This window comes from Leptothrix discophora (genome assembly GCF_030705305.1).
Taxonomy (GTDB): Bacteria; Pseudomonadota; Gammaproteobacteria; order Burkholderiales; family Burkholderiaceae_C; genus Sphaerotilus; species Sphaerotilus discophorus.
In genome coordinates this window covers 508,283-732,718 of record NZ_JAUZEE010000001.1, presented here as the reverse complement: position 1 = coordinate 732,718, position 224,436 = coordinate 508,283, and the positions used below count along the sequence as shown (strand labels likewise).

Genomic DNA, 224,436 nt, shown 5'->3' with positions numbered 1-224,436 from the left:
CGCGCTGGTTGGCTGGTCCGGGCCGCCCTCGAAGTCCGGGCGGTTGTTGATGACCGAGCGAAAGCCGGCCGCCGCCGCCGCGGCCATCGCCTCGGGCATCAGTTGCGGGGCCACCGAGATGTTCGCGTTCAGCGGCTGGACGGGCAGCAGGGGAGCGTTCATGGCGTGTCGATCCAGAAAGGTTGCGGGAGGGGAAATCGGGATTCAGGGCTGCAGCGCGCGCTTGACCGCAGCGGAGACCAGGCCCATGTCGGCGTTGCCGGCCAGCTTCTGCTTGACCGCGCCCATGACCTTGCCCATGTCGCCGGGGCCCTTGGCGCCCAGCTCGGTGACGATGGCGCGCACGGCGGCGTCGATCTCGTCGGCGCTCAGGCGGGCCGGCAGGTAGGCCTCGAGCACCAGCAGCTCGGCGCTTTCCTTGGCGACCAGGTCGTCACGACCGGCGGCGCCGAACTGGGCGATCGAGTCCTTGCGCTGCTTGATGAGCTTGTCGACGATGGCGATCACCATCGCGTCGTCCAGGACCACGCGCTCGTCGACTTCCTTCTGCTTCAGGGCGGCCAGCAGCAGGCGGATGGTGCCGAGGCGGTCGGCTTCCTTGGCACGCATGGCGGCCTTCATGTCGTCGGTGATGCGGTCCTTGAGGCTCATGGCAGGTCTCGTCTGAAGGAGGAGGGGACGGGAAGGCGTCCCGAAAATGAAAAAGCCCACACGGCGTCCCGCGTGGGCTCATTCGTTCGGCTGACGGGCTTCATGCACCCGCATCAGCCGCGCGGGGCGGTCAGTACAGCTTCTTGGGCAGCTGCATGGAGCGCACGCGCTTGTAGTGGCGCTTGACGGCGGCAGCCTTCTTGCGCTTGCGCTCAGCGGTGGGCTTCTCGTAGAACTCGCGGGCGCGCAGTTCGGTCAGCAGGCCGAGCTTCTCGATGGTGCGCTTGAAGCGGCGCAGGGCCACGTCGAACGGCTCGTTTTCCTTGACACGGATGGTCGTCATGAACTGAAGGATCCTTCGGTTATGCCCTCGGTGGTCGGTGTCGTGGTGGGGTTCCGCGCGGAGCGGTCCTGTCCCGGAAGTTACCGGATCGGGACCGACAACCCTCTGATCACCAACTCGATCAGGCCAATTGCAGCAAAGACCGAAATTATAGACAAAGATTTCGGGAGCTTGACAAACCCTCCTGCACAAAAAGCCCGGAGGGCGGCGCCGGCGTATCCGGCGCGGAGCCTCAAACCTTTTGCCAGGCCAATCCGCCGCCGGCGAATATCTCGCGCAGCCGGCCCTGCTCGGCGAGTTCGTTGAGCGAACCCTGCAGCGCACGCGCCAGATCTCCGGCGCTGCGCTTGACGGCCATGCCCACGGCCCAGCCGTCTCGCGGGGCCCGCGGGATGGGCAGCGGCGTGATGGCATAGCGCGGGTCGTCGCGCAGCACCGATTCCAGCTCCGAGCGCAGCCCGGCGGCGACCGGCACCTCGCCCTTGCGCAGCATCTGGGCCGCCTCGTGGCCGTTGCTCATGTCGGTCGACAGCTGCTCGCGCAGGCGGCCGTTTTCCGCGCCGATCATCAGCCAGCCGGCCAGCGACAGGCCTGGCACCGCGATGCGGCGGTTCCTCAGGTCGTCCAGGCTGTCGAGCCGGGGCACCAGGCTGAGGTCACGGGCGATGACGACGCGCTCGCGCCAGTAGGGTCCGAAGATCTCGACCTGCGGGCTCGCGTCGATCAGCGGCCGGTCCACCGGCACGTGCAGCAGCACGTCGGCCGGGCCCCAGCCGAGGTAGTGGCCGCGCCAGACCATGTTGCGCAGGTCGTCGGACATGTTCTCGCCGGCGGTGAAGGGCAGCAGCGTCGGCTGCACGCCCAGGCCGGTGGCCAGCGCCCGTGCCAGTTCGACCTCGATGCCCTTGCCGTCGACGTGGAAGGGCGGCAGTTCCTGGTAGACGCCGACGATCAGGCGGCCGCGGGCCTTCACCTTGTCGAGCGCGGAGGCGCCGTCGGGGGCCTGGGCCCGCGCGGACGTGGCGGTGGTGGCTGCGGTGGTGGCGCCCAGCGCCAGGGCCAGGGCGCTGCCCTGCTGCAGGAAACGACGACGGTTCATGGCGGGAGGTCTCGCGGGATCGGGCGCCGTGCGGCGGCACCTCGTGGGGTGGACAGAGGCGACAACGGCGCCACGCGGGCGCCGAAGGAAGGGCATGACTCAGGTGCGCATCAGAGCGGCTTCTCGCGCCGGGTTTCCAGGTAGGCCTTGATCGACCAGACCGCTTCCTGCGAGAGGATGCCCTCGAACGGCGGCATGTAGACCGCGCCGTTGCGGACCTTGCCGCGCCGCACGCTGCCGCTGTAGTAGTCGTCGATCTCGCGCACGCAGGCGGTCTTGCGACGCGTGTCCTTGGCGCTGGAACAGTCGTTGTCGAGCTTGCGCAGGTCGGGCGCGATGCCGCCGGAGATGGCCTCCAGGCCGTGACAGCGGGCGCAGTTCTGGTTGTAGGCCGAGCTGCCGATCGCCACCGCCTTGTCGTTGCCGCGATAGGGGTTGTCGGGCAGCCAGTCGGCGCCCAGCTGCGGCAGGCTGCTGGTGTCGACCGCCTGGGGCGTCACGTCACCGTGGGCCACGGCCCACGTGCTGATGCCGGCGAAGGCGAGGGCGGCGAGGGTGCGCGCGACGGGACGAAGGGCGAGGGAGCGGGGCATCGACAGGTCTCCTGGATCGTTGGGGATGGGCACTCGGAGCCGCTCACTGCAATGCCTGTGCCAGACCTCATGCAGGCGACCCGTAGCCGCTGGATTGCGGGGTTGTCCGGGTGATCTGTTGCGCCGTGGCGCGTGGGACGGTCTGGCGACCCCGAGACAATCCGGTGTCACGCTGGCGGTGTTCCATCGTGTGACACACCCGGGACACTCCCGGGTGGCGGGGGGTGTCACGCTCGCCCATCCTTCGGCCTGTCCGATCGGGGTGTGCGCCTGCCGCCCGTCCCGCTGCTGCCGCTTTCGTCACGCGCCTCGCACCAGAACACCAGGAGACCTGCATGTCCACGAGTTACCTGCCGCCGATCGGCAGCGCCCGCGCCCGCCTGCAGGCCGAGGAGCCGCGCCGCCCGATCGCCACCGCGCTGCAGCTGCCCGAGGAGCACGTGGAGCGCATCGACCAGTCGCACGAGCGCTGTCAGGCGCTCGGCCTGTCGCGCATCGAGCGGCCGGACTTCTCGCCACTGGGCCGCACCGACCTGTCGGTCGCCCGCGAGCGCAACCACCGCCTCTACACCCATGCCGCGCCGGTGATGGAGATGCTGCACGACCAGATCGTCGAGTCGCAGAGCATGGTGGTGCTGACCGACGCGACCGGCGTGATCCTGCATTCGATCGGCGTCGACGACTTCCTCAGCCGTGCCAACAAGGTCGCGCTGGCGCCGGGCGCGAACTGGTCCGAGCAGTACAAGGGCACCAACGCGGTCGGCACCGCGCTGATCGAGGAGCGGCCGGTGCTGGTCCATGCCGACGAGCACTACCTGCATGCCAACCATTTCCTGACCTGCTCGGCCGCACCCATCCTGGACCCGCGCGGCAACATCCTGGGCGTGCTCGACGTCTCGGGCGATCACCGCGGCTACCACCAGCACACCATGGGGCTGGTCAAGATGAGCGCGCGGATGATCGAGAACCACTGGCTCACCGACGACTACCGCAACGTCATGCGGCTGCACTTCCACAGCCGGGTCGAGTTCATCGGCACGCTGATGGAGGGCATCGTCGCCGTCAGCCAGGACGGCAAGCTGGTCGGCGCCAACCGGGGCGCGCTGGAGCAGCTGGGCCTGAGCGGCGCGGCCCTGCGCATGCACACGCTGAGCACGCTGTTCGGCACGACGGTGGCGGCGCTGGTCGACCGCTTCCGTTCGCCGCTGGCCACGCCGCTGCCGCTGGAGACCAACAACGGCCGCCAGTTCCACGTCTACGCGCGGTTCAACTGGCCGGTCTGGCAGAGCTTCGACACCATGATGCGCGAGCAGACCGGCGAGGCCGCGACCGGCCCGACGGCGTCGACGGGACCGGCCGGTCCCATCGATCTGGCCGCCGCCGCCGCTGCCGCCGCCGGCCTCCCAGCCGGGTCGGTCGCTGGCGCGTCGTCGTCCGCGGCGGGTGCTGCCGCCGGCTCCGGGCCGCGCGAGGGCCTGCCCCGGCTCGCCACCGGCGACGCCCAGGTTGGCGCGTTGCTCGACAAGATCCGCCGCGTCATCAACCGCGACATCCCCATCCTCGTGCTGGGCGAGACCGGCACCGGCAAGGAGCTGCTGGCGCGCGCCATCCACCAGGATTCGGACCGCGCCAAGCAGCCCTTCGTGGCGGTCAACTGCGCCTCGATCCCGGACACGCTGATCGAGGCGGAGCTGTTCGGCTACGAGGAAGGTGCCTTCACCGGCGCGCGCCGCAAGGGCGCGGTCGGCAAGATCGTCCAGGCCAACGGCGGCACGCTGTTCCTCGACGAGATCGGCGACATGCCGATCGCCCTGCAGGCCCACCTGCTGCGGGTGCTGCAGGAACGCCAGGTGACGCCGCTGGGCAGCGCCAAGTCGGTTGCGGTCGACGTGATGCTGGTCTGCGCGACCCACCGCAACCTGCGCGAGATGATCGAGCAGAAGACCTTCCGCGAGGACCTCTACTACCGCCTCAACGGCCTGGCCGTGCGCCTGCCGCCGCTGCGTGAGCGCAGCGACCTGATGCCCCTGGTCGAGCGCATCCTCGAGCGCGAGTGTGGCCGCAGCGCGCCGACCCTCAGCGCCGAGGTGATGCGCCTGTTCCAGGCCTATGCCTGGCCGGGCAACGTGCGCCAGCTGTTCAACGTGCTGCGCACCGCCTGCGTGATGGCCGCGGGCGAACGGGTCATCACGCGCGACCACCTGTCCGACGACTTCATCGAGGACGCCCGCCTGGCGCTGGAGCGGCGCCAGGCCGCACTCATGGTCCATACCAACCTGGCCCATGCCAACCTGGCCCATGCCGACCCGGCCGATGCGTCGGCCGCGCAGGCCGACGTCGGCCAGGCGGGCGCCTTCGGGCGCGTCCCGGCCACGACGAACGGCCCGTCCATGGGCGAGCTGGCGAGCACCGCGTCGATGCAGCCCGCCGGCCAGCCCAGCCTGCCGCCGGGCGTCGCGCGCGGCATGCCGGTCGAGCCGACGCCGCGTTCGCTGGAGGACATCGAGCTGATGTCGATCCGCACGGCGGTCGAGGCGGCCGGCGGCAACATCTCGGTGGCTGCCAAGCAGCTGGGCATCAGCCGCAACACCATCTACCGCAAGCTGCGCTGGAACAAGTCGGCCTGATGCGGCGGATTCAGGGCTTGGGTACGCCCGGCGGGACGGGCTCGCCAGCCGGCACGGCGTCAAAGGCGCGGGCCTCAAGCTCGCGCCAGGTCCGCTGCCAGTTCAGCGCATGGCGCTCGCCGCGCGTCAGCGTTGCCGCGACGCCGGGCAGGCGTTCGGGTGGCGGATCGGTCTCGGCGACCCCTGCGGCCTGGGCGTGGGTGACGGCCTCGCGCAGTGCCTGCCAGTACGCGCGCTGGGCCTCCGGCCGGGCCGATGCGTCGATGGGGCCTTGTTCGGGCAGCCAGCGGGTGCCGGCCGGCAGCGTGTCCCCGATCGCCTGCATCTGCGCCACGCCGGCCTCGATGCCGTCCAGGTCCGCGTCGCGCAGGTCGGGTGCACCGTCGGTCCAGGACAGGCCATGCGCGCCGATCACGCCGCTGGCCGGATGCCACCACAGCGTGGTCGGCGTGCCGGCGCTGCGGGCGACGCGCCACCAGTGCCACGGCCCGAGCCGGCCGGACTCGCCGCTGAGGCGTTCGGTCGGCAAGGCGATCGACGCCGGCTCGCCGAGGTCGGTGGCGCGACGGCCCAGTCGCTGCGCCAGCCTTTCGGCGCAGTGGGCGCAGCGTTCGGCCATCGCGCCGGCCACGTCGGCATGGGCGTGGCGCCGCACCGAGGCGTCCAGCCCCGCCTGGCCCAGCACCAGCTCCGGCCGCGGCCACGGTGCGATGACGTCGGTGACCTCTCGCCCGAAGCGGCAGCGGATGTCGGCCGCCAGTGCCTGGCCGTGTGCCGCGCTGGGGCCGGCGCCGACCAGCCAGGTGCGCGGGCCGTCGATCAGCAGCAGCAGGTTGGAGATCGCGCCCCGGTTGTCCGCATCGGTGTCGCCTGCGGCACCGGGCAGCCACCACAGGTCCGGCGCCAGCGCCCGCCAGGTCGCGATGACGGGTGCCTCGGCCGGCGGCGTGCAGGCCGTGGCCGCGGCGGTGGCTGGTTCGCTCACCGGCTTGGTCGCTGGGTCGGCCCAGGCGACCGGGGCGATGCAGGACCAGGTCAGGGCGAGGCTGGCGCACCACGGCCGCAAGGCGGCGTGCAGGGCGGAGGCTGCGAAGCAATGCGGGGCGGGCACGGTGATCGTCGCGGAGGGGTCAGGCAAGTTCGGGGCGCTGCGACACAGTGTCACGCGGGTGGTGCGACAGCATAGGCGTGGCGCGGCCTGGCCGCCTGTCCGGGACGGCGCCGGGTCGACGGCGGGGCGTTGTGTCACCGTGGAACGCTGTTCCAGCCCGTCACGGTGCGGGTCGCCCGCGCTGGCCGCTGCGGGCTCGGTGTTTTCCATCACGGCGAACGGTCGTTCGTGTTGGCCGGCCGCCAACTTGGCGGACCGCTCAGGCGGCATGTCTCTTGCTGACTTCATCACCGACACCGCCCCGTGTGTCGGCGCAGGGTCGCCGCTCGCGGGGCGGCCGATGAACCAGGAGAGGACATACAACGATGCGGGGTCTGACGTGAAGCTGGTGGTGCTCAAGGGCGGCGCGGACGCCGTGCCGCTGCCCCAGCGCAGCCAGGTGGCCCACATGCCGCCGAGCCGGACGGCCGGTGCCGCCGCCCTGTCGGGCGACGGGCGGCACTGGCTGCTGGTCAACGTGACACCGGCCGTGGCCGACCAGCTCGCCACCGACGCGCGACTGTTGCGTCACCCCGGCCTGGCCGATGCGGCCGTGCGCACCGTCGTGCTGACGGATGCGCAGATGGACCATGTGACCGGCCTGCTGAGCCTGCGCGACGGCGCGCCCATCCACCTGTTCGCCACGCCGGCGGTGTTCGAGGAACTGAGCCACAACCTGCCGGTGCTGCCGATGCTGGAGCACTACTGTGGCGTCCACTGGCATGTCATCCCGGTGGCTGGCGAATGCCGCAGCGCGGTCTTCCAGGTCGACGGCCAGCCGCAGCTGGAGTTCACCGCCGTCGCCACCGACGGCCCGCTGCCGCGCCACAGCTACAACGCCGGCGGTCCGCAGGTCGGCTCGACCATCGCGCTGGCCGTGCGCGACCTGCTGACCGGCCAGCGATTCTTCTGCGCCTCCAGCGTCGCCGGTGTCGGCGCGATGGCCGGCGAGTGGATGCGCGAGGCCGACTGCGTCCTGCTGGGCGGCAGCCCGGCGGTGCTGGCGCATGAGCCGGTCGCCGCGCCGCACTGGACACCCGACGCCGCCAACGAGCCCTGGAGCGCGCTGGAAGGTGCGCGGGCGCGTCGGCGGCTGCTGCTCGAATCGGCCGACGACGCCCAAGCGCCGGTGCGAGACCAGCTGATCGCCCGCTGGGGCCTGGAGCCCGCGGCGGACCGCATGGAGGTTGAACTCTGATGGCATCCCCACCGTCCGGCGCGCCGATCCTGCGCGTCGACCGCCTGGTCAAGCGCTACGGCGAGCGGGTTGCGCTCGATGGCCTGAGCCTGAGCATCCCGCCTGGCCAGCGCGTCGCCCTGCTGGGTCCGAATGGCGCCGGCAAGTCGACCCTGTTCCAGGTGCTGACCGGCCTGTTCGCCGCCGATGCCGGCGAGGTCGACGTGGCCGGCATCGCGGTGCGCCAGTCGCCCTCGGCGGCGCTGCGCCACATCGGCGTGGTGTTCCAGCAGATGTCGCTGGACCTGGACCTGTCGGTCGAGCGCAACCTGCGTTTCCACGCCGACCTGCACGGCCTGCCGCGCGGCGTCGCCACCGAGCGCATCGCGCTGGGCAGCGCCGCGATGGGCCTGGGCGGCGAACTCGGCCGCACCGTGCGCGAGCTGTCCGGCGGCAACCGCCGCAAGGTCGAGTTGGTGCGCGCGCTGCTGCACCGGCCGGCGCTGGTGCTGATGGACGAGCCCACCGTCGGCCTGGACCCGAAGTCGCGCCGTGACCTGCTGGCCGCCATCCAGGCCGACGTGGCCGCACGCGGCAGCGCTGTGCTGTGGGCCACCCACCTGGTCGAGGAGGCCGAAGCCGCCGACCGCGTGGTGGTGCTGCACAAGGGCAAGCTGCTGGCCGACGGCAGCCCGGCTGAGGTCGCGGCCGCCCTGGGTGGTTCGCGGCTGGAGGAGGCCTTCATCCACGCGACCAGCTGACGGATCGACGTTCCCATCCGGACCGCCCCTCGACGTGCGGCCGGTTCCACAACGAAGGAGACGACCATGGACCTCACCCACCTGAAGCAGCACCGCCTCGCCGGTGCCTGCCTGCTGGCGATGCTCGCCAGCCTGTCCGCCGGCGCGCAGGCGCAGGGCGTGGCCTACGTGTCCAGCGAGAAGGACAACACGCTGACCATCCTCGACCTGAAGACGCAGGCGGTGGTGGGCACCGTGGCGACCTGCAAGCGGCCGCGCCACATGCGCCTGACGCCCGACGGCAAGCAACTGATGGCCGCCTGCGGGGACTCCGGCGTCGCCGACGTGATCGACCTGGCCACCCGCCAATCGGTCCGCAAGGTGTCGTTGGGCGAGGACCCGGAAGCCTTCGACCTGTCGCCGGACGGCAAGACCTTGTACGTCTCCAGCGAGGAAGACGGTGCGCTGACCATCATCGACCTCGCCAGCGGCAAGCAGAAACAGGTCGAGGTCGGCAAGGAACCCGAGGGCGTCAAGGTCAGCCCGGACGGCAAGCAGGTCTACGTGACGTCGGAGGTCGCCAGCCTGGTCCACGTGATCGACACCGCGACGCAGAAGGTCATCAAGAACATCAAGGTCGGCAAGCGGCCGCGCCGCTTCGCGCAGACGCCGGACGGCGCGCAGCTGTGGGTCACGAACGAGCTGGGCGCCAGCGTCAGCATCATCGACACCCGCAAGCTCGAGGTCGTCGGCACGCTGAAGTTCGAGGTCAAGGGCGCCCGCGCCAGCGACATCACGCCGGTCGGCATCGAGATGAGCGCCGATGGCAAGCGCGCCTATGTGGCGCTGGGCCGTGCCAACCACGTCGCCTTCGTCGACGTGGCCGAGCGCAAGGTCACCGACCTGGTGCTGGCCGGCAAGCGGGCCTGGGGCCTGGGCCTGAACAAGGCGCAGGACCGCCTCTACGTGGTCAATGGCATGTCCGACGACCTGACCATCGTCGACGTGCCGGCGGCCAAGGCACTCAAGACCGTCCCGGTCGGCCGCGTGCCCTACGGCGTGCTGGTGGTCGAGTGAGGGCCAGGGCATGAGCGTGTCGCACGATTCACGGCGCGGTGTCGGACTGGCTGGCCTGCTGCTGCTGCTGCTCGCGGGTTCCGTCCAGGCGGCCGCCTTCAAGGCGGTGCTGATCGCGCCCGAGGACGATCCGCGGCTGGACCGCAACCGGGTCGAGCGGGCCTACCTGGGCCACACCGGCGGGCCAGCGGCGGACGGCATCCGGGTGGCGCTGAAGGAAGCCGGCATGGAACTGGACGCGGCCGGCGCGTCGGTGGCCTTCGAGGTCGTCAACGTCGCCGCCACGCCCGAGGCCGCCCGAGCGGCCGCCGAGAAGGCCGAGAAGGGCGGCGCGACCTTCGTGCTGACCGACCTGCCGCCGGCCGCGACGCTGGCGGTGGCCGACGCGGTCAAGGTGCCGGTCATCAACGTTGGCGAGCCCAGCGACGCGCTGCGCGAGAAGGACTGCCGTGCCCGCCTGTTCCACACGCTGCCGAGCGACCGCATGCGCGCCGACGCGCTCGCGCAGACGCTGGTGGCGCAGAAGTGGATGAACGTGCTGGTGCTCACCGGCCCGAGCCCCACCGATGCGCAGCGCAGCGCGGTGGCGCAGGCGGCGATCAAGCGCTACGGCCTCAAGCTGGCCGGCAGCAAGCCCTTCAAGCTCTCCGGCGACCCGCGCGAGCGCGACCTGGCCAACCCGGCGCTGCTGACGCAGGGCAGCTACGACGTGGTCTGGGTGGTCGACAGCGACGGCGAGTTCGCCCGCAGCCTGCCGTACCGCACGGTGCAGCCGCGTCCGGTGGTCGGCGATGCCGGCCTGACAGCGGTGGCCTGGCATGCGCAGTACGATCGTTACGGCGCGCCGCAGGTCTCGCGCCGCTTCACCCGCGACGCCAAGCGGCCGATGGGCGGCCATGAATGGTCGGCCTGGATGGCCGGCAAGGCCGTCGCCGCGGCGGCGATCGAGGCGCCGAAGGGCCCGGCCGCCGCCGTTCACAAGGCCTTTGCCGGACTGGAGCTGGACGGCTCCAAGGGCGTCACGATGGGCTTCCGCCCATGGGACGGCCAGATGCGCCAGACGATGCTGATGACCGACGGCCAGGGCGTCGTCGCCATCGCCCCGCCCGAGGGCATCCTGCATCCGAAGAACAAGCTCGACACGCTCGGCGGCGACGCGCCCGAGAAACTCTGCAAGGCACGCGGATGAGCGCTCCGAACGAACACGCCGCGCGCACCGGCCTGCCGCACGCGCTGCAGGCGATGTGGGCCATCGTCGCGCGCGAACTCGCCAAGTTCCTGCGCCAGACCGGCCGCCTGGTTTCGGCGCTGGTGCGTCCGCTGCTGTGGCTGGCGGTCTTCGCGGCCGGCTTCCGCAACGTCTTCGGCGTGGCGATTGCCGAGCCCTACGACACCTACATCCCCTACGACGTCTACATCGCGCCGGGCCTGATCGGCATGGTGCTGCTGTTCAACGGCATGCAGTCCAGCCTGGCGATGGTCTACGACCGCGAGATGGGCCTGATGCGCCTGCTGCTGACCGCGCCGCTGCCGCGCACCTGGATCCTGCTGTCCAAGCTGGTGGCGACGGCCGTGCTGTCGCTGATCCAGGCCGGTGCCTTCGTCCTCATCGCCTGGCTGCTGGGCACCGAGCTGCCGGTCTGGGGGCCGCAGACGCCGCATGTCATCGTCGCGGCGATCAGCGCCGCGCTGATGCTGGGCGCGCTGGGCCTGCTGCTGAGCGTGCACATCAAGCAGCTGGAGAACTTCGCCGGCACGATGAACTTCGTCATCTTCCCGATGTACTTCATGTCGACCGCGCTCTACCCGCTGTGGAAGCTGGAGGAGTCCGGTGCGACCTGGGTCTACCAGATCGCCCGCTTCAACCCCTTCACGCATGCGGTCGAGTGGCTGCGCTACGCGCTCTACGACAAGGACCCGGGCCTGTCGCCGTGGATCGTGCTGGGCACGCTCGCCCTGTGCTTCGGCATCGCCGCCTGGGGATACGACCCGCAACGCGGATTCGGCGCCCTGACGAAGCGGGGCTGACATGAAGACCCTGCCATTCATGCGCCGCGCGCCAAAGGACGGCGCCCCCGCCATCGAGCCGATCTGGCTGGAATGGCTGACGCTCGGCGGCCTGCTGGTGTTCGCGACCTGGCTGCTGGGCGTGCGCGGGGTCTGGGGCCTGCTGCTGCGCTCGGATCCGACCGGGTTGACGCTGGTGATCCTCGTGGTCTTCGCGACGGCGACGCTGTGGTGCGGGGCCCGCTCGCGCGAGCTGCAACGCCAGCGCCGGTTGATGGACGACGCCCTGCGTCGGCCCGTCGCCGGTCATGCCGCGCACGATGTCGACGGCTGGGCGGCGTCCTACTGGGCGGCGCTGGCGGCCTCGCCGCGCGATGCGGATGCCCCGCTGGACCTGCTGCTCGAACAGGCGCAGGGCCCGCACCACACGGCCTGGTGGGTCAATGCCATCCAGCTCAAGCTGGGCCTGCTGGGCAAGGTGATCGGTTTCTCGATCCTGGCCATCCAGATCGGCCAGCTGCAGAGCTTCGACCCGAACCAGACGCAGGACCTGCTGCGCACGCTGACCTCGGGCCTGGGCATCGCGCTGCTGACGACCATGGTCGGCCTGGTCGGCAACATCCTGCTGGGCCTGCAGCTCACGCGCCTGGACCGCTACGCCGACACGCTGGTGGCCGATTGCCAGCGCCACGGCCTGCGGCTGGCGCGCCGCATCGACGGGGCCTGATCGATGGCCCGTTCCAGACGCGCCCGCAGCGGCCGGGAGGCCGAGGTCGATCCGTTCTACGACATGTTGTTCAACATGCTGATCGCCTTCGTCTTCTGCTTCCTGATCGCGCTGCTGGCGATGAACCCGAAGGCGCTCAAGGCCGGCGACATCCCGGCCAAGGCCGAATACATCATCACCGTGTCCTGGCCAGACATGAACCCCAACGACATCGACACCTGGGTGCAGGACCCGGGCGGGAACCTCGTCTGGTTCCGGGCCCGCGAGGCCGGCCTGATGCACCTGGACCGCGACGACCGGGGCGTGGCCAACGACAGCATCGTCGTCAACGGCCGGCAGGTCGTGAACCCGCTGAACCAGGAGGTGGTGACGCTGCGCGGCATTGCCCCCGGCGAGTACACCGTCAACGCCCACTACTACGACAGCAAGGACGGCCAGCCGGTCGAGGTGACGGTCAGCATCGTCAAGGTCAACCCGCGCGCCGAGGTCGTGTACTACGGCTCGCTGCCACTGGCCCGCAAGGGCGACGAGGGCACGGCCGCCCGCTTCACGCTGCTGACCGATGGCGCGGTCACGAACATCAACACGCTGCCCAAGTCGCTGGTGCAGCGGCTCTGAGTCCGGCCGACCGACGCCGGACCTTCCCGACAAGCAGAACGATCCCGAGACACGCATGACCCTCGCCCTGACCCTCACCTTCATCGTGCTGGCGGCCCTGACCGTCCTGGCCCTGCTGTGGTCGCGCTGGCCGGGCTGGCTCAAGGGCCTGCTGGTGACCGGCGCGGCGATCTTCTACTTCTGGGCCGACGGCGTGGTCCACGACCTGGCCGGCTGGCCCACCACCGACGCGCTGCCCGAGCGCTTCGTGCTGCTGGCCGCCGTCATCGAGGAGCCGACGAACAAGGGCCCCGGTGCGCTCTTCATCTGGGTCCAGGCGCTGCAGGACGGCAAGCCGGTGCGCCAGCCGCGTGGCTACCAGCTGCCCTATGCCAAGGACCTGCATGCGCTGCTCAACGAGGGCATCAAGAAGTCGCGTCAGGGCGTCACGCAGATGGGCCAGGCCGAACCCAAGGCCGGCAAGAAAGGTCTGAACTGGCTGCGGCCGGGCAGCGACGAGCAGGTCGTGAAGATCCGCGACCTTCCCGCGCCCCAGCTGCCGGAGAAGTGAGATGAGCCTGCCGATGCGAAGCGCTGGATCGTCCCGTCGCCGCGGCCTGGCCGCGCCGCTGCGGCGCACGATGCTGGCCGCGCTGCTGGGTGGGGCCATCGTGGCGGTCTTCATGCTGGCCGGCTGCGGACCAAGCGGCGCGACGCTGCCACTGTTCCCGCTCGAGGCCGGCCACCGCTGGGTCTACCAGCAGACCAGCGAGTGGGAGAACAACACCATCGAGCGCGACGAGCTGGTGATCGGCAGCCTCGGCCAGGACGACCTGCCAGGCATCGGCCGGGCCTGGCATCGCCGCAGCGATTCGGGCGTCGACTACTGGCTGCGCAGCGACGACAGCGGCATCTTCCGCGTCGCGAGCAAGAACGACACCCAGCCCGATCCGGTCGCCGATCCGGCCCCGCGTTACGTGCTGCGCCAGCCGCTGGCGGTCGGCACGCAATGGCAGGCCAGCACGACCGCCTACCTGCTGCGCCGGCGGCAGGAATTCCCGCCCGAGATCCGGCACAGCCATGCGCCGGTCCTGATGACCTACACCATCGCGGCGGTCGGGCAGACCGTGGACAGCCCGGCCGGCCGTTTCGGCCAGTGCGTCGAGGTCAGGGGAACCGCGCAGATGCGCCTGTTCGCCGACCCGGTGCAGGGCTGGCGAGACCTGCCGATGACCACCACCGAGTGGTATTGCCCCGGACCGGGCCTGGTGCGCGTGGTGCGCGAGGAGCCGGCCAACTCGACCTTCCTGGTCGGCGGCAAGCAGACCCTGGAGCTGAACGAATGGCATTGATCCACCGCCGCCGCCTGCTGGCCTGGCTGGCCTCCTGCAGCGCCGGCTCGGCCGCCGCCATGCCGATCGCCAGCCTTGCGCAGGGCGGGCGTTTCCCGCAGCGCCCCGTCAGCCTGTGGGTGCCCTGGCCCGCCGGTGGCGCGACCGACCTGACGATGCGCCTGCTGGCCGAACTGGCCGGCCAGAAGCTGGGCCAGCGCGTGATCGTCGAGAACCGCTCCGGCGCCGGCGGCACGCTGGCCATGCCGGTGCTGCAGCAGGCCGCGCCGGACGGCTACACCATCTCCCAGCTGCCCCAGCCGGTGCTGCGCGCGCCGCATGTGCAGAAGGTGCTGTGGGACCCGATCCGCGACACCACGCCCATCCTGCAGCTGACCGGCGTGACCTTCGGCATCGTCGTGCCCGCCGGCAGCGACCTGCGCAGCGTCGACGACCTGTTCGCCTGGGCGCGCAACCGGCCCGGCGAGCTGACGATCGCCACCAACGGTGTCGGCACCACGCCGCATGTGGTGATGGACGACCTGTTCGGCCGCCGCAACCTCAGCTACACGCATGTGCCCTACAAGGGCACGGCCGAGCAGATGCTCGCGGTCTCGTCCGGCCAGGTCATGGTGGGCGTCAACTCGAACGGCTTCGCGCCCTATGTCGACAGCGGCAAGCTGCGCCTGCTGGCGACCTTCGGCCAGCACCGCACCCAGCGCTGGCCGCAGGTGCCCACGCTCAAGGAACTGGGCCACGGCGTGGTCGCGACCTCGCCCTACGGCCTGGTCGGTCCGCGCGGCATGCCCGCCGAGGTCGTGCAGGTCCTGCACGACGCCTTCAAGGCCGCCTTGAACGACCCGGTCCATGTGGCCGAGCTGGCCAAGTACGACCAGTCGGTCGACTACCTCGGGCCGGACGACTACGGCCGCGCGATGCGCGAGGCCTATGCGGCCGAGAAGCGCACGGTCGAACGGCTCGGGCTGGCGCGCGGCGGCAGCGGCGGTTGAACGCGGCTTGAACGGCCCTCAGGACACCGGCGAGGCCAGCACCAAGGTCCAGTAGCGCACACCGCTGCGGTTGACCACGCAGGCCAGGCCGACGTCGACGGCACGGCGCGACATCAGGTTGGCGCAATGGGGTGGGCTGCGTTTCCAGAGCTCCAGCACGCCGTCGACATCCAGCGGCTTGCCGGTCGGGCCGATCCGGCCGCGCGCCAGGTTCTCGGACACGGTCGCATAGGCATAGCCGGCATCGCTGACGCGCGACTGCGGCGTGTCGCCGCCAGGGCCGTCGTGCTCGAAGAAGGCCAGGTTGGCCATGTCCAGGCTGTGGACCCTGGCCGCCTCGTAGAGCTGGGCGTTCCAGCGCATCGGCCGGCTGATCGCGGAGAAGGTGCCCATGTTCGAGCAGCTGAGCGTCTGGGCCCGCACCAGCGACAGCCGCACCGTGATCTCGGACTGCATGTCGGCGAGGCCGCAGTTGGCTTCGCCGACCGGCACGACCGCCTCGCCGGCGATGGTCTGCGTGGTGGGCTGGCTCACCGGGGCCGGCGCGGGGGCGGGCGCTGTCTCGTCGGCACTGCCGCTGCTGCCCCCGCCGCCGCAGGCGACCAGCACGAAGGCCAGGGACAGCGCCAGGAGCGTCCGGGCGCGCACCGAGGGTCGGCCTGCCGCTGGGCTCGGGCCGTGGCCGGTCGCGGGGTTCTCGGTGGCGTCGGTCAGCGTCATGGCGTCGGGCCGGCCTCGGGTCGGGAGCGGACCGGGCGGCGTGTCTTGGGGGTCGTCGAAAGCGCTCGCGGCGATCCCTCGAAGACCGCCGCAAGACCTCGTAACAATAATGTGTAAGCTCCCGCAGGTGTGTGTCCCGCTTCGGGAGTTTTTGCATTTCAGGGCATTCCGTTGCCCCCCTGCCACCCCTCCGTCCCGAACCTCCGTAGAAGTCCTGATCCCGATCCGATGCTCGCCTACCGACACGCCTTCCATGCCGGCAACCATGCCGACGTCCTCAAGCACCTGGTGCTGGTCCAGGTCCTGCGCCACATGGCGCTGAAGGACAAGCCCTACCGGCTGGTCGACACCCACGCCGGCGGTGGCGGCTATGCGCTGGACAGCGTGCAGGCGCAGAAGAAGGGCGAGTACCTGCAGGGCATCGCCCGCATCTGGGATGCCGCCGACACGTCCGTGCCGGAGCCGGTGGCCGACTACCTCGACCTGGTGCGGGCCTTCAACGCTCGGCTCAACACCGACCCGGACACCTCGCCGGCCAGCCTGCCACTGCGCCACTACCCCGGCTCGCCGGCGATCGCGCAGGCGCTGCTTCGGCCGATGGACCAGCTGCGGCTGTTCGAGCTGCACCCGACCGAGCACGCCATCCTGGCCGACCACCTCGGCGGGGCACGCGGCGTGCAGATCGCCCAGGCCGACGGCTTCGAGTCGCTCAAGGGCCAGCTGCCGCCGCCGTCACGCCGGGGCGTGGTGCTGATGGACCCGTCCTACGAACTGGTCAGCGACTACGGCAAGGTCATCGACAGCCTGCGCGACGCGCTCAGGCGTTTTGCCGAAGGCGTCTACGTGGTCTGGTATCCGCAGGTCAGCCGGGTCGAGGCCAGCCAGTTGCCGCGCCGGCTGCAGGCGCTCGCGCCCAAGGGCTGGCTGCATGCCCGCATCAGCGTGCAGCAGCCTGACGCGCAGGGCTTCGGCCTGATCGGCAGCGGCATGTTCATCATCAACCCGCCGTACACGCTGCATGCCGCGCTGGCCGGCTGCCTGCCCTGGCTGGTCGACCGGCTGGCACAGCATCCGCACGCCAGCTACCTGCTCGACCAGCACGTGGTCTGAGCCCCGACCGGGCGGGGGCCGGCGCGCCGCCTCAGCCCAGCTCGGAAGGGCCGCGCGGCTCGAAGCTCATGCGGCGTTGCAGGCCGTGCTTCTCGAGCCGGTAGCGCAGCGCGTCGCGGGTCAGGTTCAGCGCCTGGGCGGTCCGGGAGACGTTCCAGTGGCAGCGCTCCAGCGCGCTGACCAGGACCTCTCGCTCGGCGGCCGCCACCGGGTCGACCGGGGTGGCCGTGCCCGCCGTGCCCGTGGTCGGTCCCAGGCCGCCAAAGCCGGAATTCCCGAAGCCCGAGTTGGCGTAGCCGTTGTGCGGGAAGCCGTTCTGCGGGAAGCCCCCCGCGTGCAGGTTGCCATTGGCCGCCGGCCGGGTCGAGCCGGGCATCGCGCTGGACACGGACGTGGTCGGGTTCATGGTGACCAGCGCAAGCTGGTGTTCCTCGATCTGGCCGGAGCTGTTCATCAGCAGGGCCTGTTCCAGCACGTTGCGCAGCTCGCGCACGTTGCCCGGCCAGCCGTGGGCCAGCATGCGGCGTTGCGCGCCTGGGCTGAGCACCGGCGCCTTGCGGCCGTAGCGGCCGGCCAGTTCGGCCAGGAAGTGTTCGGCCAGCAGCAGCGCGTCCTGTTCGCGCTCGCGCAGCGGCGCGATCACCAGCCGGACGACGCAGAGCCGGAAGTAGAGATCGGCGCGGAAGCGGCCTTCCTGCACCAGCGCCTCCAGCGGCCGGTGGGTCGCGGCGATCACCCGCACGTCGACGTTCAGCTCGCGCAGGCCGCCGACCCGGCGCATGGTGCGCTCCTCCAGCAGCTTGAGCAGCTTGGCCTGCAGGCTCAGGTCCATGTCGCCGATCTCGTCGAGGAAGAGCGTGCCGCCCTCGGCCGTCTCGACCAGGCCGAGCTTGCGCTCGTTGGCGCCGGTGAAGGCGCCGCGCTCGTGGCCGAACAGTTCGGACTCCAGCAGGTCGGCCGGCAGCGCCGCGCAGTTCAGCTCGACGAAGGGCTTGCCGCGGCGCCGGCCGCTGAAGTGCAGGGTGCGCGCGACGACTTCCTTGCCGGTGCCGGTCTCGCCCAGCACCAGCACGGCCGGCGGCGTGGACTGCTGCGACTGGCTCATCTGGTTCTCGGCCTCCAGCAGCTGCTGCAGCGTGGCGCGCAGCTGGCGGATCGCGCCGGATTCGCCGACCAGCCCCTGGCGCGGCAGCGTGTCGTTGTCTCGCGAGGTCAGGTAGTCCAGCGCGCGGTCGCGGCGGGCGTCCTCCAGCGTGCGGTCCAGCACCAGCTTGAGCTTGGCCAGCGAGACCGGCTTGGTGAGGAACTCGACCGCGCCGAGCTTCATCGCCTCGACCGCCATCTCGACGTTGCCGTGCCCGGTGATCATCACCACCGGCAGCGTCGGGGCACGTTCCTGCAGGCGTCGCAGGGCCTCCAGGCCGTCCATGCCCGGCAGGTTGAAGTCCAGCACGACGGCATCGGGCTTGAAGCGGTCCAGCAGCGCGATGCCTTCCTCGGCGGTCTCGGCATGCCGGACCTCGCAGTCATGGTGCTCCAGGTAGAGCCCCATGTTCTTGGCGAGGATGGTCTCGTCCTCGATCAGCAGGATGGCTTTGCGCATGGTGGGTCGTCTCGAGGCTGGAGGGGCAGGTTCGGGTTCGGTGCGGTCGCGCGTCGGGCGTCGTCCGGTCAGGCGTGGGCGGGCATGCAGATGTGGACCGAGGTGCCGCGGCCAGGCGCGCTGTCGATCTCCAGCCGACCGCCGAGCCGCTCGACGATGCGGCGGGCCAGCGCCAGGCCGACGCCCAGGCCGCGCGGCTTGGTGGTGAAGAAGGGCTGCCCGGCGCAGCGCAGCTGGGCCGGGCTCATGCCGGGGCCGTTGTCGGTGACGCTGACGGTGACGCAGCGGCAGGATTCATCGAGCACGGCCTGCACGCGGATGTGGCCCGCGCTCTCGCAGGCTTCCAGCGCGTTGGACAGCAGGCTGCGCAGCACCTGGCCGATCAGCAGCGCGTTGCCGCGCACGGCCGGGAGACTGGCCGGGACGAGGTTCTCGACCTCGATGCCGCGGCGCTGGAACTCGCGCCGGCTGTCGTTCAGGCAGGCCTCGATCAGTGGCAGCAGGACCACCGGCACCTGCTCGGCATGCATGGGCCGGGCGTAGGACAGCAGCTCGCTGACCCAGTGCTCCAGCCGGTCGCACTCGGAGATCACGTCCGCCGCCGACTGCTGCGACAGCTCGGGCGGCCCGTCCTGGATCAGCTCGGCCGAGCTGCGGATCGACGCCAGCGGGTTGCGGATGCCGTGCGCGACGGCCGTGCTCATCTCGCCGATGACGGCCAGCTTCTCGTGGTCCAGCAGCTGTTCGCGCTGGCGCTGCATGGTCTGGTCGGCCCGGCGGATCAGCCCGAACAGCGCCAGGTAGAGGAAGGAGCCGCTGACCAGCGCGCCGATCACGACATAGGCATGCAGCTCCTGCAGCGCCTGGTGCAGTGCCCGCGGGCGCTTGTAGAACTCGATCGCGCCGACCACCTCGCCGGCCTCCGGCATGACGACCGGCACGTAGGTCTCCATGAAGATGCCGTTCTGCAGCCGGGGCGCCTCGCGCTCATCGACGCCGTGCTCGACGAAGTCGTCGTCGCGCTGGACCCGCACCTCGCCGCGCAGCGCGGCTTCGAGGTTGGCATTGAGCCGGTACTGGCGACCGATCAGGCGGGCATCGCTCGACCAGATCACCATGCGCTCGCGGTTGTAGACGTTGGCCCGCAGCACGTCGGGCATGGCCGCGAGGTGGCTCAGCGCCGTCAGCACGTGGGGACTGGCCTTGGGGTCCGAACCGGCCACGAACTGCAGCATCGGCTGTTCGACCCGCATCAGGCTGTCGACGAACTCGGCCGTCAGCACCGCCTGCTGGCGCAGCAGGCGGTCCGAGAAGAACCAGTCCAGCAGCACCGCCAGCGCCACCGCGATCACCGCGATCGATGCCAGTGCCACGACCGCGAACCAGCGCGTCAGGCTGAAAGCCTGGAGGTTGCGCAACTTGGCGGGCAGCAGGATGAACATGGCCTGGGGCGGATGGGGTGGGATCGGTTCGTGGGGCGAGGAACACCGAATTGTGGGATTCGATCCCAGTCGGTGGTGCACGAAACGTGCCCAGTCCGTTCTTGTCCATGACAGATCGAGGGTCGGTGCGGAAACCTCCTGAAACCTCATTGCCTATGAGGAAAAGGCCGGCATGCAGCGTCAACAGGGACAGGAGGTGTCCGCCCTGGCGTGCTGGAGTGGGTGGGCGATATGACTCACATCGGTGCAGGAAACCCAAATGGGTGTCGGCGGGCCGGCATGAAATCGTTCCCGCCCAAGCGAAACGGCGACCCCGTGGGGTCGCCGTTTGCTTGGTCACGGCCAGCCGGCAGGCCGGTCGCATCGACGGGGGGAAGGTCGATCAGCCCTTCAGCCGATCAAGCCCGGGGTCACTTGGTCAGCTTGAAGACCCAGACCGAGCCGCCCTGCTCCAGGTAGTTGACCTTCTTGGCCACGTCGCCACCCCACAGCGGGACGGCGCCACCCCAGCCGGAGGCCACGGCGATGTACTGCTCGCCACCTTCGCTCCAGGTGACCGGCGGGGCGACCACGCCCGAACCGGTCTGGAACTTCCAGACGATCTTGCCGGTCTTGGCGTCCGCGGCCTGCAGGAAGCCTTCCGGGGTGCCCCAGAAGACCAGGTTGCCGCCGGTGGTCAGCACGCCACCCCACAGCGGGGCGTTGTTCGGCGCTTCCCAGACGATCTTGCCGGTCTTCGGGTCGATCGCGCGCATCGCGCCGATGGGGCCATCGCCCAGGGTCTTGATCGTGAAGCCGGCGCCCAGGTAGGCGGCACCCTTCTTGTAGGTGATCGGCTCGTTCCAGATCTCCATGCCCCATTCGTTGGCCGGCACGTAGAACAGCTTCGTGTCGGGCGAGTAGGCCATCGGCATCTGGTTCTTGCCGCCGAGGAAGGACGGCGCCGAGAAGACCGAGTTGCCCTTCTTGCCGTCGGAGCCGGCGGTGGGGTCACCGGGGCGGTTCTCGGGCACGTAGTTCGGACGGCCGGTCTTCAGGTCGATGCCGGTGGCCCAGGTGATCTTCTTGACGAAGGGGAAGGCGTTCTCGAGCTTGCCGTTCTTCGCGTCCATGACGTAGAAGAAGCCGTTGCGGTCGGCCTTGCCGCCGAGCACCTTGCCGCCTTCCTCGTAGGTCACGAACTCGTTGACGCCGTCGAAGTCCCAGCCGTCGTTCGGCGTGGTCTGGTAGTGCCAGACGATCTTGCCGGTCTTCACGTCGATGGCGACGGTGGCGCAGCTGAAGAGGTTGTCACCCTTGCGCAGGTGGCTGTTCCACGGCGCCGGGTTGCCGGTGCCGAAGTAGGCCAGGCCGGTCTTCGGGTTGTAGGTGCCGCCCAGCCAGGTGGCCGCGCCGCCGGTCTTCCACAGGTCGCCCGGCCAGCTCTGGCCGGTCGTGCCGGAGATGCCGTTTTCCTTCTTGTTGCCGTCCTTGTCGTAGGTGTAGCCCATGTGGCCTTCGACGGTCGGGCGGGTCCAGACCAGCGCGCCGGTCTTGGGATCGCGCGCCTCGACGCGGCCGGTGATGCCGAACTCGCCGCCGGACACGCCGGTCAGCAGCAGGCCATTGGCGATCAGCGGGGCGGCCGAGGCCGAGTAGCCGGCGGCGTAGTCGTCGATCTTTTCCTTCCAGACGACGTCGCCGGTGTCCTGGTTCAGCGCGACCAGCTGGGCGTCCAGCGTGGCGAAGATCACCAGGTTGTCGTACAGCGCGGCACCGCGGTTGATCACGTCGCAGCAGGGCATGATGCCGTCGGGCAGACGGTGCTCGTACTTCCACAGCTTGGCGCCGGTCTTGGCGTCCAGCGCGAAGATGCGCGAGTACGACGCGGTCACGAACATCTTGCCGTTGTGGATCACCGGCTGCGACTCCTGGCCGCGCTGCTTCTCGCCACCGAACGAGAACGACCACACCGGCACGAGCTTGTTGATCGTGGACGGGTTGATCTGCTTGAGCGGCGAATAGCGCTGGCCCTGCTGGCCCAGGCCCCAGCTCAGCACGTCACCCGTGCTGGCGGCATCGTTCTCGATCATCTTGTCGGTCACGGCCGCTTGCGCGGTCAGGGACGACAGGGAAGCTGCGACCAGCAGGCTCAGCAATCTCATCTTCATGGAAACGTCTCCTCGGCGAGGTGTGTCAGGACGGCGGGAACAAGGGCCGTCCGGGAACCTCTCAAGGGCAACAAGCGTGCCAATGCACAAAAGCGTTTCCAGCGCAGATCCTGCGGTGCTTGACCCCCGGTGCTTGCGGGTTAGTCCGAGTCAGGTGTGCCAGGCTTGAGCAAGTGACACCGCTGCGCGCCGGTGGCCGCTCGGGTCCATCGTGCCGTTGTCACAGGTCGCACCGATGGGAAACCCCCCTCAGGGAAACCCACCGGTGTGGGCGTGACGGGCTGTTCCGCGTTCAGACCAGCCCGTCGAAGAGCCAGACCTCGACCTGTTCACCGGAGGCCACCGAGGCCTGCTCATGGCCCAGCACGACCAGCGCGTTGGCCTCGCTCATGCTGCGCAGGATGCCGGCACCCTGGGCGCCGGTCAGCCGCACCGACCAGCCGCCGTCGGCAGAGCGGGCGACGATGCCGCGCTGGAACTCGGTCCGGCCCGGGCGCTTGCGGATCGGCGTCTCGCAGCGCACCCGCAGCGTCGGCAGCGGCTGGACCTCGGCGCCGCCGAGCTGCTGCAGCGCCTCGCGCACGAAGGCGTAGAAGGTCACCAGGCTGGCGACCGGGTTGCCCGGCAGCGCGAACAGCCAGCGCGGCGGCTGGCCGTCCCCGCCCGCCAGGGGCCCGAAGGCGAAGGGCCGGCCCGGACGCATCGCCACCTTCCAGAAGTCGACCCGGCCGAGTTGCGCCAGCAGCGCGCGGGTGTGGTCGGCATCGCCGACGCTGACGCCGCCACTGGTCAGCACGGCGTCGGCCTCGGCGACCGCGCGCCGCAGCGTGGCCTCCAGCGCGGCCGGGTCGTCGCGCACCAGGCCCAGGTCGACCACCTCGACGCCCAGGCGCTGCAGCGCGCCGATCAGCGTGTGGCGGTTGCTGTCGTAGATGCAGCCGGGGTCCAGCGGCTCGCCCAGGCTGCGCAACTCGTTGCCGGTCGAGAAGACGGCCACCTTCAAGCGCCGCCGCACCGTCACCTGGCCGATGCCCAGCGAGGCGATCAGGCCCAGTTCGGCCGGACGCAGCCGCCGGCCGGCCGGCACGGCGGGCTTGCCACGCGCGAGGTCCTCGCCGGCCAGCCGGCGGTTCTCGCCAGGCTGGACCACGCCGGCCGCCAGCGTGATCCAGGGCTGTCCGTCGCGTTCCACGGTCTGGCAAAGCTCCTGCGGCACGACGGTGTCCAGCCCGGACGGCATGACCGCGCCGGTCATGATGCGCACGCAGCCACCCGGTGGCACCGGGACGGTCGGCATGTCGCCCGCATGCAGCGTGGCGACCACCCGCAGATCGGCGACCTGGCCGCTGCCGGGCAGGTCGGTCGACGCGAAGGCGTAGCCGTCCATCGCCGAGTTGTCGTGCGCCGGCACGTCGATCGGCGAGATCACCGGCTCGGCCAGCACCCGGCCGAGCGCCTGGTGCAGCGCGACCACCTCGTCGCCGTGGATCGGCTGCAGCGCGTTGGCGATGGTGGCGCGGGCCTGGTCGACGCTCAGGTGGGCGTCGCCGCTGATCAGGGGAGAGGGGCCGAGGGCTGCGGTCATCGTGTGGGTGGCGGGCGGTGGGATGGGGGCGGTGGGAGTGGCGCGGACAGGGAGGACGTCCAAAGATGTTAGCCAGCCCTCGTGCGCCGGCTGGCCTGGCGGTCTTGCTATGCACGTCGACACATATCGCCACGCCAGGACAAGATCCGCAGAATCCCACGCCACATGAACGGTCTTTCCTATCTGTCGGGCCCGCGCCCACAGCCCTGCGCGTCGGGAGCGCCGCGATGACGACGCTGGCGCTGAGCCTGTCCACCGCCTTCGACCTGATCGCCAGTGGCAACCCGGCGGTGCGCCAGATCGTGACGCTGTCGCTGCAGGTCAGCGGCACCGCCTGCGCGATCGGCGCAGCCTTCGGGCTGTTGCTGGGCGCCTGGCTGGCGGTGACGCGGTTTCCCGGCCATGGCCTCGCGGTCTGGCTGCTCAACACGCTGCTGGCGCTGCCCTCGGTCGTGGTCGGCCTGATCGTCTACCTGCTGCTGTCGCGCAGCGGCCCGCTCGGCACGCTGGGCATCCTGTTCACGCCCACGGCGATGGTGGTGGCGCAGAGCATCCTGGTCGTGCCGCTGATCGCGGCGCTGACGCGCCGGCTGGTCATCGACGGCATGGCCGAGGGCGGCGACCAGCTGCGCTCGATGGGTGCCGGCCCGTTGATGGGCGCCTTGCTGGTGCTGCTGCACGAGCGCCTGTCGGTGCTGACGGTGCTGCTGACCGCCTTCGGCCGCGCGGTGGCCGAGGTCGGCGCGGTGATGATCGTCGGCGGCAACATCGACGGCGTGACCCGCGTGATGACCACCGCGATCGCACTGGAGACCAGCAAGGGCGACCTGCCGCTGGCGCTGGCGCTGGGCCTGCTGCTGCTGGGCGTCGTCGGGCTGATCAACGCGCTGGTCGACTGGCTGCAGCCACAGGGCCTGCGCGCGGCGGGCGAGGGAGCGGTCGGATGAGCGCGGTCCTCGGCGGTGTGCCCCGGTCGATCGATGCTGGCCCGCTGGCGCTCGATGCGGCCCCGCTGGCGCTCGATGCCACCCCGCTGGCGCTCGACGCGTCCCGGCCGGCGCTGATCACCTTGCGCGGCGCGGGCGCGGTGTTCGGCACGGTCCAGGCGCTGGCCGAGGTCGACCTGACGCTGCGGCGCGGCGACCGGCTCGCGCTGGTCGGCGCCAACGGCTCGGGCAAGACCACGCTGCTGCGCTGCCTGCATGGCCTGATCGACGGGCCCGGCGAGCGCACGCTGCATGCGCAGGGGCCGGCGGGGCAGGGCCGGGTGCCGGTGATGGCGATGCTGTTCCAGCGGCCCTTCCTGCTGCACCTGACGGCGCGCCGCAACCTGACGCTGGCGCTGTGGCTGGCCGGTGTGCCACGAGCCGAGCGGCGTCAGCGGGCCGATGCGGCGCTGGAGCGGGTCGGCCTGCAGTCGCTGGCCGAGCGTTCGGCGCGGGCCTTGTCGGGCGGCCAGCAGCAGCGCCTGGCGCTGGCGCGGGCCTGGGCGCTGCGGCCCGACATCCTCTTCCTCGACGAGCCGACCGCCAGCCTCGACCCGAGCGCCAAGCGCGAGGTCGAGACGCTGATCGACGACTTCGCCCGTGACGGCGTCACGCTGGTGATGAGCACGCACAACCTCGGCCAGGCCAAGCGCCTGGCCAACCGGGTGATCCACCTGGAAGCCGGCCGACTGGTCGTCGACCTGCCGGTGGACCGCTTCTTCCACGACACCTTGCCGCCCGCTGCGGCGCAATTCCTGAAAGGCGAACTCCCATGGACCACCTGAACACGCGCAACCGATCGACCGTTCCGGCCCGTCGTCAGCTGCTGGTCGCCGCACTCGGCGCGATCGGCCTGCTGTCGCTGGCGCTGCCGGCCGTGGCGCAGGAAAAGTTCATCGTCGTGGCCTCGACCACCTCGACCGAGCAGTCCGGCCTGTTCGGCCACCTGCTGCCGCAGTACAAGGCCGCCACCGGCACCGAGGTCCGCGTGGTCGCGCTGGGCACGGGCCAGGCGCTGGACATGGGTCGTCGTGGCGATGCCGACGTGGTCTTCGTGCATGACCAGGTCGCCGAGGAGAAGTTCGTCGCCGAAGGCTGGGGCGTCAAGCGCCTGCCGGTCATGTACAACGACTTCGTGCTGGTCGGCCCGGCGGCCGATCCGGCCAAGGTCAAGGGCCGCGACATCGTCGCGGCGCTGCAGAAGCTGGCGACGGCGTCGGGCGCAACCTTCGTCTCGCGCGGCGACAAGAGCGGTACCCACGCCGCCGAGCTGCGCTACTGGAAGCAGGCCGGCAGCGACATCGGCGGCGGCGCGGCCAAGCCCGCCGGCTACCGCGAATGCGGCTGCGGCATGGGCCCCGCGCTGAACATGGCCGCCAGCACCGGCGCCTACGTGCTCGCCGATCGCGGTACCTGGCTGTCGTTCAAGAACCGCGCCGACCTGGCCGTGCTGGTCGAGGGCGACACCCGACTCTTTAACCAATACGGCGTGATGCTGGTGAACCCGGCCAGGCACCCGCACGTCAAGCAGGCGCTCGGTCAGCAGTTCGTCGACTGGGTGGTCTCGCCGGCCGGGCAGGGCGCCATCGCGGCCTACAAGATCGGCGGCGAGCAGCTGTTCTTCCCGAACGCGGCACGCTGAGGCGCATCGCCCGGCGCCCCTGCCGTGTCAGCCTGGAGCACGGCATCGGGTTGCCCCGGATAACCGGATGAAACCTAGGGGTAACGCCTAGGTATCCGTCGCCGGTCCCTATGCAGATCATTGCATAGAGCTTCCGAAAGCCTCGTGCTTCGGGATGCGCCCATCCACCCACGGAACGACTGCGGAGAACCCCGTCATGCAGAAGAGCCTCCACATCAACCCGGACAAGTGCACGGGTTGCCTGCAGTGCGAAATGGCCTGCTCGTACGAGAACTACGGCGTGTTCGCGACGGCCAAGTCGCGCATCAAGGTGTTCGACTTCCACGAGACCGGCCGCAAGGTGCCCTACACCTGCACCCAGTGCGACGAGGCCTGGTGCCTGCATGCCTGTCCGGTCGAGGCGATCACGGTCGACAAGGTCACCGGCGCCAAGGTCGTCAACGACTCGACCTGCGTGGGCTGCAAGGTCTGCACGATCTCCTGCCCCTTCGGCACGATCAACTACGTCCAGGAAACCGGCAAGGTCCAGAAGTGCGACCTGTGCGGCGGCGAACCGGCCTGTGCCGAAGCCTGCCCGACCGGCGCGATCACCTACATCGACGCCAACTGGACCGGTCTCAACAAGATGCAGGCCTGGGCGGACAAGCTCGGCAACCAAACCGCCGCGTAAGGAGCAAACGACATGGCATGGGCTGGAAAAATCCTTCGCGTCAACCTGAGCGCCGGCACGGTGACGTCCGAGCCGCTGAAGATGGACTGGGCAAGGCAGTACCTCGGTTCGCGCGGACTGGCGTCCAAGTACCTGGTCGAGGAGATCGATCCCAAGGTCGATCCGCTGTCGCCGGACAACAAGATCATCTGGTCGACCGGACCGCTGACCGGCACGATGGCCTCCACCGGTGGCCGCTACACCGTCGTCACCAAGGGGCCGCTGACCGGCGCGATCGCCTGCTCGAACTCGGGCGGCTACTGGGGTGCCGAGCTGAAGATGGCCGGCTGGGACATGGTCATCTTCGAGGGCCGCTCCGAGAAGCCGGTCTACCTCTACATCGCCGATGACGTCGCCGAGCTGCGCGACGCCTCGGGCCTGTGGGGCAAGAGCGTCTGGGTCACCGAGGAGACCCTCAAGACCCAGCACCAGGACCCGCTGCTGCGCGTCTCCAGCATCGGCCTGGCGGGCGAGAACCAGGTCCTGTTCGCGGCCGTCGTGAACGACCTGCACCGGGCGGCCGGCCGCTCGGGCGTCGGTGCCGTCATGGGCAGCAAGAACCTCAAGGCGGTCGCCGTGCGTGGCACCAAGGGCGTGGGCAACATCGCCAACCCCAAGGAGTTCATGAAGGTCACCTTCGAGAAGAAGAAGATCCTTCACGACAACGCCGTCACCGGCCAGGGCCTGCCGACCTACGGCACCCAGGTGCTGATGAACGTGATCAACGAGATGGGTGCGCTGCCCACGCGCAACCACAAGGACATCCAGTTCGAGGGCGCCAAGGACATCTCCGCCGAGGCGATGGCCACCCCGCGCGCGACCGACGGCAAGAAGCAGCTGGTGACCAACCAGGCCTGCTTCGGCTGCACCATCGCCTGCGGCCGGATCTCCAAGATCGACCAGGGCCACTTCACGGTCGAGAACAAGCCGCAGTACTGGGGCGCCTCGGGCGGTCTGGAGTACGAGGCGGCCTGGGCGCTGGGTGCGGCCAACGGTGTCAACGACCTCGAGGCGCTGCAGTACGCCAACGTGATCTGCAACGAGCAGGGCATGGACCCGATCTCGTTCGGCGCGACCATCGGCGCGGTCATGGAGCTCTACGAGATGGGCGTGCTGACGGCCGAGCAGCTGGGCATTGACGCCAAGTTCGGCTCGGCCCAGGCGCTGGCCCACTTCGTCGACATCACCGCCCGCGGCGAAGGTTTCGGCAAGGAGATCGGCCAGGGCTCGCGTCGCCTGTGCGCCAAGTACGGCCACCCCGAGCTGTCGATGACGGTCAAGAGCCAGGAATTCCCGGCCTACGACTCGCGCGGCATCCAGGGCATGGGCCTGACCTACGCGACCTCCAACCGCGGCGCCTGCCACCTGCGCAGCTACACCGTGGCCTCGGAGGTGCTGGGCATCCCGGTCAAGACCGATCCGCTGACGGCCGACGGCAAGCCCGAGCTGGTCATGGCCTTCCAGGACGCGACGGCCGCCTTCGACGCCGCCGGCATCTGCATCTTCACCAGCTTCGCCTGGACGCTGGCCGACGTGCAGCCGCAGGTCGCGGCCGCCTGCGGCGACGAGTTCACGCTGGAGAACCTGAACCAGATCGGCGAACGCATCTGGAACATGGAGCGCGACTTCAACAACCGCGCCGGCTTCACCAGCAAGGACGACACGCTGCCCCCGCGCCTGCTCAACGAGCCGGCCAAGACCGGTCCGGCCAAGGGCCTGGTCAACAAGCTGCCCGAGATGCTGCCCAAGTACTACGAGATCCGCGGCTGGGACAGCGACGGCCAGCTCAAGCCCGAGACGCGCTCGCGCCTCGGTCTCTGAACGGGTCACGGTGACTGCATGAAACACGTGATCCTGGGAGCGGGTCCGGCCGGCGTGATCGCCGCCGAGACCCTGCGCAAGCACGCGCCGAACGACGAGGTCGTGGTCATCGGCGACGAGCCTGAGGCGCCGTACTCGCGCATGGCGATTCCCTACCTGCTGATCGGCAAGGTCGGCGAGGACGGGACCCAGCTGCGCCATGGCGAGGACCACTACGCTCGCCAGGGCATCACGCTGCTGCGCGGTCGCGCCGCCAAGGTCGACGTGCAGACCCGGGCGGTCGAGCTGCAGGACGGCAGCCGGGTCGCCTATGACCGGCTGCTGATCGCCACCGGTTCGTCGCCGGCGACGCCGCCGATCCCGGGCATCCAGGGCCCCGGCGTCCACCCTTGCTGGACGCTGGAGAACGCCCGCGAGATCATGAAGCTGGCCCAGCCGGGCGCGCGCGTTCTGCAGCTCGGCGCGGGCTTCATCGGCTGCATCATCATGGAAGCGCTGGCCATGCGCGGCGTGCAGCTGACGGTGGTCGAGATGGGTGACCGCATGGTGCCCCGCATGATGGGCCCGACCGCCGGCACGATGATCAAGCAGTGGGTCGAGGGCAAGGGCGTCAAGGTCCACACCGGCGCCCGCGCTGAGGCGATCGAGCGCGATGCCGAGCCCGGCCTGCTGGGCAAGGTTGCGCAGGCCATCGGCCTGGGCTCGCCCGCCTCGTCGGCGCCGATGCGCGTGCGGCTGTCGACCGGCGAGAAGATCGATGCCGATCTGGTCATCAGCGCCACCGGCGTGCGGCCCAACATCGGCTTCCTGGAGCATTCGGGCATCACCTGCCTGGTCGGCGTGCTGACCGACGAGCACATGCAGACCAACGTGCCCGGCGTCTACGCGGCGGGCGACTGCGCCGAGGCCTTCGACAAGGTCAGTGGCACGACCATCGTCAGCGCGATCCAGCCCAACGCGGCCGAGCAGGCCCGGGTGGCCGCGCTGAACATGGCCGGCCAGGTCGGCGAGCCGAGCGCCGACCTCAAGGGCGTCACGCAGATCAACGTGCTGGACACGCTGGGCATGATCTCGGCGAGCTTCGGCAAGTGGGACGGCGTGCCCGGCGGCGAGCATGTCGAGCTGACCGATGCGGCCAACGGCCGGCACCTGAGCCTGCAATTCAGCGGCGATCGGCTGGTCGGCTGCAATGCGATCGGCTGGATCCAGCATGTCGGCGTGATGCGTGGGCTGGTCGAGGGTCAGGTCAGGCTCGGCGAATGGAAGGACAAGCTGCTGGAGGACCCGACGCAGCTGATGGCCGCCTACCTGGCCTGCGCCCAGGGCCAGTCGGCGCGGGCCCATGTCCGTGGCTGAGTCGGCGCTACCGGTGCAGGATCGCACCATGCGCATCACCTTCAAGCTCTACGCGACGCTGGGCGAGTACCTGCCCAGCGAAGGCCGCATCGGCAACGTCGTCCAACTGGACGTGCCCGCGACCACCACCATCGTCGACCTGGTCGAGCAGCACCGCCTGCCGCCCAGGCTGGTCCATCTGGTGCTGGTCAACGGCGTGTTCGTGCCGCCAGCCGAACGCGCGACCCGCGTGTTGCAGCCTGACGACGTGCTGGCCATCTGGCCACCGGTGGCCGGGGGCTGAACCGGCTGCTTTCAGCGACGTTTTCCTCGTCTTTCGCCGCCCACCGACTGCAGCCCCCGCCTGGACGGGGGCTGCGTCGTTTCTGGCGTGCATCGGGCCTCGATAATCGAGCCATGTCGCGCCCCACCGTCCCGTCCCGCAGCCGCCACGCCTTGTGGCTGGTGATGTGGTTCGTGGCCTTCCTGGTCGCCGGCATCGTCAACCCGGTGCTGGCCGCGCGGGCCCAGCCGGGTGGCTTCGACCTGAAGTCCTGGTGTGCGGTGCCCGGCATGGGCGGCGCACCGCTGGTCTCGGTCGACTCCGCTGGCTCGTTCGATGAGCCTGCCGACGCGGCGCCTGCGGTCGCCCACGACCTGCTGAAGTGCCCCGCCTGCTGGACGTCGATGGCGCCGCCGTCGGACCTGCCGGCGGTCGCGCTGCATGCGCCGGCCCGGCTGCTGCGCGTCGCTGCGGCGTGCACGGTCGTCCTGCATGAACTGGCGAGCGGCTTCGAGCCCGCTCGCGGCCCTCCCCAGGCCTGAGCGCGCGGGTGTCCGGGCGGTCCGACGACCGCCGCGCGGCAGCTGCCCCTTTCCGTCCGAACCTGTCCTGACGCCGCCGCCGGCTCTGCCGGCGCGAGCCCGGTGTCGACCCCTGAACCAAGCACGTCGATCGACCTGTGCCGCCGGAAACGTCGCGGCCGTCTCGGCGTGGCCGGAGAACGCTCATGTCTGCCCAAGGTGCCCCTCACCGTTCCGTCCGCCCGGACCTGAAACCCCTCACGCTGGCGGTCGCCACCGCGCTGCCGCTGCTGTTCGTGCCGATGCACGGGCATGCCCAATCCCCGACGCCGACACAGGCCGATGAGGCCACCGGCACCGGCCCGGTCAAGTCGCTCGGCGTGGTCGAGATCCGCGCCAGCCAGCCGACCTCGCTGCCGGTGCAGATCCCCGCCAGCGTCGAGGGCGTCGACGCCGGGACGATCGCGCGCACCATCAACGCCACCGACAGCGAGGACGCCCTCAAGTACCTGCCCAGCCTGCTGGTGCGCAAGCGCTACATCGGCGACTACAACCACGCCATCCTGTCCAGCCGTGCCTCGGGCACCGGCAACAGCGCCCGTTCGGCGGTCTACGGCGACGGCGTGCTGCTGTCGAACTTCCTCGGCAACGGCGTCGGCGGCTTGAGCTTCCCGCCGCGCTGGGGCTTGGTCACGCCCGAGGAGATCGAGCGTGTGGACGTGATGTACGGCCCGTACTCGGCCGCCTACCCCGGCAACTCGGTCGGTGCGGTGGTCGACTACACGACCCGCATGCCGACCCGGTTCGAGGCCCATGCCCAGGTCGGCTGGACCCACCAGCCCTTCAAGCTCTACAACACCAACACGAGCTACGACACCTGGCAGGCCAGCGCCGCGCTGGGCAACCAGGTCGGCGATGCGCAGTGGTACCTCAACGTCAACCGCACCGACAGCGAGGGCCAGCCGCTCACCTTCGCGACCCGCCTGGTCAGCTCGGGCACCGCCGGTTCGGCCGGCACGCCCGTCACCGGTGCGGTGCTCGACCGCGACAACCAGAACCGGCCCTGGCAGATCATCGGCACCGGCACCCAGTACCACACGGTGCAGGATCACCTGAAGTTCAAGCTGGCGTACCGCCTGACCCCGACGCTGCGTGCGGCCTACACCTTCGGCCTGTGGCAGAACACCGCCGAGGGCTACCCGGCTTCCTACCTGCGCGACGCGAGCGGCAACACCGTGAGCAGCGGGGTGGTCAACATCGACGGCCGTTCCTATGGCGCGCTGACCGGTGGCGATTTCGCGCTGACCCGCGAGAAGCTGACCCACACGATGCATGGCCTGTCGCTGAAGAGCCGCACGCTGGGCGAGTTCGACTGGGAAGCCGCCGCCAGCCTCTACGACTACGGCCGTGACCAGAAGCGCCAGAACGCGGCCAGCAACACGCTGGCGACCGCCCACAGCGGCGGTGCCGGCACGATCGCCGACGGTGCGGGCACCGGCTGGGACAACCTGGCGCTCAAGGGCATCTGGCGGCCGCAAGGCGTGGGCGGCGCCCACATCGTCGAGGGCGGGGTGCAGCAGGAGCGCTACCAGCTGTCCTACAAGACCGCCAACGTCACCGGCAACTGGTTGAGCGACGGTGCCGGCGCCCAGACCAGCGACGTCGGCGGCGAGACCCGCTTGCGCAGCCTGTGGGCGCAGGACGTCTGGTCCTTGGCGCCGGACTGGAAGACGGTGCTGGGGCTGCGCGGCGAGCGCTGGCAGGCCGACCAGGGCCGCACCCTGTTCCTGAACGGCAGCAGCACCGACCATGCGGCGCGTCAGGAGACCCACTGGTCGCCCAAGGCCGCGCTGTCCTGGCAGGCCGCGTCCGACACCGTGCTGAAGGCCGCTGTCGGTCGGGCGCTGCGCATGCCCACGGTGGCCGAGCTGTACGGCGCCACGGCCAGCACCAACGCCCAGTTCATCAACGACGCCAACCTGCGCCCCGAGCGTTCGGTGACCGGCGAGCTGAGCCTGGAGCAGCAACTCGACGACGGCAGCCTGCGCCTGACCTGGTTCCATGAGTCGACCCGGGACGCGATCTATTCGCAGACGCTGTTCGACAGCGCGGCGAACCGCAACATCTCGCGGGTCCAGAACGTCGGCCGCGTCGCCACCCAGGGCGTCGAGTCGGTCTGGTACGGCCAGGGCATCGCCCTGCGCGGCCTGGACCTGCAGGCCAGCGTGACCTATGCGGACTCGTTGATCAAGGAGAACGCCGGCTTCGTCAGCACGGCCGGCGACACCCTCGGAAAGCATCAGCCCAACGTGGCCCGCTGGCGTGTCACCGCGCTGGCCAGCTACCGCTGGAACGCGGACTGGACCAGCACGCTCGCCGTTCGCCACAGCGGCCAGCAGTTCCGCACGCTCAACAACGCCGACGTCAACGGCCAGACCTATCAGGGGGTCAGCCCCTTCACCGTGGCCGACCTGCGCGTGCGCTGGCAGATCGACCGCGAGCTGTCGGCCGCCTTCGGCATCGACAACCTGATGAACCAGACCTACTGGAACTTCCACCCCTACCCGCAGCGCAGCACCAGCGTGCAGCTGAAGTACGACCTGCGCTGAACCTGAACCCGAACGAGACCCGAGGAATGACCATGCTCAAGAACCTGACCCTTGCCGCCGCCCTGCTGATCGCCGCCTTCGGCGCGCAGGCCCATGTCACGCTGGAGGAGGGTGATGCCATCGCCGGCACGTACTACAAGGCCGCGCTTCAGGTCGGCCACGGCTGCGACGGCACGCCCGTCCACACGGTGGTCGTTCGCCTGCCGGCTGGCTTCAAGGGCGCCAAGCCCACGCCCAAGGCCGGCTGGAAGATCGACATCACCCGCAGCGCGCTGGCCCAGCCCTACGTCAGCCACGGCAAGACCATCGCCGACGACGTGAGCGAGATCCGCTGGACCGCCCAGTCGCCGGAGGCCAGGCTGCAGGACGCCTGGTACGACAGCTTCGTGCTGCGCGGCCAGCTGCCCGACCAGCCCGGCCCGCTGTGGTTCAAGGTGCTGCAGGTCTGCGACCAGGGCCAGATCGACTGGGCCGAGGTGCCGGCCTCGGGCACGTCCACCAAGGGCCTGAAGGCTCCGGCGGCGCTGTTGAACGTGCATCCGGCGGACCCGCACGCCGCCCACGCCCACTGAGCGTGATGCCTGCGCCCGCGCGGGAGCGGGCGTCCGGTCCGGGTCAGCGCAGGCTGGCCGCGACCGGCGCGCAGGCGGCGGCGATCGCGTAGGAATGCAGACGCGCCACATGGTCGTGCATCGCGCCAGCGACGATCAGCTCGTCCGCTCCCGTGCGCTCGGCCAGCGCCTGCAGGCCGGCTCGCACCGTCGCCGGTCCGCCGACCACGGAGACGGCCAGCATGCGCTCGACCTGGGCCCGCTCGGGGTCGCTCCAGAGGCTGTCCATGTCGGCGACCGGCGGGGGCAGAGGGCCTCGCCGGCCCCGCACCATGCCCAGGAAGCGCTGCTGGATTGAGGTGAACTGGAAACGCGCCGTCGCGTCGTCGTCCGCCGCGACCACGTTGACCGCGACCATCGCGTGCGGGCGTGGGTGGCTGTCGCTGTGCTTGTAGGTGTCGCGGTAGACCTGCAGCGCCTGCATCAGCTGGTCGGGCGCGAAGTGCGAGGCGAACGCGAAGGGCATGCCCAGGTAGGCCGCCAGCTGGGCGCTGTACAGGCTCGATCCCAGCAGCCAGATCGGCACCTGCGTGCCGATGCCTGGGATGGCACGCACCGCCTCGGGCGGTCGGTGCTCGTCGGGCGCGTCCAGGTAGCCCTGCAGTTCCAGCACGTCCTGCGGGAAGCTGTCCTCGTCGCCGCCCTGCAGCGTGCGGCGCAGGGCGCGGGCGGTGGCACGGTCGGTGCCCGGCGCGCGGCCCAGGCCCAGGTCGATGCGATCGGGGTAGAGCGTGGCCAGCGTGCCGAACTGCTCGGCGATCACCAGCGGCGCATGGTTGGGCAGCATCACGCCGCCCGAGCCGACCCGGATCGTGCGGGTCCCGCCGGCGATGTGGCCGACCAGCACGGCGGTGGCCGAGCAGGCCAGGCCGTCCATGTTGTGGTGCTCGGCCAGCCAGTAGCGGCGGTAGCCCAGGGCCTCCGCATGGCGGGCCAGGTCGAGGCTGTGGTGCAGGGCGTCGGCGGCGGTCTCGCCGGCGGCGATCGGGGCCAGGTCGAGGACGGACAGCGGGAGCGTGGGCGGTGAGAGGGTCGCGCGGAGATTCGGGGCGGTGACGGCGTTCATGCGGTCATCATGCCGCGCGCCGGGCCGCTGGGCTGTCAAGTGGGCTTGGAACTGGGCTTGGACCGGGGCTTGGACCGGGGCATCAGAACGCGGTCGTGATCGCGTCGACGATGCGGCCATCGGCGTCGGCCACCGGCATCCAGCGCCATTTGTCGAAGGTCGTGCACGGGTGCGAGATGCCCAGGCCGATGCGGTCGCCGATGCGCGGCGCCAGCGCCGGGTCGGCCTCGTTCAGGCGCAGGTGCGCGTGCTGGTCGTTCAATGCCACGACCTGCCAGCCGGCGGGCGTGGCACCGGCCTGGCGCTCGCCGCGCCGGCAGATCGCCTTGGGCTGCGGCAGGCCCATGTCGAAGGACAGGTCCCGCTTGCCGGCGTTGAGGATCACCAGTCCCGGTTCCGGCGTGGCCTGCACGACCGCCCAGACCGTCAGCGCGCCGCGCAGGCCGGCCGCGTCGCTGCAACCCTGTCGGCGGTTGGCGTGGCGGACCAGGCGCTGGTAGTGGCCGTCGTCGTGCGTCACGTAGCAGCCCGAGCGCAGCAGGCCGCGGACCGGCCGCCGCAGCGCCTGCGCACCGCTCGGGCCGCGCAGCGCTGGGGCGATCAGGTCGAACAGGGCTGAGCCGCCGGCGCTCAGGATGACCTCGTCGGCCTCGAAAAGGTCCTCGTCTTCGCAGGCCCTTGCCAGCGCGTGGGTGTCGGCCACCAGGCCAGCCACCAGCGTGCCGTCCTTCGCGTCGTCGCCGCTGCCCCACAGGCCCTCGTAGGTGCTGATGCCCACCAGCCGCAGCGCGGTGCTGGCGCGGATCGACCGTGCCAGCGCCAGCGCGGCCTCGACCGTGCGGCAGCCGGTCCGTCCACCGGCCAGGCCGACTTCGAGCAGCACCTCCAGCGGCTGCGGCGGTGCGGCCCGCTCGGCGGCGGCGACCTGATCGGGCGAGTCGACCAGGAAGGGCGCCCGCAGGTCCGGATGGCGCGCCAGCAAGGCCGCCAGCTGGCGCAGCTCGGCCGGCTGCACGACCTGGTTGGCCACCAGCACGTGGCGCCCGTCGGCCGCGATCACGGTGTCGACCTGGCGCAACTGCGACACGGTGATGCCCCAGGCGCCGGCCGCCAGCTGGGCCGCGAACAGCTGCGGCGACAGCGTGGTCTTGCCGTGGGGCGCGAGCGCGATGCCCTCGCGCTCGACCAGCGCCTGCAGCCAGCCGACGTTGTGGACCAGCGCGGCCTGGTCCAGCACCGCCAGCGGCAGCGGGAGTTCGTCGCCGAGGACATGCCAGCCCTGTGCGCCGATCTGCGAGCAGCGCAGCGGCGGGGCATCGGGCGGGTAGCCCTTGAAGGACGCGTCGAGGAGCGGGTCGGTGCGGGTCATGGGCGGGCCGGAAGTCGGGAGAACGATGACGGCGCAAGCATAGGCCGCGGCGGCAGGACGAATAATCACGGCCATGACCGCCACCGCCCACCTAGCCGAGATCCCTGCCGCCTTCCGGCGCGAGCAGGGCTGTTCCGTCGCCGAATGGCTGGCCTGGCTGCCCGGTGCCATCGGCGGGCGGACCTGGCGCCGTGTCGGAGAGCACGGCGCCGAGGTCGCGCTGGACCCTGACATGCCCGCTGCCGTCCTGCGGCTGGACTGGGAGACCCTCCCGCCGCGCCAGATCGCGCTGCTGCGCATGCCGCGCCTGGCGGTGACCTTCGCCTTCGAGGGCTGCAGTGCCGATGAGCGTGCCCGCTTCATGCGCTACTTCGATCTCTACACCCGCCGTGGCGGCGGCTGAAGGATCGTGATGAAGACCCTCGGCGTCCACCTCCAGTACAGCTTCGACCCGAGTGCGCAGCAAGGCGCGCAGGTTCGCAACCCGCTGTTCGACCTGCTCTGGGCCGTGCGCGAGAACGGCTCGATCCAGCATGCGGCCAAGGCACTGGGCCTGTCCTACCGGCATGTCTGGGGATCGCTCAAGCAATGGCAGGACGTGCTCGGCGAGCCGCTGGTCAGCTGGACCCAGGGCCAGCCGGCGCGCCTGACGCCCTTCGCCGAACGCCTGGTCTGGGCCGAGACGCGGGCCCGCACCCGCCTGACGCCGCACATCGAGGCGCTGCGGGTCGAGCTCGAACGCGCACTGGCCGAAGCCCGCGACGGCGACCAGCACGTGCTGACCGTCTACGCCAGCCATGACCTGGCGCTGCCGGCGCTGCGCGAGCTGGCCTCGCGCCAGCAGCGCCTGCACGTCGAGCTGCGCTTTGCCGGCAGCGTCGACGCGCTGCGGGCGCTGGCCGAGGGCCGCTGCCTGATCGCCGGCTTCCATGTCCCGCCGCTGCCGGACTCGCCCAAGCTGTTCGCGCAGGCGCTCAAGCCGCTGCTCAAGCCGGGCCAGCACAAGCTGATCGGCTTCAGCCGCCGTGCCCAGGGCCTGATGGTCGCGCCGGGCAACCCGCTGGCCGTGCGCACGCTGGCCGACGTGGTGCGCAGCGGCGCGCGTTTCGTGCAGCGCCAGACGGGTTCCGGCACCCGCCTGCTGACCGATCACCTGCTGCACGAGGCCGGCTTGCCGGCCGATGCCCTGAGCCGCAGCGAGCAGGCCGCAGAGGACAGCCACCTGGCCGTCGCCGCCGCCATCGCCAGCGGCCTGGGCGACGTCGGCATGGGCATCGAGGCGGCCGCGCAAGCCTTCGGGCTGGCCTTCGTGCCCCTGGCCGAGGAGGACTACTTCCTCGTCTGCCTGAAGGACGCCCTCGACCACCCGGCGGTCCTCAAGCTGCGCGCCGTGCTCGGCAGCGCCGACTGGCAGCAGACGCTGCAGGACGTGCCCGGCTACCAGCCGCTGTCGATCGCCCGCTCCGGCGAGGTCCTGTCCCTGACCCGCGCCCTGCCGTGGTGGCATTTCCGCCAGCCGAAGGCATCGGTGGCGCCGCTGGGGTTGTTGCCGGCGGGGTGAGGGGGGTCAGGCGGCTCAGCCTGATCGTGGTCCCCCACTTGCAGCGGTTCCGGGGCCATTCCGGAGATTATTTCGAGCAATACACCTTCGCGTTTCTTGGCGTGTAAATGCCCATCGTGATCACGCCAAGCAGGCCATTCAGGAAGGTTTCTTGTGTCTCGACCTTCAGGACTTTTGCCGGTCCGCCGCAGATTGCCGCAGCATCCAGCATGCGACTTTGTCCTATGCCGCTGACAAAAAAGGCCTGCGAGGTCTGTTCTGTCGGCCCTTCATCCGTATTCCCGGAGATGACGAAACTCTGGGTCGCGCAACCAGCCAGGAGCGATGCGGCGATGATGGTGATCAGGTGATGTTTCATGCAGTGTGACGGTGAATGGAAAAGTGGGGTGAATGCCATTGGCCTGGTTATCCTAGTCCGTCGTGGTCGGCATGAGAATGCCCAAGCGAGAAATGTTTTGCCTTCTGAGCTGCTTCGGTCAACCTGTTGGTCCCGCTCTGCATCGGTTTGGTTTTGTTTTATTCGGTTTGGTTTCGAAGACGATGGCCAACAGGTCCTGGTCGTTGCCCTGTCTGGGATATTGACGGAACGTCGGAATCACCAATTCTCAGGATAACCCCTCGTCAGCTTGCGGAAATTCTGCGAGAACATGACGCGTATACGTCGCAGGCATGCCCGGTGGTGCAGGGGCCTTGGCGGGAATTGCGGTCCGACGAATATCTTGCACAGCTCGCCGCGATGTCGGCGATGGGCGTCGCGTTTCGTCATCCGCGCCGATGGCATTTGGGTCGGCGTCGGCGTCGCCGGCGTCCAGGAACTGGGGTGGATGGCGCGCGGCAAGGTCTTGTGATTATTCGACATGGCTGTCTTGCCCAGACACCAGGGGCGCGGATTCGGCAGGGCCTTGATGACTGTCTTGCTCGACCTGGCCCAGGACAGCGGATACGGCCGTCTGCGTCTGCACCCGCGTGCCGAACGTGCGTCAATGATCGTCTTGTATCGGGAGCAACTCGGTATGCCGTTCGGCGCGGTGTTTCGGGCCATCACGGGTGGAGAAGATGCGGGAATGCCCATGACCTTGAAGAACCTTCTGGAGATCAGCCTTCCTGCCGTGCGCAGGGATTGAGCGCGGAAAACCGCTTCGGTGCAGGCTACAAGGCCGTCATGCAAGCCGAGTTGGTGGGCCTGCATGTGACCGGTTGTCGGACCCTCACCAGCAAGTCGGGTCATCGCCCGACCGCGATCCAGACGCTGGGGCTGAGCGTGAACCTGCCGCAGACCCAGGTCATCTTGCGGGATGCCTTGCGCAAGCTGCGCAACCTGCCCGACCACGCCGGTGACCTGCTCTGACGGCTTCGTGGCATCCGGGACAGGCCGGTGCGCAGGTTCAGCGTGCCGCCCCCAGCACCGCCTGCTCATGCCCTGGAAACAGGTGCACCACGTTGCGCAGGTATTCGGTCTGGACGGCGGCCCAGTCCTTGTACGGGGCGGGGACGGGGAGCTTCAGGACCTCGGCGAGTTCGAGGCCGTTGCGGGCGGATGTGCGCAGGCGATGGTCGAGCCAGCGCAGGTAGTCGCGGGTCTGGAAGAGGGCGGAGGTGTCGGCGCGGACCGGGCCGTGGCTGGGGACGATCACGCGGGCGTCGGCCGCCTTCAGCGTGGCGGCCAGCGTGGTGAGGCTGGCCAGCCAGTCGTCGATGCGGGCATGCGGCGTCGTCGGGATGCGGTCGGCGAAGGCCAGGCCGCCGATGAAGGCGACGCCGCTGCGGCGGTCGATCAGGACCAGGTCCGAATCGGTATGGCCGCGCAGCTCCTGCAGCAGCAGCTCGCGCCCGCCGATGCGCAGCACGCCGGCCGACGCGGCGGCGTCGAGGCTCGTGGCCGGTCCGGCGTCCGGCAGCAGGGCCTGCGTGCCCTTCATCCAGTCGCCGCACAGGCGGTAGAGGTTGGTCTCGTAGGCCGCCGCCTCGCGCGCCATGCCGGCCCGGGTGGCCTCGGTCGCGCGGCGCGGCAGGTCGGCATAGGCCTGGTTGCCGAGGAAGTAGTCCGGATGCAGGTTGAGGTGAACGACCTGCACGACGGGCTGGCCGGTGGTCCGCTCGATCAGCGCGCGCTGCTGCTCGCCGTAGCGCCTGCTCGGGCCGGTGTTGACCACGACCACGCCCGCGTCCGTGACGATGAAACCGGTGTTGATGATGTTGCAGCCGTTGGCCGGGCTGAAGTCGGCGTTGGCGCCCTCGATGACGTACACGCCGTCGGCCAGCGCGCGGGCCCGCAGGCCGAGGTCGAGCCGGGCCATGTCGACACGGGGAGGCTCGGACGGCGCGGTGATCCGCTCGGTCATCGGTGCCGACATCGGCGCCGGCTGTGCCACGACGCCGCCGCTGGCGAGCGCAAACAGGGTGGCCGTGACGGCGGCCAGTCGAAGGGCGGCACGCATCATTCGATCCGGCTGTCGATGCGGTTGCCGTTGTTGTCCACGCCGACCAGCCGCAGCGGGCCGGTCGGGCGGGTCGGGAAGTCGAAGGAGAAGACCGGGTTCTCGCTGACCGGCTCGAAGGGCTGAAGACGCAGCAGCTCGCGGTCCTGGCCGTCGCGCAGCGTCAGGCGGCTCAGGTAGAAGGCCGGCACGCCAGCCACCAGGCCGGTGTCCATCGGGTGCATGACACGCACACGGATGCGCGAGCCGGCATCCAGCGCGACGCTGTCGGCCGCGCTGCCGGGCGCCTCGCTGCGCTCGAACATGCGGGCGCTGACGCTGCCGAGCGTGCGCGACCAGCTGCCGTCCTTGCGCGTCGCGCCGGAGACGGTGCAGCCACCGCCGGACGAATCGACCCAGGCGCCGCCGACATGCCAGCGCCCGTCGCGCGTGCGCACCGCTGCCCGCACGGGGCTGGCCTGCTCGAGCTTGAAGCGGAAGGACACGCGCGGCAGGGCCGCCAGCGGCTGGTACTCCAGCACCTTGCGGATGGGGTTGCGGTCGACCAGGATGACGATGCGCTCGATACCGTCCAGGCCGTCGACGGCGACCGACACCGGCACGTTCATCGGGTCCTCCGCGAAGGCCGGCCCGCTGACCTGCACCCGTTCGTCCCAGACCACCGGCCCGGCGCCGAGGTACTCGCGGCGCATGTCGGGCCAGGGATGGGACTGGAAGGGATCGCCCTCGAACGCGTCGGCCGCATGCACCGGGCCGACCAGGGCCAAGGCCTGGGCCAGGGCGGCACCAGCGGTGGCCAGCCGGATCAGATGGCGACGGGTGAAAGAGGGCGGTGGTCGCATGGGCGGGTCAGAACTTGCGGAGGTAGCGCAGGGAGACGAGGCCGCTGCGGCCGGGGGCCGGCTCGAAATAACGCTGCTGGGCTTCCGACACGATCACGCTGCCGGCGTAGCGCCGGTCAGCCAGGTTGTCGCCGCGCGTCAGAAGTTCCAGCTTGGCGTCATTGCCGATGTCCCAGGTATGCAGGTAACGCAAGTTGGCGATGCCCCAGCCGGCCGCGAAGCCGCCGCCAGCCGTGCCGGGCGAGTCCTGGTTGCTGTCGTTCAGTGCGGTTCGACCCTGACCGCGGACCTCGAAGCCCCATTCGCCACCCGGCCAGGTCTTCCAGGCGATCTCCGCGAACAGGCTGGATGGCTGCGTGCCGGCGATCTTGTTGCCATCGATAGCACCGGTGCGGTAGCTCGCGTTAAGCACGGTCAAGGCCAGCTGGCCGCGAAGGTTGGGGCTGTGACGCCAGCGCTGCGACAGCTCGAAGCCCTGCCGCAAGGTGTCGCCAACATTCTTGAACGTGCTGCGGCCACCCGAGTTCGTGTTCACGCCGATCTCGTTGCTGGTGGCGATGCTGAAGACTGCCGCGTCGATCGCGTAGTCCTGCGTCGGACGCCACTTGGCACCCAGTTCCAGTTGCCGGCTGCTCTGTGCCGAAAGCGCCTTGTTGAAGCCAGTCGTCGGGCTGCCCTGCGCGTCCACGCTGTAGGCCACTTCGCCGAGCGTCGGCGACTCGTATCCGCGCGATACGCTGGCGTGCAGTGTCAAGGTCTGGTCGGGCTGCCAGCGCAGACCGAAAACGGGGTTGGTGTAGCTGAAGTCCAGCGAGCCGCTGTCGTCCGGGTTGAGGACGACGTAGTGATCGTCATTGGACAGGCGGACCTTGCCGGTTCGCACGCCGGCGATCACCTGCCAATGGGGAGCAAGCGGCAACTCGTACTGGGCATACGCCTCGCGCGACATGGCCTTGTTGGTTTCGTCGCGCCGCAACGTGCCGACAACGCCGGTGACGGTCGGATTGCTGGTGAAGTTCTCGTAGCCCTTGCGGTCGTCACGTTGCTGTTCAAGGTTGAAGCCCGTCACCAAATCGCCGTCGCCTAGCTTCCAGTTGAGGCGTCCGTCAATGCCGGCGTAGCGACGATCGAAGTCGATGACGCCGCCGCCGCTTGAGGCTGGCGCCTGCGCACCCACCGTCGTCGACAACATCTGGAAGACCGACCGCTCCCCCATGTAGGTGCTGACCTGGGTCGACTGCAAGGCGCTGTCGCCGCCGATCTGGTGCAGCCAGCTCAGGCCGGCCTGCGTCTGGTCGATGGTCTTGCGGGTCTTGAAGTTCGTGGCCTGGACCGCAGTCTGGTCTGGATTCTGGTTAAAGAGGGTGCGCGTCAGGCCGAGTGGGTCGTTGGCACGCTGATGCTGGTCGCTGATGGCGAGCGTGACGCGGTCGTCCTCGCCCACCCAGCCCAGGCGGATGTTGGCGAGGCGTCGGTCGGCGTCGCTCTGCGGGCGGAAGCCGTCGATCTCGAAGCTGGAGAAGTTGGCCGCGATCGAGAAGCCGCCGTCGAACGGTGACTGGAACGCCACGCGCTGTTGGCGCAGGCCGGAGCTGCCGGCGTCGACGCCGACCTCGAAGCTGCGATCACGCACGGGCTTGGACCACGCCGCGATGACGCCGCCCGAGCTGTTGCCATACAGCGCCGAGAACGGCCCCCGAAGCACCTCCACCCGATCCGCGCCCGCCAGGTCGAAATGCGCCACCTGACCTTGGCCGTCCGGCATCGTCGCCGGGATGCCGTCGGCGTACAGGCGCATGCCGCGCACGCCGAAGCCGGCGCGGGCGCCGAAGCCGCGCGAGCTGATCTGCAGGTCCTGGGCGTAGTTGTTGCGGTTGGCGACCACCAGGCCGGGCACCGATTGCAGGGCCTCGGACAGGTTGACCATCGGGCCGGCTGCGCGCAGCGCCTCGCTGCCGACGGCGCTGATCGCGTAGGGCGCGTCGACCAGCTTCTGTTCGCGGGTCGAGCCGGTGATGACGACGCTTTCCAGGCGTTCGGCCTCCTGGGCCTGGGCAACCGGCAGCGTCGCGGCCGCGGACAGCGCCAGCGTGGCGTGAACGGCCAGGGTCAGCGGCGACAGGCGGGGACGGGAGAGCGGGTGCGTGGGCATCGGATGTGTCATGGCGTGTGGGATCGAAGGTGCGGATGACCTTGAGCGAGCGAGTCGAATGTTCGCGAGGCCAGCCGGCTGCGGCCAGTTCGCATTAACCCGCTCGGACACCGTCACGCGGGCGACAGGTCGACCGCAGCCGCGGCGGACAGCGCGGCCTCTGGAACCGATCGTTCACGCTGGAGCAGTCGACGTGTTCCAACGCGGGACAGCGGTGCGGCCCGGCGCCGGGTCGACCGGCCGCCGGTGCTGGCCATCAGGCCATGCAACCGGCCTCGACACCCGCCGCACCGCCGACCGAGACGGGTTCGGGGATGCGGTAGCCGTAGCGCACGCCGGTCACCTCGGCCAGGATGGCCACCGCGATTTCCGGCGGCGTGCGGGCACCGTTCTTGATGCCGACCGGGCCGTGCAGGCGGCCGAGTTCGGCCTCGGTCAGGCCGAAGTGCTCGCCGAGGCGCTGCTTGCGCTTGGCCTGGTTCAGGCGCGAGCCGATCGCGCCGACGTAGAAGGCCGGCGAGCGCAGCGCCTCCATCAGCGCCAGGTCGTCGAGCTTGGGGTCGTGGGTCAGGGCGATGACGGCGCAGTGCGCGTCCAGCGACAGCGCCACCAGCGCGTCGTCGGGCATCTCGCGCACGAGCTGGCAGCCGGCGACCTCGAAGCCGTCGGCGTACTCGGGGCGCGGGTCGATGATGAAGACCTGGTAGTCGAGCGCCCGGCCCATCTCGGCCAGGAACTGCGTCATCTGGCCGGCACCGATGACGATCAGGCGCCAGCCCGGGCCATGCGTGCTGACCAGCGTCTGGCCGTCGAAGGTCAGCGTGTCGCCCGGCTCGGCCTCGGTCAGCGTGACCGCGCCGGTGAGGAAGTCGAGCGTGCGACGCACCCGGCGGCCGCTGGCCAGGCGTTCGAGCAGGACCTCGATGCCGCTGTGCGGCAGCACCGGCTCCAGCACCAGCTCGATCGTGCCGCCGCAGGGCAGGCCGAAGCGCGCGGCCTCGTCGCCGGAGACGCCGTAGCGCACGGTGCGCGGGGTGTCGGCCAGCAGCGCGCCCTCGCGGACACGCTCGATCAGGTCGTCCTCGATGCAGCCGCCGGAGACCGAGCCGGCGATCTGGCCGTCGTCGCGCACCGCCACGACCGAGCCGATCGGGCGCGGCGCCGAGCCCCAGGTCCGGATGATCGTGCCCAGCACCACGCGGTGTCCTGAGGCGCGCCAGTTCTGCACCTGGCGAAGGATCTGGAGGTCGATGTTGTCCATGGCGTGTCGGGGCTGAGGTCGGGGGTCAGGCGGCGCGGGGCGCGCTGCCGAAGAATCGCGGCAGAGGGTACGGAGGGCGCGGGTTGCACCTTACTGCGGCGTCATGTTGTCGCCGACGTCTCTTCTACCCCTATGAAGGGCCTTGCCGAGCGCGTGCTATGCGCGGCGCTTCATAGGGAATCGCGACAGGCGGATGCGAACGCCCGTGCTGCATAGGATGCGCCTCGAGTTGAAGGCCGGAAAGGGGTGTCGCAGCGCGCCCGCGGAAGGTCGGTCGACCACCAGACCCACGAGGAGACACCCCCATGACGACGATCACCCTTCAGGTCAACGGCCGCGACGTGACGCGCGACGTTGAGCCTCAGACCCTGCTGGTCCAGTTCATCCGCGAGACGCTGCAGCTGACCGGGACCCACGTCGGTTGCGACACCTCGCAGTGCGGTGCCTGCACCGTGCACGTCGACGGCCGCGCGGTGAAGAGCTGCGCCATGCTGGCCGCCCAGGCCGCCGGCAAGCAGGTCACCACCATCGAGGGCCTGGCCGCCGCCGACGGCACGCTGCACCCGATGCAGGCCGCCTTCAACCAGTGCCACGGCCTGCAGTGCGGCTTCTGCACCCCGGGCATGGTGATGAGCGCGGTCGACCTGGTGCAGCACCACGGCTGCCACAGCGATGCGCAGGTCCGCGAGGCCCTGGAAGGCAACCTCTGCCGCTGCACCGGTTACCAGAACATCGTCAAGGCGGTGTTCGTGGGCGCCGAGGCGATGAAGGCCTGACCCGGCCTGATCCGCCACGGAACAACCCAGTCGACATCCACCGGAGCACATTGCATGAACGCACGTCAAGGATTCATCGGTCAGTCGGTCGTCCGTCGTGAAGACGCACGTTTCCTGACCGGTCGCGGCCAGTACACCGACGACATCACCCTGCCTGGCCAGACCTTTGGCTACTTCCTGCGCTCGCCGTATGCGCACGCCCGCCTGCTGAAGGTCGACACCGCCGCGGCAGCCGCCGCACCGGGCGTCGTCGGCGTGTTCACCGGCGAGCACTTCAAGGCCGTCGGCGGCCTGCCCTGCGGCTGGCTGATCAACAACATCGACGGCTCGCCGATGAAGGAGCCCAAGCATCCGGTGCTGGCCGACGGCAAGGTGCGCTACGTCGGCGACCGCGTCGCGCTGGTCGTGGCCGAGACGCTGGACCAGGCCAAGGCCGCGGCCGAGCTGATCGAGGTCGAGTACGAGGAGCTGACCCCCGTCATCACCCCGGCCAAGGCGCTGACCGCGCCGGCCGCCGTGCACGACGAGGCACCGAACAACCAGTGCTACCTCTGGGGCATCGGCGACAAGGACGGCGTGACCGAGGCGTTCAAGACCGCCGCCCACGTCACCACGCTGAAGTTCAAGAACAACCGCCTGGCGCCCAACCCGATGGAGCCGCGTGCGGCCAACGCGTCGTACAGCCGTGCGGACGACCACTACACGCTCTACGTCAGCAACCAGAACCCGCACGTCGAGCGCCTGCTGATGTGCGCCTTCGTGCTGGGCATTCCCGAGCACAAGATGCGCGTGGTGGCCCCGGATGTCGGCGGCGGCTTCGGCGCCAAGATCTACCTGTACGGCGAGGAGACCGCGCTGGTCTGGGCCTCCAAGCAGGTCAACCGCCCGATCAAGTGGACCTGCGAGCGGGGCGAGGCCTTCCTGTCGGACGCGCACGGCCGTGACCACGACTCGCTGGCCGAGCTGGCCCTGGACAAGGACGGCCACTTCCTGGCGCTGCGTGCCACGACCACGGCCAACCTGGGCGCCTACCTGTCGACCTTCTCGACCTGCATCCCGACCATCCTGCACGCCACGCTGCTGGCCGGCCAGTACCGGACGCCCAAGATCTACGCCGAGATCAACGCGGTGTTCACCAACACCTCGCCGGTCGACGCCTACCGCGGCGCCGGCCGTCCGGAGGCGACCTACCTGCTCGAGCGCATCGTCGAGACGGCCGCCAAGGAGATGGGCATCGCACCGGCCGAGCTGCGGCGCCGCAACTTCATCACCGAGTTCCCGTACGCCTCGCCGGTCGGCCTGACCTACGACACCGGCGACTTCTTCGCCACCCTGAAGCGCGCCGAGGAACTGGCGGACGTGGCCGGCTTCGCCGCGCGCCGTGCGGCCTCCGAGGCCAAGGGCCTCAAGCGCGGCCTGGGCCACAGCTGCTACATCGAGGCCTGCGGCATCGCGCCGTCGGCCGTCGCTGGCGCGCTCGGCGCCCGTGCCGGCCTGTTCGAGGCCGGCGAGGTGCGTGTCCACCCGACCGGCAAGGTCACGGTGTTCACCGGCTCGCACAGCCATGGCCAGGGCCACGAGACGACCTTCGCGCAGGTCGTGGCCGAGAAGCTCGGCATCCCGATGGACGACATCGACATCGTCCACGGCGACACCAGCAAGGTGCTGTTCGGCATGGGCACCTACGGTTCGCGCTCGCTGGCCGTGGGCGGCACCGCCATCGTCAAGGCGCTGGACAAGGTGATCGCCAAGGGCAAGAAGATCGCGGCCCACCTGATGGAAGCGGCCGACACCGACGTGGTCTTCGAGAACGGCAACTTCAAGGTCGCCGGCACCGACAAGTCCATCCCCTTCGCGCAGGTGTCGCTGACGGCCTACGTGCCGCACAACTTCCCGCACGACAAGCTGGAGCCGGGCCTGAACGAGAACGCGTTCTACGATCCGAGCAACTTCACCTACCCGGCCGGCGCCTACATCTGCGAGGTCGAGATCGACCCCGCGACCGGCACCACCCGGATCGACCGCTTCACGGCGGTGGACGACTTCGGCAACGTCGTCAACCCGATGATCGTCGAGGGTCAGGTGCATGGCGGCATCGCCCAGGGCGTGGGCCAGGCGCTGCTCGAGCACGCCATCTACGACGAGGAAACCGGCCAGCTGCTGACCGGCAGCTACATGGACTACGCCATGCCGCGCGCCGACGACCTGCCCAGCCTGATGGTCGAGACCGCCAAGGGCACGCCCTGCACCCACAACCCGCTGGGCGTGAAGGGCTGCGGCGAGGCCGGTGCCATCGGCACGCCACCGGCGGTCATCAACGCGGTCTGCGATGCCCTGGGCGTCAAGGACGTGCCGATGCCCGCGACGCCTTACGCCGTCTGGCAAGCCGCCCGCGGCGCGAACTGAGTCCCGAGGACGACAGGAGACAACCCCATGCAAGCATTCGCGTACCACACCCCGTCCTCCGTGGCCGACGCCGCCCGCGCGGCCGCAGCCGATGACGCCAAGATCGTTGCCGGCGGCCAGTCGCTGCTGGCCTCGATGAAGCTCGGCCTGGCCGCGCCCGCGGCGCTGGTCGACCTCGGCGCGCTGGCCGACCTGCGCGGCATCCGCGTCGCCGATGGCAGCGTCACCCTCGGCGCGATGACCACCCACGCCACGGTCGCGGCTTCGGCCGAGGTCCAGAAGGCCATACCCGCGCTGGCCGACCTGGCCAGCCGCATTGGCGATCGCCAGGTCCGCAACCGCGGCACCATCGGCGGCAGCCTGGCCAACAACGACCCGGCAGCCTGCTATCCGGCCGCCGTGCTGGGCCTGGGCGCGACGGTCCACACCGACCGCCGCAGCATCGCCGCCGACGACTTCTTCGTCGGCCTGTACGAGACGGCGCTGCAAGCCGGCGAGGTCATCACCTCGGTGAGCTTCCCGATCCCGGCCAAGGCCGCATGGCAGAAGTTCAAGCAACCGGCCTCGCGCTTCTCGATCGTCGGCGTGTTCGTCAGCCAGGGCCCGCAAGGCACCCGCGTGGCGGTCACCGGTGCCGGTGCGTGCGTGTTCCGCGCCACCGACATCGAGGCCGCGCTGGCGGCCGACTGGTCGGCGGCGGCGGCCTCGGGCGTCAGCGTCCCCGCCGACGGCCTGAACGGCGACCTGCACGGCTCGGCCGAGTACCGCGCCGCGCTGATCCCGGTGCTGGCCTCGCGCGCCGTCGCGGCCGCCTGAGTCCGGAGCCGCGATGAACGACACCGTGGTGAGCGATGCGGGCGGACCGATCGGCCTGAACGGCCCGGGCAACCTGGCCGACCGGCTGGGCCGCAGCCCCGTCGGCATGCTGCCCAGCAGCATCGACGACACGCAGGCCTGCCTGCTCGCGCTGGGCTATGTGCCCGAACGCTCGCTCGCCACGGTGATCTACCTCGCCCTCAAGCTCCAGCGTCCGGTGCTGCTGGAAGGCGAGCCGGGCACCGGCAAGACCGAGATCGCCAAGACCCTGGCGACGATGCTGGGTCGGCCGCTGATCCGGCTGCAGTGCCACGAGGGCCTGGACCTAGCCGGCGCGGCCTACGAATGGAACTACGCCCGCCAGATGATGGAGATCCGCCTGGCCGAAGCCGGCACCCAGGGCGGACAGGGCCGGCCTGCCGACCGCGATGCGCTGGCCGCCGATCTCTTCTCGTCGCGCTTCCTGATCAAGCGCGCGCTGCTGCAGGCCATCGACCCGGCCAACCCGGTCGCGCCGGTGCTGCTGATCGACGAACTCGACCGGGCCGACGAGCCCTTCGAGGCCTTCCTGCTGGAGGTCCTGTCGGACTTCCAGATCACGATTCCCGAACTCGGCACGGTGCAGGCCAAGGAGCCTCCGATCGTCGTGCTGACGTCCAACCGCACCCGCGAGATCCACGACGCGGTCAAGCGCCGCTGCCTCTACCACTGGGTCGATTTCCCGACCGTCAAGCGCGAACTGCAGATCCTCGAGGCCCGCCTGCCCAGGATCGGCCGCGAGCTGGCGCGCGAGATCGTCGCCTTCATCCAGGGCCTGCGCAAGCTCGACCTCTACAAGCTGCCCGGCATCGCCGAGACGCTGGAATGGAGCCGCGCGCTGCTGGAACTCGACGCGATGGTGCTGGACCCCGAACTCGTCCAGCAGACCCTGGGCGTGCTGCTGAAGTACCAGGACGACATCCAGCGCGTGCAGGGCAGCGAAGCCGCCCGCCTGCTGGAGGAAGCCCGCGTGGCCGCCCGCGGCCTGCAGGAAGCGGCGCGGGCCTGAGCGTCGCGCCATGCTGCCTGTCCCGCAAGCCGACGCGCTGGCCGGCCACCTGGCCGAGAACGTCATGCACTTCGCCCGCGTGCTGCGTGCGGCCGGCATCCCGGTGGGCACCGGGCGCATCGAGCTGGCCCTGACCGCCCTGCGCCTGGGCGGAATGGAGAGCCGGCGCGATTTCCATGCGGCGCTCAGCGCCACGCTGATCGACCGGGCCGAACACCGCCTGCTGTTCGACCAGGCCTTCCACATCTTCTGGAAGAACCCCGACCTCGAGGGCCGCATGCGCGCGCTGCTGCTGCCCAAGGTCGACCTGAACGGCTCGTTGCCACCGCCACCCGAGCACCATCGCCTGGCGGCCGCCTTCTTCCCGAACACCCAGCCGCCGTCGCCGCCGCCGAAGGACCGGCCGGCCGAGGACGAGATCCAGATCGATGCCTCGCTGACCTGGAACGAGCAGGAGGTGCTGCGCCACACCGACTTCGAGACCATGACGGCCGAGGAATGGCGCGACGCCAAACGGCTGCTGCACAAGCTGGTGCGGTTCGTCGAGCCGCTGCCGACGCGTCGACAGGCCCGCGCCCACGCGCCCGGTCGGGCCGACTGGCGCGCCACGATGCAGGCGATGGCCCGCCAGGGCGGCTCGGTCTGGGACATGCGCTGGCGACGCCCGCGCGTCGAGCCGGCGCCGCTGGTCGTGTTGGCCGACATCTCCGGCTCGATGAGCCGCTACTCGCGCATGCTGCTGCACTTCACCCATGCGCTGGGCCATGCCGATGCGCGGGTCGAGAGCTTCGTCTTCGGCACCCGACTGACCCACACGACCCGGCTGATGCGCCAGCGCGACCCGGACCTGGCCGTGGGCCAGGTCAGCCACGCGGTGCAGGACTGGGCCGGTGGCACCCGCATCAGCGCCTGCCTGCATGCCTTCAACCGCCGCTGGGCCCGCCGCGTGCTGCGCGGCAATGCGACCGTGCTGCTGGTCACCGACGGCCTGGAGCACGGCGACACGGCGGCGCTGTCCTTCGAGATGGACCGGCTCGCGCGCAGCTGTCGCCGGCTGGTCTGGCTCAACCCGCTGCTGCGCTACGACGCCTTCGAGCCGCGCGCGGCCGGCATCCGGGCCATGCTGCCGCACGTCGACGAATTCATGAGCGCCCACAACTTGGACAGCCTGGCCGACCTGGCCCGGCTGCTGGCCCGGCCGGCGAGCCACCGCATCCCGCCCTCGCGCGGCGAGTTCCTGCAGGCACTGCAGGACGGCGCACGGCTGAGCGGCACCTGACCTTCTTCCTTCACTTCCCCAGAGCACACGCCATGCAACTCGAGAACACCCAGACCTTGCCCGTGTCCCAGGCCATCGCCTGGGAGAGCCTCAACGACATGAGCCTGATCCAGCAGGCCATCCCCGGCTGCGAGGGCATCGAGACGGTCGGCGAGAACCAGTACGAGGTCGTGGTCGTGGCCGCGATCGGCCCGGTCAAGGCCAAGTTCAAGGGCAAGCTGCACATCAGCGACTTCGTCGCGCCGGTGTCCTACCAGCTCGCCTTCGAGGGCCAGGGCGGCGCGGCCGGTCATGGCAAGGGCACGGCCCAGGTGAGGCTGAGCGCGCAGGGCGAGAACGAGACCCTGCTGACCTACAGCGTGCACGCGACGGTCGGCGGCAAGATCGCGCAGATCGGCTCGCGCCTGGTCGACATGGCGGCCGCCAAGATGGCCCGCGACTTCTTCGAGAAGTTCAACGCCGCCCTGACCGAACGCCACGCCCCGCCGGTCGAAGCCGTCGCCGAAGGCGAGGCCGCACCGGCCGAGGACGAGAAGAAGGGCTGGTTCAAGAAGCTGGTGGGCAAGGCCTAAGCCCCTCGCCTTTCCATGACAAAGGCCGGCGTGAGCCGGCCTTTTTCGGTTCAGGCCGGCGCGAGCCGGCCTTTTGCGTTTGAGGCCGGCACATGCCGGCGTCGTCCCATCAGGGCGTTGCGGCCAGCACGGAGCGGAAGAAACCGGCCGTCGATGCGGTGCAGAAAGGCGCAACCGTGGCGTGGTAGTTCTGTGCCACGGCCGTTGCACCGCCGGTGATGCCGGCGATGGCCGTCTGGAAGCCGACCTTGGCCGCTGCGAAGGGATCGGTGCCGCCGGTCGGTGCGGTCTCCAGGTCCAGCGTGGTCACGGTTCCCGTGGGCAGCGGCAACGTGCCGAACCAGGCGGCCTGCAATTGCGTGTTGACGTAGAACACGGTCGGATCGTTGGCGCCGCCGCACATGAAGACCGGGAAGGCCGGCGCCCAGCCACCGCGCAGATCGTTCTGCTTGGCGCGTGCACGCAGCGGGTGGTTCGTGACACAGGCAGCAGGCGATGCAGCGTTGCAGGGATTGGCGGCTGCATCGGCCAGGACGGCGTTGGCGTAGGTGGTCTTGATCAGGCCGCTCCCAGGTGCGCCGAACAAGGGCTGGAAGGACGCCGAAGCCAGCCCGAACGCCGCAGCGTCGGTGTCAAACAGGGCGGCCTGCGGCAGCTTTCCGGTCGTGAACAGCGCCTGCTGGGTCAAGGTCGACGGCACCAGCGTCTCGATTCCGGTCGCATAGGCTGTGTTGTAGACATCGCCCGCCGCCTGGTAGATGTCGCCATACGAACGCTTCCAGCTGGTGGTCAGCAGGGGCGCGAACAGCGTGCCACCGACGATGGGGCTGCCGCCGAAAATCGCGTCCGCGAACTTGGCGAGGGCGTAGGGCCCGCTGCCACCGGCAACGGCCGTCACGGGCTGACCGGCAAGGCGCAGCGCCTTGGCGGTCGCCATCGCGACATGTGCGCCTTGGGAATAGCCGGTGATCAGCAGCTTGCCGCTGTCGCTGGTGCCGTTGGCGATCTTCGCGACCGCCTGCCGTCCAGCCGACAGCGCGTCGATCATGTCCTTGGACTGCTGGTCGGCGTTGAGGTACGGGTGGTAGCTCAGTGCCGAGTTCTCGTAGCCGGCGTAGTTCGGTGCCACGACGATCATGCCCTGGGCCGCATAGAGGGCCGCGATCAGGCCAGCCTCGCCGCCGGCCGCGTTGGTCGTGCTGCCCAGCAGCGCGATGTTGTAGTCCTTCGCGGTGGTCGTGCCGTGGGCATGAAGGACGATCGGCCGAGCGCCGCTGCAGCCGGTGCCGCCGGTGGGGATCAGCAGAGCCCCGGTGGCGTTGGTCTTCTCGCCGGCGCCACCGACGGTGCCGTACTGGATGTAGCGCAGGTCCAGGCCACAAGGCAGCGTGGCAGCGGGATCGGCCAGGTTGACGCCTGCGAGTTGCAGCAGCTGCTGGCCTTGCGCGGAGCCCCGCAACTGGGCCGTGAACTGCGCCGCCGTCAGGCTCGCCAGTTGCGTCGGCGGGTTGCGCTGGATCGACCCGCGGTCGTTCGACAGGTTGATCGTCACATCGCTGCTGTCCCCCCCGCCACCGCAGGCGGCCAGGGTCAGCAGGGCGGCGGCGGCGAGCAGGCCGGGGATGAAACGGGTAGGGCGCATGGATGGGCGTCGGCTGGATGAAATGAATAGCACGACCGTGCTATTTCGATCAGTATCCGGCCCGTTACCCAAACGTCACAAATGGTGGAAACCCTTCAACGTCGGCTCGTGACGACGAAAAGCATGCCGCCCGCGCGGACGCCTGCGCCGGCGTCGTTCAGGCCTGCGGCTGCGCCGGCACGGCGGCGATCCAGCCTTCGAGCGGGTCGACGCCCTCGGGCCAACCGTTTCGCGGGCGGCCAAGCGTCCAGGCTGCCTGCATCAGGCACAGGACCGCGTCGAGCGCGTCGCCCTGGGGCTCGTCGATCAGGCGCTGGCGCGTCGGCGGGTCGACCACCAGGCGCAGGCCCAGCGTGGGCGCACCGGCCTGGAGTCGGTTGACCAGCAGAGCGCGCGCGTCGGTGCGCTCGTGCGTCTGGCGCGCGGGGTCGTCGCTCTTGTAGGACGTCCGCCCGATCAGCGCCCGGGCGAGGTGGCCGGGATAGGCCTCCAGCGCGGCGCGGTCCGGATCGCCCGGGTGCAGGCCCGGCAGCGCGCAGCCCGCCGCCAGCAGGGCCGCCACGCCGGCATGCAGCATGTACGCGACCGGCGGGTTGACCCACTTCATCGACGGCGAGGAGCCGGCCGGCCCGTCGCAGGCACGGTGCGCGAACTTGCCGCCCGGCGGTCGGGCATCGCAGAAGGCCGCAAAGGTGGCGCGGATGGTGGCGCGGTCCAGCGCCAGGTAGTGGCGCATCAGCGCGGGCCAGTCGGTCGGCCAGCCCAGGGTCTCGACCAGCTCGCGGGGCAGGCCGAAGGGCAGGTCGAAGCCGCCGAGCCAGGGACCGGGCTCGCGCAACAGGGCGAGGAAGGTGGATTCGTCCGGGCAGGACCGCAGGCCGGTCAGGCGGACCTCGTCGCCGTGCTGCACACCTTCGGCGACGACGATGGGCTTGCGCCGGGTCGGCCGGCTGCTGAAGTCGACCCCGATCAGGCGCGGCGTCACGGTGCGGGCGGGATCAGTCGCCGGCGCTGCCCGGTGGCACGCCGGCATGGCCTTCGACCAGCTTGTGCAGCATGGCCATGAAGACCGGCCGATCGGCCTCGGGCAGCGGCGCGAGGATCAGTTCCTGGGTCGCCTTGACGCCGGGCAGCACCTCGGCGAGCAGCTGTTCGCCGGCGGGGGTCAGCGTCAGCAGGCGCACGCGGCGGTCATGCGGGGCGAGGTTGCGCTGGATCAGGCCACGCCGCTCCAGGCGGTCGATCACGCCGCCGATCGTCGAGGTGTCGAAGCCGATCGAATCGGCCAGCGTGCGCTGGTCCAGGCCGGGCTGTTCGTGGGTCGCGATCATGGCGGCGAACTGCACCGGGGTCAGCGCCTGTTCGGCGGTCTGCGCCATGAAGAGCGCAACGGCGGCCTGCTGGAGGCGGCGCACGAGGTAGCCGGGCTGGACCTGGAGATAGGGACGTGGCGTCGAGTCGACCATCGGGGACGTCGGAAGAAGCAGGGGCGCCGGATCGTAGCCGCCCCTGAGGCCGCTGGACGCCCGCCGGATCAGCAGGCGCGGCCGACGATGGAGGCGGTCGCGATCAGCTCTTCGAGCATCGCCATCGACACCGGGCCGGGCACGCAGAAGGGGTCCAGCACCGGGCGCTCGCTGTACTTCAGCACGATCGACGGGTTGATGCGCGCGAGGTTGACCTGGCCCATGGTCCAGCCGGAGAAGCGCCGCTCGGCGATCTCGGCGTAGTGCAGCAGCGTCACGTCCTTGTGACGCGGATCACCCGCGATGCGGTTGTAGAGCTGGTTGACCGGCTCGCGGCCGCCTTCGAGCACCTGCATGAAGACGTCGCCGCCGTGGCACAGGATGCCGGTGATGCCCAGGGCCGGGTTGGTCACCCGCGATCGGGCCAGGATGGCATCGATCAGGTCGGAGGTGACCGAATCGGCGCGGCTGGCGTAGAGCAGTCGGACGAGCATGTCGGGCTTTCGGTCGTGTTCGGTGAGGGGAAGGGGAAGGGGAAGGGGACGGGGCAGAACAGCTGGAGGGTTCAGGACTTCTTGCGGTGCAGCAGCGACAGGAACTCGCGCCGCAGGTTGGCGTCCTTCAGGAAGGAGCCGCGCATGACACTGTTGATCATCTTGGAGTCCATGTCCTTGACGCCGCGCCAGCCCATGCAGAAATGGTCGGCTTCCATCACGACGGCCAGGCCGTCGGGCTGCATCTTGGACTGCAGCAGGTCGGCGACCTGGGTGACGGCCTCTTCCTGGATCTGCGGCCGGCTCATGATCCAGTCGGCCAGGCGGGCGTACTTCGACAGGCCGATCAGGTTGGAGTGCTCGTTGGGCATGACGCCGATCCACAGCTGGCCGACGATCGGGCAGAGGTGGTGCGAGCAGGCGCTGCGCACGGTGATCGGGCCGACGATCATCAGCTCGTTGAGGTGCTCGACGTTGGGGAACTCGGTGGTCGCAGGGGCTGCCACGTAACGGCCCTTGAAGACCTCGCGCACGTACATCTTGGCCACCCGTCGGGCGGTGTCCTGGGTGTTGTGATCGCTCTCGGTGTCGATCACCAGGCTGGAGAGCACGCAGGCCATCTTGGCCTGGACCTCGTCGACGAGGGCGTCGAGTTCACCCTCGTGGATGAAGTCGGCGATGTTGTCGTTGGCATGGAAGCGCCGCTGGGCCGCCTTGATGCGCGCGCGGATGCGCTGCGAGACCGGCAGGCCACCGGCGGCGACGTTCGCGTCGGCCTCGGCGTCGGAGCTTCGGTCCAGATCGGGCAGGAAGGAGGTGTTGGACATGTCGTGGGCTTCGGTGCGGTCTGCCCGAGGGTTCGGCAAACGTCTGGCCGGATGCTATCAGTGGCCCTCCGACCGGCGCAGGCGCGGGGCTGAGGCGCCGGGTGGCTCATCGGATGCGCCATCGGTCGTGGGGTGCAGGCGACGCGGGGCGATTTAACGGGCCTGGGGCGGTGATTTTTCCGGCTCACCGCCCCTGCAAGTGCGGGGGGTCGTCAGCATGCAAAGCATCGATCCGGCACAGACTCGGGTCAACGAATCGGGCCCATGCCCGGCACGTCAACCCAGGCATGCAGCAGACATGCCCGCCCGGAGAACGCATGCACCCACCGCCATTCGCCCCGCTGGTCGACCGCACCGGTCGGCCCCCGTCCTCACCCATCCACCGGAAGGGAGCCTGAGTCCATGGCCCTCGACCCCCAGGCCCAACGCCGCCGCGCCGCCGTCGCGGTGCTGTCCCCCGTGCTGGACGAGAACTCGCTGCTCCAGGCGCTCTGGCAGTTGCAGGACAGCATGCGCGGCGATGCGGTGTCCGACATCATCCGCGCGGTCGACGCGCTGGCGCGCCAGCACATGCTGGACGCGGCCACCTGCCGCCGGCTCTACAACGACTTCTACAAGGCCCTGCGCGAGCCCGAGGAGCGCCTGCCGATCGACCCGTGGCCGGCGATGCAGGCGCTTCGTCCTGCGGCACCCGCGCCGGCGCCGGTCTACGCGGCGCCGCCGGTTGCCCAGCCCTACTGGCAAGCGCAGCCTGCGCCGATGTATGCGCAGCCGCCGGTCTATCCGCCCGGCTATCCGCAACCTGGCATGGCGCCACAAGGGCTGGCTCAGCCGATGAGCCCGCCAGGCTATGGCCAGCCGCCGATCCTGGGCTATGCGCCCAACGGTCAGCCGATCTACGCGCAGCCCGAGCAGCTGCCGCCCGGCTGGGTCGCGCCTGCCGCCGCCGCGATGGCCGCCGCCCAGCCTGCCGCACCGGTGGCGCCGCCGGCCGAGGCACCGGTCGCGACCGAACCGCCGGTGGTCTTTGGCGCGGTGATGCGCACGCTGGTCAGCGAGGTCTATGCCTTCCACCGCGATGCGCTGGACGAGGTCCAGCGCGACGCGCTCAAGACCCTGGCCCGCTCGAAGGTCGGCGCCGCCGTGCAGACCCAGTTCAAGGACGCCTGGGGTCGTGCCCGCCAGCACGACTGGCAGCTGCAAGGCCAGCACGCCGACCTGGCCGAGCTGACCAAGGTGATGTACGCGGCGCTCAACGAGGCCTTTGGCCGCGTCGGTGCCGACCAGATCCTGCAGCGTGCGATCGCGGGTGCCGAAAGCCTGCCCGAGGCACGCCAGTTCTCGCCCAAGCGCCTGATGGCCTCGATGTGAACCCCGAGCGCGCCGCGCGCAGCGCCGGTGCCCGATGAACGCCCACCGCTGCCGGCTGTCCCCCGGCAGCAGACCGATCCTGGAGCCTGAACATGGCCGATTTCTCTGAAAGCAAGTTCGACGACGGCCACCAGCCGATGACCACCGAGGAGCGCAAGCTGATCTTCGCGTCCTCGCTGGGCACCGTCTTCGAGTGGTATGACTTCTACCTGTACGGCGCGCTGGCCAGCATCATCGCGCGGCAGTTCTTCTCGGGCCTGGACCCGACCTCCGCCTTCATCTTCGCGTTGCTGGCCTTCGCGGCCGGCTTCATCGTGCGACCCTTCGGCGCGCTGTTCTTTGGCCGCCTGGGCGACATGATCGGCCGCAAGTACACCTTCCTGGTCACCATCCTGATCATGGGCGGCTCGACCTTCCTGGTGGGCATCCTGCCGGCCTACGCCACGATCGGCGTGGCGGCGCCCGCGATCCTGATCGTGCTGCGACTGGCGCAGGGCCTGGCCCTGGGCGGCGAGTACGGCGGCGCGGCAACCTATGTAGCCGAGCATGCGCCGCAGGGCAAGCGCGGCGCCTTCACGGCCTGGATCCAGACCACCGCGACGCTCGGTCTGTTCCTGTCGCTGATCGTGATCCTGGGCACCCGATCGATCCTGGGCGAGGCGAGCTTCTCCGACTGGGGCTGGCGCGTGCCCTTCCTGATCTCGATCGTGATGCTGGGCATCTCGGTCTGGATCCGCCTGTCGATGAGCGAATCGCCGGCCTTCCAGAAGATGCAGGACGAGGGCAAGCTGTCGAAGGCGCCGCTGTCCGAATGCTTCGGCGAGTGGAAGAACCTGCGCATCATCCTGCTGGCCCTGTTCGGCCTGGTCGCCGGCCAGGCAGTGGTCTGGTACACGGGCCAGTTCTATGCGCTGTTCTTCCTGACCAGCGTGCTGAAGGTCGATGCCTCGACCGCCAACATCCTCGTCGCGCTGGCCCTGCTGCTGGGCACGCCGTTCTTCGTGATCTTCGGCACCGTGTCGGACCGCATCGGCCGCAAGCCGATCATCATGGCCGGCCTGCTGCTGGCCGCCGTGACCTACTTCCCGCTGTTCAAGGCACTGACGCAGGCGGCCAATCCTGACCTGGCCCGGGCCCAGGCCGGCGCACAGATCGTGGTCGTCGCCGACCCGGCCACCTGCTCCTTCCAGGGCAGCCCGATCGCCCGCGAGATCGACTTCACCAGCGCGTGCGACATCGCCAAGCGCAGCCTGGCGCAGGCCTCGGCCAGCTACAGCAACCGGGCCGCCGAGGCCGGCACCACGGCCCACGTGCTGATCGCCGAGCAGCGCATCGAGGTGCCGACCGCGACGCTCAACGCCGAGCGCAACCAGTTCAGTGCCGAGTCCGCCGCGCAAATTGCCAGCTTCCGCAAGGCGCTGTCCGAAGGCATGGTGGCCGCCGGCTACCCGACCAAGGCCGACCCGGAGAAGATCGCCAAGTTCGAGATCGTGCTGATCCTGACCGTGCTGGTGATCTACGTGACCATGGTCTACGGCCCGATCGCCGCGACGCTGGTCGAGCTGTTCCCGACCCGCATCCGCTACACCTCGATGAGCCTGCCCTACCACGTCGGCAACGGCTGGTTCGGTGGCCTGATGCCCACCATCGCCTTCGCCATGGTGGCCCAGAACGGCAACATCTATCACGGCCTCTGGTACCCGGTGGTGATCGCGCTGGCGACCTTCGTGATCGGCATGGTGTTCGTGCGCGAGACCAAGGACGTCGACATCTACGCCAAGTTCCTCTACTGGCACCCGAACCGCATGCGTCGCTGATCTCGTCGCTGATCACGTCGCTGATCTCAGCCCTATCTCCCGCCGTCCGGCCTCGGCCGGACCTGCGCGGCGCGTCCCTCACGGGTCGCGCCGCGCGCCGTTTCAGGGCTGCGCCGACCCGGATGCCTGTGCCGCCAGCAGGCCGCACAGGTCGGCGGCCTCGTGTGGCGCATGGTCGGGCAGCAGCCGGACCATGCGCGGTGCACGCAGCGTCACGCCGCTGCGGTGGCGGCTGCTGGCCTCGATGGTGTCGAAGGCCAGCTCGACCAGCAGGTCCGGGCGCACGCTGCGCACCGGGCCGTAACGCATGAAGGTGGCGGCGCGCACGTGCCGATCGACCTGTGTGCGCGTCGCGTCGTCCGGGCCGACCATCGTGCGGGTCAGCGTGACCAGCCGCAAGCCCGCGTCGTCGGCCGCTGGCGGCTCCTGACGGGCGATGGCCTCGATGACCGCGCGAGCCTCGTCGGCGTCGACCGGCGCGCGGTTCCAGACCGCCAGCGTGCAGTCGACGTACCGCCCGGCATGCCGACCGGTGCCGGCCTGGGCATAGAGCAGCAGTGCGCGCGCCGTCAAGGGCTCGGCGGGCAGCAGCCAGGTCTCGTCGAGCGGGTCGTCACGGCCCGACAGCAGCAGCCCTGCCGCACCCGGTTCGCGACAGCCGCGGTGCCAGCGCAGGACCTCGTCCCAGTCGTGCGCTGGCAGGTTTTCCGCGGTCTGCCAGGACAGCGTGGGTGGGCTCGGGAGACCGCTTTTCAACAGCACCTGCAGCCGTTGAAGCCGTTGGCCTCGCGCAAGCCCGCGCAGGTCCTGGCCGTCGATCGACAGCAGGTCGTGCAGGCGCACCCGCACCGGCGTGCGCCGCAGCAGCGCCGGCCCGACCTTGGCGCGGCCCAGGCGGGGCTGCAGGCCAGCAGCCGGATCGCCCGGCAGCAGTTCGGCCTCGATCGCGCAGTCCACAGGCCAGGCGCAAGCCGCCGTGACCAGGTCGGGGAAGGCGGCGTCGAGCAAAGCCAGATCGTCGCCCCAGACGCGGGCCCGACCGCGGTGCCTGACCAACTGCACACGCAGCCCGCCCAGGTGATGGCGCACCCGCCAGCGGTCCACCGGACCGAGCCGGGCGAGCGTGTCGATCGGTGCCGCACCCAGGTCGAGCCGCTGCCACGGCCGCAAGGGCGGCGGCGTGGGGGACGCGTCGGTGGCCATCGGATCGACCAGCGCCTGCCAGGCTTCGGGCCAGGGCCGATCGGCCTGGCGCGTCCAGGTGTCCCAGCGTTGCGCGATCACGCCCGGCGGCAGGCCGGCCAGGTCGGCCACGGCGCCCTGCAACAGCGCCGCCGGCTGGCGCAGCCGGCGGCTGCCTGCGCAAAGGCCGATGGCGACCGGCCGGACGTCCGCGTCGAGCGCCTGCCAGTCCCGGGCCAGGCGCTCGACCTGCGCGTCGCCCTGCAGGGTCGACCAGGCTTGCGGCGCGTGCGCGATCCAGTCGGCCAGGCCAGGCGGCGCGCAGGCGCGGTCGCGCACCGGCCCCTCGTCCAGCACCAGCGCGATGGTCTCGGCCAGATCGCCGACGCGGTCCAGGCTGAGGTCGAACAGCCAGGGCGGCAGGCCGCTCGCCAGCAAGGCCGCCGCACGCAGGACGGGCACCGGCAGGGCCGGGTGCAGCAGCGCCTTGCCACCCAGCAGGCGCACCGTCCAGGCGGCGTCGCGGGGCGGGAGTCCGGCCAGGTGGTCGGCGATCAGCGTGCGCGCAGGGTCGGGTGCCAGGCCGGCATCGAGCGCGGCGATCAGTCGGGCGTAGCGGTGCATGCCGGCAGCTTAGCGGCCGCTGATCTGACCCATTCGAGGGGGATGGATGCCGCCGACGGCCAGACGTGTGGCATCGCAGCCGCGCCATCGGGTGCCGGCACCCGATGTGGGGCAGGACACGCACCCCCGGTTCGGGGGGTGATGCGGCACACCTGTCACCGAATGTTCTAGAGTGCTTCGAGACATTTTTCGCGCTCCGGGTCGCCAGCAGGCTCCGGCAGACGCGACGCCACGAAGCTGCAGAACGACGAGGACAGGACGATGAGAACGATGCGATTGGGTGCGATCGCCGGCGGTTTGCTGATCGGCACGGCGCTGGTGGCGCTGGCGGCCGAGCGCGTGGTGACGCTCTGGCAGGCGCCCGAGGCCGCGCGGCTGGCCGGCGCCAGCGCCGACATCCGGCTGCTGCTGGCCGGCGCGGTGGTGGCGTGGTCGCTCGCCATCGCGGTGGCGCTGCTGCACCTGCTGTCGCGGCAGGACCGCATCGCCGAGCAGGAGGCCCGTCTGGGTCGCATGCTGTCCGAACAGGAGGTGCATCTGGCCGCGCGCTGCCGCGAGCTGAGCGCGCAGTTGATGCACAGCCGCGAGGTGGTCATGAACGACATGGTCTCGCTCGACACCGCCCAGCAGCACCGGCAGGGCCTGCAGGAGATGCGCTTCGCCAGCCTGGAGGCCTCGCTCAAGCGCATCGACGACACGCTGACCGACCGGCTCGAAGGCCTGGCCGTCCTGGTCAGCCACCAACTGCAGGCCAGCAGCAGCCGCCTGGGCGAGGGCGCCGGCGCTGGCGCCGGTCCGGCACTGGAGGCGCAGTTCCAGCGCATCGACCGCCACATCGAGCAGCGCTTCGACGAGCTGGAGTCGCGCATGACGCAGTCGGGTGGGCTGACCGGTCCGCACAGCGGCCTGGTCGACTTCGATCCGTTCTCGCCGGTGGCGACGAAGGCCGATGACCGCGTGCTGCGTGAGCTGGCCGAACGGGTCGGCCAGATCGACGGCCGGCTCGAACAGATCGCCGCGCGGGCTGCCAACGACGTCGCCGAACTGGGCGCGATGCTGGTGCGCATGGACCGTCGGATGGAGCATCCCGCGATGGCGGGCGCGGCGGCCGATGTCGCGCCGCTGCTCGACGCGGCTCTCAAGCGCACCTTCGAGTCGCTGGGCCGCCGTCTGGACGGCATCGAGGTCTGGCTGCGTCAGCATGGCCAGCATGTCGGCATGGCCTTCACCGACCTGTCTCAGCGGCTGGACGAGCGGTCGGTCAACAACTCGGTCTTCGGCGATTTCGCGCCGGGCAGCTCGGCCATGCCGCTGGAGCCCACGCCAGCCGGCGCGGCCAGCGCGGGCGGGGCGGGTTCCCTGCAATCGTTGATGCTGAACCTTGCCCATCTGCAGGTCGACCTGCGGGCCGAACGCAGCCAGCTGCGCAAGCGCCTGCGCGACCTCGGCGGCGACCTGCCGCCGTCTGTGGCGGCTGGCGCCTGATCAGCTGACGATGTAGGCCGCCGCGCCGGTGGCGATCAGCACGCCGGCCTCGTTGCTCAGGCGCATCTGCACCGAGGCCACGCGGCCACCGAGCTTGGTCACCACCGCGCTGGCGATGAAGTGGCTGCCCAGGCCGGGCCGCAGGTAATCGATGCGCAGGTCGATCGTGCCGATGCGGGCGAAGCGGTGCAGGATCTGCTCGGCCGTCTCGTCCGCGTGCTTGTGGGCGATCCCCACCATCACCGCGTTGCCGCCGGCCGCGTCCAGTGCCGAGGCGATCACGCCGCCATGCAGGCGGCCGTAGAGGTAGTGGCCGATCAGGTCGGGCCGCATCTCGAACTGCATGCGGTAGTCCTGCGGGTCCATCGAGACGGTGCGCAGGCCCAGCACCTCGTTGAAGCGGATGCGCTGGTCGAACAGCTCACGCAAGGCGGCGTCGACGCGTTGCTCTTCCTCGGCGGAACGGCGGGGCAGCGGGGTGTGGGTCATGAAGGCTGGGAGTCGCGTGGCAAGGTGCCGCAAGGCCGGCGCGCGATGGTAGGGGCTGCGTCCTTCGCCTGCCTGTCTGCCTGTCTGCCTGTCTGCCTGTCGTCGTCGTCGGCGCTGGCGCAGCGCTCGGCTATCGTCGCGCGATGCGTGCACGACCCGTTCCGATTCCACCTGCCGGCCTTGAGCGGCATGACCGCCTCGACGCGCTGCGCGGCTTGGCGATGGTCTGGATGACCGTCTTCCACGCCAGCTTCGACCTCAACAACTTCCGCCTGATCGCACCGCAGGACTTCTACCGCGACCCGTTCTGGACCGGTCAGCGGCTGGTGATCGTGTCGATCTTCCTGGCCTGCGCCGGGGCCTCCCAGGCCGTCGCGCACCGGCAGGGCGTGAGCTGGCCGCGCTTCTGGCGCCGCTGGGCGCAGATCGCCGGTGGCGCGTTGGCGGTCAGCCTCGGCTCGTGGTGGATGTTCCCGAACAGCTGGATCAGCTTCGGCGTGCTGCACGCCATGGCGGTGATGGCGCTGCTGGTGCGCCTGCTGGCGCCGCTGGGTACGCCGGCGCTGGTCGCGCTGGCGGGGTTGGCGCTGGTCGCGCCGCAGGTCCTGTCCGACCCGTTCTTCGACAGCCGCTGGACCAACTGGGTCGGCCTGGTCACGCACAAGCCGCGCACCGAGGACTACGTGCCGCTGCTGCCCTGGCTGGGCATGGTGCTGGCGGGCTTCGTCGCCTGCCGTGGCCTGCTGTCGCGCCAGCCCGGTCTGCTGACCGGCCCGTTGCCTCGCGCGCTGGTGCCGCTGGCACGTCTCGGGCGCTGGTCGCTCGGCTACTACTTGGTCCATCAGCCGGTGCTGATCGGGCTGTGCATGGCGTGGCGGGCACTGCACTGACACGGGCCGCGCAGACATGAAGAAGGGCGCCCTCGGCGCCCTTCGTCGTTCAGGTCCGTCGGCGAGGCGACGGACTGCGGCTCATCACTGCGAGAACTTGTAGTCCGTCTTCGCCTTGCCGCGCAGGTCGTCGCGGAACTTGCCGATCTTGGCCTGCTGCAGGCGCTGCTGCAGCTGCGCCTTGACCTCGTCCAGCGCCGGGAACTGCGCGTCGCGCACGTCTTCCAGCTGGATCACGTGGAAGCCGAACTGGCTGCGCACCGGTTCCTGGGTGTAGGCGCCCTTGGCCAGGCCGACCATGGCCTTCGAGAACTCGGGCACGTAGTTGGCCGGCGCGGCCCAGTCGAGGTCGCCGCCGTTCTGCGCCGAGCCAGGGTCCTTCGAGGCCTTCTTGGCCAGATCCTCGAACTTGGCGCCGCCCTTCAGTTCGGCGATCAGCGCCTTGGCGTCTTCTTCCTTCTCGACCAGGATGTGGCGGGCGCGGTATTCCTTCTCGCCGGCACCGGCCTTGACCTTGTCGTACTCGGCCTGGACTTCGGCGTCGGTGACCGGGTTCTTCTTCTGGTAGTCGGCGAACAGCTCGCGGATCAGCAGGCTCTGGCGCGCGATCTCCATCTGCGTCTTGTATTCGTCGTTGCGCTGCAGGCCGCGCTTCTCGGCTTCCTGCACGAAGATCTCGCGCAGCACCAGCTCGTCCTTGACCTGGCGCTCCAGCTCCGGCGTGCGCGGCTGGTTGCCCTGCTTGGTGATCTGGGTCATGAACGACTCGAAGCGTGCGGTGGGCACGCCCTTGCCGTTGACGATGGCGACGTTCTGGGCATGCGACACGGCCGGCAGCAGCGCGACAGCGAGGGCGGCGGCGGGCACGGCGCGGAGCAGCGCGCGCAGGGCGTAGGGAAGCTGATGCATGGAAAGAAACACCTCGTTGGGAATGAAACCGGGCGGGTCGAAGGCGGCACGGGGCCGTGGACCTTCCGGCGGTGGACTGGATCTGGGCTGTCGGTCGGGTGGGTGTGCGACTCAGGGCTGCTGAGCGGTGGCCTGGCCCTCATCCGCATCGATGGCCAGCGCGTGAATGCCACTGTCCATCAGATCCTTCAGGGCATCATACACAAGGCGATGTCGGGCCAGACGGGGCTTTCCAGCGAAGGCCGGGGCACGGATCACGACCGTGAAATGACCCCCGCTGGCTGCGCCGGCATGGCCTGCGTGGGCGGCGCTGTCGTCCTGAACGACGAGGCTCTGGAGCGGCACGATGCACGCGCGCAGGCGGGCCTCGATGTCGGTGGCGGTGACGCGCGGACGATGGATCGGCGCCGGGCTCACGGGGCTTGCTCCGGCTTCATGTGGCGGTGCATGTAGACGCCCTGGCCGACCATGAAGACCAGCATCAGGCCCATGCCGCCAAAGGCCTTGAAGGTTGCCCAGGTGCTGGTGCTGAAGGTGTAGGCGACCCAGATGTTGAGCACGCCCATGAAGGCGAAGAAGCCGGCCCAGGCCCAGTTCAGGCGCTGCCAGGCGAACTCGGGCAACTCGATCTGGCCGCCCAGCATGGCCTTGAGGAGATTCTTGCCGGCGATGACCGGGGCGAGCAGGAAGCCCAGCGACATCAGCCCGTAGAGCACGGTCGGCTTCCACTTGATGAAGGTCTCGCTGTGGAACCAGATCGTCGCCCCGCCCATCACCGTCACCAGCCCCAGGCTGATCCAGAGCATGGTGTCGACCTTCTGGCCGCGCAGCTTGAGGAAGACCACCTGCGCCAGCGTGGCCAGGATGACCACCACGGTGGCCAGCAGGATGGGCGCCTCGCCCGCGCCGACGACACCGCCGGAGACCAGCCCGCCGAGGTGCTCGGTGGCAAACGTGGCAGCCTCGTCGGCCCGTCCTTCGGCGACCTTGAAGGTCATGAAGAACAGGATGATGGGCAGGAAATCGAGCAGGAGCTTCATGCGGCGCGTGGGTCGTCTCGACCGTGAAAGGGAAGCGGGATTATCGCGACGCCCCGTGACGCCGGGCGGTCCCGGGGCCACTGTTCCGGGGGGCCGTGCCAGGTTGCTCGAACCGGAGCCGGCACGGTCCCGCCGCAGCGGCGTCAGGCGTCGTCGCGAGGCGCGAAGTCGATCGAGGCCGAGTTGATGCAGTAGCGCTCGCCGGTCGGCGCCGGGCCGTCCTCGAAGACGTGGCCCAGGTGCGCGCCGCACTGCGCGCAGCGCACTTCCACGCGGGTCATGCCGTGGGTGTGGTCCATCAGCCGCTCGACACGGCCCTGCACCGCCTCCTCGCTGAAGCTGGGCCAGCCGCAGCCGGCATCGAACTTGGTGCCGGCGTCGAACAGGACGGCTTCGCAGCAGACGCAGCGGTAGCTGCCGTCGGCCCAGTGGTCCCAGTACTTGCCGGTGAAGGCGCGTTCGGTGGCGCATTCGCGGGCGACGGCGTATTGCACGCGGTCGAGCCGTTCACGCCATTCGGACTCGGTCTTGCGCACCGGGTAGTCGGGTGCGTCGGTGGGCTTGTTGCTCATCGGGATTCCGTCGGGTCGTGGTCAGGAGGAACAGGACACTTCGAGGCCCTGCGCCCAGTCCGGCGGCAGGGCTGTCGCGTGGCGCCAGCGGGCGTCGTCCGGCCGCTCGTCGTACGGTTGTCGCAGCAGCCCGGCCAGGTCGTTCAGCACGGACGTGTCGCCGTCGCGTGCGGCCCGGATCGCTTCCTCGGCCAGGTGGTTGCGCAGCACGAGGGCCGGGTTGACGCGGTCCATGCGCAGGCGCCGCAGCGCGTCCTCGCTGCCTTCGGCGCGCAGCCGGTCAACATAGCGCGACAGCCAGGCGTCGAAGGCGGCCCGGTCGACGAACAGGTCGCGCACCGGGCCGGCGGCCGCCTCGGCCGACAGGCCTGCGGCGCTGCGGACCTGCGACAAGCGCCGCCAGGTCAGCGTGTAGTCGACCCGGGTGCTCGCCATCAGCTGCAGCAGGTCCTCGATCAGCGCACGGTCCTCGGGCCGCTCGATTGCCAGGCCGAGCTTGGCGCGCATCAGCGCATCGAGCGCCACGGGGAAGACCTCGCGATAGGGTTGCAGCGCCTCGCCCAGCAGATCCGCGGCTTGTTCGGCCGGCGCATCGACCAGCGGGATCAGCGCCTGTGCCAGCGCATGCAGGTTCCACCAGCCGATCTGAGGCTGGCGGGCGTAGGCGTAGCGGCCGCGCTCGTCGGAGTGGTTGCAGATGTGGCCGGGGTCGAAGCCGTCGAGGAAGCCGAAGGGGCCGTAGTCGATGGTCAGGCCCAGGATGGACATGTTGTCGGTGTTCATCACGCCGTGGCAGAAGCCGACGGCCTGCCAGTGCGCCATCAGCTCGGCGGTGCGGCGCGAGACCGATTCCAGCAGCGCGACCGCTGGCTGCGCGGCTTCGCGGCAGGCCGGCAGGTGGGCGTCGATGACGTGGTCCAGCAGCTGGCGCAGCGCGGCATGCTGGTCGTGGTGGCAGAAATGCTCGAAGTGGCCGAAGCGGATGAAGCTCGGCGCGGTGCGGGTCACGACGGCGGCGGTCTCGATCTCCTCGCGCCGCACCAGCGTCGGTGAGCCGACGAGGGCCAGCGCCCGGGTGGTCGGGATGCCCAGCGCGGCCATCGCCTCGGAGCAGAGGTACTCGCGGATCGACGAGCGCAGCACCGCGCGGCCATCGGCGCGGCGCGAGTAGGGCGTCATGCCGCTGCCCTTGAGCTGGATCTCGCGCGGGCCGTGCGGCGTGTCGACCTCGCCCAGCAGCAGGGCACGGCCATCGCCGAGCTGGCCGGCCCAGACGCCGAACTGGTGACCGCTGTAGACCGTCGCGAACGGCGCGCTGCCGGGCCACGAGGGCCCGCCGGCGTGCGCGGCCAGGGCCAGCGGATGACGCCACCAGTCGGCCGGCCAGCCGAGTTCGGCGGCGGCCGCATCGCTGGTCGCGAGCCATTGCGGCTCGCTCACGGGCTGACCCTGCATCGCGCGGCCGAAGGTCGGGCCGAGGCTGGCGTGGCGGTTGAGCCAGCGCAGGCCGGCAGGATCGAAGGCCGTCGTACCGGACAGATCCGTCGGCGACGGCTCGGGAGACGTCCCGGGCGGGGTCAGTGGCGTGGTCAGCGGGGCAAGCATCGCGGCAGTTTATCGACCGCCTTCCAGCCCCCGCAGGCCGGGGTCTTGGCCGCTGCGAACCCTCAGGGTTAGTCCTTGCGTGCCCTGCCGGAGGGGCCTTCCTATAGTCCCGCCAACTTCAGCCCGACCCTCAGGAGACCCCATGAGCACGACAACCGCCCTGCCGCTGGCCGGCCGCATGATGCAGATGCCGCTGCTGATCTCCAGCCTGATCACGCATGCCGCACGCCACAGCGGCGCCACCGAGGTGGTGTCACGGCGCTTCGAGGGCGACACCCACCGGACCACCTGGGCCGGCATCGAGCAGCGCGCCCGCCAGCTCGCCCAGGCCATGGCCGCGCTCGGCACGCAGCCCGGCGAGCGCGTCGGCACGCTGGCCTGGAACAGCCACCGGCACCTGGAGATTTACTACGGCGTGTCGGGCTCGCAGCGGGTCTGCCACACCATCAACCCGCGACTCTTCCCGGAGCAGATCGCCTGGATCGCCAACGACGCGGCCGACCAGGTGCTGTGCTTCGACCTGACCTTCCTGCCGCTGGTCGAGAAGCTCGCGCCGCAGCTGAAGACGGTGCGCCACTACGTGCTGATGACCGACCGTGCCCACATGCCGGCGCAGACGACGCTGCCGGGCCTGCTGTGCTACGAGGAGCTGGTCGACGCGCAGGACGGCGACTGGACCTGGCCGACCTTCGACGAGAACAGCGCCTCCAGCATCTGCTACACGTCCGGCACCACCGGCCACCCGAAGGGCGCGGTCTACAGCCACCGTTCGACCGTGCTGCATGCCTTTGGTGCGGCATTGCCCGACGCGATGGGCTGCTCGGCCGGTGACGTGATCCTGCCGGTCGTGCCGATGTTCCACGTCAACGCCTGGGGCCTGCCGTATGCGGCGGCGCTGGTCGGCGCCAAGCTGGTCTTGCCCGGCCCGCACCTCGACGGTGCGTCGGTGCACGCCCTGATGGAAGAGGAGGGCGTGACCTTCAGCGCCGGCGTGCCGACCATCTGGCTGGGCCTGCTCAACCACGTCAAGGCCAAGGGCCTGGGCTTCTCCACCTTCCGTCGCACGGTGATCGGCGGTTCGGCCTGCCCGCCGGCCATGATGCGGACCTTCGAGGAGATGGGCGTGCGCGTCATCCATGCCTGGGGCATGACCGAGATGTCGCCGCTGGGCACGCTGGCCAGCCTGACCGCCGCGCAGAAGACGCTCGATCCGGCCGAGCAGCGCCGCATCCTGGAGAAGCAGGGCCGCGTCATCTACGGCGTGGACATGACCATCGTCGGCGACGACGGCCGCGTCCAGCCCTGGGACGGCCACACCACCGGCGACCTGCTGGTGCGCGGCCACTGGGTGATCGAGCGCTACTTCGGCCGCGACGAGAGCCCGCTGCGCGAGGTCGACGGCCAGCTCTGGTTCCCGACCGGCGACGTGGCGACGATCGATCCGTCCTGCACCATGCAGATCGCCGACCGCAGCAAGGACGTCATCAAGTCCGGCGGCGAATGGATCAGCTCGATCGAGCTGGAGAACATCGCCATGTCGCATCCCGAGGTGGCCGAGGCTGCCGCGATCGCCTGCGCGCACCCGAAGTGGGACGAGCGCCCGCTGCTGGTGGTCGTGCGCAAGGCCGGTGGCAGCGTCAGCCGGGAGGCCCTGCTGGCCCACTACGACGGCCGCATCGCCAAGTGGCAGATCCCCGATGACGTCGTGTTTGTCGATGAACTCCCGCACACCGCCACAGGCAAGCTGCTGAAGACGAAGCTTCGCGAGCAGTTCAAGGGGCATGTGCTGCCGGGCCTCTGATCGGGCAGGCCGCTGATGCAGGTCGTCGGAAGGGGAAAGACCGGGGTCCACAATGGCCCGGCGCGGGACTTGCATGTCCCGCGGACCGCGCCCCGTGCGCTCCATCCTTCCGACATGCCTGCGTTTGAGCTTTCGCCATTCGAGCGCGGTCCAGGTGCCCTTCCATGGTCCGACTCCAGATCTCCCTTGAACTCGCCTACGAGGTCACCGCTCCGGGCAGTGACTTCATCTTCGCCTTCCACGCCGCCCAGACCCGCCATCAGCGCATCGTCGAGGAGCGCCTGAACGTCAGCCAGCCGGTGCACCGCACCCTGACGCTGGACCCCGCCAGCGGCAACCGCGTCATGCGCCTGCAGGCCATGCCCGGCACCCTGCGGCTGGCCTATGACGCGACCATCGACGTGGCCCACCACATCGCGCTGCCCGAGCAGATCGGCGAGGTGCCGGTGGCGCAGCTGCCGGCGCACGTGCTGCCCTTCCTGATGCCCAGCCGCTATTGCGAGTCGGACCGGCTCGGCCGCTTCGCGATCAGCGAGTTCGGCACGCTGTGGCAGGGCTACGGCCGGGTCCAGGCGATCCGCGACTGGGTCCAGCGCCACGTCACCTTCGCCTCCAACACGACCGACGGCAACACCTCGGCGGTCGACACGCTGACCGAGCGGGTCGGCGTCTGCCGCGACTTCGCCCACCTGATGATCGCGCTGTGCCGGGCCCTGAGCATCCCGGCACGCTTCACGACCGGCTTCGACTTCGGCGCCGATCCGGCCCTCGGTCCGCCCGACTTCCATGCCTACGTCGAGGTCTGGCTGGGTGGGCGCTGGTATCTGTTCGACCCGTCGGGCACGGCCATCCCGATGGGACTGGTGCGGCTGGCGACCGGGCGCGATGCGGCCGACGTCGCCTTCGCGACCATCTTCGGCACGGTGCAGTCGCAGGCGCCGGTGATCCGGCTGGGCGCCGAGACCGATCCGGCGCGCCACATGGAATGGCCGCGCCACCGGCCCGAGGCGCTGTCGACCGATGCCGGCGGGCTTGACGAGGTGCTGCGGCCGGCCTGAGCCGTCATGCGCGGCCCTTAAACTCGTTTTCTCAAGCGAACGACCGTTCGTTTCCGGCCACCGCGGTGGCCGGTGACGGCGGTCCGCCCACGACACGAGGAGAGCCCCATGACCGCCACCCTGACGACCCGCGGCCGCATCGCGGTGATCACGCTGGACCACCCGCCCGTCAACGGCCTGAGCCTGGCCACGCGGCGGGCCGTCGCCGCCGCGATCGACGCGGCTGAGGACGATGCCGGCATCGACGCCATCGTGCTGACCGGCCACGCGCAGGTCTTCTGCGCCGGGGCCGACATCACCGAGTTCGGCAGCCCGAAGGCCATTACCGAGCCGCACCTGATCTCGCTGATCACCCGCTTCGAGAACTGCAGCAAGCCGGTTGTCGCTGCGATCGGCGGCACCTGCATGGGCGGCGGCCTCGAACTGGCGCTGGGCTGCCACTACCGCGTCGCCGGGCGCGGCGTGAAGGTCGCGCTGCCGGAGGTCAAGATCGGCCTGGTGCCCGGTGCCGGCGGCACGCAGCGCCTGCCCCGAGCGCTGGGCGTCGAGCCGGCGTTGAACATGATCATCAGCGGTGAGCCCGTCGCGGCCGAGCGCCTGGCCCAGCTGCCAGGCCAGCGCCTGTTAGACGCGATCGTCGACCCGGCCGAGGTGCTGGACACCGCCGTCGCGCTGGCGACCGAGCGGGCGGGCTTGCGCCCCTTGCCCCGCGTGCGCGACCTGAAGGCGACGCACCCAAGCCCGGATGCCTACTTCCGCTTCGTGCGCAACAGCGTCGCCGCGATGAGCCGGAACGTGCCCGCGCCGGTGAAATGCGTCGATTGCGTCGAGCAGGCCGTCAAGTCCCGCATCGACGACGGCCTGACCTTCGAGCGCGAGACCTACCTCGCGCTGATGGTCACGCCCGAGAGCCGGGCGCTGCGCCATGCCTTCCTCGCCGAACGTGCCGCCGGCAAGGTCGCCGACCTGCCCGCCGGCACGCCGCCGCGCCCGGTCGAGCGCGTCGGCGTGGTCGGCGCCGGCACCATGGGCACCGGCATCGCGCTGAACTTCCTGGCCGCCGGCCTGCCGGTCGTGCTGGTCGAGCAGAGCCAGGCCGCGCTGGACAAGGGCGTCGCGGCGCTGCGCGGCGTGCTCGAAGGCCAGCTGAAGAAGGGCAAGCTCAAGCCCGAGGCGCTGGAAGCCCGCCTCGCGCTGCTGCGGCCGACGCTGGACTGGGCCGCGCTGGCCGATGCCGACCTGATCGTGGAGGCGGTGTTCGAGGACCTGGCCGTCAAGCAGCAGGTCTTCGAGCGGCTGGACGGCATCGCCAAGGTCGGCGCCATCCTGGCCAGCAACACGTCGACGCTGGATGTCGACCGCATCGCCGCCTTCACCCGCCGTCCGCAGGACGTGCTGGGCCTGCACTTCTTCAGCCCCGCCCACGTCATGAAGCTGCTGGAGGTGGTGCGCGGCCAGGCGACCGCGCCGGAGGTGCTGCTGGGCGCGCTGGCGGTGGGCAAGCGCATCCGCAAGACCTGCGTGGTCAGCGGCGTCTGCGACGGCTTCATCGGCAACCGCATGGTCGAGCACTACTTCCGACAGGCCGGCTTCCTGCTGGACGAGGGCGCCAGCCCGCAGCAGGTCGACCGCGCGATGGAGAAGTTCGGCTTTGCCATGGGCCCGTTCAAGGTCAGCGACCTGGCCGGCAACGACATCGGCTGGGCGATCCGCCAGCGCCGCGCCGTCGAGCGGCCGGAGCTGCGCTACAGCATGCTGGCCGACACGCTGTGCGAGGCCGGCCGCTTCGGCCAGAAGACCGGCGCGGGCTGGTACGACCATGTTGCGGGCAGCAAGCCCGGCCGCCTGGAGGCGCTGCCCAGCCCGGTGGTGGCGCAGATGATCGAGGCGCACCGGCAGAAGCAGGGCATCACGCCGCGCCGCATCCCCGACGACGAGATCGTCGGCCGGCTGGTCGGTGCTCTGGTCAATGAAGGCGCCCGGCTGCTGGAAGAGGGCATCGCCGCCCGCGCCAGCGACATCGACATCGTCTACCTGACCGGCTACGGCTTCCCGGCCTGGCGCGGCGGGCCGATGTGCTGGGCCGACACGCAGGGCCTTTTCAACGTCGTGCAGGCGATGAAGCGCTATGCCCGCAATCCGCACGACGACGCCACGTTCTGGCAGCCCGCGCCGCTGCTGCGCCGGCTGGCCAACGACGGCCGGACCTTCAACTGATGCGCCCCGCACGAACAACCGGAGACCCGACATGACCCGAGCCGTGATCGTCTCGACCGCCCGGACCCCGCTGGCCAAGAGCTGGAAGGGTTCGTTCAACATGACCCACGGCGCGACGCTGGGCGGCCATGCCGTCGCGGCCGCCGTGGCCCGTGCCGGGCTCGCGCCCGAGCGCATCGAGGACTTGCTGATGGGTTGCGCCAACCCCGAGGGCGCGACCGGCTGGAACATCGCCCGCCAGGTCGCGATCCGGGCCGGCCTGCCGATGACGGTCTCGGGCATGACCATCAACCGCTTCTGTTCCAGCGGACTGCAGACCATCGCCCTGGCCGCCCAGCGCATCGCCACGGGCGAGGGCGAGGCCTACGTGGCCGGCGGCGTCGAGAGCATCTCCTGCGTGCAGAACGAGATGAACCGCCACTTCTTCGAGGACCCCTGGCTGCAGCAGCACAAGCCCGAGATCTACTGGCCCATGCTGCAGACCGCCGAGAACGTCGCGCGCCGCTACCGCATCGGCCGCGACCGCATGGATGCCTACGGCGCACAGAGCCAGCAGCGCGCCTGCGCGGCCCGCGCGGCCGGTGCCTTAGAGGCCGAGATCGCGCCGATCACCGTCACGGCCGGCGTGATGGACAAGGTGATGGGCCTGGTCACGCGCGAAGTCACCGTCTCGGCCGACGAAGGCCTGCGCGAAGGCACCACGCTGGAGGCTGTCGCGAGCATCAAGCCGGCCGTGCCCGACGGTGTCGTCAGCGCCGGCAACGCCAGCCAGTTCAGCGACGGTGCGGGCGCCTGCGTGGTGGTCGACGAGGCCCTGGCCGAGCGCGAGGGCCTGCAGCCGCTGGGCCGCTTCCTCGGCTTTGCCACCGCCGGCTGCGAGCCCGACGAGATGGGCATCGGCCCGGTCTACGCCGTGCCCAAGTTGCTCAAGCGCCTGGGGCTGCGGGTCGACGACATCGGCCTGTGGGAACTGAACGAGGCGTTTGCCGTGCAGGTGCTGCACTGCGCCGACGTGCTGGGCATCCCGATGGACCGGCTCAACGTCAACGGCGGCGCGATCGCGATGGGCCATCCCTACGGCATGAGCGGCCAGCGCCTGACCGGCCATGCGCTGATCGAAGGCAAGCGGCGCGGCGTGCGGCATGTCTGCGTGACCATGTGCGTGGGCGGCGGCATGGGCGCGGCGGGCGTCTTCGAGGTGCTGTGAGCCGGGCGATGCAGGACCTCGACATTGCCGCCGAACTGGCCTTGCCGGCGCTGGACATGCGCATCGGCAACCCTTTCGTGCTCTGGCTCGGCTTCGAGCTGGTGCGCTACGAGGAAGGCCTGGCCGCCATCCGCTTCCAGCCCCGGCCGGACCACCACAACTCCTTCGACGTGGTGCACGGCGGCGTCTGCATGACGCTGCTGGACGTGTGCATGGCCTACGCCGGCCGCAGCAGCAACCTCGCGCTGGGCGATGCGGCGCCGGGGCTGGTCACGGTCGAGATGAAGACCCAGTTCATGCGCCCGGCCGAGGGCCTGCTGCTGGCCCGCGCGACCCTGCTGCACCGCACCGCCACGATGGTCTTCACCGAAGGCCGCGTGCTCGACGCCCACGGCGGCCTGTGCGCCCATGCCACCGGCACCTTCAAGTTCGTGCGCAAGCTGCCGGCGATGGCCGGTGCGCTCAAGGAACCATCCCGCCTGCCGACCCGCAAGCTCGACGGGCCGGGCTCCGACTGATCCACCCTGCCAGACGATGACCGACACGACCCGAACGGCGCCCGCCGCCATGCCCGCCGCGATGCCCAACCTTCACTGGACCTGGACCCGCTGGGAGGGCCTCGACAAGGACGACCTCTACGACGCGCTCGCGCTGCGCTGCGAGGTCTTCATCGTCGAGCAGGAGCCCTACCAGGACGTCGACGGCCTGGACCGCCACTGCTGGCACCTGCTGGGCCGCGACGACGCCGGCACGCTGCAGGCCTATTGCCGGGTGGTCGACCCGGGCCTGAAGTACGCCGAGCCCTCGCTCGGCCGCGTCGTGACCCCGGCCCGGCTGCGCGGCAGCGGCACCGGCGCCGCGCTGGTCGCCGAGGCCCTGCGCCGCTGCGACACCCAGGCCTGGCCCGGCCACGCCAACCGCATCAGCGCCCAGGCCCACCTGCAGCGCTTCTACGCCGCGCACGGCTTTGTCGCGCTGGGCGAGGAGTACCTGGAGGACAACATCCCGCACCGGGAGATGGTGCGGGCCGGGCGCTGAGGCGCGTCCTACCAGGACAGGCCGGCGACATCCCGGCGCGACCAGATCGCCCGCAGGCCGATCCAGCGGGTGCTCGGCAGGCTGGACGATTCCGTGCCGGCTTCGGCGCCGAGGCGCCAGTCGGGTGCCGCTGACCAGGTCAGCGAGGCAGCGGCGCGGCGGACCGGCGTGTTCGGCAGGAGGCCCGCCTCGGTCGCGACCCGGCTGGCGCCGGGGCCGCTGAGGCGGTGGCTGGCCTGGGCGTGTTCGAGTCGAAGACCGGCGAGCCAGGGCTCGCCGAGCCGCCACTGCAGGTCCAGCCAGCCGCCGCGAGTCCGGCTGCGAACCTCGGCCTGACCCAGCGAGCTGGCGAGGTGGCCCTGCTCGCGCTGAAGCAGGCCGCCCAGCGTCACCGCCCAGGGCTGCTCATGCGGGTCCCAGCTCAGGCTGGCACCGAGCAGCTCGCTGCGGCCGTCGAAGCAGACGAGGTTGACCGTGCCCAGGCGGCAATCCGGGGTGTCGTGGCTGTGCACCGCCGTCGCACCGGTGACCGGAACGCCGCGCCCTTGCGGTCGCAGGCGCGCGTAGGACAGGTCGGCGCGCCAGCGGTCCCAGCCACCTTCAAGGTGCAGGGCTGGTGTCCAGCCCGCCGAGGCAGCGCCGGGCCAGGACCGGCTGCGCCAAAGGCCCAGGTCGAGGCCCTGGAGGCCGGCTGTCACGCCGCGCTGCCAGCGCAGGTTCAGACCGTCGGCGATCCAGTCGCCGTCCAGCGTGACCCGCTTGATCGCGGGTACCTGGGCATGGCGGTCGACATGGCCCGCCGACGTCAGGACGGGACCCAGTGGCACGCGGTCACGGCCCAGCTGGAGGGCGAGCCGGTCCAGGCCGAGGTCGGTGCGGGCCTCGATGCGGGCGGCCTCGGCGTGGACCTGGCCCGAGCCGTGCCGGCCGGCCGCGAACACGGCACCCAGCCGTGTCCCGGCGCTCGGCACGATCGCGCCGGCCAGGTCGACGGTGGCATGTTCGAGGCCGAGGCCGCGTCGACCGTCGGGTGCGCGGCCACTGCCGGGCAGTCCGCGCCAGCCGGTGGCAGGCCAGGCGCTGTCGCCGCTGGCCGCGATGCCGGTCACGGCGGCGGCCGCGCCGAGGCGCCAGCCGGCTGCGGCGGGCAAGGGGTCCTGGCTCAGGTCGTGAGCCTGGGCCTGAAAACCCGCGAGGGCGAAGGCGCAGGCCCATGCCAGACGCCGGATCTCAAGGCGCGGACGCGGCGGGGTCGAAGGGGTTTGCATGGTCGGGGTTGCTCAGGAAGGCGTCGTCGGTCAGCGTGCGCAGGAAGGCGACGATGTCGGCCTTGTCCTGCGCGTCGAGCTGGATCACCGGGATCAGGTCGCTCTTGTAGGGATTGAGGCGGCCATCGCCCGCATGGGGCTGGCCTGCCGAAATGAATCGACCACCGGCGGCGTAGTTGTCGAGCACGTCCTCCAGCGTCGCGACGCTGCCGTCGTGTGCGTAGGGCGCGGTCACGGCCACGTTGCGCAGGCTGGGCGCGCGGAACTTGCCCATGTCCGAGGCGACGGCGCTCATCGTGATCAGGCCCAGGCTGTCGGCCGGGTAGGCGCCCAGGCCGTCGACGTTGTAGAGACCGGTGTTGTGAAACGGCGTGCGCGCCTGGGTGGTGCCGGCATGCACGACCTGGTCGTTGAAGTTGAAGCCGACGTGGCAGTGGAAGCACTCGGCCCGTTCGCTGTTGAACAGGTTCAGCCCGCGCAGTTCGACCGCCGTCAGCGTGGCCTCGCCGCGTTGCCAGCGGTCGTAGCGGCTGTCGATGCTGACGAGGCTGCGCTGGAAGCTGGCCATCGCCCGGATGACGTGGCCGATCGTCCAGGGGTCGGCCTCGCCGGGGAAGGCGGCGGCAAACATCGCCGGGTAGCGCGGCTCGTCGCGCAGCCGTTGCAGCACGGTCGGCAGGTTCGCGTTGGTCAGGCCCATCTCGACCGGGTGGGTGCCGAACAAGGGCACCAGCATCTGCTGTTCCAGATCGGTCAGTGCCGGGTTGGCCCAGGTCAGCGTGGCGTTCCAGGCGACGTTGGCCAGTCCCTGCGCATTGCGCGGGTGGCGGTCGCCGGTCGAACCGATCGCGGTGCGCCGGCCGTCGGTGAAGGCCAGCCGCTGCAGGTGGCAGTCGCCGCAGCTCTGCAAGCCGTTGCCGGACAGCCGGCGGTCGTGGAACAGGAAGCGGCCCAGCTCGACCTTGGCCCGGCTCATCGGGTTGCTGGCCGGCACCCTGGGCAGCGGCATCGACAGGGGCAGGTTCCAGGTCCAGTCACCTTGCGACAGCGAGCGGTCATCGACCTGGGTGCCGCCGCCGCCACAGGCGACCAGCAGCAGGGAGGCAACGCCGGCCACCAGGGTGGCCAGCGCGCGCGCGTGCCGGCGCGAAGCCGGAAGACGGGCGGACGCCATCACTTGGCGATCGGACGGAACACGGTGGTGCCGCGGCGCAAGGCGGTCAGGCCCGCATCGTCGGCGCTCAGGCTGGTCGCGGTGATGACGCCGCCCACGAGGCTGAAGGACTTGTCGAGCACCGACCACATCTCCTGGCACTGCGGGTCGGTCGGACCGCTCATGCAGCCGGGCGCACCGCCGGACTCGACGCGCAGGTTCGAGCGGGCGAACAGCGCACCGAGGTCCAGCGCGACCTTCTGGGTGCCGGCGTTGAACGTGGCCAGCGTGATGGTGCTGGTGTTCTCGGACAGGCAGGTGCTGCTCGACAGCGGCACGCCCGCCGTGCAACTGGTGTCGCCCAGGTGGAAGTTGAAGGTGTTGGAGCTGGTGCTGGGCGTGACCGAGGTGTTGGTCATGCCGCCGGTGTAGACGTCCGGCGTGGTGGCGTTCTCGGGGTTCAGCTCGATCTTGGCGTGCTTGTAGCCACCGGTCCAGGACCAGAACATGTCGTTGTTGGTCAGGGGCGCCAGGGTGGTCGCGGCGGTCGCGTCGAGGTGGTTCAGCGCGCTGGGCACGCCCAGCGTGAACCTGACGCCCGTGTAGGTGCCGGCCGGCGCGGTGCCGGTCACCCGGACGTTGGTGGCGGCATCCCCGGCACAGGTGTCGGCATCGTTTTCCAGGTCGATCAGCGTCAGGCCATGGCCGGCCTGGGTCAGCTGCCACTCATTGGCGGTCAGCGTGACGGCGACCTCCTGGCCGGCGGCGTTGACCAGCTTGACGTCGGACACGTAGAAGCGCAGGTCGGCCAGCTTGGCCTTGACGCTGCCGCTGCCCATGCCGGTGAGCACGGTGGCGCAGGAGACGGGGGTGTTGGCCAGGCCGTTGACGGCGGCGAACTCGATCGAGACCGGCTGGGTGGTGGCAGGCGTGTCGCCACCGCCGCCGCAGGCGGCCAGGGCCGCCAGCGCAAGGGTGGACAGGGCCCGACGGACGGCGCGGGGCGAGGTGAGGTTCAGGCAGGTGTTCATGGTGAAAGCAGGCAAGGTGTTCAGGGCGCGCGCGAGCACGCCGCCCGGCATCGGGGCGGTCGTATCAGGGCGGTCGGATCGGGGGGGGCCGGTCAGGAAGACGGGCGGCGAGGACAGGCAATCAGCCGCGCGGCGGGGCCCGGGCCTGGATCGCGTGCGAGGCCGGCGCCTCGGCGGGCAGCGGCGCTTCGGCCGTGCGCGGTGCCGCCGTGGCCGCCTGCTGCGGCAGGGCGGCCGGCGGCTGGGCCGGCAGGGCCAGCGCGGCGGGGGCGCTGGCACAGAAGGGACAGGCCAGGCTGGACGAGACCAGCTCGGCCGACGGGTCCGAGGCGGGATCGTCGGCGCCGACATCGGGGCCCACCTGCAGGACATCAGCCTGCACGACACCCGCCTGCACGACACCCATCGCGCACCACGCCGGCACCACGCCCGGCACCCCCGGCCCGCGCACGGCGTGCGCCAGGGTCGGGGCGAGCACGTTCAGCAGGATCAGCGCGATGCCGATCCAGCCGATGACGCGGCGCCGGGTGGATGTGAGTTGCATGGCTGCGGATTTTCCAGAGCCGGTGGACGCGGACTTTTCGGGCTTCCTGAAGAACCCGCCCATGTCCGCCCGATGCGACAGGACGGTGTGCGCAAGGTCACGGCTGGCGCCCGAAACCCCTGTGGCACACTCCCGCGCTCCCTGTTTTCCCAGGCTCCGCAAGGGGCTCCGAGACGTCTTGGAACAGATCCTTTTGCAGTTGGCCGCCGAACTCCAGGTTCGGCCGGCGCAGGTCCAGGCGGCGGTCACGCTGCTTGACGGTGGTGCCACCGTTCCCTTCATCGCCCGCTACCGCAAGGAGGCCACCGATGGCCTCGACGACACCCAGTTGCGCGACCTGGAAGCCCGCCTGGCCTACCTGCGAGAGCTGGAGGCGCGTCGCGCGGCCATCCTCAAGAGCATCGAGGAGCAGGGCAAGTTGACGCCCGAGCTGCGTGCCGCCGTGCTGGCCGCGCCGACCAAGCAGGAGCTGGAAGACCTCTACCTGCCCTACAAGCAGAAGCGCCGCACCAAGGGAATGATCGCCCGCGAGGCCGGCATCGAGCCGCTGGCCGACCGGCTGTTCGCCGACCCGACGCTGGACCCGCGCACCGAGGCGCAGGCCTTCATCGCGGCCTACGAGGGCGGCCAGGAGGCACTGACCACCGCCGGCTTCGCCGACGCGCTGGCGGTGCTCGACGGCGTGCGCGACATCCTCAGCGAACGCTGGGCCGAGGATGCGGTGCTGGTTCGGCAGCTGCGCGAGTGGCTGTGGGAGGAGGGCCTGTTCAAGTCGAAGCTGGCCGACGGCAAGGACGAGAACAACCCCGACCATGCCAAGTTCCGCGACTACTTCGACTACGACGAGCCCATCCACAAGGTGCCGTCGCACCGCGCGCTGGCGGTCTTCCGCGGCCGCACGCTGGAGATCCTCGACGCCCGCCTGGCGCTGGACGAGGAGGCCGTGCCCGGCACGCCCAGCCTGGCCGAGGGCAAGATCGCCATCCACCTGGGCTGGAGCCACGCCAAGCGGCCGGCCGACGACCTGATCCGCAAGACCATCGCCTGGACCTGGAAGGTCAAGCTCTCGCTGAGCCTGGAGCGCGACCTGTTCACTCGCCTGCGCGAGGACGCCGAGACGGTCGCGATCAAGGTTTTCGGCGAGAACCTGCGCGACCTGCTGCTGGCCGCACCGGCCGGCAAGCGCGTGGTGATGGGGCTGGACCCAGGCATCCGCACCGGCGTGAAGGTCGCGGTGGTCAGCGACACCGGCAAGGTGCTGGACACCGCCACGGTCTACCCGCACGAGCCGCGCCGTGACTGGGACGGCTCGCTGCACGTGCTGGCGCGGTTGTGCGCCACCCACGGCGTCAACCTGATCGCCATCGGCAACGGCACCGCCAGCCGCGAGACCGACAGGCTGGCCGGCGACCTGATCAAGCAGCTCAAGGCGATCGCGCCGGACGCGCTGATCGACAAGGTCGTGGTCAGCGAGGCCGGCGCCTCGGTCTACTCGGCCAGCGAGTTCGCGAGCAAGGAACTGCCCGAGCTGGACGTCAGCCTGCGCGGCGCGGTTTCGATCGCCCGCCGGCTGCAGGATCCGCTGGCCGAGCTGGTCAAGATCGACCCGAAGAGCATCGGCGTGGGCCAGTACCAGCACGACGTCAACCAGGGCGAGCTGGCGCGCACGCTGGTCGCGGTGGTCGAGGACTGCGTGAACTCGGTCGGCGTCGACCTGAACACCGCGTCCGCCCCGCTGCTGTCGCGCGTGTCCGGCCTGAGCGCGGCGGTGGCCGCCAGCGTGGTGCGCTGGCGCGACGCGAACGGCGCCTTCCGCAACCGCCGCCAGCTGCTGGACGTCGCCGGCCTCGGCCCGAAGACCTTCGAGCAGGCGGCCGGCTTCCTGCGCATCCGTGGCGGCGACAACCCGCTGGACCTGTCGGGCGTGCACCCGGAGACCTACCCAGTGGTCGAGAAGATCGTCGCCTCGGTCGGCCGGCCGGTGCAGGACCTGATCGGCAACACCGACGTGATCCGCAAGCTCAAGCCAGAGGCCTTTGCCGACGAGCGCTTCGGCGCCATCACGGTCAAGGACATCCTGGCCGAGCTGGAGAAGCCGGGCCGTGATCCGCGCCCGGACTTCAAGGTGGCGCGCTTCAACGAGGGCGTCGAGGACATCAAGGACCTCACCGAGGGCATGGTGCTCGAAGGCACCGTCAGCAACGTGGCCCAGTTCGGCGCCTTCGTCGACCTGGGCGTGCACCAGGACGGCCTGGTCCACGTCAGCCAGCTGAGCCACAAGTTCGTCAACGATGCCCGCGAGATCGTCAAGACCGGCGACATCGTGAAGGTCCGCGTCATCGAGGTCGACCTGGCCCGCAAGCGCATCGCGCTGACGATGAAGCTCGATGCGCCCGCGCCGTCCAAGGGCGCCCGGCAGGCCGACAACGCCTTCAAGCCGGCCGCCCGAGGCGAGCGGTACGGGCAGCCTTCGCGCGGTGGTGGCGCCGCCCAACCGGCGGCCGGCAACGCGATGGCGGCGGCCTTCGCCAAGCTGCAGGGCAAGCGCTGATCGAGCTGGGCGGTCGCGCTCGCTAGCATCGTCGCCATCCACCGATGGAGGCGATGCACCCGATGAGCGCGATCTTCTACCTGACCCAGATCGAGCTGGGCCATGAGGCCGTGGCCACGTTGCCGGCCCACGCCGCCCGCGTGGGCATGTCTCGCCCGCTGGTCGTGACCGACCGGGGCGTGCGCGCAGCTGGCGTGCTCGACGCCGTGCTGGCCACGCTGCCCGAGGGTGCAGCCACGCCGGTCTACGACGGCACGCCGTCCAACCCGACCGAAGCCGCCGTGCGCGAGGCGGTCGAGGCCTTGCGCGCGCACCGGGCCGATGGCCTGATCGCGGTCGGCGGCGGTTCGGCCATCGACCTGGCCAAGGGCGTGGCGATCGCCGCGACCCACGACGGTCCGCTGCGCCACTACGCGACCATCGAGGGCGGTTCGCCGCGCATCGGCGATCGGGTGCTGCCGCTGATCGCCGTGCCGACGACGGCCGGCACCGGCAGCGAGGTGGCGCGCGGCGCCATCCTGATCGTGGACGACGGCCGCAAGCTCGGCTTCCACAGCTGGCACCTGCTGCCCAAGGCCGCCATCTGCGACCCGTTGCTGACATTGGGCCTGCCGCCGCGCCTGACTGCCGCGACCGGCATGGACGCGATCGCGCACTGCATCGAGACCTTCCTGTCGGCCGCCTTCAACCCGCCGGCCGACGGCATCGCGATCGAGGGCCTGCGACGCGGCTGGGCCGCGATCGAACGCGCCACCCGCGACGGCAGCGACCGCGACGCGCGGCTGGACATGATGTGCGCGTCCATGCACGGCGCGATGGCCTTCCAGAAGGGCCTGGGCTGCGTGCATTCGCTCAGCCACAGCCTGGGCGGGGTCGACCCGCGGCTGCACCACGGCACCTTGAACGCGGTCTTCCTGCCGGCGGTGATCCGCTTCAACGCCGACGCCGACAGCGTGCGGCGCGACGGCCGCATCGCCCGGCTGGCTCAGGCCATGGGCCTGGCCGGCGGCGAGCACCCGGCCGACGCGATCGTGGCGATGAACCGCCGCCTGGGCCTGCCGTCGGGGCTGTCCGATCTGGGGGTCGGGCCGGAGCTGGACGAGCGGGTCATCGCCGGCGCGATGAAGGACCACTGCCATGCCACCAACCCGCGGCTGGCGAGCGAGGCCGACTACCGGGCGATGCTGGCCGCGTCGCGCTGAGACGGCGGACGGCTCGCCGTGTGGGCGAGCCGGTTCATCCGGCGATCAAGGCCGCCGGCCGTCAAGCCACCGCAGCACGGCCGCCCAGATCACGCAGGTGGTCCAGCACAGCCAGGCCGACCACAGCGTGTGGCTCGGGAAGTGGGCGCCGCGCGCCAGCTGGCCGAAGCCGAACAGCGTACCGGCCACCAGCACCGCCAGCAGCAGCCGCCGTGCCAGCGCCGGCTGGTGTTCGCGCCACAGGAAATGCAGGCTCAGGAAGGCGAAGGCCGCCACCGCATGGCCGGACGGGAAGCAGTGCCCGCCGCCGCCATCGGCCAGGCCGAACCGCCAGTGCGAGATGTGCTGGGCCACGCCACCGAAGACGCTCAGGTCCCAGGGGCAGCTGGTCGGGCTGATCCGCTTGATGCCCGGCACGATCACCAGGCAGGCCAGGGTTGCGCCGATCCAGCGCCAGCGTCGTGCGCGGGTCGGGCCGGCGGGCGGGCGGTGCAGCGTCGGCCGGACCGCGTCGACCACCATCAGCAGCAGCACGAGCATGGCCAGGGACCGACCGCCTTCGTGCAGCAGGCCGCGGGTCCACCAGGCGTCGCGCAGGGGGAAGCCGCTGGCATCGCCAAAGAAGCTGGCCACGCGCAGGTCCAGACCGGACAGGTCCCAGGCCAGCAGCAGCAGGGCCGCGACGGCGGTGCTGACCAGGTCGCGGCGCGCGACGTCGCGAGGCAGGGTGGCTGTCGTCATGGCTTGCCCGCCGGCGGCATGCAGGCGGCCAGCAGGTCCCATTCGCGTTCATGCAGCGTCGTCTGCACGTCGAACAGGCCCAGCACGGTGTGGAACAGGTGATCGTGGCGGACCGGCCTGGCGGCCACCGCCTTGGCGCAGGCCAGGTCCAGCCCGGTCGAGCGCTGGAGACCGTCGGAGAGCCACATCACCATCGGCACCTTCTTCTGCAGGTCCGGCGCGATCGAGTAGGGCAGGCCGTGCAGGAAGAGGTTGTTCTCGCCCAGCGATTCGCCGTGGTCGGACACGTAGAGCACCGCCGCATCGATCCGGTCGGCGCGTGCCTGCAGCTTGCCGATCAGCGTGGCGACGACGTGATCGGTGTAGAGCAGGGCGTTGTCGTAGGCGTTGACGATCTCCTGGGGGCTGCACTTCTGCAGGTCGTCGCTCTGGCAGGCCGGCTGGAAGCGGTCGAAGGCCGGCGGGTAGCGGCGGAAGTAGGACGGACCGTGGTTGCCGAGCTGGTGCAACACCAGCAGCTCGCGACCGGCGCCGGCCGCGATGCGGTCGAGGCGGGCATCGAACCCGTCGAGCAGGGCCTCGTCGAAGCAGCGTCCGCCCTCGCACAGGCCGGCCACCGGACGGGCAGCGACCTCCTCGCTGGGCAGTCCTTCGCAGACGCCCTTGCAGCCGGACTGGTTGTCGCGCCACAGCACGCCCACGCCGGCCCGCGACAGCACGTGCAGCAGCGACTGGCTGCCGCGGATGCGGTCCTCGTCGTAGTCGCGCCGACCGACCGGCGCGAACATGCAGGGTAGCGAGACCTCGGTGTTGGTGCCGCAGCTGGTGACGTCCGGGAAGTTGATGACCGGCAGCTTCGCCAGCTCGGGCGTCGTCTGGCGGGCATAGCCGTTGAGGCCCCAGTTGGCCGCGCGGGCGGTCTCGCCGACCACCAGCACCAGCAGGCGCGGACGGGTCTGGCTGGCCCAGCCGGGTCCTGGCTTCGCGTCCTCGCCGATCACCGCGCGCGGCTTGCGGGCGCCGCGCAGGTCCTGCGCCACCACGCTGCCGATCGACCACAGGTAGTTGGCCGGGGTGATCAGGAAGCGCATTTCCTTCTGGTTGCGCATCAGCGAGGAGAAGGGCTGGAAGATGGCGAGGATGGCGCCAACCAGCACGCCCAGCGTCAGCAGCAGCATGCCCAGGCGGACCAGCGTCGAACGCAGCCAGCTCGGGCGCGTGACGATGCGCACCCGCGACAGCACCAGCAGGGGCAGCACGGCATGGATCAGCAGGTGCACCAGCATCGCCAGCGACAGCAGCTCGCGGGCCTCGCCGACGTCGGTGCGCATCACGTTGCGCAGCATCGACGGGTCGAGGTAGACGTGGAAGGTCTGCATGAAATGGCTGGCGAAGGCCGTGCCCACGATCAGCACGGCCAGCAGCGGCTTGACGGTCCAGCGGTTGGCGACCAGGCCGACCAGCAGCGCATGGACGGCGACCAGCGCGACGAGGATCGCCACCGCAAAGCCCCAGGTCGACGCGCTGGACGCCTCACGGCCTTGCAGCGCCGCGCCGAGGAAGAGCCGGTTGGCGCTCAGCGCGAAGAACAGGCTGGCCACCAGCACCAGCTGCTCGACGGTCAGCCGGATCTGCAGGCCACCATCGGGATCGGGCTCGGACAGGCCTCCGAAGGTTCGGCGACGCAAGGTCTGGGGCAGGAGTTTGGCCAGCAGGCTCAGGGGGCGTCGCAGGAGGTCGGTCAGCATCGGGCGCGGTTGCAGGGGGTGCATCTGAAGAGGGTCTGAATTGGACCCGATCTCTGTTAGCGCGGCATGAGGGAGTTGGAGCATCGGGGGTTTACGGGCTTGCCCACGTGTCGGCCGTGCATCGCCCGGATTTGCGTCGCGATCGGCGGTGTTACCGTTCTGCTCCCCTGAAATGCCCTGTGTCGGACCTCGACGAGCGTCCCGTGCCAGCGGCTACCCAAGCGACACGATGATGAGACTGCTGCTGATCGAAGATGACCTGATCCTGGGTGAGGGCTTGCGCGACTTCCTGCGCAGCGAAGGCCATGTGGTCGACTGGTGCACCCGCCTGTCGCAGGCCGAAGGCACCCGCGGCGAGCCCTACGACGGCCTGCTGATCGACTGGCAGCTGCCCGACGGTTCGGGCCTGGCCTGGCTGCGGGCGCTGCGCTCGCATGGCGACCACACGCCCGCCCTGGTCCTGACCGCACGCGACAGCCTCGACGACCGCATCCATGGACTAGACCAGGGCGCCGACGACTACCTGGTCAAGCCCTTCGCCCCGGAGGAACTCGCCGCCCGGCTGCGGGTGGTGGCCAGGCGCAGCGCGGCGGCGCCGCAATCGCGCCTGACCTTCGGCGAGGTCGAACTGGACCTGCATGCACGGGCGGTCTGGCGGGCTGGTGAGCGGGCCGAGCTGACCGCCCGCGAATGGACCGTGCTGGAGGCGCTGGCACTGAGGGCCGGACGCATCGTCGCCAAGTCCGACCTGGACCGCCTCGTGCTGGGCATGGACTCGGACGTCGCCAGCAACGTGGTGGAGGTCCACATCTCCAACCTGCGCCGCAAGCTCGGTCGCCACCTGATCGACACCGTGCGCGGCATGGGCTACCGGATGGAAGCGCCTTGAGGGTGCCAACCAGCGTGGATGCCGGCCGGCCCGATGCCCACGCCGCCGAGGTCCGCCGGGCGGGCATCCCGTCGATCGCCAACCGCATCGCTCGCTTCCTGACGGGCTGGGCGGTGGTCTGGCTGGTGCTGGTCTCGCTGGCGATGCAGCTGGTGGTGCACCGCGAGGTCGACCAGATGCTCGACGAGGCGATGGTGGCCTCGTCCGACGTGATGACGGCGATGCTCGGCAGCCTGCCGGTGCAGTCGCTCGACGCCGACGTGATCGGCTCGAACGTGCTCGACCGGGTTGACCGGCGCTACGCCTGGCAGCTGGTCGATCCGGACGGGCGCGTGCGGCTGCGCTCGCCGGGCGCACCGGCGCAGGCCCTGCATGCCCGCTCCGTCAGCGGCTTTGCCGACCCGCCCGGCTGGCGCGTGCTCGGCGCCGTGCTGCCGGGCTCGGGCTACATGCTCTACGTGGCGCAGTCGCGGATCGAACGCCGCAGCGAGCTGCTCGACGTCGTGCTGGGCGGCGCCCTGGCGACCTTGTGCGTCGGCCTGCTCGCCTGGTTCACCTTCCGGACCCGCCTGCGCCACGAACTGGCACCGCTGCAGCGACTGGGCAGCCGGCTTGCCGAACACGATCCGATCCGGCTCGATGCCGGCCTGGGCCCGGCCGAGCGGGCCGAGCTGCTGCCGGTCCACCAGGCGATCGACGCGATGGGTCACCGGCTGGCCCGTCGCATGGCCCAGGAGCGGGTCTTCTCGGCCCATGCCGCACACGCGCTGCGCACGCCGCTGGCCGGTATGGACGTGCAGCTCGCGCTGGCCCTGCGCGAGGCACCCGAGTCGCTGCGGCCACGCCTGAACCGCGTGCGCGAGGCCGGCAGCCGGCTGCAGCGCGTGGTGGCGGCACTGCTGCTGCTGTTCCGCGCCGATGGCGTCGACGGCGCCGAGCTGCGCTGGCAGACGCAGGACCTGGCCGCCCTGCTGGCGCGCTGGCCGATCGAAGGTCTGGACGTGCGCATCGAGCCCGGCCTGCAGCTGCGTGCGGACGCCGACCTGCTCGCCGCCGCGATGCTGAACCTGCTGGACAACGCCTTGCGCCACGGCGGTGGCCAGGTGCGGGTCCAGGCGATCGCGCCGGACTGCCTGCGCATCGCCGATGACGGCCCCGGCATCGGCCATGAACAGCGCGAGCGGCTGCGGCAGGCGCTGGCGCGCACGGTCGATGCCGGCACCGCCGCGCGTCCGGTCGACGATCGGACGTCCAACCCGTCCCAGGGCCAGGCCGAAGGCACCGGCCTGGGGCTGCAGATGGCGCAGCTGGTGGCGCGGGCCCACCGAGGCGAGCTGCGCCTGCCCGAGGTCAAACACGGCTTCGCGGTTGACCTGTGCTGGGACATGCAGGCGCAGCCGGTCACGCCGGCCGGTGCCTGAAAGCGCGAGCAAACGATGCAGGCCCTCAGCCTCCACGCCGGCCCGCGCGCGCTCGATCACCTGCGTCGTCATGGCCTGCAGCCGGCGCACGTGCGGGCGATCGCTGCGGCAGCGGGCGGTCCCAAGGGACTGATCCTCAATGGACTGGACCGACACCTGTTTGGCCACTGGCTGACCGGACCTGGGCCGACGCTGCACCTGAGCGGTGCCAGCATCGGCGCCTGGCGCATGGCGGCGGCCTGTCTGCCCGATGCGGGTTCGGACGCGGCCATGGCCGAGATGGCCGAACGCTACATCGCCTGCCGCTACGACCCGCCGCCCGGCCAGCGGCTGCGGCCGGGCCATGTCAGCGCCAGCTATGGCGGCCTGCTGCGCGACCAGCTCGGCGGCCATGAGGCTCAGCTGCTGAGCCACCCGCGCCGTCGCCTGCATGTCGTCACCAGCCGGGGGCGCCACGTGCTGCGGCGCGAGCGCCGTTTCTGGACCGGGCTGGGCTATGGCGCGGCCTTCCTGAGCAACCTGGCGCACCGGCGCGGTCTCGGCCTGTGGCTCGAGCGGGTGCTGTTCAGCGACCCGCGCGAGTCTCTGCCGGTGCCGCTGGACGACCTGCCGACCCGCCGCGTCGCGCTCGACGCGCACAACCTGCTCGACAGCGTGCGGGCCTCGGGCGCGATCCCGTTCTGGCTCGACGCGGTGCACGATCTGCCAGGGGCGCCGCGCGGCGCCTACTGGGACGGCGGCATCACCGACTACCACCTGCACTGGCCGTGGGCGCGTTGGCAGGGCGCGCCAGCCGACGTGGATGCGCCGCAGCCCATCGTGCTGGTGCCGCACGTCCAGTCCACGCTCGTGCCCGGCTGGCTGGACAAGGCGCTGCGGGCGCGCCACCGGCCGACGCCCGCGCTCGACAACGTGCTGCTGCTGTGCCCGCGCCGCGACTGGATCGCCACGTTGCCGAACGCCAAGCTGCCCGATCGCAACGACTTCAAGCACTTGCCGGTCGATCAACGCCAGCGCGACTGGCGCGTGGCCGTGCAGCGCAGCCGCCAACTGGCCGACGAGTTCGATGGCTGGCTCGCGCGCGGCGCACCGGTCGATGCGGTGCGCCCGCTCGGCGTGCCGGCCTGAACCCGCCATGACCCGATGCCCATCTCGAGATCCCTGTCCATGTCCATGTCCCACCGCAAGCCCGCCACGCTGACCCCCGCCATGCAGACGCTGCTGCAGCGCATCCGCAAGGCCGGCCGGCCACCGCTGCACCACCTGCCGCCGGACAAGGCCCGCGAGCTGTACCACCTGGGCGCCGAGATGCTGGACCCGCCGCGCGCGCCGCTGGCCCGGGTCGAGACCCTGCAACTCACCCTCGCACCGGGCGTCGTCCGGCCGGCCCGGCTGTACGCGCCGCGCGCGGCCGGCGAGGGCGAGCCGCTGCCGGTGCTGCTCTACCTGCATGGCGGCGGCTTCACCATCGGCGGGCTGGACACGCACGACAGCCTGTGCCGCCAGCTCTCGCTGCGCAGCGGCGCGGCCGTGCTGTCGCTGGACTACCGGCTGGCGCCCGAGCACCGCTTCCCGATCGCCGTCGACGATGCCTGGGCCGGCCTGAGCTGGCTGGCGGCGCAGGCCGGCGCGCTGGGCCTGGACGGCTCCCGAATCGCGGTTGGCGGTGACAGCGCCGGCGGCACGCTGGCTGCGGTGATGGCCCTGATGGCGCGCGACCACGGCCTCCGGCTCGCCTTGCAGGTGCTGATCACGCCCGGCACCGGCGCCCATGCCGACACCGAATCGCATGCGCTGTACGCCCAGGGCTTCCTGCTCGAACGCGCCAGCATCGCCTGGTTCTTCGACCACTACATCGACCATGCCCAGCGCACCGACTGGCGTTTCGCGCCGCTGCTGGCGAGCGACCACGACGCGGTGGCGCCGGCCTGGATCGGCCTGGCCGAATGCGATCCGCTGGTCGACGAGGGCGTGGCCTATGCCGACCGCTTGCGCATGGCCGGCGTGCCGGTGCAGCTCGAACTCTGGCGCGGCGTGACGCACGACTTCATCAAGATGGGCCGCGCGATTCCGGAGGCGCTGGAGGCCCAGGCCTCGATCGCGCAGGCGCTGCGCGAGGCCTTCGGCCTGCCGCTGCCGGCCTGACCTGTCGCCGCCATCGCCCCACCTTCCAACTGGCTCATCGCATGAACCTGCCCGCCACGACCCGCCTCGAACGCCAGGACTTCCGCCAGCTGCACCGCCTGAGGGTGCGCTGGGCCGAGGTCGACCTGCAGCAGATCGTCTTCAACGGCCACTACCTGATGTACTTCGACACGGCGGTGGCCGAGCACTGGCGGGCGCTGGCCTTGCCCTATCACGTGACCCTGGCGCAACTGGGCGGCGACCTGTTCGTGCGCAAGGCCGAGCTCGAATACCACGCCAGCGCCCGCTACGACGACCTGCTCGAGATCGGGGTGCGCTGCCAGCGCATCGGCCGGACCTCGATGGTGCTGGGCTGTGCCGTCTTCCGCGGGCCGCAGCGCCTGGTCGACGGCGAGCTGGTCTATGTGCATGCCGACCCGGCCAGCCACCGGCCGCTGCCGGTGCCCGAGGCGCTGCGCGAGGTCTTCCTGGGCTACGAGGCCGGCGAGCCCATGTTGCAGGTGCAGGTCGGCGACTGGGCCATGCTCGGCGCCGAGGCCCAGGCGATCCGGCGCGAGGTCTTCGTCGAGGAGCAGCGCATCCCCGCCGAGCTGGAACAGGACGAGGCCGACGCCAGCCGTGCCGTCCATGCGCTGGCCCGCAACCGGCTCGGCCTCGCATTGGCCACCGGCCGCTGGGTGCCGCAGGGCGAACAGGTCGCCCGCATCGGCCGCATGGCGGTGCGGGCGTCGATGCGGGGCAGCCAGGTCGGGCGGCAGGTGCTGGACGCGCTGCTCGATTCGGCCCGGGCGGCCGGTCGTCGGCAGGCCCTGCTGCATGCGCAGGACACCGCCATCGGCTTCTACCGCCGCGCCGGCTTCGAGCCCCAGGGCGAGCCCTTCGTCGAGGCCGGCATCCAGCACCTGGAGATGGTCAAGGCGTTGTGACGGGGGCCGCAGCCGTGCCGGTCTCGGCCTGAAGTTCCACGACGTGGCGATCGCCCGGCACCGACCCCGGGCCGGCTGGCGGACGGTCCTTGCCGAGCGGCTCCAGCAAGGGATGGCTGGCCGGCATGGGTGGCCAGTCGGACAGCACGACGCGCCGTCGCACCGGCGGATATCCGGCGCGGCCGATGCTGCGCTCGATCAGCGTGGTCTCGAAGCGCGACCGGTGGCCGTCGTTCACGCGCTCGACCACCAGCACCGTCGAGCTGCGCGTGCCGTAGAGCCGCTCGGGCATGTCGATGAAGACCGAGGACAGGCCGCGCTCGATCTCCAGCGGCACGCCGGTGGCGGGCAGGTGCTCGTCCGGTGCGCGCTCGCGCCGCTGCAGGGCCGCGAGCAGGCGCTCGGCCAGATGCTCGCGCGGGGTCCCCTGCGCAACGCTGGCGGCGATGGCCGCATCGACCGCCTCGCGCAGCGCCACCACCTTCGGCCAGGGCTCGTCGAGGTGGCCGTTGGACAGGCCATAGAGGCCCGCTTCCAGCCGCTGCGGGCTGGTCATGTCGCTGGCCATCCAGTGGCCGCGACCCCGCACCAGATCCAGCGCGACGAGGTTGAAGCCGTTGTGGCCGGCCATCGCGGTGCGGACCCACAGCTCCTCGGGCGCGAGCGGGCTGTCGAGCCACTCGGGCACGATCATGCCCCGCGTGGGCGCGTCCGGCCGCTGCGGGTCCGGCGCGCGGATGTTGGTCAGCCAGGCGAGCCGACCGCGGCTGCCCAGTCCCAGCCAGGTGCCGCCGGCCTGCAGGTCGCGGCCGGCCAGGATCTGTCGGCCATCGGCCTGCGCCGGCCACCAGGCCAGGCCGGCAGTCGGACGCTCGTGGAACTCGTCGCGGTTGGAGGCCAGCACCAGCGGGAAACGCGCGTGCTGCTCGATCGACCAGGCCACCAGGCACATCGGCGTCAGCCTTCGGCGTCAAAGGCCACGAAGCGTTCCTCGTGGCGATCGGCATGGCGGCCGGGCGGCAGGTCGGCCAGTCGCATGCGCAGCGCGTCCAGCAAAGCGGCATCGAGCCCGGCCGGGTGGCGGTAGGTCTCCATCCAGGTCACGGGCTTGCCGCCGCCGTCGCCGCCGCCGCCGCCGCCGGTCCGGGCTGCGCTCTCGTCGCTGCGGCTCAACAGCCGGGTTTCGAGCCCCGGCCAGTCGCGCCGCAAGTCCGCCTGGGCCGCGACGATCGCGCGGCGGGCGTCGGCGATCCGGTGCCGGTCGACGCCGTAGTAGACGTACAGCTCCAGGCCAGGCACGCACATGTCGATCAGGGCCCGATCAGGCCGCCGCGCCGGCATCGTCGCCGGGCTTGGGCACCGCATAGGGCAGCGGCAGCACCGTCAGCACCGGCCCCTGGGCCGAGCCCAGGTGCAGCGTGCCGCTGCCGACCGCGCCGATCTTCAGCTCGGCCAGCGCCAGGGCCGGCGCGGTGCCCGGCGCCGCGTCGGCCGCCACGGCGATCTGGCCGGCGGGCTGCTGGGCGTCCTCGCTCCAGTAGACCTCCTGGCCAGGCCGCGCCACGGTGTCGCCGGCCAGCAGGAAGGCGCGGCGCTTGAGCTTGCCCAGGTACTGGCTGCGCGCGACGATTTCCTGGCCGGGGTAGCAGCCCTTCTTGAAATCGACGCCGCCGACGAGTTCGTAGTTCAGCATCTGCGGCACGAACAGGCCGCTGGTGGCGGCCTGCACCGGCGCGACGCCGGCGGCCACGTCGAGCCGGTCCCAGGTCGTGGGCGACAGCGCGGGCAAGGCGGCTTCGAGCGCCACGGCCGCCTCGGCCGGGCCGATCCAGAGCCAGCGCGGCAGCGTCGCGACCGGGCTGATGCCGGGGCGGGCCGGCGCGTCGGGCAGCCGGATCACGCGGGCATCGCCCAGTTCGTGGCAGCTCCAGGCGGGCGCATCGGGCGCGCGTCCCATGGCGAGGCCAAGGTGGGTGAGGGCGGGTTCACCGGCCAGTCCCAGAACGGTCAGGCCCGCGCTGGCGTCGCTCAGCTTGCACTTGGCGCGCAGCACGAACATCGACAGGCGCTTGAGCGTGGCGGGCAGCAGGTCGGCCGCACAGAGCAGCCAGATCGTGTCGGCGTCACGTCGCGTCACCAGCAGGCTGGCCAGCATGCGGCCCTGTGCGTTGCAGTAGCCGGCCAGGCGGGCCTGGCGGCCGTCGAGCCGGTTGACGTCGTTGCTCAGCTGGCCATGCAGGAAGCTCGCGGCATCGGCACCGCTGGCCTGCATCACGCCCCAGAAGGGCAGCCGGCAGGCGCCGCCGGGTTCGGCTCCGGCATGGGGGTCGGTGCGGGTGTCGGCGCTGATCACGGCATTCTGGACATCGGTCATCGCGGGTGGCCGCGCGGCTGGCGCGGCAGGCTCTCGGGAAGGGCGCTCATTATCATCAGCCACCATGTGGAGACCGTCCCGACACCGCCCTTGTACCCGCGCCGCAGCGGGGCTTGAAGTCCGCCGCCCGCAGGCCGCTGACCTGCGTCAAGGTTGCGATCCCGGCGGTGCGGGACGCGCGGAGCGGTCGGCATGAGCCGGCGGCATCCGCCGCGTCCGGGCGGTTCGTCCGGGCGCACCCAACCGCCTGCACCGCGCCGTTCCCGGCCGGCTGCGCCGCGCGGTCGGCGCTGGCTTGGGCTGCTGCTGTTGACCGTGCTGCTGGTGGCTGCGATGGGCGCGGCGGCGGGCCTGTGGCTGTACCGGCCGCTCGCGCTGGCGCAGGAGCCGGTCGAGCTGACCGTCGAGCCCGGCGACAGCCCGCGCGACATCGCCCGGCGCCTGGTCGATGCGGGCGTGCAGAGCGAGCCACGCTGGCTGTTCGAGTACATCCGCTGGTCGGGCCAGTCGCGCGCGATCAAGGCCGGCAGCTACGAGTTCGGCGCGGGCACCCGGCCGGTCGACATGCTGCGCAAGCTGGTCGACGGCGACGTGACGCTGGCGCGCGTCCGCCTGATCGAGGGCTGGACCTTCCGCCAGTGGCGCGCCGAACTGGCCCGTCACCCGGACCTGAAGCAGGAGGCTGCCGCGCTGGACGATGCCGCGCTGATGGCCAGCATCGGCGCACCGGGCCTGGCACCCGAGGGCCGCTTCTACCCGGACACCTACGCCTACTCCAAGGGCAGCAGCGACCTGGCGGTGCTGCGCCGCGCACTGCACGCGATGCAGCGGCACCTCGACAACGCCTGGCTGGGCCGCGTCGACGGGCTGCCGCTGAAATCGCCCGACGAGGCGCTGACGCTGGCCTCGATCGTCGAGAAGGAGACCGGCCGCGCCTCGGACCGGCCGCAGATCGCCGGCGTCTTCATCAACCGGCTGCGCATCGGCATGCCGCTGCAGACCGACCCGAGCGTGATCTACGGCCTGGGCGAGCGCTTTGACGGCAACCTGCGCCGCCGCGACCTGGAAGCCGACACGCCGTTCAACACCTACACCCGAGGCGGCCTGCCGCCCACGCCGATCGCGATGCCGGGCCGCGATGCCCTCATCGCCGCGACCCGGCCGGCGACCACGAACGCGCTCTACTTCGTCGCCCGGGGCGACGGCAGCAGCGAGTTCAGCAGCAACCTCGCCGACCATAATCGCGCCGTCGACCGCTACCAGCGGCGCGGCGTCAGGCCCTGAGCCCGCCAGCCTTGACGTCGCCATTCCTTCCTGACTTGCCGCCCCCCATCCCTTGACCGACACGCGCCCCGCGCAGCCCGCTCCGGCCGGCCGCTTCATCACCATCGAAGGCATCGACGGGGCCGGCAAGTCCAGCCACGTCGATGCGATCGCGCAGCGCTGGACGGCCCGCGGGCTGGTGGTCGTGCGCACCCGCGAACCCGGCGGCACGGCGCTGGCCGAGACGCTGCGGGGCCTGGTGCTCGAACAGGCGATGGACCCGCTGACCGAGGCGCTGCTGGTCTTCGCGGCCCGCCGCGACCACACCGAGCAGGTCATCCGGCCGGCCCTGGCGCGCGGGGCCGTCGTGCTGTGCGATCGCTACACCGACGCGACCTTCGCCTACCAGGGCGGCGGCCGGGGCTTCGACCTGGCGGTGCTGGCGCAGCTGGAACAGTGGGTCCAGCAGGGCCTGCAGCCGGACCTGACGCTGTGGTTTGACCTGCCGTCCGAACTGGCTGCCCAGCGTCGTGGCGCGGCCCGTGCGCCGGACCGGTTCGAGCGCGAGCAGCTGGCCTTCTTCGACGCCGTGCGCGCCGGCTACGCGCGCCGCGCGGCGGCCGACCCGCAGCGCGTGCGCCGGCTCGATGCCAGTGGCACGCCCGAGCAGGTGGCTCAGGGCTGGCAGGCGGTGCTGGCGTCGCTGGGATGGTGACGCGCGTGGCCTCGAAGCCGGACAAGCCCGGTGGCGATGGCGCCGAAGGCCGCCTCGGCCTGGACGCCGCCAGGCTGCCCTGGCTGGCCGACACGCTGACCCGCACGCTGGCCAGCCAGCGATCCCATGCCCTGCTGGTCAGCGGCCCGAGCGGCGTCGGCCAGATGGCTTTCGCGCTCGCCCTGGCGAAGTCCTGGCTGTGCGAGACGCCACTGGCCGACCGGCCCCAGCGCCTGGCCTGCGGCCACTGCGGCAGTTGCCACCTGGTCGACGAGCGCAGCCACCCGGACCTGCGCCTGATCGTGCCCGAGGCGCTGCGCGGCGAGGTCGGCCTTGATGCCGACGAGCCGGGCGAGGGCGACGGCGAGGGCAAGAGCAAAAAGGCCAAGCCCAGCCAGGAAATCAAGGTCGACCAGATCCGCACGGCGATCGGCTTCTCCGAACTGACCGCTGGCCGTGCGTCGACCAAGGTGATGCTGCTGCACCCGGCCGAGGCGCTCAACACCATCTCGGCGAACGCCTTGCTCAAGACGCTGGAAGAGCCGCCCGGTGCGCTGCGCTTCGTGCTGTCGACGTCGTCGCCGCAAAGCCTGCTGCCGACGATCCGCAGCCGATGCCAGGCCATCGTGCTGCCGCGTCCAGAAGCCGCGCCGGCCATCGCCTGGCTGGCCGGGCAGGGCGTGGATCGGCCCGAGGTGCTGCTGGCCGCGAGCGGCGAACAGCCACTGGTCGCGCTGGCCATGCACCAGGCCGGGCTCGATGCCGCCGCCTGGCTCGCGCTGCCCGAGCGGGTCGCGGCGGGCGATGTCGCCGCCTTCGGTGGCTGGGCGCTGCCGCAGCTGATCGAGACGCTGCAGAAGCTCTGCCACGACCGCCTGCTGGTCAGCGTCGGCGCTGCGCCACGCTACTTCGCCGGGGCCCGGCTGGTGCCCGGCGACGTCGCCCGGTTGACCGCCTGGGCGGCCGACCTGCGCCGGCAGTCCCGCCATGCCGATCACCCCTACAACGCCGGCCTGGCGCTCGAGGCGCTGCTGGCGCAAGCCCGCGACATGGGCGCTGCACCCAGGTCCGACGCGGCTTCTGCACGACCGCTGCGCGCGGGTGGGCCGATACACTCACGGCCATGAACGAACCCGCCCTGCGTCCCGCCCTCGCCACGGCGCATCCGGCCAACCGGCCCAGCGTGATCCAGCTGGTGTTCCGCGAGAAGGGTGCGCTGTATGCGGCCTACATCCCGCTGTTCTCCGAGGGTGGCCTGTTCGTGCCGACCACGCGCGAATACAAGCTCGGCGAGGACGTCTACCTGCTGTTGACGCTGCCAGAAGACCCGCAGCGCTACCCGGTCGCCGGCAAGGTCGCCTGGATCACGCCGGCCAACGCCTCCGGTGGCCGCACGCAAGGTGTCGGCGTGCGCTTCCCGCTCGACGAGAAGACCCGCGCGCTGCGGGTGCGGATCGAGGAAACGCTGGGCACCGCGATCCAGTCGTCCAAGCCGACCCAGACCATCTGACCACCCGCACCACCGGGGCGGCACGCAGGACATCGCCGCAGCCCGGTTCCCCGAATGCCGGCCCGGAGCCGGCCTTTTCATTTCCGGAAGCCGCCACCATGTTCGTCGATTCGCACTGCCACCTGAACTTCCCCGGCCTGCGAGAGCGCCTGCCCGAAATCCTCCAGGCCATGGCCGATGCCCAGGTCGAGCGTGCCCTGTGCATCTGCACCACGATGGAGGAATTCGAGGCCGTGCATGCGCTGGCGATGGCGCACGACAACCTCTGGGCCACCGTTGGCGTCCACCCGGACAACGAGGGCGAGGAGATCGCCGAGCCCGACGTCGCCACGCTGGTCGCCTGGGGCCGCCGGCCGCGCGTGCTGGCGGTCGGCGAGACGGGGCTGGACTACTACCGCATCGGCGAACGCAGCCATGCCGACATGCACTGGCAGCGCGAGCGCCTGCGCGTGCACGTGCGGGCCGCCCGCGAGCTGACCAGGCCGCTGGTGATCCACACCCGCAGCGCCTCGGCCGACACGCTGGCCATCCTGCGCGAGGAGGGCGCCGACCAGGTCGGTGGCGTCTTCCACTGCTTCACCGAGACCCGCGAGGTCGCCGAGGCTGCGCTCGACATGGGCTTCCACATCTCCTTCTCCGGGATCATGACTTTCAAGACCGCGCAGGACCTGCGCGACGTGGCGGCCTTTGTCCCGCTGGACCGCTGCCTGATCGAGACCGACAGCCCCTACCTGGCGCCGGTGCCGTTCCGAGGCAAGACCAACACGCCGGCGCTGGTGCCCTACGTCGCCGCCGAGCTGGCACGGGTCCAGGGCGTGGACGTGCAGGAAGTCGCGCGCCGGACGACTGCGAACTTCGACCGGCTGTTCCATCCAGACGGCGTCGCACCTCAAGTCGCATGAGAAACGACTTTCAGTGATGAGCGCAATGCCTTGTCATTGAAAGAGTTTTTATCGACTTCAACTATCGCTTGAACGTCCTGGCCGACACGCGCCGACAGCGTGTCGGAATTCTTCTGACACGGTTTTTCGCTTTGGGTCCACTGACGCAGGCGGGGCTCGACTCCTAGAGTTCAGTCATCGGCTCCGGCATTCGGGGCCCGCCGCAGAACCCGTCAGGAGTCACCATGAAAGCCCAGAACCTTCGCGTCGATGCCTTCACGATGCTGATGAACCCGCAGGTCGTCCTGCAGGCGATGGAGCGTTCGGAGCGCCTGCAAGGCCTCGCCCGCCACGTCTGCCGTCCGCTGGACAAGCCGCTGATCCCGCACAAGCTCAGCGAGCTGGAGGCCTGGGACCACGACATCGACGAAGATCCGTCGGAGCCCGGCGCCGACTTCGACGACGGCCTGGGCGAGTGAGCCGGCCGAGGCCGGCGTTCCGGGCGCTGCGGCGCCTGACCTTCCGGTCCCGTCCTGTTCATGTCCGTCCGCCAGATCCTGAAGATGGGTGACGCGCGCCTGCTGCGCATCGCCCGCCCCGTCGAGGCCTTCGACACGCCCGAACTCCATGCGCTGGTTGCCGACCTGCGCGACACGATGGCCGCCGCCAACGGCGCGGGCATCGCGGCGCCGCAGATCGGTGTCGATCTGGCCTTGGTGATCTTCGGCTTCGAGCGCAACGCGCGCTATCCCGATGCGCCGCCGGTGCCCCAGACGGTGCTGGTCAATCCGCGCATCGAGGTGCTGGATGCGACCGAGGAGGAGGGCTGGGAAGGCTGCCTCTCGGTGCCCGGCCTGCGCGGCATCGTGCCGCGGGCACGCCGCATCCGCTATGCCGGCTTCGATGAACGCGGCCAGCCCATCGAGCGCGAGGCCGAAGGCTTCCACGCCCGCGTGGTCCAGCATGAGTGCGACCACCTGATCGGCACGCTCTACCCGATGCGGGTGCGCGACTTCACTCGCTTCGGCTACACCGAGATCCTGTTCCCGGAACTCGATCCGGCCTCCGACGACTGACACCGGAACGTCAAGGAAAACCCGCGGGGACGGCCCTACACTCGCGCCTTCGTTTTTGGCCGTCCGGGACCCAGCCCTGGGTCGTGATCCGGCGGTCGGAGCCTCCGTCCCCCTCTCGAAAAGACCGCCCGTGTTCCAGGAGTCCGCCATGCAGCGCTTCCACTTCCCCATCGTCATCATCGACGAGGACTACCGCAGCGAGAACACCTCGGGCCTGGGCATCCGGGCGCTGGCCCAGGCCATCGAGAAGGAAGGCTTCGAGGTGCTGGGCGCCACCAGCTATGGCGACCTGAGCCAGTTCGCGCAGCAGCAAAGCCGCGCCAGCGCCTTCATCCTGTCGATCGACGACGAGGAGTTCACGCCCGGTCCCGAGCTCGACCCGGCGGTGCTGAACCTGCGCAAGTTCATCGAGGAGATCCGTTTCCGCAACGTCGACATCCCGATCTACATCTACGGCGAGACGCGCACCAGCCAGCACATCCCGAACGACATCCTGCGCGAGCTGCACGGCTTCATCCACATGTTCGAGGACACGCCGGAGTTCGTGGCCCGCCACATCATCCGCGAGGCCAAGAGCTACCTCGACGGCCTGGCGCCGCCCTTCTTCAAGCAGCTGATGGACTATGCGCAGGACGGCTCCTACAGCTGGCACTGCCCAGGTCACTCCGGCGGCGTGGCCTTCCTGAAGAGCCCGGTCGGCCAGATGTTCCACCAGTTCTTCGGCGAGAACATGCTGCGGGCGGACGTCTGCAACGCGGTCGAGGAACTCGGCCAGCTGCTCGACCACACCGGCCCGGTGGCGCAGAGCGAGCGCAACGCGGCGCGCATCTTCAACGCCGACCACTGCTTCTTCGTCACCAACGGCACCAGCACGTCCAACAAGATGGTCTGGCACCACACGGTGGCGCCGGGCGACGTGGTGGTGGTGGACCGCAACTGCCACAAGTCGATCCTGCACTCGATCATCATGACCGGCGCCATCCCCGTGTTCATGACGCCCACGCGCAACCACTACGGGATCATCGGCCCGATCCCGCAGAGCGAGTTCACGCGCGAGGTCATCGAACGCAAGATCGCCGCCAACCCGCTGCTGGCCGGCGTGGACACGACGCAGATCAAGCCGCGCATCATGACGCTCACCCAGAGCACCTACGACGGCGTGCTCTACAACACCGAGACCATCAAGGGCATGGTCGACGGCTGGATCGACACGCTGCACTTCGACGAGGCCTGGCTGCCGCACGCGGCCTTCCACAAGTTCTACGGCACCTACCACGCGATGGGCAAGGGCCGGCCGCGTCCGAAGCAGGCCATGGTCTACGCGACCCAATCGACCCACAAGCTGCTGGCCGGCCTGAGCCAGGCCTCGCAGGTGCTGGTGCAGGACGCGCAGGAGCAGAAGCTCGACCGCCACCTCTTCAACGAGGCCTACCTGATGCACACCAGCACCAGCCCGCAGTACGCCATCATCGCCAGCTGCGACGTGGCCGCCGCGATGATGGAGCCGCCCGGCGGCACCGCGCTGGTCGAGGAAAGCATCAAGGAAGCACTGGACTTCCGCCGCGCCATGCGCAAGGTCGAGGACGAGTTCGGCCACGACTGGTGGTTCAAGGTCTGGGGCCCCGAGCGCCTGGCCGAAGACGGCATCGGCCGCGCCGATGGCTGGGTCCTGCAGGCCAACGAGCAGTGGCACGGCTTCGGCGACCTGGCCCCGGGCTTCAACATGCTCGACCCGATCAAGTCGACCATCATCACGCCCGGGCTCAACATGCAGGGCGAGTTCGCCGAGAGCGGCATCCCGGCGTCCATCGTCACCAAGTTCCTGGCCGAGCACGGCGTGGTGGTCGAGAAGACCGGCCTGTACAGCTTCTTCGTGATGTTCACCATCGGCATCACCAAGGGCCGCTGGAACACGCTGCTGACCGCGCTCCAGCAGTTCAAGGACGACTACGACCGCAACCAGCCGATCTGGCGCATCCTGCCGGAGTTCGCGGCCCAGTTCCCGGTCTACGAGCGCATGGGCCTGCGCGACCTTTGCCAGGCCATCCACAAGACCTATGCCGAAGGTGACATCGCCCGCCTGACGACCGAGATGTACCTGTCGGACCTGCAACCGGCGATGAAGCCCAGCGAAGCCTATGCGCACATCGCCCACCGCAAGACCGAGCGGGTCGAGATCGACCAGCTCGAGGGCCGCATCACCACGTCGCTGTTGACGCCTTACCCGCCGGGCATCCCGCTGCTCATCCCGGGCGAGCGCTTCAACAAGAAGATCTGCGACTACCTGCGTTTCGCGCGCCAGTTCAACGACCGCTTCCCCGGTTTCCACACCGATGTGCACGGCCTGGTCGAGGAGGACCTGGGCAACGGCCATCGGCGCTACTACGTGGACTGCGTCAAGACCTGACCAGGCCTGCGGACCCGGTGAACGGACCGGATCCGGGCCCACCACGCTTCGGGGTAAGCCTGGGCTGGGTTCTATGGGGTACAGCAGGGTTACATGGCAAGATGAATGTCATGTTTTCTTCGCTGGTAAACGTTTGCTGTCTTCCGGAGCGGCCAGGCCCTGCTTCCGGCTGTGGGTTCGGGCCGCAGGGGCCCGCACGCTGGTGCGGCCATGCGGCCTGACACGATGCGCTCGCGTCCGGCCCTCACGGCCGCGGTGGCGCTCCTGAGGACCGACCTGCTGCAAGCCGGACAGCCCTGGCCCATGGGCGCCCAGGCCGTCGCCGACGGCAGCGGTCAGGCACTCAACGTGGCGGTGTGGGCACCCGATGCGACCCGGCTGGAGCTCTGCCTGTTCGACGACACCGGTCACCGCGAGCTGGCACGGCTGCCCTTGCCGTCCTGCACCGACGGCGTCTGGCACGGTCGTCTGGGCGCCGCGGCGATCGAGACCCTGCGAAGCAGCGTGTTCCAGGATGGCGATCGGTCGATCGACAGCCTCGTCTACGGTCTGCGCGCGTTCGGCCCCTGGGAGCCGGCGCGCGGTCACCGTTTCAACCCGGCCAAGGTCCTGCTGGACCCGTATGCCCGCGAGATCGTCGGCAGCTACGCCGGCGACCTGTCGCTCTACCTCGGCCATGACGCCAGCGACCCGGCGCATCCCGATCCGCGCGACAACGCCGCGGTCGCGCTGAAGGCGCGCGCGCGCCTTCAGGTTCGCAGCGACCTGACCGTCGACGCCAGCGCCGCCGCCCGCCTGGAGGGCCCGCGTGTGCCGCCCGAACTGACGGTGCTGTGCGAGCTGCACGTCAAGGGCGCCAGCCAGCGCCACGCGGGCGTGCCGACCCACCTGCGCGGCAGCTATGCCGGCCTGGCCCAGCCCGAGCTTCTGGCCCATTACCGCCGCCTGGGCGTGACGACGCTGAGCCTGCTGCCGGTGCATGCGCGGGCCGATGAGGCCCGCCTGCAGCAGCTTGGCCTGAGCAACTACTGGGGCTACAGCAGCATCGCCTTCCTGGCGCCCGAACCGCGCTACGCGGCCCGGCCCGATCTGGCCGCGAGCGAGTTCCGGGCCATGGTCGACGGCCTGCATCGCGAGGGCTTCGAGGTCGTGCTCGACGTGGTCTACAACCACAGCGCGGAGACCGACGAGCTCGGCCCGACGCTGTCGCTGCGCGGCCTGGCCAACGCCCGCTACTACCACCTCGACGACCAGACGCCGCGCCACTACCGCAACTGGAGCGGCTGCGGCAACTGCCTGAACCTGGCCGAGCCGCGCGTGGTGCAGCTGGTGCTCGATTCGCTGCGGCACTGGGTGCTGGAGCACGGCGTGGACGGCTTCCGATTCGACCTCGCGCCCATCCTGGCGCGTGGCCGCGACGGTGGCTACAGCCTCGCCAGCGGCTTCTTCGCGGCGCTGCAGGCCGACCCGGTGCTGTCGCGCGTCAAGCTGATCGCCGAGCCCTGGGACATCGGCCCCGGCGGCTACCAGCTCGGCGGCTTCCCGCCCGGCTGGCTGGAATGGAACGACCAGTTCCGCGACACCATGCGCAGCTGGTGGCTGCGCGGCGCCGGGGACCGGGGCGTGTTCGCGCACCGCTTTGCCGCGTCCAGCACGCAGTTCCACCACGACGGCCGCTCGCCGCTGGCCAGCGTCAACTTCATCACCGCGCACGACGGCTTCACGCTGCGCGACCTGGTCAGCCACAACCACAAGCACAACGAGGCCAACGGCGAGCACAACCGCGACGGCCACCACCACAACTGCAGCTGGAACTGCGGCGTCGAGGGCGAGACCGACCGTGCCGACGTGCTGGCCCTGCGCGGACGCCTGCAGCGGGCGCTGCTGGCGACGCTGCTGCTGGCCCAGGGCACGCCGATGCTGCTGGGCGGCGACGAGATCGGCCACAGCCAGCGCGGCAACAACAACGCCTATTGCCAGGACAACGAGACCACCTGGCTGGACTGGGCCGCCGCCGACACGGCGCTGGCAGCCTACGTGGCGCGGCTGCTGCGGCTGCGGCGCGAGCTGCCGTCGCTGCGCATCGCCCACTGGCTGCGCGGCGTTCCCGACGCACAGGGCCGCACCGACGTGACCTGGTGGCACCCGGAAGGCCGCTTGCTGGCCGGTGGCGACTGGGGCGACCCGAACGATCGCGCCCTGGCCATCCGACTGGACGCCGGTGGCGATGCCGCGCCGGTGCTGTTGCTGGTGAACCCGGGCAGCCGTTCGCAGCGTTTCGTGCTGCCGCCCGGACCTTGGCAGACGGCGCTGTGCAGTTGCACGCCGGACGGCACGCCCGGACCGCAGCACACCCCGCGCGTCGACCCGCTGAACGCGCCCGATGGCGCCTGCGAGGTCGAGTGCCGCTCGATGCGCGTGCTGGTCCGAGTGCCGGCCTGGCCGACGGCCTGAGCGGTCGAGCCGATCCGTCTTCCGGTCCCGCACGTTTCCCGCCCGACTCTTGCCGTTTTCAGTCCGTCCCCCCCACCCACGCAGAACACCATGAAGATCGCCCAGATCCCGACCCAACCGTTTGCCGGCCAGCGCCCCGGCACCTCCGGCCTGCGCAAGAAGGTCACGGTGTTCCAGCAGCCGCACTACCTCGAGAACTTCGTCCAGGCGCTGTTCGAGGTGCTCGAGGACCGCCGTGGCCAGACCCTGGTGCTCGGCGGTGACGGCCGCTTCCACAACCGGGTGGCCGTGCAGACCATCCTGCGCATGGCCGCCGCCCACGGCTTTGCGCGCGTGCTGGTCGGGCAGGGCGGCCTGCTGTCGACGCCGGCGGCCAGCGCCGTGATCCGCAAGCGCGGCGCCTACGGCGGCGTGGTGCTGTCGGCCAGCCACAACCCGGGCGGCCCGGACGGCGACTTCGGCATCAAATACAACATCGGCAACGGCGGCCCGGCGCCCGAGAAGATCACCGAGGCGGTCTACGCCCGCACCCAGCAGCTCACGTCCTACGCCATCGCGACCGAGGTGGACGACATCGACCTGGGCCGGCTCGGCGAACAGCGCATCGGCGACCTGGTGGTCGAGGTCATCGACCCGGTCGCCGACCATGCCGAGCTGATGCAGCAGCTGTTCGACTTCGACGCGATGCGGGCCTGGTTCGCGTCGGGCAAGCGCATGTGCTACGACGCCATGGGCGCAGCCGGCGGTCCCTATGCCAAGGCAGTGCTCGAGGGCCTGCTCGGCGCGCCGGCTGGCACCGTCATCAACGGTGAGCCGCTGGAAGACTTCGGCGGCCACCACCCGGACCCCAATCCGGCGCATGCGCAGGAACTCATCGCGATCATGTCGGGACCGGATGCGCCCGACTTTGGTGCGGCCTCCGACGGCGACGCCGACCGCAACATGATCCTGGGCCGCGACTTCGTGGTCACGCCGTCCGACAGCCTGGCCGTGCTGGCCGCCCATGCGACCCGCGTGCCGGGCTACCGCAAGGGACTGGCGGGTATCGCGCGCTCGATGCCGACCTCGCAGGCCGCCGACCGGGTCGCGCAGATGCTGGGCATCGCCTGCCACGAGACGCCGACGGGCTGGAAGTTCTTTGGCAACCTGCTGGACGCGGGCCAGGCCACGCTCTGCGGCGAGGAAAGCTACGGCACCGGCTCCAACCACGTGCGCGAGAAGGACGGCCTGTGGGCCGTGCTGTTCTGGCTGAACCTGCTGGCCTCGACCGGCCAGTCGGTCGAGCAGCTGGTGCGCGCGCACTGGGCCCGCTTCGGCCGCAACTACTACTCCCGCCACGACTGGGAGGGCGTCGCCACCGACCGCGCCGACGCGCTGATGTCCAGCCTGCGCAGCCGCCTGCCGGCGCTGGCCGGGCAGCATTTCGGCCACCTGCTGATCGAGGCGGCAGACGACTTCGCCTACACCGATCCGGTCGACGGCTCGGTGTCGAAGGCGCAGGGCCTGCGCATCCTGCTGGCCGGCGGCTCGCGCATCGTGCTGCGCCTGTCGGGCACTGGCACCGAGGGCGCCACGCTGCGGGTCTACCTGGAACGCTACGAGGCCGATCCGGCCCGTCTCGACCTGGCGCCGCAGGAGGCCCTGGCCGACCTGATCGCGCTGGCCGACCAGCTGGCCGGCATCCGCTCGCACACTGGCATGGACGCGCCGGCCGTCATCACCTGATCCCGCCGCCGCAGGCTTGGCCTGCGGCTTGCAAAACCCGGCTCCGCGCCGGGCGAGTCGCTTCCCACCCAGAACTCAACCGGAGACAACATGGACCTCACCAAGATGGCACAAACCCGCAGCCTGACCCGTCGCTCGCTGGCCCTGGTGCTGGCCGGTGGCCGTGGCTCGCGCCTCAAGGCGCTGACCGACCGCCGCGCCAAGCCGGCGGTGCACTTCGGCGGCAAGTTCCGCATCATCGACTTCGCGCTGTCGAACTGCATCAACTCGGGCATCCGCCGCATCGGCGTGATCACCCAGTACAAGTCGCACTCGCTGCTGCGCCACCTGCAGCGCGGCTGGTCCTTCATGCGCAACGAGATGAACGAGTTCGTCGACCTGCTGCCCGCCCAGCAGCGCGTCGACGAGGAAAGCTGGTATCGCGGCACCGCCGACGCGATCTACCAGAACCTCGACATCATCCGCAACTCGACCCCGCCGGACTACGTCATCGTGCTGGCCGGCGACCACATCTACAAGATGGACTACTCGCTGATGCTGGCCGATCACGCCGCCAGCGGACGTGGCGTGACGGTTGGCTGCATCGAGGTCCCGCGCGAGGAGGCCAAGGCCTTCGGCGTGATGGCGATCAACGACCAGCGCCACATCATCGACTTCGTCGAGAAGCCGGCCGAGCCGCCGCACATGCCCGGTGACGAGAACACCTCGCTGGCCAGCATGGGCATCTACATCTTCACGGCCGACTACCTCTACCAGCTGCTGGAGGACGACGCCGCCGACCCGGCCTCGGAACATGACTTCGGCAAGAACCTGATCCCGCGCGCGGTGCGCGAGAACCAGGCCATCGCGCACCCGTTCTCGATGTCGGCCATCGCCAACCCGCCGTACTCGAAGGCCTACTGGCGCGACGTCGGCACGGTCGACGCCTACTGGGCAGCCAACCTCGACCTGGCCTCGCCGACGCCCGAGCTGAACATGTACGACAAGGACTGGCCGATCTGGACCTACCAGGAACAGCTGCCGCCGGCCAAGTTCGTGCACGACTACGAGGGCCGTCGCGGCGAGGCGATCAACTCGCTGGTCTCGGGCGGCTGCATCGTCTCGGGCTCGACCATCCGCAACTCGGTGCTGTTCTCGAACGTGCTGGTGCGCTCCTACAGCGCGATCAACGAGGTCGTGATCCTTCCGGACGTGCAGATCGGCCGCAACTGCCGGCTGACGAAGTGCGTGATCGACCGGCGCTGCCACGTGCCCGACGGGCTGGTGGTCGGCGAGGACCCGGAACTCGACGCGCAGCGCTTCTTCCGCACCGAGAACGGCGTCGTGCTGGTCACGCGCGGCATGCTCGCCAAGCTCTGAGCGTCCACCTGCCCTGAAGGGCCGGCGCCGTTTGCGCGCCGGCCTTCGTCGCTTGCGGCGCGGCTTTCGCCTCGTTCACCGCACCTTCCCCTTCAGACCCGCCCCCCATGCGCATCCTGCAGACCTGTGCCGAGATCTTTCCCCTGCTCAAGACCGGAGGGCTGGCCGACGTGGCCGGCGCCCTGCCGGCGGCCCTGGCCGAGCAGGGCGGCGACGTGCGCGTGCTGCTGCCGGGCTTCCCGGCGATCCAGGCCGGGCTGGCCAACGCGGTCGACCTCGGACCGCTGCAGCCGCCCGGCGCGATCGGACTGGGTCAGGCGATCCGGCTGTTGCGCGGCACCCTGCCGGGCTGCGGCGGCGTGATCGCCTACGTGATCGACGCGCCGGGCTACTACCAGCGCGACGGCGGCCCCTACCAGGACGCCCGTGGCACGCCCTGGGGCGACAACCACCTGCGTTTCGCGTTGCTGGGCTGGACGGCAGCCCGGCTGGCCGATGGCGCCGATGCGTCCTGGTCGGCCGAGATCGTGCATGCGCATGACTGGCATGCCGCGCTGGCCGCGCCCTACCTGGCGGCGATGGGCCGCGAACAGGGTCGCCGGCTGGCGGGCACCGTCTACACGGTCCACAACCTGGCCTACCAAGGCTTCTTCGGCGCCCACCATTTCGCCGACCTCGGCCTGCCCTGGGACTTCTACGGCGTCAACGGCCTGGAGTTCCACGGCCAGATCAGCTTCATGAAGGGTGGGCTGTTCTTCTCCGAACGACTGACCACCGTCAGTCCGACCTATGCCCGCGAGATCCAGGGCGCGGAGCAGGGCTGCGGGCTGGACGGGCTGCTGCGCTCGCGCGCCAACACGCTCAGCGGCATCCTCAACGGCGTCGACGACGCGGTCTGGAACCCGGCCAGCGACCCGTTGATCCCGTCGTCCTTCAGCGCCGGCAAGCTGGCCGGCAAGGGCCGCTGCAAGGCTGAACTGCAGACCGAGCTGGGCCTGGCGGTGACGCCGGACGCGCCGCTGCTGTGCGTGGTCAGCCGCCTGACCGAGCAGAAGGGTCTGCACCTGGTGCTTCAGGCCATCGAGCACTGGGTCGGACGCGGTGCGCAGCTGGGCCTGCTGGGCAGCGGCGATGCCGGCATGGAAGCCGCCTTCCGCGACTGGGCCACCCGCGCCCCGCAGTCGGTGGCCGTGCGCATCGGCTACGACGAGACCTTCGCGCACCGGCTGATCGCCGGCTCCGACCTGATCCTCGTGCCCTCGCGCTACGAGCCCTGCGGCCTGACCCAGCTCTACGGCCTGCGCTACGGCACGCTGCCGGTCGTGCGTCGGGTCGGTGGCCTGGCCGACACGGTGAGCGACGCGCGGCTGGAGACGCTGGACGTCGACGCGACCGGCTTCGTCTTCGACGACTTCAGCGTCGCCGGCCTGACCGCCGCGACCGACCGCGCCCAGGCGCTGCACCGCCGCTCGGCCGACTGGCGCCGGGTGCAGCAGCGCGCGATGGCGCAGCGCTTCGGCTGGGCCGAGGCCGCGCAGCGCTACATGGCGCTGTATCGCGGCCTGGGCTACTGAGCCCCGCATCCATCGGGCGACGGGGCGGTCCGCCCCGGCCCGGAATCGATTGAAACCACTGACACCTCACACCCGCTGAGCACAGGAAGACCGGGATGGACCTGCAACAGTTCGAGCACCAGTACGACCACCTCGCCCGCGACGTGGCCGCCTTCAAGCGCGCCATCTCGAACAAGCTGATGTACAGCGTCGGCAAGGACCCCGTCTCGGCCCGTCCGGAGGACTGGCTGCAGGCGGTGTCCTACGCCGTGCGCGACCACCTCGTCGAGCGCTGGATGAACACCACCCGCGCGCAGTACGCGCAGGACGTCAAGCGGGTCTACTACCTCTCGATGGAGTTCCTGATCGGCCGCACCTTCAGCAATGCGCTGCTCGCGCTGGAGGTGATGCCGACGATCCAGCAGGCGCTCAGGGAACTGGATGTCCCGCTGGACGGCCTGTTCGACCTGGAGCCCGATGCCGCCCTGGGCAACGGCGGCCTGGGCCGGCTGGCGGCCTGTTTCCTCGATTCGATGGCGACGCTGGGCGTGCCGGGCTTCGGCTACGGCATCCGCTACGACTACGGCATGTTCCGCCAGATGGTGGTCGACGGCCGCCAGGTCGAGGCACCGGACTACTGGCTCAAGGCCGGCAATCCCTGGGAATTCCCGCGCGCCGAGGTGGTCTACCGGGTCCGCTTCGGCGGCCGCGTCGAGGATGGCGGCGAGGCGCCCGGCAAGGTCCGCTGGGTCGACACCGACGACGTGCTGGCGATGGCCTACGACACCATCATTCCGGGCTACGGCACCCAGGCCACCAACACGCTGCGGCTGTGGTCGGCCAAGGCGACCGAGGAGATGGACCTGCGCGCCTTCAACCAGGGCAACTACTTCGGCGCGGTGGCGAGCAAGAACCTGTCGGAGAACGTCTCGCGGGTGCTCTACCCGGACGACTCGACCCTGTCGGGCCGCGAGCTGCGCCTGCGCCAGGAATACTTCTTCGTCTCGGCCAGCGTGCAGGACCTGGTGCGCCGCTACCTGCGCACCCACACCACCTTCGACGCGCTGCCCGACAAGGTCAGCATCCACCTCAACGACACCCACCCGGTGCTGGCCATCCCCGAGCTGATGCGGGTGCTGGTCGACGAGCATGCGGTGCCGTGGACGCAGGCGTGGTCGCTGTGCCAGCGGGTGTTCTCCTACACCAACCACACGCTGATGCACGAGGCGCTGGAGACCTGGCCGATCGACCTGTTCGGCCGCGTGCTGCCGCGCCACCTGCGCATCATCTTCGACATCAACGCCGACTTCCTGGCCGCGCTGACCGACCGCCACGGCTACCAGCCCGAGCTGATGCGCAAGCTCTCGCTGATCGACGAATCGGGCGAACGCCGCGTGCGCATGGCCTACCTCGCGGTCGTCGCCAGCCACTCGGTCAACGGCGTGTCGGCGCTGCACTCGGAGCTGATGAAGGCATCGATCTTTGCCGACTTCGCCCAGCTCTGGCCCGAGCGCTTCAACAACAAGACCAATGGCGTGACCCCGCGCCGCTGGCTGGCCCAGGCCAACCCGGGTCTGGCCGACCTGATCGACCACCGCATCGGGCGCGGCTGGCGGCGTCACCTGGACGAGCTGGAAGGTCTGCGCCATGCGCTGGACATCCCCGGTTTCCTGGGCGCCTTCCGACGCGTCAAGCGGCAGAACAAGGAACGCCTGGCCCGCCTGGTGCAGAAGCAGCTGGGCGTGACGCTGAGCCCGGATGCGCTGTTCGACGTGCAGGTCAAGCGCATCCACGAGTACAAGCGCCAGCTGCTCAACGTGCTGCACGTGGTGACGCGCTACCAGGCCATCCTGGCCAACCCCGAGGCCGACTGGGTGCCACGCGTGGTGGTCTTCGCCGGCAAGGCGGCCTCGGCCTATCACATGGCCAAGCTGGTCATCAAGCTGGTCAACGACGTGGCCCGCACGGTCAACCAGGACCCGCGGGTGGGCGACCGGCTCAAGGTCGTCTTCATCCCGAACTACAGCGTCAGCCTGGCCGAGGTGATCATCCCGGCGGCCGACCTGTCCGAGCAGATATCCACCGCCGGCACCGAGGCCTCGGGCACGGGCAACATGAAGTTCGCGCTCAACGGCGCGATGACCATCGGCACGCTCGACGGCGCCAACGTCGAGATGCGCGAGCAGGTCGGCGCTGAGAACTTCTTCATCTTCGGCAACACCACCGAGCAGGTCGCGCAGATCCGCGCGCAGGGCTACCAGCCGCGCGCAATCTACGAGTCCGACGCCCGCCTGAAGGCCGCGCTGGACGCGATCCGCGAGGGCGTCTTCAGCCCCGAGGAGCCGGGCCGCTTCCAGCAGATCTACGACGTGCTGGTGAACTGGGGCGATCACTACCTGCTGCTGGCCGACTACGCCAGCTACGTCGCCACGCAGGACGCGGTCGACGCGCTCTACCGCGACCCGGAAGCCTGGGCCCGCAAGGCGGTGCTCAACGTCGCCGGCATGGGCGCCTTCTCGTCGGACCGGACCATTGCCGAGTACGCCGACCAGATCTGGCACACCCGACCGGTCGCGCTGCCGCTGCCTCACACCGTCGCGCTGGCGGTGAACGCGACGCCGCCCAGGGCCTGACGACAACAGCGGCCTGACGACACCAGCGGCTTGAGGCGGCCTGGGCGCACCAGGATCCGACCGGGCGTCAGCCCTTGTGGCGGCCAGCCCGGGCGCTGAGCGCGTTCGGGAAGTACAGCGCGGTCAGGCTGGCGGTGTGGACCGGCACGGCCGCTTCGCGCAGCGGCTGGCCGGACCCGAAGCGGCGCCAGTCGCGCAGCCAGTGGATCGCGTCGCAGGTCTCCAGCAGGCCCATGGTCTCGCGGTCGCCGATCAGGATGCCCTGCACCCGCAGGCCCAGTTCGGCGCGGGCCTGGTCGAGCCGGTCCAGCGTGGCCGGCATGCAGCCGAACTCGCCGTCGCTGACGATCAGCAGGTCGGCGCTGCGCCAGCGCGCCTGGGCGACGAGGTCGATGGCGTGCTCGATCGGCGTCTGCACGTCGGTGCCGCCGTCAAAGCCCATGCCGATGAGCGCGAGCATGGCCTCCAGCCCGGCGCGGCCGTCGTGCAGCTCGCGGGTGACCATCTCGCCCTGGCCGCCGAAGGCGATCAGCACACAGCCGCGCTGCTCGCGCTGAGACGTCCGCAAGGCTTCGAGCACGACGGCCTTGGCGATCTTCTCGGGCGCGCCCTGCATCGAGCCGGACGTGTCCACGCACAGGATCAGCGGACCGCGCTGGCGCGGTGCCTGCACGCGGCGCGCGGGCGAGGGCAGGCGCGCGCTCGGGTCCGCCACCTGCTCGACCAGCACGCCCTGGCTGTCGTAGGTCAGCAGGTTGGCTTCGGCCAGGCGGGCACGCCAGAGCCGGTGCAGGACCGGGTGGCGGATCTGCGCCGCCTCGCTGCCGAGCAGCCGGTCCAGCCGGGCAGAACGGTGGATGCCGGTCAGCTCGCCGGGGGCGCCGGGCAGCAGGGTCTCGCGGGTGCGCATCGCGCGGCGCAGGAGGCTCGCTTGTGCGTCGGTCGCCTCGGCCGGCGGCGCGGCGGGGTCGTGCTCGCTGCGGCCGAGCTGGCGGATCAGCTCGACCAGCGGCTGCAGGTGGGCCAGCAGCGCGCTCAGGCGCTGCGCCTCCTGCCACTCGCGCGAACGCAGCAGGCCCTGGATCTCGTCCCAGCGCAGGTGCGACAGGTCGCCCAGGCCTTGCAGCATGGCCAGCTCGTCTTGCAGGCCCTGGGTCTGCACGGTCCATTCGGCCTCGAAGTCGGCGGTGACGCGGGCGATGGCCGCCTCGCGGTCCAGCGCCGGCTGCAGGTCGACGATGCGGTCGAGCGACCAGAACATCGCCCGCAGCACCTGAAGCGCCAGGGCCGGCACGCCCTGGCACAGGCCGGGCAGGCCCAGCCGGTCGACGACGGCGCGCAACGGCGCGACAGCCTGGGCATCACCGAAGTCGAGCGCCGGCGGCGGCATCAAGCCTCGGTCCAGGGCCTCGATCCAGGGCCCCAGGTGGGCGATGCGCTGGCGCGTGTCGCCGGCCGAGTTGACGATGGCCGGCAACCACAGCTCGCGCGACAGCGCCTCCAGCGGCGCGTAGGGATCGTCCAGGCCGCGCATGGCGACGGCTCCCGCCGGGCGCCGCTCAGGCGCGCCGGGCCTCCGGAGCTGCGCCGAAGGCAATCGGCTGGGGCGCCGGCGTGTCCAGGCCCTCGTCGAGCGGCAGCGCCGCATAGCCGTCGCGCAGCACGAGCAGCTGGTCGCCCAGCGCAGCCAGCGCGTCGATCGTCCGACCGCGTTCGGCCAGCCAGCCTTCGGCCAGGGCCGGCGGCAGCCAGATGCGGTCTTCCAGCCGTGCAAGCAAGGCATCGCGCTCGACCCGCAGGGCCTCGTGATGACCTCGCACGCTGGCCAGCACCTAGTCGACCTGGGCGACCCGTGCGGCGATGTGGACGCGGCTGTAGCGGCGGCGCTGATGCGCCTCCAGCGCCGCGCCGACGATGCGCAACATGCCTTCGTTCGAGGTCTGGCCGCCGATCGCCTTGGCCAGCGCCAGCTTGCCGGCGCCGGCATCGAGCGTGTCCTCCGCCTCGGCGCTGCGTTCCAGGCCGAGCTGCTGGTCGAAGGCCTCGACCGCGCGGCCCAGCCAGGTCGGTGACTGCGGCGCGGCCTGCACCACCTCGTGCAGGAACCAGGCTGCCAGCGGCGCGACCTGGTCCGGCTGGTGGGCCAGCGCGTAGGGCAGCAGCCAGAGGTCCAGCTCGTCGACCGCGTCCCGGCCTTCGGTCAGCGCGGCACTGCGCAGCAGCCCGGCGATCTGGCGCCAGCGGCGGTCTGACACGCCGATGTCCCATTCGCGCAGCCGCGGACGCAACCCGGCCAGCCGGGCCAGCACCGCATCGGGGAGGGCGATGCGGGCACGGGCCTCGATCAGCGCCTTGATCTCCTCGGGCTGCCAGGGCTGAACCACGCGCGGCCGGCCGGCGGCGGCGTCCAGGCGCAGCAGCGCGGCAAAGCTGTCGTCGCTGACCGGCTCGACCGTCACGCGCACCAGGAAACGGTCGTGGAAGGCGAGCAGGGCTTCCTCGTTCGGCACCTCGTTGGTCGCGCCGACGACGCTGACCAGCGGCACCGCCAGGCGCTGCTGGCCGTTGTCGAACTCACGCTCGTTGAGCAGCGTCAGCAGTGCGTTGAGGATGGCGGAGTTGGCCTTGAACACCTCGTCGAGGAAGGCCACGCCGGCGGTCGGGAGGTAGCCCTCGGTGAGGCGCTCATAGCGGTCGTCTTCCAGGGCCTTGAGCGACAACGGGCCGAACAGCTCCTCGGGCGTCGAGAAGCGCGTCAGCAGGCGCTCGAAGTAGCGCCCGACGGCCATCACGCCGTGCAGCCGCCGGGCCAGTTCGCTCTTGGCCGTGCCGGGCGGTCCGATCAGCAGCACATGCTCGCCGGCCAGTGCCGCCAGCAGCATCAGCCGGGTGGCGATGCCGCGCTCTAGCAGTCCGGATTCCAGCGTTGCCAGATGCGCGCACAAGCGCGGTGCGAGGGTCGGATCGGTGCTCATCGGGCGATTCTGCAAGAGCAGGCCGTCGCAGCGCTTGCAGCCCATCGCCTGACCGGCGGGGCCGAAGTCAAGCCGCCCGGCGCAGCTTGACGTAGGCGACGAAGCCGCCTTGCGGCGCGTTCGCCAGCTCGAGCTGGCCGCCCATCCGGGTGACGGTCTTCTCGACGATCGCCAGGCCCAGGCCGGCACCGGTCGTGCTCGTGTGGGTGCGGGCCTTGTCGCCGCGGTAGAAGGGCGTCGTCAGGCGGGCCAGGGTCTCGGGGCTGACGCCGGGACCTTCGTCGCGCACGCTGACCACGACCCACTGGCCGGCCTTGGCGTAGGTGACCGTCACCCGGGCAATGCCGTCGTCGGACTGGGCATAGCGGCGCGCGTTCTCGAACAGGTTGGCGAAGACGCGGTCCAGGTCGGTCTCGTCACCCATCACCCGCACGTCGGTGGTGACGCGCGCGGTGATCTTCAGGTGGTCGTTGGAGACCCGCCGGGCCACGGTGTCGAGCAGCACGGCCAGCACGATCGGCACGAGCTTGACCTCGGTCGGACGGGCGTAGTCCATGAACTTGTCGATGATGGCGTCGAGCTGGTCGATGTCCATCGCCATGTTGCGGCGGGCTTCCTCGTCGACGACGCTCATCTCGGTCTCGAGCCGGATGCGCGCCAGCGGCGTGCGCAGGTCGTGCGAGATGCCGGCGAGCATCACCGCGCGGTCGTCCTCGATCTTGGCCAGCTCGCGGGCCATGCGGTTGAAGCCACGGTTGACCTCGCGGATCTCCATCGTCGCGGTGTCCTCGTCCAGCCGGGAGGTGTATTCGCCCTCGCGGATGCGGCTGGCCGCCGAGCTGAGCTCACGCAGCGGCAGGTTGATCTTGGCGGCGATGTAGGCCGAGACGATCAGCGTCGCCACGAAGGTCAGGCCCATGACCAGGAAGTAGGTCATGCCGGTGATGGCGGTCTGCACCCGGTTCGGGTCGGCCTGCAGCCAGTACTGGTCGGTCTCGATCAGGAAGCCGACCCACAGCCCGCTGCTGCCGTTGACGCTGCTGGCGACCACCGTCTGCGGCCCCAGCCGGCTGCGCAGCTGCGCGCCGATGGTGCGGGTGAAACGGTCGACCTCGAAGGGCTCCCAGCGATCACCCGGCTCGCGCGGTTGCAACTTGACCGCTTCCTGCTCGGCGATGTTCTTGACCAGCGCGACGCGGTTGACCTGGTCGGTGTAGCGCAGCGCGGCGCGCGACAGGTTGACCAGACTGGCGATCTGTTGCGCGGCCTGCACCGCACGCGGCTCCAGCTCGAAGTAGCGCAGCACGTAGGTCCAGCCCAGGATGCCCACGCCCAGCATCAGCGACAGCAGCAGGAAGGTGCGCCAGAACAGGCTCAGGATGAAGGTGCGGCGGAACATCGCCAGCAGGCGATGCAGCGGCTTGCGCGGTGCCGGCGAGGAACTGTGGCGCGTCGGGGCAGGAGAGACCGTTGCGGGACCCTGCGCGGAGTGGGCGGTGGTGGTGGCGACCATGAGCGCTCGCTGATCGGTGCTGCCGGGTCAGCTGGAATACCGGGTGGCGGACGAGGCGAGGGCGGGTCATGTCCCGCCCGGCCTGTCGTCCGGCCGTGAGTCTCAGGCCGCGCCGTCCGGAACGAACACGTAGCCGACGCCCCAGACGGTCTGGATGTAGCGCGGTTGCGACGGATCGGGCTCGATCATCTTGCGCAGGCGCGAGACCTGCACGTCGAGGCTGCGGTCGAAGGGCTCGAACTCGCGGCCGCGGGCCAGCTGCGCGAGCTTGTCGCGCGACAGCGGCTGGCGCGGGTGGCGCACCAGCGCCTTGAGCATCGAGAACTCGCCGGTGGTCAGCGAGATCACCTCGCCCTCGCGGGTCAGCCGGCGCAGCGCCAGGTCGAACTCGAAGGGGCCGAAGGTGACGGTCTGCGCTTCCCGCGAGGGGGCGCCAGGCGCTTCCATGACCGGCCGGCGACGCAGGACGGCGTTGATGCGGGCCAGCAGCTCGCGCGGGTTGAAGGGCTTGGGCAGGTAGTCGTCGGCGCCGACCTCCAGGCCCACGATGCGGTCGACATCATCGACCTTGGCCGTCAGCATGATGATCGGCGTGATGTCGTTGCCGGCACGCAGGCGGCGGCAGATGGACAGGCCGTCCTCGCCGGGCAGCATCAGGTCCAGCACGATCAGGTCAACCGTCTCGCGGGTCAGGATGCGGTTCAGGGCCTTGGAATCTTCGGCGAGCAGGACCTCGAAGCCTTCTTGCGTGAGGTAGCGGCGCAGCAGGTCGCGGATGCGGGCGTCATCATCGACCACGACAATCCGGTCGGTGCGCTGGGGGTTGGGCGTCGTCATCGGCGGCTCCGGAATTTGTAACAGCCGCGATTGTGCGCATGGCCCAAGCGGCTTTTCGGGCGGTTTGACCCCCTGTTACATTTCTTTCGGCTGGTGGTGCGCACGCTTCCCAATGCCTCCGCGTTGAGTGGGCAGACGCCGCGACCGCGAGGTGTCCACCCTCGAAAGGACCCCATGAACGCCCACCGATCTCCCGTCGCAGCCGGCCTCGAACGTCCTGGGGCGGTCCCGCCGGAAGGCGTCGACCGGGCTGCCCTGACGGTCCAGCGAGGTCGGGCGCTGCGGGCGGTTGTCGCCTGGGCCCTGGCGACGGCGGCGGTGGTCGCGACACTGTCCTTGGGCATGCCGCAGGCCCATGCGGCCGAGACGGGCGAGTCCATGAAGGCTCATCAGCTGAGCCTGTCGGCCGAGGCATCGACCGAGGTCGCGCTGGACACGCTGACCGTCGTGATGCGGGCCCAGCGCGAAGGCACGGATGCGGCCATCGTCCAGGCCCAGCTCAAGCAGCTGCTGGACGCCGCGCTGACGACCGCCCGGCGCGAGCGCAGCGACGCGCTGGAGGTCAGCACCGGTGTCTTCAACCTGTCGCCCCGGTATGGCCGCGAGGGCCGCATCAACGGCTGGATCGGCGTGGCCGAGCTGGTGCTCAAGGGGCGCGACACCGGCCGCATTGCCGCGCTGGCCGGCAAGCTCGACGGACTCATGGTCCAGTCGACCCAGTACAGCCTGTCGAGCGCCGCCCGCGACCAGCATCAGGGCGCGCTGACCGCCCAGGCGATCCGCCAGTTCCGCCAGCGTGCCGGCGAGATGTCCGAGCAGTTCGGCTACCGCGGCTACACGCTGGTCGAGGCCCAGGTGACGCGGCTCGAGAGCGAGGAGGGCGGTCGGCCACCCATCATGCTGATGAAGGCCGCCGCCGCGCCGATGGCCGACGCGGTGCCCTTGCCCACTGAAGGCGGCAAGGGCCGCCTGGGCGTGACCGTGCAGGGCACGATCCGGATGACGCCCTGAGGCGCCACCTCGGCGCCCCGGGCCGGCTTACTGCGCGGTCCAGCCGCCGTCCACGCTCCAGGCCACGCCCCGCACGTTGTTGGCAGCGGCGGAGCACAGGAAGACCGCGAGTTCGCCCAGTTCCTCGGGCGTCGTGAACTGCATCGACGGCTGCTTGTCGCCCAGCAGGCGACGGGTCGCCTCGCCGTTGTCGACGCCATCGGCGGCGGCCCGCGCATCGACCTGCTTCTGGACCAGCGGGGTCAGCACCCAGCCCGGGCAGATCGCGTTGCAGGTCACGCCGGTGGTGGCGTTCTCCAGCGCGGTCACCTTGGTCAGGCCGACCACGCCGTGCTTGGCCGCCACATAGGCCGACTTCTGGGCCGACGCCACCTGGCCATGCACCGACGCGATGTTGACGATGCGGCCCCAGTTGCGGGCCTGCATGCCCGGCAGTGCCAGGCGCGTGGTGTGGAAGGCCGAGCTGAGGTTGATCGCGAGGATGGCGTCCCAGCGTTCGACCGGGAAGGACTCGACCGGTGCGACGAACTGGATGCCGGCGTTGTTCACCAGGATGTCGACGCCGCCGAAGGCGTCGGCCGCGTAGCCCATCATGGCCTCGATCTCGGCCGGCTTGCTCATGTCGGCACCGTGGTATCCGACCTGAACACCCAGCGCCGCGACCTGCGCCTTCGGGCCTTCGACGTCTCCGAAGCCGTTCAGCACGATGTTGGCGCCTTGACGTGCGAGGGCCAGCGCCACGCCGAGTCCGATGCCGCTGGTCGATCCCGTGACCAGTGCCGTCTTGCCCTTGAGCATGAGAGTTTCCTTGTGAGGTTGGGTACGATGTGATTATGAAGGGGGCTACTTTTCGCCCCTCTGACAAGCCAGCCCATGCCAGAACCGCGCCTGCATCACGTCGACTGCCTCGATTCCACCGGCCTGCACCGCATGGGCTACTGGGAATGGGGCGAGTCCGACAACCCCGACGTGGTCGTGTGCGTGCATGGCCTGTCGCGCCAGGGCCGCGACTTCGACACGCTGGCCTGCACGCTCGCACCGCGCTGGCGCGTGGTCTGTCCCGACGTGGTGGGCCGTGGCCAGTCCGACTGGCTGGCCGATCCGATGGGATACCAGGTTCCGGCCTATGTCGCCGACATGGTCACGCTGATCGCGCGGCTGGACGTTCCCCAGGTTTCATGGGTCGGCACGTCCATGGGCGGCCTGATCGGCATGGGCCTGGCGAGCCTGCGCAACAGCCCGGTGCGCCGGCTGGTGCTCAACGACGTCGGACCGGTGATCGAGTACGCCTCGCTGCAACGCATCGGCACCTATCTCGGTGCGCCCGTGCGCTTTGCCGACGAGGCCCAGGGCGCTGCCTTCCTGCGAGGCATCTCGGCCAGCTTCGGGCCGCACACGGATGAGCAATGGGCCGCGCTCTCGCGTCCTCAGTTCAAGCACAGTCCCGAGGGCGACCTGATCCCGCACTACGACCCGGCCATCGCCGCAGCCTTCAAGGCCGTGACGCCCGAGATCGCCAAGGCCGGCGAGCGGATGCTGTGGGCTGCCTACGACCGCATCCAGGCACCGACGCTGCTGCTGCGCGGGGCCGAGTCGGACCTGCTGTCGCCAGCCACCGCTCAGGCCATGACCGAGCGCGGTCCGAAGGCCATGCTGGTCGAGTTCGGCGGCGTCGGCCATGCGCCCACGCTGGTCGCGCCGGACCAGGTCGCGTCGGTGGTCGATTTCCTCGAAGCCGGGCGCTGAGGACCTGCCGTGAAGACCACCGGCCTCGAGCGCGGCGCTGAGGCCCGCAACGCCATGTCGCCGATCCTGGCCCTGGCCGACGAGGTTGCGGCCGGCGGTCAGCCGCAGGACGCCGCCGCCGAACAGGACCGGCTGCACCGGGCCCGCGCCTTCGCGCTGCCGCTGTTGACCGGTCGACAGTTCGACACCGGCGAGGACGCCATGACCCATGCCGACGGCGTGGCCCGCATCCTCAGCGACATCGGCGCGGCGCCGTCCATGCAGGCGGCCGTCTACCTGGTCTATGCGGGCGATTTCCTGACCGACCCGGAGACGGTGGTCGAGCAGGCGTTCGGACCTTCGTATGCGCGGCTGGTCACCTACACCCGCAAGCTCGTCAAGCTCCAGCGCAATGCCCGCGATGCACTGGCCGACGAGACCGATGCCGAGGTGCTGGCCGAGCAGCTTGAGCGCGTGCGCAAGATGCTGCTGGCCTTCTCGCACGACCTGCGCGTGGTGCTGCTGCGGCTGGCCTCGCGGCTCCAGACGCTGCGCCACTACGCCGCCAGCCGCCAACCCTGTCCGCGCGCATTGGCCCGCGAGACCCAGCAGATCTTTGCGCCGCTGGCCAACCGGCTCGGCATCTGGCAGATCAAGTGGGAGCTGGAGGACCTGTCCTTCCGCTTCCTTCAGCCCGAGCCCTACAAGCAGATCGCCCGCTGGCTGGACGAGAAGCGCGTCGAGCGCGAGGCCGGCATCGAACGGGTGCGTCAGCAACTGGCCGACGCGCTGGCCGCGCAAGGCCTGCCGGCGCAGGTGCAGGGCCGGCCCAAGCACATCTACAGCATCTGGAAAAAGATGCGCGGCAAGGGGCTGGACTTCTCGCAGGTGCTCGACGTGCGCGCGCTGCGCGTGCTCGTCGCCGACGTCCCGGCCTGCTATGCGGCCCTGAGCCGTGTGCACGAGCTGTGGCTGGCGATGCCCGAGGAGTTCGACGACTACATCGCGCGGCCCAAGCCGAACGGCTACCAGTCGCTGCACACCGTCGTGCTGGACGCCGACCAGCGACCGATCGAGATCCAGATCCGGACCCGCGCGATGCATGACCATGCCGAAAGCGGCGTGGCAGCGCACTGGGCCTACAAGGAGGCGGGCACCAAGGGCTATGCGGGCGTCAGCGCGGCCGGCGATTTCGAGAGCCGCGTGGCACAGGCTCGTCGCGCCGTGCTGCAACAGCTGCTGGCCTGGGAGCGCGAGCTGGCCGGCGCGGACGACGCACCGGCATCCCTGGTAGCGGCCGATGGCAGCGCCGGCAAGGGCCTGTTCGAGGACCGCATCTACGTGCTGACGCCGCAGGCCACCATCATGGAACTGCCGGCCGGCGCGACCGCGATCGACTTCGCCTACCACCTGCACACCGAACTGGGCCATCGCTGCCGAGGCGCCAAGATCGACGGCGCGCTGCAGCCGCTCAACACACCGTTGCGCAACGGCCAGACGGTGGAGATCGTCACGGTGAAGGAGGGCGGTCCGTCGATGGACTGGCTCAACCCGCAGCTGGGTTTCCTGCAGAGCCAGCGTTCGAAGGCCAAGGTCCGCGCCTGGTTCAACGCTCGGGCCCAGCAGGAAACGATTGCGCGTGGCCGCGAGGCGGTCGAGAAGCTGCTGCAGCGCGAGGGTCGCACGGCGTTCCGGCTCGATGACCTGGCCACGCAGCTCGGCTTTCGCACCGCCGATGCGCTGTTCGAGGTCGTCGGCAAGGACGAGTTCTCGCTGCGCAACATCGAGCAGCTGCTGCGACCGCCCGAGCCGGTGGCGGTCGACGAGGCTCCGTTGCTCAAGCGCTCACGCAGCCAGGCCAGTGGTGGGCGCGGCGTGCTGGTGGTCGGCATCGACTCGCTGCTGACCCAGCTGGCGCACTGCTGTCGCCCGGCACCGCCGGATCGCATCGGTGGCTATGTCACGCGCGGCCGCGGCGTGTCCATCCACCGCGCCGACTGCATCAACTACCGCGAGATGGCTCAGCGCAGCCCGGAGCGGGTCATCCCGGTGGCCTGGGGCGAATTCCGCAACGCGAAGGGCGACAGCGCGGTCTACCCGGTCGACATCGCCATCACCGCGCAGGACCGACAAGGGCTGCTGCGCGACATCTCCGAAGTCTTCGCCAAGGAGAAGATGAACGTCACCGGGGTGCACACGCAGACCCTGCGCGGCACAGCGGCCATGACCTTCACGATCGAGGTCTCGGACGCTTCTCGCCTGGCTCACGTCATGAGCCAGCTCGGCCAGGTCAAGGGCGTCCAGCACGCACGCCGTCGCTGAACTTGCAGAAAAAAACCGCGAAGGTATTGACGACCTTGAATCCCATGCTATTATTCAATTCTTCCTAGGCGCGTAGCTCAGTTGGTTAGAGCACCACCTTGACATGGTGGGGGTCGTTGGTTCGAATCCAATCGCGCCTACCAAATTCGGTAGGTTAAGAAGCCGCCGAGTTCTTGCACTGCAAGGGCTCGGCGGCTTTTTTCATGGCTGTCCGAAAGCGGACTGGCGCGCGGCGCCCTCGCTGACAAACCCCAGTTCGAACGGGCGCGCCCCATACCTAGAATCAATCAACCCGGATTTGCCCCAAGGAGTGGACCGACATGCCAGCAACCCGCCGCACCGACGCGACCGAGAACGGTCAGGACGCCGGCTTGCGCGTGCTCAAGAAGTACCCGAACCGTCGGCTCTACGACACCCAGACCAGCAGCTACATCACCCTGGCGGACGTCAAGCAGATGGTGCTCGACGCGGAGCACTTCGAGGTCCGCGACGCCAAGAGCGGCGAAGAGATCACGCGCAGCATCCTGCTCCAGATCATCCTGGAGGAAGAGACCGCCGGCGTGCCGATGTTCTCGACCCAGATGCTGGCCCAGATCATCCGCTTCTACGGTCACACCATGCAGGGCCTGATGGGCGCCTACCTCGAGAAGAACCTGATGGTCTTCATCGACCTGCAGAAGCGCTACGCCGAGCAGACCGGCGGCCTTTACGAAGGCCAGCCCTTCAATGCCGATGCCTGGTCGCAGTTCATGTCGATGCAGGCGCCCGTCATGCAGGGCTTCATGAGCAGCTACCTGGACCAGTCCAAGTCGCTGTTTGCGCAGATGCAGGAACAGATGCAGAAGCAGGCCGGCACCTTCTTCCCCGGCATGCCCGGGCTGGGCAAGACCGGCAAGGAATGACCGGCAGGGCGGTGGCTCAGTGTCTGAGCCAGCCCTCCATCACCGTCCAGATCGTGTCCAGGATCACCGGGTGCGCGGCGGCCACCGGATGGATGCGGTCGGGCTGGAACCACTTCATCGGTTCGGCGTCATCGGCCAGTCCGGCCAGCATGAAGGGCACCAGGGCCACCTTCTCGTCGCGGGCCACGCGGCCGAAGATCGCGCCGAAGTCCCGCGCGTAGGCGGCGCCGTAGTTGGGCGGCATCTGCATGCCCACCACCATCACCGACGCGCCGGAGTTGCGCGACGCCCGCACCATCGCGCGCAGGTTGTCCTCGGTCATCTTCAGCGGCAGGCCGCGCAAGGCGTCATTGCCGCCCAGCTCGATCACGACGTGGGTGGGCCGATGGCGGGCCAGCAGGGCGGCCAGCCGGGACCTTCCGCCCGACGTGGTTTCGCCGCTGATGCTGGCGTTGACGACCGTCGCGCCGATGCGCTTGTCCGCGAGGCGCCGCTCCAGCAGCGCGACCCAGCCTGCGCCACGCGGCAGGCCGTATTCCGCCGACAGGCTGTCGCCGACGATCAGGAGCTTGCGAGACGCCGCCGGAGTCGCTGCGGCAGTCGTGGCTCCGGCCGAGACCGCCGGGAACTGAAGGACGCTCGCCCCGATCAGAGCGAGGCCGAAGGCTCGGCATCCCGATCGACACAGCTGCGCGATACAGTCGCGGCGATGGAGCAATGGGCCCGACAAGGCCGATGGCGACGAAGGTTTCAAGCGAGGACTGGACATCAGCGTGAACGAGCAAGCAGCCATCATCGACGTGCAAGGCGTCAGCAAGCAGGTGCGTGACGCCAACGGGACGCTCACGATACTGCATGACATCCGTTTCCGCCTTGCGGCGCGGGAGTCGGTCGCCATCGTCGGGGCATCCGGCTCGGGCAAGAGCACGCTGCTGTCCATCATGGCCGGCCTGGACGTGCCGACCGCGGGCACAGTCCGGCTCGCCGGCATCGACCTGTTCAGCCTGGACGAGGACGGCCGCGCGGCGCTGCGGGGTGAGCGACTGGGCTTCGTGTTCCAGAGCTTTCAGCTCATGGCCCACCTGACCGCGCTCGAAAACGTGATGTTGCCGCTGGAACTGCGCGGCGACCGAGAGGCGCGCCAGCGCGCCGCCGACATGCTCGGCCGCGTGGGCCTCGGCGCGCGGCTGGGCCACTACCCCCGCCTGCTGTCGGGCGGCGAGCAGCAGCGCGTCGCGCTGGCGCGCGCCTTCGTGATCGAGCCCTCGCTGCTGCTGGCCGACGAGCCCACCGGCAGTCTCGACCACGCGACTGGCGAGAGCGTGATGCAGCTGATGCTGGAGCTCAACCGCGCTGCCGGCACGACGCTGGTGTTGGTCACGCACGACCCTGCGCTGGCCGCACGCTGCGATCGACAACTGCGCATCGAGGCGGGGCGTCTGGTCGACTGAACCGGCGCCTCCCGAGCCGCTCGGCTGGATCCCAGCCGCTACCATCGCTGGATGCCTGCTCCCACCCGCCTGCTGTTCGGTTTTCACGCCGTCACCATCCGCCTGAAGACCGCTCCGGCGACGGTCCAGGAGATCCACGTCGACGTCACCCGGCGCGATGCCCGCATGCACCAGTTCATCGAGCGCGCACGCTCGGCGGGGCTGCGCATCGTCGACAGCGACGACGCGCGCCTGAACCAGCTGGCCGGCAACCCTCGACACCAGGGCGTGGTCGCACGGGTCGAGCCGGTGGTGCTCAACAAGTCGCTCGACGACCTGCTCGACGCAGTCGAAGGACCGCCGCTGCTTCTCGTGCTCGATGGCATCACCGATCCGCACAACCTGGGCGCCTGCCTGCGCGTGGCCGACGGCGCCGGCGCCCATGCGGTGATCGCGCCACGTGACCATGCCGCTGGCATCAACGCGACGGTCGCCAAGGTCGCCAGCGGTGCCGCCGAGACGGTGCCGTACTTCATGGTGACCAACCTGGCACGCACCTTGGGCGAGCTCAAGGAGCGCGACATCCGCATCGTCGGCACCAGCGACGACGCACCGCGATCGCTCTACCAGTCCGAACTCGCCGGGCCGACCGCCTGGGTGCTTGGCGCCGAAGGCAGCGGCATGCGGCAGCTGACCCGCAAGACCTGCGACGAGCTGGTCAGCATCCCGATGCGCGGCATGGTCGAAAGCCTCAACGTCTCGGTGGCCTCGGCCATCTGCCTCTACGAAACCCTGCGTCAACGGAGCTGACCGCCACATGGCCTTCCAACCCGCCCAGAAGTTGTTTTCCCCCCTTCGCACCGGCCTGGTCCTGATGCTGGCGAGCGGCCTGTGCCTGCTCGCGGCCTGCACGCAGGAACGCCAGAACGAGATCCGACGCGGCATCCAGAACTGGACCGGCACCGACGGGGTGCTCGAGATCTACGCCGGCGACAAGCTGGTGCGTCGCTTCATCAAGATCGACAAGCTCAGCACCGCCTACGGCACCGACGACAACGTGGCGCGGCCCTATCGCTACGGCTACGGTGTGATGGACGAGAACCTCGACGGCAAGACCAACGACGGCGAGAAGCGTGTGTACTTCGAGTTCAGTGACTACTCGACCGCCTACGTCTTCTACGAGAACCCGCACTGACGACCGGCCGCGCGTGGCGGCCGTGGCTCAGCGCCGCACGACCGCCATCGCTTCGGGGTTGACGATGTTGCTCGGCTGACCCTGCAGGAAGTTCACGACGTTGGTGAAAGCCGCCCGGAAGTAGCGCTCGTAGCTGTCGAGCTCGACATAGCCGATGTGCGGTGTGCAGACGGCGTTCTCCAGCCGCAGCAAGGGATGGCCTTGCAAAGTTGGCTCGGTCTCGAAGACGTCGACCGCCGCCAGTCCTGGCCGGCCGCGGTTCAGGGCAGTGACCAGCGCGTTTTCCTCGACCAGTTCGGCCCGCGACGTGTTCACGAACAGCGCGGTCGGCTTCATGCGCGCGAAGTCGCTCATGCCGATCAGCCCGCGTGTCGCGTCGGCCAGGCGCAGGTGCAAGGTCAGCACGTCGCTCTGCTCGAACAGGTCCTCGCGGCTGGCGTAGGTCTTGTGGCCATCGGCCAGCGCTTGCGCCAGGTTGTCCGGGCTGGCCCAGATGCGCACGTCCATGCCGAAGGCCTTGCCGTAGCCGGCCACGATCCGACCGATGCGACCGTAGCCCCAGACACCCAGCGTGCGGCCCTTCAAGACTTGGCCGAGACCGAAGTTCGGTGGCATTGAACCGGCCTTCAGGCCAGACTGCTGCCACGCCCCGTGCTTGAGGTTGCCGATGTACTGAGGGATGCGCCGCATCGCCGCCATGATCAGCGCCCAGGTCAGCTCGGCCGGCGCGGTCGGGTCGCCGACACCTTCGGCCACCGCGATCCCCAGCCGCGTGCAGGTCTCGACGTCGATGTGCGAACCGACCCGGCCGGTCTGGGCGATCAGCCTCAGGCGCGGCAGCTTCTCGAGCAGCGTGCGCGGGAAGGGCGTGCGTTCGCGGATCAGCACGAGGATCTCCGCATCGCGCAACCGGACCGCCAGCTGTCCGCTCCCTTTCACCGTGTTGGTGAAGACCTTGGTGCTGTAGGGCTCCAGCATCGACGCGCAAGGCAGCTTGCGCACGGCGTCCTGGTAGTCATCGAGAATGATGATGTTCATGGGCAGGAATCTCGTTCGTGACATTGTGCCCCGAGCCTTCCTCGGTTCGCGGGCTCGTCGCCGTCGGGCATTCCCCCAAGGCGCGGCAGGGTGTCGCGACCCGGTCTCCCCGAGCGCTCGATCGCCCGACCTCTCCCCCTCACGTCCAGGAGGCCTTGTTGAATCGAAGACTGCTGCGACGGCTGGCCCTGTGGACGCTGTCCCTGCTGCTGCTTGGCATGGTGCTGCTGATGGCGGGCTACGCAGCCTATCGCCAGCGGGTCCTGCCGATGGTCGATGGCACGCGGACCGTGCGCAGCGTCTACGGCGACCTTCGCATCGCGCGCGACGGCTGGGGCGTGCCGACCATCGAGGCCGACCGTCGCGAGGGCGCCTGGTTCGGACTCGGCTACGCCCATGCGCAGGACCGGCTCTGGCAACTAGAGCTGCATCGGCGCATCGGCGCCGGCCGGCTGGCCGAAGCCTTCGGCCCGGAGGCGCTCGACAACGACCGCTTCCTGCGTGCGCTGGGGGTGCGGCGAGCGGCCGAGGCGCAATGGGCCCGCCTCGACGGCGAGACACGCACCGCGCTGGAGGCCTACGCCGCCGGCGTCAACAGCTGGATGACCCAGCACCTGTCGGCCCGACCGCCCGAGTTCCTGCTGCTGGGCATCCGGCCCGAGCCGTGGACGCCGGTCGACTCGCTGGCCTGGTCGATCATGATGGCCTGGGACCTGGGCGGCAACTGGAGCACCGAGTTGCTGAGGCTGCGCCTGGCCGCACGCATGGACCTCGCCCGCATCCAGCAGATCCTGCCGCCTTACCCCGGCGAGTCGCCGCTGGCGGTGGCCGACTACACCGAGCTTGCGCGTCAATGGCAGGTCCACGGCGGTGACACGGTCGAGCGCCTGATCGGCATGGCACCGGAGTCCGGCGTCGAGGGCGTGGGCTCGAACAACTGGGCCGTCGACGGCCGCCGCACGACCCGCGGCATGCCGCTGGTCGCCAACGACCCGCACCTTCGCCTGAGCACACCCGCGCTCTGGTACGTGGCCCGCCTGTCGGCGCCCGGACTTCACGTCGGCGGCGGCACCATCCCCGGCCTGCCGGTCGTGGTGGTGGGCCAGAACGATGCGGTCGCCTGGGCCTTCACGAACACGAATCCGGACGTGCAGGATCTCTACCTCGAAGCGGTCGATCCGGCCGATCCGATGCGCTACCGCACGCCCGACGGCTGGGCCCGTTTCGAGGAGCGCGAGGAACTGATCGCCGTGCGCGGACAGGCGCAGCCGGTGCGCCTGCGACTGCGCCACGGTCGCCACGGGCCGGTCATCTCGGATGCGGCCTCGCGCGCGTTTGAGGGCCTGACGGGCAGGGCAGGGCAACCCTATGCGCTGGCCTTGCGTTGGACCGCGCTCGATGCCGACGTGAGCAACCTCGTCGCCGGCATCGGCTTCAACCGCGCCGGCTCGATCGAGGACTTCATCGCTGCCGCGCGCGACTACGGCGTGCCGATGCAGAACATGATCGTGGCCGACCGGCGCGGGCCACATGGCCGCATCGCCATGGTCCTGCCGGGACGCGTGCCGGTGAGGGCGCCTGACAACGATCTGCAAGGCCAGTTCCCGGCGCCGGGCTGGCTGGCCCGCTACGACTGGACCGGCTACCTGCCCGAGCGCGCACTGCCGGTCACGCGCGATCCGCCCGACGGCTGGCTCGCCAGTGCCAACCAGCGCACCACGCCGGCCGGCTATGCGCCGCTGCTGACGCGCGAGTGGACGCGGCCACATCGCCAGCAGCGCATCGAGCAGCTGCTGGCGGCCACGCCGAAGCATGACGTCGACAGCTTCTCGCGCATGCAGCTCGACGTGCGTTCGCAAGGCGCGCTGGTGCTGTTGCCGGCCTTCCGTGCGGCCCGGCTGAACGGCTCGGTCGAGGACGTGGACGCAGCTGCGATCGTCCGCATCCAGGCCAGCTTCGACGGCGAAATGACCGCTTCGGCGATCGGCCCTTCGTTGTTCCATGCCTGGGTGCAGGCCCTGACACGCCGCATCTTGGCCGATGAACTCGGCGCGCTGTGGGGCCGACAGTTCAGCGAGCGCCGTTCATGGCGCGATGCGCTGGAGGACATCCTGGCCCGCCAGGACGCCTGGTGGTGCGACGACAAGTCCACGTCCGACCGGCAGGAAAGCTGCCCGGAGCAGGTCGACGCGGCGCTGCGCGATGCCGTGGACGACCTGCGGCAACGACTCGGCAACGAACCCTCAACATGGCGCTGGGAAAGGCTCCATGTCGTGCGCGCGGAGCATTCGCCTTTCAGCCGCGTCGCGCCGTTGCGCCGCCTGTTCGAGTTACGGGTGCCCGTGGCGGGTGACGCCCAGTCGGTCAACGCCATGCGCGTGAACCTTCGGCCCGATCCAGGCGATCCCCAGGCCTATGCATCGGAACACGGGCCGAGCCTGCGCACGATCTTCGACCTGGCCGATCCGGCCAATTCACGCGTGATGCTGTCGACCGGCCAGTCGGGCATCCCGCTGTCACCGGACTACGCCAGCCTGATCGGCCCCTGGGCCGAAGGCCGCACGATCCCTCTGTGGCCATCAAGGCCCGCTGCCCATGTTCTGTCGCTTCGCGCCATCGCACCCTGAGATGGCCCGTGAGCCGAGGCCTTGAGATCGAGCACCCAAGAGCCGGACGTGCCCCGACACGCTGCATCTGCTGGGTGAGGTCATGCGATACCCATGCGGCAAGTCGGTTGTACTGATGTATGCGTGACGATGTTGATTATGTCAACTAACACGCACGCCACTTTCAGCCGCTGGCATCCCATGCGGGACGGTTCCTGGCCCGGTAAGTCGCTCTACATGCGGGCTGGAATCTGTTCATGCACCGTACAGGCTTCCACGATCCGGGCGATTTCCAGCGGCACGAAGCTGGGCGGGACTCGGCCATGCTGAACTGCCTGCCAACCCCGGTGCAACTTCCGCCGCTCAACCTCATGCTCGATGACATCGGCTCGCCATCCTCTGCTGCGCTGGCCAAGTGCCTCGACGTGACGGTGCGGACCGTGGAGCGATGGCGCTTCATCGACAAGGCACCCAGGCCCGTGGAGCTGGCCGTCTACTGGCTCACCCGATGGGGTCAGGACGCCGCCGCCTGCGAGGCCGGCAACAGGCGCGACTTGCAGCAGGCCGAAATCTCGATCCTGCGCAACCGCGTCGACGCCCTACAGGCCGAGCTGGCCCGCGTGCTGGCCGCCGCCGACTTCGGCTGCGCAAACGACGCGGCCGCGTCGGTGGCACCGGCGCGGCCGCTGGGTCATGTCGCACCGGCTCGGCCGGTGCTTCAGGCGGTCAGGGTGTGACGGTGACGGGGGCGCAGTCCGGCCCGGTGGTGGTCACGTGTGCGATGGAGGCCATGCCGCTCGGTCGGAGCGTGACGCAGACCCTGTGCTGACCTGCGGCCAACGGATCGAGCGTCAGCGCCATGGACCCGAAGAATGTCCCGCTACCCGCCTTGCCCTCGACCAACTTGTACGTGATCTGGCACCCTGTCCCGTCCAGCGTCCTTCCGTCGATGCTCACATCGCAAGGCACCGTGAGCCGGTCCGAAGCTGGCAGAAAGTGCCCGTAGAAGGTGCCCGCCGCTTGCACTTCTATCGGCTGTCCGACTCGTGCGGGGTCAGGCGTCACACCACCCGTCAGAGCTGAGAAGTCCGCGTGCAGCGTTCCGATCAGCTGGAAGACGATGCCGCTGATGCCGCTGGTGCCACTGGTGCCACTGGTGCCACTGGTGCCGCTGGTGCCGCTGGTGCCACCGTCCCCGCCCGTGCTGGCGCTGTTGTCCCCCCCTCCCCCGCAAGCCGCGAGGACCAGGACGAGAAGGACGGCAAGGATGCGATGCATGGTGTCTCCACAAGCTGAAAGCGCGGACCTTGCCCGGCCGCCTTCGCTTGGGTGTACCCCTCTGACGGTGGACCCGAAGCGAGCGATCAGCGGCCCATCCACTGCCGGGCGATCCAGTCGCGCAGCCTCGGGACCGCGCCGATCACGGCCGCCGCGAGGATCGTCCCGGCCAGCGTCACCAGCGCCTGGCGGCCGATGTCAGATGACAGGCGGGACATGCTGCGGCCGCTGGCGGGCGTCCAGGCGGTCCAGGTGCGCTTCGATGCGGGCCATGCTGGCTTCCATCGCCGACACGCGGCCGGCCAGCGTCAGCGCCGAGGCGGACCAGCCGATGACCGCGCCAGCCGAGGCCGTCAGCACGGCCACGACCAGGCGGTGCAGCGCGTCATGCGGCACGCGACACCCCTTCGCGCTTGACGATCGCCAGCGCGCCCGCGCGCACGCCGTCCAACGTGATCGACGAGGTCTCGCGCGCCATCGTTCAGGCGATCCAGCAGCCGGGCGTGAAAGCCCAGCTCGAGCAGCAGGGCGCACAGGTGATCGGCAGCAGCCCGGCGCAGTTGGCCGAGTCGACCGCGCTGGCCACGCAGGCCTGGAAGGCCTTCGTGCAGCGCCATGACTTCGCGCAGGAGTGAGCGGCCCCGGCGGCCTGACGCGCCGCTGCCGGCAAAATGTCCGACTGCCCTGCCCCACGCCAACCCGCCAGCCTGAAAGCCTTGCCGATGACCGCGCCCCGCCTGCCTGCCGACCTCGACTTCATCGTGGCCCACGCCCTCAACGAGGACATCGGCAGTGGCGACGTGACCGCGCAGCTGGTCGATCCGGCCACCGACGGTCGCGCCCGCATCGTCGCCCGTGAAGCCGCCGTGATCTGCGGCCAGGCCTGGGTCAACGCGGTGTTCCGGGCGCTGCAGTCGCCGGTCCGGATCGAATGGACCGTCGCCGAGGGCGCCCAGGTCGCGGCCGACCAGGTCATCTGCCTGCTGTCCGGCCCGGCCCGCACGCTGCTGACCGGCGAACGCACCGCGCTGAACTTCCTGCAGACCCTGTCGGGCACGGCCACGACGGTGCGGCGCTATGTGGACGCGGTGGCCGGCACCGGCACGCGCATCGTCGACACCCGCAAGACCCTGCCCGGCCTGCGCAATGCCCAGAAGTACGCGGTCGTCTGCGGCGGCGGTGTGAACCATCGCATCGGGCTGTACGACGGCATCCTGATCAAGGAGAACCACATCGCGGCGGCGGGCGGCATCCGTCAGGCCATCCAGCAGGCCCGTGCGCTCGGCGCCCAGGTGCCGCTGATGACGGAGGCCGAGAACCTCGAGGAGGCCCGCATCGCGCTGGATGAGGACGTCGACCTGCTGCTGGTCGACGACTTCTCGCTGCCCGACATCCGCACCGCCGTGCAGAAAGTGCGCGAGCACCGCGCCTGCGGCGGCAAGACGCTGATCGAGTATTCCGGCGGCGCGACGCTGGAGACCATCCGCAGCCTGGCCGAGACGGGCGTGGACCGCATCTCGGTCGGCTCGCTGACCAAGCACCTGCGCGCGGTCGACCTGTCGATGCGCTTCTCGGACGACTGATCCGTGCGGTCCCTCTGGCTGGCTAGAATGCGCGCCGTGCGGGTGTAGTTCAATGGCAGAACGGCAGCTTCCCAAGCTTCATACGAGGGTTCGATTCCCTTCACCCGCTCCAGATTTCACGTGATCCACCAGAAGCCGGCCTGTGCCGGCTTCGTCGTTTCCGAGCCATGAGCACTGACCAAGATCCGACCCAGCCGATGCCGTCCGCGTTGCCCGACGACCCGACGCCGGCCCACCCGCAGCGGGCCATCCGCAGCTTCGTGCTGCGGGCCGGGCGCATGGGTACCGGGCAGCAGAAGGCGCTGGCCGACCTGGGGCCGCGCTTCGTGCTGCCCTACCGTGCCGAGCCGCTGGACCTGGCGCAGACCTTCGGTCGTCAGGCGGACACCATCGTCGAGATCGGCTTCGGCATGGGCGGCGCGACGGCCGAGATCGCGGCCTCGCGGCCGGGCGACGACTTCATCGGCATCGAGGTGCACACGCCGGGCGTCGGGGCGCTGCTCAAGCTGATCTGCGAACGCGAACTGGGCAACCTGCGCATCGTCCAGCACGATGCCGTCGAGGTGCTGGAGCACATGATCACGCCCGGCTCGCTGGCCGGGGTGCATGTGTTCTTCCCGGACCCGTGGCACAAGAAAAAGCACAACAAGCGCCGCCTGATCCAGGCCGGCTTCGTCGCGAAGCTGGTGTCGCGCCTGAAGCCCGGTGGCTACCTGCACTGCGCGACCGACTGGCAGCCCTATGCCGAGCAGATGCTCGAGGTGCTGTCGGCCGAGCCCGGCCTCGTCAACACCGCCGAGGCGGCGCCGGGCTATGCGCCTCGGCCCGACTACCGGCCGCTGACGAAGTTCGAGCAGCGCGGCATCCGGCTCGGCCACGGGGTCTGGGACCTGGTGTTCAGGCGCCCCGGTGGCGAGGCCGACTGAGCCGCGTCAGGCGCTCATTCCGACCAGGTGACCCAGCCGTTGGCGGCCGTCACCAGCACGACGATGCCAAAGGCGATGCGGTACCAGGCGAAGGGCACGAAGTTGTGCGTGGCCACGTAGCGCAGCAGCCAGCGCACGCACAGCCAGGCGAACAGGAACGAGAAGACCAGGCCGACGGCGAACATCGGCAGGTCGGCCACCGAGAGCAGCGCCCGTTCCTTGTAGAGGCTGTAGGCGCCTGCGCCGATCAGCGTGGGGATGGCCAGGAAGAAGCTGAAGTCGGTCGCCGCCTGGCGTGACAGGCCCAGCAGCATGCCGCCGATGATGGTCGCACCCGAGCGGCTGGTGCCCGGAATCATCGCCAGGCACTGAACCACGCCGACCTTGAGCGCGTCCAGCGGCTGCATGTCATCGACGCTGGCAATGCGAACGCTGCGCTGGCTGCGCTTCTCGGCCCACAGGATGACCAGGCCACCGATGATGAAGGTGCTGGCCACGACGACCGGCGTGAACAGGTGGGCCTTGATGGCCTTGCCGAACAGCAGGCCCAGCACGACGGCCGGAAAGAAGCCGATCGCGACGTTGAGGACGAAACGCCGTGCCCGGGCATCCGAACCCAGCCCTTGCGCGGTCTCGCGCAGGCGCTGCCAATAGACCAGGATCACGGCGACAATCGCACCCGCCTGGATCGCGATGTCGAAGACCTTGCTCTTGTCGTCGGTGAAGCCCAGCAGGGAGCCGGCCAGGATCAGGTGGCCGGTGCTGGAGATGGGCAGGAACTCGGTCAATCCCTCGACCACACCCATCACCGCAGCCTTGATCAGCAAGACGAGATCCACACGCACTCCCTTGGCGCCGAGCCGGCGCATCCAGTTCCAGACATGAAAAAGCCCCGTCCAGCGGGGCTGCATCGATCACAGCGGGAAGACCTTAGCACAGGGTCTGCACGCCCCCCGAATGACCGCCTCCACGCACCTGCCCACATGGTCACGCTCAAGTTGAAGAAATCGCCCGATGCCGGCTTGCCCTCGTCGAACAACGGCCCGGGCGGACCCCGTCGCAGTCCCGTGCGAGGCAACGCCGCCGCCCGCCAGCGACCCACGTTGGCCCAGGCGCAAGCCGAACGCGCCCAGCGCGAAGAGGCCTTCCGTGAACGCTCGGGGTCCGATCAAGGCCAGGGCCACGGCCAGTTCGGCACACCTCGCCAGGATCCACGCCAGGGTCCACGTCAGGAATGGCGCGATGACCGCCGCGGGCCGATGGGCGGACCGCATCGAGGCCCGCAAGGAGGCCCGCCCGGCGGCCCATCCGGACCCCGCCGCGAAGGCCGCCCCGAGGGACGATTCGACCCCCGCGGCGAGCCCGGACGTGGTCCGCGTGAGCCAAACCGTGGCGGTCCGCACGGCGATCCGCGCCGGGATGAACGACGTGACGATCGACGCGATGGCCCGCCCCGCCATGAACCCCGCCACGAACCCCGCTTCGACCCGCGCCATCAGGATCCCCGTTCCGGCCCGAGGGACGACCGTCGCGGCCCGCCGGCCGGCCCGCGTGGCGACGATCGCCGGCCGTTCGAGCCCCGTGGCGCCGGGGCACCTTCCCAGCAGCCCTGGCGCGACGAGCGTGCCCCGCGCGGACCGCAAGGCGGGCGTGGACCGCAAGGCTCGCCGGCTTACCCCGGTCAGCCCGGCCGACCCGGCCCGCGGGTCGACGACCGCCGCGCCGGCCCGGCACCGGACGAGCGGCGCTGGCCCGATCGCGGCCCGGGTCCCGGCTACGGCCGCGACACGCCGGCGCCGCAAGGCCGCCGTGACGACCGTGGCGATCGGTCCGATGTCGGTCGTCCGACTCGGCCCGGATTCGATCGACCCGGATTTGATCGACCTGGATTCGACCGGCCAGACCGACCCTTCGTGCGGCCGTCCGAACGCCTGAAGGCCCGTGCGGCCGCCCTGGGCCACCCTGCCCCGGCGGCGGACGCCGAGGCGGCGCCCGAGCACCGCGCCGAGGGCGATCGCCTGTCCAAGCGCATGACCGCGCTGGGCCTGGCCTCGCGCCGCGAGGCCGACACCTGGATCGAGGCCGGCTGGGTCCGCGTCGACGGCAAGATGGCCGTGCTCGGCCAGCGCGTCGGCCCGGAAGCCCGCATCGAGATCGACCCGGCCGCGCACCAGCAGCAGGCCCAGCGCGTCACCATCCTGCTGAACAAGCCGATCGGCTACGTCAGCGGCCAGGCCGAGGACGGCCACGAGCCGGCCATCGTGCTGCTCAAGCCCGAGAACCAGTGGGCCGAGGACAAGAGCGGCACGCGCTGGCATCCGGGCCACCTGCGCGGCCTGGCGCCGGCCGGCCGGCTGGACATCGATTCGGTCGGCCTGCTGGTGCTGACTCAGGACGGCCGGGTCGCGCGCCAGCTGATCGGCGAGGACTCGACCATCGAGAAGGAATACCTCGTGCGCGTGGTCAAGGAAGGCGGCGGCCAGCTGTCCGACGAAGGCCTGGCGCTGCTCAACCACGGCCTCGAACTCGACGGCCACAAGCTCAAGCCGGCCAAGGTCAGCTGGGCCAACGAGGACCAGCTGCGCTTCGTGCTGCGCGAGGGCCGCAAGCGCCAGATCCGCCGCATGTGCGAACTTGTCGGGCTGACGGTGGTCGGCCTCAAGCGCGTGCGCATCGGCAGCGTGGTGCTCGGCCACCTGCCGCCGGGCCAGTGGCGCTACCTGCGTCGCGAAGAGTTCTTCGGCTGATCCGGAGCCACCGCGCCCGCATCGAGGTGCAACACCCCGATGCGGTTGTGACCACCCGTGCTCGCGGGTGGTGATGTCACGGCGTGCTCGCTACGATCGTTGAAGGGGGCTCGCTCATGAACACTGTCATCGACGCCAAGCCGGCCAGCATGCCGGCGTTCGGCTCACGCGCCGATTCGATCCACAGCCGGCGCCACCACCCGCGCCGGTTGCTGGATGCGCTCGCGGTCTGCGTCGCGCGGCAGGGCTATGCGCAGACAACGATCGCCGACATCGCGGCGGCGGCGCATGTCTCCAAGCGCACGTTCTACGAGCATTTCGAGGACAAGCAGGCCTGCATGATCGCGCTCTACGAGAGCGCCAGCGAAGCCAGTCGCCGCCAGCTCGGCCTGGACGATGCCGAGGGCCTGAGCTGGTCCGAGCAGGTCGAACGCGCGGTGCGGCGCTACCTCACGCACCTGGCGACGCGGCCGCTGCTGATGCGCGCGCTGTTCATGGAGGTGCTGTCGCTGGGCCCCGAGGGCCTGCGGGCACGGCGGGCCAACCTCGACGCGCTGGCCGAGGCGATCCAGCACAGCGCCGCCACACAGGGCGTGACGCTGCCGGCGCCCGAGGCCGCCGCGCTGATCGGCATGCTGTCCGAGTGGATCCTGCTGGCCATCGAGCAGGACAGGGTTGCCGCCCTGCCCGATGACGCGCCGGCGGTCGCCGCGATGCTGCGCGCGGCCATCCTGGGGCGTCGGCTGACGGCCTGAACGTTGCCTGCAGCAACAGAAAAGGCCGGTCCAAGACCGGCCTTGTTCATGGCGCAAGCGCCTTTGGGCCGACCGTTCAGCCGACCCAGCGACGGGCGTTGCCGAACATGCGCGCCCAGGGACTGCGCGCACTGACGTCGCCCGAGGTCCAGCTCATCTGCACGTTGCGGAAGACCCGTTCCGGATGCGGCATCAGCACGGTGAATCGGCCGTCGGCGGTGGTGACCGAGGTCAGGCCGTCCGGGCTGCCGTTCGGGTTGAGCGGGTAGGTCTCGGTCGGCCGGCCGGCGCCGTCGACGTAGCGCATCGCCCGCAGCACCTGGCCGGCGTCGCCGCGCTGCGAGAAGTCGGCATAGCCTTCGCCGTGCGCGACCGCGATCGGCAGGCGGCTGCCGGCCATGCCCTGGAAGAAGATCGACGGGCTGTCGAGCACCTCGACCAGCGAGACACGGGCCTCGAACTGCTCGCTCTTGTTGCGGGTGAACTTCGGCCAGTGCTGCGCGCCCGGGATGATGGGACTGAGCGCGGCCATCATCTGGCAGCCGTTGCACACGCCCAGCGCGAAGGTGTCGCTGCGGCCGAAGAAGCCCTCGAACTGCTCGGCCAGGCGCGGGTTGAACAGCACCGACCGGGCCCAGCCCTCGCCGGCACCGAGCGTGTCGCCGTAGCTGAAGCCGCCGCAGGCGACGAAGCCCTGGAAGCCGTTGAGCGCGGCACGGCCGGACTGCAGGTCGCTCATGTGCACGTCGTGGGTGTCGAAGCCGGCCTGGGCCATCGCGTAGGCCATCTCGACATGCGAGTTGACGCCCTGCTCGCGCAGGATCGCGACCTTGGGCCGCGCCTTGGCGATGAACGGCGCGGCCACGTCCTCGGCCGGATCGAAGGTCGGCGCGACGTGCAGCCCGCCGTCCTGCAGCGTGCCGGCCAGCGCGTGTTCGCTGTCGGCGCAGGCCGGGTTGTCGCGCAGCGCGGCGATGCGCCAGCTGACCTGGTCCCAGGCCTGCTGCAGGTCCTGCAGCGGCGCGGCGTAGACGGCCTTGGCATCGCGCCAGACCTCGACGACGCGGCGGTCGTTGGTCTTGCCCACGACATGGCTGTGGCGCGACAGGCCGTGCGCACGCAGCGTCTGCAGCACCTCGTCACGCCTGCCGGTCGGCACCTGGATGACGGCGCCGAGCTCTTCGTTGAACAGCGCCTTGAGCGTCAGCTCGTTGCGACGCTCGGCGACCTGGCCGGCCCAGTTCTTCGAGTCGCCGGTGTCGGCGCGGCTGTCGCTGATGCCGTCGCCCTCGGTGACCAGCAGGTCGACGTTGAGGCTGACACCGGCCTGGCCGGCGAAGGCCATCTCGCAGGCCGCCGCCCACAGGCCGCCGTCGCTGCGGTCGTGGTACGCCAGCAGCTTGCCTTCGGTGCGGAGCTGCTGGATCGCGTCGACCAGCGCCTTGAGCTGGGTCGGCTCGTCCAGGTCGGGCACGGTGTCGCCGAACTGGCCCAGCACCTGCGCCAGGATCGAGCCGCCCATGCGGCTGCGGCCCTGGCCCAGGTCGATCAGGATCAGCGTGGTGTCGGTGCCGGCCGGCGTGTCGGTGCGCAGCTGCGGCGTCAGCGTGCCGCGCACGTCGTCCAGCGAAACGAAGGCGGTGACGATCAGCGACACCGGCGCCACGACCTGGCGGGCCTCGCCGCCAGCGTCGGTCCAGCGGGTGCGCATGGACAGCGAATCCTTGCCGACCGGGATGCCGATGCCCAGCGCCGGGCACAGCTCCATGCCGACCGCTCGCACGGTGTCGTAGAGGGCCGCGTCCTCGCCGGCCTCGCCACAGGCGGCCATCCAGTTGGCGCTGAGCTTGACGCGCGACAGCTCGAACGGCGCGGCCAGCAGGTTGGTGATGGCCTCGGCCACCGCCATGCGGCCGGACGCCGGCGCGTCCAGCGCAGCCAGCGGCGTGCGCTCGCCCATGCTCATGGCCTCGCCACGGAAGCCGGCGTAGTCGGCCAGCGTGACGGCGCAGTCGGCCACCGGCACCTGCCAGGGGCCGACCATCTGGTCGCGGTGGCTCAGGCCGCCGACGCTGCGGTCGCCGATCGTGATCAGGAAGCGCTTGGAGGCCACGCTCGGGTGACGCAGCACGCTCAAGGCGACCTCGCCGAGCGCCACGCCGGTCAGGTCCAGTGGCCGACCCTGGCGGGCAACACGGGTGACGTCGCGGGTCATCTTGGGCGGCTTGCCCAGCAGCACATCCATCGGCATGTCGATCGGGCGATCACCGCCGGGGCCGTCCTCCAGCACCAGCGACAGCTCGTCGGTGGCGGTGCCGATGACGGCGAACGGGCAACGCTCACGCTCGGCCAGCGCGGTGAACAGGGGCAGGCTTTCGGGCGCGATCGCCAGCACGTAGCGTTCCTGGCTCTCGTTGCACCAGATCTCCTTGGGTGCGAGGCCGGTCTCCTCCAGCGGCACCTGGCGCATGTCGAAGGTCGCGCCCTTGCCGGCGCCGTCGACCAGTTCGGGGAAGGCGTTGCTGATGCCGCCCGCACCAACGTCGTGGATCGCCAGGATCGGGTTGGCCGCGCCCAGGGTCCAGCAGTGGTTGATGACCTCCTGCGCGCGGCGCTGGATCTCCGGGTTGCCGCGCTGGACCGAGTCGAAGTCCAGCGACGCGGCATTGGTGCCCGCCGCCATCGAGCTGGCCGCGCCGCCGCCCATGCCGATGCGCATGCCCGGGCCACCCAGCTGGATCAGCAGCGTGCCGGCGCCGAAGGGCAGCTTGTGGGTCTGGCCCTCGGCGATGGTGCCCAGGCCGCCGGCGATCATGATGGGCTTGTGGTAGCCGCGGCGCACGCCGGCCACGTCCTGGTCGAAGACCCGGAAATAGCCCGCCAGGTTGGGCCGGCCGAACTCGTTGTTAAAGGCGGCGCAGCCGAGCGGGCCGTCGATCATGATCTGCAGCGCGCTGGCGATGTGCTCGGGCTTGCCGACCGGCGCGCGTTCCCACGGCTCGTCGGTGCCGGGCAGGTGCAGGTTGGAGACCGAGAAGCCGGTCAGGCCGGCCTTGGGCTTGGAGCCTCGGCCGGTCGCGCCCTCGTCGCGGATCTCGCCGCCGGCGCCGGTCGACGCGCCTGGGAAGGGCGAGATCGCGGTCGGGTGGTTGTGGGTCTCGACCTTCATCAGCACATGGCCGACCTCGTCGCGGGCGACGTAGCGCGGCGTACCGCCGCCGGGCTCGCCGTCGACCGGCAGCCAGCGCTGCAGCGGGCCGCCGGTCATCACCGCGGCGTTGTCGCTGTAGGCCACGATCGTCGATTGCGGCGCGAGCTTCTCGGTGTTGCGGATCATCCCGAACATCGACAGCGGCTGTTTCTGGCCGTCGACGATGAATTCGGCGTTGAAGATCTTGTGGCGGCAGTGCTCGGAGTTGGCCTGCGCGAACATCATCAGCTCGACGTCGCTGGGATTGCGCTTCAGGCCGGTGAAGGCGGCCACAAGGTAGTCGATCTCGTCTTCGCTGAGGGCCAGGCCGAAGTCCTTGTTGGCCGCGACCAGTGCCGAGCGGCCCTGCCCCAGCACGTCGACATGGGCCATCGGCTCGGCCTGCTGGGCATCGAACAGGTGGCGCGCGGCCTCGCGCTCGGCCGCCACGCTCTCGGTCATGCGGTCGTGCAGCAGCTGCGCGCAGGCCTGCCAGGCGTCGGCGGACAGGCTGGGCGTCGCGCCGCGCAGGCTGTCGATCACGCCGCGCACGCCGCCGGTCTTCAAGCCGATGCGGAATTCGGTGACTCGCTCGACGCGGTGGATGCCCAGGCCGCAGTTGTGGGCGATGTCGGTGGCCTTGGAGGCCCAGGGCGAGACGGTGCCCAGGCGCGGCATGACGACGATCAGCGCGTCGTCGGCCGAGCCGGCATCGGCCTCGCACGGGTCGCCGTAGGTCAGCAGCGCGGCCAGCTTCTGGCGCTCGTCATCGGCCAGCGGCGCATCGGCCTGGACCCAGTGCACATGGCGGGCCCGGACCGCGACGATGCGCTCGTCGATGGCCTGCAGGCGAGGCAGCAGCGCCTGGGCGCGGAAGGCCGAAAGGGCGTTGCCGCCCTCGAAGTGCATGAACTGGGGGCTGAAGCTGGAGGAGGTCGACACGCGCAAGGGTCCCGCTAGGCTGGGGCGACCGGGCCAGGGCTTTGGCCGGGCTCGCCGGGGCACAAAAAGACAGACAGCCGGGAAAGGCCCGGCTGCGGCGGCGCGGATTTTAGGTGAGGCCGGCGTCCAGCAAGTCGGCGACGTGTTCGGCAATCGCCAGACTGGCCGTCAGGCCGGGCGACTCGATGCCGAACAGCTCGACCAGGCCCGGCATGCCGTGCTGCGCTGGCCCGTCGATGCGGAAGTCGCCCGCCGGCTGGCCCGGTCCGGCCAGCTTGGGCCGCACGCCGGCGTAGTCGGGCCGCAGCGCGTCGTCCGGCAGGCCGGGCCAGTAGCGCCGGATCGACTCGGCCAGACCGGCCACGCGGCCCGGATGGACCTGGTAGTCGATCTCGGCCGGGTCGGCGATGTTGTCCAGCCACTCGACGTCCGGCCCGAAGCGCGCCTGCCCGCCCAGGTCCAGCGTCAGGTGCACGCCCAGGCCGTCGGCCTCGGGCACCGGGTAGATCAGGCGGTCAAAGGGAGAGCGCACCGCCAGGCTGAAGTAGTTGCCCTTGCACAGGTGCAGGCCCGGCAGCGCGGGCGCCGAGGCCGGGCGCGGCCCGATCCGGCGCGACAGCTGCGGCGCCCACAGCCCGGCCGCGTTGACCAGCTCGCGGCAGCGCAGCCAGCTGGGCGACTGGCCGACGTCCTCATCGAGCGAGCCTACCCGCAGCAGCCAGTGCTGCTCGAACCGTTCGGCCTGGCGCAGCGGCGAGCCGAGCGCGAGCACCGCGCCGGCGGCTTCCGCATCGCCCAGCAGCGAGGTCATCAGCGCGTGGCTGTCGATGATCCCGGTGGCGGGTGACCACAGCGCGCCGACGCACGCCAGCGCCGGCTCGACCGCACGGGCCTGCGCGGCGGTCAGGTGTTCGAGCGCCTCGCGGTCGTGCAGGCCATTGGCGCGCGACTGGTCGAGCAGGCGCTGCAGCTCGGGCAGCTGCGCCTCGGAGGTGGCCACGATCAGCTTGCCGCAACGCTGCATCGGCACGCCGTGGTCCGCGCACCAGGCGCTCAGCAGGTGCCGGCCCCGCACGCACAGCCGGGCCTTGAGCGAGCCGGCGGGGTGGTAGATGCCGGCGTGCACCACCTCGCTGCTGCGCGAGCTGGTCGCGCTGCCCCAGGTGGCGGCGGCCTCGATCAGCACGACCTCGCGGCCGCTGCGGGCGAGCGAGCGGGCGATCGCCAGGCCGATCACGCCGGCACCGACCACCACGCAGTCGACCTGGTCGATGTAGGCGATGGACGGGCTGCCCTCGGACGTCGGGCCGGTGGCCTGCGGGTCGTCGTCCAGGTTGATGTCGAGGGGGCTTCCGGTCTGCGTCATGGCCCCATTCTCCCGGCCTTCGCGGGCCTCTGACGCTCATCCGCACCGCGACCGCGGACGAGGGCCGATGCAATAATTCCAGGCTTATGACGATCACCATCAAGACCGCCGCCGACATCGAGGCGATGCGCGTGGCCGGGCGCCTCGCCTCCGAGGTGCTGGACATGCTGACGCCGCACGTGCGTGCCGGCATCACCACCAACGAGTTGGACAAGCTGGCGCACGACCACATCGTGAACGTCCAGAAGGCCATCCCGGCGCCGCTGAACTACACGCCGCCGGGTTACACGCCCTACCCGAAGTCGATCTGCACCTCGATCAACCACCAGGTCTGCCACGGCATCCCGAACGACAAGCCGCTGAAGAACGGCGACATCGTCAACATCGACGTCACCGTCATCAAGGACGGCTGGCACGGCGACACCAGCCGCATGTTCATCATCGGCGAGGGCTCGATCGCCTCGAAGCGGCTGTGCCAGCTGACCTACGAGGCGATGTGGAAGGGCATCCAGAAGGTCCGTCCCGGCGTCACGCTCGGCGACATCGGCCATGCCATCCAGACCTTTGTCGAGAACCAGGGCCTGAGCGTGGTGCGCGAGTTCTGCGGCCACGGCATCGGCCAGAAGTTCCACGAGGAACCGCAGGTGCTGCACTACGGCCGGCCGGGCACGCTCGACAAGCTGGTGCCCGGCATGGTCTTCACGATCGAGCCGATGGTCAACGCCGGCAAGCGCGACATCCGCGAGGCCGGCGACGGCTGGACCATCGTCACGCGCGACCGCTCCTTGTCGGCCCAATGGGAACACACCATCGTCGTGACCGAGACCGGCTACGAGGTGCTGACGGTGTCGGCCGGCAGCCCGCCCATCCCGGCCTTCGTGACCGCCGGCGCGACCGCGACGGCTCCGGCGCCGGCCGCCACCTGACGCACGCCGATCGGACACCGGATGGACGCCGCCGTCGTGAATGAACCGGCCGCGGCCCCCCGCCCGGCCCTGCCCTTGCCCGAACTGCGCCGCCTGGTGCGCGAGGGCCGCCAGTCCCTGATCGACCAGTTCAAGCAGGGTCGACCCAACGTGCCGGGTGCCGCCCGGCTGGTTCGCCTTCTGGCCGAACACATCGACGACGTGCTGGTGCAGCTGTGGGATCAGTCCACGCTGCCCAAGGGCGCGGCCCTGGTGGCCGTCGGTGGCTACGGGCGTGGCGAGCTCTACCCCTATTCCGATGTCGACGTGCTGCTGCTGATGCCGCACGGGCTGTCACCGGCCGATGCGTCCTCGCCGGTCGGCGACGAGCGCGCCAGGGTCGAGGCCTTCGTCACCGCCTGCTGGGACATCGGGCTGGAGATCGGCTCGAGCGTGCGCACCGTCGACGAATGCGTGGCCGAGGCGCTGGCCGACGTCACGACCCAGACGGCGATGCTCGAATGCCGCTTCCTGTGTGGCAGCAAGCGGCTGTTCGAGCAGTTCCGGCGCCGCAGCCGCGAGGTCCTGGACCCGGCCGAATTCCTTGTCGCCAAGACGCTGGAGATGCGCCAGCGCCACACCAAGTACGAGGACACGCCCTACTCGCTCGAACCGAACTGCAAGGAAAGTCCCGGCGGCCTGCGTGACCTGCAGGTGCTGCGCTGGGTGGCCTGCGCGGCCGGCCTGGGCAGCAGCTGGACCGAGATGGCCAACAAGGGCCTGATCACGCGCTTCGAGGCCCGCCAGCTGCAGCGCAACGAAGGCCTGCTGCGCCTGATCCGCGCCCGCCTGCACATGGTCGCGAAGCGACGCGAGGACCGCCTGGTCTTCGACCTGCAGACCGCCGTCGCCGAGAGCTTCGGCTACACCTCGACCGCCGAACGCCGCGCCAGCGAGGCGCTGATGCGGCGCTACTACTGGGCCGCCAAGGCGGTGGTGCAGCTCAACCAGATCCTGATGCTCAACATCGAGGAGCGCGTCAACGGCCTGCAGGATGCCGCGATGCGGCCGATCAACGAGAAGTTCTTCGACCGTGGCGGCATGGTCGAGGTGGCCAGCGACGATCTCTACGAGAAGGACCCGCACGCCATCCTCGAGACCTTCCTGACCTTCCAGCAGACGGTGGGCATCAAGGGCCTGTCGGTGCGCACGCTGCGGGCGCTGTACAACGCCCGCGAGCTGATGGACGCGAAGTTCCGCGCCGACCCCGAGAACCGCCGGTTGTTCATGGAGATCCTTCAGCAGCCGCGCGGCCAGACCCATGCGCTGCGCCTGATGAACAACACCTCGGTGCTGGGCCGCTACCTGTGGGTCTTCCGTCGCATCGTCGGCCAGATGCAGCACGACCTGTTCCACGTCTACACGGTGGACCAGCACATCCTGATGGTGCTGCGCAACGTGCGGCGCTTCTTCATCCCGGAGCACACCCACGAGTACCCCTTCTGCTCGCAGCTGGCGGCGCACTGGGACCGGCCCTGGGTGCTGTTCGTCGCGGCGCTGTTCCACGACGTCGCCAAGGGCCGTGGCGGGGACCACTCCGACCTGGGCGCGGTCGAGGTGCGGCGCTTCTGCCGCGACCACGCCATCGATCGCGACGACGCGAAGCTCATCGAGTTCCTGGTGCAGGAACACCTGACCATGTCGCGCGTGGCGCAGAAGGAGGACCTGTCCGATCCGGAGGTCATCCAGGCCTTCGCCGAGCGCGTGCGCGACCCGCGTCGCCTGACCGGCCTCTACCTGCTGACGGTCTCCGACATCCGTGGCACCAGCCCCAAGGTCTGGAACGCCTGGAAGGGCAAGCTGCTGGAGGACCTCTACCGCTCGACGCTGCGGGCGCTCGGCGGTGCGCAGCCCAACAACGCCGCCGACATCGAGATGCGCAAGCAGGAGGCCCGCCAGATGCTGGCGCTCCACTCGATGCTGCCCGGCTCGCAGGAGGCGCTGTGGCAGACGCTGGACCTGAGCTATTTCGCCCGCCACGACAGCGGCGAGATCGCCTGGCATGCACGCTCGCTCAAGAAGCGCGTCGACACCGACAAGCCGGTCGTCAGCGCCCGCCTGTCACCGGTCGGCGAGGGCCTGCAGGTGATGGTCTACGCACCCGACCGGCCGGACCTGTTCGCGCGCATCTGCGGCTACTTCGACAGCGGCCAGTTCAGCATCCTGGACGCCCGCGTGCACACGACGCGGGCCGGCTATGCACTGGACACCTTCCAGGTCATCACGCCCTACATCGACCAGGCCTACCGCGACCTGATCGTGATGGTCGAGACCCAGCTGGTGCTGGCGCTGTCGAGCGAACAGCCGCTGCCTGAACCTGGCATCAGCAGGCTGTCTCGGCGGGTCAAGTCCTTTCCGGTCGCGCCGCGCGTGCAACTGCGGCCGGACGAAAAGGCGCAGCGCTGGCTGCTGTCGGTGTCGGCCAGCGATCGCTCGGGCCTGCTCTACCGCATCGCCCGGGTGCTGGCGCAGCACCGCATCAACCTGCAGCTGGCCAAGATCAGCACGCTGGGCGAGCGGGTCGAGGACACCTTCCTGGTCGACGGTGCCGCGCTTCAGCACAACCGCAGCCAGATCGAGTTCGAGACCGAGCTGCTGTCCGCGCTGGCCTGATCAGGCCAGGTCGCCCGCTTGCGCGGCGCCATCGCCGACCGATCCGACCACGTCCGGCGAGGCATCGGCAGGCGACGCCGCCTCGGGCGGCAGCGTCCAGCCGTCGATGCGCTCGAACACCGCGATCGACTCGACGTGCGCCGTGTGCGGGAACATGTTCACCGCGCCCGCTGCCAGGCTGCGGTAGCCGGCCTGATGCACCAGCAGGCCGGCGTCGCGGGCCAGCGTCGCCGGGTTGCAGCTGACGTAGACGATGCGTTGCGGCGGCTCGTAGCCGTCGATGGGCTGCTGGCGCGCGGCAGCCAGCGCACGGACCAGCGCGAAGGCGCCTTCGCGCGGCGGGTCGATCAGCCAGCGCTCGGCGCTGCCGTAGGCCGCGAGGTCGGGCGCGGCCATCTCGAACAGGTTGCGGGCCGCGAAGCGCGTGCGCGCGGCCAGGCCGTTGCGCGTGGCGTTCTCGCGCGATCGGGCGACCAGCGTCTCGCTGCCCTCGATGCCCAGCACCTCGCGCGCCTGCGTGGCCAGGGCCAGCGTGAAGTTGCCCAGGCCGCAGAACCAGTCGATCACGCGCTCCTGCGGTTGCACGCCCAGCAGTCCGAGGGCCTTGACCACCAGCACACGGTTGATGTGGTGGTTGACCTGGGTGAAGTCGGTCGGCTTGAAGGGCATCGTCAGGCCGAATTCCGGCAAGCCGTAGGCCAGCTCGGGGCCGTCGTCCGGATCGAGGCGATGGACCGTTTCCGGGCCCTTGGGCTGCAGCCACCACTGCACGCCGTGTTCGGCCCCGAAGGTCTTCAGACGGGCCGCGTCGGCAACGCTCAACGGTTCGAGGTGACGCAGCACCAGCGCGGTCACCAGGCCTGCCGGTGACTCGCCGACCGCCAGCTCGATCTGCGGCAGGCGGTCACGCGCCTCCATCGACGCGATCAGCTCGCGCAGTGGCATCAGCATGGCGCTGACGTGTGGCGGCAGCACGGCGCAACTCTGCATGTCGGCCACGTAGCGCGACTTGCGCTCGTGGAAGCCGACCAGCACGACGCCCTTCTTCACGACGTGGCGCACCGACAGGCGGGCGCGGTAGCGGTAGCCCCAGGTCGGGCCCTCGACCGGCCGCAGCAGGCGTTCGGTGCGGACCTTGCCGAGGTGCCAGAGGTTGTCCTCCAGCACCCGCTGCTTGACGGCCACCTGGGCCGCCGCGTGGAAGTGCTGCATCTTGCAGCCGCCGCAGGCGCCGGCATGCAGTCCGAAATGCGGGCAGCCGGGGCGCACACGCTGCGGGCTCTCGCGGCCGATCTCGACCAGCGTGGCCTGCTCCCAGTTGTTCTTGCGCCGGTTGGTGTGGGCGCGGACCCGTTCACCCGGCAAGGCACCTTCGATGAAGACGACCTTGCCTTCGGCGTTGCGGGCGACGCCCTGCGCTTCAAGGTCGAGCGCGTCGACCAGCAACCATTCGTCCGCAGCAGTCATGACTCAGCCTGGCTAAGCCCGCGCAGTGCACGGCGGGCGCTGCTGCAGGCGGGTGGATATCAGCGATTCGGAAGGTAGCGGGCCGGATCGACCGGCTTGCCGCGGCGCCGGATCTCGAAGTGCAATTGCACCCGGTCGGCATCGGTCGAGCCCATCTCGGCGATCTTCTGGCCGCGCTTGACGGCCTGGTCCTCGCGCACCAGCAGCGCCTGGTTGTGTGCGTAGGCGGTCAGGAAGGTGTCGTTGTGCTTGATGATGACCAGGTTGCCGTAGCCCCGCAGGCCCGAGCCCGCGTAGACCACGCGGCCATCGGCAGCGGCGATCACCGGGTCGCCCGCACGGCCCGCGATCGCGATGCCCTTGTTGCGGCTGTCGTCGAAGGCGGCCACCACCTGACCCTGGGCCGGCCACAGCCAGTTCAGGTCATCGTCGCCCTGGGCCGCCGAGGCACCCGAAGGCGCCGGCGCGGCAGGCACAGGCACCGGAACCGGCACGGGAACGATCGCCGGCAGCGGCGCACTGGTGCCCGCGGCGGGCGGCAGGGACTTGCTGTCGGAGCCAGCCTTGTCGGCCACCCGCGGCGGGGTCACCGGACGCACCGTGGCGGCACTGGCATCCTGTCCCGGCGGCAGCACCCGCAGCACCTGGCCGACCTCGATGCGGTCCGGGTTGTCCAGGCCGTTCCAGCGCTGCAGGTCGCGCCAGTTCTGGCCGGTTTCCAGGCCGACGCGGATCAGCGTGTCGCCAGGTCGGACGGTGTAGTAGCCGGGCTTGCCGGCGTTCTCGGCACCCGGCGGGGGCTTGGGCGCTTCGACCGGGGCCGGCGCCGGGTTGGTGCCGGACTGGCGCACCGCCTGGGTGTAGCGATCCTCGACGGGCGCCTGCGACTTCGGGGCACCGGCACAGGCCACCAGCAGCACGCTGGCACCGAACACGACAAAACGCGCTGCACGGGCAGCGATGGGCTTCAAGGTCATGGGCATCGGGGAGGCAGGAGTTCCGGTCATCGAGGATGAGCGCCTTGCGCATCGCGCGGGGTCATCTCACGCCGGCCTGTGGTCACGGGTGCCGGATTCTAAGGGGACGAAACGGACCGTTTCGTGGCGTTGCTCGACCCAGCGACCGTCTGGCATGCGATCAACCACGATCAGCACCTGCTGGGCCGAACCCGGCGCACTCTGCACCGGCGCGACCAGACGGCCGCCGGGCGCGAGCTGGTCCCGCCAGGCCTGCGGCACATCCAGGCCACCGGCGGCCGAGATGATGCCGTCGTAGGGCGCGTTCGGACCATGGCCCACGCGGCCATCACCGAAGATCAGGCGAAGGTTGGCCGGCCGGATCGGCGCGAGGTTCTCGCGCGCCTTGTCGTGCAGGCCCTTGAGCCGCTCGATCGAGTAGACGTTGCGCGCCAGGCCGCACAGCAACGCCGCCTGGTAACCGCAGCCGGTGCCGATCTCCAGCACCCGGCCGAGAGAAGGACCGCCCGGACGGGCCCGCAGCAGCGCGAGCATCCGCGCCACCACCGATGGCTTGGAGATGGTCTGGCCCAGGCCGATCGGCAGGCTGGTGTCCTCGTAGGCCTGCGACACCAGCGCCGGATCGACGAAGAGGTGGCGCGGCACCTCGCCCATCACGCGCAGCACGTCGGCGTCCTGGCAGCCGTCCAGACGCACACGATCGACCATGCGGGAGCGGAAGCTGGCGGAATCAAGGCCGTGTCCCGCAGCCGGCAGGGCAGCGGGAACCTGAGGCAGAGCCGGGGAAGGCTTCGCTGCCGTCGGCGACGTCGATGCCGGCAGGTTGGCGTGCGATCCGACCAGCCGTCGCGTGACCGGCCGGGTGTCGTCCAGCGACAGCGGGAAACGCTTGCGACGCGGGGTGCCGGCCTCGCTCATGGGGCTTCAGGCCGCCGGACCGCGCCAGCGCCCGGCCCAGCTGCCAAGCCGGGCGTGATCGGTCAGGTCGACCTGCAGGGGCGTGATCGAGATGCGGCCCTGGGCGACCGCATGGAAGTCGGTGCCCTCGCCGGCCTCGCGCGCATCGCCTGCGGCGCCGATCCAGTAGATCGGCTCGCCGCGCGGGCTCAACTGGCGGATCACCGGCTCGCTGGCGTGGCGCTTGCCGAGCCGCGTCACCTCGATCGGCGCGTCCGCCGCATCGGGGCTGCTGGGGATGTTGACGTTGAGCAGCCAGTGCTCGCGGGCCCAGGCGGCGGCCAGCACCTCGCGCAGCACCCGTCGCATCGCGGCCTCGGCCGCGTCCAGGTGGCCCCAGCCCTTCTCAGACAGCGAGAAGGCCAGCGCCGGCACACCGAAGAGGTAGCCCTCCATCGCGGCGGCCACGGTGCCTGAATAGACCGTGTCGTCGCCCATGTTGGCGCCGTTGTTGATGCCGGAGACGACCAGGTCGGGCCGGTGCTCGAGCAGGCCGGTCATCGCCACGTGGACACAGTCCGACGGCGTGCCGTTGACATATCGGAAGCCGTTGGCCGCCGTGTGCACCGACAGCGGCCGCGTCAGCGTCAGGGCATTGGACGTGCCGCTCGCGTTCTGCTCGGGCGCGACCACGTCGATCGTTCCGAATTCGCTGCAAACCCTCGCGAGGGCCTGAAGGCCCGGGGCGAGGTACCCGTCGTCGTTGGCTACCAGGATGCGCATGGTCGGCGATTGTAAGGAGCGCACCGGTTTCAGTTCGGGGTCGCGTTCAACCGTTTGCGCCCGACAGCAGAATCGGCAGAGCGCCGTCCAACACACGAAAAAACGTCCGTGGATGACGGTGTGACCGCACGACGGGGTCAAAACACCCATTCCGCAACCTGCCGTCCCCTGGACCTCGGGGGCGGCCGACAGCGTGATCGTTGCCCGGCCGATAATCTTGAGAACCCGTTCCAGAACCCTGTCACGCCCCATGTCCGGATCCTTGCCCTTGCGGGCACTCGTCGTCGAGGAAAACGCTGCCGCGCGCCAGTTCATGGTGCGGGTGGTGCGCGAGAGCTTCAGCGACGAAATCACGTTCAGCGAGGCGGCCGATCTCGACGCCGCCCGACACCTGCTCGGCCTGGGCGAACACGGGACACAGCGCCGACCGGACGCCGCACGCTTCGACCTGGTGCTGTGCGACCTGGAATCGGCCGACGGCGAAGGCCTGGCGCTGTTGTCGCAGCTGAGCGAGGACCCGGCCATCAAGGTCGCGACGACGCTGCATTCGGACGACGAACACCTGTTCCCGGCCCTGCAATGCGGTGCCAACGGCTATCTCCTGAAGGAAGACCGCTTCGAGGTGCTGGTCGAGGAACTTCAGAAGATCGCGCGCGGCCAGCCTTCACTGTCGCCGGCGATGGCGCGCCGCATGCTGGCGTTCTTCCGCGAGATCGCGGCGGTCGGCGACCCGCTGCGAGAACCGGTCGCCGACCTCTCCACCGTCGTCCTCGCCGACCGTGAACGCGACGTGCTCGCCCTCCTGAGCAAGGGCTATGCGGTCAAGGAGATCGCGCGCCAGCTGGGCATCGCCTGGTTCGAGGTCAATGACCATCTCCGGACGGCATGGCGCAAGCTCGTGCTGGCCAGCTCGCCAGAGGCGGCATTGATGGAAGCTCGACGGGTCCTGAACGGCTGAATCCGGCGGACCTCGACGGCAGCGCCGCTGACGGCCGCTGAACTTCGTCGCATCGACATCATCGGGCTCGGGACAACCGATGGTGGTTTGCAAGAGTTCGGCCCAAAAAAGGGGCGTCGTTGGGATGCCCCATTCTGTCGGCTCGAAGAAGACGCCCGATGACATCGCGCATCTGGGCCTGAAGACCTTATCCCTTGAACTCGCGAGCAGCCGGTTCTGGATACTCGAACGTCGGCAGCGACATAACACTTGCCCTGACTGGGCAACGGCTACGCAGCGGTTCGGCAGAGTGGCGCCGAAAACAAGCGCCAACAGCCGCAAGGATCATTGGATGCACAACGATGCACCAATGCGATGCACCAACGAAAAACGCCCCGTGAGGGGCGTCTGACGTGCACGTTGCGGTGGGGTGGGGTGGCTGATGGGACTCGAACCCACGACCACCGGAATCACAATCCGGGGCTCTACCAACTGAGCTACAGCCACCGCAGAGACATAAAGTATAACGTGAAACTCTGACCTGTCCAGTATGACAGGCAACTTTTCAGCGTCGCCCGCAACGTGGCCTCAGCGCGCCGCGCCCGATGCGGCGGCGGGCGCTGCCGAGACATCGACCTTGAAATGCTTGCGCAGTGACTTGTAGTAGGCGTCGGTCTCGGCCTGGGTCCAGAGCTGTGCATATTGGGCCGCCGCACGCTGCGGCTCCAGCACGGCGGGATCGGCACCGAGGACCTTGTTGATGCGCACGACCGCGTAGCCGCCCTGCCCCAAGTCGACGCCAACCCACGCCGGCAGCGCGTCGGTCGACGCACGCATCACGGCATTCAACAAGGCCGGCGACTGGCTCCGCGCCTCGACGCGAGAGACGGTCATCGCCGCACCCAGCGCCGCACTGGTCGGTTGCTGCTTCCAGTCGTCCAACGCGGCCTTGCCGGCTGCCACGGCGGCCGCAGCCGCCTTCTGGTCGGTGACCAGCTGACGCAGACGAACGCCGACCTCCTCGATCGACTCACGGCGCGACGGCGCATGCTCGGTCACGTGCACGGCGGCCAGCTGGTTGCCGCCGAGTTCGATCGGCGCGGAGTTGCGCTTGGCGTTCAGCGTCTGGGTGTCGAACAGCGTCTCCATCAACTTGGGATTGGCCAGCAGCGGCGCGTTCGCCGGCGGCTCGCCCCGAACCAGCTTGTCGGCACGCCCGATCTGCAGCTTCAGCTTGGTCGCGACAGCCTGCAGGTTGTCCTCTTGCTCGACCAGGTCGGTGAACTGCTCGGCCAGCTCGGCGTAGCGCTTCTGGGCCAGCTGCTGGCGCACTTCCTTCTCGAGCTCGGCTCGCACGCTCTCGAAGCTGCGACGTTCGCCGCCGCGGATGTCGGTGACCTCGATGAGGTGCAGTCCGAACTCACTCTCGACCAAGCCGCTCAGCTCACCCTTGCCCAACGAGAAGACCGCGTCCTCGAAGGGCTTGACCATGGCGCCGCGCGAGATCCAGTCCAGGTCGCCGCCCTGCGTGGCCGAGCCCGGGTCGTCCGACTGCTTGCGAGCCAGGTCGGCGAAGAGCTTGCGATCGGCCTTGAGCTGCTGCAGCAGACCCTCGGCCTTGGCGCGTGCCTTGGCCTTCGCGTCAGAACTGGCCGACGGATCGATCTTCACGAGGATGTGACGGGCACGGCGCTCCTGGGGCGTCTCGAAGCGGGCGACGTTCTCGTCGTAGTGCTTGCGCAGGTCTTCGGTCGACAGCGTCACGCTCTGCGCCGCCGCCGCCATGTCGAGCACGACGTACTCGAACGACACGGTCTCCTTGGACTGGAACTTCGCGGCGTTCTTCTCGTCGTCGAAATAAGCCTTCAGCTCGGCATCGCTGACCTGCACCTTGGCCCGCTGGTCCTGCACCGAGAACGTTGCCACCTGGATCTCGCGCTGCTGGAAGTAGGGATCCAGCGCACGGGTCGTCACGGCGGTCGAGGCCGGCACCGATACGCCCAGGCCCAGGAGGACCTGACGCATCGCGAGATCCTGCTTGAGCTGCTGGGCGAACTGCGCGGAAGTCATGCCGCGCATGGCCAGCAGCTCGGCCTTCACCGTACCGTCCGGGTTGCGCAGGCTCTCGAAATTCGGATCGGCGCGGAACAGGCGCTGCAGTCGCTGATCGGTCGGGTCTAGGCGCAGGTCACGAGCAGCCGCGAACATCACGCGCTCGCGCACCAGCTGGTCGAGCACCTGCTGGCGAACCATCGGGCTGTCGAGCAGCTTGGCATCGACATTGGGCATCTGCGCGCGCATGCGTTCGACCTGCTGGCGGTGTGCCGCATCCCACTCTGCCTGGGTGATCGGCTGACCATCCACATGGGCAACCGACTGGGTCTTCTCGTTGAAGCTCTGGTAGCCCTGGATGCCGAAGGCGACGAAGGACGGGAAGATCACGATCACCAGGCCGAGCTGCAGCAGGCGGTTGTGGCGACGGACGAAATCGAACATGGGAGCTCTCGTTGAAACGGTGCGTGGCGTGTCAGGCTGGGATGCCCTGCGCGTGGCGGTGATGGTGGGTGCTGAGGGGCTCGAACCCCCGACCTACGCCTTGTAAGGGCGCCGCTCTACCAACTGAGCTAAGCACCCGCCGCGTGCAGGACCTTCGTCGTGGACCAGTTGATGGCGTCCCGTAGGGCCTTGCCTGGCCGGAACTTGGCCACCTTGCTGGCCTTGATCTTGATGGCCGCGCCGGTGCGCGGGTTGCGTCCGCTGCGGGGTGCCCGCTTGGTGACCGAGAACGTGCCGAAACCGACCAGCGAGACGCTGTCGCCCTTCCTGAGGGCTTCGCCGACACCACCGATGACGGCGTCCAGGGCGCGCGCGGCGGCGGCCTTGGAGATGTCGGCCTGTTCGGCGATGTGTTCGATCAGTTCGGACTTGTTCACGGAAGCATCCTCGGGGCTTGCGCCCCCTACGCAACAGCTGGGTCAACGCCGGCCGAAGGACATCGGACGCGGGCCCTGACGGGACCGGCCAGCCACGGCCGCGGCGCCGGATTCTAAGGCCCTGCGCGGGCCGGGTCGGACGCCTGGCCGGAGGCGCTCGCCACCCCGTCGATCAGGACTTGAAAACGTGCGGACACAACACTTCCGCGGCCCGCCGCGAGCACGTCAGGACCGGCCGCGGCCGGCCCTCACGACCAGCAGCACGCCCGCGAGGCTGAGCGCCATGCCGGCGACCATGCTGACGTTGATGACCTCGTCGAACAGCAGCCAGGCCAGCACGGCGGTGCAGGGCGGCACGAGGTACATCAGGCTGGTGACGCGGGTGGCCGCACCGCGTGCGATCAGCAGGTAGAGCAGGGAACTGCCGCCCAGCGTCAGGGCCAGGACCGACCAGGCCATGGCGCCGATCAACTCGGGGTGCAGGTCCACGTGCGCCCCGCCCCCGGTCAGTTCCCCGAGTGCGATCGGAGCGGCGACGACCAGCGCGGCCACCATCTGCACGGCGCCCGCCGTGCGCACGTCGCAAGGTTGCACGTGGTGCTTCTGGTAAAGCGTGCCGGCCGTGATGCTCAGCAACGCGAGCAGGGCCAGCACCAAGTTGACCGGCGTCACCTCCCCATGACCGAGCTTGGGCCCCACCACCAGCGCCAGGCCGCACAGGCCCATCAGCAGGCCGATCCAGTGGCGCGGACCCAGCCGTTCGTGGGCCGCGCCGGTGATCGACGAACGATGCCGAGCCTCGACCCACAGCGTGGTCAGCAAGGGCTGCAAGCCGACGATCAGCGCAACCGTGCCGGCGCCGATGCCCCATCGCACCGCAGCCCAGACGCCCCCCAGGTAGCCGCCATGCATGAGCACGCCGGTGATGGCCAGGTGACGCCATTGGCCACGAGATGCCGGCCAGGCGGCTCCGGCCAGTTGTGCCCAGACGCCCAGGAGCAGGGCCGACAGGATGAACCGCACCGCCAGGAAAGCGAAGGGCGGCGCATGCGGCATGCCGTAGCGTGCGACAACGAAGCCGGTGCTCCAGATGACAACGAAGACGGCCGGCATCGCGGCGATCCAGCGTCCGCCATCGGTGGCCGACGGCGCGTTGACGGTGCTCACTCAGCGCACCTTCGCGCGGATCTCGGGGACGGCCTTCTGCAGGTAATAGACCATCGACCAGATGGTCAGCACGGTGGCGACGAGGATCAGCACGGTGCCCCAGAAGCGCGTGTCGATCAGCCCGAACAGGCGACCGTCGAACAGCAGGAAGGGAATCGCGATCATTTGCGCGGCCGTCTTGAGCTTGCCCAGCATGTGGACGGCCACGCTGCGCGAGGCACCGATCTGCGCCATCCATTCGCGCAGGGCCGAGATCGTGATCTCGCGGCCGATGATGACCAGCCCGACCAGCGCGTTGACACGGTCCAGCTGCAGCAGCACCAGCAACGCGGCACAGACCAGCAGCTTGTCGGCGACAGGATCGAGGAAAGCGCCGAAGGCGGAGGTCTGGTTGAGCTTGCGGGCCAGATAGCCATCGAGCCAGTCGGTCAGCGCGACCAGCACGAACAGCAGCGTGGCGGCCTCATTGCGATGTGCGGTGGACCACGGCAGGTAGTAGATCCCCACGATGAGCGGGATGGCCACGATGCGGGCCCAGGTCAACAGCGTCGGTAGCGTCGTGAACATGGTGAGGCATTGTGCACAGGTTCAGCGACAGCTTCGTCATGCGTCAGCGCAAGGCCTGGTGGATCTGCTGCGCGAGGTCGATCGAGATGCCCTCGACGGTGGCCAGGTCGTCGACGCTGGCCTGCGCCACGCCGCGCACGCCGCCAAACCGTTGCAGCAGCCGGGCGCGCTTCTTCGGACCGACGCCGGGAATGTCCTCCAGCCGGCTGCCTCCGGTTCGGACCGAGGCGCGTTTGGCGCGCATGCCGGTGATCGCGAAACGGTGGGCCTCGTCGCGGATCTGCGCCACCAGCATCAGCGCGGCCGAGTCGCGGCCAAGGTAGACCTTGTCGCGACCATCGGCGAACACGAGTTCCTCGAGCCCGACCTTGCGGCCTTCGCCCTTCTCGACGCCCACGATGATGGACAGGTCGATGCCCAGTTCCTCGAAGACCTCCCGCGCCACCCCGACCTGGCCGCGACCGCCGTCGATCAGCACCAGGTCCGGCAGCCGGCCTTCACCTTGACGCGCCGCCTCGACCAGCTTGGCGTAGCGGCGATGCAGCACCTGCCGCATCGCGGCGTAGTCGTCGCCACCCTGGATGCCGGCGATGTTGAAGCGCCGGTACTGGGCCGGCTGCATGCGGTGGTTCTCGAACACGACGCAGGAGGCCTGGGTCGCCTCGCCCTGCGTGTGGCTGATGTCGAAGCACTCGATGCGCAGGCTGTCGAGCGCCGCGTCCTCGCCTTCGGGCGCGAGGTCCAGCGCCTCGACCAGCGCACGGGTGCGCGACTGCTGCGAGCCCTCCTCGGCCAGCAGCCGCGCCAGCGCGATGTCGCAGCCCTTGATCGCCATGTCCAGCCAGATCCGGCGCTGGTCGCGCGGCTGGTGCTGGGCCGTGATGCGGCGCTGCGACGGACCGCCCAGCGCCTGCAGCAGCTCGCGCGAGACCGCCTCGCTGGTGACCAGCATCGGCGGGCAGTCGACGCCCAGGTAATGCTGCGCCATGAAGGCCTCCAGCACGGTCCGTTCAGGGCTGGTGACATGCAGGTCGTGGCCGGGAAGGCCGTGTTCATCGGCATTTCGCACGGTGCCTTGGGCCAGATCCCCGCCGGGCGCCTCGGCCTGGTCATCGTCCGCATCACCCGCGCTGAGGGCCAGCGCGTCCTCGATGTGGGCCGGGAAATAGGCCCGATCGCCCAGGTGCCGCCCGCCCCGCACCATCGCAAGGTTGACGCAGGCCTTGCCGCCCTGGACCTTGACCGCCAGCACGTCGACGTCGCGTTCGTCGCCGGTGTCGATGGCCTGCTGGTGCAGCACCTTGGACAGTGCGCCGATGCGGTCACGAACCTCGGCCGCCTTCTCGTATTCATAGGCCTCGGCGGCCTTCATCATCTCGTCCTGGAGGCCGGCCAGCACCACCTCGGTCTCGCCGTCGAGGAAGCGCACGGCGTCGCGCACGTCGCGGGCGTAGTCCTCGCGGCTGATCTCGCCGACACACGGCCCCGAGCAGCGGTGGATCTGGAACAGCAGGCAGGGCCGCGTGCGGTTGGCGTAGACGGTGTCCTCGCAGGTGCGCAGCATGAACACCTTCTGGATCAGCTGGATGCCTTCCTTGACCGCCCAGGCGCTCGGGTACGGCCCGAAGTAGCGGTGCCGCCGGTCGACCGCACCTCGGAAATAGGCCACCCGCGGGAACTCGTGCGTGACGAGCTTGAGGTAGGGGTAGCTCTTGTCGTCCCGGAACAGGATGTTGAAGCGCGGGTTCTGCGTCTTGATGAGGTTGTTCTCGAGCAGCAGCGCCTCGGCCTCGTTGCGCACCACCGTGGTTTCGAGCCGCTCGATGCGGCCGACCATGTGGCCAATGCGCGTGCCGGCATGATCCTTCTGGAAGTAGCTCGATACGCGCTTGCGCAGGTTGCGGGCCTTGCCGACGTAGAGGAGGCCGCCTTGCGCATCGAAGTAGCGGTAGACGCCCGGCAGCTGCGGCAACGCGGCGACCTCGCCGAGCAGGCGCTGCCAGGTGCGTTCGCGGGGCGTGGGCTCGACCGGCGTTGCCTCGCGCTCCGGCAGCGGCGGCGTGTTCTGGCTCTCGTTCTGGGTGACCATGCGAGGATTTTGCCGTCCCCGACCTTGTCCCCGCCGGTCTCACCGTCCATGTCACCGCCCCTCCGCACAAGCCCGCACCCATGACCCCGACCCGCCCATCCGGCCACCCTGCCGCCCTGCACTGGGACGTCTTCTGCCGCGTCATCGACAACCACGGCGACGTGGGCGTGTGCTGGCGCCTGTCGGCCGACCTGGCCGCCCGAGGCCATGCCGTGCGTCTGTGGATCGACGATGCCTCGGCGCTGACCTGGATGGCACCCGTCGGCGCCGACGGCGTGCAGTTGCAGCCCTGGCGCGACCCGCTGGATCACGAGCAGCCCGGCGACGTCGTCGTCGAGGCCTTTGGCTGCGACCCCCCTTCGGCCTTCGTCGCCCGCATGGCCGCGAGCGCCCGGCCGCCGCTGTGGATCAACCTCGAATACCTCAGCGCCGAGCCCTATGTCGAACGCTCGCACGGATTGCGCTCGCCGCAGCTGTCCGGGCCGGCATGTGGCCTCGACAAGTGGTTCTTCTATCCCGGCTTCACGGCGGCGACCGGTGGCTTGCTGCGCGAGGCGGGCGTGTTGCCGGCGGCGGTGGAGACGGTGAGCGACCGCCCCTTGCACCTCACCCTGTTCAGCTACGACCCGAGCGGCCTGTCCGGGCTGCGCAAGGCCCTGGCCGCCCTGCCCTGCGGCGCACGGGTGGACGTCACGCCGGGCTGGTCGGCCCGCAGCGTGGTCAGTCGGCTGGGCCTGGCGCTGGACGAGGCCGTGCCGGTGCGCGATGGGGTCATCACCTGGCAAGCGCTGCCCCACGTCGACCAGCCTGGCTTCGATCGCCAGCTGCGCGCCAGCGACCTGCTGCTGGTGCGGGGCGAGGACTCGCTGGTGCGCGCGCTGTGGTCCGGCCGGCCCTTCGTCTGGCAGCTCTACCCGCAGGACGATGGCGCCCATGCCGACAAGCTGGAGGCCTTCCTCGGGCTCTACCTGAAGGGTGCGGAACCTGCGCTGGTCAAGCCGCTGGCGGCCGTCTGGCGGTCCTGGAACGGCCTGGACAGCCCCGCATCCGGCAATGCCGGCGACGACACGGCCGCGGCATCCGCCTGGGCCCGGCTGTTGCCGGATCAACCGCTGTGGCCAGTCTGGCAGGCATGGGCCTTGAAGCGGGCGATGGACATGTTGGCGCTGCCCGATCTCGTGTCCCGTCTGCTGGACTTCATCGATCTGCGCCGAGGCGACATCCAAACCGTCTAGAATCACGGGCTTTGCGCAGGGTCCCGGGCCCCTTGTGGTCGAGCCCGATCCCCTGTTTTCCCTGCGCAGACCACGGACACCGAGGCGCTCGAAAGACCCTCTGACGCCTCTGGGCCGGCACCTGAACACCCTGCGGGGGCCGCGACGACCGCCAAGACAACTGGGAAACTGGGATACCGAGATGAAGATTGCACAGGAAATCCGCGCCGGCAACGTGATCATGCAGGGCAAGGACCCGATGGTCGTGCTCCGTACCGAATACAGCCGCGGTGGCCGCAATGCCGCGACCGTGCGCATGAAGCTCAAGAGCCTGCTGAACAACTCCGGCACGGAAGTCGTCTTCAAGGCCGACGACAAGATGGACCAGGTCATCCTGGACAAGAAGGAGTGCACCTACTCCTACTTCGCCGACCCGATGTATGTCTTCATGGACACCGAGTTCAACCAGTTCGAGGTCGAGGCCGAGAACATGGGCGACGCGATCAGCTACCTGGAAGACGGCATGCAGGCCGAGGTCGTGTTCTACGACGGCAAGGCGATCTCGGTCGAACTGCCGACCTCGCTGGTCCGCGAAGTGACCTGGACCGAGCCTGCCGTCAAGGGCGACACCTCGGGCAAGGTCCTGAAGCCCGCGAAGATCTCCACCGGATTCGAGATCCCTGTGCCCATCTTCGTCGCCCAGGGCGACAAGATCGAGATCGACACCCGCACCCACGAGTACCGCAAGCGCGTCTGATCGACCGCTTCAGGTCCGACTGAAAGGCGCCTTCCGAGGCGCCTTTTTCATGTCCGCACCAGGCTGGCCCGACCGCCTCAGCCGGTCTCGCGGAAGCTCACCTCGAGACGCACGTCGCGCTCGTCGGCACCGTCGACGCTGCACTTGAAGCGGCGCACGGCGCGCTGCACCGCGCGGTGGTATTCCTTCGGTCCGGACAGGGCCTGCACGTCAACGATCTGGTTGCCGCGCACCTTGATCAGCACCTCGACGACGCCGGTGATGCCCACGCGGTTCCACTCGTCGGCCAGCGAGGTCTCGAGGATGCGCCGGTAGCCTGGGCAGACCACGGCGACCTCGGACGAGGCCGGCCGGGAGGCGGGTGCCGGTGGCGTTGCGGGCGCTGGCGAGGGCGCCGCAACGGGTGCGGGCGCGGGTGCAGGCGCGGTAACCGGTGGCGGCGCGGGCGGCTGGACCGGTGCCGCCGGAGGCGCAGCCGGCACCGGGACCGGCTCGATCGGGCGGACCTCGGGCAGCGGCGTCGGGACGGGTGCGGGCGGCTGCGCCGGAGGTTGCGACCTCGGTGGCGGCGGTGCGGGCGTGGGGGCCGCCGGCCTCGGTGTCTCGACCAGCCGGGCGGGCGGCGGCGGCGGTGGCGGTGGTGGAGGAGGTGGCGGCGCATCGAGGATCGCCGCCTCGATCGCCTTCAGCCTGGCCGGTGCCTCGCGCAGCGTGGGCTGCAGCAGCCACCAGCCCATCAGGAGATGCGCGCCCACCACGAGCGCCAGGCCGACGCGGCGCGTGCGGCGCTCCTCGCTGGCCGGTGCGTCGCGGAAGGCGCCGAGACCGGCCGGGTGTTGCGCGGCGTCGCCCGTCATGGTCCGACCGGCGTGCTGGACACGCCCAGTTGCTTCAGCCCGGCCTGGTCGGCCGCGACCATCACGCCGGCCAGCGCGCCGTAGCTGGCGCGGCCATCGGCCTCGATGCGCAAGGGCAAGACCGGCACCTGGGCGGCTGCGTCGAGCATGCGGCGCTGCAACTCGGCGCGGTCGGCCAGCGGCTCGCCGTTCCAGCGCATCGTGTCGTCGGCCTCGATGCGCAGCTGGATCGGCACCGGCGGCGTCTGCGTCGCCGGCGTCTTCGACACCGGCAGGCGCAGGTCCACCGCATGCAGCTGGATCGGGATGGTGATGATCAGCATGACCAGCAGCACCAGCATCACGTCGATCAGCGGCGTGGTGTTGATGTCCATGATCGGCGCGTCGTCGTCACCCGATCCACCCAGCGGAGTCATCGCCATGTCCGTGGCCTCAGTTGCGCGGCGGCGGTTCGGTGATGAAGGACACCTTGGCGATGCCGGTCAGGGTGCAGGCCTGCAGCACCGGCGCAACCATCGCGTAGCGCGCGGCGGCATCGCCGCGCAGGTGCACCTCCGGCTGTGGCTGGCGCGTGGCCACCTCGCGCAACCGCGCCAGCAGCGCGTCTCGGTCCTTGAGCGGCTGGTCGAACCAGTGCAGGCCGCCACGCGCATCGACCGACACGACGATCGTGTCGGGCTGGCTCTGGCGCGGCTGGTTGCGCTCCTTGGGCAGCACCACCGGCGAGGACAGGTTCACGACCGGGATGGTGATCAGGAAGATGATGAGCAGCACCAGCATCACGTCGACCAGCGGCGTGGTGTTGATGGCGGCGATCACCTCGGCGTCGTCCTCGGTGCCGTCGAACCCGCTGGCGGGCAGTTGCAGGGCCATGGTGACGGTTCAGGCTGGAGGGTCGATCAACACGGGCATCCGGTCGATGGACACGATGTCAGCGTGCCGAACCGGCCTGCGCCAGCAGCACCGCATGCAGGTCGCCGGCGAAGCCGCGGACCTCGTCCATCGCGGCCTTGTTGCGCCGGACCAGCCAGTTGTAGCCCAGCACCGCCGGAACCGCGACGGCCAGGCCGATGGCGGTCATGATCAGCGCCTCGCCGACCGGGCCGGCGACCTTGTCGATCGAGGCCTGGCCTGCCACGCCGATCGCGGTCAGCGCGTGGTAGATGCCCCAGACGGTGCCGAACAGGCCGACGAACGGCGCTGTCGAGCCGACCGTCGCCAGGAAGGCCAGGCCGCCCTGCATGCGGCTGTTGATGCGTTCGATGGCGCGCTGGATCGACATCGTCACCCAGGTGTTGAGGTCGATCTGGCCGAGCAGGCCGTCATGCTTGCGGGTTGCCTCGGCACCGGACCGGGCCAGCTCGCGGAAGGGGCTGACCGGATCGAGCGCCTCGGTGCCCTGCTGCAGGTCGGCGGCCGACCAGAAGCTGTCCCGGGCCTGGCGGGCATGGCGACCGAGCCGGTTCTGCTCGATGAACTTGGTGACGATCACGTACCAGCTTCCGATCGACATCACGACCAGCATCAGCAGCACGACCTTGGCGACGACGTCGCTGCCCGCCCACAGCGCGGCCAGACCGTAGGGGTTCTCGACGACGGCGGCCGCCACCGGCGCCGCGAGGGTCGTGGCGACCGCGTCGCTGGCGGCCTGCGCCTGCGCGGCCCATGCGGCCAGCTGCGCGGAAACGCCGATCAGCACGAGGCGCGTGCGGTGCGCGATGCTGCGCCGTTGCTCGTCACGCAGGCTCAGTCGCTGAGCTACTTGGGGCTGGTAGGCAGGCATTGCACACGCCGTCTGGGGCAGACCCGTCATGTCGTCCTCTTGTCGCTGGCTGGCACCCGCGACGCCGCCATCGGCGGACCGGATCGCAGGCCCGGTGGTCAGAAGCTGGCCGACACCTGGAGACCGAACATGCGCCCGGCCGGGTCGGCGAAGCGCGGATCATAGCCAGCCTGGAACGAGCGCGACTGGAGGCTCAACGGCGGATCGCGGTCGAACACGTTGCGCACCGTGAAGGTCGTGAGCCAGGTCTCGGACCAGCGCCATTGAACCCCCAGATCGTGGGTGATGTCGGCCCCCACATGGCGGGTCTCGACCTGGTCGCGGTAGCCCGATCGGTAGCGCTGTGACCAGCTGACCGCCCAGGCCTCGTGCGCCCAGTTCAGGCTGGCCAGGTGCTGCCAGCGGAACACTGGGGCGTCATCACCGTAAACACCGACGGCGTCCTGAAACGCGCCGCCGGGTTCACGCTGGTAGCGGTGGCCGAGCACGCGCGTGCCTTCGATGCGAGCACTCCAGCGCCCGGACGGACCCCGCGAGATCAGCCATTGCACGCCCAGGTCCAGCCCCTGGGTGCGCAGGGAACCGAGGTTCTGCGTCGGCAGGTCGACATAGGCGATGGCATCGATGCCACTGCTCAGGCAAGCCGGAAAGTCCTCGCGCCGCAGCCCCGATCCGGCACCGGCGGGCAACTGGCTGCAGCGCACGATGCGCGCGCCGTAGCGGGTCGGGTCGTCGAACACCGCACCGTCGGGCAAGGCGCCGATGACGTTGCGCAGCAGGATGTGCCAGTAATCGAGCGAGACGCTGAGCGTCGGCAGCGGTGCCCAGAGACTGCCGAGCGTGAACTGCCGCGAGCGCTCCGGTGCCAGGCTGTCGAGCGGCTGGCCGTTCGCGGCCGGGCCGACGCTGCGGGTCTGGAACTGCACGCCGCAGGCGTTCTGCGCATCGCCGGGCGACATGCCCGCCGCCGCCGTGCCGCCCGGGCAATAGACCGGGTCATCGTGGCTGTCAGCGGAAAAGCCGAGCGCCGAAGGTCGGTGCAGGTCATAGAGCGTGGCCGGCCGGAAGCCGGTGCCCACGCTGCCGCGCAGGGTCCAGTTCGGCAGCGCCCGCCAGCGCAAGGCAGCCTTGGGGCTGAAGGCGCTGCCGATGTCGCTGTAGCGGTCGACGCGCACGGCGGTGGTCAGGTCCAGCCGTTCAGACAGCGGCCACTGCACTTCCGCATGGACGGCATTGACGCGTCGTGCCCCCTGGGTGTCGGCGCCGGGATCCAGGCCCAGGCTGGGCAATGCCGCCGCGAGATCGGCCACCGCGAAGGACAAGCGTTCGCGCCGGTGCTCGGCACCGAAGGCGGCAGCGATCGGTCCGTGTCGGGTCTGCGCCAGGTCGCCCCGCACGCGCACGTCGACCAGGTCCGTGCTGGCCCGGCCGCGCTGGACCTCGCCGTCGCGCTGCGCCGCATCGATCGCCTGCTGCCCGGCCACGGTCTGCGGACCGAACGGGTTGATCAGGCCGTCCCAGACGCCTTGCTGGATCACGCCGTCGTCGACGTAGCCGCGTCGCACGCGCTCGCTGCTGCGGCTGCTGGCTCGGCCCAGTCCGCTCTCGATCGTCCAGCCGCCGGCCAGCTCGCCGCGCAAGCCCAGCAGGCTGCGGGCACCGTAGGTGGTCGACGACCGGATGCGCGGGCCGGCGGCCAGTTCACGCCAGTAGACAACGCCGCCAGGCAACTCGACGGTCGGGTCCGGCCCGTAGAGGTCCGGCACCGTGCCTTCGAAACCTGCTGGCAGGCTGGACAGGAAGGGCGTGCCGCTGCGCAGGTAGTGGGCAGCCGGCGCGGCACCGCTGTTGGCCAGCACGTGCTGGCGAGACCACAGGTGTTCGGCCGACAGCATCCACTGCGCGTCGAGTCGACGCTCGGCCCGAAACAAGGCGAGTCGCTGCTGGTTGGCCGGGATCGCGTCGACGAAGGCGGCCGTGTCGAACTGGCAAAAGCTCTGTGTGCCGGCGACGGAGGCCGGCGGTGCGCAGTCCGGATAGGCCGGGTCGTAGCCGTTGATGGAGCCTGGAAAGGACGTCGAGCTGGTCAGGCGATCGGTGTCGCCCAGCAGGACGCCGGTGCGCGAGGCGGCACGGCGGTTGGCCGCCAGGCGCTGCTGGTCGCGCAAGTCCAGCGCATGCATCCATTGCCAGGCGGGTTCGGCGCCCGGCGCATCGGCACCACCCTGCCCTCCCCCGGCCAGCGAAAAGCGTCGCACCAGGCCGCCACCACGGGTCGAACCTTGCGCCTCCACGGCGACTTCCTGTCGGCTCAGGTCGCGTCGAAGCACGACGTTGACGACGCCGCCGATGGCATCGGCACCATAGATGGCTGAAGCACCGTCGCGCAGAACCTCGATGCGGTCTACGGCTGCGAGCGGGATGCCGTAGAGATCCACCGCAGCACCGTCAAACGGATGGTTGACGAGCCGGCGGCCGTCAAGCAGGACCAGCGTTCGCGAGGCTCCCGAGCCGATCGCCGCACCCAGACCGCGCAGGTCGATCTCGGCCTTGCCACCGCTGACGTTGCCGACGTTGTCGGACAGGTCCAGGCGCGACTGGCTGGCCGCGACCGTGGCCAAGGCGTGCGCCAGCGTGCTCACGCCCCGTTGGCGCAAGTCGGACGCACGAATCACGGTGATCGGCGCGGCGCTGTCGGGATCGGTCACACGAAGCAGGCTGCCGGTGATCTCGACACGCTCTAGCCGAGACTGCGACGCCACTGCCAGGGGGGACTCGTCAGACGCTGCGTCGGCGGCCCAGGCTGTGCCACCGACACAAGGCAAGGCCAGCGCGATGAGGCATGCGCGCCATGGTGGACAACGGCCATCGTCGCGCAATCCCTGGGGTTGCAGGGCTGTTCGTGTGGCTGTTCGTGTCTTGGGGCGTGCAGCGTCGTGCGACGGGCTCGCTGGTTCCTGCTGGCGTCTGGGCATGCGCGATTGAAGGGTTGACCTGACCTGTAAACGGTCATTGTCGACATCAATCGCATGCGTGCGGACGGTCCCCACTCGCCGGTGCGCCAGAAGCAATGCTTGGCTTATCGCGGTTTGTCGTTTGCCTGCAACGAAATATAAATAAACTTGCAGGCTGCTGATCCAGTCATCGGAATCACCACCGACCTTGCGGGTCGCCTGACAAAGAAAAAAGCCTCCTGGTGAGAACCAGGAGGCTTCCAATGTTGGTGGGCCCTGAGTGACTCGAACACTCGACCAACGGATTAAGAGTCCGCTGCTCTACCAACTGAGCTAAGAGCCCGAAAGAACTAGATCATAACACTGTTTTGGTGGGTTGTGCGTGACTCGAACACGCGACCAACGGATTAAAAGTCCGCTGCTCTACCGACTGAGCTAACAACCCGCCCCTACTTTTCACTCGCCACCCTGGCCAACCCGGTCCGAGGACACGGGTACCAGCCAATGGTCTCGGGGAGTATCGGCAAGACTTCGGTTCATCTTGCCGATACTCTCGTCAGAGTCTTCCCGGAGCCTTCAACTAAACCAGCAACCTTCAAGACCCGATGCCACATTCGTGGACCGACGTCGAAAATTGCAACTCAGTTACCTGGCACCGGCCTTCACACCTTCCGACCTGAATCCCGTCATGCATCCCTGCTCGGATACGGTTCGCGGCTCTGTCGGTTTGTGCTTTGCCCAGTGCATCCAGGAAAGCCAAAGATTATAGGCAATTCTTTTTGGTTCACGCAAGGGGGGTGCTGACACAGGGCCTCGCACGCTCTCCCTGTGCCTCGGTGAGGACGCCGCGACGCGCCCGAAGGTGGGCGAGCGCCGCTTCGGCGGCTGTCATGCCGAAGGTGGCGGTGACGGCGACGGTCGAACCATAGCCGTGGCAGTTCAAGCTGCCGTCGGTGCTGCAGGCGTCGTCTCCGGTCGATGGCAAGGCGACCGCCTCCTCGGAATAGACGCAGATCAGCCCCAGCCGTTCGTTCGCGCCGATCGGCCCGGACGCGCCAATCGACTTGCGCAGTTGCTGCCGCAGTCGCGCCAGCAGGGGGTCGTGCGTGACCTGCGCCAGATCGGCGACGCGCACCCGCTGCGGCTGCGTCTTGCCGCCGGCCGCGCCGACCGTCACCATCGGCACGCCGGCATCGCGTGACCAGCGCGCCAGCAGCAACTTGGCGCGTCCCTGGTCACAGGCGTCGATCACGATGTCGACAGCACCGCGCAGCAGGCCGGGCCAGTTGCCCTCCTCCGCGAACTGCTCGACGGCGTGCACATCGCAGCCAGGGTGGATGTCGCGAACCCGCGCCGCCATCACGTCGACCTTCGCCGCGCCGACGCTGCTTCCGAGCGCCTGGATCTGCCGGTTGATGTTGGACTCGCCGATCTGGTCCAGGTCGACCAGCACCAGCTGCGCCACGCCGCAGCGCGCCAGCGCCTCCGCCGCCCAGGAGCCGACGCCCCCGATGCCGATCACCGCGACGCGCGCACGGCGCACAGCCTCGTAGCCGCCGTCGCCCCAGAGCCGCCGCAGACCACCGAAGCGCCGTTCGAGGTCCGCACCGACAGCCTCGACCGTCATGCCGAGCGCTCCAGCTGCCAGGTCAGGAATCGCAGTCCGCCGACGCAGCCAAGCACGATGGCGGCCAGCGCCACCATGCTCGTCAGTCCCAGCGTCGAGATGCCCGACAAGCCTTGGCCGATGCTGCAACCCATGGCGGTCACCCCGCCGATGCCCATCAGCACCGCACCGAACAGATGCCGCGCCGTGTCTGCGGTGTCGCGGAAGCCTTCCCAGCGGAATTCGCCTCGCAGCAGGTGCACCGCCAGCGAGCCGGAGAACACGCCCAGCACCGCGACCAGCCCCGTGGTCGTGCGGCGTCCGGCGTCGGTGAAGAAGACCAGCCATTCCAGGCCCTGCGCGACCGGCCCGACGAAGTTCAGCGCTTCGCCACGACGGCTGGCCGTGCCCAGGAAGGCTTCTTCCAGCGTCTCCGGATGTTCGGCCAGATGGCCGAACTGCAGCGACACCCACCAGACGCCCAGCAACAGCGCGCCACTGCCCAGGCCACCGGCCAGCACGACGGCCTCGCGGCCTTCGCGCGCCGACAGCACCCAGGCCATCAGCCCGCCGCCGATCAGCAGGCCGAGCACAGCGGCCCACGTCGTGCGCGATCCACCCATCAGCGCGCCGAGCACGCTGGGCAGATCCTGCGACGTCGACAAGGTCAGCGCCAGCGTGTCGACCGTGTTGGCACGCACGACGGCGGTCAGGCCACGCAGCGTCATCCAGGCGGCCAGGCCCATGACGACCAGCACCACCAGTGCCTTCAGGCTGCCCGAGCCCAGGCGCTGCAGGTTGCGGCTGCCGCAGCCCGAGGACAGCACCATGCCGAAGCCGAACATCGCACCACCGACCGCCGCCGAAGCCCACTGCCAGCGGTTGCCGCCGTAGAGCGTCTGGTCGGCGACGAAGTGCCCCTTCGCCACCAGCAGGTTGAAGCCCAGCACCGCCACGCCGATGGCCAGCATCCACATCCGCAGGCGGCGCCAGTCGCCGAAATTCACGGCATCGGCGATCGCGCCCATGGTGCAGAACTGGGTCCGCACGCCGAGCGCGCCGAACGCGAAGGCCAGAATGAAGACGGCCCATAGAACCTGGGCCGTGAGGACGGACACGTCGATCGCTTGCATGGACGCGATTCTAGGTTCGCGCCCTCGACCGGTCGGGTTCCCGGTCCTTCACTTGATCTGCGCGAGGCGCTCGCGGCCGGACTGTGCGGCCTCCGACTGCGGATAGGTCTTGACCAGCTCGTCCAGCGTCTTGCGCGCCGCCTTCGGGTCCTTCAGCTCGACCTGGCAGTTGGCGACCGCCAGCAGGGCCTCGGCCGCACGCGGGTGGTCCGGCGTGCTCGTGACCAGCGCGCGGAAGGTCGCCATGGCTTCCTTGACGTCGCCCTTGCCATATTGCGCGTTGCCCAGCCAGTACTGGACATGCCCGCCGTAGCTGCTGCCGGCGAAGCGTCGCTGGAAAGCCTGCAGGGCTTCGGCCGCGCGGGCGAAGTCACCCTTGCGCAGCACGCCGATGGCGTCGTCGTACGCCTTCTTCTCGGCCACGTCGACGGTGATCTCGCGACCGTCCAGGCTGACCTTCTGCGGCTCGAGCTTGCGCAGGCGCTCGTCCTGTGCAGCCAGCGCCGCGATCAGGTCCTTCTGCTTGCGCTGCAGGTCGGCGAGCTCACGCGCCGCATCGCGGGTCGACTGGGTCGCCTGCTCGTCCTGGCCACGCAGCTTGGCCATCTCGCCACGCAACAGCTCGATCTGGCCGTTCAGGTCCAGCACCCCGCGGCGCAGGACATTGAGCTGCTCGGTCGCATCGGCGTTCTCGGCCTTGCGGGCAGCCTGCTGCTGCTGAAGCTGCTGGCTGAGCTGCGTGTTCGCGGCCTCGGCCTTGTCGAGCCGGCCGCGCAGTTCGAGGATGGCCTTGCGTGCCTCCTCGTCGTCGAACAGGCCGGCCTGTGCGCTCGGGACCAGACCGAACAAGGGCAGGCACAGCAGCAGCGACCGGGCCAGTCGGGTCAGTGGTTGGGACATGTTGTTCATCAGCGATCCTTCAACTCGACGCGACGGTTCTTCGCCCAGGTGGCCTCATCGTTGCCGCTGGCGGCCGGGCGTTCCTTGCCATAGCTCACGGCTTCGGTCTGCGCATCGCCGGCTCCCAGCAGACCCAGCGCACGCACGACCGCGTCAGCGCGTTTCTGGCCCAGGGCGAGGTTGTATTCACGGCCGCCCCGTTCGTCGGTGTGGCCCTCGACCAGCAGCTTGCGCTTGCGGTCCGCACCCAGGTAACGGGCGTTGGCTTCGATCACGTTGCGGAAGTCGTCCTTGACGACATAGCTGTCGAAATCGAAAAAGACGATGCGCGGCAGGCCGGCGTTGCCGCCCGCGCCGTTGCTGGCGCTGCCCAGGTCGATCGACGGGATGCGGTTGTCGCCGGCCGGCAGCGTGGTGCTCCCGGTGCCGCCGCCGTTGACCGAACCGACACCTGCTGCACCGCCGCTGCCGCCGCCGGCGAGCGCGGAGCCACCGGCCCGGTTGCGGTCCTCGACGGGAGCCGGCGGGTCGAGCCGGGTGGACGAGGCGCAGGCGGCCAACAGGACGACGACACCGGCCGCCGCTGCCATTCGCAGCGTGCGGTACCCGTGGAAGGACATGGCTTTCATCAGGAAGGACTCCAGGCCGCTGCGTGGCGGCCGATGTTCGTGGACATGGTTCGTCGGAATCGGCGTGAGGACCACATGGCGCGTGCGCCAGGACCTCAACGCCCGTACGGTCCCCAGGTCGGCTCGCGGACGTCGACCTGCGGCACGCCCAGGCGGGCCTTGATCGCGCCGTCCAGTGTGGTCGTCATCAGCACGTCCCGGCCAGCGGCGCGGGTCGCGTAGATGAGCATGCGGCCATTGGGCGCGAAGCTCGGGCTCTCGTCGTCGTTGGTGTCGGTCAGCGTGCGGATGGTTCCGGTGGCCAGTTCCATCAGCGTGAGCTGGAAGCTGTTGCCGCCGTTGCGCGAGATGTAGGCGAGGTTGCGGCCGTCCGGGCTGACCGCCGGGCTGATGTTGTAGTTGCCGGCGAAGGTGACGCGTTCGACGCTGCCGCCGCTGATCGCGGCGCGGTAGACCTGCGGACCGCCGCCCCGATCGCTGACGAAGTAGAGGCTCTTGCCGTCCGGCGCCCAGGCGGCCTCGGTGTCGATGCTGCTGCCGCTGGTCAGGCGGCGCAGCTCGCCGCCGTTGCGGTTCATCAGGTAGATCTGGGACGGGCCGTCGCGGGTCAGCGTGACGGCGAGCGTGCTGCCATCGGGCGACCAGGCCGGCGCGCTGTTCGAGCCCTTGTAGCTGGCGACGATGCGGCGCTTGCCGGCATAGACGTCCTGCACGTAGACGATGGCCTTGCGTTCCTCGAACGACACGTAGGCCAGCTCGCGTGCATCGGGCGACCAGGACGGCGACATGATCGGCTCGGGGCCGGCCAGCGCGACCTGGGCGGCCTCGCCATCGGCATCCGCCACCCACAGCGTGTAGCGGCCGGCCGCCTTCGACACATAGGCGATGCGGGTCGAGAACACGCCCCGCTCGCCGGTCAGCAGCTGATAGATGTAGTCGGCCATCTCGTGGGCCACGCCGCGCAGTTCTTCCTTCGACTTGGGCGGCGTGGCCTTGCCGCCGACGTCGATGCCCTTGATGACGTCCCAGGCGCGGTAGCGGACGTCGAACTTGCCATCGGCCAGCCGCGTCATCGAGCCGGCGACCAGCGCATCGACCGCCTTGGCACGCCAGTCGGCGTAGACCGGCCGCGCGTTCTCGTCGGCCAGCGCGCCTCCTCCGTCGACCAGCTTGAACAGGCCGCTGCGCTCGAGGTCGGCACGGGCGATCGCCGAGACCGGCACAGGCGCCTTGTCCTCGTCGCGCAGGCGCATCACGCTGATGGGGATCTGGGTGGCACCCACGCCCGAGATCTCGACCCGGAATTGAGCCAGCGCGGCTGGCGACCACGGCAGTGCCAATCCGCCCATGGCGCCGAGGGCGAGGCGGGAAAACTGTCGACGGGAGGTCATCTTGGAATGGTGGAGGTGACGGGGCATGCGTGCAGTCCGAGAGGGACCGGCAACTTCAAGAGCCCCGGCAATATATCCCAAGGTTACAGACGCCCGGTGACAGGCTGTGCCAGCGAAAAGGGGCCGGCGCAAGGGTGCCCAGATCACCGCAGAACGGGCCGTGGCAGCATGTCGGGAGACTCAACCGGAGACACGATGAACGCCACGTCCACACCGCGACCGACCACCACCGAGGCCCATCCCGCCGGCCGCATCAGCCGCTTCCCCGTGCCCTCGCTGGACAGCCTTCCCGACGATCTGCGCCAGCGCATCCTCGCGGTCCAGGAAAAGGCCGGCTTCGTGCCCAACGTCTTCCTCGCGCTGGCCCATCGGCCGGACGAGTGCCGGGCCTTCTTCGACTACCACGACGCGCTGATGCTGCGCCCCTCCGGCCTCAGCAAGGGCGAGAAGGAAATGATCGTCGTGGCCACCTCGGGTGCCAACCGCTGCCTGTACTGCGTCGTCGCGCACGGTGCGATCCTGCGCATCCACGAGAAGTCGCCGCTGCTGGCCGACGCGGTGGCGATCAACCACCACAAGGCCGACCTGACGCTGCGCCAGCATGCCCTGCTCGACTTCGCGCTCAAGGTCTGCAGCGACTCGGCATCGGTCGACGAGCGCGACTTCGCCACGCTGCACGGCCACGGCCTGAGCGACGAGGACATCTGGGACATCGGCGCGATCACCGCCTTCTTCGGCCTGTCCAACCGCATGGCCAACCTGCTGAGCATGATGCCCAACGCCGAGTTCTACCTGATGGGGCGGGTGCCGCGCGGCGCCTGATCGCGGGGCTGCGCCGCAGCCTTCACATCAGCACGATGTCGTACTGCTCCGGGTTCATCGACGCCTCGGCCTGCAACGAGATCGGCTTGCCGATGAAGTCGCTCAGGCCGGCCAGGTGCTGGCTCTCTTCGTCGAGCAGCATCTCGACCACGGCGGCGCAGGCGATGACGCGGAATTCCTTGGGATTGAACTGCCGCGCCTCGCGCAGGATCTCGCGCAGGATGTCGTAGCAGACGCTGCGCGCGGTCTTGGTCTGGCCGCGCCCGCCGCAGGTCGGGCATGGCTCGCAGAGCATGTGGGCCAGCGACTCGCGCGTGCGCTTGCGGGTCATCTCGACCAGGCCGAGTTGCGTGAAGCCGCTGATGGTCGTCTTCGTGCGGTCGCGCGCGAGCTGCTTGCGCAGTTCGGCCAGGACCTGCTCCTGGTGCTCGCTGCGGGCCATGTCGATGAAGTCGATGATGATGATGCCGCCCAGGTTGCGCAGCCGCAGCTGGCGGGCAATGGCCTGTGCCGCCTCGAGGTTGGTCTTGAAGATCGTGTCGTCGAAGTTGCGCGCGCCGACGTAGCCGCCGGTGTTGACGTCGATGGTGGTCAGCGCCTCGGTCTGGTCGATCACGAGGTAGCCGCCGGACTTCAGCTCGACCCGCCGGCCGAGCGCCTTCTCGACCTCCTGGTCGATGCCGAACAGGTCGAAGATCGGCCGCTCGCCGCGGTAATGCTGCAGCCGCCCGACCGCACCGGGCGTGTACTGGGTGCCGAAGGCGCGAAGGGCCTCGAACTGCATGCCCGAGTCGATCCGGATCGACTGGGTGTGTTCGTTGACCAGGTCGCGCAGCACGCGCTGGGCCAGGTTGAGGTCCTCGTGCAGCAGCGCGCCGGCGGGGCTCTTCAGGGCCAGCGCCCGCATCGTCGCCCAGGTCTTGCGCAGGTAGGCGATGTCGTCGGCCAGCTCGCGGTCGTCGGCATCCTCGGCATTGGTGCGCAGGATGAACCCACCGCCGCCGCCCGACTCGCGCGTGCCGACCAGCACGGTCATGCGCTGGCGCAGCTGGTCCCGCAGCTCGGGCGAGCCGATCTTCTGCGAGATGCCGATGTGGTCGTCCTGCGGCAGGTAGACCAGCAGCCGGCCAGCCACGCTGATCTGGGTCGACAGCCGGGCGCCCTTGGTGCCGATCGGATCCTTGATGACCTGCACCACCAGGCTCTGGCCCTCGAAGACCAGCTTCTCGATCGGCGGCAGCGAGGTCGCGTCCACGTGCGGCCCGCGGCCATGCGGCTGGCCAGCCACGTGCACGTCGGCCACATGCAGGAAGGCGGCGCGCTCCAGCCCGATGTCGATGAACGCGCTCTGCATGCCCGGCAGCACGCGGGCAACCTTGCCGAGGTAGACGTTGCCGACCAGGCCGCGTTCGAGCGTGCGTTCAAGGTGCAGCTCCTGCACCGCACCGTTCTCGACCACCGCCACGCGCGTTTCCTGCGGCGACCAGTTGACCAGGATGTCTTGCATGCTCAAGCGTGCTTTCGTGGGCCGGCCAGGAGGCCGGCGCGGCGTGGACGGGAACTGCGGCGGATGGGATCGGCGGCCAGCGGCTTCGGCGTCAGGTCAGAGCAGCAAGCCCAGGCGCCTCAGCAGCACGGCGGTCTCGTGCAGCGGCAGGCCCATGATGCCCGAATGGCTGCCATGCACCGAGCTGGCCCAGGCGCCGGCACGGCTCTGGATGGCGTAGGCGCCGGCCTTGCCCATGGGCTCGCCGGTGTCGACGTAGGCGCGGATCTGGCGCGCGGTCAGCGGCTCGAAGCGCACCCGCGAGACCTGCAGCACCGCCTCGGTCCGGCGCGCCGTGCCCACCGCCACGGCGGTCAGCACACGGTGCTCGCGACCGGCCAGCTCGGCCAGCATCGCGCAGGCATGGTCGGCATCGACCGGCTTGGCCAGGATGCGCCGACCGATCGCCACCGTCGTGTCGGCGCAGAGGATGGGCGCACCCGGCAGGCCGAGCCCCTTCAGGCGACGCCGAGCGGCATCGAGCTTGGCGGCGGTCACACGCTGGACGTAGGCCGACGGCGACTCGCCACGGCGCTCGGCCTCCAGCGCCTCGGCATCCTCGTCAGGCGACGGCAGCAGCGGGCGGTGGACGACGCCGAGCTGGTCGAGCAGCTGCGCGCGGCGTGGGCTCTGGGAGGCGAGGTACAGCCAGTCGGGTCGTGCCATGGCGGTCGGGCCTCGGTTCATTCGCGGTGGTAGGGATGTCCGATCGACAGCGTCCAGGCACGGTACAGCGCCTCGGCCAGCATGACCCGCACGAAGGCGTGCGGCAGGGTCAGGTCGGACAGCCGCAGGCTCTCGTCGGCGCTGGCGCGCAAGGCCGGGTCCAGTCCGTCCGGGCCACCGACCAGCAGGGCGGCATCGCGGCCGTCGAGCTGCCAGGCCTTCAGGCGCTCGGCCAGCTGCACGGTGGTGACGCGGCTGCCGCGCTCGTCGAGCACGACCCGGCGCGCGCCCTTCGGGATCGCGGCCTCGATGCGCAGCGCCTCGGCGGCCATCAGGGCGTCGACCGGCTTGCCACTCTGGCGCGACTCGGTCTTGACCGCCTTCAGCTCCAGCCGGAGCTCGGGCGGAAAACGCTTGGCGTAGTCCGCATAGGCCTCGTCGGCCCAGCCGGGCAGGCGCTGGCCGACGGCGACGAGCAGCAGCTTCACGCGGGGACGGTGTCGGGTGGAGGGGCGCCGCCGGGCGGCGGCCGGTCGATCAGGTGCTGCGCTTGCGGGCCGGGGCGGCCTTCTTCGCGGCGGCGTTCTTGGCGGCGGCCTTGGGTGCAGCAGGTTTCGCGGCCGTCTTTGCCGGTGCCTTGGCCGCCGCCTTGCGGACCGGTGCGGGTGCCGTTGCCGGAGCAGCTGCCGGAGCCGCCTTGCGCGCGGCGGCCTTGCGGGCCGTCGTCTGCGTGGCGGTCTTGACCGCCGTCGCGGGCGCCTTGCGCTTGAGGACCTTGCCCTCGGGCAGCACGACCAGCGACTGCACGTTGGTCGGCGCGCGCCGGCCAGTGGTCTTGCGGGCCACGGCCTTGCGACCGACCGCCGTGCCCGGTGCATCGGCCTTGCCGGCGTTCGGGGCCGTCTTGGAGGCCGGCTTGCGCGCGGCCGTCTTCGAGGTCTTGCGGGCCGGACGGGCCGCGCCACGCAGGCTCAGTTCGTCCTCGTCGTCGTCGACCCGGGTCTGCGAGGCGCGCACCGCGTTGTCGGCCTCGGTCAGGTGGTCCTCGCGAGCGGCTCTGGCGCTGCGGCGCTTGGGCGCCGGCGCAGGCGTCTCGTCTTCTTCCTCGACCGGCTCGCTGGCCTTGACCAGGCCGCTCTTGCCGGTGCCGAGCTTGATGCGCACCTGCTTGCCACCCCAGATTTCCTCGAGGTGGTAGTACTGGCGGATCGCCGGCTGCATCACGTGCACGACGGCGGCGCCGCAGTCCACGATGATCCATTCGCCGTTGTCGCCGCCTTCGGTGCTGAGCACCTGGCCGCCGGCGCTGCGGACCGCGTCGCGCACGCTGGCGGCCAGCGCGTTGGCCTGGCGGTTGCTGGTGCCCGAGGCGATGACCACGCGCTCGAACAGCGGCGAGAGGTGTTCGGTGTTGAAGACGACGATGTCCTGCGCCTTGACGTCTTCGAGACCGTCGACGATGGCACGTTGCAGCTTGCGGATGTCCATGCGGGTGGTGTTTGGTGCGTTCTTGTCAGGGACGCTGTTGGGGGACGCCGTTGGACGCGGAGATCGGTCCGGCGTCGGGCGATGCGGGCCTGTCCACAGGCTGCGCGGGGACGGGATGGTACAGCCCCCGCCGCTCGATGAGGTCGGCCACACCGGGCGCAAGCCAGTCGGGCGCGAGATGCGTTGCGGCTTCTCCGCCCGCCAGCCGCCGTCGGATGGTCGTCGCGCTGGCCGGATGGGCCGGCATGTGCAGCACCTGCCAGCGGTGCGGCACGGCGGCCAGCCCGGCCGGCGGCTGCGGCGCGATGCCGTCACGGGCGGCGACCGCCAGGCCGACCCGACCGAGCAGCGCGGGCCAGTCGCGCCAGCTGCAGAAGTTGGCGTGCTGGTCCTGCCCGATCAGCAGCCACCAGTCGTCGCCCGACCCCGCGGCGGCCTGCAGCGCGGTGACTGTGTCGATGGTGTAGCTCGGGCCAGCCCGATCGACCTCGATGCGCTCGACCCGCTGGCCCGGCGCCCCGGCGATGGCCGCCTCGACCATGGCCAGGCGGTCGGCGGCCGGCGCGAGCAACCGGCCCTGCTTCTGCCAGGGCTGGCCGGCAACGACCCAGCGCAGCTCGTCGAGACCCAGCTGCGCCATGGCCGCGTCGGCCAGGGCCCGGTGGCCCTGGTGGACCGGGTCGAAGCTGCCGCCGAACAGGCCGATGCGGCGCACCGGCCGGACGCTCGCCGGCGCGGTCATCTCACTCGCCCAGGCCCAGCCAGTCGCGCGGGCGCAGGAAGTCGCTGTAGAGCCGCGCCTCGGGCGTGCCGGGCTCGGGCGACCATTGGTAGCGCCAGTTGGCCTGCGGCGGCATCGACATCAGGATGGACTCGGTGCGGCCGCCCGACTGCAGGCCGAACAGCGTGCCGCGGTCCCAGACCAGGTTGAACTCGACGTAGCGGCCGCGCCGATAGCGCTGGAAGTCACGCTCGCGCTCGCCATAGGGCGTGTCGCGGCGGCGCTGGGCGATCGGCAGCCAACCCTTGAGCAGCGCATCGCCCACGTCGCGCAGCATCGCGAAGCTGCCGTCCGGGCCCAGCTCGGCGAAGTCGTCGAAGAAGATGCCGCCGATGCCGCGCGGCTCGTTGCGGTGCTTGAGGAAGAAGTACTCGTCGCACCAGCGCTTGAAGCGCGGGTAGAGCGCGGCGCCATGCGGGGCCAGCGCGTCGCGGCAGACCTGGTGGAAGTGCACCGCGTCTTCCTCGACGCCGTAGTAGGGCGTCAGGTCCATGCCACCACCGAACCAGCGCACCGGCACGCCGGCGTTCGGGCCCTGCGTCGGCGTGGCCGACAGCATGCGCACGTTCATGTGCACGGTCGGCACGTGCGGGTTGCGCGGGTGGAAGACCAGCGACACGCCCATGGCCTCGAACGGCGCGCCGGCCAGCTCGGGCCGGTGCTGCGTGGCCGACGGCGGCAACGCCGTGCCGCGCACCTGCGAGAAGGCGCAGCCGCCGCGTTCCAGCAGCTCGCCACCCTCGACCAGCCGGGTGATGCCCTTGCCTTCGAGCTTGCCGCCGGGCGGGCGCTCCCAGGCATCGGTGATGAAGGCGTGGCCGTCCTGCGCCTGCAGCGTGCTGCAGATGCTGTCCTGCAGGCCCAGCAGGAAGTTGCGGACGGTGTCGTTGCTCAGCGTGGTGTCGTCTGCCATGTCGCCCGCTCCCGGTTCAGCGCTTGATCGCGCGGTGGCCGATGTCGCGGCGGAACTGCATGCCGTCGAAGTGGATGCCCTGCAGGCCCTGGTAGGCGCGCTGCTGGGCGCCCTTGACCGAGTCGCCCAGGGCGGTCACGCACAGCACGCGCCCGCCGCTGGTGAGGACCTGGCCCTGCGCGTCCAGCGTGGTGCCGGCGTGGAAGACCATGCAGTCCTCCGCCTCGGCCGGCAGGCCACGGATCACGTCGCCCTTGCGCGGCGCGTTCGGGTAGCCGCCAGCGGCCAGCACGACGCCCAGCGCGACGCGGCGATCCCAGTCCAGCTGGACCTGGTCGAGCGCGCCGTCGGTCGCGTGCAGCAGCACCTCCAGCAGGTCGCTCTTCAGGCGCATCAGGATGGGCTGGGTCTCGGGGTCGCCCATGCGTGTGTTGAACTCGAGCGTCTTGACCTGGCCCTGCGCGTCGATCATCAGGCCGGCGTACAGGAAGCCGGTGAAGGGCACACCGTCGCGGGCCATGCCGGCGATGGTCGGGCCGATGATCTCGTGCATCACCCGGTTGTGGATGTTGGGCGTCACCACCGGCGCGGGCGAGTAGGCGCCCATGCCGCCGGTGTTCGGGCCGGTGTCGCCATCGCCGATGCGCTTGTGGTCCTGGCTGGTCGCCAGCGGCAGCACGTTGCGGCCGTCGCACAGCACGATGAAGCTGGCTTCCTCGCCCTGCAGGAACTCCTCGATCACCACGCGCGCGCCGCCGCTGTTGTGCTGCACCCCGAGCGTGTTGTCGACCAGCATCCAGTCGACCGCCTCGTGGGCCTCGGCCAGCGTCATCGCCACGACCACGCCCTTGCCGGCGGCCAGGCCGTCGGCCTTGATGACGATCGGGGCGCCCATCTGGTCGACGTAGGCGTGAGCGGCGGCCGCATCGGTGAAGGTGTCGTAGGCCGCCGTCGGGATGGCGTGGCGCTTCATGAAGGCCTTGGCAAAGGCCTTGGAGCTTTCGAGCTGCGCAGCCGCCTTCGTCGGGCCGAAGATGCGCAGGCCGCGTCGACGGAACTCGTCGACCACGCCTTGCGACAGCGGGGCTTCCGGGCCGACCACGGTCAGGCCGATCTTCTCGGCCTGCGCGAAGTCGGCCAGCGCGTTGACGTCGGTCAGCGCGACGCTGTACAGCGACGGGCTGAGCGCCGTGCCGCCGTTGCCAGGCGCGACGAAGACCTTCTGCACGCGCGGCGAGGCCGCGAGCTTCCAGGCCAGGGCGTGCTCGCGGCCGCCGGAACCGATCACCAGGACTTTCATGGGGGAGCGCTTGTGGAGCTTGTGGGAAGTGGGAGGCGTCAGGACAGGTGCGACGCTCAAGCGTCGATCTCGGCGTTGTGGAAGACGTCCTGGACGTCGTCGAGGTCCTCGATGACGTCGAGCAGCTTCTGCATGCGCGCGGCATCGTCGCCGCTCAGCGCGATGGTGTTCTCGGCACGCCAGGTGACCTCGGCGATCTCGGCCTTCAGGCCGGCCGCTTCCAGGGCTTCCTTGACCGCCTCGAACGAGGCCGGCGGGGTCAGGACCTCGATGGCACCGTCGTCATCGCGGATGACGTCGTCGGCACCGGCTTCCAGCGCCACTTCCATGACCTGGTCCTCGGACGTGCCGGGTGCGTACACCAGCTGGCCGCAGTGCTTGAACTGGAACGCCACCGAGCCTTCGGTGCCCAGGTTGCCGCCGTACTTGCTGAAGGCATGCCGGACCTCGGCGACGGTGCGCACGCGGTTGTCGGTCATGGTGTCGACGATGATGGCCGCGCCGCCGATGCCGTAGCCCTCGTAGCGGATCTCCTCGTAGGTCACGCCTTCGAGCGAGCCGGTCGCCTTGTCGATGTTGCGCTTGACCGTGTCGGCGGGCATGTTGGCCGCCTTGGCCTTCTCGACCGCCAGCCGCAGCCGCGGGTTGGCGGTGATGTCGCCACCACCCTGGCGGGCGGCGACCATGATCTCGCGGATCACGCGGGTCCAGACCTTGCCGCGCTTCTCGTCCTGGCGGCCTTTGCGATGCTGGATGTTGGCCCACTTGGAATGACCGGCCATGGATGCTCCTGAATGCGTCGTCGGATGGGCGCCGGCAGCGGAACGCGGCTGGCGGGACCGCTCCCTCGCAGAGCCGGTGCCCCGGGTTTCTTCGATAGACTGCCATTCTACTTTTGGCCCTGAGCCTCACCCTCCGGAGACCCATCGATGGCCGACCCGATCCTGCTCGCCCAGCATGGCGAGATCCGCTGCGAACTGCTGCCCGCGCTGGCCAACCGCCACGGCCTCATCACCGGCGCCACCGGCACCGGCAAGACCATCACGCTGCAGAAGCTGGCCGAGAGCCTCTCGGCGATCGGCGTGCCGGTCTTCATGGCCGACGTGAAGGGCGACCTCACCGGCATCAGCCAGAAGGGCGGCGACAACGCCAAGCTGCTGAAGGTGCTGGCCGAACGCGGCCTGGACACACCGGAATGGTCGGCCTGCCCGACGACGTTGTGGGACGTCTTCGGCAAGCAGGGCCACCCGGTGCGCGCCACCGTCTCGGACATGGGCCCGCTGCTGCTGGCGCGCATGCTCAACCTCAACGAGACCCAGCAGGGCGTGCTGTCGCTGGCCTTCAAGATCGCCGATGACAACGGCCTGCTGCTGCTGGACCTGAAGGACCTGCGCGCGATGCTGCAGCACGTCGGCGAGAACGCGGCGACCTTCACCACCGAGTACGGCAACATCAGCGCGGCCTCGGTCGGCGCGATCCAGCGCGGACTGATGCAGATCGACGAACAGGGCGGCGACCAGTTCTTCGGCGAGCCGATGCTGGCGATCGACGACTTCATGCAGACGGTCGATGGCAAGGGCGTCGTCAACATCCTCGCGGCCGACCAGCTCATGGCCTCGCCCCGGCTGTACGCGACCTTCCTGCTGTGGATGCTGTCCGAGCTGTTCGAGACCCTGCCCGAGGTCGGTGACCTCGACAAGCCCAAGCTGGTCTTCTTCTTCGACGAGGCCCACCTGCTCTTCAAGGATGCCCCGGCCGCACTGGTCGAGCGCATCGAGCTGGTCGTGCGCCTGGTGCGCTCCAAGGGCGTCGGCGTCTACTTCGTGACCCAGAACCCGCTGGACATCCCGGACGCCGTGCTGGGCCAGCTCGGCAACCGGGTCCAGCACGCGCTGCGGGCCTTCACGCCGCGGGACCAGAAGGCGGTGAAGTCGGCCGCCGAGACCATGCGCGCCAACCCCGGCCTGGACATCTCCACCGCGATCACCGAGCTCGGCGTCGGCGAGGCGCTGGTCAGCCTGCTCGACGAGAAGGGTCGACCGGGCGTCACCCAGCGCGTCTTCATGCTGCCGCCAGCCAGCCGCGTCGGGCCGATCGACGCGGCCCAGCGGCAGGCGCTGCTGGACGGCTCGCTGGTGGCGGGCGTCTACGAGAAGACGGTCGACCGGGAGTCGGCCTACGAGATCCTCAAGGGCCGCGCCAACACCAGCGTGGACACGGCGGCTGCACGACAGGCCTCGACCGCCAGCCCGCAAGCCGGAGGTGGCATGCCACAGGCCGGTGGCACCGCGCCGCAGGACGGCAGCGGCGGCGGTGGCGGCGACATCGCATCGGCCGTCATGGGCGGCCTGGGCAGCCTGCTGTTCGGCAGCACCGGCCCGCGTGGCGGCCAGCGCGACGGCATCGCGCAGACGCTGGTCAAGTCCGCCGTGCGACAGGTCGGCTCCAGCGTCGGCCGCGAGATCGTGCGTGGCGTGCTCGGCTCGCTGCTGGGCGGCTCGACCAGCACGCGCCGGCGTCGCTGAAGTCGGCGACGCTGAAGTTGGCATCGCTGAAGCCGTCGCCACGATGGCCCTGCTGCTGCGCCTCGTCCTCGCCATGCTGGCCCTGGCCGGCCTGGTGCTGGTGGCCGCCCGGCTGGGCGCCTTCAGCGGCCGGCCGCCGACCGACCTGGGCGTGCGCGAGGGCAGGCTCAAGCCGCCGTCGAACACGCCCAACAGCGTCAGCAGCCAGGCCGATCTCTACCCCGATCACCCGCAGCGGGCCCATGCCCGCATCGATCCCTATTCGCTGCGCGGCAGTCCGGCGGCGGCGATGGCCGGCTGGGCCGCGCGGATCGCCGCGCAGCCCGGCGCACGCGTGGTCGAGCAGCGTGACGACTACCTGCGCGCCGAGTTCACGACGCCGTGGATGCGCTATGTCGACGACCTCGAACTGTGGGCCGACCCGGCCGCAGGCGTGATCCACGTGCGCTCAGCCTCCCGGCTGGGCCACGGCGACCTCGGCTTGAACCGCCGCCGCGTCGAGGCCCTGCGCACAGGGTCGCAGCCCTAAAATCGACGGATCCGTTCGCGCCACGAAGCGCCCTCGCCCGCCCCTGGCGCGGGGCCTGGCCGCGAACCCCCAACCAGACCCAAAGCCCGCATGAGCGCACCCTTCAGCGACGCCGCCTCGGCCGCCGTCAAGCCCGCCAACTTCCTGCGCACGATCATCGAGCGCGACCTTGAGGCCGGCACCTACGCCCAGCGCCACTTCGCCGGCACGCCCGGTGACGCGGCCCACCATGCCGCCGGCCCGCTGGACGCAGCGCGCGTGCGCACCCGTTTCCCGCCCGAGCCGAACGGCTACCTGCACATTGGCCATGCCAAGAGCATCTGCCTGAACTTCGGCCTGGCGCGCGACTACGGTGGCGTCTGCCACATGCGCTTCGACGACACCAACCCGGAGAAGGAAGAGCAGGAATACGTCGACGGCATCCTCGACGCGGTGCGCTGGCTCGGCTTCGGCTGGGACGCGGCCGATCCGGCCTCGCCGGACCAGACCCGCAGCCACCTCTACTACGCCAGCCGCTACTTCGACTTCATGTACCGCGCGGCCGAGCACCTGATCGAGCGCGGCCTGGCCTACGTCGATGAGCAGACGCCCGAGGAGATGCGGCGCAACCGCGGCGACTTCACCACGCCCGGCACCGACAGCCCCTACCGCAGTCGCAGCCCGGCCGACAACCTGGCCCGCTTCCGCGAGATGCGCGAGGGCCGCCATGCCGACGGCGCGATGGTGCTGCGCGCGAAGATCGACATGGCCTCGCCCAACATCAACCTGCGCGACCCGGCCCTCTACCGCATCAAGCACGCCGAGCACCACGCCACCGGCAACGCCTGGTGCATCTACCCGATGTACACCTTCGCGCATCCGATCGAGGACGCGCTGGAGCAGATCACGCACTCGATCTGCACGCTGGAGTTCGAGGACCAGCGGCCCTTCTACGACTGGCTGCTCGAACGCCTGGCCGAAGGCGGCCTGCTGGCCCAGCCGCTGCCGAAGCAGTACGAGTTCGCGCGGCTGAACATGACCTACATCATCACCAGCAAGCGCAAGCTCAAGCAGCTGGTCGACGAGGGCCATGTGAGCGGCTGGGATGACCCGCGCATGCCCACCATCGTCGGCCTGCGCCGGCGCGGCTACACGCCCGAAAGCCTGCAGCTGCTGGCCGAGCGCACCGGCGCGAGCAAGGCCAACAGCTGGATCGACTACAGCTGGCTGGACATCGCGCTGCGCGACGACCTCGAAGGCAAGGCCGCGCGTGCCATGGCCGTGATCGATCCGGTCAAGCTGGTGCTGACGAACTGGGCCGAGGTCTTCGGCAGCGACGATCACACCGAGGCCTGCAGCGCCCCGGCGCACCCGCAGCGCCCCGAACTCGGCCAGCGCCAGTTCGGCCTGGGCCGCGAGGTCTGGATCGAGCGCGACGACTATGCCGAGCAGCCGCCCAAGGGCTTCTTCCGCCTCTTCCCCGGCAACAAGGTGCGCCTCAAGTACGGCTATGTGATCGAGTGCACCGGCGCCGAGCGCGATGCCGACGGCCAGGTCAGCGCCGTGCTCGCCCGCGTCGTGCCCGACACCAAGAGCGGCACGCCGGGTGCCGACAGCGTCAAGGTGAAGGGCGTCATCACCTGGGTCGGCGTCCACGACGGCGTGGCTGCCGAGCTGCGGCTGTACGACCGCCTGTTCAGCGACCCGCAGCCCGATGCCGGCGGCAAGAACTTCCTGGAAGCCCTGAACCCGGCGAGCTGCCGCGTGACCACCGGCTACCTCGAACCTTCGCTGCGCGACCTGGCGGCGGACCAGCGCTTCCAGTTCGAGCGCCACGGCTACTTCGTCACCGACCGCCTCGACCACCGCGCCGAGAGTCCGGTGATCAACCGCATCACCGGACTCAAGGACGGCTGGACCAAGTGAAGCCAACGACCGCACCGCGCGGGGCCGCGATCCGCACCCGCACCCACGAGCTGGAGCTGCTCGCGCCGGCCCGCGACGCCGACATCGGCATCGAGGCCGTCAACCACGGCGCGGATGCGGTCTACATCGGCGGGCCGGACTTCGGTGCGCGCCACAACGCCGGCAACAGCGTGGCCGACATCGCCCGGCTGGTGGCCCATGCGCACCGCTACCACGCGCGCATCTTCGTCACGCTCAACACCATCCTGCGCGACGACGAGCTGGAACCGGCACGCCGGCTGATCCACCAGTTGCACGATGCCGGCGTGGACGCGCTGATCGTGCAGGACATGGGCCTGCTGGAACTGGACCTGCCGCCGATCCAGCTGCATGCGAGCACGCAGACCGACATCCGCACGGTCGAGAAGGCGCGCTTCCTGCAGCACGTCGGCTTCTCGCAGATGGTGCTGGCGCGCGAGCTGGACCTGGGCCAGATCCGCGCCATCGCCGACCAGGTGCCGCGCGCGACGCTGGAATTCTTCGTGCACGGCGCGCTGTGCGTGGCCTACAGCGGCCAGTGCTACGTGAGCCACGCCCACAACGGCCGCAGTGCCAACCGCGGTGACTGCTCCCAGGCCTGTCGCCTGCCCTACACCGTGACCGACACGCAGGGCCGCATCGTCGCGCATGAGCAGCACGTGCTGTCGATGAAGGACAACAACCAGAGCGCCAACCTGGCAGCACTGGTCGATGCCGGCATCCGCAGCTTCAAGATCGAGGGCCGCTACAAGGACCTCGGCTACGTCAAGAACATCACGGCGCACTACCGCCAGCTGCTCGATGCGCTGCTGGCGCAGCGGCACGAGCTGGCCCGCACCTCGCACGGCCATTGCCGCTACACCTTCACGCCCGACCCGGACCGCAACTTCAACCGCGGCTCGACCGACTACTTCGTCAACGGCCGGCAGATGGACATCGGCGCCTTCGACACGCCCAAGCATGCCGGGCTACCGCTGGGCTGGGTCACCCGGGTCGGCAAGGACCATCTCGAGGTCCAGCTCGACGAGGGCGTCAGCCCGCTCAACAACAACGACGCCCTGACCTACCAGGACCTGCAGGGCGAACTGGTCGGATTGCCGATCAACACGGCCGAATCGACCGATGCGGCGCGGCGCGTGTGGCGCGTCGTTCCCAAGGACCCGCTGCCGTCCTACAAGGACCTGCGCCGCGACGTGGCGCTGCGGCGCAACCGCGACATGGCCTGGGACCGCCTGCTGGACAAGCCTTCGGCCGAGCGTCGCATCGGCCTGTGGATGACGCTTGCCGACCGCGACCACGGACTGGCCCTGACGCTGACCGACGAGGCCGGCCACGAGGCCGTCGCCACGCTGGCGGTCGAACGCCAGCCACCGCGCGACCTGGCACGGGCCGAATCGGTGCTGCGCGAGCAACTGGGCAAGCTCGGCGCGACGATCTATGCCGCGCACCAGATCCGCATCGCCTGCGCGCAACCCTGGTTCGTGCCGGCCAGCGCGCTCAACGCGCTGCGCCGCGCGGCGGTCGAGGCGCTCGACGCCGTCCGCCTGGCCGCCCTGCAGCCGCTGCCGCGCGATGCCGCGGTCGAGCCGCCCGCGCCCTATCCCGACGACACGCTGAGCTACCTGGCCAACGTCTACAACCAGAAGGCGCACGACTTCTACGCCCGCCACGGCGTGCGGGTGATCGATGCGGCCTACGAAAGCCACGAGGAACTCGGCGAGGCCAGCCTGATGATCACCAAGCACTGCGTGCGCTGGTCACTGAGCCTGTGCCCGAAGCAGGCCAAGGGCATCCAGGGCGTGCAGGGCACGGTGCGGGCCGAGCCGATGACGATCCGCCACGGCGACGAGGTGCTGACGCTGCGCTTCGACTGCAAGCCCTGCGAGATGCACGTCGTCGGCCGCATGAAGCCCAACGTGCTGAGCCAGGCCCGCCGCGAGGAGGGCCAGCGCCTGGCCGAAGGCGTGCCGATGACCTTCTACAGGACCCGTCCGGCGGGCTCACCGGCCCGCTGAGCCGACATCCCCTGCAGCACGGACGGCGCACCCCCGGGTGCGCCGTCCTGTTTCCGGGCCGTGGCGTCGCTCAGTGCGCGGCCGCAGGCAGCTCGGTCGACTCCGGCGTGGTCTTCTCGCCGGGCACCGCCTTGCGCGCCAGCAGCGTGTAGACCGTCGGCACGACGAACAGCGTCAGCAGCGTGCCCACCGTCATGCCGCCGACGATGACCCAGCCGATCTGCTGTCGGCTCTCGGCGCCGGCGCCCTTGGCCAGGGCCAACGGCAGCGCACCCAGCACCATCGCGCCGGTGGTCATCAGGATGGGACGCAGGCGCAGCGTGGCCGCTTCCAGCGTGGCCTCGACGACCGCCTTGCCCTGCTGGCGCAGCTGGTTGCTGAACTCCACGATCAGGATGCCGTGCTTGGTGATCAGGCCGACCAGCGTGATCAGGCCGATCTGCGAATAGACGTTCAGCGTGCCGCCGCTCCACTGCAGCGCGGCCAGCGCACCGACCATCGACAGCGGCACCGCCAGCATGATGATGAAGGGATCGATGAAGCTCTCGAACTGTGCCGACAGCACCAGGAAGATGAACAGCAGCGCGAGCACGAAGACCAGGCCGAGCGCACCGCTGGAGGCTCGGAACTCGCGGCTCACGCCGTTCAGTTCGGTCGTGTAGCCAGGCGGCAGGATCTTGCGCGCGGTCTCGTCCATGAAGGTCAGCGCCTCGCCGAGCGAATAGCCGGGCGCGAGGTTGGCCGTGATCGAGACCGATCGGCGCTGGTTGAAGTGGTTCAGTTCACGCGGGCTGACCGACTCGCGCACCTTGACCAGCGACGACAGCGGCACCATCGCGTCGTTGCGACCACGCACGAACAGGCGCTCGATGTCCTCCGGCGTGGTGCGGCCGGTGGCGCTGGTCTGCACCAGCACGTCGAACTGGTCGGCGTCGCGCTTGTAGCGGGTCACCGCCCGGCCGCCGAGCATGGTCTCGACCGTGCGCGCCACCTGATCCACCGACACGCCGGCATCGGCCGCGCGGTCGCGGTCGACTTCCATCAGGATCTCCGGCTTGTTGAGTCGAAGGTCGCTGTCGGGCTGGACGATGCCGGGGTTCTTGCCCATCTCGGCCAGGATCTGCTGGCTCACGCGCGACAGGTTGGCGTAGCTGTCGTTGGTCACGACGACGAAGTTGACCGAACGCTCGCGGAAGCCCTGGCCCAGGCTGGGCGGCGTGATCGGGAAGGCCGTGACGCCGGGCAGGCTGGCGAACTGCGGCTGCAGCGCACGCGCGATCTCCTGGGTCGTGCGGTTGCGCTCGGACCAGTCGACGGTGCGCAGGATCGCGGTGGCCTGCGCCACCGTCGGGTTGCCGGTGATGACGAAGTTGCGGTCCAGCTCGGGGTATTGCTCGGCGATGCGCTCGATCGCGCGGGCATAGCGGCCGGTGTAGGCCAGCGTCGATCCGTCCGGGGCGCTGATGTTGGTGATGATCACGCCGCGGTCCTCCATCGGCGCGAGCTCGCTCTTGGCGTTCTTGAACAGCCACCAGCTGCCACCGGCCGAGGCGACCATGACCAGCATCACGATCCAGCGCTGGTGCAGCACGAAGCGCAGCGCGCCGGCATAGCCCCGGGTCAGGCGGTCCAGGCCGGCCTCGATCACGCGGTCGAACACGTTGGGCTTGGGCTCGTGGCGCAGCAGCACGCTGCACATCATCGGCGTCAGCGTCAGCGCGACGAAGCCCGAGACGATCACCGCGCCGGCCAGCGTCAGCGCGAACTCCACGAACAGCCGGCCGGTGCGGCCAGGCGTGAAGGCCAGCGGGGCGTAGACGGCCGCCAGCGTCATCGTCATCGCCACCACCGCGAAGCCGATCTCCTTGGCGCCCTTCAGTGCCGCCTGGAACGGTGCCAGGCCCTCCTCGACGTGGCGGAAGATGTTCTCCAGCACGACGATCGCGTCGTCCACCACCAGGCCGATGGCCAGCACCAGCGACAGCAGCGTCAAGGTGTTGATCGTGAAGCCGGCCGAGGCCATCAGCGCGAAGGCGCCGATCAGGCTGACCGGGATCGTGACCAGCGGGATCACGGCCGCACGCAGGTGGCGCAGGAAGACGAACACCACCAGCGCGACCAGCACCACCGCCTCGGCGATGGTGCGATAGACCGAATCGACGGAACGGTCGATGAACACGGCGTTGTCGTTGGCCACCAGGACCTTGAGGTCGGCCGGCAGGTCCTGCTGCAGGCGCGGCATCATGGCCCGCACGGCGGCCGAGACCTCGAGCGGGTTGGCCGTCGCCTGGCGCACCACGCCGGTCGATATCGCGAGCTGTCCGTTCAGCCGCACGATCGAACGCTCGCTGGCCGGTCCCTGCTCGATGCGGGCGACGTCACGCAGCCGCACGGTGTAGCCGTTGACCGCCTTGAGCGCGACCTCGCCGAACTGGGCCTCGGTGTTGAGGTCGGTGCGCGAGGTCACGTTGAACTCGCGCTGGCGGCTCTCGATGCGCCCGGCCGGCACCTCCAGGTTCTGGCGCCGCAGCGCGTCCTCGACGTCCTGCGTGGTCAGGCGGTAGGCGGCCAGTCGGTCCGGGTCGAGCCAGATCCGCATCGCGTAGGTGCGGTCGCCGTTGATCTGCACGTCGGCCACGCCGGGCACGGTCTGCAGGCGCGGCTTGACGACGCGGTTGATCACGTCGGTCATCTGCAGCGCGGTCAGCGTCTCGCTGCTGAAGGCCAGGAAGATGGTCGGCGTGGCGTCGGCCTCGACCTTGGCGATGACCGGCTCGTCGATGGCGTCGGGCAACCGGCCGCGCACCCGCGAGACCCGGTCGCGCACGTCGGCGGCCGCGTCATCGGGGTTCTTCTCGAGCTTGAAGCGCACCGTGATCTGGCTTTGCTCCGCACGCGAGATCGAGGTCACGATGTCGACGCCGTCGATCCCCGCGATCGAGTCCTCCAGCGGCTTGCTGACCTGCGACTCGATCACCTCGGCCGACGCGCCGGTGAGCTTGGTCCGGACGGTGACGACCGGCTCATCGATGCGCGGGTACTCGCGCACCTGCAGCCGGCTGTACGAGACCACGCCGACGAGGATCAGCATCAGCGACATCACGGTCGCGAAAACGGGGCGGCGGATCGAGATTTCGGACAGACGCATGGCGCGCTCCTGCGTGGTGGGGCTGCGAAGCCGTCTCAGGGAACCTTGGCGACCTCAGCCGCGACGTTGCCGCTGGCGGCCTTGCCGGCCGCGCCCGAGGCCGCGCCGGATGCCGCTCCGGATGCCGCGCCGGCCGCACCCCGCGCGCCACCCGGCCTGGACAGGTCGACCAGGCGCACCGGCGCCGGCGCATCACCACGGCCCAGCCGCGACTGCCCGGCGGTCACGACCGAGTCGCCGGGCTGCACGTCGCCCTTGATCTCGACGATGCCGGGCAGGCGCATGCCAATCTGAACCTCGACGCGACGGGCCTGCTGGCCCTTCTCGGCGGGCTCGACCTTGAAGACGAACTGCTTGTTGCCTTGCGGCACGAGCGCTTCCTCGGGCACGACGATCGCCTTCTCGCGCACGGCCATCACGGTGCGCACGCGCGCGAACATGCCGGACTTGAGGACCTGGCCCGGGTTTGCGAGCCGGGCCCGCACCAGCAGCGCGCGTCCGTTGGCGTCGACCTGGGCATCGACGACCTCGACCTGGCCCTTGAAGGTCTGGTCAGGCAGCGCGTCGAACTCGGCCTCGATCGCGGCACCGGCCCGGAGCCTGCCCAGCACGCGCTCGGGCAGGCGGAAGTCCAGGAGCATGCGGCTGGTGTCCTCCAGGCCGACGATGTCGGCGCCGTCCTTGAGGTAGTCGCCGACGTTCACCAGCCGGATGCCGGTCACCGCATCGAAGGGCGCCAGGATGCGCATGCGGCCGACCTGGGCCTCGGCCAGCTTGACCTGGGCCTCGGCCACCGCGAGGCTGGCGGCGGCCTGGTCGACCGCGCTGGGGCTGAGGAAATTCTGCGCCGCCAGGTCCCGGCTGCGCTGCAGGTTGGTGGCCGCGATGCCCGACTGGGCCTTGGCCTGGGCCAGCTGGGCCTGCTGCAGGCTGTCGTCGAGCTGCACCATCAGCTCGCCGCGGCGCACGCGCTGGCCATCGCGGAAGTTCAGGGCGACGATGCGACCGGCCACCTCCGGACGCAAGGTGACGCTCTGGTTCGAACGCATGCTGCCGACCGCGTGGACCTCGTCCTCGAGCCGGCGCTGCTCGACCTTGGCGACCTCGACCGGCGCCGGCCCGCCTTCGCCGCGTCGGCCAGCAGATCCGCCGGCTGATCCGCCGGCCCCCCCGGCCGCGCTGCTGCTGGCTCCGCCTCCAGCGGACGATGCGCCTGCGGCGCTCGCATCGGCACTGTTCGAGCCCGTTGCGCCGCCACGGTTCTGGACCCAGTAGGCGGCTCCGAGCAAGACGACCAGGCCGGCGATGGCGAGAGCTTTTTGCGTGATCTTCACGGGCGTGGATCCTGATGGGAATCGGTGGCGGCCGCGGTCGGTCCGTCGGCGCACGAGGGATGGATTGTCACGGGCACGCATGACGCGCCGCACCGGGGCTTGCACGACATCTGCAACATGGCCCGTCTCGCAGGCGCCACGAACAGACGCAGGCGACCGGCGTCAGCTGCGCCGGGCGCTGTCAACGCCGCGGTTGGCCAGCGCGTCGGCGCGTTCGTTGCCCGGATCGCCGTTGTGGCCGCGCACCCAGCGCCATTCGACGCGGTGCAGCGCGGCCAGGCCGTCCAGTCGCTTCCACAGGTCGACGTTCTTCACCGGCTTGCGGTCCGAGGTCAACCAGCCGCGCGACTTCCAGCCATGGATCCAGGTGGTGATGCCGTTCTTCACGTACTCGCTGTCGGTGTAGACGGTGATGCGGCAGGTGCGCTTGAGGCTGGCCAGCGCCTCGATCACGGCGGTCAGCTCCATGCGGTTGTTGGTCGTGCCGGCCTCGCCGCCCCACAGTTCCTTCTCGTGACCGCCGCTGACCAGCCAGGCACCCCAGCCACCCGGCCCGGGATTGCCCTTGCAGGCACCGTCGGTGTAGACGACGACCTCCGGCAGGGCGATGGCGGGTGCGGCCGGTCGGGTCGCGGTGGACGTGTCGGGGGACGGTGAAGTCTGCGAAGAAGGTGAAGTGGACATCTCGGGCGTCGTCAGCAAGCAGGCCCGCGAGTATCGGTCGAGCCGATCGAGCCGATCGGGCGCCGGCCCGGTTGCCGCGCCGGTCGATTCAGCAGCGGCCGTTGCCCGCCCCACCGTGGCGCGAGGCCACGGCAGCCGGCGCGGTCTGGCTTGCGGTCTGGCTGGCGGCCTTGCGCTTCCAGGCCTTGCCGACCAGCCGCATCGCCCGCACCCGCTTGACCGCCACCATCACGTAGGCCGAGCCCAGCACCGGCCACCAGCGCGCACCGGCCTGGTCGAGCCAGGCGGTGCGCTCCAGCCAGGTCGAACTGGCCAGCGGCGGTCGCCAGCAGCCGAACTGGCCGCCTTCGTGCTCGAAGCCGAGCAGGCGCAGCCAGTCGCGCAGCCGACGCCAGCCGATCAGCTCGGTGCCGCCGGGCACCGACGGCTGCATCCAGCCCACACGCGCGGCCACGTCGGTGCCGGCCTTGTAGGCGCCCCACAGGCTGGCCGGGTTGAAGCCCAGGATGATCACGCGGCCTTCGGGCATCAACACCCGCTCGACCTCGCGCAAGGTCTCGTGCGGGTCGGCCGCCAGTTCGAGCGTGTGCGGCAGCACGACCAGGTCCAGGCTGTTGCTCGGGAAGGGCAGCGCGTCGTATTCGGCCAGCACCGACAACGGCAGCGGGCTCGGTGGGAAGATCGCGGTCTCGTCGACCGGCTCGGGCGCCCGTGCGGCCAGCCCGAGGTCGCCGCTGCCGTCGGTCACCAGCCAGCGGTGCGACATCCGGTTGCAGCGCAGGCCCTGCAGGGCCGGCCAGCCCAGCTGCACCGCGTGATAGCCAAAGAGGTTGCTGACCAGCAGGTCCAGGCGGGCCTGCTCCCAGGCCACCAGGTAGCGCCCCGGCGGGGTCGTCAGCCAATGGTCAATCCCTATAATCGAGGACTCTTTTGCCATGAATCTGGTCGCGCTACCCGCCTTCGACGACAACTACATCTGGATGCTCCACGACGGCCATCAGGCCCTCGTGGTCGACCCGGGTGATGCCGAGCCGGTGCGAGCTGCGCTCGAGCGGCACAGCCTCGAACTCGCGGCGATTCTAGTGACGCACCACCACGGCGATCACGTCGGCGGCGTCTGCGCCTTGCTGGCCTCGAACCCGGCTCCGGTGTGGGGACCGGCCAGGGAGTCCCTCCCGGTCGAGGTCACCCGTGTGAGCGACGGCGACCTCGTTCGCATCGACGCACTCGGCGGCCTGGCCATCGATGTCATCGACGTGCCCGGCCACACCGCCGGCCATGTCGCCTACGTGGTGCCAGCCCGCGACGGCCAGCCGCCCATCCTGTTCTGCGGCGACACCCTGTTCTCGGCCGGCTGCGGCCGGCTGTTCGAGGGCACGCCCGCGCAGATGCACGCCTCGCTCGGCCGGCTGGCCGCCCTGCCCAGCGACACGCGGGTCTGCTGCGCCCATGAATACACCCTGGCGAATCTGCGCTTCGCGCGCGCGGTCGAGCCCGACAACCCGGCGATCCAGGCCCACCAGTCCCGCTGCGAGTCCCTGCGCGATGAACGTGTCCCCACGCTGCCCAGCCACATCGCGCTGGAACGCCAGATCAATCCCTACCTGCGCTGCGACCAGCCGCAGGTGATGGCCAGCGCCGCCACACGCGGCGCCAACCCGGCCGACCCGGTCTCCGTCCTGGCGACGATCCGGGCCTGGAAGAACGAATTCCGATGACCACAGCCCTCCACGTGAACACGACACGCCCTGCCGCCAGGCGGCCCGCGACCGGAACCCTGCTGCTCACCACACTCGCCGCCGCGCTGCTGGGCGCGTGCGCCGGCCCCGTCCCGGTGCCCGACAGCGACATGCCGCCGCCGCCACCGCAGCTGACCACCCTGTCGAGCCGCGCACCGGCGTCGCGCGAAGGTCCCCTGGCGCCGGTACCGGGCCTGCCCGAGGTGGTTCGTCCGGTGGCGGCAGCGGCCTCGGCCGTGCCGGCTGCAAACCCGCAGGTCGCCAGGAACGACAAGGACGTCGAAGTCGGCGTGCTGGCCGGTCCTGCCGGTGCCGCGAACGCGTTGCCGGCCGAGCCCGAGACGGGTGCCGATGCAGCGGGCCAGCCGATCGACGACATCGACCCTCAGCTCGTCGTCGACCAGGACCTGCTGCGTCAGGACCTCTGGCAACGGGTGCGCGACGGCTACGGCATTCCCGACCTGGCCGGATCGATGGCTGGCCTCGTCGCCGAGCACGAGCGCTGGTATGCCGCGCGACCGGACTACGTCGAGCGCATGACCACACGCGGCGGCCGCTACCTCTTCCACATCGTGCAGGAGGTCCAGCGCCGCAACATGCCCACCGAACTGGCCCTGCTGCCGTTCATCGAGAGCGCCTTCAACCCACAGGCCATGTCGACCGCCAAGGCCTCTGGCATGTGGCAGTTCATCCCCTCGACCGGGCGTGACTTCGACCTGACGCAGAACGCCTTCCGCGACGACCGACGTGACGTGCTGGCCTCGACCCGTGCCGCGCTCGACTACCTCGGTCGCCTGAAGGCCGAGTTCAACGACTGGCAGCTCGCGCTGGCGGCCTACAACTGGGGCGAGGGCAACGTGCGGCGCGCGATCGCCCGCAACCGCAAGGCCGGCCTGCCGACCGACTACGCCAGCCTGCGCATGCCGGCCGAGACACGCCACTACGTGCCCAAGCTGCAGGCGGTCAAGAACATCGTTCTGCAGCCGCAAGCCTACGGACTCACGCTCCCGGTACTGGAAAACCACCCCTACTTCATGGGCGTGCCGATCCGCCGCGACATCGATGTCGCGCTGGCCGCCCTGCTGGCCGACATGCCGATCGACGACTTCAAGGCGCTGAACCCGTCGATGAACAAGCCGGTGATCCTGGCTGCCGGCACGCCCCAGATCCTGCTGCCCTACGACAACGCCGAAGGCTTCAAGCGCCGCCTCGACGCCCACGTGGGCCCGCTTGCGAGCTGGACCGCCTGGGTCGTGCCGAGCACGATGAAGCCGGCCGATGCCGCGCGCCGCGTCGGCGTCGCCGAGGCCACGCTGCGCGATGTCAACCGCATCCCGCCGCGCATGCTGGTCAAGGCCGGCTCGACCCTGCTGGTGCCGCGCCACGCGCAGCGCGAGGCCGACGTGCCCGAGCATGTCGCCGACAACGCGCACATGGCGCTGGCACCCGACCGTCCGGCCTTGCGCAAGGTCGCGATCCAGGCCCGCAAGGGCGACACGGTGTCGACACTCGCGCAGCGCCATCGCGTCAGCGCGGCGCAGCTGGCGCAATGGAACCGCATCACCGAGAAATCGCGCCTGAGTGCCGGCCAGCAACTCGTGATCTGGAAGCCGGAAGCCACCGGCAAGCCACAGCGTGCCGGCAAACCCGCGACCGCAGCACGCAAGAAGGCGACGGCGAGCCAGCGCAGCCCCAGCCTGCGGCTGGCCAACGCACGCCCCTGACGCGGCATCGACGCCCGATCGCCGGGCGTGCCGCCCTCAGCGGCGTTCGCTCAAGGCGTGCGCGATGGTGCCGAGGTCGACGTACTCGAGTTCGCTGCCGACAGGAACGCCCCGCGCCAGCCGGGTGACCCGCACGCCGCGTGGCTTGAGCGCCTCGGCGATCACGTGGGCGGTGACCTCGCCTTCGGCGTTGAAGTTGGTCGCGACGATCACTTCCTCGACCGGCACGCCCTCGCGGTCCCAGACGCGATCGATCAGCTCGGGCAGGCCGATGGCCTGGGCCCCGATGCCGTCCAGCGGACTGAGCCGGCCCATCAGCACGAAGTACAGGCCCCGGTAACTGCCGGTGCGCTCCAGCGCGGCCTGGTCCGCCGGTGTCTCGACGACGCAGAGCTGGCGGGCATCGCGGGCCGGGTCCAGGCAGGTCAGGCAGACCGGCTGTTCGGTGAACGTGTGGCAGCGCGCGCAGTGGCGCACCTGCGAGACCGCCGTCTGCAGCGCATGGGCCAGCTGCTGCGCGGCCGGGCGGTCGTGCTGCAGCAGGTGATAGGCCATGCGCTGGGCCGACTTGGCGCCGACGCCGGGCAGGTGCTTGAGCGCCTCGACCAGCGCACCCAGCGCATCGACGGGATGACCGGACGGGCTCATGCGATGAGCCCGCGCCGCAGCGCCCTTGCCGTCATCCCGATCCTGCCGGACATCGCGATCAGAACGGGAACTTCATGCCCGGGGGCAGCGGCATGCCGGCGGTCAGCTTGCCCATCTTGTCCTGGCTGACCGTCTCGGCGCGGCGCACCGCGTCGTTGAAGGCGGCGGCGACCAGGTCCTCGAGCATGTCCTTGTCATCGGCCAACAGGCTGGGGTCGATGGCCACGCGCTTGACGTCGTGCTTGCAGGTCATCACGACCTTGACGAGGCCGGCGCCGGACTGGCCCTCGACCTCGACCAGCGCGAGCTCGTCCTGGGCCTTCTTGAGGTTGTCCTGCATGGCCTGGGCCTGCTTCATCAGGCCGGCGAGTTGTCCTTTGAGCATGGTTGCTTCCTCTTGGGGGTCTTGTGGATCGGTGTCGGAAATGACGGGGAAAAGGGTGAATCGCGCAACCGCCGCCGGTCGGCCCGGCCCGTGCGTTCAACGCGGCCGGATCGAGCCCGGCACGATGCGCGCCGACGGGAAGCTCGCCAGCAGCTGGCGCACCACCGGATCGGCGTGGATCAGGTCCTCGGCCGCCGCCTGGCGCAAGGCCCTGGCAGCGGTGTCGCGGCGAGCGGCGCTGTCGACGGCGACGCCGGCATCGACCTCGAGCCGCTGGGGCCGGTCCAGCAGCGCCGTCAGCGCGGCTTGGAGCCGCTCGCGGTGGCTGGCCTGGCGCAACGATTCGCGCTCGACCTTCAGTCGCCAGACGGTCTGGCCGTCGACCTCGTCGCAGCCGATGCATTCGGCCTGCCAGGCCAGCTCGCGAACCAGGCCGGCGACGCTGCCACGCTCGAACAGGGCCTCGATGGCCTGCATCCAGCGGTCCTGCTGCGGCGTGCGGATGTCGGTGAGGCGGGCCACGCGGGACATGTCCGATGCGGCCGTGTCGCTCGGTGCGCTGTCCTCGTCCGAGGGCCTTGCGGCCCGCGCGGACGGCACAGCCATGGTCGCGGGTTCGACCTCGTCAACCTCGTCGCGGACCCAGCTGGGCTCGTCGGTCGCAGGGGCTTCTGGCGAAGGGTCGGCGGCCAACGTTGCCTGCTGCAACCGCGCCTCCGGGGCTTCCGCTGCAGAGTGGTTTGCGGGCTTCGCTGCCGCGCGCTCAAGCACCTCAACCGCCTCAATCACATCGACCACATCGACCGCCGCCACGGCCTGATCGGCCCAGGGCGGCGCCTCCACCGCAGGCGGGACCGACGCCGGTGCCACGGGCGCCGCGCGGAACCCGCTCGACGGGCGCAGCAGACCGCGTTGCGGCGCAGCGGCCGGGGCCGGCCTAGTTGCGGCGGGAACGATGGCCGGTGCCGTGGCGGGCAGCGTCACGCCCGGGCCACGACCCTGGGGGCGAAAGGCCAGCAGGCGCAGCAGGACCATGGTCAGGCCGCTGTACTCGTCCGGCGCCAGCGCCAGTTCGGCACGTCCGTGCAGCGCGATGCTGTAGAGCAGTTGCAGCTCGTCGGCCGACAGCAGCGGCACCAGGGCCTGCAGCGTGGCGGCCTCGGGATCGGCCGGGTCCAGCGCCTGCGGCACCGCCAGGATCACCGCCAGGCGCTGCGCCAGGTCGCAGAGTTCCTCCAGCAGGCCAGCCGCCGAGAGGCCCAGGCCGCGCAGACGCTCGACCGCGTCGACCAATCCGGCGCCATCGGCGGCACCCAGCGCCTCGACGATGCGCACGGCATGCGTGCGGTCGACGGCGCCGAGCATCTGGCGCACCGCCGCCTCGGCCAGCTCGCCGCCGGCATAGGCGATGGCCTGGTCGGTCAGCGACAAGGCGTCGCGCATGGAGCCGTGCGCCGCACGGGCGATCAGCCGCAGCGCGGTTTCCTCGAACGGCACCTGTTCGGCACCGAGGACCGCCTGCAGGTGCTCGGCCACCGTCTCGCCGGCCATGGGCCGCAGGTTGAACTGCAGGCAACGGCTCAGCACGGTGACCGGCACCTTCTGCGGGTCGGTCGTGGCCAGCACGAACTTGAGATATTCGGGCGGCTCCTCCAGCGTCTTCAGCATCGCGTTGAAGGCGGTCGTCGAGAGCATATGCACCTCGTCGATCATGTACACCTTGTAGCGGCCGACGACCGGCTTGTAGACGGCCTGGTCGAGCAGCTGGCTGATCTCGTCGACGCCGCGGTTGGAGGCCGCGTCCAGTTCCACGTAGTCGACGTGCCGGCCGGCATCGATGTCGCGGCAGGCGCTGCACACGCCGCAGGGCGTGGCGGTGATGCCGCCGTTGCCGTCCGTTCCGGTGCAGTTCAGGCTCTTGGCGAGGATGCGCGAGACCGTGGTCTTGCCCACGCCACGCGTCCCGGTGAAGAGGTAGGCATGGTGCAGCCGCTGCTGCGTCAGCGCGTTGGTGAGGGCCTGGACGACATGGCCCTGGCCGACCATCTCCGAGAAGGTGCGTGGACGGTACTTGCGGGCCAGGACGACGTAGGACATGGGCGGCGATTCTAGGGGCCTCGCCCCTGGCCGGCCGACGCGTCATGAAGCCCGACGGAGGCTGGCTGGCCGATAATCCCGCCCCATGAATTCCGCACCGACGAACGGCCACGCCGACGCCTCCCAGTCCTCGAACCCGACCACGCTGAGCTACGACCAGGCCGGCGTCAACTACGACCTGATCGACCCGCTCAAGATCGCTGCGCAGCGCGCGGCGGCCTCCACCGCGAGCCAGCTCGCGCACCACGGCTTCAGCGAGATCCTGGCCTCGCGCGGCGAATCGGCCTACGTGGTCGACGTCGGTCCGTTCTACCTCGCCTCGATCGTCGAGTGCCTGGGCACCAAGACCCTGGTGGCCGACGAGATGGCCCGCCTGACCGGCGTCAGCCGCTACGACGCGATCGCGCAGGACACCATCGCGATGGCGATCAACGACCTGATCACCGTTGGCGCGACGCCGCTGGTGGTGCAGGCCTACTGGGCCGCCGGCGGCTCGGACTGGTTCGGCGACGCCCAGCGCGCCCAGGCCCTGGTGGCCGGCTGGAAGAAGGCCTGCGAGGTCTGCCAGGTCGCCTGGGGCGGTGGCGAGACGCCCGCACTGGCCGGCATCGTCGAGAGTGGCCGGGTCGACCTGGCCGCGTCCTGCACCGGCCTGGTCAACCCGAAACAACGCCTGTCGCTGGGCGACCGGCTCGGCCCCGGCGACGCGATCGTGCTGCTGGCCTCCAGCGGCATCCATGCCAATGGCCTGAGCCTGGCGCGCAAGCTGGTCGAACGCCTGCCGCAGGGCTACCTGACCGAGGTCGCGCCCGGCCTGAGCTACGGCGACGCGCTGCTGGCCCCGACCACGCTCTATTCGCCCGTCACCGAGGCGCTCTGGAAGGCCGGCATCACGCCGCACTACTGCGCCAACGTCACCGGCCACGGCTGGCGCAAGCTGCTGCGCCACCCGGCCGAACTGAGCTACCGCATCCACACGCTGCCCAGCGTGCCGCCGGTGCTGAAGTTCATCCAGGAGCAGGCCCGCCAGGACGACCGCGAGGCCTACAGCACGCTCAACATGGGCGCCGGCTTCGCGCTCTACGTGGCCGCCGACGACGCCCAGCGCTGCGTCGAGATCTCGCGTGCCCAGGGCATCGAGGCCTGGGTGGCCGGCACGGTCGAGGCCGGCCCGAAGCGGCTCGACATCGAGCCGCTGGGCATCCGCTGGGGCGGTGAAGACCTGCAGCTGCGCTGATGGCGCCCGGTCCGATCGGTTCGCCGTGATCCCGTGGCTGCCTGATGACGAACCGGATGACGAACCGGACGACGACCTGGAAGGTGCCGGCCAGGCGCCGCTGATCTGGCCCTTCCCGCCGACCTCCGCCGCGCTCGGCCCGGACAGCGATGCACCCGGCCTGCTGTGCGCCGGCGGGCGGCTCGGCGTGGCGCGCCTGACGCTGGCCTATCGCCAGGGCATCTTCCCGTGGTACAGCGCCGGCCAGCCGGTGCTGTGGTGGACCACCGACCCGCGCATGGTCCTGCAGGTCGCCAACTTCCGCCTGCACCGCTCGCTGCGCAAGGCGTTGCAGCGCTTCCTGGTCACGCCGGGTTGCGAGATCCGCGTCGACAGCGCCTTCGAGCGCGTGATGCGCCACTGCAGCGCCACGCCGCGCGAGGGCCAGCAAGGCACCTGGATCGTCGACGAGGTGATCGACGCCTATGTCCGGATGCACCGCGCCGGTCGGGCCCATTCCTTCGAGACCTGGGTCGACGGCGAACTGGTGGGCGGCCTCTACGGCGTGAACATCGGCCGCATGTTCTACGGCGAATCGATGTTCGCGCACCGCACCGACGCCTCGAAGTTCGCGCTGGCCGCGCTGGTGGCTTTCTGTCGAGCCCACGGCATCGACTGGATCGACTGCCAGCAGGAGACCGCGCACCTCGCGTCGATGGGCGCATCGCCCCTGCCCCGCGCGCGGTTCGAGCGCCACCTGAGCGCGGTGGTGGACCTGCCAGCGCCGGAGTCTTGGTCCTATGATCCGGCGAACTGGTCGCGGCTCGACCTGCGCACCAGCCCCGCCGGCTTCATCACGTCTACCAACGACACCGCGTGACGCACCCGACCGACCTGCCCCTGGCCCAGCTGCAGTTCTACGCCACCGCGCCGTATCCCTGCAGCTACCTGAGCGACCGCATGGCCCGCTCGCAGGTCGCCACGCCGTCGCACCTGATCAATGCCGACACCTACTCGGGCCTGGTGGCGGCCGGCTTCCGGCGCAGCGGCATGTTCACCTACCGGCCCTATTGCGACGGCTGCCAGCGCTGCGTGCCGCTGCGCGTGCCGGTGGCCGACTTCGTGCCGCGCCGGGCCCAGCGCCGGGCCTGGAAGCAGCATGGCGACCTGGTCACGCGGGTGATGCGGCTGGGCTTCGTGCCGGAGCATTACGCGCTCTATCTGCGCTACCAGAACGAGCGCCATGCCGGCGGCGGCATGGACCAGGACTCGATCGACCAGTACACCCAGTTCCTGCTGCAGAGCCGCGTCAACTCGCGGCTGGTCGAGTTCCGCTTGCCACCGGCGGACGACAGCTCGCCCGGCGAGCTGAAGATGGTGTCCATCCTCGACGTGCTCAACGACGGCCTGTCGGCGGTCTACACCTTCTACGCGCCCGAGGACCATGCCAGCTACGGCACCTACAACGTGATGTGGCAGATCGCCCAGGCGCGTGAGCTGGGCCTGCCGCATGTCTACCTCGGCTACTGGATCGAGGCCAGCCGCAAGATGGCCTACAAGGCCCAGTTCAACCCCCACGAGCGGCTGGTCGACGGCCAGTGGCAACGACACGTCGGCATGGACGCCACGCCGATCGACCTGGCCGGCTGAGCGACGTCAGGCGCGCACGAACAGCGTGCGCAGCGGCAGCTGGCCGAGCTGGCGGCTCCAGTGGCCATGCACCTTCGGGTCGAAGGTGGCGCCCGCGGGCAGGACATCGGCCGAGTAGAAGTGGTCGCCAGGCAGGAAGACGCGCGAGCTGCCGTCCTGCAGACCGATCTCCATCGCCCCGCCGATCACGAACAGCCACTGCGGCTCGCCGGTGCAATGGAACTCGCTGCGGAAGCCGACCGGGCTCTCGCGCAGCTGGAAGCCGCCGCTGGCCATCAGCGCCGACAACCGCGCCTGCGGCTTGCCCTGGTCCAGCGGGATCGGCGCTTCTTCCCAGCGGGCGTAGCCGTCCGGGCCGGTCACGAGGCGGACCTGGGTGAAGTGGCGGGTGTCGGTCATGCGTGCTCCTGTGGCTGACCGCGCCGGGGCGCGGTCCGAAAACGGCGCGCACCTTAGCACGCACCACAGCGTGTGGACGGGCGCCAAAATGCGCCGCTCCGGCCCCTGGCCAACCACCTTCCCACCCGCCCCGACCGACCATGACCACGCCCCCTGCCCCCTCCCGCATCGCCCTCGTCACCGGCGCCGGTTCCGGCATCGGCAAGGCCTGCGCGCAAGCCCTGCTGCACGAAGGCTGGACCGTCGTGCATGCCGGGCGCACCGTCGCCAGCCTGGACGCCACCATCGCCCAGGCCGATGCCGCGCAGCCCGGTTGCGCCTCACGCGCCTGGGCCCATGCCGTCGATGTCGGCAACCAGGACTCGGTGAACGCGCTGTTCGAGGCCATCCGCGCCCGCCACGGCCGGCTCGACCTGCTGTTCAACAACGCCGGCATCTTTCCGCCCGGCGGCACCCCTGACCTGCTCGACGGCGCGGCCTGGCGGCGCTCGATCGACACCAACCTCAACGGCGCCTTCTACTGCCTGTCGGCCGCCTTCGCGCTGATGCGTGCCCAGTCGCCGCAGGGCGGACGGATCATCAACAACGGCTCGATCTCGGCCCATGCGCCGCGCCCGAACTCGATCGCCTACACGACCACCAAGCACGCCATCACCGGCCTGACCAAGTCGGCCGCGCTGGACGGCCGGGCCTTCGACATCGCGGTCGGCCAGATCGACATCGGCAACGTGGCCAGCGAGATGACCGAGCGCATGGCCGCCGGCATCCTGCAGGCCGACGGCAGCATCCGCCCGGAAGCGCGCATGGACATGTCGGCCGTGACCGAGACCTTCATGACGATGGCGCGCCTGCCGCTGTCGGCCAACGTGCTGTTCACGACCGTCATGGCGACCAAGATGCCCTTCGTCGGTCGCGGCTGACGCACGGCATCGGGTTTTCCCCATGCACCAAGCCCATGCGCCGATCGCGCCGGACTGGTGCAGAAGCGGTGCCGCGGCGCACCATGCGGCCGGCACCGTGCCGGTCCGCCCGACGCGCCAGACCGGCCCTCCCTCTGGATTTCTTCTGGATTTCTTCTGGGCTCCCTCTGAACTCCCTCTGAACGACCCCCGGTTTGCGCCCGGGGAGCGGCTGTTGCGCAGGCTGGCACGGCTCCTGCAATGACTGCATCAGGCCCCGGTGCAATGGCGCATCGAAGGCAACAGGCATCGGGCAAAGGCGTCCGACCGGCGACTCCCGCTTCCAGCGGCGGTCCGAGGTCGCGACGCCTTTCGTTTTTCCAGGCATTGATCGGAGATGGAACATGTTCAAGCGTGAGGCAACCATGAACGAAGGCCGCAGGCAGTTCATCAAGGAAACGGCGGCGGTCACCGCTTCCGTGGCAGCAGGCTCGGCCCTTTCGGCCGGCGCCTGGGCGGCAGGTTCCGACGCACCCGAGAAGAAGGAAGTCCGCATCGGCTTCATCCCGCTGACCGATTGCGCCTCGGTGGTGATGGCCTCGCTGATGAAGTTCGACGAGAAGTACGGCATCAAGATCATCCCGAGCAAGGAGTCGTCCTGGGCCGCCGTGCGTGACAAGCTCGTCAACGGCGAACTGGATGCCGCGCATGTGCTCTACGGCCTCGTCTACGGTGTTCACCTGGGCATCGGCGGACCGAAAAAGGACATGGCAGTGCTGATGACCCTGAACCACAACGGCCAGGCGATCACGCTGTCGAAGAAGCTGGCCGACAAGGGCGCGGTCGACGGCGCGGGCCTGGCCAAGGTGATGAAGGCCGAGCCGCGCGAGTACACCTTCGCGCAGACCTTCCCGACCGGCACCCACGCGATGTGGCTGTACTACTGGATGGCCGCCCACGGCATCAACCCGATGCAGGACGCCAAGGTCATCACCGTGCCGCCGCCGCAGATGGTCGCCAACATGCGCGTGGGCAACATGGACGGCTACTGCGTGGGCGAGCCCTGGAACCACCGGGCCATCGCCGACGGCATCGGCATCACCGCCGTGACGACCCAGGACATCTGGCGCGACCACCCCGAGAAGGTGCTCGGCACCACCGCCGAATTCGTCCAGAAGAACCCGAACACCGCCCGTGCGATGGTCATGGCCATCCTGGAGGCCGGCCGCTGGATCGACACCGGCCTGCAGAACAAGATGAAGATGGCCGAGGCGATCGCCGAGAAGTCCTTCGTCAACACCACCGTGGACGTGATCAACCAGCGCATCCTGGGCCGCTACCAGAACGGCCTGGGCAAGACCTGGGACGACCCGAACCACATGAAGTTCTTCAACGACGGCGCGGTCAACTACCCCTACCTGTCGGACGGCATGTGGTTCCTGACCCAGCACCGCCGCTGGGGCCTGCTCAAGACCGACGTCGACTACCTGGGCGTGGCCAAGGCGATCAACCAGACGGCGATCTACAAGGAAGCGGCCACCCAGCTGAAGATCAACCTGCCAAAAAGCGACATGCGCAGCAGCAAGATGATCGACGGCGTCACCTGGGACGGCAAGGACCCGGCCAAGTACGCCGGCAGCTTCAAGATCAAGGCCGCCTGAGCGGCCGGTCGAATCCCCTCCAACCGACTGCACAGGAGCGACCCCATGAGCGCATCCACGCTGGCCCTGTCGGGCCTCACGCCGACCGTCGCGACGGTCCACGACAGCGCCCCCGTGGTGCTCGCGCCGCAGCCCGTCGTTGCAGCCCATCCGGCTGCGGCCGACCTGGCCGAGGCGGTGGCCCATGCCCAGGGCGACACCGTCGCCCGCGAGCAGACCGCCGCCCTGCTGCGGGCCCAGCGCCGCATGCTGCTGTCGCGCTTCGTCGCGCCGCTGCTGGGCCTGCTGCTGATGCTGCTGGTGTGGCAACTCGTGGCCCAGACGGGCGACAAGCAGCTGCCCGGGCCGCTGCCGGTCTGGGATGCCGCCGTGAAGCTGTTCGCCGACCCCTTCTACGTCAAGGGTCCGAACGACCAGGGCATCGGCTGGAACGTGCTGTCCTCGCTGCAGCGTGTCGCCCTGGGCTTCGGCCTGGCCGCGCTGGTGGGCATCCCGCTGGGCTTCGCGATCGGCCGCTTCAGCTTCCTCAACCAGATGCTCGATCCGATCATCAGCCTGCTGCGCCCGGTCTCGCCGCTGGCCTGGCTGCCGATCGGCCTGATGGTGTTCAAGGCCGCCAACCCGGCCGCCATCTGGACCATCTTCATCTGCTCGATCTGGCCGATGGTGATCAACACGGCGGTCGGGGTGCGGCAGGTGCCGCAGGACTACCTCAACGTCGCCCGCGTGCTCAACCTCAGCGAGTGGACGGTGATGCGCAAGATCCTGTTCCCCGCCGTGCTGCCCTACATGCTGACCGGCGTGCGGCTGGCCGTGGGCACCGCCTGGCTGGTGATCGTCGCCGCCGAGATGCTGACCGGCGGCCAGGGCATCGGCTTCTGGCTGTGGGACGAGTGGAACAACCTCAACGTCGCCCACATCCTGATCGCGATCTTCGTGATCGGCGGCGTCGGACTGCTGCTCGAAGCCCTGCTGATCGCCATCGCCCGCCGCTTCGAGTACCGCTGAGCCGCCACGCCTTCAAGGAATCGAGATGACCGCCATCCCCAACCAGAGCCGCTTCCTGAGCATCAGCCAGGTCGGCATGACCTTCCCGACCCGCAAGGGCCCCTTCGTGGCGCTGCGCGACGTCAACCTCGACGTCGCCCGCGGCGAGTTCATCGCGCTGATCGGCCATTCCGGCTGTGGCAAGTCGACGCTGCTGAACCTGGTGGCCGGCCTGACCACGCCGACCAGCGGCGTGCTGCTGCTCGACGGCCGCGAACTGCGCGGCCCCGGCCCGGACCGGGCGGTGGTGTTCCAGAACCACTCGCTGCTGCCCTGGCTGACCTGCCTGGAGAACGTCCTGCTGGCGGTCGAGCGCGTCTTCGGCGCGACCGAGAAGAAGGCCCAGCTGCGCGAGCGCGCCAAGGCGGCGCTGAACCTGGTCGGCCTGACCCACGCGGCCGACAAGCGGCCGGGCGAGATCTCCGGCGGCATGAAGCAGCGGGTGGGCATTGCCCGGGCGCTGGCCATGGAGCCCAAGATGCTGCTGATGGACGAGCCCTTCGGCGCGCTCGATGCGCTGACGCGCGCCAAGCTGCAGGACGAGCTGATGAAGATCGTCGCAGCCACCGGCTCGACCGTGATGATGGTGACGCACGACGTCGACGAGGCGGTGCTGCTGTCCGACCGCATCGTCATGCTCACCAACGGCCCGGCCGCCACCATCGGCGAGGTGCTGGACGTGCCGCTGCCGCCGCTGCGCGAGGCCGCCCGCAACCGCCTGGAGATGGCTCACGACGCGAGCTACCTGCAGGCCCGCGAGGCGGTGCTGGAGTTCCTGTACGCCAAGCAGGTCCACGTCGAGGCGCACGCGGCATGAAGCGCGACGATCTTCCGGCCCGCCGACAGCGCCTCGTCCTTGTCGGCAACGGCATGGCCGGCGTGCGCACGATCGAGGAGCTGCTGAAGATCGCGCCCGGCCTGCACGACATCACCGTGTTCGGCGCCGAGCCGCACCCGAACTACAACCGCATCCTGCTCAGCCCGGTGCTGGCCGGCGAACAGACGATCGAGCAGATCGTGCTGAACCCGCTGGACTGGTACGAACGCCACGGCATCACCCTGCACCTGGGCCGCAAGGTCGAGCGCATCGACCGCGTGCGCCGCATGGTGGTGGCCGACGACGGCACCGAGGCGCCCTATGACCGGCTGCTGATCGCCACCGGCTCGACGCCCTTCATCCCGCCCATCCCCGGACGCGACCTGGACGGGGTGATCTCCTACCGCGACATCGCCGACACGCAGGCCATGATCGAGACCGCCCGCACGCACCGCCATGCGGTGGTCATCGGCGGTGGCGTGCTGGGCCTGGAGGCCGCCAACGGCCTGAGCCTGCGTGGCATGCAGGTCACGGTGGTCCACCTGGCCGCCTGGCCGATGGACCGCCAGCTCGACGCCGCGGCCGGCGCGCTGCTGCAGGCCGAGCTGGTCAGCCGTGGCCTGCGCTTCGAGATGGGTGCGCAGACCGAGGCACTGCTCGGCAACGACGCGGGCCGGGTCCGTGCGGTGCGTTTCCAGGACGCCCGCGAGATCCCCGCCGACCTGGTCGTGATGGCCGCCGGCATCCGCCCGAACACCGCGCTGGCCGAGGCCGCCGGGCTGCGCTGCGAACGCGGCATCGTCGTCACCGACACGCTGCAGAGCGTGACCGACCCGCGCATCTACGCGGTCGGCGAATGTGCGGCGCATCGGGGCATTGCCTACGGCCTGGTCGCCCCGGTGTTCGAGCAGGGCCGTGTCTGCGCGACCCATCTGGCCGAGTTCGGCATCGGCCGCTATGCCGGCAGCCAGGTCAGCACGCAGCTCAAGGTGACCGGCATCTCGCTGTACTCGGCCGGCAACTTCATGGGCGGCGACGGCCATGAGGAGATCGTGCTGAGCGACCCGCCCGGCGGCGTCTACCGCAAGCTGGTGCTGCACCAGGACAAGCTGGTCGGCGCCTGCCTGTATGGCGACACCTCCGACGGCGCCTGGTATCTGCAGCTGATCCGCGAAGGCCGCAACGTGCGAGCGCTGCGCCATGCGCTGATGTTCGGCGCGGCGGCGGCCGAGCCGGCGGCGGCCTGATCGCCCTCCCCAACCCGCGACCGACGCCAGGTCCAGCCCCTTCCTGCCTCATGTCCGAGACCCGTTCCACCTGCCCCTACTGCGGCGTCGGCTGCGGCGTCGTCATCGAGCACGAGGCCGGCCGGATCACCGGCGTGCGCGGCGATCCGGACCATCCGGCCAACTTCGGCCGCCTGTGCACCAAGGGCAGCACGCTGCACCTGACGGCCACGCCGGTGCTGCTGCAGACTGCACGCCTGCACCGGCCGATGGCCCGCGCGGGGCGCGGCCAGCCGCTCGCGCCGATCGGCTGGGACGCGGCGCTGGACCAGGTCGCCGACCGGTTCGCGCAGACCCTCCAGGCCCACGGCCCGGACGCGGTCGGCTTCTACCTCTCGGGCCAGCTGCTGACCGAGGACTACCACGTCTTCAACAAGCTGGCCAAGGGTCTGCTGGGCACCAACAACGTCGACACCAACTCGCGCCTGTGCATGAGCAGCGCGGTGGCCGGCTACAAGGCCAGCCTGGGGGCGGATGCGCCGCCTGCCTGCTACGAGGACCTGGCGCTCGCCCGCACCGTCTTCATCACCGGCAGCAACATGGCCTGGGCCCATCCGGTGCTGTTCCGCCGCCTGGAGGACGCCCGCGCGGCCAACCCCGACATGAAGCTGGTGGTGGTCGATCCGCGCCGAACCGAGACCGCCGCGGTGGCCGACCTGCACCTGCCGATCCAGCCCGGCAGCGACGTCACGCTGCACCACGCGATGCTGCACGTGATGCTGGCCGAAGGCCTGCACGACGCCGCCTGGATCGCCGCCCGCACGACCGGCTTCGACGCGCTGCGCGACCGCGTGCGCGACATCACGCCAACCCATGCCGCACGGGTCTGCGGCGTGCCGGAGGCGGACGTGGTGCAGGCCGCCCGCTGGTTCGCCGGCCTCGATGCCGCGGGCGTGTCCACGCGCCGCCAGCCGACGCTGAGCCTGTATTGCCAGGGCCTCAACCAGAGCAGCAGCGGCACCGACAAGAACACCACGCTGATCAACCTGCACCTGGCCTGCGGCCAGATCGGCCAGCCCGGCGCCGGGCCGCTGTCGCTGACCGGCCAGCCCAACGCGATGGGCGGACGCGAGGTCGGTGGCATGGCCACGCTGCTGAGTGCGCACCGCGACCTCGGCAACGCCGCGCACCGTGCCGAGGTGGCGCGGCTGTGGGGCGTCACCGACGTGCCGGCCAAGCCGGGCAAGGCGGCGGTGCAGATGTTCGAGGCCGCGGCCGAGGGCGAGATCCGTGCGCTGTGGATCGCCTGCACCAACCCGGCCCAGTCGCTGCCCGACCAGACGCTGGTGCGCCGCGCGCTCGAACGCTGCGAGTTCGTCGTGCTGCAGGAAGCCTATCGCCACACCGCGACGACGCCCTACGCCGACCTGCTCCTGCCGGCCAGCAGCTGGGGCGAGAAGGAAGGCAGCGTGACCAACAGCGAGCGCCGCATCAGCCGCGTGCGCCCGGCCATCGCCGCACCCGGCGAGGCCCGCCACGACTGGCGCATCGCCCGCGACGTGGCGCAGCGCCTGGAAGCCCGCCTGCCGTCGCGGCGCACGCCCGAACACGCCGGCCGCTCCCTGTTCGATTTCCCGACGCCCGAATCGGTCTGGCTCGAACACCGGGAGATGACCCGCGGCCGCGACCTCGACATCACCGGGCTGGACTGGGCCGCGCTGGACCGCGCACCGGTGCAATGGCCGTGCCCGGAAGGCCAGTCGACCGGCAAGGCCCGGCTCTACGCCGACGGCCAGTTCGTGACCCCCGACGGCCGTGCCCGCTTCAGCGCACCGGCACCGCGCGCCACGGCCGAGTCGCAGGATGCGGACTTCCCTTTCGCCCTGACCAGCGGCCGCCTGCGCGACCAGTGGCACGGCATGAGCCGCACCGGCACGCTGGGCCGCCTGCTGGCGCACACGCCCGAACCCGCCCTGCAGGTGGCGCCGCGTGATCTCGACCGGCTGGGCCTCGCGAGCGGCCATCTGGTGCGGGTGAGCTCGCGGCGCGGCAGCCTGGTCGTGCCCGTGCAGGCCAGCGACGAGCCGGGCGATGCCCAGGCCCACCTGGCCATGCACTGGGGCAGCGAGGTGCTGGGCGGCGCCGGCAGTGGCGGCGTCAACACGCTGACCCAGCCGGCCTGCTGCCCAGCATCGGGCCAGCCGGAGCTCAAGCACAGCGCCGTCCGCATCGAGCCGGCCGAGCTGCCCTGGCAGGCCGTCGGCGCAGCCTGGCTGCCCGAATCCGCATGGGTCGACGCCCGCGAAGGCCTGCAGGCGCTGATGGCCCAGTTGACCTACGCCAGCTGCGTGCCCTTCGGGCGCGAGCCGCAGGGCCGCGTCGGCCTGCTGCTGCGGGTGGCGTCGGACCAGCCGCTCACGACCGACTGGCTGGCAAGCACCCAGGCACTGCTGCGGCTCGACGCGCCGCAGGCCCTGCGCTACGCCGACCGGCACGCGGGGCAAGACCGCGCCGTGAGCATCGACGCGGCGGGCCGGCTGACGTCCTTCCTGCTGGCCGGCGACACGCGCGCCGCAACCTGGATGCTCGACCTGCTCCAGCAGGACGGCGATGCCGCGTCCATTGGCCGCGCGCTGCTGGCCGCCACGCCCAACGCCCCGACCGCCATGGCCGCACGCAGCCCGCAGGTCTGCGCCTGCCTGGACGTCAGCGAGCAGCGCATCGGCGATGCCTTGCTCGCCATGCCGGTGGCCTGCCGCGAGCCGGCCGAACGCCTGGATCGCCTGCAGGCCAGCCTGAAGTGCGGCACGCAATGTGGCAGTTGCCTGCCCAGGCTGCGAACCATGGTCCAGCACAGCCTGGGCACGGCGGCCACGAAGGCGATCGTGCCCATGGCCTCCGCGACCACCTGACACGCGCCAGCGGTCACACCGTTCCACCGTCGACCTCCGTTGCCACCATGACCACGATCTATCCCGTCACGCTCATCGGCGCCGGCCCCGGCGACGCGGAACTGCTCACGATCAAGGCCGTGCGCGCGCTGCGGCGGGCCACCGTCGCGCTGGTCGACGACCTGGTCCAGCCCGAGGTGCTGCGCTACTTGCGCCGCGACGCCCGCGTGATCCGCGTGGGCAAGCGCGGCGGCCAGGTCAGCACGCCGCAGGCCTTCATCCACAAGCGCCTGGTCAGCGAGGCGCTGCGCGGTGAGCGGGTGGTGCGCCTGAAGGGCGGGGACCCCTTCGTGTTCGGCCGCGGCGGCGAGGAATGCAGCGCGCTGCGCGAAGCCGGCCTGGCGGTCGAGGTGATCAGCGGCCTGACCTCGGGCATCGCCGCGCCGGCCTCGATCGGCATCCCGGTGACCGACCGCCGCTGCGCGCCCGGCGTCGCGCTGGTCACCGGCCATGCCAAGGACGACGGTCGCGCGCCCGACTGGGCCGCGCTGGCCCGCACCGGCCTGACGCTGGTGATCTACATGGGCCTGGCGCGCCTGGAGGACATCGTCGCTGGCCTGCGCGCCGGCGGCCTGACGGCCGACATGCCGGTGTCCATCGTGCAGGCTGCGCACACGCCGGCCCAGCGTCACCTGCACAGCCGCCTGGGCGAGGTCGTGGCCGACATCGCCCGGGAAGGCCTGGTGAGCCCGGCCATCGTGGTGGTCGGCGAGGTCGCCACGCTGGCGCCGGACCATCCCGCCGCCCTGGCCCTGCAGGTCCACGAACAGGCCGTGCCGGCATGGCGTCGGGCTGGCTGACGGCTGGCCCGCTGATGGGCGTCATCCCCAAAAACGACGGGTGCCACCCCCTTGTGGGTGATACCCATCCTGCGGGGACGGGCGGAGATTGCGGCCTTCTCTCCACGAAGGCAAGCCATGGCCACCCTCCACATCGTCACCCGCCCCGATGCCGCCCGGCACGACAGCGCCCGCGCCCGGTCCCGGATCGCACCGATCTTCCCAACGCGGCCCGACTCCCCTTATGATGTACACGTACATCCATCCAGGGAGCCCGACATGCCCGTCACCCGACTTTTCAAGAATGGCAATTCCCAGGCCGTGCGCATTCCTGCCGAACTGGCCTATGACAGCTGGGACATGGACCTGCTGATCGAGCGCGACGGCGATGAATTGCGCATCCGCCCGACCCGTCGACGGGTTGGCGACGTGCTCGGCAAACTGGCCCGCTTCAGCCCCGATTTCATGGCCGACGGACGCGGCGACAACGTCGAGGGCGATCGGGAATTGCTGTGAAACCCCGCTACCTGCTCGACACCAACATCTGCATCTACCTGATCAAGCATCGTCCGCCGGAAGTCGCGCAGAGATTCGCGCAGTGTTTTGTCGGCGACGTGGTGATGTCGCCGATCACGCTCGCCGAACTCGAGTTCGGCGTGCTGGCTTCAGGGGATGCCGCCGCGCGAAACCGGGCCGCGCTGGACGACCTGTTGCTGGACATTCCAGCCCTGCCCTTCGATGCCGCATGCGCAAGGGCCTACGGTCCGGTCCGGATGGCGGCAAGGGAACGCCGGCGCGATGCGCTCGACAAGCTCATCGCTGCGCACGCCCTCGCGCTGGATGCCGTTCTGGTGACCAACAACGAAGCCGACTTCGCGGGCTACCCCGGCCTGCGGATCGAGAACTGGGTCCGTTCGACGGCCTGAGCCGCGAGCCAGATCCCTCCGCCAAGGCACAAGGGCCGCATCGCTGCGGCCCTTGTCACGTTCGGCGTGCCGCTGGCTTCAGTGCACCACGACGCCGGTCGCCTGCTGGATCTGCTCGCGGCTCACGCCCGGTGCGGCCTCGACCAGCTTCAGGCCCTCGGGCGTCACGTCCAGCACCGCCAGGTCCGTGATGATGCGGTTGACCACGCCCACGCCGGTCAGCGGCAGGGTGCACTGGGGCAGGATCTTCAGGTCGGTGGTGCCGTCCTTCTTGGTCGCGACATGCTCCATCAGCACGACCACGCGGCCGACGCCGGCCACCAGGTCCATCGCGCCGCCCATGCCCTTGACCATCTTGCCGGGGATCATCCAGTTGGCCAGGTCACCGCGTTCGCTGACCTGCATCGCGCCGAGGATGGCGAGGTTGATCTTGCCGCCGCGGATCATGCCGAAGCTGTCCGCGCTGCTGAAGATGCTCGATCCCGGCAGCGTCGTGACGGTCTGCTTGCCGGCATTGATCAGGTCGGCGTCGACTGCATCCTCGGTCGGGAAGGGGCCGATGCCCAGCAGGCCGTTCTCGCTCTGCAGCCAGACCTCCATGCCCTCGGGCACGTGGTTGGCGACCAGCGTGGGCAGGCCGATGCCCAGGTTCACGTAGTAGCCGTCCTGCAGCTCACGCGCGGCGCGGGCGGCCATCTCGTCTCGGGTCCATGCCATGTCTTGCTCCTGGGTCCTGGTCACGCGGCCGTCTTGCGGACGGTGCGTTGTTCGATGCGCTTCTCGGGGGTCTCGTTGAGCACGATGCGGTGCACGAAGATGCCCGGCAGGTGGACCTGGTCCGGATCAAGCGCGCCGGTCTCGACGATCTTCTCGACCTCGACCACGGTGATCTTGCCGGCCTGGGCCACGTTGGGATTGAAGTTGCGCGCGGTCTTGCGGAACACGAGGTTGCCGCTCTTGTCGGCCATCCAGGCCTTGACCAGCGATACGTCCGGCGTCAGCGCCCGTTCCATCACGTAGGTGTGGCCGTCGAACTCGCGCAGTTCCTTGCCTTCGGCCACGATGGTGCCCACGCCGGTCTTGGTGAAGAAGGCCGGGATGCCCGCACCGCCGGCCCGCAGCTTCTCGGCCAGCGTGCCCTGGGGCGTGAACTCCAGCTGCAGCTCGCCGCTGAGGTACTGGCGCTCGAATTCCTTGTTCTCGCCGACGTAGCTCGAGATCATCTTGCGGATCTGGCGCGTCTGCAGCAGCTTGCCCAAGCCGAAGCCGTCGACACCGGCGTTGTTCGAGATGACGGTCAGGTCCTTGACGCCGCTGGCCTGCAGCGCGTCGATCAGGGCCTCGGGGATGCCGCACAGGCCGAAGCCGCCGACGGCCATCAGCTGTCCGTCGCGGACGATGCCGTCCAGCGCGGCGGCCGCGCTCGGGTAAACCTTGTTCATGCGTGGGTCTCCACAGAAGGTGACGGGGGAGGTCTGGAACGGCGTGCAGCGTACTACGTAAGGCATTACGTAGCCGATACGTAGAATTGACTCAGGGTTAGCCCGAATCCATCCCTCGACCGACGCCGGAGCCTGCATGACCGACCTCGACTACCGCACCGCCTTCGACCTCGCGCCCATCGGCATGGTGCTGTCGCGCAACCGCCTGATGGTCGATTGCAACCGGCAGATGCTGGCGATGTTCGGGGCCCAGCGCGAGCAGCTGATCGGCCTGAGCTTCGAGGTGCTCTATCCGAGCGCGGCCGAGTTCGAGCGCACCGGCGAACGCATCGTCGCCAGCCTGGACCGCGACGGTCGTTATGCCGATGAGCGGGTGATGCGCCGGCTCAGCGCACCGGGCAGCGACGAGCTGTTCTGGTGCCATGTCTCGGGCCGCGCGCTCGACCCGGCCCAGCCGCATGCGGCCGGCATCTGGACCTTCGAGGACCTGTCGGCGCTGCGCCAGCTCAAGGCCGACCTGACGCCGCGCGAACGCGAGATCGCCGCCCTGCTGATCGAGGGCCTGACCAGCAAGCTGATCGGCCGGCGCCTGGCCATCAGCCCGCGCACCGTGGACGTCTACCGGGCCCGGCTGATGCGCAAGTACGAGGCCGCGACCACGCCCGAACTGGTCCACAAGCTGTTGAGCGTCTGAGGCCCGGAGCGCGCCTGGCTGGCGGGCTGGCCCCAGTTCCCTCGTCCTGCCTCGGGGCAGTCTCGCGCCCGTTTGACGCTGCCTGGAGCGGCGCGTATGTTGCGCCGCTGCGGCCCCCCACACGAGGAGACAAGGATGATCCAGTTCCAGGTCAACGGCCAGGCGCGCAGCGTCGACGCCGACCCCGAGATGCCCCTGCTGTGGGCGCTGCGGGAGAACCTCCAGCTCACCGGCACCAAGTTCGGCTGCGGCATGGCGCTGTGCGGTGCCTGCACGGTCCATCTGGACGGCCAGGCGGTGCGCTCCTGCCAGACGCCGCTGTCGGCGGTGGCGGGCCGGAAAGTCGTCACGATCGAGGGCATCGGCGCCCAGCCGGTCGGCAAGGCCGTGCAGGCCGCCTGGATGAAGCTGGACGTGCCGCAGTGCGGCTACTGCCAGTCGGGCCAGATCATGAGTGCCTGCGCGCTGCTCAAGGACAAGCGCCAACCCGGCGCGGCCGACATCGACGCCGCGATGAGCGGCAACATCTGTCGCTGCGGCACCTACAACCAGATCCGCGCGGCCATCCAGGACGCGGCCCGGACGCTGGCAAAGGGGGCCTGACATGACACACCGACAACCCGCCGACACCGTCCAGCCAGCACCCGATCGGCGCGCCTTCCTGGGTGCCTCCGGTGCGCTGATGCTGAGCTTCGCCCTGCCCGCCTCGGCCTGGGCCGCCGGCCGCCAGGCGACGATGGCGCCGGCCCATGCGCTCAACGCCTGGGTCCGCATCGGCCGCGACGACACGGTCACCGTGATCTGCGGCTCCGCCGAGATGGGCCAGGGCGTGCTGACCGCCATCCCGATGCTGCTGGCCGAGGAACTCGACGCCGACTGGGCCCGCGTGAAGGTCGAGCAGGCACCGGCCGATCCGGCCTACAACAACCCGATGTTCGGCATGCAGGCCACCGGCGGCAGCACGACGGTGCGCGGCCACTGGGAGCCGCTGCGCCAGGCCGGCGCCGCCGCCCGCGCGATGCTGGTCGCCGCTGCGGCCGAGCGCTGGAAGGTCGACGCGACGCAGTGCCGCACCGAAGCCGGCGTGGTCATCGGACCCGGCAGGCGCCGGGCCCGCTACGGTGAACTGGCCGAGGCGGCCGCGCGCCAGCCGGTGCCCACCCGCGTGACGCTCAAGGACAGCAAGGACTTCCGCATCCTGGGCCAGCCCAAGAAGCGCCTGGACACGCCGGCCAAGCTCGACGGCAGCGCGAAGTACGGCATCGACGCGCAGGTGAGCGGCATGCTGGTCGCGGTGATGGCCCGCGCGCCCATGCCCGGCGCCAAGGTCCGCACGCTCGACGACAGCGCCGCCAAGGCCGTGCCCGGCGTGCGCCAGGTCATCAGCATCCCGCACGGCGTGGCGGTGCTGGCCGACGGCTACTGGACCGCCCGCAAGGGCCGCGATGCGCTGAAGATCGACTGGGACCAGGGCGACAGCGCTGCCCTGTCGACCGCCAAGGTCGAGCAGATGCTGGGCGACGCGGCCCGGGCCGGTGCGCCGTCGGTCGCCAAGGCTGCCGGTGACCTGGCCGCCGGCCGGGCCGGGGCCGCCCGCACGCTGGAGGCCGACTACAGCGCGCCCTACCTGGCCCATGCCTGCATGGAGCCGATGAACTGCACCGCCAGGGTCCAGGGCGACGAGGTCGAGATCTGGGCCGGCACGCAGAGCCAGGGCCCGGCGCAAGGCATCCTCGGCTCGGTCGCCCAGGTCGCACCGGCCAAGGTGAAGGTCCACACGATGATGCTGGGCGGCGGCTTCGGACGGCGCTTCGCGCCCGACTTCGCGATCGACGCGACGCTGCTCTCGAAGCTCAGCGGCAAGCCCGTCAAGCTGATCTACACCCGCGAGGACGACATGGCGGCGGGCTACTACCGCCCGGCGGCCGCCGCCCGGTTCACCGGCGCGCTCGATGGCTCGGGCAAGCTCGTGGCGCTCAGCGCGGACGTGGCCTCGCCGTCCATCATGGCGGCCTCGGGCTTCATGAAGATCCCGGAAAACGGCGTCGACGCTTTCGCGGTCGAAGGCATCGCCGACATGCCCTACGACATCCCCAACCTGCGGCTGGCCTATGCCCGCCAGGAGCCGGGGCCGCAGGTGTGGTTCTGGCGCTCGGTCGGGCACTCGCAGAACATCTTCTTCATGGAGGGCTTCATCGACGAGCTGGCCGTTGCCGCCGGGCGGGATCCCTACGAGTTCCGGCGCAGCCTGCTCGGCCAGCAACCGCGCTACAGGGGCGTGCTGGAGGCGGCGGCGCAGAAGGCCGGCTGGGGCAGCCCGCTGCCGGCCGGGGTGTTCCGCGGCATCGCGGTCGGCCAGAGCTTCGGCAGCTACGTCGCCGAGGTGGCCGAGGTGTCGGTCGCGGCCGATGGCACGCCGCGGGTACACCGGGTGGTCGCGGCGGTCGATTGCGGGCAGGTGGTCAATCCGGCCATCGTCGAGCGTCAGATCGAGGGCGGCATCGTCTACGGCCTGAGTGCGGCGCTGCACGGCAAGCTGGAGATCGAGGCCGGTCGCGTCACCACCGGCAACTTCCATCAATACCCGGTGCTGCGCATGAACGAGATGCCAAAGGTCGAGGTCCACATCCTCGCCAGCCGCGAGAAGCCCGGCGGCATCGGCGAACCCGGCACGCCGCCGATTGCGCCGGCCGTGGTCAACGCGATCGCGGCGGCGACCGGCCAGCGCCTGCGCAGCCTGCCGATCGATCCGGCCCGGCTGCGCAAGACCTGAGTCGGTCGGCACCACGCCGCCTGAAGCACGAAGGGCGCCGATTGGCGCCCTTCGTCACGTCAGGCAGGCCCACGGGCCGTTCCAGGGTGCGTCCTCAGCGTCGCCGCAGCCGCTCGATGTCGAGGCTGCCGTCGGGCATCAGCCAGGCGCGCAGCTCCATCTCGTCGCCAGGGCGCGGCATCCTGTCGCGTCGACCGCCGCCGGGCAGCACCAGGCCGTCGAGCGTGCCGTCCGGCGACATCACGCCACGCAGGCGGATGCGCGCCCCGCCCCGGATCGGCGCGGGTCGGCCGGTGGCATCTCGGGCGCCTTCGCGGACCCAGTCCTCGATCAGCCGGATCTGTTCGTCGCCCAGCCAGGGCGGGCCGTCGAAGGGCATGCGCGGGCTGGCGTGGCCCTTGATGCGGCGAACCAGTTCGCTGGCTTCCGGACGGCCCGGCACGATGCGGGCCCGGTCATTGGCCGAGATCGCCGCCTCGTAGCTGTTGAGCACGTAGCCTTCCGGCGCGGGCCCCATCAGGCCCTGCGGGCTGTGGCACTTCGCGCAACGCGTCGCCAAGATCGGCGCGACATGGGCCCAGGTCGCTGGCTGGCCTGCGGCAGGTCGCAAGGCGGCCACGGGTGCGGCCGGCGCCACCGCCGCACCGGCCGGCAGGCCGGCGGCGATCCAGCGTTCGATGCGACCGATGTCGGCCTCGTCCAGCCAGGGCGGACCGGTCAGCGGCATGCGCGGCAGGCTGAGGCCCTTCACGCGCTTGACCAGTTCGCTGGCCGCCGGTTGACCGCTGACGACGATCGCACCGCGCGTGCCGCCCTTCTGGAGGCCGGCCAGCGAGTCCAGCGACAGCCCCGCCGCCGCGCTCGCGCCGCTGTGGCAGACCACGCAGCGCTGCTGGAGCAGGGGCTGCAGATCGGCATAGGTCGGCGGCTCGGCGGCCTGGCCGGCCATGGCCGAAAGGCTCAGCACGAGGCCTGCGATCAGGCGCTGCGCGACGCTCACGCGCGCTGCCCCTCCGGCAGCACCTCGGGGTTCAGCGCGGTCGGCGGACGCCCGCCGGTGAAGCGGGCGATCAGGTTGTCGGCCGCCAGGTTGGCCATGGCCATGCGGGTCGGGATGCTGGCGCTGCCGATGTGCGGCGTCAGCACGACGTTGGGCACGCGCAGCAGGTCGGGATGCACGGCGGGCTCGCCCTCGAACACGTCCAGGCCAGCCGCCGCGATGACGCGCTGGCTCAGCGCCTGAGCCAGTGCCGCGTCGTCGACGATGCCGCCGCGGGCGACGTTGGTCAGCGTGGCGGTCGGCTTCATCTTCGCGATCTGCTCGGCGCCGATCAGGTGGTGCGAGGCCGGGCTGTAGGGCAGCACGATGATCAGGTGATCCGACCCGCGCAGCAGGCCGTCCAGGTCGACCCAGCGTGCGCCCAGCGGCTGCTCGACATCGGCCGCCAGCTTCGAGCGGTTGTGATAGATCACCTTCATGCCGAAGCCCAGCGCGCCGCGCCGCGCGATCGCCTGGCCGATCCGGCCCATGCCCAGGATGCCCAGCGTGCGGCCATGCACGTCCTGGCCGCACATCATGTCGACCGACCACTTCTGCCACTGGCCGGCACGCAGGTAATGCTCGCTCTCGGTGATGCGGCGGGCGGCGGCCATCATCAGCGCGAAGCCGAGGTCGGCGGTGGTCTCGGTCAGCACGTCCGGCGCGTTGCTGGCCAGCACGCCGTGCTCGGTGCAGGCCGGCACGTCGATGTTGTTGTAGCCCACCGCCATGCTGCAGACCGCCTTGAGCTGCGGACAGGCCGCCAGCACGGTGCGGTCGATCGGCTCGCTGGTGGTGACGAAGACGGCATCGAAGCCCTGCAGGCGCGCGATCAGCGTGTCGCGGCTCCAGACCGCGTCGTCGGTGTTGACCTCGAGGTCGAAATGCGCGCGCAGCCGGTCGAGGACCGGCGTGAAGACGTTGCGGGCGACCAGCAGGCGGGGCTTGGCGGACATGTCGGGTTCCTGGGCTCGGGTGGGAAGGAAAGGACGTGGTGGTGGGCGGAACGTGCGGGACGTGGTGACGTGCGGGACGCGATTTCAGCAGCGCGGCGTCAGCGCATCCAGATGAAGGTCATGACGATGAACAGCGGGATCAGCACCGCGCCGCTCCAGGCCATGTAGCCGAAGAAGCTGGGCATCTTCAGGCCGCGGTCCTCGGCGATGGCCTTGACCATCAGGTTGGGCGCGTTGCCGATGTAGCTGTTCGCGCCCATGAAGACCGAGCCGGCCGAGATCGCCGCCAGCACCGGCGCCAGCGTGGTCATCAGGACCTGTGGATCGCCGCCGGCGAGGTTGAAGAAGACCAGGTAGGTCGGCGCGTTGTCGAGGAAGGACGACAGCAGGCCCGAGGCCCAGAAATACATCGCCGGGATGGGCTGGCCGTCCGGGCCGGTGACGAGGTCGATGACCGGCGCGAAGGCACCCGCGCTGCCCGCCTTGAGCATGGCGAGCACCGGCGTGATGGTCAGGAAGATGCCGGCAAAGAGCTTGGCCACCTCCTGCATCGGCGCCCAGTTGAACTGGTTGTCCTGGTGCACGCGGCGATCGGTCAGCTGCAGCGAGGCGACGATCACCACCAGCAGCGCCACGTCCCGCACGACCTGCGCCAGGCCGACCTCGACGCCGGCGACCTGCCAGGCGATGCCCGGCTTCCAGGTGCCGCTCATCAGCACCAGGGCGACGATCACCAGCAGCAGCAGCAGGTTGACGCGGCCCTCGATCGCGAAGCGGCGGTCGTCGGGTGTCGGGTCGACCGTCTGGCCGCCCTCGCGGCGCGCGTACCAGCTGTCGACCAGCCAGAAGATCGCCAGCAGCGCGCCGATCAGGAACAGCGTCTCCGGGAAGACGTGGCCCAGCGTCCAGAAGAAGTCGACACCCTTGAGGAAGCCCAGGAACAGCGGCGGATCGCCCAGCGGGGTCAACGAGCCACCGGCGTTGCTGACGATGAAGATGAAGAACACGACCACGTGCGCGGCATGCCTGCGGTGGTCGTTGGCCCGGATCAGCGGCCGGATCATCAGCATCGATGCGCCGGTCGTGCCCATGAAGCTCGCCAGCACCGCGCCGATCGCCATCAGCAGCGCGTTGAACGACGGGCTGCCGTGGAAGTTGCCGCGGATGTGGATGCCGCCGGCCACCGTGTAGAGCGCGGTCAGCAGGACGATGAAGGGCAGGTATTCCGCCACCAGCGCATGCACCAGGCCCTGGCCGGCCAGGCCGAGGCCGAAGACCGCCGCGAAGGGCAGCAGGAAGGCCAGCGCCCAGCCCGCCGTGATCTTCCCGTAGTGGTGATGCCAGACCTTGGGCAGCAGCAGCGGGCACAGCGCGATCGACAGCAGCAGCCCTGCGAAGGGGATCGCCCAGGCGCCGGACAAGGCCGCGCCATCGACGTCGGCGGCCTGCGCGGCCGGGGGCGCGGCCATCAGCAGACAGGCCAGCAGGGCGGCACCCGATCGGGCAGGACGGCGGAACAGGGACATCGGCACTCCGGTCAGGGACGGCAAGGGCGCCCGATGCTAGCGGCGCTCGGCCGGGTCTCCTGTCGGGTCGACCACCGCCCCGCGCGCCCGCCAGTCGTCCCAGGCCAGCTCCAGCGTGCGGCGCTGCACGGCGACGGTCCGCGCCAGATCCTTGCCGTAGCCGCCGCCCATGCAGACCGCCACCGGAATGCCGCGCTCACGCAGCGCCGCGTAGACGCGCCGGTCGCGCTCGGCCACGCCGGCGTCGCTCAGGCGCAGACGGCCGAGGCGATCGCCTTCGTGCACGTCGGCACCAGCGTTGTAGAAGACCAGGCCGGGCAGCGCCTCGGCATGGCGCGCCCAGAGCCGCGCCAGCGCCGCTTCCAGCGCAGCCAGGTAGTCGTCGTCGCCGCAGCCGTCGGGCAAGGCCACGTCGTCGTCGCCGGCCACCTTGCGGAAGGGGAAGTTGTGCTGGCCGTGCAGGGACAGGGTCCAGACCGTCGGGTCGTCGGCAAAGATCGCCGCCGTGCCGTTGCCCTGGTGCACGTCCAGGTCGATCACCGCGACGCGCAGCAGACGGCGAGCCTGGCGGTGGACCTCGGCCTGCATCAGCCGGGCGGCCACGGCCACGTCGTTGAAGACGCAGAAGCCGCTGCCGGACTCGGCCCCGGCATGGTGGGTGCCGCCGGCCAGGTTGGCCGAGACGCCCTCGCGCAGGGCGGCCCGCGCGGCGGCGATCGTCGCCCCGACCGAACGGCGCGAGCGCTCGGCCATCTGCGCCGACCAGGGAAAGCCGATCTCGCGCTGCTGGGCAGCGTCGAGGTGGCCGTGCAGCACCGCGTCGACGAAGGACGGCGCATGCGCCAGCGCCAGTTCGCCCGGCGACGCGGCCGGCGCCTCGACGAAGCGGGCGTCCGGCAACGACCGCGCCAGCGCGTCGTGCAGGTCGCGGTACTTGCGCATCGGGAAACGGTGCCCCTCGGGCAGCGGCAGCACGAAGTGGTCGCTGTAGTGAAGTCGCATGGCGCGATTGTGTCCGGCGCCCCGTTTCGGGGCTCGCCTAGAGCTTTCCCCCTAATCTTGCTGCGCTGCAACATGAATGCTTGATTTTGCGTTCCGGGCTCCTATACTGACCACATTGCTGCAGTGCAACAAACGCCTGAAGCACCGTCATTTCACCAAGGAGCCCTCGATGACCACGTCCCCTGAGCAATTCGCCGCCGCCGGCAAGGCCAACCTCGAAGCCGTGCTCGAACTGAGCACCAAGGCCTTCGAAGGCGTCGAGAAGCTGGTCGAACTGAACCTGCAAGCCGGCCGCGCCACGCTGGCCGAGTCGACCGAGACCGCCAAGGCCCTGCTGTCGGCCAAGGACGCCCAGGAAGTCCTGGCGCTCCAGTCGTCGCTGGTCCAGCCGGCCACCGAGAAGGTCGCTTCGTACAGCCGTCAGGTCTACGAGATCGCCACCGCCACCCAAGGCGAAGTCGCCAAGCTGGCCGAAGCCCAGTTCGCCGCTGCGCAAGCCCAGATCACCTCGCTGATCGAGTCGGCCCTGAAGAACGCCCCGGCTGGCAGCGAAAGCGCCGTGGCCTTCGTCAAGTCGGCCCTGAGCGCCGGCCAGAACGCCGTCGAGTCGGCCCAGAAGGCTGCCAAGCAGGCCCAGACCGCCGCCGAAGCCAGCTTCGAGCAACTGACCCAGACCGCGACGACCGCCGCCAAGGCCGCGACCAGCGCCGCCGCGCCGAAGCGCCGCACCGCAGCTTGATCCTGCGCAAGACTGATTTCCGCGTGACGCGTCAAGATGCCGTCATCGGGTGGTCGCCTTCCGGCACCGCCCCCTGACGAACCCGCACGGACGCGTCCGCGCCAACAGTTGTCTCCTCGGTACCCCGTGAAAGCTCGCTTTCCAGGTACCTTCCCAACCCGGCTCTTGGCCGGGTTTTTTTTCGTCCGGATGCGTCACAGCCGGCCACCGTCAAACCGCCCTTGTCGCGGTCGACCCACAGGCAACGCCACCGCCCGCACCAAACGTCACGACTGGCGCAGCGGATGTTCGGCGGCCAACCCAAGCGAACTCGGTCGATCCCGCACAATCTCCTCATGACCACGCCGCGCACGCGCGCCCACCTCGCCTGGCTCGGGATCCTTCTGGTCCTGATGCCGCTGCTCGCCCCGGCGATCAGCCATGCGATCGTGCGTGCTCAGGGCGGTGATGCCCGCCACGCGGCCTGGGTCGCCGGCCTGGACGCGCGCGGCTGGTGCAGCCCGCCGGCCGCCGACACCGTCGCCGCAGAAGCCCGTGCCACTGACATCGCCGCGCCGGCCGATGTGCCCGCGCCGCACCTCGCCGCCGCCTGCGACTACTGCGGCTGGCCGCTCGGCCTGGCGGCCGTGGCGGCGCTTCCGTCGGTCTGGTCGGCCGCGACGCTGCCGACCGATGCCTTGCAGGTTGGCGTCGACAGGCGTGCCCCCGCGGCGCCACGGTCGGCGGCCCACGGCGCGCGGGCGCCGCCCTCGCCGATCGACCGACAGGCCTGACCCAGGCCTGGGGCGTCGGCCACCTGGCCTGCACCGCCCGCACGCATTCCCCTCGTCGAGCCTGGCCGAGCCTGCGCGCCGCCCACCGCTCCGACGAGCGCCCCCACCGACACGGTCGCCCGACGTGGCACCGGTCCGACGCACACCGACACCATGAACGCCCTTCGACACACGGCCACGCGCCGCTCCTTCGCCGTCCTGTTGACGGCTGCCCTCGGCAGCCTGGCCGCCCTGCCCGCACTGGCCCACGGCAGCCGCGCCGGCGATGTCCGCATCGACCATCCGTATTCGACGCCGACGCCGCCGGGGCTGCGCTCGGGCGCGCTCTACTTCCGCACGCTGGCCAACACCGGCAGCAAGCCCGACCGCCTGATCGCCGCCGAGACGCCCGTCGCCGGCAAGGTCGAGTTCCACGAGATGAAGACCGTCAACGACATCATGAAGATGCGCGCCATCCCGTCGATCGACCTGGCGCCCGGCCAGCAGATCGCGCTGCGCCACGGCGGCGAGTTGCACATCATGCTGCTCGACCTGCGCAAGCCGCTGCAGGAAGGCGACCGCTTCCCGGTCACGCTGACCTTCGAGCGCGGCGGCAAGGAAGAGGTCATGGTCTGGGTCCAGAAGCCCCGCGCCGCAACCGTCGACATGGACAAGAACCACGGCGAGCACGCCGGTCACTGACCCGGCCTGGCTCACCATCACGCCGCCACCGCTCACCCGTCCCGCACCAGGAAGATCACCCGTGACCCTCGCCCGCCGCTCGTTCAGCCGCACCCTGCTCGCCACCGCCGTCGCCATTTCCTTCGGCAGCTCGCTGAGCGCCTGCAAGTCGGCCCCGCCGCCGTTCAAGACCATCGACATCACCGACGCCGAGTACGGCAAGGGCTTCTCGCTCAGCGACCCGGACGGCAAGACCCGCACGCTGGCCGATTTCAAGGGCCGGCTGGTGATGGTCTTCTTCGGCTTCACGCAGTGCCCGGATGTCTGCCCGACCGCGCTGACCCGCGCGATCGAGGTCCGTCGCCAGCTCGGCAAGGACGCCGACAAGCTGCAGGTCGTCTTCATCACCGTCGACCCGGAACGCGACACCGCCGAGCTGCTCAAGGGCTACACCGTCGCCTTCGACCCGAGCTTCCTGGCCCTGCGCGGCGACGAGGCCCAGACCCGCGCCACCGCGCGCGACTTCAAGGTCTTCTTCAGCAAGGTGCCGACCGGTTCGAGCTACACGATGGACCACACCGCGCTGTCCTACGTCTTCGACACGGCCGGCAAGCTGCGGCTGGCGGTGCGCCACAACCAGACCGCCGACGACATCGCCCACGACCTGAAGATCCTGCTCGACGCGGCCTGAGCGCGCGCCGTCCCCCACGAACCCCGAACCGCCAATGACTTCCCTCAAGGACCTGACCATGAACCACATCAAGACCCTGGCCCTGGCCGCCGCCCTCAGCCTGGCCACCCTCGCCGGCACCGCCCACGCGCAAGCCACCGTGCAGGCCAAGGACGCCTGGGTGCGCCCGACCATCGGCACGCAGCGCACCACGGGTGCCTTCATGACGCTGACCGCCGGCAGCGACCTCAAGCTGGTCGGCGCCAGCTCGCCCGACGCCCGCGTCGTCGAGGTCCATGAGATGGCGATGGAGGGCGACGTGATGAAGATGCGCGCCGTGCCCGCGCTCGATCTGCCCTCGGGCAAGCCGGTCGAGCTCAAGCCGGGCGGCTACCACCTGATGCTGATCGACGTGGCCCGGCCGATGAAGGCCGGCACGACCGTGACGGTCGACCTCGAGGTCGAGGACAAGGACCAGAAGCGCTCGCGCATCAACGTCAAGGCGAGCGTCCGCCCGATGGCCGGCATGCCCGCCAAGGAAGACCATTCCAAGCACATGGGCCATTGACCCTCGGCCCCTCGCATGGCCGGCCGATGGGCCGGCCATGCGGCCGGGTCAGATCGACTCGTCGGGCCCCAGCAGGAAGTCCTGCTTGCCCAGCTCGACACCGTTGTGGCGCAGCAGCGCATAGGTCGTCGTGACGTGGAACATCACGTTGGGCAGTGCCCAGTGGCGCAGGTAGTCGGCGCCCTTGAGCGTGCGGGTGGCTTCGCGGCCCACCGGGAAGGTGACCTCGTGGTCCTCGCGGCCGTCCAGCGCATCGGCCGGCACGCTGTCCAGCCAGGCCAGCGTGTTGGCGATGCGGGTCTTCAGCTCGGCCAGCGTGGTCTCGCCGTCCTCGAACTTCGGCGCACTCAGGCCGCCCACGCGGGCCACGCCCAGCTTGGCCGCGTCGCAGGCGATGCGCACCTGCGAGGTCAGCGGCAGCATGTCCGGCGCGAGGCGCGACTGGGCCAGCACGTCCGGGCTGAACTTGCGCGCCGTGGCGCTGGCCTGGGCCTTGTCGAGGAAATGGTCCAGGTTGCGCAGCGCGCGCTTGAAGATGGGCAGGAAGGCCGAGGTCAGCGTGGTCGTGGTCATGGGGTGATCCTGCAGAAGGGTGCGAGGGAGGAAGCCGCCGAGTGTCCACCCGGCAGCAGGGTCATCAGGCGTCCAGGGTCTCCAGCCATGCCTGCGCGCTGCGCAGGCTGAGGCGGAAGTCCGGCGCGACCTTCTTGCGCCCGAGCAGCTCGCCGGACGCATCGTGCGCGCTGAGCGTGGCGCTGGGCATGTCGTCATCCGGCTCGATGTCGAGCCTCACCTCGACCCGGCCGGCCGGCGTGTCCACGCGCAGCTGCTGGTGCAGTTGCGCGTGCAGCTGCTGCTCATGCCGGCGCAGGACCTCGTGGGCGGTCTTGATCCAGGTGTTGAAGGCGTTGATGTCCAGCGGCTTGGGGTTCTTCTTGTCGCGCCCCATGGTCCAGGGCGCGACAAGCACCGGTTCCGATTCGCCGCGCCGCGTCATCGACACGGCCCAGCCTTCGTCGTCCTCGTTCTTGATGACGCAGGCGGTCCACAAATCGTCTCGCCAGAGCCTGGGCGACTGGACCGGCGCCCAGTCGTCGTCGCGGTCATCCGCCGGATCGGCCTGACGCTCAGACACGCTCGGCGACCCAGGCCTGCACGCTGGCCAGCGCCCCGGCCAGCTTGCTGGCATCGGTGCCGCCGGCCATGGCCAGGTCCGGCTTGCCACCGCCCTTGCCGCCGACCTGCTGGGCGACGAAGTTGACCAGCTCGCCGGCCTTGACCTTCGACGTCGCGTCGGCCGTCACGCCGGCCGCCAGCTGGACCTTGCCGCCGTCGACCGCAGCCAGCACGATGGCCGCGGTCTTGAGCTTGTTCTTGAGCTGGTCCATCGTGGCGCGCAGCGTCGTGGCGTCCGCGCCTTCGAGCATCGCGGCCAGCACCTTCAGGCCCTTGATGTCGACGGCCTGGGCGACCAGGCCGTCGCCCTGCGACGAGGCCAGCTTGCCCTTGAGGGCGCCGAGCTCCTTCTCCAGCGCACGGATCTGGTCCTGCAGGCCGGCGATGCGCGCGGGCACCTCGGGCACCGCCGCCTTGAGCGCGCCGGCCACGTCGTTCACGGTGCGCTCCAGACCCTGCAGGTAGGCCAGCGCGT

Annotated in this window: 205 protein-coding genes, 6 tRNA genes and 1 pseudogene (2 of these 212 only partly in view); 111 read left to right on the top strand and 101 right to left on the bottom strand. The window is 70.2% G+C overall.

All coding sequences use genetic code 11. The annotated features are described in order from the left end of the window. The 5 genes from Q8X39_RS03310 to pedF form a co-directional block, all read right to left on the bottom strand. Positions 1-162 carry the beginning of a protein tyrosine phosphatase family protein gene (locus tag Q8X39_RS03310; RefSeq protein ID WP_305748183.1) on the bottom strand. It extends 192 nt beyond the left edge of the window, so 162 of the gene's 354 nt are visible here — the first part of the coding sequence; its start codon is at positions 160-162; its stop codon lies beyond the left edge, outside the window. Between the two features lie 42 nt (positions 163-204). Beyond that, complete coding sequence (locus Q8X39_RS03305) at positions 205-651, bottom strand: GatB/YqeY domain-containing protein (RefSeq protein ID WP_305748182.1); 447 nt, start codon at positions 649-651, stop codon at positions 205-207. Positions 652-781: 130 nt separating this feature from the next. After that, positions 782-994 (bottom strand): 30S ribosomal protein S21, encoded by a 213-nt coding sequence (gene rpsU, locus Q8X39_RS03300; RefSeq protein ID WP_012346814.1) that lies wholly within the window; start codon positions 992-994, stop codon positions 782-784. Positions 995-1,226: 232 nt separating this feature from the next. Next, positions 1,227-2,093, bottom strand: a complete 867-nt coding sequence (locus tag Q8X39_RS03295; RefSeq protein ID WP_305748181.1) for a substrate-binding periplasmic protein — start codon at positions 2,091-2,093, stop codon at positions 1,227-1,229. A 110-nt stretch (positions 2,094-2,203) separates the two neighbouring features. Continuing rightward, a complete protein-coding gene (gene pedF, locus Q8X39_RS03290) occupies positions 2,204-2,686 on the bottom strand; it encodes a cytochrome c-550 PedF (protein WP_305748180.1) in 483 nt (160 codons plus the stop codon). 335 nt (positions 2,687-3,021) lie between these two features. Between pedF and Q8X39_RS03285 the strand changes: the two genes are divergently transcribed. Further along, positions 3,022-5,313, top strand: a complete 2,292-nt coding sequence (locus tag Q8X39_RS03285) for a sigma-54-dependent Fis family transcriptional regulator (protein ID WP_305748179.1) — start codon at positions 3,022-3,024, stop codon at positions 5,311-5,313. A gap of 10 nt (positions 5,314-5,323) precedes the next feature. Here Q8X39_RS03285 and Q8X39_RS03280 read toward each other — a convergent pair whose 3' ends face one another. Next, positions 5,324-6,424 carry a hypothetical protein gene (locus Q8X39_RS03280; RefSeq protein WP_305748178.1) on the bottom strand — a complete coding sequence of 367 codons (1,101 nt, stop codon included), beginning with the start codon at positions 6,422-6,424 and terminating at the stop codon, positions 5,324-5,326. Between the two features lie 379 nt (positions 6,425-6,803). Here Q8X39_RS03280 and Q8X39_RS03275 point away from each other — a divergent pair, with 379 nt between their 5' ends. From Q8X39_RS03275 to Q8X39_RS03230, 10 genes are all read left to right on the top strand, one after another. After that, positions 6,804-7,661, top strand: a complete 858-nt coding sequence (locus Q8X39_RS03275) for an MBL fold metallo-hydrolase (RefSeq protein ID WP_305748177.1) — start codon at positions 6,804-6,806, stop codon at positions 7,659-7,661. Next, positions 7,661-8,401: an ABC transporter ATP-binding protein gene (locus Q8X39_RS03270; RefSeq protein WP_305748176.1), complete on the top strand. Its 741-nt coding sequence runs from the start codon at positions 7,661-7,663 to the stop codon at positions 8,399-8,401. Before Q8X39_RS03275 ends, Q8X39_RS03270 begins: the two co-directional genes overlap by 1 nt. Positions 8,402-8,467: 66 nt before the next feature. Beyond that, positions 8,468-9,457 (top strand): PQQ-dependent catabolism-associated beta-propeller protein, encoded by a 990-nt coding sequence (locus Q8X39_RS03265; protein WP_305748175.1) that lies wholly within the window; start codon positions 8,468-8,470, stop codon positions 9,455-9,457. Between the two features lie 10 nt (positions 9,458-9,467). Next, entirely contained in the window at positions 9,468-10,646 is a 1,179-nt protein-coding gene (locus Q8X39_RS03260; RefSeq protein WP_305748174.1) for an ABC transporter substrate-binding protein, read from the top strand. Next, the gene (locus Q8X39_RS03255; RefSeq protein ID WP_305748173.1) at positions 10,643-11,485 is read left to right on the top strand and encodes an ABC transporter permease; all 843 of its coding nucleotides are present in this window, start codon (positions 10,643-10,645) and stop codon (positions 11,483-11,485) included. Before Q8X39_RS03260 ends, Q8X39_RS03255 begins: the two co-directional genes overlap by 4 nt. A gap of 1 nt (position 11,486) precedes the next feature. After that, on the top strand, positions 11,487-12,191 hold the full coding sequence (locus tag Q8X39_RS03250) for a hypothetical protein (protein ID WP_305748172.1): 705 nt from the start codon (positions 11,487-11,489) through the stop codon (positions 12,189-12,191). 3 nt (positions 12,192-12,194) lie between these two features. Beyond that, entirely contained in the window at positions 12,195-12,809 is a 615-nt protein-coding gene (locus Q8X39_RS03245; RefSeq protein WP_305748171.1) for a hypothetical protein, read from the top strand. A gap of 55 nt (positions 12,810-12,864) precedes the next feature. Next, the gene (locus Q8X39_RS03240; protein ID WP_305748170.1) at positions 12,865-13,359 is read left to right on the top strand and encodes a hypothetical protein; all 495 of its coding nucleotides are present in this window, start codon (positions 12,865-12,867) and stop codon (positions 13,357-13,359) included. A 13-nt stretch (positions 13,360-13,372) separates the two neighbouring features. Beyond that, a complete protein-coding gene (locus Q8X39_RS03235; RefSeq protein WP_305748169.1) occupies positions 13,373-14,140 on the top strand; it encodes a hypothetical protein in 768 nt (255 codons plus the stop codon). Next, positions 14,131-15,129, top strand: coding sequence for a tripartite tricarboxylate transporter substrate binding protein (locus Q8X39_RS03230; protein ID WP_305748168.1), 999 nt, complete (start codon positions 14,131-14,133; stop codon positions 15,127-15,129). Before Q8X39_RS03235 ends, Q8X39_RS03230 begins: the two co-directional genes overlap by 10 nt. Before the next feature lie 18 nt (positions 15,130-15,147). Here Q8X39_RS03230 and Q8X39_RS03225 read toward each other — a convergent pair whose 3' ends face one another. Further along, the gene (locus Q8X39_RS03225; RefSeq protein WP_305748167.1) at positions 15,148-15,849 is read right to left on the bottom strand and encodes a CAP domain-containing protein; all 702 of its coding nucleotides are present in this window, start codon (positions 15,847-15,849) and stop codon (positions 15,148-15,150) included. A 228-nt stretch (positions 15,850-16,077) separates the two neighbouring features. Between Q8X39_RS03225 and Q8X39_RS03220 the strand changes: the two genes are divergently transcribed. Beyond that, positions 16,078-16,959, top strand: coding sequence for a 23S rRNA (adenine(2030)-N(6))-methyltransferase RlmJ (locus Q8X39_RS03220; RefSeq protein WP_305748166.1), 882 nt, complete (start codon positions 16,078-16,080; stop codon positions 16,957-16,959). Positions 16,960-16,990: 31 nt separating this feature from the next. Here the strand turns inward: Q8X39_RS03220 and Q8X39_RS03215 are convergent, their stop codons facing one another. The 4 genes from Q8X39_RS03215 to moeA all read right to left on the bottom strand — a co-directional run bounded on the left by Q8X39_RS03215 (position 16,991) and on the right by moeA (position 23,739). Next, complete coding sequence (locus tag Q8X39_RS03215; RefSeq protein ID WP_305748165.1) at positions 16,991-18,562, bottom strand: sigma-54-dependent transcriptional regulator; 1,572 nt, start codon at positions 18,560-18,562, stop codon at positions 16,991-16,993. A 68-nt stretch (positions 18,563-18,630) separates the two neighbouring features. Then, positions 18,631-20,004, bottom strand: a complete 1,374-nt coding sequence (locus Q8X39_RS03210; protein ID WP_305748164.1) for a sensor histidine kinase — start codon at positions 20,002-20,004, stop codon at positions 18,631-18,633. A gap of 410 nt (positions 20,005-20,414) precedes the next feature. Beyond that, a complete protein-coding gene (locus Q8X39_RS03205) occupies positions 20,415-22,154 on the bottom strand; it encodes a PQQ-dependent methanol/ethanol family dehydrogenase (RefSeq protein ID WP_305748163.1) in 1,740 nt (579 codons plus the stop codon). Between the two features lie 292 nt (positions 22,155-22,446). Continuing rightward, on the bottom strand, positions 22,447-23,739 hold the full coding sequence (gene moeA, locus Q8X39_RS03200) for a molybdopterin molybdotransferase MoeA (RefSeq protein WP_305748162.1): 1,293 nt from the start codon (positions 23,737-23,739) through the stop codon (positions 22,447-22,449). A gap of 227 nt (positions 23,740-23,966) precedes the next feature. Between moeA and Q8X39_RS03195 the strand changes: the two genes are divergently transcribed. From Q8X39_RS03195 to Q8X39_RS03150, 10 genes are all read left to right on the top strand, one after another. Next, positions 23,967-24,686: an ABC transporter permease gene (locus Q8X39_RS03195; protein WP_305748161.1), complete on the top strand. Its 720-nt coding sequence runs from the start codon at positions 23,967-23,969 to the stop codon at positions 24,684-24,686. Next, a complete protein-coding gene (locus Q8X39_RS03190; protein WP_305748160.1) occupies positions 24,683-25,510 on the top strand; it encodes an ATP-binding cassette domain-containing protein in 828 nt (275 codons plus the stop codon). The genes Q8X39_RS03195 and Q8X39_RS03190 overlap by 4 nt, the downstream gene beginning before the upstream one ends. Beyond that, a complete protein-coding gene (locus Q8X39_RS03185; RefSeq protein ID WP_305748159.1) occupies positions 25,498-26,367 on the top strand; it encodes an ABC transporter substrate-binding protein in 870 nt (289 codons plus the stop codon). The genes Q8X39_RS03190 and Q8X39_RS03185 overlap by 13 nt, the downstream gene beginning before the upstream one ends. A gap of 196 nt (positions 26,368-26,563) precedes the next feature. Continuing rightward, a complete protein-coding gene (locus Q8X39_RS03180) occupies positions 26,564-27,037 on the top strand; it encodes a 4Fe-4S dicluster domain-containing protein (RefSeq protein ID WP_305748158.1) in 474 nt (157 codons plus the stop codon). A gap of 12 nt (positions 27,038-27,049) precedes the next feature. Then, positions 27,050-28,897 carry an aldehyde ferredoxin oxidoreductase family protein gene (locus tag Q8X39_RS03175; protein ID WP_305748157.1) on the top strand — a complete coding sequence of 616 codons (1,848 nt, stop codon included), beginning with the start codon at positions 27,050-27,052 and terminating at the stop codon, positions 28,895-28,897. An 18-nt stretch (positions 28,898-28,915) separates the two neighbouring features. Beyond that, entirely contained in the window at positions 28,916-30,253 is a 1,338-nt protein-coding gene (locus tag Q8X39_RS03170; protein WP_305748156.1) for an NAD(P)/FAD-dependent oxidoreductase, read from the top strand. A 28-nt stretch (positions 30,254-30,281) separates the two neighbouring features. Further along, positions 30,282-30,536 (top strand): sulfur carrier protein ThiS, encoded by a 255-nt coding sequence (thiS, locus tag Q8X39_RS03165; RefSeq protein WP_305748155.1) that lies wholly within the window; start codon positions 30,282-30,284, stop codon positions 30,534-30,536. Positions 30,537-30,649: 113 nt separating this feature from the next. Beyond that, positions 30,650-31,057, top strand: a complete 408-nt coding sequence (locus Q8X39_RS03160; protein WP_305748154.1) for a hypothetical protein — start codon at positions 30,650-30,652, stop codon at positions 31,055-31,057. Between the two features lie 281 nt (positions 31,058-31,338). Further along, complete coding sequence (locus Q8X39_RS03155; protein ID WP_407067960.1) at positions 31,339-33,645, top strand: TonB-dependent receptor; 2,307 nt, start codon at positions 31,339-31,341, stop codon at positions 33,643-33,645. 32 nt (positions 33,646-33,677) lie between these two features. Next, complete coding sequence (locus Q8X39_RS03150) at positions 33,678-34,217, top strand: YcnI family copper-binding membrane protein (protein WP_305748152.1); 540 nt, start codon at positions 33,678-33,680, stop codon at positions 34,215-34,217. Between the two features lie 43 nt (positions 34,218-34,260). On the opposite strand, the gene Q8X39_RS03145 is transcribed toward Q8X39_RS03150, so the two are convergent. Further along, positions 34,261-35,322 (bottom strand): LLM class flavin-dependent oxidoreductase, encoded by a 1,062-nt coding sequence (locus Q8X39_RS03145; RefSeq protein WP_305748151.1) that lies wholly within the window; start codon positions 35,320-35,322, stop codon positions 34,261-34,263. 82 nt (positions 35,323-35,404) lie between these two features. Further along, on the bottom strand, positions 35,405-36,691 hold the full coding sequence (locus Q8X39_RS03140) for an alanine racemase (protein ID WP_305748150.1): 1,287 nt from the start codon (positions 36,689-36,691) through the stop codon (positions 35,405-35,407). A 73-nt stretch (positions 36,692-36,764) separates the two neighbouring features. Between Q8X39_RS03140 and Q8X39_RS03135 the strand changes: the two genes are divergently transcribed. Together Q8X39_RS03135 and Q8X39_RS03130 are read left to right on the top strand one after the other, a co-directional pair. Then, positions 36,765-37,094 (top strand): hypothetical protein, encoded by a 330-nt coding sequence (locus Q8X39_RS03135; protein WP_305748149.1) that lies wholly within the window; start codon positions 36,765-36,767, stop codon positions 37,092-37,094. Positions 37,095-37,103: 9 nt separating this feature from the next. Then, positions 37,104-38,252, top strand: a complete 1,149-nt coding sequence (locus Q8X39_RS03130) for a substrate-binding domain-containing protein (RefSeq protein ID WP_305748148.1) — start codon at positions 37,104-37,106, stop codon at positions 38,250-38,252. Between the two features lie 67 nt (positions 38,253-38,319). Here the strand turns inward: Q8X39_RS03130 and Q8X39_RS03125 are convergent, their stop codons facing one another. Next, positions 38,320-38,610: a Bor family protein gene (locus Q8X39_RS03125; protein ID WP_305748147.1), complete on the bottom strand. Its 291-nt coding sequence runs from the start codon at positions 38,608-38,610 to the stop codon at positions 38,320-38,322. Positions 38,611-39,109: 499 nt separating this feature from the next. On the opposite strand from Q8X39_RS03125, the gene Q8X39_RS03120 reads away from it, so the two are divergent. Together Q8X39_RS03120 and Q8X39_RS03115 are read left to right on the top strand one after the other, a co-directional pair. Then, positions 39,110-39,376, top strand: coding sequence for a GNAT family N-acetyltransferase (locus tag Q8X39_RS03120; protein WP_305748146.1), 267 nt, complete (start codon positions 39,110-39,112; stop codon positions 39,374-39,376). Positions 39,377-39,414: 38 nt separating this feature from the next. Beyond that, entirely contained in the window at positions 39,415-39,600 is a 186-nt protein-coding gene (locus Q8X39_RS03115) for a hypothetical protein (RefSeq protein ID WP_305748145.1), read from the top strand. Positions 39,601-39,637: 37 nt separating this feature from the next. Here Q8X39_RS03115 and Q8X39_RS03110 read toward each other — a convergent pair whose 3' ends face one another. The 4 genes from Q8X39_RS03110 to Q8X39_RS03095 all read right to left on the bottom strand — a co-directional run bounded on the left by Q8X39_RS03110 (position 39,638) and on the right by Q8X39_RS03095 (position 44,945). After that, positions 39,638-40,690, bottom strand: coding sequence for a quinoprotein relay system zinc metallohydrolase 1 (locus tag Q8X39_RS03110; protein ID WP_305748144.1), 1,053 nt, complete (start codon positions 40,688-40,690; stop codon positions 39,638-39,640). Further along, on the bottom strand, positions 40,690-41,532 hold the full coding sequence (locus tag Q8X39_RS03105; RefSeq protein ID WP_305748143.1) for a quinoprotein dehydrogenase-associated SoxYZ-like carrier: 843 nt from the start codon (positions 41,530-41,532) through the stop codon (positions 40,690-40,692). Before Q8X39_RS03105 ends, Q8X39_RS03110 begins: the two co-directional genes overlap by 1 nt. 7 nt (positions 41,533-41,539) lie before the next feature. Next, a complete protein-coding gene (locus tag Q8X39_RS03100) occupies positions 41,540-43,684 on the bottom strand; it encodes a TonB-dependent receptor family protein (RefSeq protein ID WP_305748142.1) in 2,145 nt (714 codons plus the stop codon). Between the two features lie 256 nt (positions 43,685-43,940). Beyond that, complete coding sequence (locus tag Q8X39_RS03095) at positions 43,941-44,945, bottom strand: XdhC family protein (RefSeq protein WP_305748141.1); 1,005 nt, start codon at positions 44,943-44,945, stop codon at positions 43,941-43,943. Between the two features lie 305 nt (positions 44,946-45,250). On the opposite strand from Q8X39_RS03095, the gene Q8X39_RS03090 reads away from it, so the two are divergent. The 6 genes from Q8X39_RS03090 (at position 45,251) to Q8X39_RS03065 (ending at position 51,842) form a co-directional block, all read left to right on the top strand. Continuing rightward, complete coding sequence (locus Q8X39_RS03090) at positions 45,251-45,721, top strand: (2Fe-2S)-binding protein (protein ID WP_305748140.1); 471 nt, start codon at positions 45,251-45,253, stop codon at positions 45,719-45,721. Between the two features lie 54 nt (positions 45,722-45,775). Beyond that, the gene (locus Q8X39_RS03085; protein ID WP_305748139.1) at positions 45,776-48,127 is read left to right on the top strand and encodes a xanthine dehydrogenase family protein molybdopterin-binding subunit; all 2,352 of its coding nucleotides are present in this window, start codon (positions 45,776-45,778) and stop codon (positions 48,125-48,127) included. 27 nt (positions 48,128-48,154) lie between these two features. After that, the gene (locus Q8X39_RS03080) at positions 48,155-48,943 is read left to right on the top strand and encodes an FAD binding domain-containing protein (RefSeq protein ID WP_305748138.1); all 789 of its coding nucleotides are present in this window, start codon (positions 48,155-48,157) and stop codon (positions 48,941-48,943) included. Positions 48,944-49,049: 106 nt separating this feature from the next. Continuing rightward, positions 49,050-49,991 (top strand): AAA family ATPase, encoded by a 942-nt coding sequence (locus Q8X39_RS03075; protein ID WP_305748277.1) that lies wholly within the window; start codon positions 49,050-49,052, stop codon positions 49,989-49,991. A 10-nt stretch (positions 49,992-50,001) separates the two neighbouring features. Continuing rightward, positions 50,002-51,270, top strand: coding sequence for a vWA domain-containing protein (locus Q8X39_RS03070; RefSeq protein WP_305748137.1), 1,269 nt, complete (start codon positions 50,002-50,004; stop codon positions 51,268-51,270). A 32-nt stretch (positions 51,271-51,302) separates the two neighbouring features. Beyond that, a complete protein-coding gene (locus Q8X39_RS03065) occupies positions 51,303-51,842 on the top strand; it encodes an SRPBCC family protein (protein WP_305748136.1) in 540 nt (179 codons plus the stop codon). A gap of 109 nt (positions 51,843-51,951) precedes the next feature. On the opposite strand, the gene Q8X39_RS03060 is transcribed toward Q8X39_RS03065, so the two are convergent. From Q8X39_RS03060 to folE, 5 genes are all read right to left on the bottom strand, one after another. Further along, positions 51,952-53,484, bottom strand: a complete 1,533-nt coding sequence (locus Q8X39_RS03060) for an alpha/beta hydrolase family protein (RefSeq protein ID WP_305748135.1) — start codon at positions 53,482-53,484, stop codon at positions 51,952-51,954. Positions 53,485-53,641: 157 nt separating this feature from the next. Then, entirely contained in the window at positions 53,642-54,517 is an 876-nt protein-coding gene (locus Q8X39_RS03055) for a DUF429 domain-containing protein (RefSeq protein WP_305748134.1), read from the bottom strand. After that, positions 54,483-54,950 carry a MarR family winged helix-turn-helix transcriptional regulator gene (locus Q8X39_RS03050; RefSeq protein WP_305748133.1) on the bottom strand — a complete coding sequence of 156 codons (468 nt, stop codon included), beginning with the start codon at positions 54,948-54,950 and terminating at the stop codon, positions 54,483-54,485. Before Q8X39_RS03050 ends, Q8X39_RS03055 begins: the two co-directional genes overlap by 35 nt. A 68-nt stretch (positions 54,951-55,018) precedes the next feature. Continuing rightward, positions 55,019-55,444, bottom strand: coding sequence for a BLUF domain-containing protein (locus Q8X39_RS03045; protein WP_305748132.1), 426 nt, complete (start codon positions 55,442-55,444; stop codon positions 55,019-55,021). A gap of 71 nt (positions 55,445-55,515) precedes the next feature. Next, positions 55,516-56,271: a GTP cyclohydrolase I gene (gene folE / locus Q8X39_RS03040; protein WP_305748131.1), complete on the bottom strand. Its 756-nt coding sequence runs from the start codon at positions 56,269-56,271 to the stop codon at positions 55,516-55,518. A gap of 402 nt (positions 56,272-56,673) precedes the next feature. Here folE and Q8X39_RS03035 point away from each other — a divergent pair, with 402 nt between their 5' ends. Continuing rightward, complete coding sequence (locus Q8X39_RS03035; protein ID WP_305748130.1) at positions 56,674-57,642, top strand: hypothetical protein; 969 nt, start codon at positions 56,674-56,676, stop codon at positions 57,640-57,642. 92 nt (positions 57,643-57,734) lie between these two features. Continuing rightward, positions 57,735-59,459 (top strand): MFS transporter, encoded by a 1,725-nt coding sequence (locus Q8X39_RS03030; protein ID WP_305748129.1) that lies wholly within the window; start codon positions 57,735-57,737, stop codon positions 59,457-59,459. Between the two features lie 102 nt (positions 59,460-59,561). Here Q8X39_RS03030 and Q8X39_RS03025 read toward each other — a convergent pair whose 3' ends face one another. Further along, a complete protein-coding gene (locus Q8X39_RS03025; RefSeq protein WP_305748128.1) occupies positions 59,562-61,265 on the bottom strand; it encodes a DNA ligase-like domain-containing protein in 1,704 nt (567 codons plus the stop codon). 261 nt (positions 61,266-61,526) lie between these two features. Here Q8X39_RS03025 and Q8X39_RS03020 point away from each other — a divergent pair, with 261 nt between their 5' ends. Continuing rightward, positions 61,527-62,750 carry a hypothetical protein gene (locus tag Q8X39_RS03020; RefSeq protein WP_305748127.1) on the top strand — a complete coding sequence of 408 codons (1,224 nt, stop codon included), beginning with the start codon at positions 61,527-61,529 and terminating at the stop codon, positions 62,748-62,750. On the opposite strand, the gene Q8X39_RS03015 is transcribed toward Q8X39_RS03020, so the two are convergent. After that, positions 62,751-63,239 carry a thioesterase family protein gene (locus Q8X39_RS03015; protein WP_305748126.1) on the bottom strand — a complete coding sequence of 163 codons (489 nt, stop codon included), beginning with the start codon at positions 63,237-63,239 and terminating at the stop codon, positions 62,751-62,753. A 143-nt stretch (positions 63,240-63,382) separates the two neighbouring features. Here Q8X39_RS03015 and Q8X39_RS03010 point away from each other — a divergent pair, with 143 nt between their 5' ends. Further along, positions 63,383-64,129, top strand: coding sequence for an acetyltransferase domain-containing protein (locus tag Q8X39_RS03010; protein ID WP_305748125.1), 747 nt, complete (start codon positions 63,383-63,385; stop codon positions 64,127-64,129). Between the two features lie 84 nt (positions 64,130-64,213). On the opposite strand, the gene Q8X39_RS03005 is transcribed toward Q8X39_RS03010, so the two are convergent. From Q8X39_RS03005 to Q8X39_RS02985, 5 genes are all read right to left on the bottom strand, one after another. Beyond that, positions 64,214-65,038, bottom strand: a complete 825-nt coding sequence (locus Q8X39_RS03005; protein WP_305748124.1) for a peptidylprolyl isomerase — start codon at positions 65,036-65,038, stop codon at positions 64,214-64,216. 111 nt (positions 65,039-65,149) lie between these two features. Further along, positions 65,150-65,455 carry a BolA family protein gene (locus Q8X39_RS03000; RefSeq protein WP_305748123.1) on the bottom strand — a complete coding sequence of 102 codons (306 nt, stop codon included), beginning with the start codon at positions 65,453-65,455 and terminating at the stop codon, positions 65,150-65,152. Continuing rightward, complete coding sequence (locus Q8X39_RS02995; protein WP_305748122.1) at positions 65,452-66,078, bottom strand: septation protein A; 627 nt, start codon at positions 66,076-66,078, stop codon at positions 65,452-65,454. Before Q8X39_RS02995 ends, Q8X39_RS03000 begins: the two co-directional genes overlap by 4 nt. A gap of 143 nt (positions 66,079-66,221) precedes the next feature. After that, entirely contained in the window at positions 66,222-66,650 is a 429-nt protein-coding gene (msrB, locus tag Q8X39_RS02990) for a peptide-methionine (R)-S-oxide reductase MsrB (RefSeq protein WP_305748121.1), read from the bottom strand. A 21-nt stretch (positions 66,651-66,671) separates the two neighbouring features. Then, positions 66,672-68,255, bottom strand: a complete 1,584-nt coding sequence (locus tag Q8X39_RS02985) for a protein adenylyltransferase SelO (RefSeq protein WP_305748120.1) — start codon at positions 68,253-68,255, stop codon at positions 66,672-66,674. A gap of 142 nt (positions 68,256-68,397) precedes the next feature. Here Q8X39_RS02985 and Q8X39_RS02980 point away from each other — a divergent pair, with 142 nt between their 5' ends. The 6 genes from Q8X39_RS02980 to Q8X39_RS02955 all read left to right on the top strand — a co-directional run bounded on the left by Q8X39_RS02980 (position 68,398) and on the right by Q8X39_RS02955 (position 75,576). Further along, a complete protein-coding gene (locus tag Q8X39_RS02980; protein WP_305748119.1) occupies positions 68,398-70,056 on the top strand; it encodes a 3-(methylthio)propionyl-CoA ligase in 1,659 nt (552 codons plus the stop codon). 164 nt (positions 70,057-70,220) lie between these two features. After that, complete coding sequence (locus Q8X39_RS02975; RefSeq protein WP_305748118.1) at positions 70,221-71,114, top strand: transglutaminase-like domain-containing protein; 894 nt, start codon at positions 70,221-70,223, stop codon at positions 71,112-71,114. A 108-nt stretch (positions 71,115-71,222) separates the two neighbouring features. Beyond that, positions 71,223-73,331 (top strand): 3-hydroxyacyl-CoA dehydrogenase NAD-binding domain-containing protein, encoded by a 2,109-nt coding sequence (locus tag Q8X39_RS02970; RefSeq protein ID WP_305748117.1) that lies wholly within the window; start codon positions 71,223-71,225, stop codon positions 73,329-73,331. Between the two features lie 31 nt (positions 73,332-73,362). Continuing rightward, a complete protein-coding gene (locus Q8X39_RS02965; protein WP_305748116.1) occupies positions 73,363-74,538 on the top strand; it encodes an acetyl-CoA C-acyltransferase in 1,176 nt (391 codons plus the stop codon). Positions 74,539-74,546: 8 nt separating this feature from the next. After that, positions 74,547-75,056 carry a PaaI family thioesterase gene (locus Q8X39_RS02960; RefSeq protein WP_407067949.1) on the top strand — a complete coding sequence of 170 codons (510 nt, stop codon included), beginning with the start codon at positions 74,547-74,549 and terminating at the stop codon, positions 75,054-75,056. A gap of 16 nt (positions 75,057-75,072) precedes the next feature. Then, the gene (locus tag Q8X39_RS02955) at positions 75,073-75,576 is read left to right on the top strand and encodes a GNAT family N-acetyltransferase (protein WP_305748115.1); all 504 of its coding nucleotides are present in this window, start codon (positions 75,073-75,075) and stop codon (positions 75,574-75,576) included. Between the two features lie 8 nt (positions 75,577-75,584). Here the strand turns inward: Q8X39_RS02955 and Q8X39_RS02950 are convergent, their stop codons facing one another. The 4 genes from Q8X39_RS02950 to Q8X39_RS02935 all read right to left on the bottom strand — a co-directional run bounded on the left by Q8X39_RS02950 (position 75,585) and on the right by Q8X39_RS02935 (position 79,572). Beyond that, on the bottom strand, positions 75,585-76,844 hold the full coding sequence (locus tag Q8X39_RS02950; RefSeq protein ID WP_305748114.1) for a hypothetical protein: 1,260 nt from the start codon (positions 76,842-76,844) through the stop codon (positions 75,585-75,587). Continuing rightward, complete coding sequence (locus tag Q8X39_RS02945) at positions 76,807-78,018, bottom strand: methanobactin export MATE transporter MbnM (protein ID WP_305748113.1); 1,212 nt, start codon at positions 78,016-78,018, stop codon at positions 76,807-76,809. The genes Q8X39_RS02950 and Q8X39_RS02945 overlap by 38 nt, the downstream gene beginning before the upstream one ends. Then, positions 78,018-79,028, bottom strand: coding sequence for an MbnP family copper-binding protein (locus Q8X39_RS02940; protein ID WP_305748112.1), 1,011 nt, complete (start codon positions 79,026-79,028; stop codon positions 78,018-78,020). The genes Q8X39_RS02945 and Q8X39_RS02940 overlap by 1 nt, the downstream gene beginning before the upstream one ends. 121 nt (positions 79,029-79,149) lie before the next feature. Beyond that, positions 79,150-79,572 carry a DUF2946 family protein gene (locus Q8X39_RS02935; protein ID WP_305748111.1) on the bottom strand — a complete coding sequence of 141 codons (423 nt, stop codon included), beginning with the start codon at positions 79,570-79,572 and terminating at the stop codon, positions 79,150-79,152. 178 nt (positions 79,573-79,750) lie between these two features. Here Q8X39_RS02935 and Q8X39_RS02930 point away from each other — a divergent pair, with 178 nt between their 5' ends. Together Q8X39_RS02930 and Q8X39_RS02925 are read left to right on the top strand one after the other, a co-directional pair. Next, positions 79,751-82,123 (top strand): Tex family protein, encoded by a 2,373-nt coding sequence (locus tag Q8X39_RS02930; protein WP_305748110.1) that lies wholly within the window; start codon positions 79,751-79,753, stop codon positions 82,121-82,123. Between the two features lie 62 nt (positions 82,124-82,185). Beyond that, positions 82,186-83,325 carry an iron-containing alcohol dehydrogenase gene (locus tag Q8X39_RS02925; RefSeq protein WP_305748109.1) on the top strand — a complete coding sequence of 380 codons (1,140 nt, stop codon included), beginning with the start codon at positions 82,186-82,188 and terminating at the stop codon, positions 83,323-83,325. Positions 83,326-83,370: 45 nt separating this feature from the next. Here Q8X39_RS02925 and Q8X39_RS02920 read toward each other — a convergent pair whose 3' ends face one another. Then, positions 83,371-84,066, bottom strand: a complete 696-nt coding sequence (locus tag Q8X39_RS02920; protein ID WP_305748108.1) for a phosphatase PAP2 family protein — start codon at positions 84,064-84,066, stop codon at positions 83,371-83,373. After that, a complete protein-coding gene (locus Q8X39_RS02915; RefSeq protein ID WP_305748107.1) occupies positions 84,063-85,814 on the bottom strand; it encodes a phosphoethanolamine transferase in 1,752 nt (583 codons plus the stop codon). Before Q8X39_RS02915 ends, Q8X39_RS02920 begins: the two co-directional genes overlap by 4 nt. 232 nt (positions 85,815-86,046) lie before the next feature. On the opposite strand from Q8X39_RS02915, the gene Q8X39_RS02910 reads away from it, so the two are divergent. Genes Q8X39_RS02910 through Q8X39_RS02890 form a run of 5 tightly spaced genes read left to right on the top strand, consistent with a single transcriptional unit; the run spans position 86,047 to position 91,195 of the window. Next, complete coding sequence (locus Q8X39_RS02910; RefSeq protein ID WP_305748106.1) at positions 86,047-86,703, top strand: response regulator transcription factor; 657 nt, start codon at positions 86,047-86,049, stop codon at positions 86,701-86,703. A 2-nt stretch (positions 86,704-86,705) separates the two neighbouring features. Continuing rightward, positions 86,706-88,124, top strand: coding sequence for a sensor histidine kinase (locus Q8X39_RS02905; protein ID WP_305748275.1), 1,419 nt, complete (start codon positions 86,706-86,708; stop codon positions 88,122-88,124). A gap of 15 nt (positions 88,125-88,139) precedes the next feature. Further along, positions 88,140-89,252: a patatin-like phospholipase domain-containing protein gene (locus Q8X39_RS02900; RefSeq protein ID WP_305748105.1), complete on the top strand. Its 1,113-nt coding sequence runs from the start codon at positions 88,140-88,142 to the stop codon at positions 89,250-89,252. Positions 89,253-89,291: 39 nt separating this feature from the next. Next, positions 89,292-90,269 carry an alpha/beta hydrolase gene (locus Q8X39_RS02895; RefSeq protein ID WP_305748104.1) on the top strand — a complete coding sequence of 326 codons (978 nt, stop codon included), beginning with the start codon at positions 89,292-89,294 and terminating at the stop codon, positions 90,267-90,269. Positions 90,270-90,310: 41 nt separating this feature from the next. Continuing rightward, entirely contained in the window at positions 90,311-91,195 is an 885-nt protein-coding gene (locus Q8X39_RS02890; RefSeq protein WP_305748103.1) for a YbgC/FadM family acyl-CoA thioesterase, read from the top strand. Here Q8X39_RS02890 and Q8X39_RS02885 read toward each other — a convergent pair. The 3 genes from Q8X39_RS02885 to ygfZ are packed head-to-tail and all read right to left on the bottom strand — an operon-like array spanning position 91,182 to position 93,569. Then, positions 91,182-92,147, bottom strand: a complete 966-nt coding sequence (locus tag Q8X39_RS02885) for an NRDE family protein (protein WP_305748102.1) — start codon at positions 92,145-92,147, stop codon at positions 91,182-91,184. The genes Q8X39_RS02890 and Q8X39_RS02885 overlap by 14 nt on opposite strands. A 5-nt stretch (positions 92,148-92,152) precedes the next feature. Continuing rightward, positions 92,153-92,500, bottom strand: coding sequence for a DUF4936 family protein (locus tag Q8X39_RS02880; RefSeq protein ID WP_305748101.1), 348 nt, complete (start codon positions 92,498-92,500; stop codon positions 92,153-92,155). A gap of 16 nt (positions 92,501-92,516) precedes the next feature. Further along, the gene (gene ygfZ / locus Q8X39_RS02875) at positions 92,517-93,569 is read right to left on the bottom strand and encodes a CAF17-like 4Fe-4S cluster assembly/insertion protein YgfZ (protein ID WP_305748100.1); all 1,053 of its coding nucleotides are present in this window, start codon (positions 93,567-93,569) and stop codon (positions 92,517-92,519) included. 192 nt (positions 93,570-93,761) lie between these two features. On the opposite strand from ygfZ, the gene mltG reads away from it, so the two are divergent. The 13 genes from mltG to Q8X39_RS02810 all read left to right on the top strand — a co-directional run bounded on the left by mltG (position 93,762) and on the right by Q8X39_RS02810 (position 111,145). Beyond that, positions 93,762-94,853 carry an endolytic transglycosylase MltG gene (gene mltG, locus Q8X39_RS02870; RefSeq protein ID WP_305748099.1) on the top strand — a complete coding sequence of 364 codons (1,092 nt, stop codon included), beginning with the start codon at positions 93,762-93,764 and terminating at the stop codon, positions 94,851-94,853. Between the two features lie 52 nt (positions 94,854-94,905). Next, positions 94,906-95,547, top strand: coding sequence for a dTMP kinase (gene tmk / locus Q8X39_RS02865; RefSeq protein WP_305748098.1), 642 nt, complete (start codon positions 94,906-94,908; stop codon positions 95,545-95,547). 5 nt (positions 95,548-95,552) lie between these two features. Further along, a complete protein-coding gene (locus Q8X39_RS02860) occupies positions 95,553-96,674 on the top strand; it encodes a DNA polymerase III subunit delta' (RefSeq protein WP_305748097.1) in 1,122 nt (373 codons plus the stop codon). Then, the gene (locus Q8X39_RS02855) at positions 96,671-97,057 is read left to right on the top strand and encodes a PilZ domain-containing protein (protein ID WP_305748096.1); all 387 of its coding nucleotides are present in this window, start codon (positions 96,671-96,673) and stop codon (positions 97,055-97,057) included. Before Q8X39_RS02860 ends, Q8X39_RS02855 begins: the two co-directional genes overlap by 4 nt. A gap of 98 nt (positions 97,058-97,155) precedes the next feature. Next, positions 97,156-97,959, top strand: coding sequence for a TatD family hydrolase (locus Q8X39_RS02850; RefSeq protein WP_305748095.1), 804 nt, complete (start codon positions 97,156-97,158; stop codon positions 97,957-97,959). Positions 97,960-98,183: 224 nt separating this feature from the next. After that, positions 98,184-98,417 carry a hypothetical protein gene (locus Q8X39_RS02845; RefSeq protein ID WP_305748094.1) on the top strand — a complete coding sequence of 78 codons (234 nt, stop codon included), beginning with the start codon at positions 98,184-98,186 and terminating at the stop codon, positions 98,415-98,417. A 60-nt stretch (positions 98,418-98,477) separates the two neighbouring features. Next, a complete protein-coding gene (gene def, locus Q8X39_RS02840; protein ID WP_305748093.1) occupies positions 98,478-99,014 on the top strand; it encodes a peptide deformylase in 537 nt (178 codons plus the stop codon). Positions 99,015-99,162: 148 nt separating this feature from the next. After that, positions 99,163-101,421, top strand: a complete 2,259-nt coding sequence (locus Q8X39_RS02835) for an arginine/lysine/ornithine decarboxylase (RefSeq protein WP_305748092.1) — start codon at positions 99,163-99,165, stop codon at positions 101,419-101,421. Positions 101,422-101,646: 225 nt separating this feature from the next. Next, a complete protein-coding gene (glgX, locus tag Q8X39_RS02830) occupies positions 101,647-103,875 on the top strand; it encodes a glycogen debranching protein GlgX (protein ID WP_305748091.1) in 2,229 nt (742 codons plus the stop codon). Positions 103,876-103,965: 90 nt separating this feature from the next. Then, the gene (locus tag Q8X39_RS02825; protein ID WP_305748090.1) at positions 103,966-105,600 is read left to right on the top strand and encodes an alpha-D-glucose phosphate-specific phosphoglucomutase; all 1,635 of its coding nucleotides are present in this window, start codon (positions 103,966-103,968) and stop codon (positions 105,598-105,600) included. Positions 105,601-105,690: 90 nt separating this feature from the next. Further along, positions 105,691-106,959, top strand: a complete 1,269-nt coding sequence (gene glgC, locus Q8X39_RS02820; protein ID WP_305748089.1) for a glucose-1-phosphate adenylyltransferase — start codon at positions 105,691-105,693, stop codon at positions 106,957-106,959. Between the two features lie 107 nt (positions 106,960-107,066). After that, positions 107,067-108,533: a glycogen synthase GlgA gene (gene glgA, locus Q8X39_RS02815; RefSeq protein ID WP_305748088.1), complete on the top strand. Its 1,467-nt coding sequence runs from the start codon at positions 107,067-107,069 to the stop codon at positions 108,531-108,533. 95 nt (positions 108,534-108,628) lie between these two features. After that, on the top strand, positions 108,629-111,145 hold the full coding sequence (locus tag Q8X39_RS02810) for a glycogen/starch/alpha-glucan phosphorylase (protein WP_305748087.1): 2,517 nt from the start codon (positions 108,629-108,631) through the stop codon (positions 111,143-111,145). A 67-nt stretch (positions 111,146-111,212) separates the two neighbouring features. Here Q8X39_RS02810 and Q8X39_RS02805 read toward each other — a convergent pair whose 3' ends face one another. From Q8X39_RS02805 to ompR, 5 genes are all read right to left on the bottom strand, one after another. Continuing rightward, positions 111,213-112,679: a VWA domain-containing protein gene (locus tag Q8X39_RS02805; protein ID WP_305748086.1), complete on the bottom strand. Its 1,467-nt coding sequence runs from the start codon at positions 112,677-112,679 to the stop codon at positions 111,213-111,215. Between the two features lie 25 nt (positions 112,680-112,704). Further along, positions 112,705-112,965, bottom strand: coding sequence for a hypothetical protein (locus Q8X39_RS02800; RefSeq protein WP_305748085.1), 261 nt, complete (start codon positions 112,963-112,965; stop codon positions 112,705-112,707). Between the two features lie 12 nt (positions 112,966-112,977). Further along, positions 112,978-114,120: an AAA family ATPase gene (locus Q8X39_RS02795; RefSeq protein WP_305748084.1), complete on the bottom strand. Its 1,143-nt coding sequence runs from the start codon at positions 114,118-114,120 to the stop codon at positions 112,978-112,980. A gap of 67 nt (positions 114,121-114,187) precedes the next feature. Beyond that, the gene (locus Q8X39_RS02790) at positions 114,188-115,633 is read right to left on the bottom strand and encodes an ATP-binding protein (RefSeq protein WP_369538085.1); all 1,446 of its coding nucleotides are present in this window, start codon (positions 115,631-115,633) and stop codon (positions 114,188-114,190) included. 102 nt (positions 115,634-115,735) lie between these two features. Then, complete coding sequence (ompR, locus tag Q8X39_RS02785) at positions 115,736-116,470, bottom strand: osmolarity response regulator transcription factor OmpR (RefSeq protein ID WP_305748083.1); 735 nt, start codon at positions 116,468-116,470, stop codon at positions 115,736-115,738. Between the two features lie 174 nt (positions 116,471-116,644). Between ompR and Q8X39_RS02780 the strand changes: the two genes are divergently transcribed. Continuing rightward, positions 116,645-117,481 (top strand): SIMPL domain-containing protein, encoded by an 837-nt coding sequence (locus Q8X39_RS02780; protein WP_305748082.1) that lies wholly within the window; start codon positions 116,645-116,647, stop codon positions 117,479-117,481. Between the two features lie 27 nt (positions 117,482-117,508). On the opposite strand, the gene Q8X39_RS02775 is transcribed toward Q8X39_RS02780, so the two are convergent. Then, on the bottom strand, positions 117,509-118,279 hold the full coding sequence (locus Q8X39_RS02775) for a 3-hydroxybutyrate dehydrogenase (protein WP_305748081.1): 771 nt from the start codon (positions 118,277-118,279) through the stop codon (positions 117,509-117,511). A gap of 75 nt (positions 118,280-118,354) precedes the next feature. On the opposite strand from Q8X39_RS02775, the gene Q8X39_RS02770 reads away from it, so the two are divergent. From Q8X39_RS02770 to phaR, 4 genes are all read left to right on the top strand, one after another. After that, entirely contained in the window at positions 118,355-119,227 is an 873-nt protein-coding gene (locus Q8X39_RS02770; protein WP_305748080.1) for an alpha/beta fold hydrolase, read from the top strand. 54 nt (positions 119,228-119,281) lie between these two features. Continuing rightward, a complete protein-coding gene (locus Q8X39_RS02765; protein ID WP_407067959.1) occupies positions 119,282-121,528 on the top strand; it encodes a RelA/SpoT family protein in 2,247 nt (748 codons plus the stop codon). 66 nt (positions 121,529-121,594) lie between these two features. Continuing rightward, positions 121,595-121,671: transfer RNA gene (locus Q8X39_RS02760), tRNA-Val, on the top strand. Between the two features lie 177 nt (positions 121,672-121,848). Further along, positions 121,849-122,430: a polyhydroxyalkanoate synthesis repressor PhaR gene (gene phaR / locus Q8X39_RS02755; RefSeq protein ID WP_305748078.1), complete on the top strand. Its 582-nt coding sequence runs from the start codon at positions 121,849-121,851 to the stop codon at positions 122,428-122,430. A gap of 16 nt (positions 122,431-122,446) precedes the next feature. On the opposite strand, the gene Q8X39_RS02750 is transcribed toward phaR, so the two are convergent. Continuing rightward, positions 122,447-123,118 carry an arylesterase gene (locus tag Q8X39_RS02750; protein ID WP_407067958.1) on the bottom strand — a complete coding sequence of 224 codons (672 nt, stop codon included), beginning with the start codon at positions 123,116-123,118 and terminating at the stop codon, positions 122,447-122,449. Between the two features lie 85 nt (positions 123,119-123,203). Between Q8X39_RS02750 and Q8X39_RS02745 the strand changes: the two genes are divergently transcribed. The 3 genes from Q8X39_RS02745 to Q8X39_RS02735 are packed head-to-tail and all read left to right on the top strand — an operon-like array spanning position 123,204 to position 125,055. Further along, the gene (locus Q8X39_RS02745) at positions 123,204-123,881 is read left to right on the top strand and encodes an ABC transporter ATP-binding protein (RefSeq protein WP_305748077.1); all 678 of its coding nucleotides are present in this window, start codon (positions 123,204-123,206) and stop codon (positions 123,879-123,881) included. 51 nt (positions 123,882-123,932) lie between these two features. After that, positions 123,933-124,670, top strand: a complete 738-nt coding sequence (gene rlmB / locus Q8X39_RS02740; RefSeq protein WP_305748076.1) for a 23S rRNA (guanosine(2251)-2'-O)-methyltransferase RlmB — start codon at positions 123,933-123,935, stop codon at positions 124,668-124,670. 7 nt (positions 124,671-124,677) lie between these two features. Next, entirely contained in the window at positions 124,678-125,055 is a 378-nt protein-coding gene (locus Q8X39_RS02735) for a hypothetical protein (protein WP_369538084.1), read from the top strand. A 27-nt stretch (positions 125,056-125,082) separates the two neighbouring features. Here the strand turns inward: Q8X39_RS02735 and Q8X39_RS02730 are convergent, their stop codons facing one another. Further along, positions 125,083-126,093: a D-2-hydroxyacid dehydrogenase family protein gene (locus Q8X39_RS02730; RefSeq protein WP_305748075.1), complete on the bottom strand. Its 1,011-nt coding sequence runs from the start codon at positions 126,091-126,093 to the stop codon at positions 125,083-125,085. A 158-nt stretch (positions 126,094-126,251) separates the two neighbouring features. Here Q8X39_RS02730 and Q8X39_RS02725 point away from each other — a divergent pair, with 158 nt between their 5' ends. Together Q8X39_RS02725 and Q8X39_RS02720 are read left to right on the top strand one after the other, a co-directional pair. Further along, positions 126,252-128,720 (top strand): penicillin acylase family protein, encoded by a 2,469-nt coding sequence (locus tag Q8X39_RS02725; RefSeq protein WP_305748074.1) that lies wholly within the window; start codon positions 126,252-126,254, stop codon positions 128,718-128,720. 236 nt (positions 128,721-128,956) lie between these two features. After that, complete coding sequence (locus tag Q8X39_RS02720; protein WP_305748073.1) at positions 128,957-129,436, top strand: hypothetical protein; 480 nt, start codon at positions 128,957-128,959, stop codon at positions 129,434-129,436. Here Q8X39_RS02720 and Q8X39_RS02715 read toward each other — a convergent pair. From Q8X39_RS02715 to Q8X39_RS02705, 3 genes are all read right to left on the bottom strand, one after another. Beyond that, a complete protein-coding gene (locus Q8X39_RS02715; RefSeq protein WP_305748072.1) occupies positions 129,426-129,977 on the bottom strand; it encodes a hypothetical protein in 552 nt (183 codons plus the stop codon). The genes Q8X39_RS02720 and Q8X39_RS02715 overlap by 11 nt on opposite strands. A gap of 86 nt (positions 129,978-130,063) precedes the next feature. Then, complete coding sequence (locus Q8X39_RS02710) at positions 130,064-130,195, bottom strand: hypothetical protein (RefSeq protein ID WP_305748071.1); 132 nt, start codon at positions 130,193-130,195, stop codon at positions 130,064-130,066. Then, entirely contained in the window at positions 130,176-130,373 is a 198-nt protein-coding gene (locus Q8X39_RS02705; RefSeq protein ID WP_305748070.1) for a hypothetical protein, read from the bottom strand. The genes Q8X39_RS02710 and Q8X39_RS02705 overlap by 20 nt, the downstream gene beginning before the upstream one ends. 17 nt (positions 130,374-130,390) lie before the next feature. Between Q8X39_RS02705 and Q8X39_RS02700 the strand changes: the two genes are divergently transcribed. From Q8X39_RS02700 to trmB, 4 genes are all read left to right on the top strand, one after another. Continuing rightward, entirely contained in the window at positions 130,391-130,612 is a 222-nt protein-coding gene (locus Q8X39_RS02700) for a type 2 periplasmic-binding domain-containing protein (protein WP_305748069.1), read from the top strand. 87 nt (positions 130,613-130,699) lie between these two features. Continuing rightward, positions 130,700-131,560: a carboxylating nicotinate-nucleotide diphosphorylase gene (nadC, locus tag Q8X39_RS02695; protein ID WP_305748068.1), complete on the top strand. Its 861-nt coding sequence runs from the start codon at positions 130,700-130,702 to the stop codon at positions 131,558-131,560. A 38-nt stretch (positions 131,561-131,598) separates the two neighbouring features. Next, positions 131,599-131,672: transfer RNA gene (locus Q8X39_RS02690), tRNA-Gly, on the top strand. An 85-nt stretch (positions 131,673-131,757) separates the two neighbouring features. Next, a complete protein-coding gene (gene trmB / locus Q8X39_RS02685) occupies positions 131,758-132,486 on the top strand; it encodes a tRNA (guanosine(46)-N7)-methyltransferase TrmB (RefSeq protein WP_305748271.1) in 729 nt (242 codons plus the stop codon). Positions 132,487-132,500: 14 nt separating this feature from the next. Here trmB and Q8X39_RS02680 read toward each other — a convergent pair whose 3' ends face one another. After that, positions 132,501-133,325: an undecaprenyl-diphosphate phosphatase gene (locus Q8X39_RS02680; protein ID WP_305748067.1), complete on the bottom strand. Its 825-nt coding sequence runs from the start codon at positions 133,323-133,325 to the stop codon at positions 132,501-132,503. 403 nt (positions 133,326-133,728) lie between these two features. On the opposite strand from Q8X39_RS02680, the gene Q8X39_RS02675 reads away from it, so the two are divergent. The 3 genes from Q8X39_RS02675 (at position 133,729) to Q8X39_RS02665 (ending at position 135,988) form a co-directional block, all read left to right on the top strand. Beyond that, complete coding sequence (locus Q8X39_RS02675; protein WP_305748066.1) at positions 133,729-134,421, top strand: hypothetical protein; 693 nt, start codon at positions 133,729-133,731, stop codon at positions 134,419-134,421. Next, positions 134,400-135,233 (top strand): pseudouridine synthase, encoded by an 834-nt coding sequence (locus Q8X39_RS02670; RefSeq protein WP_305748065.1) that lies wholly within the window; start codon positions 134,400-134,402, stop codon positions 135,231-135,233. Before Q8X39_RS02675 ends, Q8X39_RS02670 begins: the two co-directional genes overlap by 22 nt. 116 nt (positions 135,234-135,349) lie before the next feature. Next, a complete protein-coding gene (locus tag Q8X39_RS02665; RefSeq protein ID WP_305748064.1) occupies positions 135,350-135,988 on the top strand; it encodes a TetR/AcrR family transcriptional regulator in 639 nt (212 codons plus the stop codon). Positions 135,989-136,064: 76 nt separating this feature from the next. Here the strand turns inward: Q8X39_RS02665 and purL are convergent, their stop codons facing one another. Both purL and Q8X39_RS02655 read right to left on the bottom strand, forming a co-directional pair. After that, positions 136,065-140,087: a phosphoribosylformylglycinamidine synthase gene (purL, locus tag Q8X39_RS02660; RefSeq protein WP_305748270.1), complete on the bottom strand. Its 4,023-nt coding sequence runs from the start codon at positions 140,085-140,087 to the stop codon at positions 136,065-136,067. Positions 140,088-140,229: 142 nt separating this feature from the next. Continuing rightward, a complete protein-coding gene (locus tag Q8X39_RS02655) occupies positions 140,230-141,393 on the bottom strand; it encodes an NAD(P)/FAD-dependent oxidoreductase (protein WP_305748269.1) in 1,164 nt (387 codons plus the stop codon). Between the two features lie 131 nt (positions 141,394-141,524). Here Q8X39_RS02655 and map point away from each other — a divergent pair, with 131 nt between their 5' ends. Both map and Q8X39_RS02645 read left to right on the top strand, forming a co-directional pair. Next, on the top strand, positions 141,525-142,412 hold the full coding sequence (map, locus tag Q8X39_RS02650; RefSeq protein WP_305748268.1) for a type I methionyl aminopeptidase: 888 nt from the start codon (positions 141,525-141,527) through the stop codon (positions 142,410-142,412). Positions 142,413-142,433: 21 nt separating this feature from the next. Continuing rightward, positions 142,434-145,064, top strand: coding sequence for a [protein-PII] uridylyltransferase (locus tag Q8X39_RS02645; RefSeq protein WP_305748063.1), 2,631 nt, complete (start codon positions 142,434-142,436; stop codon positions 145,062-145,064). Here the strand turns inward: Q8X39_RS02645 and rlmD are convergent, their stop codons facing one another. The 4 genes from rlmD to surE form a co-directional block, all read right to left on the bottom strand. Then, positions 145,065-146,531, bottom strand: coding sequence for a 23S rRNA (uracil(1939)-C(5))-methyltransferase RlmD (rlmD, locus tag Q8X39_RS02640; RefSeq protein WP_305748062.1), 1,467 nt, complete (start codon positions 146,529-146,531; stop codon positions 145,065-145,067). 59 nt (positions 146,532-146,590) lie between these two features. Then, entirely contained in the window at positions 146,591-147,508 is a 918-nt protein-coding gene (locus Q8X39_RS02635; protein ID WP_305748061.1) for a peptidoglycan DD-metalloendopeptidase family protein, read from the bottom strand. 66 nt (positions 147,509-147,574) lie between these two features. Beyond that, a complete protein-coding gene (locus Q8X39_RS02630) occupies positions 147,575-148,426 on the bottom strand; it encodes a protein-L-isoaspartate(D-aspartate) O-methyltransferase (RefSeq protein WP_305748060.1) in 852 nt (283 codons plus the stop codon). Between the two features lie 6 nt (positions 148,427-148,432). Beyond that, on the bottom strand, positions 148,433-149,188 hold the full coding sequence (gene surE, locus Q8X39_RS02625) for a 5'/3'-nucleotidase SurE (RefSeq protein WP_305748059.1): 756 nt from the start codon (positions 149,186-149,188) through the stop codon (positions 148,433-148,435). 193 nt (positions 149,189-149,381) lie between these two features. Here surE and Q8X39_RS02620 point away from each other — a divergent pair, with 193 nt between their 5' ends. Next, positions 149,382-150,146 (top strand): response regulator transcription factor, encoded by a 765-nt coding sequence (locus tag Q8X39_RS02620; protein WP_305748058.1) that lies wholly within the window; start codon positions 149,382-149,384, stop codon positions 150,144-150,146. 410 nt (positions 150,147-150,556) lie between these two features. On the opposite strand, the gene Q8X39_RS02615 is transcribed toward Q8X39_RS02620, so the two are convergent. From Q8X39_RS02615 to uvrC, 7 genes are all read right to left on the bottom strand, one after another. Beyond that, positions 150,557-150,632 (bottom strand) — tRNA-His (locus tag Q8X39_RS02615). Between the two features lie 81 nt (positions 150,633-150,713). Then, on the bottom strand, positions 150,714-152,621 hold the full coding sequence (locus tag Q8X39_RS02610; protein ID WP_305748057.1) for a SurA N-terminal domain-containing protein: 1,908 nt from the start codon (positions 152,619-152,621) through the stop codon (positions 150,714-150,716). A gap of 62 nt (positions 152,622-152,683) precedes the next feature. Next, positions 152,684-152,759 (bottom strand) — tRNA-Val (locus Q8X39_RS02605). After that, positions 152,750-153,058 carry an HU family DNA-binding protein gene (locus tag Q8X39_RS02600; protein ID WP_305748056.1) on the bottom strand — a complete coding sequence of 103 codons (309 nt, stop codon included), beginning with the start codon at positions 153,056-153,058 and terminating at the stop codon, positions 152,750-152,752. The genes Q8X39_RS02605 and Q8X39_RS02600 overlap by 10 nt, the downstream gene beginning before the upstream one ends. A gap of 225 nt (positions 153,059-153,283) precedes the next feature. Then, positions 153,284-154,171 carry a DMT family transporter gene (locus Q8X39_RS02595; protein WP_305748267.1) on the bottom strand — a complete coding sequence of 296 codons (888 nt, stop codon included), beginning with the start codon at positions 154,169-154,171 and terminating at the stop codon, positions 153,284-153,286. 54 nt (positions 154,172-154,225) lie between these two features. Next, positions 154,226-154,792 carry a CDP-diacylglycerol--glycerol-3-phosphate 3-phosphatidyltransferase gene (gene pgsA, locus Q8X39_RS02590; RefSeq protein ID WP_305748055.1) on the bottom strand — a complete coding sequence of 189 codons (567 nt, stop codon included), beginning with the start codon at positions 154,790-154,792 and terminating at the stop codon, positions 154,226-154,228. Between the two features lie 43 nt (positions 154,793-154,835). Then, positions 154,836-156,881: an excinuclease ABC subunit UvrC gene (gene uvrC / locus Q8X39_RS02585; protein WP_305748054.1), complete on the bottom strand. Its 2,046-nt coding sequence runs from the start codon at positions 156,879-156,881 to the stop codon at positions 154,836-154,838. Positions 156,882-156,961: 80 nt separating this feature from the next. Between uvrC and Q8X39_RS02580 the strand changes: the two genes are divergently transcribed. Both Q8X39_RS02580 and efp read left to right on the top strand, forming a co-directional pair. Further along, entirely contained in the window at positions 156,962-158,116 is a 1,155-nt protein-coding gene (locus Q8X39_RS02580; RefSeq protein ID WP_305748053.1) for an elongation factor P maturation arginine rhamnosyltransferase EarP, read from the top strand. A gap of 181 nt (positions 158,117-158,297) precedes the next feature. Further along, on the top strand, positions 158,298-158,852 hold the full coding sequence (gene efp, locus Q8X39_RS02575; RefSeq protein ID WP_305748052.1) for an elongation factor P: 555 nt from the start codon (positions 158,298-158,300) through the stop codon (positions 158,850-158,852). Positions 158,853-158,929: 77 nt separating this feature from the next. Here efp and Q8X39_RS02570 read toward each other — a convergent pair whose 3' ends face one another. The 12 genes from Q8X39_RS02570 to tolB all read right to left on the bottom strand — a co-directional run bounded on the left by Q8X39_RS02570 (position 158,930) and on the right by tolB (position 170,105). Beyond that, positions 158,930-159,709, bottom strand: coding sequence for a hypothetical protein (locus tag Q8X39_RS02570; protein ID WP_305748051.1), 780 nt, complete (start codon positions 159,707-159,709; stop codon positions 158,930-158,932). Next, positions 159,706-160,131 (bottom strand): ExbD/TolR family protein, encoded by a 426-nt coding sequence (locus Q8X39_RS02565; protein WP_305748050.1) that lies wholly within the window; start codon positions 160,129-160,131, stop codon positions 159,706-159,708. Before Q8X39_RS02565 ends, Q8X39_RS02570 begins: the two co-directional genes overlap by 4 nt. A 10-nt stretch (positions 160,132-160,141) precedes the next feature. Next, positions 160,142-160,582: an ExbD/TolR family protein gene (locus Q8X39_RS02560; protein WP_305748049.1), complete on the bottom strand. Its 441-nt coding sequence runs from the start codon at positions 160,580-160,582 to the stop codon at positions 160,142-160,144. A 58-nt stretch (positions 160,583-160,640) separates the two neighbouring features. Continuing rightward, positions 160,641-161,492: a MotA/TolQ/ExbB proton channel family protein gene (locus Q8X39_RS02555; RefSeq protein WP_305748048.1), complete on the bottom strand. Its 852-nt coding sequence runs from the start codon at positions 161,490-161,492 to the stop codon at positions 160,641-160,643. A gap of 98 nt (positions 161,493-161,590) precedes the next feature. Continuing rightward, a complete protein-coding gene (locus Q8X39_RS02550) occupies positions 161,591-164,200 on the bottom strand; it encodes a TonB-dependent receptor domain-containing protein (protein WP_305748047.1) in 2,610 nt (869 codons plus the stop codon). Between the two features lie 513 nt (positions 164,201-164,713). Next, positions 164,714-164,789: transfer RNA gene (locus tag Q8X39_RS02545), tRNA-Lys, on the bottom strand. 26 nt (positions 164,790-164,815) lie between these two features. Then, positions 164,816-164,891 (bottom strand) — tRNA-Lys (locus tag Q8X39_RS02540). 339 nt (positions 164,892-165,230) lie between these two features. Then, on the bottom strand, positions 165,231-166,073 hold the full coding sequence (locus Q8X39_RS02535) for a tRNA threonylcarbamoyladenosine dehydratase (RefSeq protein WP_305748046.1): 843 nt from the start codon (positions 166,071-166,073) through the stop codon (positions 165,231-165,233). After that, on the bottom strand, positions 166,070-167,185 hold the full coding sequence (locus Q8X39_RS02530) for a YeeE/YedE family protein (RefSeq protein ID WP_305748045.1): 1,116 nt from the start codon (positions 167,183-167,185) through the stop codon (positions 166,070-166,072). Before Q8X39_RS02530 ends, Q8X39_RS02535 begins: the two co-directional genes overlap by 4 nt. 48 nt (positions 167,186-167,233) lie before the next feature. Further along, positions 167,234-168,085, bottom strand: coding sequence for a tol-pal system protein YbgF (ybgF, locus tag Q8X39_RS02525; RefSeq protein WP_369538083.1), 852 nt, complete (start codon positions 168,083-168,085; stop codon positions 167,234-167,236). Between the two features lie 8 nt (positions 168,086-168,093). Beyond that, positions 168,094-168,705, bottom strand: a complete 612-nt coding sequence (locus tag Q8X39_RS02520) for an OmpA family protein (RefSeq protein WP_305748266.1) — start codon at positions 168,703-168,705, stop codon at positions 168,094-168,096. A 104-nt stretch (positions 168,706-168,809) separates the two neighbouring features. Beyond that, on the bottom strand, positions 168,810-170,105 hold the full coding sequence (tolB, locus tag Q8X39_RS02515; protein WP_455363811.1) for a Tol-Pal system beta propeller repeat protein TolB: 1,296 nt from the start codon (positions 170,103-170,105) through the stop codon (positions 168,810-168,812). A gap of 195 nt (positions 170,106-170,300) precedes the next feature. Between tolB and Q8X39_RS02510 the strand changes: the two genes are divergently transcribed. Beyond that, positions 170,301-170,927 (top strand): peroxidase-related enzyme, encoded by a 627-nt coding sequence (locus Q8X39_RS02510; RefSeq protein ID WP_305748043.1) that lies wholly within the window; start codon positions 170,301-170,303, stop codon positions 170,925-170,927. A gap of 22 nt (positions 170,928-170,949) precedes the next feature. Here the strand turns inward: Q8X39_RS02510 and rng are convergent, their stop codons facing one another. The 8 genes from rng to Q8X39_RS02470 form a co-directional block, all read right to left on the bottom strand. Then, positions 170,950-172,434, bottom strand: a complete 1,485-nt coding sequence (gene rng / locus Q8X39_RS02505) for a ribonuclease G (RefSeq protein WP_305748264.1) — start codon at positions 172,432-172,434, stop codon at positions 170,950-170,952. Between the two features lie 96 nt (positions 172,435-172,530). After that, positions 172,531-173,139 carry a Maf family protein gene (locus Q8X39_RS02500; RefSeq protein ID WP_305748042.1) on the bottom strand — a complete coding sequence of 203 codons (609 nt, stop codon included), beginning with the start codon at positions 173,137-173,139 and terminating at the stop codon, positions 172,531-172,533. A 17-nt stretch (positions 173,140-173,156) separates the two neighbouring features. Continuing rightward, positions 173,157-173,627 carry a 23S rRNA (pseudouridine(1915)-N(3))-methyltransferase RlmH gene (rlmH, locus tag Q8X39_RS02495; protein ID WP_305748041.1) on the bottom strand — a complete coding sequence of 157 codons (471 nt, stop codon included), beginning with the start codon at positions 173,625-173,627 and terminating at the stop codon, positions 173,157-173,159. A gap of 49 nt (positions 173,628-173,676) precedes the next feature. After that, the gene (gene rsfS / locus Q8X39_RS02490; protein ID WP_305748040.1) at positions 173,677-174,627 is read right to left on the bottom strand and encodes a ribosome silencing factor; all 951 of its coding nucleotides are present in this window, start codon (positions 174,625-174,627) and stop codon (positions 173,677-173,679) included. A gap of 25 nt (positions 174,628-174,652) precedes the next feature. Beyond that, entirely contained in the window at positions 174,653-175,369 is a 717-nt protein-coding gene (gene nadD, locus Q8X39_RS02485; RefSeq protein WP_305748039.1) for a nicotinate (nicotinamide) nucleotide adenylyltransferase, read from the bottom strand. A gap of 1 nt (position 175,370) precedes the next feature. Further along, on the bottom strand, positions 175,371-176,321 hold the full coding sequence (gene hemF, locus Q8X39_RS02480) for an oxygen-dependent coproporphyrinogen oxidase (protein WP_305748038.1): 951 nt from the start codon (positions 176,319-176,321) through the stop codon (positions 175,371-175,373). 16 nt (positions 176,322-176,337) lie between these two features. Next, positions 176,338-177,621: a phosphoribosylamine--glycine ligase gene (gene purD / locus Q8X39_RS02475; RefSeq protein ID WP_305748037.1), complete on the bottom strand. Its 1,284-nt coding sequence runs from the start codon at positions 177,619-177,621 to the stop codon at positions 176,338-176,340. Between the two features lie 56 nt (positions 177,622-177,677). Further along, complete coding sequence (locus Q8X39_RS02470) at positions 177,678-178,403, bottom strand: YebC/PmpR family DNA-binding transcriptional regulator (RefSeq protein ID WP_305748036.1); 726 nt, start codon at positions 178,401-178,403, stop codon at positions 177,678-177,680. 147 nt (positions 178,404-178,550) lie between these two features. On the opposite strand from Q8X39_RS02470, the gene Q8X39_RS02465 reads away from it, so the two are divergent. From Q8X39_RS02465 to Q8X39_RS02450, 4 genes are all read left to right on the top strand, one after another. Continuing rightward, a complete protein-coding gene (locus Q8X39_RS02465; RefSeq protein WP_305748035.1) occupies positions 178,551-180,146 on the top strand; it encodes a helicase HerA-like domain-containing protein in 1,596 nt (531 codons plus the stop codon). A 43-nt stretch (positions 180,147-180,189) separates the two neighbouring features. After that, entirely contained in the window at positions 180,190-180,675 is a 486-nt protein-coding gene (locus Q8X39_RS02460) for a DUF1499 domain-containing protein (RefSeq protein WP_305748034.1), read from the top strand. Between the two features lie 90 nt (positions 180,676-180,765). Further along, on the top strand, positions 180,766-182,580 hold the full coding sequence (locus Q8X39_RS02455; protein WP_305748033.1) for a glutamine--tRNA ligase/YqeY domain fusion protein: 1,815 nt from the start codon (positions 180,766-180,768) through the stop codon (positions 182,578-182,580). Between the two features lie 29 nt (positions 182,581-182,609). Further along, positions 182,610-184,613 carry a peptidase U32 family protein gene (locus Q8X39_RS02450; protein ID WP_407067957.1) on the top strand — a complete coding sequence of 668 codons (2,004 nt, stop codon included), beginning with the start codon at positions 182,610-182,612 and terminating at the stop codon, positions 184,611-184,613. A gap of 70 nt (positions 184,614-184,683) precedes the next feature. Here Q8X39_RS02450 and Q8X39_RS02445 read toward each other — a convergent pair whose 3' ends face one another. The 4 genes from Q8X39_RS02445 to Q8X39_RS02430 all read right to left on the bottom strand — a co-directional run bounded on the left by Q8X39_RS02445 (position 184,684) and on the right by Q8X39_RS02430 (position 190,716). Then, positions 184,684-187,761 carry an efflux RND transporter permease subunit gene (locus Q8X39_RS02445; RefSeq protein WP_305748031.1) on the bottom strand — a complete coding sequence of 1,026 codons (3,078 nt, stop codon included), beginning with the start codon at positions 187,759-187,761 and terminating at the stop codon, positions 184,684-184,686. A 35-nt stretch (positions 187,762-187,796) separates the two neighbouring features. Then, on the bottom strand, positions 187,797-189,095 hold the full coding sequence (locus Q8X39_RS02440; protein ID WP_305748030.1) for an efflux RND transporter periplasmic adaptor subunit: 1,299 nt from the start codon (positions 189,093-189,095) through the stop codon (positions 187,797-187,799). A gap of 162 nt (positions 189,096-189,257) precedes the next feature. Further along, complete coding sequence (rnhA, locus tag Q8X39_RS02435; protein ID WP_305748263.1) at positions 189,258-189,698, bottom strand: ribonuclease HI; 441 nt, start codon at positions 189,696-189,698, stop codon at positions 189,258-189,260. Between the two features lie 169 nt (positions 189,699-189,867). Then, the gene (locus tag Q8X39_RS02430; protein WP_305748029.1) at positions 189,868-190,716 is read right to left on the bottom strand and encodes a class I SAM-dependent methyltransferase; all 849 of its coding nucleotides are present in this window, start codon (positions 190,714-190,716) and stop codon (positions 189,868-189,870) included. Here Q8X39_RS02430 and gloB point away from each other — a divergent pair. Further along, positions 190,715-191,497 carry a hydroxyacylglutathione hydrolase gene (gene gloB / locus Q8X39_RS02425; RefSeq protein ID WP_305748028.1) on the top strand — a complete coding sequence of 261 codons (783 nt, stop codon included), beginning with the start codon at positions 190,715-190,717 and terminating at the stop codon, positions 191,495-191,497. The two genes, Q8X39_RS02430 and gloB, sit on opposite strands and share 2 nt — an antisense overlap. Before the next feature lie 131 nt (positions 191,498-191,628). Then, positions 191,629-193,242: a transglycosylase SLT domain-containing protein gene (locus tag Q8X39_RS02420; RefSeq protein WP_305748262.1), complete on the top strand. Its 1,614-nt coding sequence runs from the start codon at positions 191,629-191,631 to the stop codon at positions 193,240-193,242. 36 nt (positions 193,243-193,278) lie between these two features. On the opposite strand, the gene recR is transcribed toward Q8X39_RS02420, so the two are convergent. From recR to dnaX, 3 genes are all read right to left on the bottom strand, one after another. Further along, entirely contained in the window at positions 193,279-193,890 is a 612-nt protein-coding gene (gene recR, locus Q8X39_RS02415) for a recombination mediator RecR (protein WP_305748027.1), read from the bottom strand. Positions 193,891-193,948: 58 nt separating this feature from the next. Further along, entirely contained in the window at positions 193,949-194,275 is a 327-nt protein-coding gene (locus Q8X39_RS02410) for a YbaB/EbfC family nucleoid-associated protein (RefSeq protein ID WP_305748026.1), read from the bottom strand. Positions 194,276-194,371: 96 nt separating this feature from the next. Next, a complete protein-coding gene (gene dnaX / locus Q8X39_RS02405; RefSeq protein WP_305748025.1) occupies positions 194,372-196,372 on the bottom strand; it encodes a DNA polymerase III subunit gamma/tau in 2,001 nt (666 codons plus the stop codon). Positions 196,373-196,457: 85 nt separating this feature from the next. On the opposite strand from dnaX, the gene Q8X39_RS02400 reads away from it, so the two are divergent. From Q8X39_RS02400 to Q8X39_RS02390, 3 genes are all read left to right on the top strand, one after another. Further along, entirely contained in the window at positions 196,458-197,609 is a 1,152-nt protein-coding gene (locus Q8X39_RS02400) for an AIR synthase-related protein (RefSeq protein WP_305748024.1), read from the top strand. Positions 197,610-197,685: 76 nt separating this feature from the next. Beyond that, positions 197,686-198,468, top strand: a complete 783-nt coding sequence (gene aat / locus Q8X39_RS02395; RefSeq protein WP_407067956.1) for a leucyl/phenylalanyl-tRNA--protein transferase — start codon at positions 197,686-197,688, stop codon at positions 198,466-198,468. Then, the gene (locus Q8X39_RS02390; protein WP_305748023.1) at positions 198,465-199,238 is read left to right on the top strand and encodes an arginyltransferase; all 774 of its coding nucleotides are present in this window, start codon (positions 198,465-198,467) and stop codon (positions 199,236-199,238) included. Before aat ends, Q8X39_RS02390 begins: the two co-directional genes overlap by 4 nt. 6 nt (positions 199,239-199,244) lie before the next feature. Here the strand turns inward: Q8X39_RS02390 and Q8X39_RS02385 are convergent, their stop codons facing one another. After that, positions 199,245-199,637: a cupin domain-containing protein gene (locus Q8X39_RS02385; protein WP_305748022.1), complete on the bottom strand. Its 393-nt coding sequence runs from the start codon at positions 199,635-199,637 to the stop codon at positions 199,245-199,247. 140 nt (positions 199,638-199,777) lie between these two features. Between Q8X39_RS02385 and Q8X39_RS02380 the strand changes: the two genes are divergently transcribed. The 9 genes and pseudogenes from Q8X39_RS02380 (at position 199,778) to Q8X39_RS02340 (ending at position 209,943) form a co-directional block, all read left to right on the top strand. Further along, positions 199,778-200,557, top strand: a complete 780-nt coding sequence (locus Q8X39_RS02380; protein WP_305748021.1) for an SDR family oxidoreductase — start codon at positions 199,778-199,780, stop codon at positions 200,555-200,557. 383 nt (positions 200,558-200,940) lie between these two features. After that, positions 200,941-202,197 (top strand): CmpA/NrtA family ABC transporter substrate-binding protein, encoded by a 1,257-nt coding sequence (locus Q8X39_RS02375; protein WP_305748020.1) that lies wholly within the window; start codon positions 200,941-200,943, stop codon positions 202,195-202,197. Between the two features lie 45 nt (positions 202,198-202,242). Next, positions 202,243-203,205: a nitrate ABC transporter permease gene (ntrB, locus tag Q8X39_RS02370; RefSeq protein ID WP_305748019.1), complete on the top strand. Its 963-nt coding sequence runs from the start codon at positions 202,243-202,245 to the stop codon at positions 203,203-203,205. Between the two features lie 25 nt (positions 203,206-203,230). Continuing rightward, positions 203,231-204,061: an ABC transporter ATP-binding protein gene (locus tag Q8X39_RS02365; protein WP_305748018.1), complete on the top strand. Its 831-nt coding sequence runs from the start codon at positions 203,231-203,233 to the stop codon at positions 204,059-204,061. Beyond that, a pseudogene (locus Q8X39_RS02360) lies at positions 204,058-205,278 on the top strand (NAD(P)/FAD-dependent oxidoreductase); the annotation flags it as partial. The gene Q8X39_RS02365 and the pseudogene Q8X39_RS02360, both read left to right, overlap by 4 nt. A gap of 80 nt (positions 205,279-205,358) precedes the next feature. Continuing rightward, entirely contained in the window at positions 205,359-208,199 is a 2,841-nt protein-coding gene (locus Q8X39_RS02355) for a nitrate reductase (protein ID WP_305748017.1), read from the top strand. Between the two features lie 47 nt (positions 208,200-208,246). Continuing rightward, entirely contained in the window at positions 208,247-209,038 is a 792-nt protein-coding gene (cobA, locus tag Q8X39_RS02350; RefSeq protein WP_305748016.1) for a uroporphyrinogen-III C-methyltransferase, read from the top strand. A 258-nt stretch (positions 209,039-209,296) separates the two neighbouring features. Continuing rightward, a complete protein-coding gene (locus Q8X39_RS02345; RefSeq protein ID WP_305748015.1) occupies positions 209,297-209,533 on the top strand; it encodes an antitoxin in 237 nt (78 codons plus the stop codon). Beyond that, a complete protein-coding gene (locus Q8X39_RS02340) occupies positions 209,530-209,943 on the top strand; it encodes a type II toxin-antitoxin system VapC family toxin (protein WP_305748014.1) in 414 nt (137 codons plus the stop codon). Before Q8X39_RS02345 ends, Q8X39_RS02340 begins: the two co-directional genes overlap by 4 nt. Before the next feature lie 78 nt (positions 209,944-210,021). Here the strand turns inward: Q8X39_RS02340 and Q8X39_RS02335 are convergent, their stop codons facing one another. After that, complete coding sequence (locus Q8X39_RS02335) at positions 210,022-210,660, bottom strand: CoA transferase subunit B (RefSeq protein WP_305748013.1); 639 nt, start codon at positions 210,658-210,660, stop codon at positions 210,022-210,024. 20 nt (positions 210,661-210,680) lie between these two features. Then, positions 210,681-211,385, bottom strand: a complete 705-nt coding sequence (locus tag Q8X39_RS02330; RefSeq protein WP_305748012.1) for a CoA transferase subunit A — start codon at positions 211,383-211,385, stop codon at positions 210,681-210,683. A gap of 136 nt (positions 211,386-211,521) precedes the next feature. Between Q8X39_RS02330 and Q8X39_RS02325 the strand changes: the two genes are divergently transcribed. The 3 genes from Q8X39_RS02325 to Q8X39_RS02315 all read left to right on the top strand — a co-directional run bounded on the left by Q8X39_RS02325 (position 211,522) and on the right by Q8X39_RS02315 (position 214,852). Further along, a complete protein-coding gene (locus Q8X39_RS02325; RefSeq protein WP_305748011.1) occupies positions 211,522-212,079 on the top strand; it encodes a LuxR C-terminal-related transcriptional regulator in 558 nt (185 codons plus the stop codon). A 135-nt stretch (positions 212,080-212,214) separates the two neighbouring features. Beyond that, on the top strand, positions 212,215-212,682 hold the full coding sequence (locus Q8X39_RS02320) for a (2Fe-2S)-binding protein (protein WP_305748010.1): 468 nt from the start codon (positions 212,215-212,217) through the stop codon (positions 212,680-212,682). A 1-nt stretch (position 212,683) separates the two neighbouring features. Further along, positions 212,684-214,852 (top strand): xanthine dehydrogenase family protein molybdopterin-binding subunit, encoded by a 2,169-nt coding sequence (locus tag Q8X39_RS02315; protein WP_305748009.1) that lies wholly within the window; start codon positions 212,684-212,686, stop codon positions 214,850-214,852. 94 nt (positions 214,853-214,946) lie between these two features. Here the strand turns inward: Q8X39_RS02315 and Q8X39_RS02310 are convergent, their stop codons facing one another. The 4 genes from Q8X39_RS02310 to Q8X39_RS02295 all read right to left on the bottom strand — a co-directional run bounded on the left by Q8X39_RS02310 (position 214,947) and on the right by Q8X39_RS02295 (position 219,375). Further along, positions 214,947-215,852, bottom strand: a complete 906-nt coding sequence (locus Q8X39_RS02310) for a c-type cytochrome domain-containing protein (protein WP_305748008.1) — start codon at positions 215,850-215,852, stop codon at positions 214,947-214,949. Continuing rightward, positions 215,849-216,847 (bottom strand): 2-hydroxyacid dehydrogenase, encoded by a 999-nt coding sequence (locus tag Q8X39_RS02305; protein WP_305748007.1) that lies wholly within the window; start codon positions 216,845-216,847, stop codon positions 215,849-215,851. The genes Q8X39_RS02310 and Q8X39_RS02305 overlap by 4 nt, the downstream gene beginning before the upstream one ends. A gap of 98 nt (positions 216,848-216,945) precedes the next feature. Next, complete coding sequence (locus tag Q8X39_RS02300) at positions 216,946-218,373, bottom strand: sodium:proton antiporter (protein ID WP_407067948.1); 1,428 nt, start codon at positions 218,371-218,373, stop codon at positions 216,946-216,948. Positions 218,374-218,409: 36 nt separating this feature from the next. After that, entirely contained in the window at positions 218,410-219,375 is a 966-nt protein-coding gene (locus tag Q8X39_RS02295) for a histone deacetylase family protein (protein WP_305748006.1), read from the bottom strand. A gap of 169 nt (positions 219,376-219,544) precedes the next feature. Between Q8X39_RS02295 and Q8X39_RS02290 the strand changes: the two genes are divergently transcribed. The 5 genes from Q8X39_RS02290 (at position 219,545) to Q8X39_RS02270 (ending at position 222,785) form a co-directional block, all read left to right on the top strand. Beyond that, positions 219,545-220,114 carry a phasin family protein gene (locus tag Q8X39_RS02290; protein ID WP_305748005.1) on the top strand — a complete coding sequence of 190 codons (570 nt, stop codon included), beginning with the start codon at positions 219,545-219,547 and terminating at the stop codon, positions 220,112-220,114. 335 nt (positions 220,115-220,449) lie between these two features. Continuing rightward, on the top strand, positions 220,450-220,887 hold the full coding sequence (locus tag Q8X39_RS02285; protein WP_305748004.1) for a DUF2946 family protein: 438 nt from the start codon (positions 220,450-220,452) through the stop codon (positions 220,885-220,887). Between the two features lie 153 nt (positions 220,888-221,040). Further along, positions 221,041-221,568, top strand: coding sequence for a copper chaperone PCu(A)C (locus tag Q8X39_RS02280; protein WP_305748003.1), 528 nt, complete (start codon positions 221,041-221,043; stop codon positions 221,566-221,568). Positions 221,569-221,629: 61 nt separating this feature from the next. After that, complete coding sequence (locus Q8X39_RS02275; RefSeq protein WP_407067947.1) at positions 221,630-222,238, top strand: SCO family protein; 609 nt, start codon at positions 221,630-221,632, stop codon at positions 222,236-222,238. Positions 222,239-222,296: 58 nt separating this feature from the next. Beyond that, the gene (locus Q8X39_RS02270) at positions 222,297-222,785 is read left to right on the top strand and encodes a copper chaperone PCu(A)C (RefSeq protein ID WP_305748002.1); all 489 of its coding nucleotides are present in this window, start codon (positions 222,297-222,299) and stop codon (positions 222,783-222,785) included. Positions 222,786-222,833: 48 nt separating this feature from the next. On the opposite strand, the gene Q8X39_RS02265 is transcribed toward Q8X39_RS02270, so the two are convergent. The 3 genes from Q8X39_RS02265 to alaS all read right to left on the bottom strand — a co-directional run. Then, entirely contained in the window at positions 222,834-223,358 is a 525-nt protein-coding gene (locus Q8X39_RS02265) for a DUF1993 domain-containing protein (RefSeq protein ID WP_305748001.1), read from the bottom strand. 64 nt (positions 223,359-223,422) lie between these two features. Further along, the gene (locus Q8X39_RS02260) at positions 223,423-223,920 is read right to left on the bottom strand and encodes a hypothetical protein (protein ID WP_305748000.1); all 498 of its coding nucleotides are present in this window, start codon (positions 223,918-223,920) and stop codon (positions 223,423-223,425) included. Then, positions 223,913-224,436: the end of an alanine--tRNA ligase gene (alaS, locus tag Q8X39_RS02255; RefSeq protein WP_305747999.1), read on the bottom strand. Its footprint extends 2,104 nt past the window's final position; only the last 524 of its 2,628 coding nucleotides appear in the window; the start codon falls outside the window, past its right edge; it ends in the stop codon at positions 223,913-223,915. Before alaS ends, Q8X39_RS02260 begins: the two co-directional genes overlap by 8 nt.

Coding starts and splice junctions, on each gene's coding strand:
- Q8X39_RS02805 (WP_305748086.1), bottom strand. CDS start 112,679: ATGCGCGGCCTGGACGATCCCTACGCGCCGCTGGAGGCGCTGTCGCGC.
- Q8X39_RS02375 (WP_305748020.1), top strand. CDS start 200,941: ATGTTCAAGCGTGAGGCAACCATGAACGAAGGCCGCAGGCAGTTCATC.
- Q8X39_RS02900 (WP_305748105.1), top strand. CDS start 88,140: ATGCAGGCCCTCAGCCTCCACGCCGGCCCGCGCGCGCTCGATCACCTG.
- Q8X39_RS02510 (WP_305748043.1), top strand. CDS start 170,301: ATGAACGCCACGTCCACACCGCGACCGACCACCACCGAGGCCCATCCC.
- Q8X39_RS02645 (WP_305748063.1), top strand. CDS start 142,434: ATGGACGCCGCCGTCGTGAATGAACCGGCCGCGGCCCCCCGCCCGGCC.
- Q8X39_RS02835 (WP_305748092.1), top strand. CDS start 99,163: ATGCAGCGCTTCCACTTCCCCATCGTCATCATCGACGAGGACTACCGC.
- Q8X39_RS02470 (WP_305748036.1), bottom strand. CDS start 178,403: ATGGCCGGTCATTCCAAGTGGGCCAACATCCAGCATCGCAAAGGCCGC.
- purD (WP_305748037.1), bottom strand. CDS start 177,621: ATGAAAGTCCTGGTGATCGGTTCCGGCGGCCGCGAGCACGCCCTGGCC.
- pedF (WP_305748180.1), bottom strand. CDS start 2,686: ATGCCCCGCTCCCTCGCCCTTCGTCCCGTCGCGCGCACCCTCGCCGCC.
- Q8X39_RS02400 (WP_305748024.1), top strand. CDS start 196,458: ATGAATTCCGCACCGACGAACGGCCACGCCGACGCCTCCCAGTCCTCG.
- Q8X39_RS03105 (WP_305748143.1), bottom strand. CDS start 41,532: ATGCGACCACCGCCCTCTTTCACCCGTCGCCATCTGATCCGGCTGGCC.
- glgX (WP_305748091.1), top strand. CDS start 101,647: ATGCGCTCGCGTCCGGCCCTCACGGCCGCGGTGGCGCTCCTGAGGACC.
- def (WP_305748093.1), top strand. CDS start 98,478: ATGTCCGTCCGCCAGATCCTGAAGATGGGTGACGCGCGCCTGCTGCGC.
- Q8X39_RS02345 (WP_305748015.1), top strand. CDS start 209,297: ATGCCCGTCACCCGACTTTTCAAGAATGGCAATTCCCAGGCCGTGCGC.
- Q8X39_RS02955 (WP_305748115.1), top strand. CDS start 75,073: ATGACCGACACGACCCGAACGGCGCCCGCCGCCATGCCCGCCGCGATG.
- rlmB (WP_305748076.1), top strand. CDS start 123,933: ATGCCTGCTCCCACCCGCCTGCTGTTCGGTTTTCACGCCGTCACCATC.
- Q8X39_RS02520 (WP_305748266.1), bottom strand. CDS start 168,705: ATGTCCTTCCACGGGTACCGCACGCTGCGAATGGCAGCGGCGGCCGGT.
- Q8X39_RS02825 (WP_305748090.1), top strand. CDS start 103,966: ATGAAGATCGCCCAGATCCCGACCCAACCGTTTGCCGGCCAGCGCCCC.
- Q8X39_RS02945 (WP_305748113.1), bottom strand. CDS start 78,018: ATGGCGTCCGCCCGTCTTCCGGCTTCGCGCCGGCACGCGCGCGCGCTG.
- Q8X39_RS03140 (WP_305748150.1), bottom strand. CDS start 36,691: ATGACCCGCACCGACCCGCTCCTCGACGCGTCCTTCAAGGGCTACCCG.
- Q8X39_RS03065 (WP_305748136.1), top strand. CDS start 51,303: ATGCAACTCGAGAACACCCAGACCTTGCCCGTGTCCCAGGCCATCGCC.
- Q8X39_RS02290 (WP_305748005.1), top strand. CDS start 219,545: ATGACCACGTCCCCTGAGCAATTCGCCGCCGCCGGCAAGGCCAACCTC.
- surE (WP_305748059.1), bottom strand. CDS start 149,188: ATGCGCATCCTGGTAGCCAACGACGACGGGTACCTCGCCCCGGGCCTT.
- ygfZ (WP_305748100.1), bottom strand. CDS start 93,569: ATGACCGATGTCCAGAATGCCGTGATCAGCGCCGACACCCGCACCGAC.
- Q8X39_RS03215 (WP_305748165.1), bottom strand. CDS start 18,562: ATGCGCAAAGCCATCCTGCTGATCGAGGACGAGACCATCCTCGCCAAG.
- Q8X39_RS02925 (WP_305748109.1), top strand. CDS start 82,186: ATGAGCGCGATCTTCTACCTGACCCAGATCGAGCTGGGCCATGAGGCC.
- Q8X39_RS02775 (WP_305748081.1), bottom strand. CDS start 118,279: ATGCTCAAGGGCAAGACGGCACTGGTCACGGGATCGACCAGCGGCATC.
- Q8X39_RS03175 (WP_305748157.1), top strand. CDS start 27,050: ATGGCATGGGCTGGAAAAATCCTTCGCGTCAACCTGAGCGCCGGCACG.
- Q8X39_RS02280 (WP_305748003.1), top strand. CDS start 221,041: ATGAACGCCCTTCGACACACGGCCACGCGCCGCTCCTTCGCCGTCCTG.
- Q8X39_RS03205 (WP_305748163.1), bottom strand. CDS start 22,154: ATGAAGATGAGATTGCTGAGCCTGCTGGTCGCAGCTTCCCTGTCGTCC.
- gloB (WP_305748028.1), top strand. CDS start 190,715: ATGAATCTGGTCGCGCTACCCGCCTTCGACGACAACTACATCTGGATG.
- Q8X39_RS03255 (WP_305748173.1), top strand. CDS start 10,643: ATGAGCGCTCCGAACGAACACGCCGCGCGCACCGGCCTGCCGCACGCG.
- Q8X39_RS03005 (WP_305748124.1), bottom strand. CDS start 65,038: ATGCATCAGCTTCCCTACGCCCTGCGCGCGCTGCTCCGCGCCGTGCCC.
- Q8X39_RS02565 (WP_305748050.1), bottom strand. CDS start 160,131: ATGGCGATGACTCCGCTGGGTGGATCGGGTGACGACGACGCGCCGATC.
- Q8X39_RS02920 (WP_305748108.1), bottom strand. CDS start 84,066: ATGACGACAGCCACCCTGCCTCGCGACGTCGCGCGCCGCGACCTGGTC.
- Q8X39_RS03245 (WP_305748171.1), top strand. CDS start 12,195: ATGGCCCGTTCCAGACGCGCCCGCAGCGGCCGGGAGGCCGAGGTCGAT.
- Q8X39_RS02965 (WP_305748116.1), top strand. CDS start 73,363: ATGACCCGAGCCGTGATCGTCTCGACCGCCCGGACCCCGCTGGCCAAG.
- Q8X39_RS03020 (WP_305748127.1), top strand. CDS start 61,527: ATGAGAACGATGCGATTGGGTGCGATCGCCGGCGGTTTGCTGATCGGC.
- pgsA (WP_305748055.1), bottom strand. CDS start 154,792: ATGTTCACGACGCTACCGACGCTGTTGACCTGGGCCCGCATCGTGGCC.
- Q8X39_RS02975 (WP_305748118.1), top strand. CDS start 70,221: ATGGTCCGACTCCAGATCTCCCTTGAACTCGCCTACGAGGTCACCGCT.
- Q8X39_RS03080 (WP_305748138.1), top strand. CDS start 48,155: ATGCAAGCATTCGCGTACCACACCCCGTCCTCCGTGGCCGACGCCGCC.
- Q8X39_RS02765 (WP_407067959.1), top strand. CDS start 119,282: ATGTCGCCGATCCTGGCCCTGGCCGACGAGGTTGCGGCCGGCGGTCAG.
- Q8X39_RS03045 (WP_305748132.1), bottom strand. CDS start 55,444: ATGCTCGTCCGACTGCTCTACGCCAGCCGCGCCGATTCGGTCACCTCC.
- Q8X39_RS02270 (WP_305748002.1), top strand. CDS start 222,297: ATGAACCACATCAAGACCCTGGCCCTGGCCGCCGCCCTCAGCCTGGCC.
- hemF (WP_305748038.1), bottom strand. CDS start 176,321: ATGGCAGACGACACCACGCTGAGCAACGACACCGTCCGCAACTTCCTG.
- Q8X39_RS02385 (WP_305748022.1), bottom strand. CDS start 199,637: ATGACCGACACCCGCCACTTCACCCAGGTCCGCCTCGTGACCGGCCCG.
- Q8X39_RS03120 (WP_305748146.1), top strand. CDS start 39,110: ATGGCTGTCTTGCCCAGACACCAGGGGCGCGGATTCGGCAGGGCCTTG.
- mltG (WP_305748099.1), top strand. CDS start 93,762: ATGAGCCGGCGGCATCCGCCGCGTCCGGGCGGTTCGTCCGGGCGCACC.
- Q8X39_RS03115 (WP_305748145.1), top strand. CDS start 39,415: ATGCAAGCCGAGTTGGTGGGCCTGCATGTGACCGGTTGTCGGACCCTC.
- trmB (WP_305748271.1), top strand. CDS start 131,758: ATGCCGTCCGCGTTGCCCGACGACCCGACGCCGGCCCACCCGCAGCGG.
- Q8X39_RS02985 (WP_305748120.1), bottom strand. CDS start 68,255: ATGCTTGCCCCGCTGACCACGCCACTGACCCCGCCCGGGACGTCTCCC.
- Q8X39_RS03145 (WP_305748151.1), bottom strand. CDS start 35,322: ATGAACGCCGTCACCGCCCCGAATCTCCGCGCGACCCTCTCACCGCCC.
- dnaX (WP_305748025.1), bottom strand. CDS start 196,372: ATGTCCTACGTCGTCCTGGCCCGCAAGTACCGTCCACGCACCTTCTCG.
- efp (WP_305748052.1), top strand. CDS start 158,298: ATGAAGATTGCACAGGAAATCCGCGCCGGCAACGTGATCATGCAGGGC.
- rpsU (WP_012346814.1), bottom strand. CDS start 994: ATGACGACCATCCGTGTCAAGGAAAACGAGCCGTTCGACGTGGCCCTG.
- ybgF (WP_369538083.1), bottom strand. CDS start 168,085: ATGTCCCAACCACTGACCCGACTGGCCCGGTCGCTGCTGCTGTGCCTG.
- Q8X39_RS02305 (WP_305748007.1), bottom strand. CDS start 216,847: ATGTCCGCCAAGCCCCGCCTGCTGGTCGCCCGCAACGTCTTCACGCCG.
- Q8X39_RS03195 (WP_305748161.1), top strand. CDS start 23,967: ATGACGACGCTGGCGCTGAGCCTGTCCACCGCCTTCGACCTGATCGCC.
- Q8X39_RS03060 (WP_305748135.1), bottom strand. CDS start 53,484: ATGCGCCCTACCCGTTTCATCCCCGGCCTGCTCGCCGCCGCCGCCCTG.
- msrB (WP_305748121.1), bottom strand. CDS start 66,650: ATGAGCAACAAGCCCACCGACGCACCCGACTACCCGGTGCGCAAGACC.
- Q8X39_RS02500 (WP_305748042.1), bottom strand. CDS start 173,139: ATGGCACGACCCGACTGGCTGTACCTCGCCTCCCAGAGCCCACGCCGC.
- Q8X39_RS03150 (WP_305748152.1), top strand. CDS start 33,678: ATGCTCAAGAACCTGACCCTTGCCGCCGCCCTGCTGATCGCCGCCTTC.
- Q8X39_RS02795 (WP_305748084.1), bottom strand. CDS start 114,120: ATGAGCACCGATCCGACCCTCGCACCGCGCTTGTGCGCGCATCTGGCA.
- Q8X39_RS02330 (WP_305748012.1), bottom strand. CDS start 211,385: ATGAACAAGGTTTACCCGAGCGCGGCCGCCGCGCTGGACGGCATCGTC.
- Q8X39_RS02570 (WP_305748051.1), bottom strand. CDS start 159,709: ATGACGGGCGACGCCGCGCAACACCCGGCCGGTCTCGGCGCCTTCCGC.
- Q8X39_RS02365 (WP_305748018.1), top strand. CDS start 203,231: ATGACCGCCATCCCCAACCAGAGCCGCTTCCTGAGCATCAGCCAGGTC.
- Q8X39_RS03220 (WP_305748166.1), top strand. CDS start 16,078: ATGCTCGCCTACCGACACGCCTTCCATGCCGGCAACCATGCCGACGTC.
- Q8X39_RS03295 (WP_305748181.1), bottom strand. CDS start 2,093: ATGAACCGTCGTCGTTTCCTGCAGCAGGGCAGCGCCCTGGCCCTGGCG.
- Q8X39_RS02630 (WP_305748060.1), bottom strand. CDS start 148,426: ATGAGCGAGGCCGGCACCCCGCGTCGCAAGCGTTTCCCGCTGTCGCTG.
- Q8X39_RS02410 (WP_305748026.1), bottom strand. CDS start 194,275: ATGCTCAAAGGACAACTCGCCGGCCTGATGAAGCAGGCCCAGGCCATG.
- Q8X39_RS02715 (WP_305748072.1), bottom strand. CDS start 129,977: ATGCATCGCATCCTTGCCGTCCTTCTCGTCCTGGTCCTCGCGGCTTGC.
- Q8X39_RS02995 (WP_305748122.1), bottom strand. CDS start 66,078: ATGAAGCTCCTGCTCGATTTCCTGCCCATCATCCTGTTCTTCATGACC.
- Q8X39_RS03185 (WP_305748159.1), top strand. CDS start 25,498: ATGGACCACCTGAACACGCGCAACCGATCGACCGTTCCGGCCCGTCGT.
- Q8X39_RS03050 (WP_305748133.1), bottom strand. CDS start 54,950: ATGGTCGACTCGACGCCACGTCCCTATCTCCAGGTCCAGCCCGGCTAC.
- Q8X39_RS03170 (WP_305748156.1), top strand. CDS start 28,916: ATGAAACACGTGATCCTGGGAGCGGGTCCGGCCGGCGTGATCGCCGCC.
- Q8X39_RS03085 (WP_305748139.1), top strand. CDS start 45,776: ATGAACGCACGTCAAGGATTCATCGGTCAGTCGGTCGTCCGTCGTGAA.
- Q8X39_RS02315 (WP_305748009.1), top strand. CDS start 212,684: ATGACACACCGACAACCCGCCGACACCGTCCAGCCAGCACCCGATCGG.
- purL (WP_305748270.1), bottom strand. CDS start 140,087: ATGCACTTCGAGGGCGGCAACGCCCTTTCGGCCTTCCGCGCCCAGGCG.
- Q8X39_RS02885 (WP_305748102.1), bottom strand. CDS start 92,147: ATGTGCCTGGTGGCCTGGTCGATCGAGCAGCACGCGCGTTTCCCGCTG.
- Q8X39_RS02950 (WP_305748114.1), bottom strand. CDS start 76,844: ATGCAAACCCCTTCGACCCCGCCGCGTCCGCGCCTTGAGATCCGGCGT.
- Q8X39_RS03075 (WP_305748277.1), top strand. CDS start 49,050: ATGCTGCCCAGCAGCATCGACGACACGCAGGCCTGCCTGCTCGCGCTG.
- Q8X39_RS02635 (WP_305748061.1), bottom strand. CDS start 147,508: ATGACCTTGAAGCCCATCGCTGCCCGTGCAGCGCGTTTTGTCGTGTTC.
- Q8X39_RS03070 (WP_305748137.1), top strand. CDS start 50,002: ATGCTGCCTGTCCCGCAAGCCGACGCGCTGGCCGGCCACCTGGCCGAG.
- Q8X39_RS03180 (WP_305748158.1), top strand. CDS start 26,564: ATGCAGAAGAGCCTCCACATCAACCCGGACAAGTGCACGGGTTGCCTG.
- Q8X39_RS02935 (WP_305748111.1), bottom strand. CDS start 79,572: ATGCAACTCACATCCACCCGGCGCCGCGTCATCGGCTGGATCGGCATC.
- Q8X39_RS03235 (WP_305748169.1), top strand. CDS start 13,373: ATGCGAAGCGCTGGATCGTCCCGTCGCCGCGGCCTGGCCGCGCCGCTG.
- Q8X39_RS02335 (WP_305748013.1), bottom strand. CDS start 210,660: ATGGCATGGACCCGAGACGAGATGGCCGCCCGCGCCGCGCGTGAGCTG.
- recR (WP_305748027.1), bottom strand. CDS start 193,890: ATGAGCCCGTCCGGTCATCCCGTCGATGCGCTGGGTGCGCTGGTCGAG.
- Q8X39_RS03135 (WP_305748149.1), top strand. CDS start 36,765: ATGACCGCCACCGCCCACCTAGCCGAGATCCCTGCCGCCTTCCGGCGC.
- tolB (WP_455363811.1), bottom strand. CDS start 170,105: ATGACCTCCCGTCGACAGTTTTCCCGCCTCGCCCTCGGCGCCATGGGC.
- Q8X39_RS03285 (WP_305748179.1), top strand. CDS start 3,022: ATGTCCACGAGTTACCTGCCGCCGATCGGCAGCGCCCGCGCCCGCCTG.
- Q8X39_RS02445 (WP_305748031.1), bottom strand. CDS start 187,761: ATGCGTCTGTCCGAAATCTCGATCCGCCGCCCCGTTTTCGCGACCGTG.
- Q8X39_RS02770 (WP_305748080.1), top strand. CDS start 118,355: ATGCCAGAACCGCGCCTGCATCACGTCGACTGCCTCGATTCCACCGGC.
- Q8X39_RS02940 (WP_305748112.1), bottom strand. CDS start 79,028: ATGAACACCTGCCTGAACCTCACCTCGCCCCGCGCCGTCCGTCGGGCC.
- Q8X39_RS02460 (WP_305748034.1), top strand. CDS start 180,190: ATGGCCCTGCTGCTGCGCCTCGTCCTCGCCATGCTGGCCCTGGCCGGC.
- Q8X39_RS03270 (WP_305748176.1), top strand. CDS start 7,661: ATGGCATCCCCACCGTCCGGCGCGCCGATCCTGCGCGTCGACCGCCTG.
- moeA (WP_305748162.1), bottom strand. CDS start 23,739: ATGACCGCAGCCCTCGGCCCCTCTCCCCTGATCAGCGGCGACGCCCAC.
- Q8X39_RS02535 (WP_305748046.1), bottom strand. CDS start 166,073: ATGACGGTCGAGGCTGTCGGTGCGGACCTCGAACGGCGCTTCGGTGGT.
- Q8X39_RS03265 (WP_305748175.1), top strand. CDS start 8,468: ATGGACCTCACCCACCTGAAGCAGCACCGCCTCGCCGGTGCCTGCCTG.
- Q8X39_RS02780 (WP_305748082.1), top strand. CDS start 116,645: ATGAACGCCCACCGATCTCCCGTCGCAGCCGGCCTCGAACGTCCTGGG.
- ntrB (WP_305748019.1), top strand. CDS start 202,243: ATGAGCGCATCCACGCTGGCCCTGTCGGGCCTCACGCCGACCGTCGCG.
- Q8X39_RS02355 (WP_305748017.1), top strand. CDS start 205,359: ATGTCCGAGACCCGTTCCACCTGCCCCTACTGCGGCGTCGGCTGCGGC.
- Q8X39_RS02320 (WP_305748010.1), top strand. CDS start 212,215: ATGATCCAGTTCCAGGTCAACGGCCAGGCGCGCAGCGTCGACGCCGAC.
- Q8X39_RS03240 (WP_305748170.1), top strand. CDS start 12,865: ATGACCCTCGCCCTGACCCTCACCTTCATCGTGCTGGCGGCCCTGACC.
- Q8X39_RS02380 (WP_305748021.1), top strand. CDS start 199,778: ATGACCACGCCCCCTGCCCCCTCCCGCATCGCCCTCGTCACCGGCGCC.
- Q8X39_RS03125 (WP_305748147.1), bottom strand. CDS start 38,610: ATGAAACATCACCTGATCACCATCATCGCCGCATCGCTCCTGGCTGGT.
- phaR (WP_305748078.1), top strand. CDS start 121,849: ATGCCAGCAACCCGCCGCACCGACGCGACCGAGAACGGTCAGGACGCC.
- Q8X39_RS02730 (WP_305748075.1), bottom strand. CDS start 126,093: ATGAACATCATCATTCTCGATGACTACCAGGACGCCGTGCGCAAGCTG.
- Q8X39_RS03210 (WP_305748164.1), bottom strand. CDS start 20,004: ATGTTCATCCTGCTGCCCGCCAAGTTGCGCAACCTCCAGGCTTTCAGC.
- Q8X39_RS02325 (WP_305748011.1), top strand. CDS start 211,522: ATGACCGACCTCGACTACCGCACCGCCTTCGACCTCGCGCCCATCGGC.
- uvrC (WP_305748054.1), bottom strand. CDS start 156,881: ATGGTCACCCAGAACGAGAGCCAGAACACGCCGCCGCTGCCGGAGCGC.
- Q8X39_RS02265 (WP_305748001.1), bottom strand. CDS start 223,358: ATGACCACGACCACGCTGACCTCGGCCTTCCTGCCCATCTTCAAGCGC.
- Q8X39_RS02850 (WP_305748095.1), top strand. CDS start 97,156: ATGTTCGTCGATTCGCACTGCCACCTGAACTTCCCCGGCCTGCGAGAG.
- Q8X39_RS03010 (WP_305748125.1), top strand. CDS start 63,383: ATGCGTGCACGACCCGTTCCGATTCCACCTGCCGGCCTTGAGCGGCAT.
- Q8X39_RS03160 (WP_305748154.1), top strand. CDS start 30,650: ATGTCGCGCCCCACCGTCCCGTCCCGCAGCCGCCACGCCTTGTGGCTG.
- Q8X39_RS03110 (WP_305748144.1), bottom strand. CDS start 40,690: ATGCGTGCCGCCCTTCGACTGGCCGCCGTCACGGCCACCCTGTTTGCG.
- Q8X39_RS03095 (WP_305748141.1), bottom strand. CDS start 44,945: ATGGACAACATCGACCTCCAGATCCTTCGCCAGGTGCAGAACTGGCGC.
- Q8X39_RS02285 (WP_305748004.1), top strand. CDS start 220,450: ATGACCACGCCGCGCACGCGCGCCCACCTCGCCTGGCTCGGGATCCTT.
- Q8X39_RS03100 (WP_305748142.1), bottom strand. CDS start 43,684: ATGCCCACGCACCCGCTCTCCCGTCCCCGCCTGTCGCCGCTGACCCTG.
- Q8X39_RS02980 (WP_305748119.1), top strand. CDS start 68,398: ATGAGCACGACAACCGCCCTGCCGCTGGCCGGCCGCATGATGCAGATG.
- Q8X39_RS02675 (WP_305748066.1), top strand. CDS start 133,729: ATGACCGCCGCGGGCCGATGGGCGGACCGCATCGAGGCCCGCAAGGAG.
- Q8X39_RS02300 (WP_407067948.1), bottom strand. CDS start 218,373: ATGTCCCTGTTCCGCCGTCCTGCCCGATCGGGTGCCGCCCTGCTGGCC.
- Q8X39_RS02810 (WP_305748087.1), top strand. CDS start 108,629: ATGGACCTGCAACAGTTCGAGCACCAGTACGACCACCTCGCCCGCGAC.
- Q8X39_RS02430 (WP_305748029.1), bottom strand. CDS start 190,716: ATGGCAAAAGAGTCCTCGATTATAGGGATTGACCATTGGCTGACGACC.
- Q8X39_RS02420 (WP_305748262.1), top strand. CDS start 191,629: ATGCCGCCGCCGCCACCGCAGCTGACCACCCTGTCGAGCCGCGCACCG.
- Q8X39_RS03250 (WP_305748172.1), top strand. CDS start 11,487: ATGAAGACCCTGCCATTCATGCGCCGCGCGCCAAAGGACGGCGCCCCC.
- Q8X39_RS02555 (WP_305748048.1), bottom strand. CDS start 161,492: ATGCCTGCCTACCAGCCCCAAGTAGCTCAGCGACTGAGCCTGCGTGAC.
- glgC (WP_305748089.1), top strand. CDS start 105,691: ATGGACCTCACCAAGATGGCACAAACCCGCAGCCTGACCCGTCGCTCG.
- cobA (WP_305748016.1), top strand. CDS start 208,247: ATGACCACGATCTATCCCGTCACGCTCATCGGCGCCGGCCCCGGCGAC.
- Q8X39_RS03155 (WP_407067960.1), top strand. CDS start 31,339: ATGCACGGGCATGCCCAATCCCCGACGCCGACACAGGCCGATGAGGCC.
- Q8X39_RS03035 (WP_305748130.1), top strand. CDS start 56,674: ATGGCCCTCGACCCCCAGGCCCAACGCCGCCGCGCCGCCGTCGCGGTG.
- Q8X39_RS02910 (WP_305748106.1), top strand. CDS start 86,047: ATGAGACTGCTGCTGATCGAAGATGACCTGATCCTGGGTGAGGGCTTG.
- Q8X39_RS02720 (WP_305748073.1), top strand. CDS start 128,957: ATGCACCGTACAGGCTTCCACGATCCGGGCGATTTCCAGCGGCACGAA.
- Q8X39_RS02610 (WP_305748057.1), bottom strand. CDS start 152,621: ATGTTCGATTTCGTCCGTCGCCACAACCGCCTGCTGCAGCTCGGCCTG.
- Q8X39_RS03305 (WP_305748182.1), bottom strand. CDS start 651: ATGAGCCTCAAGGACCGCATCACCGACGACATGAAGGCCGCCATGCGT.
- Q8X39_RS02295 (WP_305748006.1), bottom strand. CDS start 219,375: ATGCGACTTCACTACAGCGACCACTTCGTGCTGCCGCTGCCCGAGGGG.
- Q8X39_RS02855 (WP_305748096.1), top strand. CDS start 96,671: ATGAACGAACCCGCCCTGCGTCCCGCCCTCGCCACGGCGCATCCGGCC.
- nadC (WP_305748068.1), top strand. CDS start 130,700: ATGACCGCGCCCCGCCTGCCTGCCGACCTCGACTTCATCGTGGCCCAC.
- Q8X39_RS02580 (WP_305748053.1), top strand. CDS start 156,962: ATGACCCCGACCCGCCCATCCGGCCACCCTGCCGCCCTGCACTGGGAC.
- Q8X39_RS03190 (WP_305748160.1), top strand. CDS start 24,683: ATGAGCGCGGTCCTCGGCGGTGTGCCCCGGTCGATCGATGCTGGCCCG.
- glgA (WP_305748088.1), top strand. CDS start 107,067: ATGCGCATCCTGCAGACCTGTGCCGAGATCTTTCCCCTGCTCAAGACC.
- Q8X39_RS03225 (WP_305748167.1), bottom strand. CDS start 15,849: ATGACGCTGACCGACGCCACCGAGAACCCCGCGACCGGCCACGGCCCG.
- Q8X39_RS02710 (WP_305748071.1), bottom strand. CDS start 130,195: ATGTCCCGCCTGTCATCTGACATCGGCCGCCAGGCGCTGGTGACGCTG.
- Q8X39_RS02560 (WP_305748049.1), bottom strand. CDS start 160,582: ATGGCCCTGCAACTGCCCGCCAGCGGGTTCGACGGCACCGAGGACGAC.
- Q8X39_RS02465 (WP_305748035.1), top strand. CDS start 178,551: ATGGCCGACCCGATCCTGCTCGCCCAGCATGGCGAGATCCGCTGCGAA.
- Q8X39_RS03015 (WP_305748126.1), bottom strand. CDS start 63,239: ATGACCCACACCCCGCTGCCCCGCCGTTCCGCCGAGGAAGAGCAACGC.
- Q8X39_RS02915 (WP_305748107.1), bottom strand. CDS start 85,814: ATGCTGACCGACCTCCTGCGACGCCCCCTGAGCCTGCTGGCCAAACTC.
- rng (WP_305748264.1), bottom strand. CDS start 172,434: ATGCAAGACATCCTGGTCAACTGGTCGCCGCAGGAAACGCGCGTGGCG.
- Q8X39_RS02595 (WP_305748267.1), bottom strand. CDS start 154,171: ATGCCGGCCGTCTTCGTTGTCATCTGGAGCACCGGCTTCGTTGTCGCA.
- Q8X39_RS03230 (WP_305748168.1), top strand. CDS start 14,131: ATGGCATTGATCCACCGCCGCCGCCTGCTGGCCTGGCTGGCCTCCTGC.
- Q8X39_RS02970 (WP_305748117.1), top strand. CDS start 71,223: ATGACCGCCACCCTGACGACCCGCGGCCGCATCGCGGTGATCACGCTG.
- Q8X39_RS03030 (WP_305748129.1), top strand. CDS start 57,735: ATGGCCGATTTCTCTGAAAGCAAGTTCGACGACGGCCACCAGCCGATG.
- rsfS (WP_305748040.1), bottom strand. CDS start 174,627: ATGGACATCCGCAAGCTGCAACGTGCCATCGTCGACGGTCTCGAAGAC.
- nadD (WP_305748039.1), bottom strand. CDS start 175,369: ATGACCGCGCCGGCGAGCGTCCGGCCGGTGCGCCGCATCGGCCTGTTC.
- Q8X39_RS02845 (WP_305748094.1), top strand. CDS start 98,184: ATGAAAGCCCAGAACCTTCGCGTCGATGCCTTCACGATGCTGATGAAC.
- rlmD (WP_305748062.1), bottom strand. CDS start 146,531: ATGACTGCTGCGGACGAATGGTTGCTGGTCGACGCGCTCGACCTTGAA.
- Q8X39_RS02960 (WP_407067949.1), top strand. CDS start 74,547: ATGCAGGACCTCGACATTGCCGCCGAACTGGCCTTGCCGGCGCTGGAC.
- Q8X39_RS03055 (WP_305748134.1), bottom strand. CDS start 54,517: ATGCCGGCGTGCCACCGGGCAGCGCCGGCGACTGATCCCGCCCGCACC.
- Q8X39_RS03090 (WP_305748140.1), top strand. CDS start 45,251: ATGACGACGATCACCCTTCAGGTCAACGGCCGCGACGTGACGCGCGAC.
- Q8X39_RS02735 (WP_369538084.1), top strand. CDS start 124,678: ATGGCCTTCCAACCCGCCCAGAAGTTGTTTTCCCCCCTTCGCACCGGC.
- thiS (WP_305748155.1), top strand. CDS start 30,282: ATGCGCATCACCTTCAAGCTCTACGCGACGCTGGGCGAGTACCTGCCC.
- Q8X39_RS02890 (WP_305748103.1), top strand. CDS start 90,311: ATGAACCTGCCCGCCACGACCCGCCTCGAACGCCAGGACTTCCGCCAG.
- Q8X39_RS02455 (WP_305748033.1), top strand. CDS start 180,766: ATGAGCGCACCCTTCAGCGACGCCGCCTCGGCCGCCGTCAAGCCCGCC.
- Q8X39_RS03025 (WP_305748128.1), bottom strand. CDS start 61,265: ATGCACCGCTACGCCCGACTGATCGCCGCGCTCGATGCCGGCCTGGCA.
- folE (WP_305748131.1), bottom strand. CDS start 56,271: ATGTCCAACACCTCCTTCCTGCCCGATCTGGACCGAAGCTCCGACGCC.
- Q8X39_RS02665 (WP_305748064.1), top strand. CDS start 135,350: ATGAACACTGTCATCGACGCCAAGCCGGCCAGCATGCCGGCGTTCGGC.
- Q8X39_RS02790 (WP_369538085.1), bottom strand. CDS start 115,633: ATGGTCGCCACCACCACCGCCCACTCCGCGCAGGGTCCCGCAACGGTC.
- ompR (WP_305748083.1), bottom strand. CDS start 116,470: ATGACGACGCCCAACCCCCAGCGCACCGACCGGATTGTCGTGGTCGAT.
- Q8X39_RS03130 (WP_305748148.1), top strand. CDS start 37,104: ATGAAGACCCTCGGCGTCCACCTCCAGTACAGCTTCGACCCGAGTGCG.
- Q8X39_RS02530 (WP_305748045.1), bottom strand. CDS start 167,185: ATGCAAGCGATCGACGTGTCCGTCCTCACGGCCCAGGTTCTATGGGCC.
- Q8X39_RS03260 (WP_305748174.1), top strand. CDS start 9,468: ATGAGCGTGTCGCACGATTCACGGCGCGGTGTCGGACTGGCTGGCCTG.
- Q8X39_RS02880 (WP_305748101.1), bottom strand. CDS start 92,500: ATGTGCGTGCCTGGCCTGGAGCTGTACGTCTACTACGGCGTCGACCGG.
- Q8X39_RS02895 (WP_305748104.1), top strand. CDS start 89,292: ATGTCCATGTCCCACCGCAAGCCCGCCACGCTGACCCCCGCCATGCAG.